A 228,276-nucleotide genomic window follows, 5' to 3' on the forward strand; every position below is an offset into this window, starting at 1 on the left:
GTGGCTGCCTACAAAAAACTCCTGATTAAATAAACAAAAGTATCCATCTTGTTGTTCCGTATCACACTTCCAAGAATAAGGAATATTCAAAGCCGGCAGAAATAAAACAGGGCGATCTATATAAAGCTCGTGCCTCCCATACTTAAACCATCCTTTGCCTACAATAAGACTAATTTTATAAAAATCCCTACGATTATAAGGGGTTATAAAATCACAATATCTTCGGGGAGAGATATTAAAATGCGATGTTCCATGTTCAACAAGCACATGTTCGCCATCTTTTTCATGCAAATGGCTTAATCTTTTATAATAATCACCTAATGTTTCTAAAGATTTGCTCATTATAAATAAAAGTACGGAAATCAACTAATATAATATATCTACCTCCATATATAAATAAAAAAAGAGCTGCATTAACATACAGCTCTTTCTTCAATGAAAAATATTAAAACGGTATTCTACCAGCCAATATTTTGTCCTAAATTAGGGTTTCTCTCTCTTTGCACCTCCGGCACTGGCCACAGATAATTTTTTGGAGTCTCAAATGCTCGATTCCACTGCACAACCAAATGACCATCCGCACTCTTCCTATATGTATTCTTACTTAACTCAGGAAACCACGAAGCTTTTACTCCTTCAATATCATTTGCTAGTTTCTCTCCTTCTCCCCATCGTCTTACATCAAAATAGCGATGACCTTCTAATGCCAGCTCCACTCTACGCTCTCTTCTTATCTCCTCACGCACGTCCATACCGTGTTGTGCTAAAAATGAAAGTTCCATTCTTTTCATACCTACCCGATCTCGCAAAAGATTAATAGAAATATCTAAATCTGCCTGAGTCAATTTGCCTTGTTCAAACTTCGCTTCCGCATAGTTCAGCAACACTTCCGCATAACGTATATGATGAATATCATTATCATCCCGGTTATAATTAGGCACAGCGCTAGGTTCTACATATTTTTTATAATAGTACCCTGTCGTTGTTACAGATCCTCTTCCATCCTGACTAAACTTAGGTACTTTAAACACTGTTGGGTCATCATTATCTGCTACAGGCCGTCCATCATATCTGCCTCCCCACTTATCTCCTGGTGTTAAGATCGTTTGCGTCATCCTTGGGTCACGATTTTTAAACACTTCTTCGTATGAAGAGTCCTCGTACAACGGAGACTTATCAATAGGCAAGCCATCCACACATAGGTAAGATTCAACTAAAGAACGCGTAGGTACAAAACGAGCAAACTGATCCGGCACTTGAATTTCCCTACTCAAATTATGCATAATGATATCTTTCAGGTGCAAACGTGCAAAAATAGTTTCTTTATTGTTTCCTTCTGCAAGTTTACCTTCGCGGGTAAAAAGCTCCCAGTACGCGGTTTTTGTATCCCCATTAGTATAAAGCTGATATACTCCCAAATCCATCACTCCTTGAGCAGCTTTTTCCGCCACTTCATATCTTCCGTGCGCTAATGCGACACGCGATTTAAGAGCTAATGCAGTCCCTCTACTCACACGTCCCAAATTTTCTCCCGACGGTATGGTTGCAGGAAGTACAGCTGCTGCTTCCTCTAGCTCCGTCAACAAAAAATCCACAACTTCAGTCTGCGGTTTTCTATCTCCATACACTTCCGGATCATCAGGATTTAATGTTTTTGTAATCAAAGGTATATCTCCATAGAAAGATGTCAGAAAACTATAAGCCAACGCCCGTATCACCCGAACTTCGGCAGCTAACCTCTCATTCGCTCCAGGCTGTGTTTCTGTTGCTTCCTTATAATTTTCTAAAAATGTATTACATTCTCTAACATCCCTAAACATATTAGCCCACTCATTATTCACAGTAGGCTGTGTCACAGGGAATACCCCTGACCCTATATCTTTATATTGGTTCGTAGTCGGCCACATGGTATTCTCTCCCATATTTTCCATCTCCACCCAATTTTTAGCTTTAACTCTCGAATAAATAGCAGTTGCTGCCATCTCCAAGTGTTCTTGAGTTTTCCAGTATGTCTCATTCACAATCTCATCTTGAGGCACACGGTCCAAAAAATCACTACATGACGAAAACACAGCCACACTTACCAATAAAGCAACAGCTATCTTAGTACATTTATTATATCGATTTTTCATTACTGTCTATCTTAAATTTAAGTTAACACCAAACACAAAAGTTTTCACCTGCGGATAATAACCTCCTGTATTTCCCGAAGGGAGCTCTGGGTCATATCCGTAAAAGAAATCTGTCTTTGTAAATAAATTATCTGCAGAGGCATATACTCTTAACTTACTAATTCGGATCTTCTCTGTCCATTTAGGAGAAAAAGTATAACCAACCTGTACATTCTTAAGACGTAAATACGAAGCATCCTCTATCCATTTTGACGACAACCTCGTATTATGTGTACGCATATAAACCAAGCGAGGGTATGATGCATCCACATTATCAGGCGTCCATCTATCCAAATGTATTTCCTGTGGCAAGGCACTATTATTAATAAAAGGATGTCTTGCATTACCACCCACATAACCATCAGCTTTACCTACGCCTTGTAAAAAGAAACTAAAATCGATATTTTTATAATTTAAATCACCCCGAAACCCATAAGTATATCTTGGGATATCGCTACCCAGCACGTGTCTATCTGCCCCAACCGTAATTTCTGTCGCATCAGGGTCAGTAGGTATATAGATCAAATCTCCGGGAGCTACCATATCTCCTTTTTGAAATGGAAACTTAGCCACGTATTCGCCATTTACTATATCAAAATCACTTTCCTGTGCAATACGATCTACTTTAAAGCCATAAAAAGCATCAAAAGGCTGCCCTACTAAACGTACCTTATCACCCAAACTGGTTGCATAATCTTCCAGCCTTGTAATTTTGTTTCGAACATCTGAAAGGTTGAAACTTGCACGATAACCTACTTCTCCGATTTTATCTTGCCAACCGGCCATTATCTCCCATCCTTTATTCTGCATAGCTCCTGCATTTCTTGACGGATATCCACTTCCTACCCCTATTACATCCGGTAATGGCGTGGCCAACAGCAGATCATTAGTATTATTAATAAAATAATCAGCGGTTACGTTCAATCGACGATTAAAAAAGGCTAAATCCATTCCAATATTCGTTTTCTCAGACGATTCCCACGAAACCATCTCATTTGGAATATAACTTTGACGGAATCCTACCTGTCCCGTATTTCCAATCGGATTATTCGAACCGACCTGCGAAGATGAAAGAATAGACATATACGGATAATCTCGTCCCACTTTATCATTTCCCTGCGTTCCATATGAGAATCTTAATTTACCAAAGTTCCAAGCTCCTCTGAGGTTTTCAAAAAAGTTTTCCTCCGTAAACACCCATCCAGCTGAAAACGAACCGAACCAATTCCACCTCACATCCGGATGAAAGCGCGAAGAACCATCACGACGAAAGTTACCTTCTAACAAATACTTCCCTTGATAATCGTAATTCAAACGACCAAAAAATGACATCAGAGCATTTTGCTTACTAGCACTGCTATTTAGTTGATTCTCTGCACCCAAGGTCAGTGAGGGCAAATCCACTGGAAGATTAGTACGCGAAGCTCCAAAATCTGCACCTGTAGTCTCTTCCAACGAATAGCCTAAAAGTGCTGTAATATTATGTTTATCTGCGATAGTCTTTTGATAATTTGCAGTACCTATAAACGTTTGATAGGTTCCCGAATAATGGTCCATCGCTATTTTATTCGGATTATTTGTTTGATATATTAATTTATCATCATCCGGACTGTAGTAATTAATTGTCCTCAGTAAAGTCGTTCGTTTCGAATTATACTTTACCAAACCATACTGACCTTTCAGATCAAGACCTTCCAGCAAATTAAAAGTTGCACTTAAATTAGCCGTTACTTCCTGCGAAGTAAAAGTATTTGTCCCCCCATCTGTTGCTATAGCTACAGGATTACTTTGCCCTCCATGATATCCCCAGCTTCCATTTGTAAAACGAACAGGAACCAAAGGGCGAATACTCAACGCAGCAGATAATGCTCCTGTACCAGAAGCACTACCATCATAAGAACGATCGACATAACCTAAATTTCCGTCAATTTTCAAACGCTCCGCCACTTGCGTATTCAAACGCAAACGCGCATTATGACGTCCAGACTTAAAATTATCCCCCACAACAAGGCCTCCCTCATTCAGGTAACCATATGAGGCATAATATTGCGTCTTATCCGTGCCACCGCCTAAACTTAAATTATGGCTTTGTTGTGGTGCATTTTTTCTATAGACTTCATCAATCCAATTGGTATTAGCAAAATAATTGGGGTCGCTGCCATTACGTGCTATCTCTATCTGCTCATCAGTATATGTAGGGTTTGTCCCAGCATTCACATTCGCTTCATTTTGAAGCATCATATAATCGGCCGAGTTTAAAAACTTAGGCAAAGCTGTTGGTGTCTGATAACCAAAATAACTATTCAAGCTCACATTCGTTTGCCCCGATTTACCCTTTTTAGTAGTTACAATAATAACACCATTGGCACCACGCACACCATAAATCGATGAAGAGGCAGCATCTTTCAATACTGATATGCTTTCAATATCATCAGGATTTAAAATATTCATATTCCCTCCTGGCACACCATCAATGACAATCAAAGGGTTAGCATCTCCCCAGGTTCCTACACCTCGTATACGAATTTGTGGAGCACGATTTCCCGGCGCAGTGTTTCCAGTACTTCGCACAGTAAGGCCCGGCATCTGTCCCTGTAACCCCTGCCCAATATTCGCTAAAGGCCTATCTTCAAAAGCTTCACCTGAAACGGTCGCCACCGCTCCTGTCAAGTTTGCCTTACGCTGCGTGCCATACCCCACTACTACAACTTCATCAATATCTCCATTCCCCAATTGTAATATTACATTCAAAACACGCTGTCCCTGCAAATTAACCTCTTTCTCTATATAAGAAATATGCTTAAAAAGCAAAACCGCATCCTGCTGATTTACTTCTATACTATACGTCCCATCAGATGCTGTTACTGCTATAGCCCCCGATGCCTGATCTTTAACCAATACAGACACCCCCTCGACAGGCTGCCCTGACTGATCTGATACTCGACCTTTAACAACAATCTGTTGTGTTATTTCTCGTTGTAAATCTTTCACCGGGCGATCACTTCGACGGATCAAAATATTATCTTCAACTATTGTATATTCTAAGCCGTTAGCATTGATCAGCTCATCCAACCCATCTTTTAAACTCACCGATTTTAAGTCTACTTTATCCACATAGACATTTCTTAACTCTGTATTATTATACACAAAACGATATAGTATCTGTCGCTCTACCTTATGCAATAGGTTTGTGAGTTTTGACTTTGACTCCCTTAACGAAAACCGTTGGGCATACGTACTTGCACTTACGGTTGTAAGTGACAATAAAAGCATTACTGCTACAAATTTCATGATTCTGAAAAATCGAAAAAGTTTATTTAGACTGTCGCCATAAACTTTCAAATTAAAATACATACTTTTAACTTACTTTAGTTCATTTAATAACTGATTTGTACATTTTTTGAACGAAAGAAACCATGTGTCAGGGAGTGTTCCCGCACTCCTTGATTTTTTCAATCTCTTATCGTGGTTATAACCATAATTTACTTCATAGGCCTATTATTTTATAAAATGATTAACTTATTATCTATATATCTACATTTGAGTCCTAGGTAATCTAACATTTCTATCATTTTAGACAGCTTTACCTGTCTAGAAATCGTTCCATTAAATTCATGATCTGTCCGAATACTTTGAACTTTCACCTCAATATCATACCATCGAGCAAGCTGGCTAGCTATACTATGCACATTGGCTCTGTCAAAATGAAAATAACCATCCTTCCACAATGTTAACTCCTCTATACTATCTCTTTTTTGTTTTGTTAGCTGTCCATTTAATTTAACTGTTGCCAGCTCATTTGGTTTAAGTTCTACACGACCAGACTTTGACTCCAAACTTATCGCCCCTTCCAAAAGCGCTGTTGTGCTCAGCCCTCTATCGTAAGTATTAACATTAAATTTTGTCCCTAATACATCAATCTTCCCAAAATCTCCATTCACCAAAAATCGCTGTCCTGATCTTTTAGCTACCTCAAAATATACTTCTCCAGTCATATCAACAATACGATCTTTATGAGACATGTCTGACGAAAAAGTCAGAGAAGATGCTGTATTTAGCCACACCTTACTACCGTCTGGTAATAAAAAATTAATCTGCCCTCCTCTAGGTGTTTTTACCGTATGTCGCTCCACTACGGAAGACTTTTCTATAACCTTATATTGAATCTCTCCTGACTCTAGACGTACAATATTAAATGTATTCCCGGTTTTTATCACCCCTACACGATCATCGTCTAGTGCTATTTCTTCTCCAGACTCCGTAAGAAGAATCGCTTTATCTCTACCCGGATTAACATCCATTTTGTCTGCCATCAGATCAATACTCTCCACCTTATCATTTACACTATCAAACACCTTATACCGCAAAAGTATAAAGCTACAAACCAGCAGCACCATAGCTGCCGCAACAAACGGTAACAATCTATTACGCTGATGGTATTGATTTTTCTTCAAGATATTCTTTAGTGCGTCTTTTTTTTCCTTATTAGAAAACACTGGCTCAGTACTTTCCGCCTGAAGGATAGCCTCGCGCCAAATCGTGTCGAATACCTCTTCTTGTTCCTCTTCCGATAAGGTCGATAAAAAACGGTCTAAAACTATCAACTCCTTAGAAGACAATTGTCCGTTAATTTGTTTTTTTAATAAATTTAAAAAGTAGGATCTATCTTGTTGCATATGCCTCTGTAAAACCTTATGCTCTACATATACTAAGACAATTACAAAATGAAAAGGGGGGTATTAAAAAATAAAAAAACTCAATATTACACTAATAATCGAATCTTTACGCTCTACTAAATAGGCTTTTATCGAAGCGCTGGCTAGCTGTAAGTACTTTTTTACAGTTTCCCTAGAGATTTCCATCTCTGCAGCAATTTCTAAATATTTCTTACGTCCAAACCTACTTAGGATAAAAGCACGTTGTTGTTGTGGAGGCAATTGAGCAATTGCTTCATTCACCAACTCATCATATAGGCTCTCGTCCTCGGCAACAGCCGAATCATCATACAAAACCTCATTATCCAATATAAAATTACTTTCCAACGCCTTTCTACGGATATTGGATTTCACCTTATTTAGTGCGGCATTTCTAGCCATAACGGTTAGGTAAGCCTCTATGTTTATAATGTTATGTATTTCAAAACGTCGGTTCCAAATTGAAAAAAAAACATCCTGCAACACCTCTTCTGTTTCTTCCTTATTTTTTAATAGATAAAAAACAGGCGCAGCCAAACGATCAAAATGCAGATTATATAGCCTAGCGAATGCCTGCTCACATCCTTCTGATATGGCACTGCAAATTTCTTTATGACCATTTATATCTTCCTGCATTTATATTTAAACCCTTATAACAGAGCAAAAATAGCACTATATTTTATTTAAGAGCAGAATATCAAAGTTAAGTTTATGTTAACAAAAAAAACGGAGCAGTAAAAAACACTACTCCGCTTCATCTACATTAATATGAAGTTAAAACATAATCGCATTCACCCTACATTTTTTCCGCTTCTTTTTCCTCTACATATTTCGCAAATAAAGGCTTTTGTTCTTCTGTCAACAGGTCATTGATCTTACCATTCGCTGTTGCCTTAATTACTTCTATTTGCTCTTTCGCCTCTTCTGGAGTCATTGTCGTGTTTGACTTAACAGCCACTTTACCTTTCACTTTCTCCAAAACAATATCATGAATGGCAGTTTGCTGCTCTGCAGTTAGCGTCAACTTCTCTGTCAATTCTACAACCACTTCTTTTGCTTTTGTTTCTGGGTTTACATCTTGTGCAAATAACATAGTCATTGCAAATAAAAAGCTTACTCCTGTTAAAATTAATTTTTTCATAACGTCAAATTTTAAAGTGTTTGAAATATATTATTAAACTGTTTCTGGTATAATAACTCCCAAACAAGACACTTTGTTGTGCGATTGTATCTTTTGTGTTACAATTTAACATTGTTTAACACGAGATGTGCCCATAAGCACTCATAACAAACTTTAACAACAAAAATCCTTAAGCACTTTTAAAACCAACATCTAGAGTCAATCACTTTCTATTCACAAAATAATCTACCGAGTAAGTATAGTCGTCCAGTTTCGCATCTTCAATTTTCGAGTTAGCAAACACCAACAATTCACTATTTGGCTCTAAAGCTCTCCACGCCAAGCCATGCCCTATGGGCACATGTAAAACTCTCTGCTCGGAAGCCCTCATTATCTCCTGCTCTACAGGTAAGTCTCTTGAAGCTTTCTCCCAGTCATCTATTTTCACAATATCCACCACAAATGCTCCCGACAAAACATAAAACCAACGTTCTTCAATACGATGCGCTCTCCATCCTCTCACCAGCTCTGTATCCGCATTCGTAATGATGTAGAATCGCTTCACGTTCGTCATATCGAAATCATTCACAAAACGTATCTCTCCTCTATGGTCGGCTGCCGCTCCTCCTTTTATAAAACTTATCATACTATAAAATTCTTTAAGTTAAATACAATAAAGGTAAGCTATACAATCGGTCTCCAATCAATTATTTATAATATTTTCACAATTGTTACTTAAAGTAAAAGCCTCCAAATCTTACAAATGAGATGGAGACCTCTACCCACAACTAAACTGACTAATTAATACAAAATCAATCATATTTTAACAAAGAACACCTTTATTACTAAGATTGAGGCTCTATAGGTACACCGAAATCCGGCTGTTGACCTGTTGATTCTTCTTCTGGATCAGCTATAGGCAATTCTCTCAATAACATTATTACTTGACGAATATTTTCAGCTTGGTCACCATAGGGCTTTAAGATGTCTACCGATGCAATTACCTTTAAACTCTTTGAAGATAATCCCACAAATGAATGATCCACCACAATATTTCGCCCCTCACTAGAACTTAACAATATTTTTTCACCTTCTTTTTTATAATTATATGCAATTTGTGTTTGAACAGATTTATGATCAAAATTTCGAATCAATAGTTGCCCATCTCTGGTAAAAGAGAGCTTAATATGTTTTTTTAGTAAATCAGCACGTGCATATCCCCTATAAGATGTATTAACTAAAGCATGTTCTCTATAAATCTCCTGATAATCTGTTCGCACATACCATTCACCTTCAATGTCAACATTTCCTTGTTCTAGCTGCTGACAAGAAGACAGTAATAGCATTAATGTAATTAAATAATATAATTTTTTCATTTATTAAACATTTCTTCTTTTCCTCCAAATTAGCTACACACCTTTTACAAGACTTCCAAAAAACTACTACACAAGTCCCTAAAATAAGGGCTTGTGTAGTAGAGGTCAACAGATGAAACCTTAGATTATCTAGTACGGAACGTCATCTCTACCTCAGGCTTATCTACTCCGATTATTTTTGCATAAACAGTACCATCTGAAATATGATAATCGAATTTTATCCTACTTGTTCTTAAGAAAACATCCATCTGATCCATAATTGCAGAAACATATCCACCATTGGGACCTTCTCTATATGTAAGTTTATAAATACCGGTATCTTCGTCCAGTTCATAATTATATATTATAGCCGTTATCCACCCACTTGTACCATTATTCTGACTAGAAAACCCGCTAAACGTCACCCGCTTATTCAATACATCGAAAGCCAAATCCATATATCCACTATTAAAGGCATAACCGGTACCTTTAGCTAATCCATTATGGTATCTCTCTAATATCTTCAGACCTTCAGATGATGTTCCTGAAAAATATGTTAAGTAAGGACTTCTAAATCCAACATACTTTGAACCAATAAGCTTATACAGCGGTAAAATAGGTTGTAATGAGTTTTTAACCTCATATTTATCACCTTTATCACTAATAAAATACATTTTGTTTCCTTCCCAATTCATCGCTACATAATTATGGCCACGGTATATAATCCCTCCAGCGATAACATTAAGTCCGTCCAAAGAAAAAGCATATTTTCCTGTACTTGCAGAAGTTGTTCCATCAGGGTGTAAAGAAGCTAACTCTATTATTTTTGTATTCGTATTAATAGTAATACCCATCATATAAGATTCTCCGTCCGAGTTCACATCAATATAAGGATTAGTGTTATCTTCAAAAAAAGCCTTAGTTTGGTTAATCACCTCCTGATAGCTTCCAGTTCGGTACTTATCTCTTTCTTCTTTAGTAGCCTTTATCAAAACAAGAGGATTTCTATACCTTTTACCAATAAACGCTAATGTGTCTCCATTTGCGTAATCAAATCCATACTCTAAATCACTACGTAGCCCCTCTCTCTGTGTCCCGTCATATACTGTCGCAACAGGATCATTTAGCATTGAAATATAGTTATACGTATCAAAAATTAATGTAACACCGTTATCTTGCTTAATTCGATAATTAGACTCAACATACTCTATCGCCGATTTATCAGTTAAGTCGGCGACCATACCAACTACTTGCTGATCGTCAAAATCAAAGTAAAAACCGTAGCCTCCTTTAAGACCTGTACCTACTGTGGCTTTCCAGCCATATTCAGCCGATACCATTGTTTTATTAATCAACTCTATTTGATCATTCACTCTCTCATTTGGCGTTTTATCAAAAACAAGTTCAACTTCATTTTTTTTGCAGGATACCCCCACAAAAATGAATAGACTTAAATACCATATTATCTTTATATTTTTTATCATAACGTTTGTCCTATAACTCCATAGAAATAATTCGAACTATTGCTTTCTTCGTAAAATCCGGCTAGATTATTAAAATCAGCACCGTCCACATCGATACGGATCCAATCTGCTTCGAAAGTCGTTTCTTCTAAATATGGCAGAATGCTTGATGAAAAACCTGACATAAACATATTAGCATTTGCAAATGTCCCGGTAGTTCCCGCTTGATCCACCTTACTAAATTTAATCTTCCCAGTTTGCTTATCCAATGTATGTGCAAAAGAGTAGTCTGCAAAATACTGCGTCCCTCCTGCAGCAGCTGTAAAGGCTAAACGAACCGTAACTTTATCCTCTGCTTCAAAGCGCAATTGCATATAATCTAGATTATATTTAGCTGATGTGCTATAATCCAACACAGCTTGTCTCATAATGTCATAAGCATTTTTAAATTTTGATGAAATATTGTACTTAGCATATATGGACGAGTTAAGGTTTATATTCATCGTTTTATAAACAGACTCTAAATAAGGTGAAAATCTCAAGCTTTGAGGGTCAAGCTTATTTCTCATGTACTTCTGAATTTCCATTTGCAACTCCCTAAAATCCACTTTTAGATCCATATTGTAATACTTTACAACATTTTGCTCCTTTAACTTCAAGTTCTGCTTACCATATGTCGAAGACTCGTTAGCATAGCTATCGTACCAAGCCTGACCATTTACTAAAAGACTTGAAGCTGTTTCTGCATAATCCTCGGTATAACTTCCACTAGCGTAAGATGATACGAAACCATATTTTTTAGCAGTATCAGCAGGAGTTGAGCTCCACGTAGCTTTATAATCTTGTTTAGAGATTATCTGAAAATCTGTTGGAATTGATACTAACTGATTTAAAATATGCACAAATTCATGATGAATAACAGATAACGCTCCATGTTCTGAGTAATTGTTAATACCGTATAGATTTACTCTTCTCCCTGCAGATGCCGTACCAGCATATGCTGTACCGTCACTAGCAATAGAAACGGATCCAAAAAGTATCCATTCTTTTGGCGCCATCTTTTTGATAAACTCCTCACCTGCAACTTTTCTATACGGGAGTAGATATCCATTTAAGACCGACTCCATGGTTGGTTTTACAGCTTCTAACTTTGGCGGTGTAACATTACGTTCCACATCATGGTAATATCTGTTATACCGATATACAACTTTTATATTATATTCATCTAAAAAAGTACTTGTAAGCCATTTATCTAACTCCGTATTCGTTTCTGGAGCATCATCATTATATTTAGAAAAGTCAATATCTTTGATTATTTCCTTTTGACATGCACCAAATAGTAAAAACACAGAGAGTAAGGGTAATAATATTTTATTAATTGTTTTCATAACTCTAAATTCTATCTTGGATTTAATTCAATTCCTGCCAATCCGACTTCTTCTGGTAATTGGAACACCCTTCTAAGATCATTTGGCTCTAACACAATATCAGTTTCAAGCCCAGTAGCATCTATTATATTGTGTACTACACGGATGTTTTTACGCACAATGTCAAACCAACGTATCCCTTCTTGAACAAACTCAGCTTTTTTCGCTTGCAACGCAGCTTCAATAAGCGCTTCTTTAACATTGGTCGTACCATAAAAATCATTAATCTTATTCAAAGTTAAAGCGTGCAGAGAAGGAGTATAATTCCTAATTTTCTGACTATAAAAAGTATTTAAATCAGCGACAGCATTATCATATTGACCCAGTTCCGCATAAGCTTCAACTCTATTTAATAATGTCTCATCTAAAGTAAGAAGCGGTTGCATAATGTATGGGTATCCTATACCTGGCCCGGTATAAAAGAAATAATACAACCATTTATACGTAGTATAATGTGGCGCTCCATAAGAAAGAACCTTATTATCCAACACCCCTCCAGTCACATGGGGTCCTGTAAACATCGACGATATTCTATCACCAAATCCATATCGAGCTGTTTCATTATATGTCCAAGTAGAATAAGAATTGGCTAACAGTAAAGTAGACCTTACATCAGATTTCGTAAACGATGCTCTAAATTCATCACCCGTCATCTCTTTAAAAGTACTGTTTGTAGGACGGATATTATTTAAGAAATCGCCACCTGGAGCTGCTAGAGTCGCATGATCCACAACCTTGTCCCATTCCCCTAGAAACATATACAACCGTGCAGCGAAGGCATGTGCAGCTGATTCGGTAAAATGATATTTAGGTACTTTATAATTTAAATCTGACACATATTTAAGGCCTTCCTCCAAATCTTTTACAATATTCTCATAAGTTGATTTGACAGTCCCCCGTGTAAAATTACCAAATACTGTTTTCCCAGGGGTTGTTACATAAGGAATACCCGGGCTGTCATTCGCACCACCGATCTCATAGTTTTTTGCAAAGAAAATCGCTAACATATGATGAGCATAAGCACGAGCGACTAAAGCTTCGCCTTTATATTGCAAAACAGACTCATCAAAATTTTCATTTTCTATCGCTTCTAATGCTTGATTAGCCGCAGCTATAGCGGAATAGCAACCATTCCAGTAATTTATCGGTGTATTAGTTCCTGAGCTCAATTGATCTTCCCAAGCATATGGTCTATCTCGGGTATCAACCGAACTTCCTACACCAGGACCTTTATCTTCAACATTATCAGATGCTGACTCTGCAAAGGATAAATAATCATACCCAGGGTAAGCAGTCCCAACTAATTGAGCTACTTTATCTATACTATTTATAGAAGTCCTATTATCCGGTTCAACATCTAAATACTTATTACATGAAGTAATAAATAGCGTACATGACATTAAGGTCGTTATAATAAACTTATTCAATTGTTTCATCTTTTTCTAAGTTAAAATCCTAATTTAAGCGATAAGGTTATTTGTCTTGGGGTGGGCAATGCCACACCGCCAGATGCAAAAAACTCTGGGTCCTGCCCATTCAATCTTTTATCGGCTAATATAGTCCACAGATTATTTGCAACTAGATTAAAACTTGCATTATTAAGTTTTGCCGATGATATCCATCTTTTAGGCAATGCGTATCCTAATGATACTTGCTTTAACTTAATATAATGCCCATTTACAACTCTTTCAGTACTGTAGTTATAGGCATTATAAGGATACGAGACGTTTACTTGTGAACCTGTAGATGATCTAATATCTGTAACTGATAAAGGGTCAAGTAGCGCTGGAATATTAGTTTTGTTTTCATCACCTGGCATAATCCATCTATTCAACATGTCTTTAGTCATTACAGACATATCATTATAGTATGCACTTATTGTTGGTTTCAACCTTAATTTATTACCCGCAGAAAAAGTAAATAAACCACTAAGCGTAAAACCTTTATAGTTCAAACTATTGTAAAAACCTCCAGTAAAGGTTGGCTCTATAGAACCTTCATATTTTAAATAATCTAAAGTTTGACTTTGTAGGTCTATATAAGTAGTTTTTAAACCATCAATACCAATAAATGTAGGATATCCATAATCCGGATTTAATCCATCATATTGTATAGAGAATAGACCACGTTGTGGGTAGCCTTCTACCGCCCCTCCTGTATTAGAGACACCTCTCCATATATTAGGATTGATATCTAGTTTTGTGATTTTATTTTTATTCAGTGCAAAATTGAAGCGAGTGTTCCAATGAAAATCATTTTTACTGATTGGTTTCCCTGCAATTGTAACTTCCACCCCATTACTTTTCATATTTGCATAATTAGCTGTTTTTCTAAACTGCCCATCAATACCTGATGTCTGAATAGAACCTAAAAGGTCATAGTTTCTTCTGTCATATATATCAACTGTTAAATTAATTTTATTATTAATCAATGTCATATCTATTCCTAAGTTAAATTCTTTCATCTTCTCCCAAGTCAATTCCGAATTTTCAAGACTTGATAAATAGGTTAATGTTTCTTGATCAACGATTTCACGCCTTCTAGCAATCTGATTATAAAACACTGCAGCTGAATTTGTTGCATTCCCCATTGATGCAACCATACCATAAGTAGCTCTTAAACCAAGCGTACTCACATAAGTATTTTCTGGCCAAAAATCCTCTTCATCGACTAGCCATGCACCAGACACATTCCATGTTGGTAACCATCTCGCTGTTCTTGATTTGCCCATTTTATTCGATCCGTCATAGCGACCCGTTGCATTTAAGCGGTATCTATTTTTATACGCATAAGCGGCTCTCATACTGTAACCGACCCAACGGTCATTGTTATACCCCATACCGTAAGGAGGTTTCCCTTCTTCTCTACCTTGTTTATAATACTTATAAAACGGAGCCACTAATCCTCCATTTTCATATTGATAACCAGGTCCATCAAAAAACTTTGCTTGCCTATCTGTAGTCTTCATTTCCATGGTGGCAAAAAGATTTATACTATTGTCTTCATTAAATTCTTTATCATACTCTAAATCCTGTCGGAAGTAATAGAATTTAAGGTTATCAGAAGATATATTATAAAAGCCTCCCTCAGGCAACACAGAAACAGGTAATTCATTGGGAAAATCAGGATCTTTATATAACCTACCATTTGAACCAACAACAGTCGCATCGTCCATCATTCTCCATGATTGAACATAATTAGATCCTTCTTTTAAGAAAAGTTCATTCTCGGTTTTTGTATATCTGAAAGCTCCGTTTATAGAGTATTTTAAATCTTTTAAAAATTCGTAGGTGAATCCCCCTTGAACTTTAAAGTCAATCATACTTAACTCCGCATAATTATTCTCTATTTCATTTAGTATATTAAATGGCGCATAATCTCTAACAAAATATTCTCTTTTACCATTTTCATCGAAAGGTGTAATAAGCCTACTTGTACTTAAAGCATAATTGTAAGGGTTTATATCATAGCCCCTATAATATGAGCCATATACAGGATCTGATTCCATATTTTGAGAACCAGGCGCTGTTTGTTGACGAATTGATCCATTACCCAGAAGCTCCGCTTTAAATCTATCATTAAACTTATAGTTAGTTCTAAAGTTACCTGTAAAACGCTTTACGTTATTACCAAGTGTCATACCCGGATCATTCATATAAGAGACCGAACTATAACTTTGAGACTTTTCTGTCCCCGACTGAATGCTTACTGAATGTTCTTGCACTACGCTGCTCTTAAACAATAAATCAAACCAATCTGTATTTGCATTTGCATAACGACTTAAAAAATCACTCTGACTTTTAGAGTCATGCCGCAAGCCATATTGATTCGTTATAGGATCGTAGTTGTAAAGTGCGTTATACATTTTATAAAACACCCCACCAGTTGATCCTCTTGAAGCCGACGGAATCTGGAGGAAACCCTTGTTTCTCAATTCAATCATAACAGCCATTTGATCGTACGAAGTCATTACATCAAATTCAGAATACCTCGGTTTAATGTAAGATGAAAAATTTCCTGTATAGCTAACAATAGGCTTACCGTCTGTTAGCGTACCTTTCTTCGTATTTACAACAATAACACCATTCATTGCTCGGGCCCCATACATAGCTGTCGCTGCCGCGTCTTTTAAAATACTGAAAGACTCGATATCGTCAGCATTCAATCCAGCAACAGATGAGCCCAATAAGGTATTCATATCTCCTGTTGACAATGCTTCGTTAGAAATATTAACGACATCTTCCAGAATAATACCGTCCACTACCCAAAGTGGTTTGTTATCCCCAGATAACGAGGTGGCGCCACGAATTCTAATTTTTGGAGCTGCCCCAAAAGTTCCCGAAACATTCTGTAGATTTAAACCTGCAACCTGACCTTCCAACATTCGAGAAATATCAGGAACACCAGCTCTCTCAGCCTCTTTTGCTGAAACTCGAGTAGCAGCACCTGTAAAGAATTTTCGATTTAGGGTTTGGTAGCCAGTTGCGACAACATCAATACCAGCGATTTCGCTTGCTACTTCTGTCAGTACAACAGCTAAATTGCTTTTATTATTAACAGCGATACTACCGTCTCTATGTCCCACATAGGTAACAACTAACGTTGCATTCGGAGCAGCATTTATTTCAAAAACCCCTTCATCATTGGTTGTTGTTGTTAAACTACTCCCTTCCACTGTCACCGTCGCACCTGACAATACTCTACCCTGCGTATCCTTCACTGTTCCCCTCACCTTATTCTGTTGTACAACATCCTTTGCACCTTCTTTTTCTCCAACCTCTACAGGCTTATAATTTACGGATACGGTAGTTGCAATTATTTTATAAGAAAATCCGGGTTTTGAAAGGACTTTATCCAAAGCTGACTCAATAGTCATATCTGAAGCTGATAAACTGACTTTATCCGCATTTTTTATTACATCACTATCGTAAAGAAAACGAAGGTTCGTTTGCTTACTAATGTGATTGAACACCTCTTCCAACTTAGCGTTTTTAACTTTTAAATTGACTTTTTGAGCTAAACTATGGGCGTGGCTCCCCGTTATGAATGCGAATATAAGAAAGAGGTTTACTTTCATAATTCGTAAGGTTTGGCAAAAGACCGTAGAGCCATAAAGACTTGACCATCTTCTGCTAAATGATAATTTATTCATACATTTACATGTGTTAAAGGGTTAAGTATACTTGATTAGTTAGAGTTTAATTTCCTTTTAATTCTTTTTAGACAGGGATGCGCCAACATTCCTGTCTTTCTTTTTATATAATCGTATTATCTAATTCAGTTAAGTTATGATCATTGTCCTCCTTTTTTTATAATCAAATTATTATCTTTTATTTCAAACACCAGATCACTGGCAAACTGCAACATCCTTACAGCCTCTGACAAATTCACCTGTCGACTAATGGCCCCTGTATATGTCTTGTTATAGTTAATTTCACCATTAAACTTTACCTGAACACCGTACCAACTTGCCAACTGTGTAGCAATGGTTAATATATTATCATTCTTAAATACAAATTCATTATTTACCCACGCAAGTACATAGTCCAGATCTACCTTTTCCCTCTTTATTTCTCCTTCTGCAGATCTTGCCATTTCTCCGGGCCTAAGCACTAAGGCTGTTTTTCCATTATCAATGGAAACACTCCCCTCAGCTAATGTTGTATGAATACTTTCACTATACGCATTAATATTAAAGCTCGTTCCTAATACCTGAATTTTGGTATCTCCCGACTCCACTATAAATGGTTTGTTCTCGTCGTGCGCCACCTCAAAATATGCTTCTCCTTTTAAAAACACCTTTCGTTCATCTCCCACAAATTCTATTGGAAACTGTAAACTCGATAAAGAGTTAATCCATACCCATGTCCCATCAGGCAGCTGCATTTTAAAATATTTCGCTTTCGGGACTTCTAATGTGTTATAAACCAACTTATCGCTATTTATTTTTTCCTGAAAAATCAGCTGATCTTTCTGGTCCTCATCAGTATATAAATTTTTATTACGAACACTTAACAAATCACTCTGTAAACTATAACTTGTTCCATCCGCAAGAAGTAAATTAGCTCCGGCGCTCGCTGCTTCAACATCGTGCATTACGGCCACAGTCTCCTCTACTACTTCTTTATCATATCTGGCTTTCATCTTTAAAACACTCAAAGTGCCTGCTAATACAAAAATTACACTTGCAGCAACGTAAAGCATACGGCGTTTAATAGAGCGATAGGTCTCTAATTTCAGTTTCCTTTGATTTCTGTCCCAAGCTTCATCCAAATCGATCTTATTCATTTGCAAAAGATCTTCATAATAATATCTTTTGTCTTTAAATCGATTTAGTAAATCTCTATTTCGCGGATCTTCATTTAACCATTTTTTAAATAGAAGATCTTCCTCTTGAGAAAGTTCATTTCTAAGAAATCGTATAAGCAGTTCTGCGGTTTTAAATGGTTCGTTGTTATTCATACCCGTTATTATAGTATAGTAACATTGAGCAAACGTTTGGGTGACAAAAAAAATGAAAAAAAATATTTTTTGGAAAAAAGCTGGTTTTTATCCCAAAAACAGGAAAGACAAAAAAGGCAAATACTCGGGATCGAGTTTGGTTAACAAAATTTTCATGCCTCTTTGTTTTTGGGTTTTCACAGTATTAATACTAATATTCAAAGACTCAGCAATTTCTTTGTTAGATAGTTCTTCGAGATATCCCATTCTAAATATAGTAGCACAAGCTTGGGGCATTGTTGCTATTATTTCTTGAATTTTAGTTAATGCCTCAACATAGGTAATCTCATTCTCCAACGAATACTCATCCATTTCTTTAAAGGGATTTTGCTCCCAATATTTTTCATGTATTTTATCCCTCCGATATTTATTATACACCATAAACCGTACTGAAGAATATAAATACTGTAAAATCACAGATGGGTCAGAAGAAACTTCATCTTCTTTATTAAAGTATGAAAAAATAGCATCCTGAACGATATCCTCAGCCATATCTATATCACCAACAAGCTTATGTGCAAAAAGACATAACCGCTTATAATACGTGTTAAAAACATATTTTCTGTGATCAATACCTTTCATTATTAAAGTGATAGATTAGATACCCCCTACTTACTAAGGAACTATTTATAAAAGAACCTACCGTAAATATAAAGGTTTTTTTTATCCGCACAACTTTAATCACATTTAACCAACCTAATGTAAATAGTCAAGCAATCAGCAATTATTTTACTATTCAGGCACTTTTTCACCACCACCCCAATATATGATATGATCTAAAAAGATTTAAACAATCGAAAAATCAAAGCCCAACAGCATTTCAGCAAAAGATATCATCTTCCTAATTTTAGGTCTAACAACTATACTTTTTTTAAAAAAAACTCAACAAAAAAAACCGCACTTGTAACAACAACGTATACAAGCACGGTATTTAACAACAAAACAAAGTTCTTTATCTAAAACATATAAGACACTCCCACGCTAGTGTATAAAAAAGATTTGCCAGGCTCTCCCAAAAGTTTTTCTGTTAACGTTTTGAGATTACCTCGAACCTGATAATTCAACTGTCCATTTATTGACCAGTTATGCTTTTCTCTCACAGTTGCCCACACCCATCTTGTTCCCCATTCCTGCATGGGTGCTGTGTGGTATAAATAATCACGATGAATGATTGTTTTACCGAAGTCACCTGTATTCACTCCTGACAATAATAGAGAGGACTTTACAGCCTGACGTGCCTTAAAACCCAACTCTACTAATAACAAGTAGTTTGTTGCTATTTCTCTAAAACGATAACTTGTTGTCAAACCATACTGTACCTGTACAATATCCATCTGGTTCCCGGTTCTACCATCCGCTTTCCAGGTATCATTTAATGCTAAAAAAACGTCAAAATTTGCCTGCTTATACGACAAACCTCCCTCAACTTTTGTCTGATTTCTTTTGTAGATATAGTTATTACGCAACAAACTATAATTATAATCTTCACCTTTTACCATTTCTCCCCACAAAGAAAAATACATTCCCGTATTCTTATTCATCTCTTTTTTCCAAAGCACATCCAGCTCCCCTATGTTCTTCGTATAATCATTCAAAGATTCATAAGTCTGTGGCGATGTATTATCCCGCCGAAATGATTGCTCTTCTTTTATATATCGTGCATTAACGTATAGCTTACTAAGTGGAAAGCTCTTCAACAAAACATTTAAAGCTGCTCCTTTTCGTCTTATAATATCCTTGTAATAAATCGATGCACTTCGTTCCTCATCATTCCCAAACCCATTCATATACCAGTTTACATATTCTGGATAGCCCGTTCCTCCCGAGTATTTATCATTCTTATACCCTACTTGCACCCTTTCTGCGCCATAGCCCCAAATACCCGTCACATGATAGTCTAACACAGACAGCTTATGTCCTGCTGACAACTCCATCATCAGGTTCATATCCTTAACATCTCCTCTAGGGTCGCTATTAGAATAATGTGTGCCCAAACGATAGTCTATCGACAAAGTTAGCGGCAAGCGCCCCTCTATAAAACTACGCTGCATTACTGCGTCCAACTTATAAGTTTCCCTATTATATTGGTTTTTCTTTAACGAGCCATAATAATATGGAGCATCATCATTCCAGCGTGTTTGATGTCGCAAGGCGGTACTATCTTCTTTTGCTCGGTTATACGAGAAGCGCCCCCAAACATCCATGTTATGCCATATTGTTTTTCCTTCTGTCAAAACCTGAAACTGCCTATACCCATCTGCACCTTGTGCGGGCTGTAAACTTCCTTCTGCCCACTCTTGTGACAAGGCTAATAAAGAAGCATCATCTTTTGTTTCAGCTGGTATCCACACCCTATTGCGCATGGCCATACTTTTAGGACTTTTCTTCGCCACATCTTGCCAGTACACCGCATCGGGTAAAGAATCTAACAAAGAGCCAATCACCCCTTGCCCTTGTACACTAACTGCACACAAGAACATGCTCGCAACAAAAAAAGCTAAACGTCTGTACACCACATTAAACTATAAAGTCCTCGTCAGTTAAGCCCGACGAGGACATATCTTAAAACTAATTTGCAAAACCGTATGGGTTGGCCTTAATCACTACAAAATCTTCTGTCGAATTATTAGTATCCTGCAATTTACCACTGCTCACCACTGACTTCCTGATCACCGATTGCGAAGAATAAGCCCCCAAATTCACAAAAGTAAAACCTGCATCCTGCGAGGCACTTACTTTTTTAGGTATACGGTTATCGTTAATATGTGGTTGCACTTCAACCACATCTTCCAACCATTTAACAGGCACCTGTTTATACTTTTTTGCATCTGCAGAAGGCTTAGCAATGGATGGTTGAGCATACTTTCCTAAAGCATCTACCGCTACACGATATGACGTTTTAAAAATAGCATAAGCATCACGTCCCAAATTATCCAGTATCCAATCATTACCTGTATACTCTAAAATTTCCACATTCGGCACACTCGGGTTATCTATATCCGAAGCAAAAATTTTATGTCCTGGAATATCTCCGTAATAGACTTCAAAGTCAGCCTTTGACAAATCTACCGTCAAATCAGGATTTCGCACCGACACTTCTTTCCCATTATTGCCTACAAAAGGCACTTTATGGTTCAGTGCATTCTGCGCGATCACTATACTTTTACCCGGTTGTACAGGATATGTTTTTCCATTCCCTGGTATCATAAAAAGGTCTCTAAAATATACGTAGTCTGTATTTGCTTCCCCCCCCATCTTCATCCCCTCTGCTTTACTCCAATCAAACTGATTATTTGGCAAGTAATACTCCACCTGTCTTGCCATACTTTGGCGTCCCCATAATCGGCCAAAATATAAACTGTCTGCATATAAAACACGGTCTGAGTTATTATGTATCTCAAAAAATTGATCCCTAAAAAGAGCACCATCCTTATTGTCAGAGCCTGCATAATATATTTGTTTAATAACAAATTCGCCCATCTTACCAGCCATCAATTGCATCTCAACCACTTGAGAAGCTAATAAAGAAACTTTAGACAGAGACGCGTTAAAAGTAACCTCTTCTTGACTGTCGCCACCTGTCAGCTCATTAAATCTGTCTTTAGAAAAAGTAATTGACGCCACTATGTCGTATTGTCCTGCAGCCAAATTTTCTAATAAAAGAGAGCCGTTTTTTGCCTGATATTCTGCCAATACATTATTAGATAAGTTTTTCACCTGTACCTTCACATCGGTCAAGTCCAACCTACCGTTAAACTCTTGTGCTGCATAACTCAGCTTCACTGTCAGGTCAACTGGCTGTTGGTCAGGCGTATCTTTAGAACATGCTGTAACTAGCAGCATCAAAAGCGGAAGTAAATAAATAATTCTCATATACATGTCATATTAAAATTTGTAAGTTAATTGTGCTCCATAATTTGGAGAACTATTCGGTGCCTTTATAGTTATTCCATCATTTTTATAAAAGCGGGGCTGATAATCCAAGAAATTATACACATTAAACGATAGATATATATTTTTACCGATCTCTTTAGCCATACTCAAATTAAAATTCCAGTACATCAAATTGCTCGAGTTGTTTAGTCTATCTAATTTAATTTTTCTTTGTTCATACAGAAAGCTATGCACTTCGTTATTCGGGTCATATTGTTCTATAGGAAAATACTCTAATCCAACGTTATAATAGCCTCGAGGCACCAAGTCATTCCAAGCTATTTTATTGTAATTCATTAATTGTACATCTGCGCTTAGTTCCAAAATAAAGCGTAAAGCAGGTATATGCGTCGACGACCGAATTGATGCCCGACTTAGATATACCTTACTCATAGTCGCACTATACTGGGCATATCGAACGCCTGTAGCATCCATATTCTCAGCCGATATAGTCTCCGATTCCAAACTTTTTCTACTGTTTTCAGCAGACGTAAGCCCTGCCGTTACAGAAAAGCTAGTCTTTAAAGCACTAATCTTCGGGCTAGCATAAATCAACTCCACCCCCTTATTACTAGTCTTCAAATCATTATCAAAACGTGGGTTTTGAACCAAGTATCTCGTAGTCCCAGTTTCCTCTACCTTCGGTTTTTCTCCTACAACAGCTGTTGCCTCATAAGAAGGCAAATGAATAACTTCTAAATCATTCACCGTATTAATACCTCTTGAGTTTCGTTTATAAAAAATATTTGCCCGTAACACATGCCCTCCACTTCTCCATGATAAACTTGCCTCGAGTGTCTGTCCTAAACTTGCTTTTAAGTTGCTATTATCGGCCTCATAGCGTCGCACATAAATCCTAGATGTGCTTTCTGCCTGAATACCATTGTAAGCATTTAGTAGAATAATATCTTCAAACTTAGGCCCTGGATACAATTGTGCTAAACCGGGCGCTTTATACGAAAGCCCATAAGCAACCCCTACATTTAAGCGATCATTGAGTTGCATATTCATATTTACACGTGGCGACAATGAAAAGTGCCCGTTCATCACATCTCCTCGCAGCCCCACCCGCATGGCAAGCTCCCTCTCTCCGATAGGCATGCGCATAGCATCGTCTGCGTAAAACCCTAAATTATGTAAGGGTTTTGCTAACGAAAAATCATAATACCTATCCGAGTTCGCTGCTCCTCCTTGATTACGTGTCGGCATACTAGGATCGTACATACGTCCTTTCCCCAAATTATAATCATAACTATAATTAGAGCCAAAATTAACACGGTGCAATATTACTCCCGTATAAAACAAGCCATCCGCTTCCAGTCTTGCCGAAGCGTTTATAGGTTTATTATCCACATGGTCTATCGCTGTATAAATTCCCTCTGCATAATTACCCTCATATATCCCGCCTAACGTTTCATGTGTATACAATACGTAAGCCACGTTTACATCTGTTTCTCTATACGTCACTTGGCTACCTTCACGAAAGCCCATATTAAAGTTTATCTTCTTTAGGAAAGATCGATTCAAGCTCAAACTTGTTCGTGCCGAAACATCCCAATTATAACCACCATACTTCACTGCCGGCGAGGTACTATCATCTGGGTCATGATTTACCTGATCAATAATCTTAGAATACCCAAAAGACACGTGCTGTTTCAACCGTTTACTTCTATCCAAGTAATTGGTCCATATCATGTTTCCATTAATACGTTTATATTCTTTTAGCTTATCTCTATTATCCGCATATGAGGTTACATAACCTATATCTACATTTAAGGATCCTAACTTATCGCCCAATCCGAAGCCTTTAGATAAACCGTAAGAAGTAGCGTTACTACGCACCTGCGTCCTAAAAAATGCAGGTGTCCTGCCGGCTTGTCTATCCACTAGCACCGCACCATTCGAAATATCGCCATAGCGCACAGGTGCCACTCCCGAAATCACTTCTATCCTTTCAATATTTTCCACAGGTATTTGCCTCAAGTCAATACCGCCGAATACATTTTCTCCCGAATAAGATTTATTGCTACTAGGGTTTCCTTTAAATCCATAGTCGCTTGGCCGAATCGAATGTGTCGCATTTCCCATCCCAAAATTACTGACATTCCTTCCTTGCATATTTCCATTATTACTCATCGTCATATCGTCCACAATAATGGCCACTCCAAAAGCGTTATTCAATTCTTGCACATTCCGCACTCCAGCTATTGTTTCAGTAAAGGCACTCCTTAATGTTAGGTTTTGCATATCCTGCACTGAAGGCGCCACATTTTCCCTATTGGGCAATCTATTCAACAAATCATTCAAGCTCAGGGCTGGAAAACGCTCTATCATTTCTCTATCGAATACCATAGACGAATTGCTTCGCTCTCCCTCCCCCGCCACAACGGGAATATCCTCAATCATTAAGCTATTATCCACCATCACAACAGAGGCTATACGTCCTGCTTCTTCGGTTTTAACTTGCCTCTTAATGGTTTTCTTTCCTATATATGTCCATTCTACATTATAAGCTCCGCCAGCCCTAAGTGTCGGAGCATGTAGAAAATACTGCCCTTTACTATTCGTCGTACTCTGTATACCCAACTCGACAATTTGTACACGCACCCCCTCTAACGGCTGTTTTTTCACATCCAACACCTCTCCGCTCAAAACAAGATCTTGTGCATTCACCACCATCACCGACCCCATGAACAATAAACAATAAATAATCACACTGCCCCCAAGCCTACCATAAGATCCTACTAATTTATACATACCTATTGCCAACAATTGCCAAGCCTTCCACACGTCAGAAAGGAGAGAAAATAATATAACCACCACGAACTACGCTGTAATTTTAAATCATTCTAAATAAGGGCGAAATTATAAAATAAATCCACTAAAAAACAATTATTTTAAATTATTCTAAATAAAGATTACTTTTACACCGTTTTATAAAGGGAGAGAAAACAGGTTATGAAAAAAAACATTGCGCTACTTATCCTAGCATCTGTAGTTATTTTTGCATCGTTTGGGAGTAAAAACACGAAAGTTCAAATTAATAATTTTACCGACAGTATTTTAATTGCACAATACAGACAGCCTCTATCTTTATGGCCTCAACCTGTTATTGACTCTGGGGTTATTTGGGAGGAATTTAGTTCGTTGCCAAAAATCGATAGCAGCTACTTCACTTTAATGGAGCAGCCGGATGTCAAGTTGGGCAAACTACTTTTCTTCGATCCGCTATTATCCGGGTCCAATCAAATATCCTGTAGCAGCTGCCACAACCCACAAACATCTTGGGCCGACCACCTTACCGTATCTGTTGGTAACGACCATATTGAGGGCACACGTAATACTCCCTCTTTATTAAATGTTTATGCCCGCGAAGAGTTGTTCTGGGATGGACGTTCTTCCTCCTTAGAAGACCAAGCCATGAGCCCTTTAGTCGCCCATCACGAAATGAACAGCAACCCCGAAGATATTATAGCCAAATTACAGGCTATTCCTAAATACAACGAACTGTTCATCCATGCCTATGGCAACAGTAATTACGATCTTAAAGAAGTTACTATGGCTTTAGCCTCGTTTCAGCGCACCTTATCGAGCCGCAGGAGCCGCTTCGATGAATTTATAGACGGCAATACAAATGCTTTAAAAGATCAAGAAATCCGAGGCTTACACCTCTTCCGTGTTAAAGCGCGTTGTATGAACTGTCATCATGGCAAATTTTTCACAGATGATGGCTACCACAATATCGGGTTAACGTACTATAAACGTAAGTACGAGGATCTTGGTCTTTACCATATCACCCATAAATCTCAAGATGTCGGAAAATTCCGCACTCCATCCTTACGTGATATTATGAACACTGGCCCTTGGATGCACAACGGGTTATTTAGGGATATGACCGGGTTATTAAACATGTACAATAGTGGCATGCAAATGAATTCGCCAACAGCCGCAGAAGCCCTACTCGACCCCATGCATCCTGTGACAGATCCATTAATGAAAAAACTCAATTTAAGCAAAGCCGAGATACAAGATCTAAAAGCTTTCTTAGAATCTATTACCGCTACAAAGTATAGAATGCGTCGTCCGGAGACCCTTCCTCGTTAAATCTACCTACTATTTACAAGCCTCTTATCCAATTAAGCATCACCTCTAAAACTTGCGGCGAGAATGTCTCTTCTATATCCATATATTCACTTACCGCTCCAGTTTCTGCCGTTTGGAAAAGGTGATTCAGATTAGGAAAAGACATTATTTTAAAATTCTCATTCCCTGCTTTTTTCAACGAGCGCTCAAACCCTGCTAAATTTTCGGCAGCCGTCACTTGCACATCTTTCTCTCCGTTTAAGGCTAATACCGGTATTTTTAGCTGCTCCAATATCGGTGCAGGATCATACTTCAAAAAATACCGCATCCAAGGCATAAAAAATCTACCCGCCGTCTGATCAATATTTCTATTCCCTTCCTCTCCTTTAAAGCCCATCTTCATTAGAAAATCATCGGGTTGTTTGTCCATCCACGCTTGCATTTCTTGGGCAAATATTGGCTTAAGCTCCTCATTATCCGGATGCTTCGCAGCAAGCCCTAATAGCATTTCTATAAACTCATCAGAGCGAACACGTTCTTCCGCATTCAGCTCCAGCTGTTTATTAAAAGCTTTCATCTGCTTCTGCATAATCTCCATCCCCGTCACCCCAAGCCCTGCCAAGCTCACAATAAAAGCCACGTCGTTTGATTTAATTGCAGCCATCGGCGCTATCATTCCACCTTCACTATGCCCCACTAAGCCCATCTTGTTTATATCAATTCCTTGCTGTTTCTTTAAAAACCCCAAACTTACCAGAACATCATCTGCAAAATCCGCTGAAGTAGCTCCCATCACATCACCTGTCGTTTGGCCTACACCACGATCGTCCACCCTTAAAACAACAATCCCATTACGGCTAAAATAATCGGCAATCACCCAGAAGGGTTTATGATTGAATAAAGTCTCGTCCCTATCCTGCTGTCCGCTTCCACTAATTAAAATTACAGCAGGCACATTTACATTTGTATCCGGCATCGTTAGTGTTGCTCCATACTGAATAGATTTATCCTCATTATGGTACACTACTTTTCTTTCTACATAGGGAAAAGGTTCTTTTGGTGTCTGCGGTCTATTAATGGTTATCTCTTTTTCCACTTTTTTCATCAGCATAGGCATAGCTCCTCCTTGTCTCCATTCCCCTGTTAATTCTGTTTTATCTTCATTAAAAGCACCATAATATCCCCCACCAATTACTTTAGAGAAAGCCGTCAAACTATCTATGGTTATGTTCAAGTCTGATACCTCCAAGCCCATAGCTCCTTGGTCGGGGCTATCAAAAACAGCCTTATACTGTTTCGTAACACTATCTTCCGACACCTTCAACACTAAACGTATGTTGCCTAGCTTACCTTCCCAGATCGAATTAGCAGTAAAATTCTGCCCCATTAATTGCCATGTAGCGCCTATAAATAAAATAGAAGAAAAAAATAGTTTTAAAATCATCAGCTAGTTAATTAGATGTTTTAAAGATAGACATATTTTCGGAAGCATCTTTTAAAAAAATCACCACCTACCGTAGTATCAAATCATTAAAACCCAAAAAGCGAATAAACCTCAGCTTTGGATAGCTATAGTTTATTCGCTTAGAATCTATTTCCTTAAAATTAAAAAGCTATGTTTAATTATTATAGCCTGGATTTTGTTTCATTAAGTTATTAGCATTCATTTCTGATTTTGGTATAGGCATTACAAACCTAAAATTTCCTGCTTCTAAAGTTTTGCCATCTTCCGATGGTATATCAGCACCTGTCCTTACCACCGGTAAACCTTTTCTTTTTAAATCCCAGAAGCGATGTCCTTCTAGTGCTAACTCTTTAAAACGCTCCTCCATTATATTTGATAAAGCAACATCTTTGCTAGCAAAGGTTACACCTTTGTAATCTGTTATACGCTGGCCTCGTAAAATATTGATATCACTTTCTGCACTGTTAGCTCCAGTATACTGATTTATTTCTGCTCTCGCTTCAGCTCTTATTAAATACATTTCGCCCGTACGGAAAACTTTAATATCAGCTACATTTTCATTTGAAGTAGCATAGCCTGTTCCGCTATATTTTTTTAAAATCTTATGTAGTTTGCCCGCTTGTTCCAAAATAGGTTCATCTATTAAATAAGCATTAAACCGCACGTCATTTTTTTGATCATAAGAATTCCATAATTTCTCAGACGGAGCCCAAGAAACACTCGCCGGTGCAATAATTTTACCATCTGTTTTTGTGAAGAGTCCTAAGAAAAACGAGCCTACTCTACTAGCGTTTGTTCTTTTCAATTTAAATGAAATCTCTGCAGACGACTTGTCTGTCCAGATATTATCAAACTCTGCTTGAGTTGCTAAAGGAATAGCATTAATATAATTGGTCGAATACTTAATGGCATCTTCCCAATTTTCCATATATAAAGCAATTCTAGCATGCAAAGCATCTGCTGTAACCAAATTCATCCGATAAACATCACTAAGAGAATTCTTTAACAGAGATTTAGAATCATTCAAATCCCTTAGAATCTTTGTAAAATACTCTTCCATTTCAATTCTAGCCTGATTTACTAACGATGCTTCCTCCATATAAGGCATTACCAAACCACCATCCTTATAATTGCCCGCATAATAGCGAAACAGTTCAAAGTGAGAAAAAGCTCTCAGCAACAAAGCCTCACCTTTAATATTCTTACTTCTTACTTCATCAGCGGGTTCTTCTACTACCGCATTAGGCAGCGCGCCCAAAATTCGATTGACGCGATCGATAACTCGGTAATAAGTTCTATTTGCCATGTAAGTATCACGGATTGTTATATCGTCGTAATTAAACTTCCATTCATGCGTCGACTGCGTCACATAAAAATCCCCATGCCTTAACTCATCTGACAGCACACCATTCATTTTGAGCCCCATTTCATAGCCTGTTGCTCCAGTAACTCCTTCAGATCCCAACGCACTATAAGCACCCATTAATAAAGACTCATTGTCTTTTACTGTCCTAAGTGCTAAATCGCCTCCAATAAAATCAGTTTCTTCAATATTCAAAAGGCTACTACACGATGTGCTTAGAGATGCAGAAAGTATAAGAGCACATATATACATATATATCGTTTTCATTTTGTATCGTATTTTGTGGTAATCTAAAATTTCAAATCCAAACCGAAGACAAACATTTTGGGATTAGGATATTCATTCAAACTAAGATTATCACTATCCTCAGGGTCTACTCCGCGCCAAGGGCTCCATGCCATTAAATTAAAACCATTAAAGTAAACTTGCCCTCCTTTAAATATACTTTTGCCATTATTCATCTTCATGTTTGGCAACTGATAGGCCAACGAGACACTACGTAGCTTTAAGAATTTAGCATTTTCCAAATCTGAGGATGTAAAGTTCTTAGAATATGCCGGTGATGGGAAAAACTTCTGATCTCCTGGTTGCCTCCATTGGTTAGTTAAAAGCTCTCTTGATTGATTAATTATTCCGGTATAACCTGCCGTACCATCAGTAATCCAATTTCTTGTATTATTACTTCTAACAACATCAAATTGGTATGAAAACAAAGCTCCGAGAGTAACTTTTTTGTAACGTACATCTAGATTAAACCCTCCCACATGTTTAGGTACAAAGCTTCCAAAATTGTAGAATTCCTCCGCTTCACTAAAATTAGTTGTAGAAGTTCCGTCAGGTTTTCTATAGATCGGCTTACCTGTTTGTGGGTCTGCTCCTAGATAATCATATGCGATATGCGTTCCATAGGCTAGTCCTTTTTTAATGATAAATGTTCCCAACAAATATTCTTCAACCAAACCTAGATCTGTAATTTCATTTTTATTTATAGCGTGATTTAGTCCGACCGTCACTCCCCAATCTTGTCTACGGAGTACGTCAACATCAACTTGGAATTCTATACCCTTATTCACCATTTTTCCTGCATTGATATCCATCGACGTAAAAGCTGTTGTAGAGCTCATAGGTTGACTAACGAACATATCAACAGTCTTATTAGAATACAAATCAACAACAAAACGTGCACGGTTATCATATATACCGAAGTCAACACCTAGATTTGCCTTATGAATTCTCTCTATCTTCAGGTTATAATTTCCAGGACTGCTCGGATACAACCCTCCAATTGTAGACCCTGGATAACTTATTGCAGAATAAGCGGGCATTTGTGTTCCTGCATAATTTACAACTCGCATACCTGAAAAGCTATAATCCCCTAAAGAAATACTACTTATATTTGGCACTACCCCATAAGAACCTCTTAACCGTACATCGGAGAAAATAGATTGCTTACCCATGAATTTCTCTTTAGATAAATTCCAGATCGCCCCCAAAGACCAAGTTGTAATTTCTTTATTTTCTGGATTTACTATTCTTGATGTTCCATCCCTACGTATATTACCATTTAGGGATATTCTATCATCATACGTATAATTTAAAGTTGCAAAATAAGATCTAATTCCATACCCTGAACGAGCACTAGCTGCGTTTTGCGGCATTGTTGCATTACCTTCTGTAGGTAAAGCTCCTGCTCCTTGTCCAGTCCAAGGCAAACTTTTATTCAAATTATATAATGTAAAACCAATAGCTTTCTCATGTACACGAATTCCTTCAAAATAACCAGCCGCCTGAAACTCATGAACATCATTCAAAATTTTCGAATATGTTAAGCTTGTCGTATTAATCAGCTGAGAATTAAAAGAGCTTCCTTCTCTAGCATAGCCACTCTGATACGTTTGTAGCGAACCTCTATAACTGTCTGGATTAATATAAGTAGAACGTAATGCATCAGTTGCGTCTATTCCTAAAATATTTTTTATTTTAAAATCATTTAAGAATGTATACTCCAAATTCACACTAGCATTCAACTTTACTCTACGCACGTGATCTCTAGTGTTCATATTATTTTCTAATACATTGGCAACACTTTTATTATTTAGCATTCCGCCACCGCCACCATAATTTAGACTTCCATCCTCTCTATAGGGATTGTCATAAGGTTTTGCTCTATAAATCATTTGAAAGGGGTTCACTGCACTATTCCCCACAAAATCACCTACCGCTTGTTTAGTCTGTGAATAACCTCCAAAAGCTGTCGCTTGCATAAAAAAATTATTTTTATTGAAAGTAACATTTGTTCTTCCTGTATATCTTTTCAATCCAGATGTCTTATCTATACCATCTTGCTGAAAAGCTCCTAATGATGAGAAAAACTTTAGTTCCTCTGTTCCTCCACTCGCATTCAACTCGTGTGTTTGCGATGTTCCGGTTCTGAAAAAAACATCTCTCAAATCGGTATTTATATTTCTCGTACTATCTAACTTTCTATCGTACTCTGCTAATTGAGCTTCTGATAAACTTGCGTTTGCTGGGTTTTTTCTACTGTAAAACCACCCTGGAGCACCAAAATTTGGTGTGGCTATACTGCCTACAACCTCTTCATAAGCTAAAAGTTCTGCTGTACTCATCAAATTCAATCGATCAAATTTTGGAGCCTTAGTCACCCCAAATTGGGTCTTCGCCGTAATGTCAATTCCACCTGATCGTCCCTTTTTAGTTGTAATTACAATAACACCGACCCCAGCTCTTGCTCCATAAACAGCTGCTGAATTCGCATCTTTCAGAACTGTTAAGCTTTCAATATCATTATGATTCAACGTTTGGAAAGCAGACTCTGAAGAGGGCACTCCATCGATAACATATAAAGGCTGAGCTCCAGCTCCAGAAATAGATTGCGTACCTCTTATTGTAATTCTAGCATTCGCTCCTGGTAAACCACTGCCTGAATTTGCTAATACACCGGGGGCTTTACCCTGCAATAACTGTGTAATAGATGCCACAGGTTGGTCGTTCAATTCTTTAGCAGACACAGTCGATGCAGCTCCTGCGAATTGACTTCTTCTAACCTGTGTATAACCAGTAATAACAACCTCGTCTAAAGCTGTTTCGCCACTTTCTAAAAGCACATTAATTCTACCCCTACTCTCCACAGCAATTCGTTGTTCAATATAGCCTAGATAAGTAAAAATAAGTGTTCCATTTCCCGGCACATTAATAGAATAATTTCCAGAGGCATCAGTTTGCGTAGCTGTACTTGTCCCCATGACAGTGACAGAAACTCCACTTAACGCAGCTCCATCTAAAGATGATGTAACCCTGCCCCCTACTTGCCTATTTTGCGCAATCGATTGTGCACACAGGCAGAAAAAGACAAAAATAAAACCGAGTAATTTTTGTTTCATATTATTTAGTTGTTTAATGTTTATTTCACCCTCAGTTAAAGGTGATGTTACTTTAGTTAGTTCTGCATTACATGAATGCGCAGACAATATACAGTATTAAATACTGAAATAAAAATATATATTAGCCCTTTTAAGTTTATTTATATCCTTTAACCGAAGAAAAATCAATACTCACTAAATATCAATCAGATACAAATAAAATTTTTATTCTAAAAGCAGCATTACATATAAAAAAAATACTATCATTAAAAGCAATATAATGGAGTATATTAGTGGTTCAAGATTTATCAAGTGTTCAAAAAACAATCAACTTTTTTCCACGTTGATCAAAATGATTTATTAAATCCATATATTACAACTATTGTCTCCCGCTCATTTTATATATCTGCAGATGAAAAAGATCGCCGAAATACTGAAACAAAACAAACATCGTGATTTTCCCTACCCTACAGGAAAGTGGCTATACTATCAAGAGTGGAACAGGGTTTTGTTTTTGCATTGGGAAGTTTCTTACGATGCTTTGCGTGCTTTAGTTCCTCAGGATTTACATATAGACACTTTCAACGGCAAAGCTTACATATCTATCGTACCTTTTACGATGGAAAAAATTAGACCTCGTTATCTACCTTCTGTGAAAGCAATTTCAGATTTTGACGAGATTAATGTCCGCACCTATATTAATAATAACGGAAAGCGGGGCGTATATTTTCTGAACATTGAAGCCGGAAAATCTATATCTGCTCTTGTTGCTAGGACGCTATCAGGATTGCCTTACGAGAAAGCAATCATTCACCGAGAGCAAGGTAAATTTACTTCTATAAACCCCTACAAAGGATTTCAACTCGCTGCAACCTACAGCATTGGTAACCTTAAAAAAGAAAAAACGAAACTGGATCGCTGGCTCACCGAACGTTATTGCCTCTACTTAGATAAGAAAGACCGGCTCTACCGCTATGATATTCACCACCTCGAATGGGAAATTCAAAAGCTCGCGCTCCATAATTTAAACATTGATTACAAAATCGGAGAGCTTCACTTTAAGAACTCTCCCGATCTATGCCATTATTCCAAAGGGGTCGAAGTATTGGCCTGGAATGCTATAAATATACCGATCGCAAGAAAGAGCGAGATATAATATTAGCAAGGGAGATCCCTACCAACAGAAACATGGGTATAATTTTCTTCATTTTAGTAAAAAGGGGAATTATAAAGTCAAATCGATTGTCAAGTGTTTATCGCTGCGCACATAAGTTGAAACCACACTATACTTTAAGCTCTTTTGTCCATCTTCTGCTGTTAAAATTTGCGAACTACCTGGATAAAGCACTATTTTCTTTGTCCCCTCTCCTTCCACAAGTTCCAATTCAAAATACAGATCACTATCATTCTTCAGTTCATAATACTTCGTCAGCACATTTTTATTGTTCGTCTTATGGTGGTAAGGTTTACCAAGCGACACACATGCTTCAAATAAATCGCGCACATGTTCTTCTTTTCCAAATAAGTATTTACTCGACCACGCTACGGTTCTTCCCTGTTCCAAGGCTTCGCGGATTGCCTCTGCCGAACGGTCTTTCGCCATCACCAATGTCATTGTACGGTGCACTCCTTCACGTGCCAAATCATAATCGTGCGCTATCAAATTATGTATATCTGTATTACCAATAACCGTTAAGTTTCTATCCAAAGCCCAGTCTAGCGCTTTCTTATGAAAGCCAAAACCATTAACGACTTCAATACCGTGTAGTTTTTTCTCTTGGTACATTTTCTCCACAAACGGCAGCCATTCATATGATCCTTCAATTTGCGTAGCTTTCCACCCTGGGTGATTCCAAAAGATAAATGCATTTTGATCTACTACAGCTTGTATTGCCTGTTCATCCATTGCGACGCTATTATCTACCACTAGGTTATGGTCATCATGAATAAACAACGCATTAAAATGTCCTGGTGGCGTTCCTCTCGTCACTTCCGTTCCTTTTATCAACAGCACATTATTTTCTTTCGCCATATTTTCAGCCAGCTCATACGAGCGTAAATTCCCTGGCTTTACATCATCCTTATGGGGCGTATACTCCACATGTTCTGTAAAAGAAATTGCGTCCACACCTTCCTTCCATGCTTCCTGCACACGTACATTAGGCCAAACATGTCCATCTGTAAAAACCGTATGCATATGGAAGTCACATTTCAGCACCTGCATGCCTTTTACCTCTGGTATTTGAATAATGTTTCGCTTTTTCGGATTGCGAAATTCATCAAAGCGTTGCACACCATCATCTGTCTGTGCCGTTAGCCCCAGTGTCATTAGCGAGCTAATAATAAATAATGTTTCTTTAATTCTCATATGTATATGACTGTTATTTTTGGTGTGAAATCCTCATCGGTCACTATCTTAAAAGAAACACTAAGGATTTCCTGATCTGATTAATTGCCACAAAACTAAGCTTGCTATATCACGAGAATGTTAACAACATATTGTATTTCTATGAATAGCGTTTTTTAACTCCCACCCGTTATTGACCACAGTATGTGAACAAAAGAAAACAAGACTGCGCAACTCAACAGCAGATTACACTCCCCCCATTCACCTCCATCTATACCACAAATACCCAGTAAGTAGAAACACTACTCCCAGCCCCCACCAAAATGTGCTCATCTTCCACTTTTTAAAATAGCTGCTTTCCCCGCTATATTGCTCCTCCAATAACCTTTCCGCATAGCTGCTATCCGCTTGCCTCGAGCCCCCTTTCCGTTGCACACTACTTTCCCATAGTGCTATTGCTCCCTGCTTGCCCCATAGCCCGCTGTCCGGGTGATAATAAAAAGCACTATCTGTTTTCAAATACCAATAGCGTCCTGTGCTATCCATATAGTCAAATAATTCCCACTGTCTATTCTGCGATTCGACATAGCTATCTTGCCGATCTGCACTAAACTGTTCGCGCTTAAATTTAGTCGATCGGCAAGCTATCCCCAGCAGCAACAGCAGCCCTAAAACAACATACTGTACCATCTTCTTCTTTTTTTCGTAGTAATCCTTCCTATTCTGTCAGCCAGTCTGCCAACGCATATATCGTCCGTCGGTGTCTACGCCTCAACTCTACCCTATTATTGCTATTCCCTTCCACCGTCAGCAAATACTCGCTTTGCACCGCTTTCACCAAACCTACGTGATTGATGCGCTTTGCTTTCGTTCCATAAACCCCAAACACATCGCCCCGCATCACCTCCGTAGCCCACGCCTTCATCTGCTTTCGCCCTATTGCAACGGTTTGTCCGCCATAGGTTTTTGCTTTCGGAAACAACGCCGGGCTCCAAGGGTTACGCGGCGCTGCAAACCCCGCCTGCCCATAAACCCAGCTCACAAATGCTGCACACCACTCATACCCCTTCCCTAGGCCTGTATACCGCAGATATTCCTCCACTCGAGGGCCATCATTCCTGCCTGTCGCCTCCTGCACACCCAGCTCGGCTACCGATATCTGTACAATACGCTCCCTTTCGTCTAAAACACCACCTTCAATGCGGCCAGGACTGCATAAAGCAATAAAAAGAACACCGAAAAATATACCACACACTTTTGCCATGACGTCAATTGATTAAAATGAATATTAAACTGCTGCCTAAACATCTTGAAAGGCTTCCACAATAACTCCTGCAGCCACACACTCGCATATACAGCCACCCAACCTAGCAGCAGCCCGAATATAAATAAGGTTAGTGTACCTACATCTAACAGACCTGCCCTTCCGTCAAAAAACTGTATTCCTTTAGCCAGCAACCACCAACACGCTGCAAGCAAGCATACTCCCAGCCAAAAAACAGGTTTAGCACCTCTTCTCAAACCAATTCTGCCCACAGAGAGCATATTGTCATTATACATGATATCCATGATTCTTTAATTTTAAGATGCCGTGTCCGAAAATCCTCCCGTCCACGGCATCAGGTTAATTAATACACTACCGCAATGTTATCTTGCTCTCAGCGAAGCTACCTGCGACCAATCGCCAATGCCTCTTTTGTTACGCGCCCGCACACGTAAGTAATATATTTGGTCGGGCTCCGTTACAGCATAAATATTTCCACGGCTCGAGCTTGCCTGAAATGTTTCTTGCCATACCGGTTGGTTATCCTCTCCCAATATATTGGTTACTTGATATTCATATAACAAAGCGTTCCTCACCGGCTTATACTTCACTTGCATTTGCCCTTTCTGCCTACCGTCTAGCAATTTAGCGTCTAGCACCTGGTCTGGCACATCAGAGGGTTTTGGTTCAACTTCCAGAATCAAGCCCGAACTCAAAAGCAAAGAGCGCGACCCTTTACTCACCTTATTCACATAAAATGCAAGATCCTTTAAGCTTAATGCCAAAACATCTTTCGCATCGTTCTTTTCGGCAATCTCCAACAAACTACCTCCTCGGCTTGCCTTCTGCCATTTGGTTCTAAAATCCATCACTTCGGCCTCAAAATCCTCCAGTTCTAGGGGTAATGCGGTAAAAGTTGCATGTCCTGTCATACAATCAAGCACTTTGCCTACCAAAGTATTCAGTTCATCATCACTTAAACCTGAATAATCGAGCACTACTTTTTTAACTCTCATTTTTCATTTCTTTAAAAGGGAGTTCCCTCCCGTTCTACAATCTATGTCCACAACACTCCGGATTATTGTGTTACCCAAACATAGCGCTGGTTACGAGCGAAATAAAAAACTAGGACAAAGACGGACAGGTACGGACAGTCTATTGCTAAAAATCGGACAGCTTTACACACTCTATAGCACATTGCCAGCTATTCATCACTTTTAGCGACTTGTTTTTCACTTTCAGCGATCCCTTTTTTGCAATCAGTGAACACATTTCATCAACAACTGATCACTATAAGAGAAAAAGCAACCCCTTGTTATTAAATTGCAATCACATTTCCCAAAAATGTGATCACATTACAACATTAAGCGACAACTATTTCACTCCAAGTGAACACTTTTACCAAACAAGTGAATCCTTCGTAGCTATAAGTGATCACATTTTCACACAAAGTGATCCCTTTGTGTGAAAATGTGATCACTTTGTCTCAACTTGCATCCCCTTTACAGTACAATCCAATCACTTTGCACCAAAAACCGATCACCTTTCTCCGCAATGTGTTCCCTTTTCGTCACTAAGTGGTTGGTAAAAGCCACATAGTGTTCGCCTTTTCGAAATAAGTGAACACTATGTGCCAACAAGCCAACACTTGTTGTCACATTGTAATCCCCCACTGCCAACAAGTGATCACTTTTAGCGGGCTTTCCGTTTAGTATTTTATCAAACCCTCTTTAAATAAGTGGTTAAGATCCATTTTTCGTCTCCTTTTCTTTGGCCAATTTCGAATAGGTCCATGCTCCTTTTTCATGCCTTGCCATCAGCATCATCACATCCGCTTTGAGATAATAAGACCTGTTACCAATTTTTTTCACAGGAAACAGTAGTTTCCCCAGTACCTCTTTATAGAAAGTACTTCTACTTATTTCCAAATAATCAATCACTTCCTGCACGCACATGTGCTCTGGCAAGTCTTTCTGCCCCCTTCCAGAATCAGCATTCTGCTCCGGCTTTCCCTCAGGAAATCCGATCAAATATATTTTCTGTACAAGCAGCCTCTCTTCTTCACCCAAGCTATCCATTTCCGCCAGTAAGGCATAAACCAACTTCAACTGTTGCACAAGATTCCCCTTTTTTTCTATATAAAAATGAATTAAATTAAGGGTTAGGTTTACGGAATTCTGTATTTTTTCAACTTGATTAGGCGTCAACATCACAAAAATATTAGCAGGGCATAGCGCAGCCACACAATAATAAAATATTGTTCTTCCCCCTGTAGGTTTACAGATATGGATAGCCACTAATTATATACAACAAAGGGGCTTAATTAGTCCTCTTTGTTTAGCCAATCATTCAATTTTCCTTCTTCTCTCAACCTGGCTTCCATCACAGGAGAGAGATTCAGCAACCCATTCTCCGACTTTATCCCTTCCTCTATAGCCTTCAGTTCCTCAAACTTCTCCAACATAAGCTTCAATGCTTCCATAGCCTCTTTTACCAAATACACCCTCTGCTCTTCGATATCTATGCGTTCAATACTCTTTTTATTAATATTTATGCCTTTAAAAGTCTCTATATAGCCTTCTTCTAGCACTTCCTTTACCGCGCTCGACCTTCTTTTGTCCTTCACAAACATGCCATTTTTCTTAAGTCTATAGCCCCCATCTCCTTTTCTTATTAACATGAAGGTATGCTCTAAATCTTCGCTGTACCTCAGGAGAAACAGATCTTTTTTAAGTACACTTTTCTGTTGATACACTTTACTCATCATTTTCTCTGTACGGAAGTGTTTTTTATGAGCCCTATAAAAAACCCGAAACGCCGAATAGGCCAATACCCATACCTGCAGCTGATATACCATTCGTTGTATATTCTCCTTTCCATAAGCAGGTCCATCCCAATAATAATACCATCCGTTTAAGAGCTTCACAAATAAGAATGGGCAGACCACAAGCGTTATAAAGAAAAACAACAACATTTTCGTTATAAACTCTACATAAGTATTCCAATCACGAAATCGCCAATAAAAAACAAGCTGCACTAATAAATCGGCTATCCAAAAAGTCACATACATAAAAGCTGTCCAGCTCAGCAACATCAATATATGCTCATTCATTTCTGGCTCTATTTTGTCCAGCATCTCGATCTGCATCAGCCATAGTATATAGCCTCCTACCAACGCCAAAACACCCCGACCAGCCCATTGCTTGGTCAGACAATTTTTCACGAAATTCATCTTTATAAAGTTTACTTACAAGCTTGCACTATTTGGTTAGTTACTTAAATATTTCTCTGTATTCTCTATCATTCTGAGTGAGATAAGCCCACTACGTATGCTTATATTGATACAGAAAGAAATATTTCACCGCAAGCTCTACATATTTGGTCGAAATATTAGCCTTCATATCAACTATTGATTAATTACGCTTAAAATAAGAAATACTGCTCTACTAATCAAACTATTAGCAAAACACAATCGTTTTAAGACAGCAATTACAAAGCATTAGCCTTTATTTCACAGCATAGGTCCCTTTGGGACGCCTTTTTATATTTTCAAACCATCTAGCTTAGTCTTTATAGTGTGTAACATATTGTCTGCACACTTTTATCCGCGATACGACTAGCCAATTAGTAAAATAGCCGGATAGCAACTAAACAACTGAAGCACAATCTCCATAGCAGCAGCCTAAGGAACGAACGTGCACAAACAATCGAGCTTGCGAGCTCTAGAAGTAACTGTATGAAAGCTTACATCATAGCCCTATTAGACATCCCCCCTTGATTCTGATTCATCGTTCCGAAAAATACCATGTGATCATTACACTTTGTAACTCACTACCAAAACAACTATGCACAGAGTTATACACTATTTCAACAGCTACAATATTTTGGAGAAAGCTACGCAAGACTTTCTTTATAGTCACGGGCGGATACAAACGTTTAGTAAAGGCAGCTACTATATTCACAACCAAGAGACGAAGCACGACTGGTGCTTTCTTTTGGAAGGTTTGCTCGGCTATGAGGTCATCAGCGACACCGGCTCTGCCCTCGAGCAGCTATGCCCTACGCAGAGCTATTTTGTGGGCACTAAACACCTATACAGCTCATCAGCCAAAAACACGGCACTTATTTTTCTGCAAAATAGCGTTGTTTACAGCATTAGCAACCACAATTTAAGGCTGGGCATCGCACAACACCCTGAGCTCGACCACGTCTATCATATTCTTAAGCAGCACGAACTCAACCTGACAGCTATTTTTCTCCGCCTTCCTAAAATAGCACGAGAAGAGCGGCTGTCCTACCTCTACCATTCTTTACCTGAGGTCATCGGCAAACTTACTATCCAACAAGTCTGCTCGTTACTGGGCTACACCGACAATCGGCAATATTATAAAGCTTTAAATTATTATTTCGAAAATAGACTGTAGTTTGTAATTTTCCGTCACTACAATAAATAAAAGATTGCTGCACTCGCTTCTTACTTGTTCTTACCAGTTTAATTCATAATTGGTACTTCTGCCTCCAGAATCTGCTTTAAATAAAACTTCTTTTTTCACCAAATCTGTAATATCACGCAATGCAGTGTCCGTTGACACTTTATTCATCTTTGCCCATTTTGAAGAAGTTAGGTTGCCTTCAAAATTATCCATCAACTTATTTAGCATCATCCGCTGTCGATCATTCGCTATCTTAGAACCATTTTCCATCCAAAAATGATGCTTTCTAACTACTTTATCTATTATTGTACTTGAAGCAAGCATGGCTGCTTTAAGGCAGTTCAGAAACCAAACAATCCAATCTGTAATATCGGAATCTCCTTTTTGAATCTTCTCTAAAACAGTGTAATACTTTTTTCTTTCTCGCATAATTTGAGCCGATATACTATAAAAGCGTCGGTTTACACCATCAGCCTTTGACAATTGCATATCTGTTAGTGCTCGTGCAATACGCCCGTTTCCGTCGTCAAATGGATGTATTGTCACAAACCACAAATGAACAATAGCGGCTTTCAGCACAGGATCCATACCTGTATCTGTATTAAACCACTTTATAAATGTATTCATCTCTTCTGCGAGCCTTTCCGGTTTTGGCGCTTCAAAATGCACCACCTCTCTTCCCATACCTCCCGACACCACTTGCATATCACCAGTTCGCCATTGTGCAACCTCAATTTTATACAATCCACTTCTTCCTGTTGGAAATAAGGCGCCATGCCAAGCAAATATCCTATCTATACTAAGCTTTTTATCTATATGCTGCGTAGCATCTATCATCATCTCTACAATGCCATCAACATGCCGGTCGAAATTTACTAATCCAGAATTATCTAAACCCAACCGAGTCGCTATCGACGATCTCACTTGCTCTGGGTTTAATATTTCCCCTTCTATTTCTGAAGATTGAACAACATCCTGAATAAGGGTTTCTAAGTTTGCTTCGTCCTTCAATTTAAAGCCCAACAGCTCTACCTTACCAATAATCTTTCCTTGAAGGTGTCGCACCTCACTTAATAGATCTAGTATTTTTTCATCTTCCCACAGAAAATCTGTCCAATTATGTCGTTCATGTATATATACTGCCATAGCTGTAAAAATATATGCGGTAAATATAATCATTATTCTCCGCAAAAAATGCGGTGAATAAGCCTAATATTCTCCGCACCCTATTTATAACCTCTCAAAAGTAACTCATTATTAACATTGCAACACCATAATAAAACCTCCCTAAACCTATTCCGGGCTTTAAGAATGCTTTTAGCGAAACAGCATCCCAGTCTTGATTTTTGATTACTTTTTATCAAGAAAAAGTAAAACTAAACACAGCCGTAACGAAATAAAAAAACATACCATAACAAAACTGTAAAAGTAAAAGACAAATCGCCGCACTACGCTCGCGATGACGTGAAGGAAAAAAATCACCTATGATTATACAATATACTCAAACTGACCTCAGATATTCCAAAGTTCACCTCCTGATATTCCAAAGTTTAAGTGCGGATATTTCAAAGTTTGAGCGAAAATATTCCAAAGTTATTAACTATATTTGACTTAAAGAAAGGATGTTAATATGTCACAGTGGATTAAAAGAACATTAGCGGAGGAAATTAGAAAGAGAGTAAATCAATACCCTATTCTTGCGGTAACAGGCCCTAGGCAATCTGGTAAAACCACATTACTCAAAGTTCTTTTCCCTGATTACACATACGTATCTCTTGAAAACCCTGACAATCGTTCTTTTGCTTCAGAAGATCCAAATGGCTTTCTCAAGCAGTATTCAGGTCAGGTAATTTTGGACGAAGTGCAACGGGTGCCTGAATTATTTTCCTATTTGCAGACAGCTGTAGATGAATCTGGCAAGATGGGGCAATATATTCTCTCAGGTTCTCAAAATTTCCATTTGCTCCAACATATTACACAATCCCTAGCTGGAAGGGTAGCTCTATTTCGCTTATTACCTTTAGACACCCAAGAATTAGAACAGGCAGGAAAACTTCCTGGCAACTATCTAGAAGCTTGCATAAAGGGTTGCTATCCCGCTATCTATCACCGGGGCATTGATCCAACAGATTTTTACGCCAATTACATCCGTACCTATATCGAAAAAGACGTCACCGAACTGATCAACATTCGAGATTTAAATAGCTTTAGAACTTTTTTGGGTTTGTGTGCTGCACGGGCCGGGCAACTATTAAACCTTACAGCTATGGCCAATGAGTGCAACATTTCTCAGCCTACTGCAAAATCTTGGTTGTCCATTCTAGAAAGCAGTTATGTTGTTTTTCAGCTCTACCCCTATCATGAGAATTTTAATAAGCGATTGGTAAAAACCCCTAAGCTTTATTTTTATGATACTGGTCTACTTACTCATTTACTACAAATCAGAGAGCAGCAGGAGCTGGCAACGAATCGATTGAAAGGTAATATCTTTGAAAACTTTATAATTGCCAATTTTCAAAAATTCAATGAAAACAGCTATCAGCACTTACAGTTCTATTTTTGGCAGGATCATAACGGATTAGAACTTGATCTCTTACTCAAAAACGCCAGTGGTTTTGAGGTGTATGAGGTAAAATCTACACAAACATTAAGCGCTAGCTTATTTAAAAACTTAAAACATTTCGCAGAAATAGCCAAACCTCAAAACGTAACACCCCATCTAGTCTATGGTGGTGAAGAAAGCCTAATACGCAGTGGTGTGCAAGTACTGCCTTGGAAAATGACGTAAAGTAATTCACACTTACGAGACTTATCATTAACAAGTAGGACCGACCTCGGATGCTGTCGCGTAAAGAAAGCAATCAAAAAGACCGAACAGAATAGGTTTCCGAAGTGAAGCGTAGCGAAACGGCTTAAACCTATTCTGGGCTTAAAGATGCTTTTAGCGAAACAGTATCCTAGTCTTGATTTTTGATTACTTTTTATCAAGAAAAAGTAAAACGAAACACAGTCTTAACAGCATAAAAAAACATACCATAACAAATCATCTCGAAAAAAACCTTTGTTATAACACAAATTTTCAAAAAACATGTGTCTTAACTTTGCTTAAAGCAAAAGATAGAAATACATGAAAAAGAAAATCATAAAATACAGCCCTTACATTTTCATACTCCTTTGGGGGTATGCTGCCATCGTCAAGTTATACCACTGGGATAGCAGCCGCAGAGAAATGCAGCTACAGATTTTCCCAGGCTGGCTGGCGAATATCTTGTTCTGGTTTATCCCCCTACTAGGGCTTATCGTTGCGGGTTTGCTCATACAGCGCCGCACAACTTTAATAGGCATCAAAGCCTCTGTCGTTTTACTCGGCCTATTTACACTTTACCTCGCTTTAGGGGCCGCCAAAGTTTTTGGCAAAGTTCCCTGCGCCTGTGGTGGCATACTCAACAATGCCAGCCATATAGAACACATTTTTTTCAATATAGCATTTATTGCTTTAGGTATATATACATGGATATTGGCCTCTAGAAGCCTCCCTGTTGGAGACGTCCAGATGGATGCAGGCAGAAGGGAGGGTAGCAAAAACCAGTGACTAACATAGGCTTGCAGGGTGCAGACCTCCCCTGCCATACATCATATGTGTTATCCTCTTTCAGGCAAAGGTCAAGGTATTGCCAAGAGGCAGGTCATGCAACGGACCTGGGTAAATCGAAGCATACGAACGTTTTAATACTTTTTTATTATGAAAAAACTATTTAAAAACTTCAACATACTGGGCTTAGTCGCTTTTATCGCTGCTGGAATATTCGCTATTTCATGGACAGAGATAAAAAAGAGTGATCCAAACGGTTTGTTTTATGAAGTAGAGTTGATTGATATTAATCAACCTGCGACAGACGCTAACCTCAAGATCAAAGGGCTCTATCCTGGATCTACTCCTGGTGAGCAGCCAGTCGGAGATTGTGAAGAACCTAGTGGAACACTATGTGCTATTAAAATGAACATAGCCGATGGTGACAACATTCCAGTTACTGTTGAAGAAGCGGCGACAGACGGCTTAATAGAAGCTAGGTTACATAGAGCATCTCTGTAAAGATTCAATCAATTCTTTTATTCACAAAGGCTAATATCTTTTAAAGGGGGAGGCAAAAGCCTCCTTCTTTATTAACGTATGTTATCCTCCAATTTACCACGTTCCAATTCTGTAGGCGGCAACGGAAACAGCCAATTTTTACTATTGGGCTCCAAAGTATAAGTTTTGCCTTCCAGCGTTCGCTGAAAACTCACTGGATATTTTCCCTCACGGTTCAATCGCCTTGCATCATCCCAACGCATCCCCCGCATGAACAACTCTTTACGCCGCTCCATTAATACCAGCTTTGTCATATCATCCACATCAGTCATATTCAATACTTGATAGTTTCGATACCTTTTTGCTCTAAGCCGATTTATATCTGCCAACGCTTTAACATCCTCGCCAGAACGGGCATAACATTCTGCACGATTCAACAGCATCTCACCAACACTAAAACCTGTAAAATAAGAGGAAGCTCCTCTCCCTGCAAAAGAACCTATAAAAACCGTATTTCCTGCAGCTCGTTGATAAAACCCCTTCTCTTTACGTAAATCGTTATCATCAAAATCTTGAAAAAACTTTTCATTTGTTCGAAAACGACTTGGTGTCATAATAGCCCCGGTTTTACACACTGTGTAAAAAATTAACTCAGGATTTTCTGCACCATTGAGCCTAAAATAACTGGTATATTCACCTGTGATATTACCAGTCAAATTGTTATAATCTATAAGTGAGTTCATCTTTTGTAGTACTTTGTCAGCATATTCCTGTGCCTTTTTATAGTCTCCCATTTGCAAATATATTCGGCTAGCTAAAGCTTCCACGCTTAACAATCCTGGGAAATATGGATTTTTCCCATTATCTACAGAATGTTCCTGTCCTATTTCTTCAGCCTCATGCAGATCCTTCAGTATCTGCACATACAGTTGCTTCAAACTTGACCTCTCATAACTCACATCTAAATCATAATCTAAACGCAAAGGCAACCCCATTTCTTGATCTGCAGTTTGAGGGTCATACGCCTTACAAAACAATTGGGCAAGCTGGTAATAGTTCCTGGCACGATGGAACCGAGCCGCTAATCGTACCTCCAACTGTTTCATGTGCTCATACTTAGTTGTAGGTTTTACTCTCTCTACGTCCATTGCTAAATTAGCGTAGGCAATGCGTTCGTAAGCAAAGTTCCAGTCCAAAATCTGCTCGTCAGATTCATATCCTTCATTTTCCCACTTAAATATATGTTTATAAATAGGATTATATTGCGAACCAACAATTAAATCGGCCTCGCTACCAAGCGTATACTCATCGGCAGCTACAAATGCTAAATCATTGGAGCTAACTAGCAGCAGGTCATTGGCCATGATAGCATGATAATCTTTAATCGTTTTAGGCACCACCTGATGTGCCTCACGTTTAATATCCAAAAACTCTTTACCACATCCTGAGCAGAAAAGTCCAATAAGAATAAATAAGTATAGTTTGTTCATGATTTCATATTTTAAAAGTTAGCCTGTACACCAATGGAAAATGATTTTGGTGTTCTATATTCTGCTCCTGCAAAGTCAGGGTCTATCCCCTGTTTATTTGCTTTCCACAGTATGCCCAAGTTTCGGGCATAAGCAAATAGGCGCATCTCTACAAATCCACCGGTGGCGGAACGTGGTAAGGTATAAGACAGGTTAATATCTTGCAACCGAATATGATCACCACGAGTGACCAATATTTCAGAATGATTATATATAAGACCAGAATAACTTAAAACTTCACCTGTTTTCGTTTTTGCAGGAATGTACGTGTATTTTTCATCTCCAGACTTCTGCCATCTGTCTAGAAAATCCATATGATAGATTAAGCCATTTGACTCTGAACCACTTGATGTGCGCTTAAATACGTAGTTGCTCTTCCAACTCAAAAGGAAATCAAGAGTAAATTTTTTATATGAAAAAGTATTTCGGAGTGAGCCATACAGTGGAGGCACTTTAACACCTACTCGCAAAAAGTCAGCAACAGATAAGCTATTAAAATAAGCTACATAATCTTGTGAAAACTCGCCATCATAAAGCACATACGGCTGCCCATTTTCAGCATTCAAACCAAACCATTTTGTTGCGAGCACTATATCTTTACTTTCGCCTACAATAGGCAATACATTGCTTGATGTTAAATAACTAGAAGTCATTACTGCATCATTCCCTTTATAATTAATCACCTTATTGGTAGTGTAACTCAATAGTAAATTACTACTCCATCCCAAAGCTCCTACCAGATTGCGACTATTCACCTGTAGATCCCATCCTTCACCGCGGAGATCTGCATAATTAATCTTACTTGAATTTAGTGTTGCACTATTAGGGTTAATCCCTGTACTAGGAGGCAATAAATCCTCACCAATTAAATCATGTGACCATTTTGCATAATACTCTACTGTACCAGCCAACCTATTACTCTTTAATTTGTAATCTACTGCCAAATTGAGCGTGTTCACCCTCTCCCAACGTAAAGAAGGGTTACCCACACTACGAACATATGCCATATACAAATCAGTATCGTACAAAGTGCCACTCATCGATATTGTCGGATAAGCGCTCACGCTCTTGTTCACATTGCCTGCGCTGCCATAGGTAGTCCGCAACCTGAGGTAAGGCAGCCAATCTACCGCATAAAAATCTTCTTTACTGACATCCCAGCTTCCACCCACAGACCAAAGCGGCGTGCCCTTTTGGTTGGTCTTCACGCCAAAAAGATTGGAACCATCCCAACGCGCAGAACCCGACAAAATGTAACGCTCCTTAAAAGTATAGCTGGCATTTCCAAAGTACGACAGGTAGCGGTCGGTAAATTGCCGCCTGGTCGATGATGGAGCAGGCAAACGCATGTTTGTACCGCCCGGGTGGTTTTTATAATATTCCAAATAACTATATGTAGCCGTACCTACTAAAAGATCGGGATCATAATTGTACAAGGTTTTCCCTGGAAAGGTATTCTGCACAAAGCTGCGGATTTCTCCTCCTGCCAAAGCTGCGATAGCATGATCTCTCCCAAAACTCTGCGTATAGTTTAGTTGCGCACGCCCCGAGTGGCTAGCCGAAGCGTTAGGATTTCCCTCCTGATAGATGCCCGCATTAGGGACAATCATCTTGCCATCAGGCTGCGTAAATTTATTGATCAGGTCGCGCGCATAATAGCTGTCCTTATCATAAACCACACTGCTCTGGCCACTTCCTTTCACATATTGATAGGTCGCTAGAAAGTTAAAACGCTCTAAAAAACTATATTTCAAGCCTAAGTTAGCCCGCAGCTCTTCCCGTTTACTACGCTTGTCTACTAAATTTCTATCTTCCAAAGGCCTATACTCCCAATCGAGCAGCCCCATTTCTTCAGCACGCTGTACATAAGCGTGCCGTAGGTCTTTAATAACAGGAAGCGCATTCCCCTCTTCGTCCATCAGACGGGTGTAGGGAGACAGGCCAACATAAGAACTATAACCTTCTAAATCTCTTATCCCTAAACCATTGTTTTTGCCCCGCTGCTCGGCATACCACAAACTAGCACTAACTTCCATATCCTGAAAAGGCTTGAAAGTATTCTGCAGATTGAGGTTGATACGGTTATGATCATTACCGATAATATCCGAGCGCCCTTTATCATAATTGGCTGAAAAGAAATAATTATAGCGTTCGCCACCGCCCCTACCGCTCAAGGCATGTTGCTGCGAAACCGACGATTGGTACAGGTGATGCATCGCTTCTTCACGCACTTCTGTTTGCTGCAAAATAGCTTCTTGGCGATCAAAGTCCGCCCTGGAGAGCGTGCCGTTTTCCAGCGCAATCAACATTTCAACATACTCCGGAAAGGCATATTGTTGCACTCCCTCTTTATAAAGTGCGCCATACTCATATTTTTCTTTTTCAATTTCCATAACTACAGATGACGGCAGCCTATTGCGGCTGTACAGCAGGTCGGGCTTCTGCCCGATAGTCACATTACTGCTCAGCGAAAGCTGCGACCTTTCGTTATAGCGCCCCTGCTTGGTGGTAATCACGATCACGCCGTTAGCTGCCCGTGCACCCCATATCGAAGCAGCTGCAGCATCTTTCAATACCGTTACACTTTCCACATCATTGGGGTTGATGCTTGAGATATCACCCTCGTATGGAAAATTGTCGATCACAATGAGCGGTGTAGCGTCTGAATGCAGGGTAGCTATGCCCCGCACCCGTATATCTGCTGTTTCGGTGCCGCCGGGGTTCACAAACTGCACACCCGAAGCCAGACCTTCTAAACGCTGCAGGATATTGCCACCTGTCGAGCGGTTTAGCAGTTCGTTATTTACCACCGTAAATGATCCCGTTGCACGCTCTTTAGGCACTTCATAAAACCCCGTATGAACCACTTCCACCCCTTCGAGCTGCGAACCATCTTTCTGCATATACAGCTTAAGATCTGCCTGCTCGGAAGCAACCCACAACCGCTGTTCTGTATAGCCTACATAGCTTACGAAAAGGGAATCGGGCAGGCTAACATCTGAAAATACGAAACGTCCATTACTACCGCTCTGCACAATCTGCCCACTCTTAACAAGGCGTAAAGTTGCGCCCGAAAGCACATCGCCGCTTGCTGAATAAACCGCACCGCTTAACTGCGCTTTAGCACTTATCATCAAAAGCGATAAAGCAACTAATAAAACTAACTTTCTCATAGCCGTTTAAGATTTATCAGTCGTATAAGTATAATCCAGGTTCATCGGTATTTCAACGTCTCTGCCAGCAAGCACATCTTTCACCAACTGCAAATCGTAGCCTTTAGTTCCTGTAAAAGCGATTAACCTGCCGTCTTTAATCCAAGCCATACGGCTTATCACCGGGCGGTCGAAAAAGAAACTGTTTAATATGCCCGATTGCGGGCCAAAAACAATAGGTATGTCCCATGCTCTGTCCCGCCCAAAGTATAAAGCTTTATAGTCATAATCGGACAGCATCACAGCCAGCACTTTTACGCCATCTACATCTTTGGCTATTTCATTCCAAGCATCCACTGAACGCACGCAGGGCGCACACCATGTGGCCCAAAAATCGATAATCAATAATTTTTCATCAGCAAATTCGGCTATTGTTCCTTCCTTTATTTCTCCGCTAGAGTTTACATATCGAAAAGCGACATTGCTGATATAAGAAGGGATGGAATCGCCTAATTCAAGATTCGGTGTTTGGCTGTAATCTACTTTGTACGCCACAAGAGGAAACCTGTTGATTTCCGCTTCGGGATTAAACTTTAAAGCAAATTCATTAGGCTTCCTCCTAAAGTCGTAGGTATATTTCACATCAACCTCGTAAATTTTATCTTCAAAGTTTTCGAAGTTATAAGCGGTAGCAGCAGTCGCCCCACCTTGGCGGGGCTCCTGAGCCTGTGCTTCCACTACGGAAGCAAAACTAAACAGCACACAAAATATCGTTAGCAGCACCGCAGCTGATCGCCTTCCGTCACGGCGAGTAATGCGAAGCAGCCTCTCTTTTATTGCTAAAGCCCCTCTTACCCTATTATCTCTCTCCACGCCATAGCCAGTTGTCCCGCGGGCGCGGGACTCCTGAACATTACAACTAAACTGATAATAAATTGTGCTGAGAGACAGCAATAAACATTGAAAGCTATTTAGAAATAAGTAATATCTATTCTTTATAGGTGTTGAAAGGGCATACCTATCCCCTTTGCGTAAAAATCGCATCATAATCATTTGGTTTTTAATTCTTTTTAATGAATAAATAAGTCAAAAAACCGACTTTCCTCCCCATGTTTATGCCATAGGGAAAACGCAACAGCTTGGGAATACTAAAAAATCAGGCTATATTTATTGTGCAAACATGAAATTGACCGATTTTTAGCAAACTTAAAAACTGTATAGTTTTTATAGGAAAAGTCGGCAGACAAATGCAGAGGGCACGTTAAAGCATTATTACGCTCAAACGCTTATACTATGTTTTGAAAAGGTTTTAATAGGCGCCTTTTCATTATGTAATATATTGGCTGATAAGCCTACCCTTTTTGCATCTGTTTATTTTTTGCCTGCCGTTAATCCGGCGGGCAACAAACGTTCTTTATCAATAACAATAAGGTGTAAGCAAGCCGCCCCTGCAATTGCAGCTGCTGCTTGTAAATGGGAAATGACTCTTTGTGTATCATACAATTTATAATGTTGGTTATACATTTAAAAAAAGAGTCTCGAAGGAAGAAATTGGGAGCTATATAAAAAGGATAGGCTCCTGCTTTCCACCATCCAACAGGCACCAGCAAGGGCCTTCGACACGATTTCCAGCAGGAGCCTATCCCGCAATGCAAATATAAGCAAAGTAGGGATAAAACTCCTAGTGGTCTTGTGTCTTAAAAATTGCTGGTTTTTGTTGGACAAGACTCCAATCAGCTAACTGATTGTTAGACAAATATACGAACACTTTACTAATTATCAAAATTAAAAACAAGGATGTGTTGGAAAACTAATTTAGCTAAAGTTCTAAAAGAATGTAGGTATAGTGCTATCGAAATACATGCTCGTACAGGAATTTCTACGACTACGATTAGCAAAATGCAAAATAATGAACATGAAAGCTTCCTTTGCTCACAATTCATTTTACTCAAGCTCTTGTTAGAAAAGAAACACATTGACTTCCTTTCTACAATATTTGGGAAGGATTATTTTCAAGATGTCAAAGCTATTGAAGATGACAATAATTTGAATCCTATGGGAACTTATTTTAAGGAAACATATCATTACGAAGTTTTCTCAAAAAAGAAAGTAGTTGACGCAACCAAACTTGTATCAAGCCGACTTGATTATATACTAACAAAAAATCACGAATCAATCAAAATAGATGAAATAACAAAGTTAGAGATAGCTACCGGTAAAGAAATAGGTTTCTTCTGTGACATGTTCTTTTCAGACATAAAGCTTAATTCAGATGATGAATATGAGGTACTCCTACAAAAACAGCGGGAAATAAACAGAGGAGCCAACTCGAGAAGAAAAGCAAAAGACGGCAAAAAGTATGGGGGTTAGCAAACCCTAAGTCTCGTGCCATTAGAAAATTCGTCGTTTTCACTTCTGAGACTCGACCAGATTAACTGATCTAGAACAAAGATACAAACAATAAACTTATTGGCAAAAGTATTTAAATAAAATATAGGTTGATTTTCAAAAATGGCTAAAGTAACAAATATAGTTCTCGCTGAAAAAATAACTACGAGAATTAACGATATTCTAGAAAAAACGAACTTTACGCTACTGGGGTTAGCTATTTTCTCTGGAGTAGGGAGAAGTGCAATAAAAAGCTACCACAGTAAAACAATTCCCATCTCGGTTGAAACAGTAAATAAAATATGTGCACCACTTTCTATTGATCTCGTATCTTTTTTTGATTTTAAATCAGAAATTATACTTACAGACCGTACTTTAGATGATATAAACAACTTTAAAGAGGCAAACAAAGAGAATGTCTCTGATTATTTTGTGCAAGAAAATTCTAATTTACCGCCTACCCTAAAAGACAGCAAAAGTAAATGGGAAATTAAAATGATAGACTATATCATTCATCGCACATCATTTTTCAAAACGAACAAAACCACTGCTGAAATACAACAACATTTATCAGCAACGTACTCGATGGATTTGAAGCCTGACAGAATTTATAACTTATTGCTAAAACATATTGGAGTATCGCTCAAACAAGGTAAAACAAACCGGATAAATCAAGATGGCTCGATATCAACACAAATGATTGCCACTTATATTAGAATGTGAAGAAAGCAAAAGAGGCCAAAAAGTTAAAAGAGAATAATAGGCGACGGCAATGACCAGCGCTATATCGACAAATCTAGCAGTTTCTGCAGAAAGAAAAAAGCACCTAGGATCAAGTTCTAAGTGCTTTAACTTATATAATAAATGCTATGAAAAATCTATTTATGCTTCCGTAAAATAAGGTTTAACCTGCTCTTCTGTTAAGCTAAGTTTCTTGCATACGTCAACTATCGAGTAACCTAATTCTTTAAGCAATTCGATTTTGCCTTCAATCTTACCCTTCTCAATACCAACTTTAATTCCTTGCTTTTCCGCTTTGTCTAATAAATATTCTCGAGTGCCCATACTATTACTCCTTCCTATTTTGTCTTCTATTTCTGATTCAAAGATACTCAAAACCTGCTGGTTATCAAAATTAACATAATATGTTAAAAAGTCATAAAGTCCTTGACGTGTCTTCTTTTCCATCTTACGCTTCATCATCTCATCATAAAGATCGTGCTTGATGTCTTTAAGCTGCTCGTCTGTTATGTTTTTATGTAATATAGCCAGTAAAGCCGTTAATACGACTACCGAAAATGGATTGCTATTGGCGCGAAGATCGGCCTCATCCTGATCCAAGATTTTATAGCTGTTGAAATCGTACCGAATCTTGGTAGACATAAACTCACGTATATATACTTTGGGGCGATAACTTTTATTACCATCTGCAAGAATAGCAATTGCTGTGACCGGCACCTTATATCGATCGTATATCTTATAGTAGTATTGAAACATACGCTCGGCTAGATCGCCCTTTCCCTTGCTACTCTGCACCTCAATATGACAAAGCACATATTGCTCACCACCCTGTTTAAGATGAACCTTAACAAGCTTATCTACAAAGCGCACCCCAGCCCCATTGGCCTGCGGAGGGAATAGCGTTTCAAATTCCTTATCTAGATAATCGAAAGGTTTGCTCAGATCAAACTCAGTATCTGCATTCGGAAACATAAACTGCAAAAAATGGGAAAAGGTCTGCTCCAATATAGATTTCCAAAGAAGATCATCGACCCGCCTTACTCTTTTACTCATAACTGTTTATCAAATGGTTACTAAGCAAAGATACTAAACAAACAGCTAAAAAGCTAATTATTTTAGCTTTTCGTTTTTAAAGCACTACTTATTCTAGTGGAAATGGGTGACGGAGAAAGAAACCAAAAGAGGGCAAAAAGTAAGGGAGAATTATAAACTACGACAACGATTAGCCCCCGATAATACCAAAGACTACCAAAAAAGATAAACTAACGGAATAAAAACAGATCACCTTAGAAGAAACCAAAAAAAAGGTAAAAAGTAGGGGCTGATATGAGCAAGGGCGATCGGCCTGTCATAAGCTTGGCGCTACCCTCGAAAGAGCTGTAGACATAAAAAAAGCCATCTGATATTTCCAAATGGCTTCTCAATAATTATCTTTTAAACTATTTCAATTTTTCTACTTCTTCAATCGTCAATCCAAGTATTTCAGAGATCATCTTGACCTCGAATCCATTTTTCAACATCTTAACAGCAGATTCCCGCTTTTCTGCATCAGCTTTTGCCCGCTCTTCTTGACGTCCCTCAGCCTTACCTCTTGCCTCTCCTCTCGCCTCACCAGCTCGCATAGCAGAATTATATACGCTCTCTGCGTCCCGTCTCTGTTTTAAACTTGCTTCATATGACATCAGATCCTCCTCTTTTAATTTTCCTATCTCTCCTATAGCAAAGATACGACCAAATATCCGTTTGTCCAAAAATGAAGGCAGTTTATCCATGGTACTCAGATGCTTAAGAAGGTAGAGCCATTGATCCATTACCGTTTCCAACTCCTCTGGCTGTTTATTAAATACAGGCAGGGAGACTATCTTATACCCTAGCTTATCATAAAACACCTCATGGGTATGTTTATCACATAAGGCTACGTCGTAAAAATAGGGGCGTTTTGTGTCTCGAGAAAAAGATAGCCCACTACCGCTATTTACATCGAATTCAAGAATACCAACAAAGTATACTTCTGGTAAATGATAATCATTCCCTTTCTTGCCTCTAGCAAGCTGCTTATTAATCAACCGCGAGGTATAGAACACAGCACGGTCTTTAAAAAACTCCTGAAATAATTGTTGAAACTCCACGATAAAAATTTCACCATCATTACCTATACAATGTAAGTCGAATACGACGCGCCGCATATGCTCCTGATCTCCATCATGCTCCACTGTCTTATACTTTAGGTCGACAATTATCTTCTCGCCTTCAAATAAACTGTTAAGAAATTCGATCAATAAGATCTTATTCTCTTCTCGCCCGAAATAAAACTTCATACCAAAGTCGGTTCTTGGATCGACGTACTTACCAAGGTGTTTTTTTGATCTAGCCATATCGTTTACAATTGATTATTAAGCAAATATACAAAAAAAACAATTAAAGCTAAAATAATTAGCTAACCAATACACAAACCTAGGACACTACGAAGCTGAAAAAGCTATACTTTGACTGAAACAAGAGGAAGACAGCGAAACAAGATAAATAATAGCCAACGCCAAAAAGAAACCAAAAAAAGGTAAAAAGTAGGAGGCGGATATGAGCAACGGCGAACGGCCTATCATAAGCTTGGCGCTGCTCTCGAAAGAGGAAGAGGCATAAAAAACGATACCCGAATTCTTCCAGGGATACACCATTCCGCGTAACAAAGAGCTTATACGTATTTTTAAAGATCTTGACTTTGTAGAACAACTAGGCTCTGGCATTCCAAGGATACTAGAGGCATATGGGCCAGATGTCTTTCATTTTTCGGAAAATTTCCTTCGAATAATACTGTCCTTAACAATTACAGTCAAAAATACCCCGCAAGATATCCCGCAAGTCAAGGGACTCTTAAAAGTCTTCAGTGGTATTTATAGTAGAATTGAATTGCAACAAAAAATCAAGCTACTTGATCGAGAAAACTTTAGAAAAAACTATTTACAACCGGCAATCAACGCAGGGTTAGTAGGGCTAACTATTCCGGATAAACCGACCAGCAAAAACCAACGGTATTACCTATCAGCAAAAGGGATAGATTGGCTAGCGATGAACAAACAATAATAAAAAAGATGAGAGCCATCAATTACCTATCACTCAATAAAATGGCTCAATTATTTGGAAGAGACAAATCTGCTATATCGAGACACTTAAGTAATATCTACAAGGAGCCAGAATTAATATAAACCGCAACTGTTACAACAAGATAATTTGCCATAAACCAAGTTAGATTTTAAGGTGATTTACGTATGTTTGTGTATCACATATGACATTGCTCCGATCACCAGGACAGCTATTAAAAGAAAAACCGGTTCATACGGAGTATTCATGAGCCCTATAAAAGGAATACATAAACGCATAATTATACACATATGAAAAACATATTATTCCTACTACTAGCTACAATCATTAGCTCGGTCAGTTTGGCACAAGAAAAAGAGACCGCGAAGACATATAGTTATGCGTACATCGAAGTAAGCAAGAAAACCTTATCCAAGAAACTCAAAGTATCTGTGGATCTAGGCGAAAGCATAGAGCAGCAAGAAAAGGGGCAACAGTGGTCTGCGGAATTAACCAACAAAACATCGCACGCAGCCATCTTAAATTATATGGCCGAGAGAAACTTCTCTCTTGTAGAAACAATCGCCAGACCGCATCCGCATGATACCGAAGCCGGCGCTACAGATGGCATTATATTCATTATGCGAAAAAGTAACGATCAAGATCAACAAACTGTTAACAGTCCAGTTGTCGACTAACTGAAATAGTGAAGGCTAAAAGGCATCATTATGAAGAAGCAACAACAGCAAAAAAGTTCATCAATGAAAGGACCGACCTTGGGTGCTGTCGCGTAAAGAACCATGCCCTGCTAAAACGCGCCATCACGAGGAAGTATGACGTGGTAATCTGCGTTTTATTGTTAAGCAAGACTATGGAAAGTAAAAGATAGATCGCCGCACTACGCTGGCGACGAATATATAGTAGACACGGCAAGTTTGTTTTGTGTAGTCTTTTGTATAGCCTTTTGTGTAGTCCTTAATCTTCAAAAGACTACACAATAAGGATGGAAAACTTCCTCAGTACTTCAAAAAACAAAACAGAGACCATAAACACAAAACAGGACCGACCTTGAGTGCTGTCGCGTAAAGAAAGCAGCCAAAAAGACCGAACAGAATGGATTTGGAAAGCGAAGCGGCTTAAACACATTCCGGGCTTAAAGATGCTTTTAGCGAAACAGTATCCTAGTCTTGATTTTTGATTACTTTTTATCAAGAAAAAGTAAAACTACACTGGCGATTACGCCTCTTAGCTTATATACTTTTTAATGATAGCTTGTTTCAAAAGCAAATAAACAATCGATAAGCTTACGAGCAGCCCTAGAGCAAAATAAATTTGGGCCTGTACGTCAAATGTAGCGGCATAAATAACAGCAATCCCTATAAATACTTGTAGTAGCCCATATATAGTAGATACGGCAAGTTTGTTTAGCCCCGCTTCATTGCCCAGATACTGATAAAGGTGCGAACGGTGTGCCTGGAATATATTTTCGCCGTTTTTAAGTCTTCGAATAATTGTCCAAACGGTATCTATACCATACACAGCGAGGAACAAGATATAAATTAAGTTCTGTGTATGAAGAATAAGGGATGCCAATGCGAATAACAGGATAAATGCAATAGCCACCGATCCGACGTCACCGGCGAAACACTTAGCTTTTGATCGGAAATTGAAAAACGCAAACACCAATACTGACAGTAAAGCAAAGATCAGCAGATTACTATCTATGAAATTGATTCCTTGATTCACCCACAACAATAAACCTCCTACAGCTAAGCTATAGCAAGCCGTAATGCCGTTGATGCCGTCCATAAAGTTATAAGCATTGATAACACCAACCACAATGATAAAAGTGATTAACAGGTAGTACCAAGGAAGCTCAAAGACATTGAGCTCGTATGCCATTAGCATGACAGAGCCAAAGTGTATCAGCAAGCGGATTTTATTGGAGAGCGTCATGATGTCGTCTAAGAAACTAACGACGGTCATTAAGGTTAAGCCTAAGAAGAAGTAAGGATACTGAAAGCCTGAATAGATAAAATATACTAACGCACCCATATAGAAGATAATACCACCACCACGTAAAGTGATCGTCGTATGCGAGCTCCGCTCATTGGGCTTATCGATAATATTAAAACGATCGGCCACTTTAAAATAAATGAGCTCTAAAAAAAACAGAGCTATAAATACAATAATATATATCATTATTTCCTTTTCATCATTGCTAACACCTCATCCTATTCATTGAAGAAATGACTAAGCAATCTTACTTATTTTTTCCCTAAATCGAATCCTTAAAACTCTTTATCGTTCTCTCCAGTCCTTGCTGTGCTGTCAACGGTAATTTATCTATACCTAAAGCTGTTTTTATTTTTTGATTGGAGACCACATAAGACTCCGTCAATTTCTTTAATCGCTCGGAATTTAAAGGCAAAGGCAATATATCGCCAATCTTAACACCAGCTTTAATTACCCATGCAGGAATGTGCCATAATTTCGGCGACTTACCCAAAGTATTTGCAATTAAAGCAACAAGCTCATTGGTAGAAAGAACCTCATCATCAGCAAAGTTATACACACCAGATTCAATATCTGTATTCTGTATCATCTGTTCTATCAAATAGTTAAGGTTATCAATACTTAAAAACGAACGCTGATTATGAAAAGATGCCAATGGCCATGGAATACCTTTTTCCACTACATTATAAAGAAGGTTTAAGTTGCCTTTATTTCCTGGCCCATGGATCATGCAAGGTCGAATAATGAAAACACGCTTACCAACAGGCAACTGTTGTTTTGATAAATATTCTTCTGCCTCCCACTTCGATTGACCATAAGGTGTTAGTGGATTTGCCCGAGTATCTTCTTTGAGTACTGCCTCAACTGTGTCTGCCACCGCTTTCACAGAGGAGAAATAAAAGAAGTCACGAATATCTGATTTTACAAACTCTTCAAATAGTGCAATAGTTAGATCCCTGTTTACTTTAAAGTACTCTTCCGGTTGCGAAGTGTTGGATGTATCATGCGCTTTACCTGCTAGATGTATCAATGCTGTAGCACCACGATCTAGTTGAGTATCCCAACTAGCATCTCTTAAAGAAATAGGAAGAACTTCATAGCTTTTGCTGTGAAGAAACTTTGATAGGTTTTGTCCTACAAAGCCAGAGGAGCCGGTTAGGATGACTTGCATTCTATTTCTTGCTCCTTAAAAAAGTATTATAAATAAATAAAACTACTTGGGGCGGCAAAGCTCGAATTGGAAACTTCAATAGTTTATACATCAAAACTTGCCTAGAAGTAAATGCATTAATAGCCTTCGCATACTTTAAAAACTCTATTTCTTTTAATAAATAATGCTTACCACTCCTTCTCTTTATTGTTTCTATCCCAGATCCAACTCGAAAGTCTAATAATACTTCTTGTATATTATGAAATTTTATTCCCGCTTTCCACATTCTTAAAAATAAAGAATAATCTTCAAACAGTAATAGGTCTCCATTATAATTACCAGCTTCTAAAATAGCAGATTTTCTCATCATCAATGATGGGTGGTTAAATGGTGATTTTAAAGCTATCTGACTAATTAATTCTTCGTGCGTTTCAGGATTTATCTTAAATCTCTTTAAATCGCCTGGATATTCATTAAATTCCTCTATATTAGAACCAACAGCTCCAACATCTTCATTCTTCTTTAAAAACCTTATTTGTTTTTCCAATCTTTCTGGACGAGCGACGTCGTCAGTATCCATTCTAGCAATAATAGGGTAACTACATACCTCTACCCCTATCCTCAATGCATTTCCTAACCCCTTATTTTCTTTCAGAGGCACTATTCTCATCAGTGATGGATATAAATCTTTATATTTCTTAATGACTTCTTCAAGCTCCGTTGTTAAGGGACCATCTTGAACCAAAACAATTTCATCTGGTACTAAAGTCTGATTAAAAACACTTTCAAGAGCCATTTCTAAATGAACAGGACTTTCTTTTATATATACGGATGCTAATACAGAGAACTTCATGCTAATAACTATAAAACTCTATTTTTTTTCAAAACACCTAACTTAACTTTATCTATACGTTGCTTTAATTTCACATTATCTTTCACTTTATTACTTGCGGAAAATAAAAGCTTCTCATATTCTCTCATTTGTAACTCTCCTAAGTAATTATATGTTCCTCCAAAGAAACGGATCTTATCTTTCTCTCTAAGTACATTTTGATTAATAACCAAAACTAATTTTTCTACTTCTTCTGCAGCTTCACCATAATATTTTTGACAAAATTCCCTAACGATGTCTTTTACTAAACGGTTATCTCCCCATATGATTTTTATAGCAACAAATGTGAGCAACTCTGATAGCGGTTCAAGATCCGAGTTTATACTTTCTAAATAAATACTTTTTACATTTAACTTCTTATAGAATACTAAGTTTTCTTTAATTGTCAACAAGCTAGGATAAAAGCTAGTTGGTGACGAATAGTTACTTAGATAATCCCAAACCATTAAATTATCACTTAACTTACTCCATTTAACTAATTCGTCACCATAAGATTTATTGATTCCTTCATAAATAGCTACATGTCGATATGCGTCAATTGGGGCAAAACAAATAAGCACATTGGCTACGGGTTTTTCTTTTTTTGGAGCCATCAATGTCTCATGATATGCGAATGTTCCAATTACATTTCTAGGAAATCTTGTTGCTATATTATTTATGAAATTAATAAGCGCATCAGATTCTGACAAATAGAAATTTTTTAAAGTTTGTTCAGATTTATACAATTTTCCGAATATACCCAAATCCTCTTGCCCTATTAACCAATATTTTTTATGAGCATAACCCCTAAACAAATTCGTCAATGTGTCAACCATATACTTTCGCAAATCTTCGTCTACTAGATTTAATTGTGTTGCTTTCTGCCCGTCATACAAATAAAAATTTGGATTCTTTTCTTGAAAGATTTTAGGTGGAACTAATCTAAAAAAACTATGATCAAAAAACCCCCAGCGAGTTGGCTCTTTATAATTGTGTTCCAATGAATACCATTCTGTATAAGAGTCGGAATAAGATATTTTATTATAAATATCGAATGTTTCAAATATAGGATTAACGACTTCTTCTTTAACCTTTAAAATAATATTAGGGCTTGGAATACAATAAACATCGTCTGAACTGAGCATTTGAATATCTAAATATTTATCGAGAAATCCATATATCGAATTTCTGGTGCCTTTTTCTGTTACACCTCCCAAAATAACAGATCCTTTTAATGGTTTGATTAAGTATCCTAAACGGCTAATTTCACTCTTTTCTAAACTATTAAATAAGTTAGTCTTTCCTACACTAATAACCTTATTTTTACTATTTATCTGATTTTCCTCAATTATAGGTATATCCACTGATGATTTAAGCCTAATATATTTCTGCAAAATTTCAGCAGACATACGAGTAGAGTCCGATACCGAAGTTGGGATCATGAGTACAAATTCTGTACTACCTTTCTTCACCAGTCTTTGCGAATATCCATTTTGATAAAAAAGGAACATACATATGTACAACGTATATAAATATTTCATTATCTAATTAATTTAGAATACAACTCATAATAAGACCGCCCCATAATCTGAGCTGTATAATGTGTCCTATACTTACTAAAAACATTCGCTTTCAACTCCTTACATCGAACATTCGCAATTTTTATTGCTCTTAACAAGCTATCAGAGTCATCTAATTGAAAGAAAGACACTTCATCCTCAGTAAAAATCTCTTTATGTACCGGTATAGCGGAACAAATGATAGTTTTACTCATTGCAGCTGCTTCCAAGAGCGAGAGAGGTAGACCTTCCATATAAGAGGGAAAGATATAAAAATCAAACAAGACGTTATATCGATTAGCCTCCAAACGACTGCCTAAAAAGATACATCTATCTTGAACACCTAAATTTATTGAAAGTGATTTCAAATTTTCCATTTCTGGTCCATCTCCTATTATTACAAATGCAAAATCAGCAATAAATGGCAAAATATTTACCACTTGATGAATACCTTTTCTTTTTGTTAGTACACATGCGACTCCTAGGATTTTATACTTATTACGCAATTTGTCAAAAACTAATTGGTCTCTTTCTTCAATCTCTTTATACTGAATATTTCTCCCGTTATTTATAACCACAAGCTTATTCACATCGATCTTTCCTACATAATGTTGTTTCATAACCTCAGTCAAAACAATCACACTGTCATGCCTTTGTAGCAGTTTCGTCCATAGTAACTCTACAAGATAACCAACAAGACTATTATATAGTACTTTATATTCTTCAAAAAACGAACTATGGATTGTACTGAAACATTTTCCTCGAAATTTCTTTCTATTCCTAAAGACATAAAAATCTGGTCGTATTCCATGACTATGTATAATATCACTTTCAAATAATACATTTAAACTTTTTGGATCTTTAATCCAAAAAGTTTTGCATGAGACAGGAATAGGATTCTTTATCTCATCTAAATAATAAATATACACCTCGCTTTCGGGACAGTATTTCGTTAAATAAGAGACTAAATCCCTAACTACCAAAATTGGTCCCATATTCTTTAAGGCTGGAACTATATAAGAAATTTTCATTTAACTATTTTTTCTGTTATAACACTTTTATACTCTTGAATAAATGCACTTTCCCCCATAAATTGATTAAACCTGAACACTGCATAAAGAAATAAAAAAAATAACATTAACCGTCGTATAGGTCGTATTCCAAAAGTGTACGGAAGAATAAAAACATAACAAAACTGTAAAATCAAACCAAATCGCGAAAGTATTGCAATCTGATTAAACAATGCTCCAAAAAGTACGGCCATTAAAGATACTTTAAGTAGAAACAAAAACTTTTCTTCACCAATATCCAATATTATTTGTTTACGAAAACTCCAAAATACCAAAGTACTTATACAATAAAAATAAATAGCAATACTATTTGCCTTCCCTGAGTAAACCTCTGACTCTAGATATGACTCATATCTACTCCCTCCAAGAAAAGGGCTTAAAGAGCTTGCTAAGAAATCACTAAGTGGAAGAAATGTTAAAAGTATAGAAATTCCTATTGCCATTAAAACTGTCATAGTATTTGCTTTAAATAATCTCTCTGTAATTATAATAAGAAGAGCAGATGCAGCACTTACATGAAATAGTATAGCACATAAGAAAAAAAAGTATGCTAATCTAAACTTACCATTATAGTATTTCAGTAGACTAAACCAAGCTAGATTCATTGCAACGCCAAACCTAATTTGTGTAAACCCTCCCCCTAGATACAATAATGCAACATACAAAAAAATGGAAATAAACCAATACTTGGAAAATCCTAAGATATTTTTATACAAAAAAAATATGTTAAGAAATGAAATAAAGGTCAGAAAAATATAATCAGCAGCTCCAAGCGAAACGAAAACAATATTACTGACCACAAACAGAGGCTCTCCATACACATCAGAAAAATAATAACTACCAGAAATAAGTTGTTCTAATGATGGAGTTTCAGTATATATTCTAACATACTCTTGATAGTCATTATCACAGTCATAACGTAAGCCAGCAAACAAACATAAATAGATTGATAAGAAAATCAGTAAAAATTTTTTTTGCTCCCTATTGATTGCAATTTTAAAATAATCGATTGCTCCAAAAAAGAAAAACACAAAAAATAAGATCCAATACCAAACCATTAACTACGAAGCTAGTAATTTATCAAATAGGCCAGTCCATTTTTCAAGAATTACATTCTTATTAAATCTCCGACTATCAACCTGTGCATTAATAGAAAGCTCTCTCCTTAGACCATCATCTCTCATAAAATTCTGTAAAGCATGAACAAAAGAATCACTATCTCCATCAGGAATTAAAAACCCATTATACCCATCCTCAATAATATCCCTAGGCCCTGTCAAACAATCATAACTTATTATTGGTAATCCATATGACTGAGCCTCTATTAATACCATTGGTAAACCTTCCCATTTTGAAGTCATAAGATAGACTGACGCTTGCTCATAATACTTTTGAACAGTATCGCTTGTAGGGAGTAAAAAAACATTCTTACAATTGTATTTATTAATCAAATTAGCAAGAGTATCTCGTTCCTCTCCATCCCCAATAATCTTTAGTTCCCAACCCTCAGCTTCTTTCCCTAAGAGGCTCCAAATTTCTATAAGCCTATCAAACGATTTCTGTTCAGTAAATCGCCCCACAGCTATAGCCACTTTGTTATCTTTAACAATCTCTCTTTTCTCGACAGGGAAAGTTAAAAAATTAGGAATACACATCATTTCTGCGCGACAATCAAAATTCTGCTCATACATGATTTTATCTCCCACTGTAAGAGTTACAATAGCATCGGCATAACGAGTAGCAATGTATCTTGAAAACTTTTCTTTGAAACTTTTAAAGATTAAAGACATATTAAAATGTTCCCAAACGATATTTTTATGTTTCAATCCTAAATTAGCACAGACCGTAAACACTGTTAGTAAAGCTCCAATATTAATGATAACAGACTGCCCCCCAAGACACAACAACTCTCTTCTAATTTTCCACACCACAAATGGGAACAAAATAAACAAACTATTATGTTTACTAAAAAGACGAACTATCTTGACTCGAGAATCCGTATAAAAAAAAGGCTTACCTGAACCAAATAAGCTAATTATTAAAACAGGCATATTATATCGAGCGACTAATTCATTTGCTAGACCAATACCAATTCTCTCAGTACCCCCTGAGTTAGAGATATTACTACTTATTAAAACAAACCCCATTTACTATAAATTAGACAACACCATAGTACCTCAACTGAATCAAAATCTATTCCCTATCTAAAATCTTTAAAACCTTCTAATTTTTCTAGCAAATTCCAAAAAAGACATATACAATGGAAAAACTACACGAACCACACTAAACTTCTTCTTTGAAATCATAGCAACGAAAAAATTTTCAATTATAGCTGTCTTTCTGAGTCCTACATAATATGACAAATACATAAATTTATTACATTCTCTAAGTGCGCTTAACTTCATCACAATACTATCATTCGATGATCTACCATTAGTATCTTTAAAGACAGACAGTAAAGCTAAGTATGTCAAAAGACCGAACAAAAATTTATACTGTTCTGTTTCAAGTATGCTCTCATGATATTTTGCTAGGGCAGAGTCTAACTTCTCTATAGTAAGCATATACTCTTCAAATGGAAATATCTTTGAAGTCGCTGATTCTCTAGTAATTTCGTAAAAATAATTCCCTTCATCTACGAATGAAACTTTCTCTATCGATGATAAAAATTTAAGATAAAAAATTAAATCTTCACAAAAACGTACTTCTTGATCAAAACGCAAACCATATCGATCTATTGTTTTTTTACAATATAATTTACAAGCCGCATAACCATTTTTCAAAATTGCGTTGAATTGGATCCAATATGCTATATCTAGCATTTCAAATGTTCCATATAGACCAACATTTGTTCTTTGCCTATCCCCTCTTTCTATTTTGACGATATCTTGCACGACCAATTCCGTCTCTTCTAAATTTGTTAATAAAAACGATTCTACATAATTTTTACCAACATAATCATCACTATCAACAAAACATACCCAATCACCATTACAATTATCTAACCCCAAATTTCTTGCAGCACTAACGCCGTTATTCGGTTGATGAAAAGCCAATATATTATTATGTTTTTTTGAATATTTATCACATATATTGCCTGAATTATCTGTACTTCCATCATTAACCAATACTATTTCTAAATGTCTGTAGCTTTGCTCTAAAAGAGAGTCAATACATCGCTCTAAAGTTTTTTCTGAATTAAAAACAGGTATAATAATAGAAACTCTCATACAAAACCTAAGAAGCTTAACAAAATTTTATTTTTTTAATAATACAGAAGATCTTCCAATTCATTATGCCCAGACACTTATGCCATAAAATCATATACTTCTTTCAATAGCTCTTTGCAATCGAAATTTGCTGAATAAAGACTTCATTTCGATTAAAACTACTATTAAAATTTCAAACACACTACAAACATATATTTTTGAGAATTTCCGACCTATTTAATTAGGACTTGCTTCACTTTTCATGACACTTCATCCTTGATCTCAATAATAATAAAGGTTGCCCCTAAACACTCTATTTATAGTTCTTTTCTAAATATGATAAAACACATCATTATCATAAATTTTAACTTGGTTATCTAATTTTTTTCTAAAACATCTCGTTTAAACAGCTAATTACTGAGAGTAAAATGTTAAAAATTCTCTGAATCTAAATATACATACCGAAACATCAATCTCCTCCATTCTAAAACTAAAACTAATTTACACTCCACATACTCTATCAATTGTTCGTATTAGACAAATAAAAATATCTAAACCTTATCTCCCATCCTGTTCATTATCCCCCTCTTGTAGTCATAGGAAGTCTCCCTCCAGAAACATTCTTCACTTTAATTTGATAAATACCACTCAGTTGTCATCACTCTTATTCCAACTTTAAAGATGCTTCATAGCTTAAGTAAGCTTTGTGATATGTATAGCATATACATAAACAGCGTAAAAATCCATATTTTAAAAATCAGCTTTTCAAAGAAGTAAACGAAGCTATTCAATTTTTCATCCATCAGCAACACATAGTCATTTTATGATTACATTTATTACCTTACCGCAAGTTTTTTGATAGAAATTCTAAAGAAGCCCTTCTAAGTTCATTTATTTTAAAGTTAATCCTTTCATAATCATAATGAAATTTTAAAAAACTTTCATTAAAACTATCATTAGAATCAATTAATCTTGATTCTAAACCAAATAGTTTAAGCAATGATTCAAATCTAGAGACACCTCGCTCCTTATTTATAATACTGATAAAAGGCTTATTAAATATAATAGAAAACACAGTGCCATGAAATGAGTCTGTTATGACAAAGTCAGCATCCCGGAAACTCGCTAACCACCCCTCAATAGAAGGGTATCCAAAGTTATCATAAGAGAAGGGTATATCTTTATTATTTTCTAAACTATATTTAGGATGATTATTAAATACTTCAGTCTCCAGCGATTCCGCAATATTGTTTATTATATTTGTTTTTTTTTCATCAGAATCTAAGACATAATTAAAAACACCTTTCCTTTTCTTAACACCCCGTTTATCAATTACTTTTAAATAATCCTCTTTTTCCAATAACATTGTTGGGTCTAGGACATGTTCGGCTGTGATTCCAAAATAATTATTACATAAAATCACAGCATCATCTTCTCTTACCCCAATAGCATTAAACTTCTTTGCGAGTTGACTACATTCATATCCTTGTTCTTCTGTATATTCCCATTCATTAGTTCCAAAAGAAACCGCATAAGCTAACTTTTTTATTTTTGGATCATCAGTAAAGTTTATAAAGTCATGTAATAGATTAATCGCATACTTAGGTCTCCAGACTTGATCACTTCCCACAAGTAGAATATCATATCCCCTTTCTATAACACAATGCTGTAACTTTTCATTAGTTGGATTGACTACATCGAACTTATTAATATGTGTTTTGATAAATTGCTGGCTCTCTCGAATAATTAGGTCTCTTTGATAGTTAAAAACAATTTTATTATTATGATGATTTAAAAGTAATTGTTTGATCTTCTGAATAGTAATTTTGAAGTCCGAAATAGAACTAGTTCTATTAATAGTTTCAACTTCAAAGCCCAACTTTTCTAATATACGTTGTAATGCATAATTTTGTAAAATCCCACCATAGTTTGAGATTAATGACTGCGTTAATATTCCTATCTTCTTTTTCATATTACTTCAACTTCTTAAAATTTTCCCAACTATCTCGCCTTAATGATAACGTAGTTCTAAATTCATCTTTACATATTCCTATTGGAATCATACAAATAATTTTTTCTGATTCAGGAATTGCTACAATCTGTGATACAGCTTTATCATCCTTTGCCTCCTTTCCCCAGTTTGCAGGACAATTTGCCACTTTATAAAAATGAAGTGCATATAGTAAGTTCATTAAATAAATACCTCCATCAATGTAAAATTGATTGCGCTCTCCGATTGTATAATAATACTCTCGATTATTTGTTAAAATTAGTAACTGTTCTACATGCTCAGTATAACCAACGAATCCTCCTTGTATTTCCAATAAAGAGTCTATCTTTTTCTTCTCCTCTACTAAATAAACATTACTCGCTTGCCGATTGCATACTGATGGCGCAGTATTAGCTAGTTGAATCACTTTCCGTAAAATATCCTCTTCTATTTTTTCTCCCGTAAAATCTCTTATACTCTTTCTTGAGTATGCAAAACGTTCGAAATTAGAAAAATTAATATTAGCATAAAATGCTTCTCTAGTAAAATCATAAACACCACTAAATTCACATGAGTAAGAAGCTCCTAAAATCTTTTTATAAGCTTTATATTGTTCTAATGTATAAAAATCACTTATGTCCCAATTTTTATTAGAGTGTAACTCATAATATTTGCACATCACTTCATAACCTACACGAATTTGAGAACGTGTGATATTTCTTTGCAATGTTGAATCTTCTAATATTTTATGAAGATTTATAATACGATAAGCAGCAAACCCTTTCTTCATATCTTTAAAAAGCATACCTTTTTCTAAACTATGATAATTTAAAATAAGGTCTGCCTCTTTATGATGTAAGCTATTAACATTGAACACTAAAGCATATTTCTTGAAAATTTTCAGATCAGTATAAAAATTTCTATACAAATCATATCTATGCTTCAACCAATAATAATATGGCCTTAATATTATTTTAATTTTTTCCATCTCATTAAGAAATAAAAATATGATTTAACAAAATTAGAGTCAAATAATAACCTGAAATTAGAGATAAGTAAAGAAACAGATTTGAAAAACATCTTAAAATCAGCCATTAATAATACTTCCTTTTTTAAGCTTAGATTATTAATTCCTCTAATTATTTGCATATTGTTATTTTTACAACAGTTTTTCTCTAATAAACGGATCTTAAGATTGGCTATATCTTTAAGACGTTTTACTTGATTAAAAAAATCACCTAAATCTCTAGAATGAGAATTGTCTCGTACTAAATACCCCATTAATAACTTTCTAATAGTAATTGTATCTTTACTACAAAATAGTGGAATAAACATTTGAAAGTTTTGCCCAATTCTATTTACTTCAATAGCTTCTCCTACATATTCTTTAACATATTCAGATTTAACCATATAGCAAACAGGAGCAAACCAAAAGTTGTTTTCAAAAACACAGTCCATAAACAAATTAGGATTATATGGGGTCTTAGGATTACCTAATTTACCAATAATTGACAAAGATTTTTCTGAATACATGTTTGCAAAAGCTCGAACTGATCCAACATTATTCTCTGATTGCTGTAGTGTTTTTACCATAACTTCTAATGCATTCTCTGAAATATAAAAATCATCTGAGTCAGGCCAAGTTAAATATTCTCCAGTGTAGAGTCTCAATCCAGTATTCAGAGCCTTTGCCTGACCACCGTTTAACTGGAAAACATATTTAAACTGATACCCTTTTAGCTTAAACCTATCCTCATACGATAAAATAATTTCTTCTGTATTATCTGTTGATCCGTCATTAATAATGATAATTTCTACAAAAGGGTACGTTTGCTTTAAAATTGATTCTAACAATCTATAAATATAAGTTTCGCCGTTATAACACGGAGTAATTATGCTTAACAAATTTTTTTCCATTTATCAACAACTAAATCTATCAACTGGTTTCTTTCCCTACTATTTAATCCAAGGCCAAAACTTAACAACATAACCAGCAATGAAGAAATTATACAAACGCTTAAAATACTTATTAAACTCTCACTAAATTGAACTGAAATATGCCTGACAAGAAAATATCCTACAATACAAATAATAAAGCATCTTAGCACTACTTCTCTATAAAATAATATGAAATCAAATTGATTAATATATCTTTTTAACAAAAAAGTATTTGATATTTGACCTGATAACATAAATATAATGCTAATTATAAAGACAAAATCAGGAGATTTTCCCAGATAAAGAGCGAGCCAAGAAAATGGTAAGATTAATACATACAAAGTTCCGTTTATTAAACTCATACTTCTGACTCGTCCTGTAGCATGAATCGAAAACATTATTGTTCTAAATACCACAGATATTAATGTGAAAATTAAAATTAGCTTGCAAAAAGAAACAGCAAAAGCTGGAATATTTTTCAACCATAATTTCAGAATGATCTCCATGTACAAATACATTGGCAATGAAATTATAAACATCAATAGAAAGGAGAACTTAGAGCCTATGAATACAAGAGAAAACATCCGATCATAATCTTTTCTTGCATAGTTCTGCACTAGCTGTGGTCGTATGGCGATTAAAAAGTTATCTATAAAACTATTTAATAATCCTTGAACTTGATTAGCTATACCTGTACTAGCATTGATGACTACTCCAAAGAACATGTTTAAAAGAATCATAACCCCCTCTCCTCTTGCCGCCACACTAAAATTACCAAATAAATCCCAACTAAAAAAAGAGATAATAGGTTTTGCTATTTCTTTATCAAACTTTAAAACAAGTTTACTCTCAGCTATGTTTTTATTACAATAAATAACATAAATAATTCTCATCAACAGACTTACTACAAAAACCATTAACGCATAGATAATTAGATTATCTCCTAAACCAAGTTTAACTAAGTAAACTACCAGTAAGTTTAGAAGAGACTGAGCAACGCCAAGGTAGGCTATAATCCTCATTTTCTCATATGCAATTAGCAAGGCATAATAAGGTATCTGCAATACAGCAATACACGATGTAATTAACGAAAGTTGATAGATTATTTTTACAGCTTCAAATCTCTCTATTGGGAAATTCAATATATTCATTACGACATAAAGTCCGACCGTCTCACCTATTACTAAAATTACTAAGCAAAGGAAAAAGTGTATAATAATGGCGTTATTAAATATTAATGAAACATTAGCTTTATCACCATTTGCCAAAGCAATATTCAAGAATCTAGCTGTTGCGGAGCTCATTGAACTCTGCAAAAAAGAAATAAAAATTACAATCCCCCCAACAACATTATATATACCATAATCTACAAATCCCAAAAACTCTAATAATAATCTTGATGTATACAATGATATCGACATAGAGATAAACATCCGTAGAAACAAAAAGATTGTATTTTTAGTTATTGTATTAGTATTCGTCATACGTTAAGACATCTACAAAATTAGATATTAAATCTATAAAAATCATCAACTACAATATAATAACTTACATCAAACCTCATATTAGGTACAAAAAAAAACGATATAAAAAAGCTATGGTTTGGATTATTAATCACTTTTTTCACAACCTCCCATCAATCATATCTTTCCTAAGAAAGGCCTTAGTATCAAACACAACTGAGTTATCATGTTTTAATTTATTAAAGTCGAGTCGCTTAAATTCTTCGTGAGCGACAGCTAATATTATAGCATCAAATGAGTGATCAGCACTAGAAATAACATCCCAACTTACGACTCCATACTCTTGCTCTACTTCCTTAGGGTCTGCCCAAGGGTCACATATATTAACCTTTATGCCATAAGAAATCAATTCATGATAAATATCAATAACTCGAGTATTTCGCACATCAGGGCAGTTCTCTTTGAAAGTAAAGCCTAAAATCAAAGCTTTCGCCCCTTTTATTTTGATGTCTTTTTGAATCATAAGCTTGACAGTCTTTTGTGCAACAAACTCACCCATCGCGTCATTAACCTGCCTCCCCGAAAGAATAACATCAGGATGATAGCCTAACATCGTCGCCTTATGAGTGAGGTAATAGGGATCGACAGAAATACAGTGACCTCCTACCAAACCAGGCTTAAAAGGAAGAAAATTAAATTTAGTCCCCGCAGCCTCGAGCACATCATGTGTATCGATACCCATACGATCAAAAATTAAAGCTAACTCATTGACAAAAGAAATATTAACATCTCTTTGTGCATTTTCTATCGCTTTAGAAGCTTCAGCAACCTTGATAGAAGGGGCTAAATGTGTGCCCGCTCCAATAATAGAAGCGTATAAATTGTCTATATATTTCGCTATCTCTGGCGTTGAACCAGACGTAACTTTTACAATTTTAGTCAAGGTGTTGACCTTATCTCCAGGATTGATACGCTCGGGTGAATAGCCTACAAAAAAATCGTGATTAAACTTTAAACCAGACGATTTTTCTAAAACGGGAACACAATCCTCCTCGGTACAACCGGGATAGACAGTAGATTCATAAATCACAATATCACCTTTTTTTAAAACGCTGCCTAACATTTCAGACGCTTTAAGTAATGGTGTTAAATCCGGTGCTTTAAATTGATCTATTGGCGTAGGTACAGTAATAATATATACGTTGCGCTCTGCTAAATCTTCCATATCAGCAGAAAAACATAGTCCCCACCCTTGATTTTGTTGTATCACATGATTAAGATCATTGATATTTGCTTCTTGCGTACGGTCATGACCTCTGCTTAATTCATTTACACGCTCTTCATTGATATCAAAACCTAAAACATCATACTTCTTAGCAAACTCTATAGCTAATGGAAGGCCTACATACCCCAATCCGACAACTGCTATTTTAGCATTTTCTACAACATCATTTGGTGTTTTTTCATTGCTAATCATGTTGTGTTTTCTGCTTGTTGCTTTTTTTATATTTTTTTGCTGAACTCTTGACATCTTTAAACCCTACATATTTTAAATGGGCGGTTGATATTTTTAAGATTACCTAGCATACTCCCAATGACGATATAATTTAAACTAATCACTACCAAATAAATCTCTTGTATATATTTTATCCTGTACATCAACAACCTCCTCGGTGATACGGTTGACAATAATAACATCCGCCTCAGCTTTAAAGGCTTCCAAATCGCGAATCACACGCGAACCGTAAAACAACTCTTCTTCTAAAACAGGTTCATAGACAATTACTTCAACTCCCTTTGCTTTGATACGCTTCATGACGCCCTGCACAGCGGAAGCTCGATAATTGTCAGACCCGGACTTCATAATCAGACGGTATACGCCGACCACCTTAGGCTTCTTGGCCAAAATAGAATCAGCTATAAAGTCCTTCCGTGTGCGATTTGCATCGACCACAGCCTGAATAATATTGTTGGGCACGGTATCGTAGTTTGCCAACAGCTGCTTGGTATCCTTGGGCAAACAATAACCACCATACCCAAAAGAAGGGTTGTTGTAATGATTACCAATACGAGGGTCGAGACCGACACCTTCGATAATCTGCCGGGTATTGAGACCATAAATCTGGGCATAGCTGTCGAGCTCGTTAAAATAAGCAACACGTAAAGCTAAGTAAGTGTTAGAAAATAGCTTGATAGCCTCCGCTTCGGTAGAGTTTGTGAAAAGGACAGGAATATTTTCCTTAACGGCGCCCTGCTGCAAAAGATTCGCAAACAATTCCGCTCGCTCGCTCTGCTCGCCAACGATAATGCGAGACGGATACAAATTATCGTACAAAGCTTTGCCTTCTCGCAAAAACTCTGGTGAAAACACGATATTATCCACACCTAGTCGCTCTCGCAATTGATGCGTGAAGCCTACAGGAACTGTAGACTTGATAATGATCACAGCGCAAGGCTGAATAGCCAACACATCCTCAACAACTTGCTCGACCGACCGGGTATTAAAATAATTAGTTTTGGGGTCGTAATCAGTTGGCGTAGCAACAACGACATAGTCTGCCCCAATAACAGCCTCCTGATAATCTAGCGTAGCGCGAAAATTTAGACTTTTATTTTGAAAAAAATCGGCTATCTCGACATCTTCAATAGGAGACAGCCCCTGATTGAGCATATCCACTCGGCTAGCGACAATATCAAGAGCCACGACTTCGTTGTGTTGTGCAAGAAGCACAGCATTTGACAAGCCAACATACCCCGTACCGACAACAGCTATTTTCATCATCATTAGCTACTCATAATATCTTGATAATACTTTCTACCTACTAAAAACGCAACAATGAGAAAACCAGCAATTAGCCCTCCTAACACAACAGCCTTAGCTTTGCCCAAGCGCTCTTGCTCTAAAGGTAAAATTGGCGAATCAACAACCTGTATGAGCGGAGCATCTTTTCTGAGTGTAACTTTTGCTAGCTCTAAATTTTTCACCAGCTCAGTGAGTATAGCCTGATTGGCCTGTACATCGACCTGTCGCTGTGCAGAGCCTACACGTAACACTTGGCGGGCAGGGTTGGCGTTGGGGTTAGCATCTGCAGAAGCCGCCACACCGCCAATAGCCCGATTGAGCTCGCGGCGAACAGAATCGGCCTGATGTTGCAGAATATTCAAATTTTCCTGCGACTTTTGCGTGCGCCCATCGACGTAAAAAGCAGACACCTTGCTGACCAAAGTCTCAGTAAAGACTTTAGCAAAAACTTCGTCAGGAGCCTTGACTTCAACTTCGATCAGGCTCAGCGTTTTATGGGGCTTCCGCACATTTAATATATTCTCCCGAATATTTTTAACCAACAAGCCCATCAAGGAGTCGTGCTGCAAGGTGAACTTGGCACGAGGTAAGTCAAAATTAACATCTGCTAAATCGCTACCGCTCCAAGCTTCACGAAGTTCATTCATGGCTATATAACGATCGACCAGCAGTTCTTTACCCTGCTCATCGACAAGGCTTAAAAGCGTCTCGGTGAGCATATGCCTAGACTTGTAAAGCTCTAATATATTATCGCCCTGAAACAGACCTCCCCCTGAAGTGCCAAGATTTACACCAGCCATAGCTGCCAATCCTCCTAAGTTACCTAAGCCACCTGATTTAGCATCTTCCAAAACGAAGTTAAGTTTAGCTATGTACGTAGGCTTAGAATTAATAGACATAAATAAACCTATGGCTCCGCCAAATAATCCCACAAGTAAAATAATGAGCCATTTGCCACATAAATACTTCACCCAAGCTTGCAGATTGAGAATAAGTTCTTTTAAGGAGATTTCCTCTTCTGGGATACTTGATTGTATAACTTCTTTATCTGCCATGGCTTATTTACGTAATAAAGAAACAATAATTGCTGCCAAAGAAGCTACCCCCGTGCCCATACCAATCCAGGCTTGTGGGCTCATTTTCTCGCGGTAAGGCTTTTGAGGCACATAAAGTTCGGCCCCAGGCTCGACCTTAGGGTAGCTTTTAATACCTAAAAACGACTTTGTGCTACGCGCCGAACCGTTGGCATAAACAATATAAGCCTTCTTACGCAAAGCCTCGGAAGAGAAGCCCCCCGCTTGGGAAATGTAATCTTTAAAAGAAAGCCCCTCACGGTAGACAGTGTTAACCGGCGAAAGCACCTCGCCATTGACACGCACCGTTTGCAACTGTTTGGGTATATACAACACGTCGCCATCCTCCAGGAAAATATTATCCCGAGAACCGTTATTCTCTAAAATAATGTCGAGACGAACCCCCACATAGTTATTTTTCTTACTTTGTGATAAGGTGCGTTGCGTAGCCGCATTATTTTGCACAGCCAAGCCCTGAACTTCGGCCAAGCGCTCCTGCTCTTCTTCCGCCAGTTTTTGAGCCTCAAATTTTTCGGACTCACTCAGGCTATCAGCAGCAGGAGTTGTGCCATTATTTGGATCGCCTCCCCGCTTTAAGGAAGCCCCCTTGGCGTAGGCAAAGGCATTTAAACCACCGGCACGTTCTATCAGGTCGCTGATACGTTCGTCTTTCGAACGAATGGTATACACGCCGGGATAAAGCACCTCGCCCTCGATACGCACATTTTTCTGCGTTTCGTAGCCTTCTTTAGCACGGACTACAACTAAGTCAAATGGCTGCAAACTTAAACGCTCGTTCAACCCGGCCAAATCTTCGTCAAAATCCAAATGATAGATTTCGGCAGTAGTAGCCGTAGGGTTCAGAACATCCCCATCGCGCACCCGGCGAGAAACCTCTATCCGCGAGCGCGAGGCTGCCTCTTTAAAGCCACCCGCAAGCATAATAAGCTCCTGTATTTGCGTGCCCTCTGCATATGGATATACACCAGGGAAACGTACTTCGCCCTCGATACGGACGGTCTGCTGGTCGCGCAGATCGAAAATAGACGCAATATGCACCACATCTTCCTTGCGGAGCAGAATGTCCTCCTGCGTACCCGCAAGAACCTCGGCCACATTAAAATTGATGCGCTCGGGCTCCATATTGTCTTTCTGCCTATCGATATAGCCCACCTTTAGGAAAGCATCTTCGCGCAAGCCATCGGCCTTTTTGATAAGCATAGACAAAGACAAGCCCGCCGTAAGCTCGTAAGTACCGGGCTTATAAACAGCGCCCAACATTTGCACACGGTTTTCGAAACGATCTAAAATAGCGCTCACGTGGTAGCTATCACCAGCCTGCAAAGTAAACTGCCCAAACTGAGATTCTAAAACATCTTCTACACGCTTTTCACGCTTGGTAAGTCGCTCGACAGCGACTCGAGCCGTATAGGCATTGTGGGTAAAACCACCTGCATAACGCACCAAGTCTTGAAAGGTATCGCCTTCTTTGGTGTCGAAAAACAAAGATCGGTTGACCTCCCCATCGATAGCTACCCGACGGGTAGCAGGCGAAACCTGTACAATATCTTGATCTTGCAACGTGATATTACCTTGCAAATTGCCGTTGAGCAAAAAATCGTAGACATCCAGCTCAGAAACCAGTTTATTGTTGCGAAATACTTTGACATTACGCAAGGAAGCTTTTTCTAAGGGTCCGCCCGCCGCATGAAGCGCATTGAAAACACTAGCTACCGACGGCAAGGTATAGGTGCCGGGTTGAACCAGCTCGCCCGTAAGTACAACCTGTATACTACGGATATCGCCTAAAGAAACGCCTACTTTCGTGCGCCCGGACGAAATACCGGAATAAACCGAAGAAAGCGATTGTTCGATGCGTGAAGTGACTTGCGCGATGTCTGTACCGGCAACAGCAAGCACCCCAACATAGGGAATGTTGATTTTACCATCGGGGCTGACCTCAAGCTGATAAGAAACCTCCGAATCGCCATAGATATCGATCAACAGTTGATCGCCGGCACCAATAACATAGGATTTGGGCGTAGCTATTTTTAAATTGGGGACAAACTGCGGGTTCGCATTGCGGAAAAGATCGTGCCCGTAAACCTGCGATTTGGGCAATAATTGCTGCAAAGAATCGACTTCATTCTTCGATAAAGTGTCTGTAGCAGCTGCAGAACGCCCTACTTTATTAGTGTTACTTTTAACCTTCTCTGGACTAGTAACTTCTAATCTGGAAAGTCGTTCTTTTAATTTGGCGACTTCGCTAGCGCGCATACCTCTTGCGGTAGCCATTTGCTCCAGTTGAGAGTCGGGCAAGCCCGAATCGCGCACCTGTTTCATAAACTGGCGCACCTGCACATCAGAGAGCTCATCGACACGCACCTTCGACAAATCTTCAGCCTGCTGCACCTGTGCCACACCTTGTGCCAACATGAGGCAACAAAGAAAAAATGTCGCTAAAAATATCTTCGGTAATTGTTTAATCATATATCTCTTTAAAAGCATAAAATTATCCTCTCTGGTATAAAGTGGCTACTGCGCAATGTTTTCAACAAAAAACCATAAAAGTGAGCAGTAAGGGGCAAATATCGGATTTTTATTTCATATACCTCGAAAAAAACGACGCAAAGCTAGCGCGCAATACGTTTTAAATATTCGCCATAACCCGACTTCTCTAAAGGCGCTGCCAAAAACAATAATTGCTCACTATCGATATACCCCATACGGTAGGCGACCTCTTCAATAGCACCAATTTTCATCCCCTGCCGTTCTTCGATGACCTGCACAAACTGCCCTGCCTGCATAAGCGATTGCACCGTGCCGGTATCGAGCCAAGCTGTGCCACGATCGAAAACACCGACCTTGAGCTTACCTTGCTTCAAATACGCGCTATTTACGTCCGTTATTTCTAGCTCGCCACGGGCAGAAGGCTTGATGCTCTTAGCGATATCAACGACAGCATTGTCGTAGAAATACAGCCCTGGAACAGCATAGTTGGACTTAGGCGCACTGGGTTTCTCTTCAATAGACAGCACCTGACGATGGGCATCAAACTCGACAACGCCATAGCGCTGAGGATCATGGACAGGGTAGGCAAAAACATAAGCCCCGTCCGGGTCTGCGCAGGATTGCAGAAGCTTGGACATACCCGAACCATAAAATATATTGTCGCCTAAGATAAGCGCTACTTTATCATCACCGATAAACTCTTCTGCCAGGATAAAAGCTTGCGCTAAGCCCTCGGGCCTAGGCTGCTCTTTATAAAAAAACTGACAGCCAAGCTGCGAACCATCGCCCAATAGCTTTTGAAAATGGGGCAGATCTTCAGGTGTCGATATAATGAGGATTTCATTAATACCCGCCAACAACAAGGTGGAAAGTGGATAGTAGATCATGGGCTTATCGTACACAGGCATCAGCTGTTTGCTGACAGCTAATGTCAAAGGATGCAGACGTGTACCAGACCCTCCGGCCAATATAATTCCTTTCATAAGATAAATTTAATCGAAAAAAAAACCTTAACTCAGTAAACTTGACTGAAACTCTTCATCAGCTATATTGCACACAACACAGGCTTGAAAAGATTTTAAATACCCATTTTCATGTCGATAGACACCATAAAAATGTACTTTTATAGCTCTTGCTGCAACCTCTTGTTTAGTGAAGCGCCCTAATTGTAAAGGTACAGACAAAGGAGCATACTTAACCAAATCGAACTGCCCAACAGTTTTTTTTGACAGAAAAAAACCATCTTTAAACTTCATTTCTTTTATCATTACCGAACGAACAGTAGGCTTGCTATCTGCTAGACTTATCAAAGCTATAATCTGCTGATTTGCCTGTGTACCTTGATCTTCTACAGAAAATTTAATATCTACAGAGAGACTCATGTTTTTTGTATAATGCATGCATTGCTGCCTATCGACATAATAAAATGTTAATAAGCATAAAAACAGTATAGCCAAAAAACCTGCCGCTAATAAAAAAAACATATTTATTTTATTCTTATATAAAAATGCATAAACTCATGCTTTAATTACAGTAAATAATCTAGCATTATAATCCCTAAAAAATGGACTACGAGACCTCATGCTTTGCCCAACATCCGCTCTAAGCTACTGCGCCAAGCCGGGACCAGCACTCCATAAACTGCCTTAATTTTGGTTTTATCCAATAACGAGTAAGCAGGGCGTTTGGCTACAGTAGGGTAATCGGCCGTACTGACCCCCTGAATAGCACAGGATAAACCAGCCAGATCGCGGATGGCGACTGCAAAATCATACCAGGAAGCCTGACCTGCATTGGAGTAGTGATAAACCCCAGACACCCAACGCTCCGGCAGCAAGATGCTAACAATAGCTAAAGCCAGGTCTTGGGCGTAAGTGGGCGAGCCCACCTGATCGTTGACCACAGAAAGCTCATCGCGAGATTTCATAAGTTTAATCATCGTTTTGACGAAATTGTTACCATATGAAGAATATACCCACGAAGTGCGGATAATGACGCTATCAGGAGCCCACTTTTGAATAGCCTGCTCGCCTTTGAGCTTGGTAAGGCCGTAAGTGTTTATTGGCATAGTAGGAGCATCTTCGCTTAAAGGTGTACTGGAAGCACCATCGAAAACATAATCGGTAGAGATAGCGATTAATTTAACACCGTGCAGCCTGCAATACTTCGCTATCTCTTCACTGCCTAGATGATTGACCCGATCGGCCAGATCGGGCTCGTTCTCCGCCTTATCCACAGCGGTATAGGCCGCCGTGTGGATAATAACATTGGGCTGATACATGCCCAGCACATCCTGTATAAGAGCCGTATGCTCCAAAGGAAGAGCCTTACGGTCCAGAAAAAAACAGTCAAAAGATGGATCATCCACGAGCAGCTCTTTAAGCTCAGAGCCTAATTGACCAGAAGCTCCTGTAATGAGGAGCTTCAACTTTTCATTGCCTGTAGGCATACTGCACATATATAAATGATGATATTTTACTAACGACTTACTTCCCGTTTTTCTCGGCCTCTTTGTCGGCCACAATTTTACGTAGGCCCGAACTGGAAAAACGATGGTCGCGGCTATTAAAATAAAGATCTATACCTTTCTCTTCGCAATAGGCGCGCCCGGTAAAGTCTTTATCTATGTATTCATCGCCCACGATTCGCACATCGAGCTTGAAAGAACGCAAGATATCTTCCAGGTCCTGCTCGGTAGAGTAAGGGACAATCTCGTCGACATACTTGCACCCCCTTAACTGTATATAACGCTCGACCACAGTCTGCGTAGGTTTATTCTTATTCGGGCGGTCCAAGGTGGGGTCCATTTGCAAACCACAGATGAGATAGTCGCACTGCCGCTTGGCCTCGGCTAACATCATGATATGACCGGCATGAAGCAGGTCGAAGGTGGAAAAAGTGATCCCGACGCGCGGACCGGGATTATAATCGTCTGTAGCTTTAACAATCTCTTCTTTTATCATTATTTTAAATTAATTATAATTATTATCCTCAACGCGTCAGCAGTGCTGAATACAATATACTGACCATAGGCTTTTTTATGAGGCTAATAAGCCTAACACAAACAAACTTAATGCCAACATTGAGCTCCTTACACCACCTGAGAAAGATGTAAAAGGATAAAAAAAGCCCAAAAGGTTAGTACCCACTTACAAAAGTAAAGAATTATACCTAAAATAACTGTGCATTAACAAAAATTAACCCTGCCCATCAGCCCTCGCAAGGACTTGCCAGCTTAAACGGTCGCCAAGTTCTAAATCTTGGGTAACAACCCGTCCGATAACTTCCGAGTAATATTGAGGATGCAGCCCAAAGCCAGGGCGCACCGAACGCACATGTGCCGATGTGAGCTTCTCGCCTTGACGTATGGGCTTTGCAATATATAACGAACGGGCAAAGTCGCGCCCTTGAACCTGCTTTGGAGTAGGTGTATAATCGACCCGCCCGATAGCTTGCTCAGCCGCACGCACCGCACGTACCATATCGGCAAATTCGCCCTCGTTCATAGAGAAGGAAGCGTCGGCACCACCTATGGAACGATCGAGTATAAAGTGTTTTTCGATGATTTTGGCACCAAAAGCAGTAGCCACTACAGGGACCACACTACCCATCGTGTGATCGGAAAGGCCTGCAATGACGCCGTAGCGCTCGGCAAAATCGCGCACCATAGATATATTTGCTTCTTCTATAGGGGCAGGATAAGACGATGTGCACTTTAGAAGCGCAATATCATGGTTGCCCATACGCCTACAGGCAGCAAGAGCAAGCTCGATATCTTGATGACCAGCTATACCGGTAGATAGAATAACAGGTTTACCTTTAGATGCAACAAGCTCGATAAGCGGAATATCGGTAATTTCGAACGAAGCAATTTTATAGGCTGGCACATCCAACGACTCCAATAGCGCGACAGCAGAAGCATCGAAAGGAGATGAAAAACAAAGTAACCCCTCTTCATGAGCAACTTCAAAAAGGCGCGCATGCCACTCCCAAGGCGTATAGGCTTCCTGATAAAGATCGTAAAGGTTTTTACCGTCCCAGACCGTGCCTTTGACCATAAAATCAGGCTTGCAGCTGTTCAAAGTTATGGTGTCAGCCGTATAGGTTTGCAGCTTAACACAGTCGGCACCGGCACGCTTAGCTGCACGAATAGTTTCAACAGCGGTGTCTAAGCTACCATTGTGGTTGGCCGAAAGTTCGGCTATAATAAATACAGGGCTATCCTTATGGATAGCATAATGTCCAATATGCATAAGTTGTTTTTTTAAAAATATGTCTTAATTCGTCCCTAAAAGCTCAAACTTATAGGAGGAAACAAGCTCTTCCCGGCTAAAGCCGAGCTTTTCGAAGATTCGCACCGATGCGGCATTGTCTTTTTTGACATAAGCCACCAGCGGGTATGCATCAAAAGAGGTGTCTTGCGCTAGGTATTCCAGCAAGAGAACCACCAGGCGCGTACCCAAGCCGCGCCCATGATAGTTTTCGTCGACGACATAACTGATCAGCCCCTCGCCATCCTTACGATCGACACGGATGGAGCCTAGAGCCGTACCCAGAATATTTTCAAGAATGAGGTATAAACAATCGCTACTATCGATTTTGTCGGGAAACCAGTTCATATGCTCTTCGTAGCTGATATCGTTGGGGTTGAAAGAGTAAAGTCGAGTTTTGGGGCTGATGACCCACCGGTAAGTAACATCAATATCGGTGATAACAGCCCGGCGAAAGGTAAACCTATCAACCTTGGCGTGGAGAAGCACGTCAACATAACGGCCAGCAAAGAAACAATGCTCTTCTAAACGGGCTTCCTGCTGAAAGCCACTTTCTTCTAAAGCCGGATAAAGACGCGGGCGAAGATCATAAGCATAGGTAAATATTTTATGAAGACCTAAACCCTCAAAAGCAAAGGGCTGTAACAACTGTAAAAATATAGACCAAAGGGACTCAAATTGCTCTTTTTCTAATGCAGTTTTCATAAGAAAAGAAACTTCTGCATGTTTATCGCGCCAGTTGATGTGTACCAAACCGCCATAGCCTATGCACTCGTTGCGACGAAGTAGCGAAAACAGCAGCTGAGCCGGCCGCTCCTGACGGAATGAAGGCGCAAGAACATCTTGATAATAACGGTTCTGCTGCTCTTCGCTAAGTGGCTCGACCTGACGCAGATGATACAGCTGCTCATTGCGCCACTTTCGTATCAGGTGCCTATCGCCGTAACGAATAGGCACCAGCTGATAATCGCCTATAAACTGTTTATTGACGCGCAAAGCTTTATATTGGTAAGGAAACTTCTTCATAGGTGTAATTACTTTACATAATACGACTCGATGAGCTGAATGACACGCTCCTGATCGCTATCGCTTAATGTAGGAAACAAAGGTAAGCTCAAACAGTTTTTATAATATGCTTCTGCCTGGGGCAAATCACCCTCGCGCCAGCCCTGAGCTTGATAGTAGGGCATAAGATGTACAGGAAAATAATGTACCTGAGCGAAAACATGATGCCTGCGTAAGTAATTGTACAGCCCTAAACGATCTTTCACTTCGAGAACGTAAAGATGGTAGGCGTGCCCACCTACATCGCCGGAAAGGTTATACACATAGTCTTTGCCAGTAAAGGCTGCCGTATATACCGCCGCAAGAGCACGCCTCCGAACCAGCCCTTGCGCCGCACACTGCAACTGGCTATTGCCCAAAGCGGCCTGTAAATCGGTAAGCCTATAATTAAAACCCAACTCTTGCATTTCCATATACCAGGCTGGATAGTCTTCGCCGCCACCAGCCAAAGCTACGCTGTTCAGAAAATCGTCGGCAGCACGGGTAATACCATGTGTGCGGAGCTTGGATAGTTGTTGATAAAGATGCGCATGACGCGTTGTTACCATCCCGCCTTCGCCCGAGGCAATATGCTTGACAGGGTGAAAAGAGAAAACAGTAAGATCGGCAAAACGACCATTACCGCAAAGCTGCTCGCGCCCCTGCTCGTCTATAAAATAAGCACCAGGAGCGTGACAAGAGTCGGATATGATCCACATATCGTAGGCATCAGCCAGTAGACGCAACTCTTGCAAATTGACTGCACGGCCGGCAAAATCAACAGAAATAATACCAGCATAGGTGCCCTTAGGCGAATCAGCCAGTAATTGCCGAATGGCGGCTATATCGATCAAATTGGTAGCGGGAGCTATATCTACAAAATGTACATCAGCGCCAGCGTAGCGCACAGCATTGGCCGTAGCCGAAAATGTGATGGTGGTAGTAATAACTTTCTGACCAGGCTGTAGCCCCAAAGCCAAAACAGAAAGATGTAAAGCAGCTGTACCATTGGCAACACTAAGTGCAAAAGGAGCATCAACATAGGCAGCGAAGTTATGTTCGAAACGCGCTATCTCGGGCCCTTGTGTTAAATAATCAGAACGTAGGCTCTTTACAACAGCCGCAATATCATCGTCGGTGATATGCTGCCGACCATAAGGAATAATTTTTTCGTTTACTTGTGTCATATTTTAAACTGTAAAAGTAGAGTCAACATGCTGTTTGATTAATCTGCGCAAGCTTTCGACAGTTTCCCACTCGGAGTTGTCTCTTGAGTTGTAGGCAAAACCATCACGTACTTTTGTACCCTCGAATGTTTCTAAAAACTCCTGTAGATTCCAACGGGGCTCGGCAGGAAGTATGGTGTAATATTGCCCCAGATCGTAAGTAAAAAAGGAGTCGGAGGGCGTAATCATTTCTTCGTGCACTTTCTCGCCAGGGCGTATGCCAACAACACGGATTTCACAGGCTGGACCTACGGCTTCCGCCACATCACCAATGCGATAAGAAGGAATTTTAGGTATAAAAATCTCGCCGCCCCAAGCATGCTTTAAAGCATGTATAACCATATCGACACCACCTTGCAACGAAATATTAAAACGAGTCATATTGACATCCGTAACAGGAAGCACTCCCTCCGAGCGTCTCTGTATGAAAAAAGGAATGACCGAACCGTTAGACCCCATAACATTGCCATAACGAACAACAGAAAAACGTATGGGATTTTCGCCTTTTATATTGTTAGCAGCGACGAAAAGTTTATCGGAAGCCAATTTCGTAGCACCATAGAGATTAATAGGCGCACAGGCCTTGTCGGTAGAAAGTGCAACAACGCGCTCGACCTGTGTGTCTAAACAGGCGTCGATAACATTTTGAGCACCGTGAATATTTGTTTTCACACATTCGTCGGGGTTATGCTCTGCAATAGGCACATGTTTCATAGCGGCAGCGTGCACAACATAATGCACTCCTTTAAAAGCACGTACAAGACGCTCCTTGTCCCGAACATCACCTATAAAAAAACGTATTTGCGGATAGAGATCAGCAGGGTATTCTTGAGCCATTTGGTATTGCTTCTGCTCATCACGCGAAAAAATAATGAGTCGCTTAATCTCGGGATAAGTAGCTAAAATATGCTTGGTAAGCGCTTTGCCCAGCGAGCCCGTGCCGCCGGTAATTAAGAGTGACTTGTTGTGTAATAGATGCATATAAAAAATTTAAATTCCAATACAGGAGTAAAGCACAAAAAAGACTGATACCGACCTGAAACAGATAAATACAGCTTATTGTATAAAAAATTGGGATTGGTAAGGAGAGCAGACTCTAGCAGCCTCGCTTTAATTGCCCCATGAAATGCGGAGTTTCGGGCTCCGGCAGGCAGAAAACATGTTTATTGTAAACTATCGTCGTCGTAAGAATACGCCTCAAGTTGGTAGGGATGCTATTTCGCCTCCGAAGACCATTCTTTTAGACCTTATTCACTACTTTTTTACGCGACAGCATCCGAGGTAGCTCCTAGTTGCTTTCTTTCCTTCGCGTCATCGCGAGCACAGGGCGACGATCTCTCTTTTACTTTTTCAGTACTGCTTAACAATAAAACGTAGATTACTACGCTATGTTATATTCCTTTTTCTTGATAAAAAGGAAACAAAAATCAAGACTGGGATGCTGTTTCGCTTTCCAAACCCATTCTGTTCGGTCTTTTTTGATTGCTTTCTTTACGCGACAGCATCCAAGGTCGTTCCTGTTTTGTGTTTATGTCTCTGTGTTTCTTTTTCTCTGCGTCACGCTTGCTCGTAAGGATGCATTTTGGCGATTTTCTGCTTGCTAAAAGGCAGAATATACAAAATATTAAGGAGAATATGAATTTTACCGCTCGCAGCTATTCAAAACCGAACGAAAGGCCGCAAAAGACTGCGCTTCCCGATCTTTATCGGACAGTAAGATTTGACCAGAAGTGACGCCCCAGTCAATAGCTAGATCAGCATCTAAAGGATGAATGCCATTTTCAGACTCTCTGTGATAGAAATTGTCGCATTTGTAGGAAAAAATAGCCGTTTCCGATAAGACGGAAAAGCCGTGTAAGAAACCACGGGGAATAAAAAGTTGCTTTCTATTTTCAGCAGAAAGCTCTACAGCGACAAATTGCCCAAATGTAGACGAATTTTTCCGCACATCGACAGCAACATCAAGCACACAGCCCTCGAGCACACGAACTAACTTAGCCTGCCCATGCTCTCCGGTTTGCATATGTAGACCCCGGACAACCCCGTAGCTTGACTTAGACTGGTTGTCTTGAACAAAAGTAGGGGAAAAACCCAAAACCGACGCCAAGCTATGCGAATTATAACTCTCGAAAAAGTAGCCTCGATCATCTTCAAAAACGTTCGGTTCTAAAATAAAACAACCTTTTAATAGAGTTTCTGTAGCTTTCATTGTTTGTATTTTATGTAGTTGATAGGGTGTATAGATTTGATAAAGTTAAGATGGTTGATAGAGTTGATAAAGTGTATAAAGTTAAGAAGGTTGATAAAGTTGAAAGAGTTGATAGGGTGTATATAATTGAGAAGGTTGATAGAGTTGATAAAGTGGAGAAAGTTGAGAAAGTTCATAGGGTGGATAGAGTTGAGAAGTTTTGAATTAGTTTTTTAGTGACTTTATCAAGTTAGAAAGCATACTTTTGATATAATTCATCTTAGTTTGAAATGTAGATAAATCTGCTATAAAGCCTAAACGAAAAGCTAATTCCAATTGTGTTTCTAGCTCGCTAGCTGAACCTAAAGCGATATAAAGAAAACGGATAAACTCCGCCTGACTTTGTCGCCCAGCCCCTTCTGCTATGTTTGATGGAATTGAAACCGCAGCACGCTTAATTTGACTAGTCAAACCGTACACCTCTTCTTTAGGAAAAAACCTTACCGTTTCGTAAACAGAAACCACCAAGTCCATAGACTCCTGCCAAACCTTCAAATCCTTATGACTAGCCATCTCTTACTTTATAACCCTATTAACCCTCTAAACCTTATTAACCCTCTAAACCTTATTAACCTTATTAACCCTCTAAACCTTATAAACCCTATTAACCTTATTAACCCTCTAAACCCTACTAAATTAACCCTATTTATACTGCTGCTCGTAGTAAGACTGATAGGCACCTGAAGTGACATTGGCCAACCAATCGGGATTCGCAAGATACCAATCAATAGTATGTGAAAGCCCTTCTTCGAAAGTGACCGTAGGTGTATAACCTAACTCTCTGTTAATCTTGGTGGCATCAATGGCGTAGCGCAAATCATGACCGGGACGATCTTTAACAAAGGTGATCAGCTGCGCTGAAGTGCCTGCGCGGCGACCTAGCTTTTCATCCATCTGCCGGCATAACTCTTTAACCAGATCGATGTTTTGCCACTCGTTGAAGCCACCGACATTATAGGACTCACCATGACGGCCACCATGAAACACCAAATCGATAGCACGTGCATGATCGACAACGTAAAGCCAGTCGCGCGTAAACTTTCCATCGCCGTAGATAGGTAAAGGCTTATTGTTTAATATATTATGGATACAAAGCGGAATGAGCTTTTCTGGAAAGTGGTTTGGCCCATAATTATTAGAGCAATTGGTAATAACGATAGGTAGACCATAGGTATCATGATATGCCCGAACAAAATGATCAGAAGCTGCTTTAGAAGCCGAATAAGGAGAGTGTGGGTCGTAACTTGTTTCTTCGGTAAACAGACCTACATCACCTAAAGTGCCATAGACTTCATCCGTAGAAACATGATGAAAAAGTTTCCCCGCATAGTTACCTGCCCAGACTTCACGAACAGCATTAAGCAAATTTACTGTCCCTAATACATTAGTCGTGACAAAAGAAGTAGGGTCTGAAATAGAGCGATCAACATGCGACTCTGCCGCTAAATGTATGACCGCATCAGGCTTTAACGCCCTAAATAGAGAAAGAACCCCATCGAAGTCTCTAATATCTTGCTTAACAAAAGTGTAATTCTCTTTATCTTCTATATCCCGAAGATTTTCTAGATTGCCTGCATACGTTAACACATCGAGGTTAACTATCCGGTAATGAGAATACTTAACAACAAATTCGCGAACAACATGCGAGCCTATAAAACCCGCTCCACCAGTAATTACAATTGTTTTTTGCATGATCAAATCTACAATTAAAGCATTAATAAACCACCTTTGAAGATTAACGTACGCGCGACGAGTGCTTGCAGTAATGTTATCGGAAATAATTTAAATAAGACTAGAACCTTCTTTTTCTAAGCTCTCGTAAACTCCCTTAACCTCTTGTGCAGAGGCCTTATTCAGAACCAAAACAGCATCATTTGTATTGACAACGATACAATTTTGTACGCCCAAAAAGACCGTGTGCTTATCGCCGCCGATTACAATATTCCCTTCGTCATCCACCGGGTGCTCTTTAGCAGCAAGGTAATCGTATAAAGAGTCAAAAGACCCCATATCTGACCATTGGAAAAAAGAAGGCACCACCTTGATACTGTCGCTACGCTCCATTATAGCATAGTCGACACTTTTAGATGGGATTTTGTTGGAAAGCTCGACATCCAACACAGCATCAACCGAGGCCTCGAAAGCAATTTTAGCTGCCGCATAAAGCTTCGGATCGAAACGCTCTAACTCTTGAAGATAAACAGATGCTTTGAAGCAAAAGATACCGGAGTTCCATAAAAAGTTGCCACGTTTTAAAAACTCTTTGGCCGTCTCATAGTTTGGCTTCTCCCGGAAAGACAACACATCATTTCCTTCGGATTCTATATAGCCATAGCCTGTTTCGGGCTTGACAGGATTGATACCAAAAGTAACTAAATGCCCGTCGCGAGCAAATTCGATACCACGCTTGATAGCCTGTAGATACTGCTCCTCACCCTCGATCAAATGGTCGGACGGCGTTACAATAAGAATATCATCTGCAGAGGCTGCAAAAGCTGCAAAAGCAATAGCCGCTGCTGTATTACGAGGCACTGCCTCGACAATAATTTCGTGTGAAGTAGCGGCAAGGTCTTCTTTTGCCAGATCGATGTTCTGAACAGAGCCCACTAATATAAGATGATCGCAAACTTTCTGATTGCGCTGGATTGTAAGCTCAAATAAGGACTTACCATTAAAAATAGGCAAATATTGTTTGGGCCTAGCCTTTCGCGATAGCGGCCACAAACGTGACCCAACACCACCGGAAAGAATAACATTAATAATTTTTCCCATGTTTTTTATTTCGACACCTCCACCTTTTCTGGAAAATGTTGTTCGACTAAACTTTTAGTAACCCGATCGCGCATAAGGTAAAGCTCAGCGCTCGCTTTGGCATCAGACAAAGGGTCATGATGGTTAAGCTCAATGCCCATAATACGGCAACAGATGTTAAGCTTTGTCTTTTGAAAACCTTTAGCACGGTATATTTTACTCGTGCAATGCCATATGGCAGGCAGACGCAAAGAACGATAGTCTAAACTATAGTAGGCCATCGTTTTCATTAAGACTTCACGATCAAACTTCTCATTATGAGCAACCATTTTGCTACCAGCAAGGTAATGCTGAATTTTTGGATAAAGATCTAGAAAAGTAGGGGAATCGGACGTGTCTTTTGGGCGAATGCCATGAACACGCGTCGTTTGCCACATGTATTCGTTTTTGGGCGGCCGCACTAAACTATGAAACTCCTCGATAATTTGCCCGTCTTTCACCTTTACGATCCCTACTGCACACACACTAGTATAGGCTGCAGTAGCCAATTCAAAATCTATAGCGGTAAAAGTCATATATTCTCTTTATACAAACTTACATAATTTCATTTATATGTAAGTATTATTAGTGGTTGCTAAACTTGATTTTGACCAGTCAGCTTCTCCACCAATTGTTCGCAACGTTCAGCTATCATATGATAGACAGGCTCGAATTGAGTAGAATCGAAATAAGGATCGGGCACAATACCCTCCTCCAAAAACAGGCTGACTTTCGATTCATCCTGAGCATGGCGAGCCTGAGCTAGAACATCTTTCAAGTTATTCTCATCCATAACAAAAATATGATCGTACTCATCGAATAAAGCAGGAGTAAAATGCTGCGCGCGCTGCGCCGAGATGTCAACACCATATTTTTTTGCAACAGCAATAGAACGTTCGTCCGGAGCGTGACCGATATGCCAGTCGCCAGTACCGGCAGACTCTACTGACCACCCCAGGCCTTTGCTATTTGCTAAATGTTCTAATATACCATGCGCTAATGGAGACCTGCAAATATTCCCCAAACAAACCATTAAAATTTTCATATCCAAACTTAACCTTTTTCTTATAGAAAAAGCGACCTATCTCTTGATAAGTCGCTTTCTCCATTATTCATTTCTTTATTTTAAAGCCCTACAGGGAATCTATACTCGAAAGAACCTCTTTCGGAAACACCCGTAATGCGTATCATATTACGTGTGGTCTTCGCTAAAGCAGACTCAACCTCATCGACATTATTAACCGGCTGGCCGTTCACGTGTGTGATGATCAAACCACGCTCTATACCAAACTCGTCAAAAATACCGCCACGGTGAACCTGAGAAACAACGACTCCGGAATTTGCTCCAAATTTTTTCTTCTGAGCATCAGATGCCGGAGTGAAACTTGCCCCTAATTTATTGAAGATTTCAGCAGCACTTTTACTTGCTTCATCAGTAGCCTTATCCTTTTTAGCTTCTTGCCCTTTCAAGGTAAGAACCACATCTTTTTCTTTACCATCACGTTTGTAGGTAAGTTTTAGCTTATCGCCAGGGCTTAAACGTGCAACACGCTCTTGCAGATCAGAAGAAGCATAAACCGTTTGTCCTTCAACTTTGGTTATTATATCACCTTTTTTAATACCAGCTCCGGCAGCAGCACCATCTTTAACGACATCGAAAACATACAAGCCATTGATATCGTCGATACCAAACTCTTTGCGGATAGCTTCATCAACCTCACTAAAATTAACACCTACATAACCACGCTGTACGGTACCGAACTGTTTAAAGTCGTTAACAATTTTTGTAACCAAATTGACCGGGATAGCAAAACCATAGCCCGCATACGTTCCTGTAGGAGATGCAATTGCAGCATTAATACCAATGAGCTCGCCACGAGCGTTAACTAATGCACCACCACTATTACCTTTGTTAATAACAGCGTCTGTCTGAATAAAAGACTCCACTGCTGTATTTGCTATAGGCTCGTCAGACTGACCATACCCATAAGGGCTACTCTGCTCGCCCAATATACCGATTTTACGACCCTTAGCACTGACAATACCGGCAGTAACAGTAGATTTCAAGCTAAGCGGGTAACCCACCGCTAAAACCCACTCACCAATACGAACACGATCGGAATCGCCAAGTTTTACAAACGGCAGACCCGTTGCATTAATTTTAATAAGTGCCAAATCAAAATCAGGGTCACGACCAATTACCTTCGCCTCATAAATACGTTGGTCGGTCATTTTAACCTCTATCTTATCAGCATCCTCTACAACATGGTTATTCGTAACGATATAACCATCGGCAGAAATAAGAACCCCAGAACCCGAAGCCGAAGCTTGTCTTGGTTGTTGCTGACGACGGCCCTGCGGCATACCAAAAAACTCCTCGAACATATCGAATGGACTTCCGCCACCACCCCGACGGCTTTCGCGGACCTTCATGTTAACCTTAATATTGACAACACCGGGAGAAACAGCAGCAGCAGCCTGCGTGAAATCAGGATTACCGGTAGAAGACATGATTTCAGCCTCAGGATTGTTTGCGTAAAAAACCTTCTGTTTTTCTTCAAAGGTCATGCTTTCCATTTGCTTATTTTCGAAGAGCTTATAGCCTCCGATAGCCACCGCCCCACCGACGAAAGCTATTAATAAACTAACTCCTATCTTTTTCATATATATGTATAATTTATCTTTTATCTATCGTATGTAATTGTAATACACTTCTCTATTTATGTTTATAGAAGCACCTTAATTTCATATTCTATACGATGTATTTTTAATTTATTTTTCTTTTACTTTGTACTAGGACCTGTTCAAATGTAATACCATTTGAGAAAGATTAATAACTTTTGGCAGTTAAAAAATGTTAACAAAAAGATTGAAAATTAATTTTTAACACGCCTTAACACTTATTACAGCGCACTGTAACAAGAATATTAAATTTACAGCTAATTTTCAAGCTTATGCACGAAAAAATTAAATTCTACAAATACCAAGGCGCAGGCAATGACTTTATTCTTATAGATAATAGACAGCACGTTTTTGAGCCGCAAAACAGCGCTTTAGTGAAAAAAATGTGTGATAGAAAGTTTGGGATAGGTGCAGACGGACTCATGCTTCTGCAAGAAACTGATGAAGCAGATTTTGAAATGATTTACTTTAACGCAAATGGTCTACAGGCAAGTATGTGTGGCAACGGAGGACGATGTATAGTTGCGTTTGCTAGAGATTTAAAAATCATTGAACACAGAACTGACTTTTTGGCAGTGGACGGATTGCACTTTGCACAAATAAAGGGCAATGAAGTAGCTTTGAGTATGATAGATGTGCTGGAATATAGGAGAGATTCGGATGCTTATATACTACAAACAGGCTCTCCACATTATGTAAAAATAACAACCGATGTTGAAAATCTAGACGTCTATAATGCCGGTCGAAAAATAAGATATAGCCAAACATACAGCCCCGAAGGCATTAATGTGAATTTTGTAGAACAAGAACAGGCGGGCTATTTTGTTCGTACCTATGAACGCGGAGTGGAAAATGAAACATTGGCCTGCGGAACCGGAGCTACCGCAGCAGCTATAAGTATAGCCATAAACGAAAACAGAACTGGCACGATTGAAATACCAATCCGTGTGTTAGGCGGGCAACTACAGGTGAGTTTTGAACGAGACGAAAATAGTTTCACTAAGGTAATACTCCAGGGTCCTGCTGAATATGTATTTGAAGGAACTTACTAAGTACTAACGAAGAAGCTCCTGTATATCATCGGGGGAAAGAGATTTGACAAAACTTTCTTCCGTCGTAATTAAAGCTGCCGAATACTCTTTCTTACGATTCTGCAAAGCTAGTATCTTCTCTTCGACGGTATCCTTACTGATGAACTTATAAATAAATACATTCTTTGTCTGCCCTATACGGTGCGCCCGATCGATAGCCTGTTGTTCGACAGCAGGATTCCACCAAGGATCGAGCACAAAAACATAGTCCGCCTCGGTCAGGTTTAAACCCACGCCGCCTGCTTTGATGGAAATAAGAAAAACCTGCACGGAAGAGTCTTCCTTAAAAGTATTAACAGCTGCCGACCGATCCCGGGTAGCTCCGTCAAGATAGGCGTAACTTATTTTCGTTTCCTCAAAATAGACACGAAATAGCTGCAAGTGTTTAACAAACTGGGAAAAGATTAAAACTTTATGCCCTTCGGCAATAATAGACTCCAACATTTCGATAGCAGCCTGGAACTTGCCGGAGGATATATGTGCTTCTTCATCTAACATTTTAGGGTGGTTGGCCGCTTGTCTAAGCTTAGTAAGCCCTTGCAGTAAAATAATTTGATTTTTAGCTCCTGCCTCCTTTAAAGAGTTGTTCAGCAAAGCGTTTCTATATTCAGATTTTATAGATTCGTATTTCTCGTACTGTTCATCAGTCATGTCGCAAAAAACGACCTGCTCTGTTTTAGGCGGCAGCTCGGTAGCAACCTGATCTTTGGTACGACGAAGTACAAATGGTTTAATAATGGCCTGCAAACGCGCAGCTTTATCTTCGTCCTTTTTCTTCTCGATAGGGATGACAAATTCTTTCTGAAAATAGGTATAAGAGCCCAAAAGCCCGGGGTTGGCAAAATGCATTTGCGACCATATATCGGCCACAGTGTTTTCAATGGGTGTGCCGCTGAGCGCTAGTTTATATCTGGACTTTAAGCTCTTTATAGCCTTAAAAGCCTTAGAGCTAGGGTTTTTTATCTGCTGACTCTCGTCAAGAACAATATAATTGAAAAAGAATTTACTAAATAGCTCGATATCTCCCCGTACAATGCCGTAGGTAGTAATAACCAGATCGAAATGAGAGAAGCCAAAAGGGTCTTTCAATCGATTACTGCCCGTATGCCGAAGTATACGCAGCTGAGGAGCAAAGCGCTCCGCTTCTTTTTGCCAATTGTATATAAGCGATGTAGGCAAAATAAGCAATGAAGTTTGCGTATGATCACTCCCATGTAGCGCCTCTTTCTGCTTCTGCAAAAGAGCCAAAGTTTGCACAGTTTTACCCAAGCCCATGTCGTCGGCTAGACACCCACCAAAGTTATAGCTTTGCAAAAAATGAAACCAATTGTAACCTGCCTTTTGATACGGACGTAATTGACCTACAAAATGAGCAGGCATAGGCGCCTCTTCGATGTGATTAAAATCCAATAGTTTTTGCAAGCGTCTATTAAAAGCAATCTGAGTATGTTCGGATATTTCGTAAAGCAAACCAATATGTGATTTGCTTAACGTAAGCTCATTCTTCTGAAGTGCAAACTGGAACAAATGCTCATATTGCGCAAACCACTCGTCGGGCAGGATAGCGATTTCCCCATTGGGCAAAATAAATTCACGTATTTTATGCAAAATATGTTCACGTAGCTCAATAAAAGGTATCGTATAATCGCCAAAACAGGCAACCGCCTTAATATCAAACCAGTCGCTCTGTTCTTCAACAGTTATTTCTAAAGAGGTGCGCCCAATAAATATAGGCTTTGTACCTTTTGCCTGTATAATTTGATAGCCATTATCAAGGATATTTTCCTGATTTTTATTTAACCAATCGATAATCGTACCCTGATGATCAGGAAGAACAAAACTACCAAACAGGGGATCCTTTTTAAGCAAACCTTTATCTTTTAAGTAAGCAGCCTGCTTTTCCTCCCATAGCAAAGAACGCCTGATTCGATAAAACACATACTCGTCCTGATCTTCGTTATGCTCCATTTGAACTGTGACAGGATGGTCTGTGCCGTAATGAAAACGATAAGGCCCATAATCAAACAAAAGCTGTACAAAAGACTGCCCCGACTCTACATAATAAAATTGAAGAATAGGCTTTGCCTGTTCTCGAACGGTTTGTATAATAAAGCCTTCAGCATAAACATGATGCTTCTCGATTAGGCCTTTAACAAAAGTTTCGAAATATTTCTTTTCAGTCGACCGAGGCACCGCTATATATCGTTTATTTAAAAAAGGGCTTAGCTTCTTACCATCGATACCATCTTCAAAATAATGCAGGGTGTTTTCTAACAAAAGCCAAGCTTCTTTATTTACAACGACCTGACTATCTTTGTACATAAAGTCGAGCCGATTACCTTTATACTTTAAAGTAGGAAAGTACCTCGTCTCGACGTCATTACGCCGGAAGTGAAACAAAATAGAACTGGGCTCATCAGCAATTTGCAATGCTTGATCGGCAGGGTAACCATCCTTACCCATTAAGAATAATGGTTTATCAGCCAACATTTTTAATACACGGAGCATCCGCTGCTCAATTTTTGGGCGTAATGTATTATAAGCACGCTCGTCAAATACTTTAGTGAAAAAGTCGATGGCACGCATAGCTTTCTTATTGTATTGCTTGATTAAGTGCGTTTGCTCTGTCTCGTCGAGTATACGGATGATCTCCCTGTCGGTTTCATCAACAGCAGAAGCAAAATCATCAATAGTAGCACTAAAGACACGACGATAGCCTAAAGAATATGAACCATTTGGATTCAAATAAATGATATGGGGCTCTAAAATATAGCCCAAATAGGGATGCTCCCCTAACGAATAGACCAACTTAAATGAAACATTCCCCTCGACCTTACGCATGCTGCTTACTTTGCCTGATAAAAAGGTACTAATATACTGAATTTAGAGCGCTTTATACGAATCTTCACTGCTCACTTTGCTTTGAAAAAAGAGAGAGCCTTATGCTGCTAACACCATAACCAAGGAAGAAAAGAAGCAATGGCACAGGAAAGGAAAGCCAGACAGAGACATAAACACAAAACAGGACCGACCTCGGGTGCTGTCGCGTAAAGAAAGTAGCGAATAAGACCGAAAAGAAGGGATTTTGGAAGTGGAGCATAGCGTAACGGCTTAAAGACATTCCGGGCTTGAAGATGCTTTTAGCGAAACAGCAACCCAGTCTTGATTTTTGGTTCCTTTTTATCAAGAAAAAGGAACAGAGCATACAATAGCATAACCTGATAATCTACGCTTTATTAACAACCAAGACTCTGAAAGCAAAAGAAAGATCGCCGCACTACGCTCGCGATGACGCAGAGAAAAGAAGCAATGGCACAGGAAAGGAAAGCCAGACAGAGAAATAAACACAAAACAGGACCGACCTCGGGTGCTGTCGCGTAAAGAAAGTAGCGAATAAGACCAAAAAGAATGGATTTTGGAAGTGGAGCATAGCGGAACGGCTTAAAGACATTCTGGGCTTGAAGATGCTTTTAGCGAAACAGCAACCCAGTCTTGATTTTTGAATCCTTTTTATCAAGAAAAAGGAACAGAGCATACAATAGCCAACACAGAGACATAAACACAAAACAAGACCGACCTCGGGTGCTGTCGCGTAAAGAAAGTAGCAAATAAGACCGAAAAGAATGGATTTTGGAAGTGGAGATAAAAAGACCTCAAAATCAGTAATAAAAAAATGTCTCGATCAATTGATCGAGACATCGCATTCTGTTATTCACTAGTTTTAAAAAGTAATTTTCTCTTTACAAAAGACCAATCAGACAATCTGGATATACACCAATAATGATTGTCAACAGAGCAGCTAAAGTAAGTACAATTTTATAGTTTGTAGGAATCGGAAGGTCCGAACCAGCATTTTCGTTTTCTGTTTTGAAATACATGCTAACTACTACACGCAAATAATAGTAAACCCCTATAGCGGCATTAATAGCTGCAAGTACAAGCAATACGACATGGTAATTGCCCATCACATTATTGAACATCATGAACTTGCCTATGAAACCAGCTGTCAAAGGTATGCCCGCTAAAGACAACATAGCGACAGTAACTACAGCTGCTAGCCAAGGATTACGTTTAGCTAAACCATTAAACGACTCAAAAAGATCAGAGCCCGTTTTGCGCTTTACCAAAATAAGAGCCGTAAACGCAACAATAGAAGCTAAAGCATAGGCTGTTGCATAAGTAAGTATACTAGATGCGGATGTTGCACCAATAGCAACTATAGCAAATAACATATACCCGGCATGTGAGACACTGGAGTATGCCATCATACGCTTAAAGCTGGATTGCATAAGTGCACTGATATTGCCCACAAAAAGGGTAATAATAATAACTGTTAATAGTACGGGTGTCCAGAAGGAATCTAGAGGCACTAAAACCTCACTGAATAAGCGTAGAAATCCTATAAAAGAAGCAATCTTAACAACAGTACTCATATAAGCTGTTATCAAGATAGGCGCACCATCATAAACATCTGGAGTCCAGAAATGAAAGGGAGCAACGCCAACTTTAAAACAAAGACCACAAAGAACAAGAAGAATACCTGCGTAAAATATTGGCGATATGTCTGTGCCTGTAGCTACATAAGTCTGAAGTGCAGCTAAATCAAAAGTGCCGGATGCACCGTACATTAAAGCAATACCAAATAATAGGAAACCCGTAGAGAAAGCACCCATTAAAAAGTACTTTAAAGAAGCCTCATTAGAAGCCAAGTCGTTCTTACGTATACCCACTAGAATATAAAGTGCAACGGACATAATTTCTATACCAATAAAAAGCATAGCAAAATTATGATAGGCATTAACCAAAATAGCACCTAGTAAAGAAAAGATAATCAAGCTATAATATTCGGCAACATTAGAACTGATACGATTAAAATATTCTTTAGATAACAAGAGGATAAGCCCCGTTACGAGAACACATAATATAGAAAAAGTTAAAGCAAGATGGTCAAAAATAACCATACCGTTATATAAAGGCAATGCCTCTTTCTGCCAATCGGAAACTAAAAAACCAAGTGTTACCACTAGGCCCAATAGCGTAACCGGAAGCAGTGCGTTTTTAGCTTTATACAAACCAACGTACAAAATTAAAATACCTAATATGCCTAACGTTATAATCGCCCCCATAATATTCGTATAATCGCTATTTAAAATTTAATTTGATTCAATAAGTTCATTACAGATGCTTCCGATAAATCTAAAATAGTATTTGGAAAAACACCAAGGTAGATTGTAAAAAACACCAGTACAGATAAAACAACCAGCTCGTAGCCACTAACATCAGCATAAGCTGTACCTGCTGAAGCAGGAGTACCTAACATAGTCTTCTGATAGAAACGCAACATATAAACCGCTCCCAATATAAGGGTCAGACCACCAAGAACAACATACCAAGGCTCGTACCCAAACACAGCTTTCAGAAGCAGAAACTCACCGATAAAACCATTGGTAAGTGGCAGGCCTATTGCCCCCATAAGAATAATAATAAATGCAATGGCAAGTTTTGGCATGCTTGAAGCAAGTCCGCCCAGATCGGCCAATTGACGGCTACCGGCACGGCGTTGTATAATGTCGATAATGAAGAAAAGCCCCACCACACTTAAACCATGATTGACCATCTGTAAAATAGCACCTTGAAGGCCTTCCCCCTGCCAAGAAACCACACCAGCACTGATAAGACCGACGTGTGCAATAGAGGAATAAGCTATCAGACGTTTTGCATCTTGTTGTTTAAATGCAATGATAGATGCATAAACCACGCCGATAAGACATAACAACATAACGATATTGCTATACGCCAAGACTGCAAATGGTGTGACAGGAAGCAACCAACGAATTAACCCATACACTCCCATTTTAAGCATAATACCCGCAAGGAGCATTGTCCCGGCTGAAGGCGCATGTGTATAGGTGTTTGGTTGCCACGTATGAAAAGGAAGAATAGGAATTTTAATAGCAAAAGCAATAAAGAATGCCCAGAATATCCAACGCTGTTCGACTTCTGATAAATTAAGAGCAACTAAAGATGTCCATTCTAAATTACGATCAGGCACCTGATTGTACAAGTACACGATAGCCACAAGCATTAATATACTACCAAAGAAGGTATATACAAAAAACTTCATATTAATGGCGATGCGATCGCCTTCACCCCATAGAGCGCAAATAAAATATATAGGTATTAAGGCAATTTCCCAACCTACGTAAAAAGAAAAAGCATCTAGAGCAACAAAGACTAACAGTAAGCCTGCTTGCATAAAGGCAATAAGACCATAGAAGTTACCTTTAAAGTCTTTACCAAAAGAACTAAGGATGATTAAAGGAATTAATCCATTGGTAAGAATAACCATAGGTAGGCTAATGCCATCTAAGCCAATATGAAATTGTAGGCCTAAAGATGAAATCCAAGTCCAGTTTTGCTCAAACTGTACACTCGCATCTGGCTTAAACCCGGTAAGAAATGGTATAGTCAATCCAAGTTGCACCAATGATAAGATGAGTGCTAACCGTTTTGCCTGTGTTGAATCTTTCAAACAGAACAGCAACAATGCTGTAAGGATAGGTACTGCTAATAATATAAAAAGGTTATCCATTGATTTCTACTGTATTTGAAATTAAATCGCTAATATCCCATAAATCATGATGCCAACAATTGCTAGAACCATCATTAAAATATAAAATCCTACGTAACCACTCTGCAACTGCCTAATACCTTTGCCTGAAGTTACGATAAATGCACAGACACTATTGACAATACCATCGATAGCGAGACGATCTATAGTTTTGTACAAGAAAATAGAAAGCTGATTTAAAGGCTTAACCACTAAGGCTCCGTATAACTCATCGATGTATAATTTATTATAAGACAGTTTATGTAATAAGCCCTGCTCACTTCCTTCTTGTAAAGGAACACCTGCACGGGTTACATATTTATTGTAGGCAAAAATAGCTATCACTAACGCCCCTAAAGCGGAAGCTCCCATTAATATAAACTCTGTGCTGTGGCTTAATGTCAAACTCACTTGATAAGCACTACCCGATTCATATATAGGTGCTAAAAAACCTGCTAGTGCAAAATTACCTCCTAAGGCTTCTGGCCAATTTATCAGCCCACCAACAGCTGATAAAACAGCTAGCACTACAAGTGGCAATGTCATCTGCCAAGGCGATTCGTGCAATTTAGATTGCTGATCGGCAGTTCCTCTAAATTTACCAAAAAAGGTGAGGTATAGCAGACGAAACATATAGAAAGCGGTAAATAAAGCTGTAATAAAACCTACTGCCCAAAGCAAAGGATTGTGTTGAAAAGCATAGGCTAATATTTCGTCTTTAGAGAAAAAACCTGCAAATGGTGGGATACCACTAATAGCTATTGTAGCAATCAGCATCGTGCTGAAGGTAATAGGCATAGCTTTGCGTAGACCGCCCATTTTGCGCATATCTTGCTCATCTCCCATAGCGTGAATAACAGAGCCTGCGCCGAGGAACAAAAGAGCCTTAAAGAAAGCATGTGTTAATACATGAAAGAAAGCACCCGTAAAAGCACCAACTCCCAAACCTAAGAACATATATCCTAACTGAGAAACTGTAGAATAAGCCAACACTTTTTTGATATCATTTTGCGTCAGCGCTATAAATGCAGCGACAAGTGCGGTCGCTAAACCAATGATTGCCATTATCTCCATGGTAACAGGAGATAATGTGAACAAAATATTAGAGCGCACAACCATATAAATTCCTGCTGTAACCATAGTAGCAGCGTGAATTAATGCAGAGACAGGCGTTGGCCCAGCCATTGCATCTGGCAACCAGGTGAATAGAGGTATCTGTGCTGATTTTCCTGTTGCAGCAACGAAAAGAAGCAACGTAATGATCAATAAGGTAGAGTCGCCCACTGTCATACCTGCAGCTTGACTAAAAACTCCATTATACTCTAGTGTACCAAATGTCACCAAGATAAAGAACATGGCGATCAAAAAACCCAAATCACCGATGCGGTTCATTACGAAAGCTTTTTTAGCAGCGGCAGCGTAAGATGAGTTTTTATACCAGAAGCCGATAAGCAAATACGAACAAAGACCTACTCCTTCCCAACCAATGAACATAACCAGATAGTTGGAGCCCATGACCAAAACACTCATGAAAAAGATAAAGAGGTTCAGGTAAGCGAAAAACTTACCAAATCCGCCGTCCTTGCCCATATAACTATAGGAGTAAAGATGGATTAAAAACCCAACTCCTGTGATAATAAGCAACATTAAAGAGCTTAAAGGATCAATCAGAAAAGACAATCCGACGTTTAACTGACCTACAGTAAACCAATCGAATAGATGCATCGTAATTTCTGCAACCTGACCAGAATCTCGTAAAGCTGCTATATCAAAATAAAGCAACAAGCTCATTAAGAAAGAAGCAAGTACAACAGAGCAACCTATGAAGCCAATGGCTATTTTAGGAAGGGTATTTCTAAATAAACCGTTTATAATAAATCCGATCAGCGGGATCAGGGGTATTAGCCAAATTAATTCCGACATACTATTCTTACTAAATTTCTCTTACAATTATTACCAACGTAGTTTACTTAATGACTCTATATCTACCGATTTTGTATTCCTATAGACCATAACTATAATAGCTAAGCCTACTGCAACTTCGGCGGCGGCCAATGCCATAACAAAAAACACAAAAACCTGTCCGCTTGGATCTCCACGATAAGCAGAAAAAGCAACAAGCAACAAGTTTACCGAGTTCAGCATAAGCTCAATAGACATCATAATAATGATGATATTACGGCGAATAAGAACACCGGTAACACCAATAGCAAACATAATACTACAAAATATAATGTAGTGATTAAGTGGAACTCCTTGTATCTGATCAACTATATTTTCCATTATGCTTTCTTAACGTCTTTTTTTGCTAATAATACGGTTCCTACCATAGCTGTTAGAAGTAGTACTGAAGACAATTCAAACGGCAATAGAAACTCATTAAAAAGTACTTTCCCTAAGTTTTTCACCAAACCGATATCCGCATGAGCTGCTACCATTTCATTACTGGGCTCAAGCACACGGAAAGCACCAAGGAGTGTAGCAATCAAACACATACCCGCAATAGCTCCTATGATTTTGACAAGATTTGATTTCATAGGTTCGGATTCTTTGTTTAGATTAAGCAACATCAGAACAAAAAGAAAAAGCACCATGATTGCGCCCATATAAACAATAAAGTTTACAACAGCTAGAAACTGCGCATTGAGTAAGATATAATGAATAGTAAGTGTGAAAAAAGTAATAACCAAATATAACACACTATGCACAGGGTTCTTTGTGAAGATGGTCATCAACGCAAAGATTATGGCAAGAAATGCAACAAAATAAAATATAGACATATTAACTAGACTGCTTTTGGTTTAACTTTTGAATATCAAATACAGGCTCGACAAGTTTATCTTTGCCATAAATAAAATCTTTACGTAAATACTCTGCTGTAACATGCGAACCATCTAAATAGATTGCCTCTTTCGGGCAAGCTTCCTCACATAAACCACAGAAAATACAACGCAACATATTGATTTCATAAACCGCCGCATATTTCTCTTCTCTATACAAATGCTCTTCGCCCTTTTTACGCTCAGCAGCGGTCATAGTAATGGCCTCTGCCGGACATGAAAGAGCACAAAGACCACAGGCTGTACAACGCTCGCGCCCCAACTCGTCTCTTTTTAAGGAATGTTGTCCACGAAAGTTTTTCGAATAAGGCCTCTCCTGCTCTGGATATTTTACCGTCGGTTTTTTCTTAAAATAGTGACGTATAGTAATACCTAGCCCTTTGACAATCGCAGGTAAATAAATACGCTCCCAAAAGTTCATGGGTTTCTGCTCGAGGACTTTTTTTCTGTTTGATAATGATTGCATGGTCAATATCTTTTTCTTTTCTAAATTAAATTAAGATGTACGTAAAAGGTAATCTTAAAAATAGGTGTCTTTTACCACCGTTATAACTCCTGTTAATACGATATTGGCAATAGCCAATGGAATTAAAACCTTCCATCCTAAGTTTATCAACTGATCATAGCGAAACCGTGGCAATGTCCAACGGATCCACATAAAAAAGAAGATAAATCCAAATATTTTCGCAAAAAACACCAAGACTCCAATAATAGTAATCCAGTTATCTGAAAGCCCTAACTCGTACATGAATGGGAAATTATACCCACCAAAATATAACGAAGCCATTAAGGCGGAAGAAACAAACATGTTGATATATTCAGAGAACATATATAAACCAAGCTTCATGGAGGAGTACTCTGTATGATAACCACCTACAAGCTCAGTCTCACACTCTGGCAAATCGAACGGAACCCGATTACACTCTGCGAAAGAACAGGTCATAAAAATAAGAAAGCCCAAAGGTTGAACCCAAATATTCCAATTGAGAAAGCCCGACTGCTGCGCAACAATTTCACTCATGGATAATGTGCCAGAAACCATCAAAAGAGCAATAATGGATAAACCCATTCCGATTTCGTAACTGATACTCTGTGAAGCCGCTCGGATAGCTCCCATTAAAGAGAACTTATTATTGGACGCCCAGCCCCCTAACATAATACCATAGACACCAAGCGCTACTACACCGAATATATAGAGTACGCCAACGTTAATATCAGCAACTTGAAGCACTATAGCACGATCGCCAATAGTTAATGTTTGCCCCCACGGGATAACAGCAGAAGTAATACAAGCTGTAATAATGGTTAAAGTGGGTCCTAAGACAAATAAACTTTTATGCGCACCGGCCGGGATAATTTCTTCTTTAAAAAAGAACTTACCACCATCACACAAAGGCTGAAGTATCCCTTTAAAGCCAGCCCTGTCTGGACCTAAACGATCCTGCATGAAACCAGCAACTTTGCGCTCAGCCAAAGTAGAATACATAGCTATAACCAAGGATATCACGAAGATAATGGTTACTAATATTAATTTTTCTAAAATAAAAGCTCCTTCCATATATATGCTATCTATACTTATTTTAATCGTTCTGTACGCGCTAATTGCTCTTCATTTGCTTCTTGCAATTCTGGATTATTCTTAATCACAGGAATAGGTTGGAACGTATTATAATGATTTGCCGTAATTACGGACTCTTTATCAAGTTTAGTCGGCTCATCTAAAACCCAATCGCTGGTTCTCTTTTTATCAAAACGACAGGTGTTACAGATAAAATCATGTACCTCATTATATTCGTCTTTCCGCCCTGTAACACGGAGAACCTCTTCTCCTTTATACCATAACGTAACTTGCCCGCTACAAGTTGGGCAATCACGATGAGCATCAACAGGTTTTGTAAACCAAACACGGCTTTTGAATCGAAATGTTTTATCGGTTAAAGCACCGACCGGACAAACGTCTATAACGTTGCCTATAAAATCATTATCAACCGCTTTTTCTATAAAGGTAGAGATTTCGGCATGATCACCACGGTACATGACACCATGCTGCCTACCCTCAGTAAGCTGGTTGGCAACGTAAACACAACGGTAACACAGAATACAACGATTCATATGCAATTGTATCTTGTCGCCTATGTCAATACGCTCAAAAGTGCGACGCTCAAATTCATATCGCGTTTGCTCTACACCATGTTCATAGGATAAATCCTGAAGTTTACACTCGCCAGCCTGATCACAAACAGGACAGTCTAACGGATGATTGATCAATAACATCTCTACTATTGATTTTCTCGCATCAAGAACTTCCGTAGAAGTAATATTTTGAACTTCCATACCATCCATTACATTGGTACGACAAGAAGCAACCAGCTTTGGCATAGGCCGCGGATCCTTTTCGGAACCTTTGGATACTTTCACCAGGCAGGTACGGCACTTACCACCGCTACCTTCCAATGTAGAATAGTAACACATGGCCGGCGGGACAATATCTCCACCGATCTGTCGAGCCGCATTCAAGATAGATGTACCAGGCTCAACCTGAACCGGGATTCCATCTATAGTGACTGTAAATTTCTCTAATTGTTCTACTGCCATTGTCCTATATATCGTTAATTCAAAAGAATTATTTAATGTTAAACAAATTTATTCTGCAAGAGGTGCTAAAGGATCAGCATAGTGAGCTAATCCGAAGTTTTTTGTCTGTGCCTCCTGCGGATTATTAATATGCCATTCAAACTCATCTCTAAAATGACGGATAGCAGCTGCTACGGGCCAAGCCGCAGCATCGCCTAATGGACATATGGTGTTACCCTCGATATTACGCTGAATATCCCATAATAAATCTATATCCTGAGGGCTCGCCTGCCCATGCTCGATGTTGTATAATATTTTTTCCATCCAGCCTGTACCTTCACGACACGGAGAACACTGTCCACAACTCTCATGACGGTAAAAGCGGGTGAAATTATAAGTGTTACGCACTATACATTGATCTTCATCAAATGCAATGAAACCACCGGACCCCATCATAGTTCCAGTTTCAAAACCGCCTTCAGCTAATGATTCGTAACTCATCAGACGGGATTCTCCGGTGCTGGTTTTCAAAATCAGGTTAGCCGGTAGAATAGGCACCGAAGAACCTCCGGCTACTACAGCTTTCAGACGCTTGCCATCCGCAATGCCGCCACAATACTCATCAGAATAAATGAACTCTTCAACAGGAAGCCCTAGTTCGATTTCGTATACACCTGGCTTCCGAAGATTTCCACCCGCAGAAATAAGCTTTGTGCCGGTTGATCGACCAATACCTATTTTTGCGTATTCATCACCCCCATCATTAATAATAGGGACTACAGAAGCAATGGACTCAACATTATTGACTACAGTAGGACAACCATACAAACCCGAAACAGCAGGGAAAGGCGGTTTAATACGAGGATTACCACGCTTGCCTTCTAACGACTCGAGTAAAGCAGTCTCTTCTCCACAGATATAAGCCCCCCCTCCTGGGTGAACAAATATCTCTAAATCATAGCCAGACCCTAATATATTTTTGCCTAATAGCCCTGCATTTTTTGCCTCTGCAATAGCCTGCTCCAAAATACGTATCTGAGGCATCATCTCGCCACGAACGTAAATATAGGAAGTGGCCGTTCCTAAAGCATAGCTTGAAACAATCATGCCTTCTATTAAAGCATGAGGGATATGGGTCATTAAATACCTATCTTTAAAGGTGCCAGGCTCGGACTCGTCGGCATTGCAAACCAAATAACGAGCTACCCCCTCAGGCTTTGCTAAGAAACTCCATTTCATTCCCGTAGGGAAACCAGCGCCTCCGCGCCCTCTTAACCCCGATTTCTTAACCTCTTCCAAGACATCATCAGGCGACATACTCTTTAAAGCCTTTTCGACTGCCCGATATCCGCCCTTCTGTCGGTAAACTTCCAAGGTGTTGATACCAGGGACATCGATATGCGTCAGCAATAATTTACGTGCCATATATCTACGTATTTTGTACTTTTTGTTTTAATTCACTGATCAACTGATCAACCTTTTCTTCGGTAAGATTTTCGTAGTAGGTATACTCAGGTCCAATCTGCAAAACCGGCCCATAACCGCATGCAGCACTACACTCGACCCCTCTCCATGAAAACAGCCCGTCCTCAGTAACTTCACCTTCCTTAACACCAAGTTTATCTTCAATGTATTTCATGATACGTTCAGCACCAACCAAACAACAAGGACCTGTACGACAAACCTCTAAATTATACTTACCGCGAGGTTCTAAAAAATACATGGTATAAAAGGACGCAACTTCATAAACTTCCACAGGTTGGATACTCAAAAAAGAAGCAACCTTATCCATCGCATCTGTGCTTACCCAACCATACTCTTCTTGAACTAGATGAAGTATAGGCAATAAAGCTGACTTTTGTTTACCTTCAGGATATCTGGAAACAATTTCTGTGAAACTTTTCAGCAACTCTGCAGAAAAGTTAACTATCAAGTTTTCCTTTACACTAAGCATCAAGTTCTCCGGCTATTATATTTAAACTACTCATGTTAATAATCGCATCTGAAATCAGCATTCCGCTACTCATAGGCGCAAACATCTGATAGTTGATAAATGAAGGTCTTCTAAAGTGCAGACGGTAAGGCGAACGCCCGCCATCGTGGATCAAATAGAAGCCTAACTCTCCGTTTGCACCTTCAACAGCATGATAAACCTCAGATTTTGGTGTATCCCATTCGCCCATTACAATTTTGAAATGATATATAAGAGCTTCCATATTTGTGTAAACCTGCTCTTTAGGAGGTAAATAGAAAGCGGGGACATCCGCATGGAAAACACCACTAGGCTCTTTCTTAATTTTTTCTAATGCCTGCTCTATAATACGTACAGATTGGCGCATTTCCTCGTTACGCACCATAAAGCGATCGTATATATCACCGGTGGTTCCGACAGGAACATCAAAGTCAAAATCCTCATAAGAGCTATAAGGAGCTACTGCCCGCATATCATAATCCACTCCAGTAGCGCGCAATATTGGTCCTGACCAACTATAATCTAACGCTTGCTCCGGGGTAACAGCCGCTACTCCAGCTGTACGATCAATAAAGATTCTGTTGCGAATAAAAAGCTCTACAAACTCCTCTAAGACAGGAGGGAACCGCTTTACAAACGCCTCTATTTTCCGAATAGCGATGTCATTAAAATCACGCTCAAAACCTCCGATACGCCCTATATTTGTAGTTAAACGTGCACCACATATTTCTTCATAAATCTCATAGATCTCCTCGCGCTCTTGCATCACATACAAAAAGCCTGAAAAAGCCCCCGTATCCACTCCTAAAATACCATTACAGATAATATGATCGGCTATACGAGCTAATTCCATAACGATAACACGCATATAATCAACCCGCTTAGGCATTTCAATATCCAAAAGCTTTTCCACAGTCATGTGCCACCCCATATTGTTAATAGGTGACGAACAGTAGTTTAACCTGTCAGTTAAGGGAGTTATCTGATAGAATGGTCGATGTTCGGCAATTTTCTCAAAAGCCCGATGTATGTAACCAATAGTAGAGACGCCACTCACAATACGCTCTCCATCAATTTGAAGGACATTTTGAAAAACGCCATGCGTAGCAGGGTGCGTAGGCCCTAGATTTAAGGTGATTAAGGCATCCTGCGGATCATTATCAGTAAAAATGGGGTTGTTGTTGTTTAGTTTACTTATGGGTCTACTCATTTCTTACACATCAGTTAACGGCCAAAATAAAAGTCTTTTTTATCAACCCGATTCGGGTCTTCTAAAGGATGTTCTTTTCGCATAGGATAAACATCAAGTTCATCCATATTTAGAATACGTCGCAAATCAGGGTGCCCATCAAAAATAATCCCAAAAAAGTCATAGGTTTCTCGCTCCATCCAATTCGCACCATTCCATACAGACGTAGCAGAAGAAATAATAGGATCAGGACCAGCGAGAAAAACTTTCAAACGCAATCTATGATTTTGAAGCATATTATAGACATGATACACAACACAAAAAGCTTTTTCCTGCTCTGGGTAATGCACACCTGTAATATCTGTCAAATAGTTAAACCGCAACCCAGGATCATCTTTTACATAACGAAGAACATCCAATATAGCATCCTTGTCGGTCTCGATGGTCAATAACTCATGAGGTTCACCAATCAAGGAAATTCTATCTCCAAACTTAGCTTGCAGCTTTTCTAAAACTATCGGGTTACTTAACTTATCCATTATCTGTAACTATACCGTATTTTTCTAACAATGCTTTATACTCTGGCGTATTTCTTCTATTCAAAGATTCGGACTTCACAATCTCCTGAAGCTTCATAACACCATCTAAAATCGCTTCAGGTCTTGGGGGACACCCAGGAACATATACATCAACCGGAATGATTTCATCTATACCCTGCATAACAGAGTAAGTGTCAAAAATACCACCACTAGACGCACAAGCCCCCACAGCAATAACCCAACGGGGCTCTGCCATTTGCGTATACACCTGTTTTAAAACAGGCCCCATTTTTTTTGCAATCGTTCCCATCACTAACAGCATATCGGCCTGTCTAGGAGAAAAGCTTGGACGCTCTGCACCAAATCTTGCCAAATCATACGTAGCACCCATTGTTGCCATAAACTCTATCCCGCAACAAGAAGTTGCGAAAGGCAATGGCCACAATGAATTAGCTCGGGCTAAACCAATAGCTTTATCTAAAGTGGTTGCAAAAAAACCGGCACCCTCTACGCCCGGAGGCGCTTCGGCCAATGACACTTTACTCATGATAATCGTTTATATTTACACTTACTAAATACACAAATTTATTATTTCAATTTATGGGACAATAGTTACTCTTGCCTTGCTAATCCCAATCTAAAGCTTTCTTCTTAATAACATAAATAAAGCCGAGAAGTAGCATGCCCATAAAAACAAACATCTCAATCAACCCTTGCACACCAAACTCTCTAAAATTCACTGCCCAAGGGTACATAAATATCACCTCAATGTCAAAAATCACAAAAAGAAGTGCTACTACGAAGTATTTAATTGAAAAAGGTTGTCGTGCATCCCCTATTACTTCTACACCAGACTCAAATGATCCTAACTTGTTTTCCGTGCGAACCTTTGGCCCAATTAAATGTGTACCAATAATAGTTAACACACCGAAAGCTACCGCAACACCTAATTGTATAAGGATAGGAATATAATCAACAGGCATACTTGCCACATTTGCGCTCTCCATAAATTGTTAGTTTTATTATCTCTTCAGTACCAAATATATCACTTTTTTATAACAAAAAAAAGGGACTGCAAGCAGCCCCTTAAATATCTCACTATTTATTTTGATTATAAATAGTCTTGAAATTGCAATGCAAATTCATCGGCCGGATTAATCGCTAATACAGCATCAAAATATGCTTTCGCTTTCTCTACTTCACCTTTACCAAATGCATAAACACCTAAATAGTTATTTGCATCTAAAATATAAGCTCTGTTCTTATCGTCAACAGGCTTATCTTTATAAAAAGCTAAAAGTTTAGTAAACGGTTCAACGAAACTATCACTTAATCCTTCTAAGTCTCCCAAATCTTCTTGAGCTAACAAAGAATAAGCTTTATGATAAAGAGCAGATGCATGATAACGCTCGACAATTTCCTCTTTATTTCCTGTTAAAACAATATCAAAAGCTTTAACTGCCGCATCAAACTTAGGCTTAGCTTCTTCCCTTTTATCTTCTCCTTCTTGTGCACCATCAATAATTTTACGACCTTGACTATATTCCCCTAAACCAATATAGTAGTTTGCATCGTAATAATAGTCAGATTCTGGTTGTGATGCCGGAATAGCAAAAAGCTTAATAGCTACATCAATTTCGCCATCTTGGTACTTTGCAAAAGCAGTTTCTGAAATATCAGTCTCTATATTATCTTCTTCTGTTTGTCTAGCAACAGCTTCTTTCAAGTATTCTAACCCTTTTTCATCGTTATTGATACTTAGGTTCGCAAGCCCTCCGTAGAAAAAGTCACGTGCAATTAAGCGCTCTTTTGGTACTTCACTAAATAATTTGTTCATGTACTCAGCAGCCTTCGGGTAATCTTTATCCTGAAGGTAAGTAGTATATCCTAAGTAACGGTAAATTTTCGCATCAACGCCAGGCATTGTAGCCAACTCTGTCGAAACAGTTTTCAACTCGTCATAGTTACCCGAGTAGACCAAGAAGTCAGCATAACGAGTTTTAGCCTCGATACTATTGTCTCCTGTTAAACTTAAATACTTCTTATAGTTTTCAACTGCTTTCGCATTAAGTTCACGATATTGCTCCTCAGGTGCTTTTAAAGACGACAAATAATAAGTCTCTGCTAACTCACGATAAATAGGTGCATAGTCAGGGTGTGACTGTTGCAATAAAGTTAACTCCTCTAAAACAACGTCATAAGCCTGCGCACGACGAGATATAACTGCTTGACCAATTTTAGGAGCCAATAAATTGGTATCCATATATTCAGCATCGCGATAGTTGACAAAAGCCTGACTGCTTTCTCCCAAACCAGCATATGCATCACCTAGGGCAATTAAAATAAAAGGATCTTTTTGATTCTTTTCCTTAGCTTGTGTTAAGTATTCAATCGCTTTTGTATAGTCAGGCTTAGGAGCTTGTATATAAGCTTCACCAATATACAATAATGGCAAATAATCTTTTTTACCTAACCCAGTAACAGCTGTAGCAAATTTAGCCTCTGCTGCAGATTGATTGCCACTTAATAAATCAACAATCCCTAACCCTACATTGTTTAACTGCTCTTTCGGAGCATTTGTTAAACCTTCGTTAAAAACAATAGCAGCCGAATCAATTTTATCATTAATGATATGAACTTTACCTAGGTAAAAATAGTTCTCTCCGTCCTTTGCTTTCTTCTCCACCAAGTTCTGAAGAATAACCTTAGCTTTGTCATACTGCTCTGCAGTTAATGCGGCTTTGGCATCCTTCAAGCTTTGTGCACTAACAGACCCTATCGTTCCTGCCAATAATAAGCTTAAAAATAATTTGCTGTTTGTCATAATCTATACGTATTCTTTTATTATCTGTTTTTTTAAATTTTATCTCTTATTATAAGCTCTCGTCCAGGCATAGTCGCAGGCAACAACCCTGATTTTAGAACAATCCGTTGCCCTCTATCACCGGTGACAAATGCTGAAAAACCAACACCTAACCCCATGTTAGGTTGATAATTCATTACATAAAATGTATGTCTTAAAGGGTACTTTTGTGTAGCTATTGTTGATTGACTTGGTTTATAATATAAACCATCAGCGTGCTCTCCAACAGTGTTCCCAAGGCTCAAGATACGAATATTATTTTTATTTGAAAGGGAAGATTTAAAATTCAAATATTCATTATATCCCAGCACACCTACTGCATGAGCATCTGCTTCAATAGCCTCCAAAAGCTCTTCGATTTCATTTACGCCATCTACAAAGTTTGAAGCGACTTTATCAATATTTCCTAAGTCCTTAAGCAATCGAAAGTGACTTGAGTTTATATTATGAAACACAAGTTTCTTACCAACAGCGCTTCCCTGCATTATTTTAAATACATCTTCTACTCTAACGCTTGTATCTTGGGAATTAGTATTATTTATAAGAACTATTGCATCAGACCATACAGGAAAGACACGAGGTACAATTCCTCTTTTTGTAAAAAAGCCTTCTTCTTCCTCATTCAATTTTCGAGCCAAAATGGCTACACCTGCTTTCTCGCTCAACAGATCTTGAACTGCCATTACCTCAGGTTTTGCAATAAGATTAACCTTCGCATTATAATAAGAAGATAAAAAAACCTCTTTTTGCTCCTCAGCCAAAGATAGACCAGCCTCATCTACCAGTACATTCAAGGTGCCGACTAAAATATCTTCTTTAGACTGGGTTCTTGATGAATCTCCCTCTCCTACTTGCGAAGTCTCTTTTACAGCTGATCGCTGACAGCCAAAATTAAATGTGAACACCATTAAAATTAAGCATGAGCTATATAAAACTCGTTTATAATCTCCAAAAAATCTCATGATCATTACTTTAATTACTGATTTGTTCAACATAAAAAACACTTTTTTGACCTCTAACTTGACTTCTAATTTACTGTTATTTCTCTAAGCTTAATATCGCTTAACGCATAAAGTTTTTTTGCCACAGCCTTGCAAAACGCATGAAAGAATAGACAATAAGTAATATGCCAAAGAAATTTTTATAAGTGGGGTCTATTTCCAGGGGAAAATTATCCCAAAATATAATTATCATGCCTAATGAAAAATAAAAGGCAAACATGGCTAGGCCTAAAATGGACAGAAATCGCTGTGTTGGCGATTTCTGTCTAAAATTATTCTGATTATTTCTCAAACCATTGAATTTATACTATTGCTGAAGGTTCAAAGTCATTGGTAACTGATAGTTTACACGAACCTTTCTACCGTTCTGTACACCAGGTTTCCAAGGCTTAGCCTTCTTCAATACGTTAACCAACGCTTGTCCTGTTCCGTAGGATAAATCTTTTACGATTTTAATATCCGTAAGGCTTCCATCACGTTCCACAACGAATGAAACAACAATTTGTCCTTTAACACCAGCATCGATAGCTCCTTGCGGATACTGATACTGATTCTGCACCCAAGTACGGAATGCATTAATACCTCCAACTGGATCAGGTGGTATCTCCACAGAGTTAAACACTTTATCGAGATCCGCATTGCCATCAGGATCACCAGTTAAGCTTCCTGTAATTTGACCTTCTACTTTTTTAGGTCCAATTTCTCCACTAGCAATACTTGTTGCTTTACCTGTACCTTTTAACGTGATACGAGCTGGAGAAGCTTTTTCTTTAAACTCTTCCTGAGAAGCGATCTCCTCTGTTACTTGATTCTGAGGCACTACCTTAGGTTCAGGGAACCTTACAACATCCTCAGCCGGGGGATCTTGCGCGATCCGTTGTGGCGGTTCTTCTATCGGAAGTGGCTCTTCTTCTTCTTTTTCAGGCTCTGGAATTTCCAAATCCTCAAGAGTTACTTCCGTAATTACCGGAGCTTCCTCTATTGGCTTGTCTGGAAAGACCTTGATGTTAAACACCTTTGGAGCGCTAAAAAGAAATACAGCTGATGCTACTAGAACAAGTCCGGTATTGGTAGCCTTAGGCGCAAACTTACGTAAGTCATAGGCACCATATTCCCTGTTTCTATTCGCAAAAACGACATCGAGCCATTCTTTCTTGAATATATCTAATTTAGATCCAAACATATACTAATAAATATTGTGCGATTAATCGTTATACAAATTTTCGCCTTTTAACACTTCTATTTCGTCGTCGTTGATCTTTGAAATCGTATAACGTTTGACATCTGTAATTTTCATTTCGTCAAGTATATCCACCAAATTATGGTGAACAGATTTATCGCTAGGTCTGATTACAACGATCAAGTCTTTACCTCCACTGCGCGCAGGAACCTCTTTTTGCATTTTAAGGAGTACTTCACGAATACCTTCTTTACCATACTCCACAGTTGCTGGAGCATAAATAGGGTTCGCTAGCTGCCCGTAATACCAAGAGATTTTGTTGTCGGACCCCAATAAAAGTGTAATAGAACGAGTGTCAGCGATTTCCACATTATCTGTTGCATCTACTTTATTTTTATCAGGCCACGCAACGTCCATCGCTTGCGGCTTATTCAACGAGGTTGTCAACATGAAAAAGGTAATCAAGAGGAACGCTAGATCCACCATGGCTGTCAAATCGACGCTACCACCATTTTTCTTAGACCTTACTTTCCCGCCTTTTGCTTTTCCACTATCTTGATTTAATTCTGCCATTTTCTTTGTACTATTTTAAATTAATCGTCCGCGCCTCTTAACCCTGTTACAAAACTAAACTTGTTTTGTTTCTGATTACGTAACGTTTCGATAATTAAATAAACGGTTGGATATTTCTCATCGGCATTTGCTTTGATAGCTACTTTCATCGGTCCTGGATCAACGAAGTCTTTCTCTCCGTCTCTTGATCTATTGTACTCAATTGTAGCTTTTCTTGCTTCCTGGACCCATGAATACAACTCATTCGTTGCAGTTTCCGTACTATCTACAGGAATACCCACTTGAAGATCGACCGTTCTTTTATCATTTTCTAGTGAAAGCAACTGACGCAAGTTTTTCATTGGAACTCCAAACTCGTCCAATTGTCTAAACTTCTCATATTCTTCTGCTGAAAAACCAACTCCATACTTAGCTGACATATTTTTCAAAGTAAGCTCCCGTACAGTGGGGTTCTTTACAGAGAAAAACACTTTGCCGCCGGCTACCGAAATGACACCTAAATTGTCATCAGGTAATTTATCCTGCGTAGTAGAAGCTGGTGTATCAACCTCCAAAACTTCAGGCTGGCGAGCTGTCGCTGTTAAAACGAAGAACGTAAGAAGCAAGAATGATACGTCACACATCGCCGTCATGTCGATGGTGGTACTGGCTCTTTTTACTTTTGCTTTACCCATTTCTCTTTACTTCCTTAATTAACAATTCTTATTCTCTTTCTTTAAAGATGCAGTAACTATAAATTTTCCATAAAAAATTTAAAACTGCACCCAAATCTCTTACTTGTGGTTTGCAGCGTACGTTTGTACGATAGAGAAACCAGCTTCGTCGATTGAATAAGTTAAGTTGTCAATTTTAGCTGTTAAGATATTATATAAAACAATTGCAAATGTAGATGTAGCAATACCTGTAGCCGTATTAATTAAGGCCTCAGAAATACCGTTTGCTAATTTAGCCGAGTCAGGAGTACCTCCAGTTGCTAAAGCCGAGAAAGCTTTAATCATACCTGTTACTGTACCTAATAGACCTGTCAACGTACCGATAGATACTAATGTTGCAAGAACGTTCATGTTTTTCTCTAACATTGGCATCTCTAATGCAGTTGTCTCTTCGATTTCTTTCTGAATAGCAATTACAGACTTTTCTGAATCTAAGTTCGTATTAGCAGAAACATCTTTGTATTTTAACAATCCAGACTTCACAACATTTGCTACAGATCCTTTTTGTTTATCACACTCAGCGATAGCTGAATCAATATTACCTGCATTAATTAAAGACTGAATTTTTCTCACGAAGTTACCCACGTTACCAGTACCCGATGCTCTATTGATTACGATAAAACGTTCGATAGCGAAAACGAAAACCATTAAGAATAATCCTAATAAAACTGGAACTACATATCCAGCGTGGTAAACCATACCTGCATAGTTACCCGGTACCGGTTGATTTTCACGATTTCCATCGATAAAGTTTGATGGGTTACCCATAACAAACTCATAAACAAGATAGCCAATTACAAAACAAATGATAATTGCTAAACTCGCAAATAAATTACTTGAATTTCCGCCTTCTTTCTTAGCAGTCGTAGTAGTTTTTGGTGCGTTTGCCATTTTTACTAATTTTTAGATTTTTACTGTTGTTTATTATTTATGTTTAATTCAATTCTTGCAATTCAATAGCTTATATTTTGCAGCCTTGCAAAACAAATATACTATTTTGTATTAAAAATAAAACTTTGTTCGCATTAATTTACATCACTGTCAAATGAGCCTAATATTAGTGAACCATCAGCGGTTTCCATTCCTTTCTAATATTTCAATTACCATTGTTTGCCCACTTACTTAACGCCATATATTTTACAATGAAAACCATTTTTTTTGGTTTATGCAAATTAAAAAATTATTAATTCATAAAAATAAGTAAGCGTTCACTCACCCAGGAGCGACCTTTTCATAAAAAAAAAGAAGTTCTCCTAACTAGCATTATTCCGCGTTCTATCCCGTTCAAACTTTGGCAACCATACTTTTTCAAACACTGTAAAACACTAACCGCCAACTAATTTTACTTGATATCCATCCGTAATTAACATCTCAGAAATTTTAATCTTAAAATCTCCTTGAATCAATATCTCACCATCTTTAGCTGCCCCACCGACGCCACACTTCTGCTTGAGTTTCTTTGCTAAATCATTTAAGTCTTCCTCTCTTCCTACAAAGCCTTGAACAATTGTAACAATTTTTCCTTTACGAGATTTACGATCCAAAAGTACCTTTAGCTTTTGTTTCGAGGGAGCTAAAGTTTCTTCTTCTATATTGGAATCAGCTTCCTGGTATTCAAAATCATTTGCGGTAGAATAAACTACACCTTCGAATCGTTGCTTTTTTTGTTTTGCCATAAGTTTAACAGATTATTTTCAAAGATTTGTGTTGAATACCGATATTAAGCTCTAAGCCCATTTCTAAAGGCTCTCCATCAACATGTACAGGCCCCTGATCTTTGCGGATAATAGTAATATCTTTACCTGGAATAATTTCCACATAATCGCTTTGATCTGCACTTTTAGTAAAAAGGTGAAATATCATCTTTGGGAGTAAATATAAAGGAAACTTATCAACAATACATACATCGAGTATCCCATCATTAATCGAAGCTTGAGGCGCAATATAAGCATGATTACCATACTGCGGCGAATTGGCAACACTAATCATAAATGCTTCTTTCTCAAAACGCCTACCATCTATGATAAGGGTGTAATGACTAGGCTTAAATTTGCCAAGGACATTAATGGCAGACCTCAGGTAGCCTATGGGCCCCCGAATGGATTCATTCGCAAAGTGATCACTAACCGAAGCATCAAAACCTAAACCTGCCATATTAAAGAAACTACGCCCGTTAATCTCGCCTGTATCAACTTCTACTGTTTCGAACCTATTGATACGTCTTATAGCAGCAGACTCATTTAAGGGAATACCTAGATAAAGAGCCAAACCATTACCTGAACCCTCAGGGATAATTCCTAAAGGCATACCTGTGCCTAAAATGGCAGATCCGAGTTCGTTAATTGTACCATCTCCCCCGACAGCTATAACAGCATCATATCCTTCCTCAACCGCCAACTTGCCAAGCTCATATGCGTGATTAGCATGATTGGTTATCTTAAAAGTTGGATCGAACTTTTCGAGATCCAAAACTTCCAATACCTGCTTATTAAATGCGGTTTTTTTCTTCCCCCCTGAAATCGGGTTTATTACAAATAATATTCGCTTACGTTGCTGCATATACCTCTCCATGTTTCGGTTATCAAAGATATATAAATCCTTTATATAACGAATAAACCCTATTTGGCTTTTCACACCGCTCCTTTAATTAAAATAAACATATAAGATGCTTTTCTGCCTTATATCACAAATACTTTTAAATATTCAGAAAGAGTAGTATTTTTGTGCACGAAAATGTGGATTGATTTGCGCGCTGTATATAAACAAGATATACAGAAAGAGATTGCAACCACAGTAAAAAAGTGCTAAATCAAGACTTTGTTTTTCCACTTCCATTTACCGGCAAGCTCTTTTATGACATCTATTTCATATGCTGTACAGTTAATTACTGAGCTTATGCGCTCGGTTTATTTAAAAAACATATCCATATTGCTTTCATGTTTTCAAAAACTCTACTGCCTTTTAGTGATTGTAAAGGGCATGAAGATTTATTTAAAATAAAAAAACGCTTAAATGGCATACTTATTTACTTCAGAATCGGTCTCGGAAGGACATCCAGACAAAATTGCAGATCAAATATCTGATGCTCTGATAGATAACTTTTTAGCTTGGGACGAAGATGCGCGAGTAGCTATTGAAACCTTGGTCACAACCGGACAGGTAGTACTGGCAGGAGAGGTGAAATCAAAAATATATTTAGACGTTCAAAAAATTACAAGAGCAGTAATTGAAAAAATTGGCTATACAAAGTCAGAATATATGTTCGAAGCAAACTCTTGTGGAGTACTATCCGCTATACACGAACAATCTGCAGATATTAATCAAGGTGTAGATCGTCAAAACAAAGAAGATCAGGGGGCAGGAGATCAAGGTATCATGTTTGGTTATGCAAACAATGAGACAGAAAATTTTATGCCACTTGCTCTAGACCTATCACACCGCTTACTCTATGAATTAGCCGCTTTAAGGCATGAGGGCACAGAAATAAAATACTTAAGACCTGATGCAAAATCTCAGGTAACACTGGAATATAATGATGAGCACAAACCAGTACGCATAGATACTATCGTTATTTCAACCCAACATGATGACTTTGATACAGAAGAAATTATGCTCTCTAAGATAACAGAAGACATTAAAAGGATTCTTATTCCACGTGTTAAAGCGCAGTTAAAACCTGAACTACAGAAACTATTTAATGACGACATTAAGTTTCATGTGAATCCAACCGGAAAGTTCGTTATTGGAGGCCCTCATGGCGATACAGGTTTGACAGGGAGAAAAATCATTGTAGATACATACGGAGGCAAAGGTGCACATGGAGGAGGAGCTTTCTCAGGGAAAGACCCTTCCAAAGTCGATAGATCTGCGGCTTATGCAACAAGGCACATTGCTAAAAATCTTGTTGCAGCGGGTATAGCAGATGAGATATTAGTGCAAATATCCTATGCTATAGGTGTAAAAGACCCAATGGGTATATATGTCAACACCTATGGTACTTCTAAAGTAAAAGAAACAGATGCCGAAATAGCACAACGAATAAGCGGATTATTTGATATGACACCCTACGGAATAGAAACCCGCCTAGGTTTAAGAAATCCCATTTATTCCGAGACAGCGGCTTATGGACATATGGGAAGAACACCCAAAACAGTTACAAAAACATTTGAAAGCTCCAATGGAGAACAAAAAACTCTCACGGTGGATTTGTTTACATGGGAAAAGCTTGATTATGTTGATAAAATAAAAGAAGCTTTTGGTATTCAATAATTTCTTTATAATAGCTTCCATCTGTTGACTTTTTAAATATATAATTAATCAACAGATGGAAGTTTCAGCATACCTCTCTATAAATAAAACGCACCCCATTTCACTTCTCCATTCTAAACCTGCCCCACTACCTATAAACTAGAGCATTTTGTTTCACTGGTTTTGTTTTTTATTATAAAACACCTATTTTAGGATATAATTACGACGCTAGCCAACTCGTTTATGAAAAACCTATGTATTACAAACACTGATAATTGCAAAATGATTTGCTCATCATTTGTTTAAAAGTATATTTATACACTAATTCCAGGATACTTTATACCCAATTAAAAAACAAAATAAAACACATATGACTACTCAGCCAAAAAACACAATGCGTATCGTTTCGTTAGATGTTATGAGAGGCCTAATTATGTTATTACTAGCAGCAGAAAGCACACGTTTATACAGACATCTTTATAATGGATTTCCAGATGGGTTAGCACATGAGATAGTAAAACAATTCACCCACCATAAATGGCATGGTTTATATTTTTGGGATCTTGTACAACCGGCTTTTATGCTAATAGCTGGATCAGCTATGTACATATCCTATTCTAGTAAACTACAAAAAGGCATAACATGGGAAAAGAACTTAAAGCATATTTTAAGTCGTTGCCTTAAATTATTTATTGCAGGAGTAGCTCTGCATTGTATATATTCTGGAAAATTGGTTTTTGAACTTTGGAATGTATTAACTCAACTAGCTTTTACAACCCTCATAGCTTATCTTATCATTCAGTGGAAGCCTAGTGTTCAAATAGCCTTTTCATTAGCCCTTCTTATCCTAACCGAATTACTTTACCGCTATACAAATATCCCTGGTTTTGATCAAGCCTTCATTAATCAACATAATTTCGGAAATTATGTTGACCTTAAAATAATGGGTGTTATAAACTCGGGAGGTTGGGTTGCTATCAACATTATCCCAACAGCGGCACACACAATATGGGGAAGCTTAGCCGGCAGATTGCTTATTGCAAACAAAACGCAATTGAAAAAAATATATTATTTAGCATTATATGGAGTAGTTTTATTAATAGCGGGCTATACATTGGACTTAAGCAACATCACACCTATAATAAAAAGAATAAGCACATCTTCTTTCGTACTCGTATCAGGAGGTTATGTATTATTGATCATGGCCATGCTTAGCTATATTGTAGACGTAAAGAAACAATCTAAGTATAGCTGGGTATTGACGGTCATTGGGATGAATGCTATATTTATATATCTATTCTTTGAAACTGTCGGAAAACAATGGTTCAATCAAACGATAGAAATATTTATTGCCGGAGGCTTATCCTTTGTAGGAATAAGCGGACTACTAAGTCAACTCATTGTTTCGATTACAACATTATTTGCGTTATGGTATCTGTGTTATTGGCTTTATAAAAGAAAAATATTTTTTAAAATCTAGTAACGGAAATTAGTCATCAACGTAGTTACATCAAAAAAGCCATTGAACATAGTTTATGTTTTTATCATTAGCTAAATATTTCCTTTCGTAATATGTTTTAATAGACAATACGTTATCAACAAGATTGGATTTATACAAATCAGTAGTTTCTTTCACTTTATGTAATTTTAAAATATTGATTTGTTCAAGCGTATAAGCATAGAAACTATCACTATCTGTTTTCAAATGCATGATGCCCTTATCTTTTAAGATGGATCTATACATCTCTAAAAATTTGGGGTTCGTGAGACGCTTTTTCTCTCTACTTTCTTGGGGCTGTGGATCGGGAAATGTAATCCATATTTCTTCAACTTCTCCCTTTTGAAAATAATCAAGAATAGTTTCAATTTGAATCCTTAAAAACCCAACATTATTTATCTCCTCTTCCAAAGCGGTCTTTGCACCTCTCCATATTCTATTACCCTTATAATCTATACCCAAAAAATTTTTGTCGGGAAACATACGTGCCAAGTTCACTGTGTATTCACCCTTTCCACAAGCTAATTCCAATATAACAGGGGCATCATTATTAAAAAACATTTTAGCCCAATTCCCCTTGTACTCTTTTCCTTCGTCAAGCTGTAATACATTCTTAAAAGTTGCTATTTCAGCAAATTTTCTCAATTTGTCCTTGCCCATTTTATAATATTATGTGCGCAAAATTAACCTTATATTTGCAGTTATCAAGATTATAACGTGGAAAAAGATTCTAAAATATTTGTAGCAGGTCATCGCGGTATGGTGGGATCTGCACTAGTTCGTGCACTAGAGCAAAAAGGTTATAGAAATATTATCAAAAGAACCTCTCAACAATTGGACTTACGTAAGCAAAGTGAAGTCGTTAATTTTTTTGAACAAGAGAAACCAGATTATGTCTTTTTGGCAGCTGCAAAAGTTGGTGGGATAATCGCAAATAATACTTATCGAGCTGACTTCATTTACGAAAATATTGCTATACAAACGAACGTTATCCACGAATCGTATCGTAATAATGTAAAAAAGCTGTTATTCCTCGGATCTAGCTGTATCTATCCAAAAATGGCTCCACAACCTCTAAAAGAAGATTCATTATTAACGGGATTATTAGAACCCACAAATGAGCCTTATGCCATAGCTAAAATTGCAGGTATAAAAATGTGTGAAGCTTACAGAGCTCAATACGATTGCGACTTTATTGCAGCAATGCCCACAAACCTTTATGGAATAAATGACAACTATCATCCGCAAAACTCTCATGTCTTGCCAGCGCTGATACGCCGATTTCATGAAGCAAAAGTTAATAATGAAAGAGAAGTGGTGATATGGGGAACGGGAGCTCCCTTACGAGAATTTTTATATGCAGACGATTTAGCAGACGCTTGTTTGTTTCTAATGAACAACTATAGTGAGTCACAATTTATCAACATAGGTGTCGGTGAAGACTTAAGTATTAAAGAACTAGCATTGATAATTAAAGAAGTTACAGGATTTAGTGGCACTATGCAATTTGACACATCTAAACCAGATGGCACCCCAAGGAAACTAATGGATGTCACTCGCCTACAAAAGTTGGGATGGAAACATAAAACAGACCTTAAAAAAGGTATACACCTTGCTTATCAAGATTTTTTAAATAACAAAGTAGACAAATTATAGTTAGGAAGTTGGAATACTGGACTCACTAATTATATCGTGATTCATATCACTATATGCCGAATCTACAACCGTTTTCTTTTTCTTCTTTTTATTCTTCGGGCTAATAAATGAGCTTACCTTAGTTATAACATTACTTATGCTGTTTTGATTAATTTGTCCGACAGCTTTTTCAGATGCTATTAACACTAATGCTTTCTTTAGCCATCCCGACTTTTTTAATAAGGTAGAGTTTAAAACAAAAGGTGCTGCTAAACTTAACACTTTGGTCAACCAATCTGCATCTTTATTATTTCCTGTTACTGTTTGACGAACTCCAGAAACGACTCCCCTCAAGACGCCAGTACCTGGCACGTAAGAAACCAAGGTATTAAAGAAACGGATCGGACCATTAATTTTTTTATTTAGCAAACGATATTGATCAGACAAATAAGCTTCCTGCTCAGTCTTTCTCAAGGTAAGTCTAGCGATCTCTGCTTTTAAATCACGAACGCTTCTTATAGTGTTTTTTTCTTCTGTATTAATCATACCTTATAAATTTACTTCATCTTCCTTAGTAGTTTCTTTTTCCTCATCATCATCCCACCTACTAGCTATTTTACTGATTGTAAAGTCCCTGATTTTATCTTCCAGTTTGGGTTCAATGGCACGCACAATCAATAATATAAGGGCAAAAAATAAACCTGTTACTAAAAAGCCTAAAGCATTACTTCCGAGTAATTCTCCCAAGAAAAAAGCCAAAGCTAAAGACAAAAAGAAAACAATAAACAAGGTAAACACTAATTTTACCATATCCACCGCTATTACACCTAAAATACGGGACCCCCGAGCTAAAGCTTTCAACTTAAGCAATTCAAGCTGCGTATCCACATATTCTTTTCCTTTTTGAAAAGACCCACTAAATGAGAATTTTTCCTCTTCCATATCTATTAATTTTTACCAAGGGCTAACGAGCATTAATTTTAAAGTCGCAAAACTCAGTGAATATTGATTTATTATTTTAAATGATAGTACATAGTAAAATTTACCAAAGCCCACATTTTGCCACTTCTTAAAGTTAGAGCATGCTATGCATGCTCGACAATCTCATCGTCTATAATAGACTCTATAGTTGCACCTTTTCTCTTCAGAGCGGTAACAATCTTCTCTTTTAAGTCGTTTAATTGACCAAATTGCTCGTCAGCACGTTCTTTAAGCTCATCTCCTAAATCAGACAAAGAGTCACTGATTTTGTCTCTTGTTTCAGATCCTTTATCTGGTGCAAATAATAATCCTAAAACTGCACCTGCCGCCAGCCCTGCTAAAAGTGCTGTTACTATTTTCCCGTTTTCATTCATATTGCTTGTTTTTTTAAACTCAACTGTATCTATGCTCTAAATAATTAACACAATAACTATCGATTCGTTTTAAATTTACAAAAGTATTTTTTATAATCACCACACTATACTGTAATACAACAAAAACCTCTCCAAAAGACAAGAAACTTATTCAGGCAATTATTAGTTTACTCTATAGAAATGGAGAAGCAGTCAAGCTATAAACAGCTACCTAACAACCGACTAGATTTGGATTATCTAAATAGAATGTGTTATATTTAGATAATCCATATTATAGACAGAACCATGCTCATTAAAACATTTAGCAGTGCCGTACATGGCATTGAAGCGACCAGTATAACAATTGAAGTAAATATTTCTACAGGTGTACGCTACTATATAGTTGGCTTGCCTGACAATGCAGTTAAAGAAAGCTTACAGCGTATAGAAAGTGCGTTGCAAACGAATGGCTTTCGCATGCCCAGGCAAAAAATAGTTGTAAATCTTGCTCCTGCAGATATCAAAAAAGAGGGAGCCTCGTATGATCTCTCTATAGCCATTGCAATCTTGGCAGCATCGGGCCAAATAACGGCCAACAATTTAACGAATTATATGATTATGGGAGAGCTTTCCCTCAATGGTGATATACAACCCATAAAAGGAAGCCTCCCTATTGCGCTGCAAGCTAAAAAAGACGGTTTCAAAAGATTAGTAGTTCCTTATTCTAATGCAAGAGAAGCTGCAATAGTGGAGGGTTTAGAGGTATTTGGCATGAAAAACATGAAACAACTGGTGTCTTTTTTAAACGGAGAAAGCGCAGACAAGCCAACTACTGTTGATATAAGTAAAGAATTTATCAACCAAAACAATGACTATGATGTTGATTTTTCCGATGTAAAAGGACAAGAAAATATCAAACGAGCACTTGAAATAGCAGCAGCAGGCAGCCATAACGTCTTATTAATAGGTCCGCCCGGATCGGGGAAAACTATGCTTGCAAAACGGCTACCTAGTATACTTCCTCCGCTAAGCTTAGAGGAGTCGTTGGAAACAACAAAAATACACTCGGTTGCAGGCCGTCTCAGCGCTCAATCTACTATTATGACAACACGCCCCTTTCGCTCACCACACCATACGATATCAGATGTCGCTTTAGTGGGAGGGGGATCCAATCCTCAACCAGGTGAAATCTCGCTTTCTCATCACGGCGTACTTTTTTTAGACGAGCTTCCTGAGTTTAAACGTAGCGTATTGGAAGTTATGCGCCAACCTTTAGAAGCAAGGTCGATTACAATATCGCGTTCAAAACTCACAGTAGATTATCCAGCCAGCTTTATGCTAATCGCAGCTATGAATCCTTGCCCATGTGGGTATTATAATCATCCCGAAAAAGCATGTACTTGCGGAAGTACTGCTGTTCATAAATATTTAGGAAAAGTATCAGGCCCATTACTTGACCGCATTGACTTGCATATTGAAGTGACACCAGTTGAATTTAACCAGCTCTCAAATCAGGAGTTAGCCGAAGAAAGTAGCCTTATAAGAGCGCGTGTTTCAAAAGCCAGAGAGAGACAATTAGTTCGCTTTAAAAATAAAACGAATATACATTGCAATGCCCAAATGAATACAAAAACAGTTAGAGAAATCTGCAAAATAAACCAAGAGGGAAAATTACTTCTAAAGCAAGCAATGGATAAGCTAGGCCTATCAGCTCGTGCTTACGATCGTATTCTAAAGGTAGCAAGAACAATTGCAGATATGGAAAATTCCGACAAAATTGAAAGCCATCACTTGGCAGAAGCTATACAATATAGAAGTTTAGATCGTGACAACTGGGCAGGATAATTTCTAAAACTGACTGATAAAGTGTCTGAAAGCCCAAGGGTACATTAAAAGAGTAATAGCTAGCCCCGAAAGTGCTCCAAAAAGGTGGGCATCATGGTTGATATGATCATTAGCCTTTTTTGCAGCCCAAATGCAATAGCCCAAGAAAAGAAAAGCAAACAAATAGGCAGGCATAGGAATAATCATGAACAAACCTAATGTAGCTTTCGGTTGAAAAAGAATAAAACTGAAAAGAATAGCACAAATTGCTCCTGATGCACCTAAACTGAAGTAGCCCGGGTTGTTTTTTTGTTGCATTATAGTAGGTAAATCACTAAGAACTAAACTCACTATATAAAGTCCTGCAAATAAAAAATGTCCCGTAGGCCCACTAAACTGCACAAACATAGCCTCCAAACTGAATCCAAAAAAATAAAAAGTCATCATATTAAACAAGAGATGCATCCAGTCTTTATGAACTAAACCACTTGTAAAAATAGTAAACAACCGGCTCTTATCACGATGGATAGCATAGGGATTCAGCATCAGTTTACTAAAGTACTGCGGATTAGAAAAGGTATACAAACTAACCGCAATAGTTAGTGCAAAAATCACTGAAGCTACAGGTGTAGTAATTAAATAGTTTAACATTTCTTTTACAGATTAAAACCTGTCTTCTAATAAAAAGACATATAATTCTTTAGGCCCGTGCGCACCTAACACCAATTCCTTTTGAATATCAGCAGTTCGACTAGGCCCGGTAATAAGACTAATCATACTGGGTAATTGCGCGCCATATCGATTGCTCAAACGCTTCAAGCCATGCCTAATATCTATAACTAATTGAGACGCCTTAGCAATAACAATATGAACAGGTGGGTATATACTAAGCCTTCTTCCCGCCAGATCTACATTAGATACCAAAACACTTCCATTCCTCGCGACTAGCACTTCACAAGCAGTAATACTTGCATCTGTATCTTCAAAATGGTGTTCATTCGTATAAATTGGAAAACCATATTGTTGCAACAGTTGCTGTACACCCGGCTCCCAAGCATGAATTTTATTTATCTTAAGTTTCTCGGCTAAAAGAATCAGACTTTCTATTACAGCAATCTCGCCATCACAATAAACGAAGTTCCCCCCAGCCTCTGTCAACTCCCTTGCGAAGGTCACATCTAAAGAATCTTCCGCATCTTTATATAAAGGAGTTTCTTCAAAATCCTTATGGGGATGATCTTGCTTCACCAGTAATGCTTGTCTAATATTTTTAAGCATACTTTCCTTTGCTGTCGTATTCCTTTTGTTCATCGTTTATAAAAAAAGAGGTGATTCACTTAATATAGGTAGCATCTTTCTAGACAATATCTACCCTTAGGTTGCGAACATTCTTTACTTATGGCCAAGAGAGGCTCAAGCTTCTAATTTAATTAGAAACGTGGGCCTCTCTTCTCGATCTATTCAATTGAATAAATATGCTCCTATACAGTAGCATGCCTACTCCTGTATATTAGACTTCCCTTCCGGAGTTCTGTCTTCGCTATGATCTAATTTATCCTGAGGCAGCTCGGTTTTAGGCATTTCTAAAGGCAGATTAGTTTGTGGTACACCTCCACCGTCTACTCCGCCGTTCACAAACTCATCATATGTCGTTCTATGATCAAATGGTCTTTTACCCAATATTTCCTCTAAATCACTTTGGAATAAGATCTCTTTTTCCAATAATTTTTCAGCAATTTTAATCAAGCCTTCCTGGTTATCTAAAAGCAATTGTTTTGTTCTTTCATAAACAGTCGATACCAGCACTCTTACTTCCTGATCAATTAGCTCAGCAGTTTGGTCTGAGTAAGGCTTTTGAAATTGAGAATCACCTGCGCTATCTTGGAAGGATACATTTCCAACTTTATGATTCATACCATAGACTGCAGTCATAGCATATGCTAACTTAGTTATACGTTCTAAATCATTCTGAGCACCCGTGCTAATTCTGCCAAAGGTAATATCCTCTGCCACTCGCCCCCCCATGGTCATACACATACTATCTAATAACTGTTCTGTAGTATATAAAAATTGTTCTTTCGGCAGATATTGTGCATATCCTAATGCGGCTACGCCACGTGGAACAATAGAAACTTTCACCAATGGATCTGCATATTCCAAAAACCAACCAGCTATAGCATGCCCTGCTTCATGATAAGCAACTATCTTTTTCTCTTCTGGAGATATAATTTTATTTTTCTTTTCCAAACCTCCTATGACACGGTCAATTGCATCCTGAAAGTCTTGCATATCAATCGAAGGTTTGTTTTTCCGCGCTGCGATAAGAGCAGCCTCATTACATACGTTAGCAATCTCTGCCCCTGCAAACCCTGGAGTTTGTGCCGATAATTTCTTAGCATCAACTTCCTCAGCTAGTTTTAACGGCTTCAAGTGAACATTAAAAATATGCTCCCGGCCGATTAAATCAGGTTTGTCAATAGATATTTGCCTGTCAAAACGTCCTGGACGTAATAGTGCACTATCCAAAACATCCAGCCTATTTGTTGCTGCTAGAATAATTACACCAACATTGGTACCGAAACCATCCATCTCAACCAATAATTGGTTCAATGTGTTCTCACGCTCATCATTCCCCCCCATCATAGAATTTTTGCCACGGGCACGTCCTATCGCATCTATTTCATCTATAAAAATAATGCATGGGGCCTTTTCTTTAGCCTGCTTAAAAAGATCACGGACTCGAGAAGCTCCCACTCCAACAAACATTTCAACAAAGTCAGATCCGGATAGAGAGAAAAAAGGAACTTGCGCTTCACCTGCTACCGCTTTTGCTAATAAGGTTTTACCGGTACCTGGAGGGCCTACTAATAATGCCCCTTTGGGTATCTTTCCTCCCAAATCCGTATATTTTTTAGGATTCTTCAAGAAATCAACAATTTCCATCACCTCAACTTTAGCTTCTTCTAAACCTGCCACATCGTTAAACGTGATATTGATCTGTGATTCTTTATCAAACAATTGCGCTTTTGATTTACCAATGTTAAAAATAGCACCACCACCACCACCAGCACCACCGCTCATACGGCGCATTAATAACATCCAAATACCAACAATAATTAAAAGCGGCAGCATAAAAGATAAAAACCATCCAGCCCAGGGGTTAGACCTATCTTCATAGGCCACTGAAACTTTTGCTTGCCCTGTTGCCAAACTATCTTGCGATGCATTAAGCTTTTTTTCTAAAATTTCGGCTGAAGGTTCAGTAAAAACATACTGCGGTCCAACTGCAGGATTCAACATCAAAGAGTTTTTACTCGGAGCAACCTCTTCATATTTCGACTCAGAGAGCTTGTCTTTCTTTATGTATACTTCAACATCAACTAAATCATTACTTTTAACTGCGACAAGTTTTTCGACATCTCCTGGCAACAGCATTTTCTCTTCAAATTCGGCGTACGATATTTTTTTCGCAGACTCGCCGCTAAAAAAATACTGCAGACCAATGAAGCCAAGGATAATAAATATCCAAAGCCACATCATATTAAATTTAGGAGGAATAGGAGTTACTTTCTTACTTGGTATTTTCTTCATTATAATGTTCTATATATAGCTTATTATCAAATATTTTTCACTTACGCACTTTGGTAAGTTTCTACTTGGGCATCCCCCCAAAGGTCTTCAATTCTATAACGACTTCTTGTCTCTGTTTTGAAAATATGAATCACAACATCAACAAAATCCAACAACAGCCACTCCCCGTTGCCATGCCCTTCTTTATGCCAGGGCTCTTGACCTAATGCCTTGTATACTTCTTCTTCTACACTCTTTGCTATAGCATTAACTTGTGTGGTCGAATCCGCATGGCAAATGACAAAGTAGTCAGATAAAGTAGCATTAACACCTCGCATATCCAAGCGCTTTATATCGTTACCTTTCTTTTCCTGCATACCTATCACAGCAAGTTGTGCAAGCTTATCTGACAAGTGAGTTTCAATCTTTTTATTCATTAAAAAATACTAGTTTTGAACGGTATTTATTTTCTTAATCATTATCATTTGCAAAATAGCACAATTTACGGACTTTACCCTAGAGAAAGTATAATTATACTAGAAGAGTTATCATCAACAAATGACTACCTAAAGCTACTTTTGTCAAATATTAAGCCACTTTATCAAGGCACTGCCATTATGGCAATGCACCAAACCCGCGGCAAAGGACAAAGAGGCAATAAATGGCGAAGCACACCAAACGAAAACCTGATGTGTAGCATACCATTATTTCCTAAAAACATTGGAATAGAAAAAGCATTTAATTTAAGTATACTTATTAGTTTAGCCACGCACTCGTGGTTAAGTAAATATGTGAGCAATGTACAGGTTAAATGGCCTAACGATATTTATGTCGGCAATAAAAAAATAGCTGGGATACTGATAGAAAACCAACTCATCGGTACAAGAATAAGATCCTGTATTATCGGCATAGGTGTTAACATTAACCAAACAGTATTTTCTCCAGAGATGGAAAATAAAACCACTTCATTAAAACTATTAACAGGGTGTGAAAAAAATTACAACTTAGTTTCTTGCTGTAAAGAATTACAAACAGAAATTATGCTATTTTATCAATACCTCGACTTAACACTAGACGAGGTACTATTAGACAAATACAACGCATTATTATATAGAAAGAATAAGTCCGCTTTCTATAAAGTACAAGGAGAAATTAAAGAAGGTACCATTATAAGAGTAGCGCCCAATGGTCAGTTAATTATTAAATTCGGTCAGCAAAAAGCAACATTCGATTTAAAAGAGGTTCAATTCTTATAATCCCTGTTTTTTTCTTTGGATAGACCTACTTATCTCCGTAAATTTGAACATCATTTTACTTGCTGTTTAAACCTATGGGCTTTACAGCAGTCAAAATAAGACTAAAAATAAAATACATAGCATGAAGAAATTAGGTTTATTAGTCGTAGCCATTGTATTAACCACAATAACTGGCGTATTTGCTCAAGCAAAGAAAGGCTCTTTCTTACAAATCCAAGAACCAGTGAAATGGCAAGTAGGAGTTCAAAAAATCAGCGAAACAGAAGGAGTTATAAATATTGTAGCAAATATAGAAAAGGGATGGAATATTTATGGTCTTAAAGTTCCAGAAGGAGGGCCTACATCAACCACTTTTAAATTTCAGTTTACTGATGGAGCTACCTTAAATAAAGGGGTTCTCTCTAACCCAAAAGTGAGTGTAAAGCATGACGATATTTTTGGCATGGAAGTACCATATTATACAGGAAAGGTTACTTTTCAACAAAAAGTAAAATTACAAAAAGGACAGACGACAGTAACTGGACAGGTGCTTTATATGGCATGTGACGATGAACAATGTATAAACCCAGATCCTTACGACTTTAAAGTAGTCATAAAATAAATTAAACACAGAAATTACATTAAAGAGGCAGAAAAATTTCTGCCTTTTTTATCTTTTAGAAAAACTTCAAAATTGCTCTTATGCGCTTTGTTATTAAAAAAATTTTACTTTTCTCTTTTATACTATTTGGCCTACTCAACACATCATTTGCACAAGAAGATGAGTTTATAGAATTAGGCGACATCGAATACGTAGATGGAGCATATAATGAACAAGATACTGGAGGAGAAGATGAGTTTATTCCTGTCCCTGATGATATGGTATTCACTGACGGGCATTCTAGTACAGATCAAGATACTAGTATAAGTAGCGAAGAGACTCTAGTTGCTTCTCAAGATGAAGAAAAGCAATCCATGTGGGGCATTTTCATTGCTGGTCTATTGGGAGGATTCGCAGCTTTCATAATGCCTTGTATTTTTCCGATGGTGCCACTGACAGTAAGTTTTTTCACAAAACGTTCAGATTCTAAAATCAAAGCTGTCTCACAAGCCTTATTATACGGTATCTTTATTATTGTTATTTATGTTGCTCTTGGCATGCTTATTACTATTGCCTTCGGATCAGACGCACTTAATGAACTATCTACTAACGGTATTTTCAACTTTGTTTTTTTCCTCATTCTGGTACTATTTGCGGCTTCGTTTTTTGGAGCATTTGAACTTACTCTTCCTAGTTCATTTGTCAATAAAATTGATGCAAAATCAGATCAAGGTGGTTTTTTAGGCCTATTTTTTATGGCCTTTAGTTTAGCTTTAGTTTCATTCTCATGTACAGGTCCAATTATAGGCACCTTATTAGTAGAAGCAGCGTCTAAAGGAGAACGCATGGGACCCGCTATAGGAATGTTGGGTTTCGCGATAGCCCTTGCTCTTCCCTTTGTACTTTTTGCCATGTTCCCATCCATGTTAAAATCTATGCCTAAATCGGGCGGGTGGTTAAACAGTGTTAAAGTAGTTCTTGGTTTTTTAGAATTGGCACTAGCATTAAAATTCTTATCTAATGTAGACCTAGCATATCATTGGAATTGGCTAGATAGAGAGGTGTTTCTATCGCTATGGATTGCAATTTTTGGTTTAATGGGGCTTTACTTAATTGGTAAGATAAAGTTTGCACATGACAGTCCTTTATCACACATGTCTGTACCCCGAACTATTCTTGCGATTATTGTATTTTCATTTGTAATTTATATGGTTCCAGGCTTATGGGGGGCTCCGTTAAAATCAATATCAGCTTTTTTACCACCATCAGCCACGCAGGACTTTGATCTATCTGTTAGCAATTTTGTTCCTGCTTCAACAGATAATGCCAATGCAGGTAAACAAAAAAAATATTATGACATATTTCATGAAAGAGGGACACCAAAAGGATTTGATCCCTATTATGATTATGAAGAAGGTCTTGCTGCTGCAAAAGAGATCAATAAGCCGGTCTTAATAGATTTTACAGGCTGGAATTGTGTCAACTGTAGAAAAATGGAAGCAAATGTTTGGACAGACCCAAAAGTTGCCAACATACTTAGAGAGCAATTTGTTATGGTTGAACTTTTTGTTGATGACCGAACTGAGCTTTCACCCGAAGAGCAATTTGTTTCGGAATATTCTGGCAAGAAAATAAAAACTATTGGAAATAAAAACAGTGATTTTCAAGCCTCTGCATTTAACAGTAACTCACAACCACTCTATGTTATTGTTGACACCGAAGGGAATGTACTTATTCCGCCAAGTGGCGCGAACTATGATGTTAATAGTTATGCAAACTATCTATTGGAGGGAGTAGAAGCATTTAAAGCAAAATAAACTATATTTACGCTTAACTATGACTATAACTAAAATGAAAAATATTGCAATTTTAACCTCTGGAGGTGACGCTCCGGGAATGAATGCAGCAATCAGAGCTGTCGTGAGAACGGGACTTTACAATGGTTTAAACGTTTTTGGTGTAAAACGGGGATACGATGGTCTTGTCCAAAATGAAATATTTGCAATGGATGCCAAATCCGTAGCCAACATCATACAGCGTGGAGGTACTGTTTTAAAAACAGCCCGTAGTGATGAGTTCCGTACTAAAGAAGGTCGAAAAAAAGCATACGATAATATTAAAAATTTAGAAATAGATGGCTTAGTAGTTATCGGAGGGGATGGAACCTTTACTGGCGCTTCTATATTTAGTGAAGAGTTTAATTTACCGATTATCGGAATACCCGGTACAATCGATAATGACCTCGCAGGAACCGATTTTACGATAGGTTATGATACTGCAATTAATACTGTTGTAGATGCAGTAGATAAAATAAGAGATACAGCAGAATCTCATGATCGTTTATTTGTTGTAGAAGTGATGGGCAGAGACTCTGGATTAATTGCATTAAGATCAGGCATTAGTACAGGTGCTGAAGCTGTTTTAATCCCAGAATTAAAGGTGGATTATGATTCAATTATGAAACGCCTTGATAAAACTAGAAAGAATAAAGCTTCACGTATTATAATTGTTGCCGAAGGCGATCAAGAGGGGGGAATAGTAGTAGCAGAAAAAATCAAAGAAAACTTCCCACAATATGACGTACGCGTCTCTATACTAGGCCATATTCAACGAGGTGGAAGGCCTACCTGTATGGATAGAGTTTTAGCAAGTAGACTAGGCGTAGCATCTGTCGAAGCATTAATCGAAGGTCGAAAACAGGAAATGGTTGGTTTAATTTGTGGACAAATAGAGTTCACCCCATTCAAAAAAGCAATTAAACATATTGATAGTGTCGATGAAAACCTGACACGAATTGTAGAGATATTATCCTTATAAAACATAATAAAGGCTCGTCTTACATCAGACGAGCCTTTATTATTCTTGACAAAATTCTTTAAAAAAAATAAATTTTTCTTACTTCAGAATCTCTGCCAGCTTTGCATCCAATGCAGGGCCTCTAAGGTTAGAAGCTACGATCTTACCTTCTGGATCTAGCAAATAATTCTGCGGAATACCACGAATGGAATATAAATCTACGACAGGCGAATTCCAAAACTGTAAATCTGATATATGTGGCCATTGTTCAAGATGATCATCAGCAATAGCTTTCATCCATGCACCTTTCTCGCCAGGACGATCTAAAGAAACACCCAAAACAGTAAAGTTTTTATCTTTATACTTATTAAATGCCGCAACTACCGTAGGATTTTCTGTACGACATGGCCCACACCAACTTGCCCAAAAATCTACTAACACATATTTACCTCGCAGAGATGACAAAGAAAGATTATTACCAGCAGTATCTGGCAATGTAAAATCGGGAGCAACTGCACCAATTGCTAACTTCGCCATGTTCTCTATTTTTTCCTCTATATTTTTTCCCAATACCGTACTCTTTAAACTTGCATCCATTGCTTCGTAAGCAGGTTTTACAAAGCTCGTCAAATTTTCAGGGGACAACAACTCATCCAATATAGTTAGTGAAACATAGCTTTTAGGGTTGTTCTTGACAAACTCCTCATTCAAAAGGCCTTGCTTTTCATAAATTATTCCCGCCTTCTCCCGCAAACCTTCAATAAACGATTCGTCTTGTTTTTGCTCATCAGACGCCGCCTGGTATTCAGCATCAAGTCCAGCAAATTCTTCGTTAATGACGGAAAGGCTTTTCTGATAACTGGCGAAGTCATCATTTATAGATGTTCCACTTGCAACCGCACTTATAAAATCAGCGCCCTCAACCTTAATATCACCTTGCGATAAGTATAAGGAATTGATCGGAGGCCGTTCACCACTTTCTCTCAGATCACTCATAGTTTTACCACCTTCTGCCAAAATTAACATGGCCTGTGTCGGTTGAGAGACTGTCCCCTGATATTTAAAATTTCCACTTTGAATTGTTACCGAATCTAAAACATTTTGACCATTGTCACGGTATTGAATAAATACCTTACTGTTATCTGCTGTTTGACCAACACTGCCACTCAGCGTAAAGCTTTCCTGCCCCAGCAATCCTAAAGGCATCAGGCCCAACCCCACCAATATTAAGTTTTTCATAAAATAAAATTATTATCAAATATAAATTCAGTTTTTCTCTTCTTATTTTAAACGTCAAAAATAGCCAGAAAGTACTTACCAGTTTCCACTTGAACCACCTCCACCAAAACCACCTCCGCCAAAACCGCCAAAACCACCTCCGCCGCCGCCTCCAAAGCCACCTCCCCCACCGAAGCCTCCAGAACCACCACGACCCATATTGTTCAATAAAGTCCACCAAAAAATATCAGATGCCCCTTTACCTGTCATCACACGGCCGCCTCCACGACCACCTCCACCACCTTTACCTTTAGAGATGATTGAAAATACAATTAAAACAATGATAACAATAAAAATAATAGAAACGCTTCCGCCTTCTCCTTCTCTTTCCTTCTTAGGATCTGCTCTATACTCACCTTTTGTATAAGCAATGATTGCATCGGTAGCTTTATCTAATCCTTCAAAATAATCCTGCTGACTAAAAGAAGGTTTTATCTCATTTTGAATAATTCTATAAGTAATAATATCAGGCAGTGCCCCCTCCATGCCATAGCCTGTCTGGATAGTTACTGCGCGATCCTCTAACGCAGCCAATACAACGACTCCGTTATTATGCTCTTTGCCTCCTACACCCCACTTTTGAGCTAACCGAACAGCATAATCAGCAACATCATAGCCATCAGTTGTCCTGACAAGAACAACGGCAATCTGACTTGAGGTACTATCTTCAAAAGCACGTAACTTTCTTTCCAAAACTTGTACTTCATTAGAACTTAAAACACCTGTGTAATCGGTCACTAACTGATTAGGAACATCTGGTAATTTTTGAGCTGACAAGAATAGCAAGCCTAATAATAACCCTATGAATAAAAATAATGGTTTATGTATTAACCGGAGTGCCTTTATATATTGAAGCATATTTTTTTAATTATTCCCGTAGTAAATATCGTCAGGTAGTTCATTAATATCGTCAAGCCTTCTTGGATAAAAAGTTTGCAATTGTTCGCCTGCGTGATGTATTCCCTCGACCAAACCTTTAGCAATTGCATTCTCTCTGAAGTGTGTTATCATCTTCTCTTTAGTTGCATTCCAAAAGTCAGGAGCTACTCGCTCATTAATACCTTTATCCCCTATTATAGCAAACTGATGGTCATCAACAGCTAAATAAATAAGAACACCATTTTGCAACTGCGTTTTACCCATATTAAGCTTATTAAAGTAATCTACAGCCGCTTCAAAAGCACTTGGAAAAGCCAATTTACGGTCTATCACTAACCTAATCTCACCCGATGTTTTACTTTCAGCCACACTTATGGCCTGAACGATAAGGTCTTGCTCTTCTACAGAAAATATTGTCATCTGAATACTAAATAAAAAAAGATGAATGACCCCGACAATAAATCAGACATTCATCTTTTAAAAGTTAACTATATGTGCTTAAAAAGATACTGTTGGCGCCTTATCTGAGCCCTCAGTTGCTTTAAATGTACCTTTAGCTTTAAATCCAAAGATTCCTGCCATAATATTTGCTGGAAAACTACGTACTGTGGTATTATAATCTTGTACGGCTTCGTTATATGCTTTCCGCTCAACAGCAATTCTATTTTCTGTTCCCTCCAACTGTACCTGTAACTCTTGAAAATTTGAATTGGCTTTCAAGTCAGGATAAGCTTCAACACTCACAAGCAACCTACCAATTGACTGAGATAATGCATCCTGTGTTTGTTGAAAATTTGCCACAGCCTCTTCTGTGAGATTAGAAGGATCCACAGTAACAGAAGTGGCCTTTGCTCGCGCTTCTACGACAGCCGTTAAAGTCCCTTCCTCATGCTGAGCAGCACCTTTAACCGTAGACACCAAATTTGGTATCAGATCCGCACGTCGTTGATAAGCATTTTCAACCTGTGCCCATTTACCTTTCACATTTTCATCTTTAGAAACCATAGTATTATAACCACAAGAGCTGAAAGACAAAGCAGTAAATAAACCTACAAAAGCAATTAATAATCTTTTCATGTGTAATTTTTTATCCATTTTTTATAAAATTAAAAAAAATGTTCAATAACAAGAACTTTGAAACAAATCATATACCAAAACATTCTAATATGCACATTTTGGCAGAGTTTACTTAACTTTGTTCAATTTTTGAGATAAAAACTCAACTTAAAAAAAGGTCATGCAAAGAGAAATAGAATTAGCAATACCGCCACATTATATAAATGACACATTGTATATATTGAATGTTGGCGCTAAACAATTAAAAATAAACCCTAAACGAATTAAAAGCTTACACATTCGAAAACGCTCTATTGATGCAAGAAGCCCTCACACGGTTTATCGTTTACGTGTAGTCTTTGATATAGATAAAAAGTATACCGGAGAATTATTTATACCCACTATCAAAAATGTTAAAGAGGCAAAACCTGTTATTATCGTAGGAGCTGGCCCTGCTGGTCTTTTTGCAGCTTATCGCTGTCTTGAACGTGGGCTAAAACCAATCATTCTAGAAAGAGGAAAAACTGTTAGAGAACGAAGACGCGACCTCGCTAAAATCACTAAAGAAGGAATAATAAACCCAGACTCTAATTACTGCCATGGCGAAGGAGGGGCAGGCACATATTCCGATGGAAAGTTATATACAAGATCTGATAAACGAGGAGATGTAAAGAATGTGCTGCAAATATTTGTTGATCATGGTGCACCTAGTGACATATTGGTTGATGCAAGGCCTCATATTGGAACAAATAGGCTACCACACATCATTGAAAGAATGCGTAATACTATCTTAGAATTTGGAGGAGAGATTTACTTCAACACAAAAGTCAATGATATTATAACTTCTTTTGATCAAGTAAAAGGTGTTAGTACCGTAAACGGACAAAAGTTTTATGCGGATCATATTATATTAGCTACAGGACATTCAGCTCGTGACATTTATTATCTTTTTAAAGATAAAAACTGGTTAATAGAAGCTAAACCTTTTGCACTAGGAGTCAGGATTGAGCACCCTCAACATATTATTGACAGCGCGCAGTATCACTGTGACATACGTCATGAAAATCTTCCTCCTGCGTATTATAGTTTAGTGGAACAAGTAAACAATAGAGGTGTTTTCTCTTTCTGTATGTGTCCAGGAGGCATTATAGCACCCTGCTCTACCGAGCCTGGAGAAATTGTTGTAAATGGATGGTCACCTTCAAAGCGCAATAACCCTCACGCTAATTCAGGCACGGTAACACAAGTTAATTTGGAAGACATTCCGAACTCTTTAACAGACCCGTTTGCGCTCATGGACTTTCAAAAAAATATAGAACAAAAAGCATTTGATCTAGGAGGAAAAAATCTTTTTGCTCCAGCGCAACGCATGATAGACTTCGTAGAAGGACGTGTCTCGAATACCCTCCCCACAAACTCTTACAAGCCAGGAACAACCAGTGTTAATCTTAATGAAGTACTTCCTGAATTTATTCACGAAGCATTACGAGGCGCTCTACCACGATTTGGAAAAAAAATGAAAGGCTATTTCACAAACGAAGCCATATTAGTAGGAGTGGAATCCAGAACCTCCTCAGCTATACGTATTCCTAGAGATCGTGACACACTACAGCACCCTCAAATAAAAGGACTATACCCCTGTGCGGAAGGAGCTGGATATGCAGGCGGTATTGTCTCTGCCGCTATTGATGGCATTAATTGTGTTAACGCCATAAATATCTAAACTTATTAAATACTGATAAAAAGCCACATTATTTCTGAAGCTGTCTCTTGACAGGAATTATAGAAGTTTGTATATTTGCAATGCATTGCGAAAGTAGCTCAGTTGGTAGAGCACAACCTTGCCAAGGTTGGGGTCGCGAGTTCGAATCTCGTCTTTCGCTCAAAAGGTTCTTACGTTTGTAAGAACCTTTTTTAATTAGTCAGCCATTCAAACTATTTGTTTCAGATAAAAAAGAAAAAGGTGCCTAACTATTCATTAAACACCTTTTTATGATATAAAAATGGAAAAATACTCTCTACTTATCTAAACCTTTAGCCACTAATTCTTCTACATACAGACGTATTGCTTCGTTTGAGAAGCGAGATGTTACATCAAATGCAAAAGCATGAACTAATAAAACTCTCGCAGTTTCTTCACCGATACCTCTTGCACGTAAATAGAACAATGCTTCCTCATCGAACTGCCCCATTGTACAACCATGTGAACACTTCACATCGTCCGCAAAAATTTCCAATTGTGGTTTTGCATACACCGCAGCCTTGTCACCGATGAGCATGTTATTATTTTGCTGAAAGGCATTAGTTTTTTGTGCATCTTCACGCACAAATATTTTACCGTTAAATACAGCTGTTGAAGCGTCTTGAGGTATATTCTTATACCACTCATACGATTCGCAATTTGGCTTCATATGATCTACAATAGTATGATTATCTACAAATTGATCTCCTGAAGTTAAGTTTATACCATATAAATGCGACTCCACTTGTTCAGCATCTAGACGCACATTAATATTATTACGAACAAAGCGGGCACCAGGAAGATTGCAGTTATAATTATTATACAAACTATGAGCCTCCTGATAAACTTCTGTATGATGAATATAACTACTTGATGATTCTGCTATTTGCAAATAATAATGTTGCATCTTAGCTCCCTCTTCCACAACTATCTCTGTAACTTTATTATTCAAGTTACTTGCAGCACCATCTAAAGTAATAAACGATTCAATAACTTCAAGCTCTGCTGCTCTTTCAAGAACAATTAAATTTCGTGTTTGTGCAAAAAAAGCTTCTTCTCCTGTTGATACGTGTATAATATGAATCGGTTTAGATACTAACGTATTAGCGTCAACAGAAATATAAACCCCAGAAGTTTGTAAGGCTGTGTTCAGTGCGACTAATATATTATCCGACTTATCAGCATGTTGCGCATAGTGCTTTTCAAAGTTATTTTCGTTCTGCGCCTCCTCTATTGGCCTGACGGTTAATCCCTTTTCTTCTTCAATAGAAGAGAAAGTTAACACATACTGCCCATTCACTAACACTATACGGAAAGCATCTAAGTCTGGAATATCTGCTTTACTAACATCAATATTATCAATATTAACATCTCCATTAAGCAAATAAGAAGTATTAATTAAAGGCTTCAAGTTAGTATACTTCCACTCCTCATGCTTAATAGTAGGGAAACCGCCTTCTGCCTGAAAACGTTGGAATGATTCCCTACGTAAAGAACTCCATTTTTCGGACTCCTGAACAGCCTCTAATTCAGAAAAAGCCGAAATTAATTGTTGATATAATGATTCTGTTACTATTGTACTCATTTTATTTTATTTCAATCTGCCACTTAACTACCTAACAATAAGTTTACAAAACTTATTTAAGCCGTCTCTGTGTCATAATCTTTCAACCAATCGTACCCTTTTTCTTCTAGCTCTAAAGCAAGCTCTTTTGTTCCTGTTTTAACAATTTTACCATTGTATAAAACATGAACATAATCAGGAACGATATAGTCTAATAATCGTTGATAATGCGTAATTACAACAAACGCATTGTCTTTTGAGCGCAACTGATTAACACCATTAGCAACAACTCTTAGTGCATCAATATCCAAACCAGAGTCTGTCTCATCCAAAATCGCCAATTTTGGATTTAGCATGGCTAACTGGAAAATTTCATTACGCTTCTTCTCTCCTCCTGAAAACCCTTCATTTAATGAACGGTTAGCTAAAGTTGAAGAAAATTCGACTAGCTTTTGTTTGTCTTTCACCATCTGCAAAAACTCTTTAGCTTCCATAGGAGCAAGCCCCTTATATTCGCGGATATCGTTTATTGCAGTACGCAAAAAGTTAATATTAGATACCCCAGGAATTTCAACAGGATACTGAAAAGCCAAAAATAAACCTTCACGCGCTCTATCCTCAGGAGATAAATCTAATAAATCTACCCCATCTAATGTCGCAGTCCCTCCACTTACTTCATAAGACTCTCTCCCAGCAAGAACATTTCCTAAAGTACTTTTCCCCGCACCATTAGGTCCCATAATTGCATGAACTTCTCCTGCCTTTATTTCTAAATCAAGGCCTTTTAATATCTCTTTGTCCTCTATGGACGCTTGTAAATTCTTAATTGATAACATTTTATTATATTGAAATTGCGAAGGCGAAAACACAAAATACGAGAACGCCCTATATGTATAAATCTAGCCTACCGAGCCCTCAAGTGAAATTGCCAATAATTTCTGCGCCTCTACTGCAAACTCCATCGGCAATTGATTAAGCACTTCTTTCGCGTAACCATTCACAATAAGACCTACAGCCTTCTCTGCATCGATCCCTCTTTGATTCAAATAGAACACTTGATCTTCACCAATTTTAGATGTAGTAGCTTCATGTTCTAACATTGCTGTATTATTCTTATTGTCTATATATGGGAAAGTATGCGCCCCACATCGGTCGCCAATAAGCATCGAATCGCATTGGGTAAAATTTCTAGCATTGTCGGCGCGCGCGCCTATACTAACTAACCCGCGGTAATTGTTATGACTTAACCCAGCAGATATTCCTTTTGAAATGATCTTGGAACGCGTATTCTTTCCGAGGTGAATCATTTTTGTACCTGTATCAGCTAGTTGTTTGTTTCTAGTAAGTGCTACAGAATAAAATTCGCCCACAGAGTTGTCTCCCTTTAAAATAACACTTGGATATTTCCAAGTTATTGCAGACCCTGTTTCAACTTGTGTCCAAGAGATCTTAGAATTAGTGCCTTTACAGATTCCTCGTTTAGTTACAAAATTGTAAATCCCTCCCACTCCATCTTTATCTCCAGGATACCAGTTCTGAACCGTCGAATATTTTATTTCGGCATCTTTCTCTGCAATCAATTCAACAACCGCAGCATGCAATTGATTTTCATCACGCATAGGTGCAGTACACCCTTCTAAATATGAAACGTAAGACCCTTCTTCGGCTACGATTAATGTCCGCTCGAACTGACCTGTGTTTTGTGCATTTATACGGAAATATGTAGATAGCTCCATTGGGCATTTTACATTTTTAGGTATATAGACAAATGAACCATCCGAGAAGACAGCGGAATTCAACGCGGCGTATATATTATCTGTTTGCGGAACAACTGTACCTAAGTATTTTTTAATAAGTTCAGGATAATCTTGAACAGCCTCTCCAAAAGAACAAAAAATAACGCCCTGTTCCTTTAACTTTTCCCTGAAAGTTGTTTTAACCGACACCGAATCAAAAACAGCGTCTACAGCAACTACACCTGCCAATACCTTTTGTTCATCTAATGGTATACCAAGTTTTTCAAAAGTTGCCAATAATTCGGGATCAACTTCATCCAAACTTTCAAGCTGCTTTTTAGGTTTAGGCGCCGCATAATATGAAATATCCTGAAAGTCCACTTCAGGATCTTTAAAGTTAGGCCAAGTAGGCATCTTCAAAGTCAAATAATGTTGATAAGCTTTTAAACGCCATTCTAAGAGCCATTCGGGCTCATTTTTCTTAGCAGAAATGAACCGAACGGTTTCTTCACTCAAACCTTTCGGAGCAATCTCCATCTCTATATCGGTTGTAAAACCGTACTTATATTCCTCGAGCTCAAGCTCTTTTAATAATTCATCATCTTTTGTACTCATTTCTCCTCCACCTTTAATATTAATCTGCGATTTCTATCCATATTTCGGAGTACAAAGATACAATTTAATACATTAAAAACGCTACACATGAGCCCTTTGCCCCCTACTTTTTAACAAAATAAATGACAAATGTCATTTAAATGATGATGAAACGTCTTACAGAGCTCAAAACGCGCTTTTATATATTTAACCATAGAAACAAGACATTACTGAGGCTACTCCCAATAGGTTTTAGCTATAAAGCAACCTTAAAAAACTATTACTAATACAAAACAATGTTTTGTATATTTACCTTCTGAGAAATTTTATTTTTAAAAAAAACACATAAAAACAGATGCCATATCAACCCGACAAAACAGACTACAAAATTTTAAAACTCTTACAAGAAAACGGAAGAATAACTAACCTTCAATTAGCATCGAACATTGGCCTATCACCAGCACCTACCCTCGAACGTGTACGAAAGTTAGAAAACTCTGGTTTTATCAAGAGCTATCATGCATTTGTTGATGAGGAAAAACTTGGATTAGGCATCAAGTCTTTTATTCAAATATCCTTGGATTTTCACACTCATAACGCTATTCCTGAATTTGTAGAAGCTGTAAAGACAATACCCGAAGTAACAGAATGTCACCATGTGACTGGCAATTGTGATTTCATGCTAAAAGTATATGTAAGAGATATTAAAGCTTATGAAGCCGTGATCATGGAGAAAATATCTAAAATACCATTTGTAAAAACTTTTCAAACAATGATGATTATGTCGACAAGCAAAAAAGAACCTATTGTACCGTTAGAATATTAAAACAACTTATGACAAAACCACCAATAACCTATAATGATTTCGCTTTCATCCTTACTTGGCCTGATGCAACTATGCGTGGTGATGAAGGATGGATGATGTTCTTCAAAAAAATAGGTCTTGTAAAAAATTTAAACTTCAAAGTAGGTCATACAGGAATAGTTCTAGTAAAAAAAATAACAGGACAAATGTTATTCTATGACTTTGGCAGATACATTACCCCACGCGGGTATGGTAGAGCCCGGTCGATGTCATCAGATCCCAATTTGGAAATAAAAATAAGAGCTAAATTTTCCCAACAAAGCATCACCAACCTTGAAGAAATAATAGACTATTTTGAGACTTCAAAACCTGCGATGTACGGATATGGCGAGTTATTTTTTTCAATCGCAAAAGACATTAATTTTGAATTAGCTAAGACATATGGTGACAACTGCGTTCAAATGGGCACCTATCCATACGGTGCTGTTGCAAAAGGAAATAACAACTGTTCTCGTTTTATCACCCGGATGCTCATGTATGCCTCACAAAAATACAATTGGTCCCATAGCATCAATTTCCCAGAAACAATAAAGGCCAGTCCAATTAGTAATGTTGTCAACGCCGTAGAAGATCGAATGATATACTCCTTCACTCAAAAGCAAGGCTTAAGGCACTTTAAAATGAACCGATGGCAATCTTTTTTATTTCTGCTTAGTAAACTAGGTGACAATATTTCTCAAAAAAAAGCAGATTTACTTCCCAGTGATATCACCATAGGTTTAATGAACTTTACTAGCCGACCTATTGATGTACCTAAGGATGCACAATATTTAGGAGGCGTAGGCGACGGCGCATGGTTTCATGCTCACTTTATCGATGAAAAGCATGTTGTAATAAAAAGATTTACAACCGAAGGCTGTTTAGAATACACAGTACTAGGCACCCCCTCAGAATCTATAGATCCAACGAAAAGCTTTAAATTCACTTACGATAGCCACCTTTTATTCACACATATTATTCAAAATGAAATAAAAATAAGAATAAACCACATTCAAAATTTATCAAATAAAGACATCAGAAATCTAGACATCAATGAATTGTATGCCTAGAGCTGCCAATCAACACCTTTTTTTCCACTCATTTCTAAATAATTATTTGCCAGAGAAAAGTGTCTACACCCAAAAAAGCCTCGGTAAGCTGACAAAGGCGAAGGGTGTACACTTTTCAAAATAAGATGCTTCGTCTTATCTATCAATTTTTCCTTTTTTTGAGCATAACTCCCCCAAAGAACAAACACTACATGTTCCAAATCCCTAGAAACAGCTTCAATAACAGCATCTGTAAACTGCTCCCATCCTCTATTTTGATGTGATCCAGCCTGATGTTCGCGAACAGTTAAAACAGTATTTAACAAAAGAACCCCCTGCTGCGCCCACTTAGTCAAATCCCCGTGTTTTGGTCTTATGAAACCCCTTATATCATTCTCTAGTTCAGTGTATATATTTCTCAACGAAGGAGGCAATGTTACTCCTTTAGGTACAGAAAATGACAATCCTTGCGCCTGCCCCTTATTATGATAAGGGTCTTGTCCTAATATTACAACCTTTACATCGGTAAATTTAGTTAGCTTAAAAGCATTAAAAATTAAATTATCCGGAGGATAAACTACAACCTGCTGCCTTTCTCGATCGATAAAATCGATAAGGTTCTTCACCTCTTCTTTATCTAACAACGATGACAAAACAGGCATCCAACTAACATCATAAACACTTTTCATAACCAAAAATACATTTTTGAAAATTTATAAGTAACAGTATTTGACAAAGCTCCAAAATAAACGGATATTTGCATATTATTGTTTTAATTGAAATTAAATTCTATGTCAAATATTGTACGCATTATTCTCTGTAGTCTTCTGCTAATTGGGACGGTACTGTTATTTTGGTTTGGGCATTGGGGGTGGGGAATCCTCGGCATTTTTGTCAGTATACTAGCATGGGTCACAGTATTTTTTAACGAGCACATGCTTCTAGCTCAATGGCACCTTCGTAAAGAAAATATGATTAAAGCCGAAAAGGCTTTAAAACATATAAAGAATTATGAAAAGCAGTTAATAAGTGCTCAGCATGGTTATTACCATATGCTTTTAGGTATATTTGAATCTCAGAAAGCACCTCTGCAATCTGAAAAATATTTTAAAAAGGCACTTTCTTTAGGGCTACATATGGATCATAATGTGGCAATGGCAAAATTGAGCTTAGCGGGTGTTGCTATGGCTAAAAGAAATAAACGCGAAGCAGAAAAACTATTAGCCGAAGCAAAGAAAGCTGACAAAAACAAGCTACTAGCTGATCAGATCAAAATGATGAAAGACCAACTTGGCCAACTAGACAGACAACAGTTTAGATACTCGAGATAAATTAAGCTTAAAACGGTTCAAATCCACAATAAAACTTTGAACCGTTTATCTACTTATTAATAAGAAACGATTATTCTTTTTTCAAATCTAAAATAGCCTCAATAAACTTTCCCTCTTCATTACTATCCTCAAATACAAAAACTACTTTTGAAAGCTCTTTGTCCCCCCAATTAGAAACTTGCAATCGAAACGGGACAGGTAAATTTTCCTCTAACAAGTAGTGTAAATAATTCTGCCTATCCGCAAGACTCACCAATACCCTTCCCATTCTCATATTAGCACACATATGTTTTGCACCATCGTTATCAATGACCTGTGTAGCATATGTATTCAGTTTAAATTCACGAACACCCTTATGATAAGAAATCAAGAAAAAGTCAATGGTAATAGTGTCCTTGTTCTGATCAAGGCTTACAGCCTTTACGTCTATTTGTAAATCATCTATAACATACGCTTCTTTTATTTCTTGACCTTGTAATTGTACAGTGCACAAAGAACAAACCAAAAGCAAAAGCAATGAACACTTAAAATAACTCATCTTTTATCTTAATCTATCAGCTGAACGAATAAGCTTTTCATCCTTACGGATATCCCTCACCGCTAATCCTAATAAAATTAAAGCAAGTGGTAATAAAAAAAAGCCCACACCAATATTATTCGTGTCAACTTTTTGAGATATCGAGCCGAGACTATCATTTGCAGTACTTAGCATCCATACACCTAAACCAATTACAAGTAAAAGCTCTAAATAAATAAACCTGATCTGCTGCTTTCTATTTTTAAAAAGAAAAATTAAAACAAAGGGAATCAAAGCGACAACCCCTGTAAAGATAGCTAAACCAATAGATCCACTCTCTTTAACAATTTCATTATTAACCGAAGAATAAACTCCTGTCACAGAAATTTGCCTCCCTAATCCCACTAAATCTATAAAACTTACAAATGGGAATATAAAAAGACTAAACAAGATAACCGAAGCTGCTAAAAGCCAAATTGTTTGAACACGTTGAATCATAAACTATATAATAAATACTATCTAACAAATATACTATAAACAAAAGAATTAGCAATTTGATTGCTTTAAAAATTAATTAAACAATTAACCTCCCTACTTCCTCCATGACTTATTAAACTCCACTCTTTCCTTAAATATTTTTCACTCATGAGCTTACATTCTTTTAATTATCTTTGTACTGTGGACAACAAATTACAACGTTTTTTTCTAGAAATTGCCTACGATGGAACTATGTATCACGGCTGGCAACTACAGCATAACGCTATCTCCGTACAACAAAAATTAAATGATGTTTTGGAAACAGTTTTGCGTTCCAAAATAGAGACCACGGGTGCTGGACGAACGGATACCGGTGTACATGCCCAACAACTATTTGTTCATTTTGACACGCAAGAGAATCAGATTAAAAGTAAAAGATCTTTTCTACATTCTTTAAACGCTCTTCTTCCACAAGATATAAGTGCACAGGACTTAATACCCGTTTCAAACAACGCACATGCAAGATTTGACGCTACCGAGAGGTCTTATGCATACTTTATACACTTTAAAAAAGACCCTTTTCTTACAAATAGATCTTGGCAAATTCGGGACATGCCAGATATAGCCTTGATGAATACAGCTACTCAATATCTATTAGGGAAACAAGACTTCAGTTGCTTCTCAAAAAGCCATACCCAAGTGTTTACGAATATCTGCACAATAAAACAAGCATATTGGCACTTAGAAAATGACCGTTTAGTGTTCAGAATCACAGCAGATCGTTTTCTCCGAAACATGGTAAGAGCCATAGTTGGCACATTAATTGAAATTGGAATTAAGAAAAAAGAAGCTGAATCAATCCTTGAAGTCATTAGAAGTCGGAAACGTTCGCAGGCGGGGATATCCGTACCTGCTCATGGACTATATTTAACAAATATCGTTTACCCTTATTTATAACATAAACACTTTGAGTAATCAAAATATAACTGGCAAAACCTACGACACTAAGCTATTAAAAAGAATGGCAAATTATATGCGTCCCTATAAAACGATATTTTGGGCCTCAGTAGTTTTAACCATTTTATTAGCTGGTGTAGCTCCTGCATTACCAATGCTAATCGAGTATACTTTAGATAAATATATATTAAAATCAGATTCCACAGGCCTAAAATGGATGTTACTCGCCATGGTAGCGCTGCTATTGATTCAAACCATTATACGCTACTATCACACGTTAGCAACTAACGTATTAGGGCAAAATGTCATTAGAGATATTCGCATCGAGGTTTTTAACCACATAACTAATTTACGACTAAAATACTTTGATAATACTCCTATAGGTCGTATCATTACCAGAGCAATATCGGACTTAGAAACTATTTCCAATATATTTTCACAAGGGCTGATCCAAATCATTGGAGATCTACTACAGCTTTTTGTTATTCTTGGAGTCATGTTTTATACCGACTGGAGATTGACACTTATCGTCCTTGTCCCCATGCCTTTAATGATTTGGGCAACATATATCTTTAAAGAAGCGATGAAGTCTGCCTTTATAGATGTCCGAAAGTGGGTTTCTAATTTAAATACATTTTTACAAGAACACATTAGCGGAATGGCAATAATACAATATTTTGCACGTGAAGAACAAGAAATCAAAAAATTCGAAAATATCAACCGTAAGCATCGTGACGCCCATATACGCGCAAATTGGTATTTTTCCATATTCTTTCCCGTCTTAGAAATTATCATTGCAATCGCAACAGGACTATTGGTATGGTATGGCTCTAAACAGATTCTATCAGATATAATATCTCCAGGCGTAGTTGTCGCTTTTTTAATGTACATTAATATGATTTTCAGACCTATTAGGGAACTAATAGATAAATTCAACACACTACAAATGGGAATGGTTTCTGCTGAACGCATATTTGATGTACTAGATACAAAAGAATTTACACCGAACAACGGAAAACTAAGTCCAAAAGAAATAAAAGGGAAAATCGAATTTAAAAATGTATGGTTTGCCTATAATAATGAAAAGTGGGTTTTAAAAGATATAAACTTAGAGGTTCAACCTGGAGAAACTCTCGCACTAGTCGGTGCCACTGGGGCAGGAAAATCTTCGACCATCAATATCTTAAGTAGGTTTTATGAAATACAAAAAGGAAATATTCTTCTTGACAATATCGACATAAGAGAATATGAGTTAAGTTTCTTAAGACAACATATAGCTACAGTACTACAAGATGTATTTTTATTTTCCGATAGCATTTATAACAACATCACCCTTAATAACCCCGACATTAGTCGAGAAGAAGTGATAGAGGCGGCAAAAAAAGTTGGTGCTTACGAGTTCATAATGAATCTTCCTAATGGCTTAGAGTATCAGGTACAAGAACGTGGAGCAACATTATCCGCAGGTCAAGCACAGCTCATATCATTTATCCGAGCTTTAGTTCATAATCCAACTATTCTGGTCTTAGACGAAGCCACATCTTCTATAGACACAGAAACAGAAATTCTTATACAGGAAGCAATAGACAAAATGATGACTGGTCGAACTTCAATTGTTATAGCGCATAGGCTTTCAACAATACAAAAAGCCGATAAAATTATTGTTTTCGACAAAGGTGAAATTAAAGAAACTGGCACCCATGCCGAGCTTCTCTCTTTTAATGGTTACTATAAAAAACTATATGACCTACAGTTCAACTCCTTAAGTGTATAATTCCAAAGGGACAGCTTCATAGCACCTTAAAAAAACATTTGATATTCATATAAAAAGGGTTACTCATTTAAAAGCAACCCTTTTTATATACAAACAGATTCTTGTTTAATTCAATCCTCTTTTCTTCATCAGATAGATAGGGTCTGGATCTGCTCCACGGAATTGTCTATACATTTCTGCAGGGTTTCCAGTACCACCACGCTCTAAAATATTTCTACGGAAAGATGTGGCCGTCCCTTCGTCGTATACAGATTTTTCTTTGAAGGCTGCAAATGCATCCGAATCCAAAACCTCAGACCAAATATAACTGTAATAACCCGCTGAATAACCTCCAGAAAATATATGCTGAAAATAGGAACTTCTATAACGAGGAATTATTGCATCGATCATTCCTATCTTATTCATAGATGCTGCTTCAAAAACATTAATGTCTTCCGTTACAGGAGATGTGCGAGCGTGGTAATCTAGATCCAATAAAGAAGCTCCTAAATACTCAACTGTAGCAAAACCTTGGTCGAATGTGCCCGCTTTTTCCATCTTCTCAATTAAAGTCGCAGGAATTACCTCTTTGGTTTTATAATGCTTCGCATAAGTAGTTAAAACCTCTGGGTCTGCTGCCCAGTTTTCCATAATTTGCGAAGGTAACTCCACAAAATCCCGAGGCACCGAGGTACCCGCTAAGCTTCTGTATTTTACATTTGATAAAAGTCCATGCAAAGCATGCCCAAATTCATGAAATAATGTAGTCGCTTCATCAAAAGTTAATAAAGCGGGCTGATCTCCTATAGGCTTCGTGAAGTTACATACAATCGAAATGACAGGGGCAACACGCTCTCCATTTTTAGTACTTTGCGTTCTATAAGATGTCATCCATGCTCCACCTCTTTTTGAAGCCCTCGGAAAGAAGTCTGCATATAAAAGGCCTAAGTGAGAACCATCCTTGTCTTTCACTTCATAAACCTCCACATCTTCATGGTAAGTAGGTATATTGTTTAAAGCAATAAACGATAGTCCAAATAAATTTGCTGCAGTTGCAAAGGCCCCCTCACGAACGGCTGCTAAACTAAAGTAAGGCTTAATCTCCTCCTCATTCAAAGAATATCGAGATTTACGTATTTTCTCTTGATAATACCGCCAATCATAAGGAGCAACCTTAAATGTATCTTGAGCAGTTTCTATTTCCTTCTGAATGTCATCAGCCTCTACTTTAGCTTTAGCTAAGGCAGGTGTCCATAATTTATTCAATAAAGCATAAACATTATCGGGTTTTTCCGCCATTGACTCTTCTAAAACATAAGCAGCATGAGAGGTATAACCTAACAGTTTTGCTTTCTCTAAACGTAAATTAGCAATTTTCTTAAGGGTCTCCTTATTATCATAGTCATTGTCATTATTGCCTCTCATCTGATAGGCATTCCAAATTTCTTTACGCAACTCTCTATTATCAGCATACTGTAAGAACGGCATAACAGACGGATTCTGTAAAGTAAAAACCCACTTCCCTTCTTTACCTCTACTTTTAGCTTCGTCAGCAGCGGCTTGCTTTAATGCCTCGGGCAATCCTGCCAAATCATTTTCATTTTCCACTAGTAACTCATAGGCATTCGTCTCAGCCAATAAATTCTGTCCAAACTGTGTTGTCAAAACTGATAATTCAGAATTAATTTTCTTTAGTTTTTCTTTTTGTTCAGTAGTAAGATTTGCACCTGAACGAACAAAACCTTTGTAAGTTTCCTCTAACAACTTTGCATCTTCACTATCTAAACTTAAAGTACCTCTATTGTCATATACAGACTTCACCCTAGAAAACAACTTCTCATTTAACGAAATCTCATCCCCATGCGCAGACAATATAGGCGCTAACTCCTTTGCGATTGCCTGTATAGAGTCATTCGTATTTGCAGAGTTTATATTAAAAAACACAGTTGAAACTCTAGTCAACAATCTACCAGCATTCTCTAATGCTACAATTACATTCTGAAAAGAAGGATCTTCTATGTTATTTACAATAGAATCAATTTCTACATTATGGGCTTTCAAAGCCTCTTCAAAAGCTGGTTTATAGTGACCCAATTCTATCTGATCAAAAGGAGGCACCTGAAACGGCGTCTCATAATCCATAAGCAAAGGATTATTGCTTGCTTTTTTGTTCGTTTGATCTTGACAACCTACAACAAGTGCTGCCACAACCAAACAGAAAGGTAAGATTCTTTTTTTACTCATTTCTTGTGTTTATTTTTTTTCCTAACAAATATAGTTATAAAAGACCATTTACAAAGTTAACAGCAGAAGCAATACGTGTTGCTTTCAAATAATACCGAAGTAATGACTTTATACATGCTAAAACTCCATATTTAATTAAATCGTTACAGTAAAGAACGAATAACTCTATCTCAAAGACAACTACCACACAATTAAATTTGGCACGAATTTTATTCACATCTCAATACATAATGATTTTATAAATTAAACCATCTTTCAAATAACAGCTCTATACCTATAGTATGTAGCACATGGCTATTGCACTACGTATATTTAAACAAAGAAACATATAATATGAAAAAAATCTATCAAAAGTCTTTAATGCTAATTGTGGCATGCATTAGTTTAAGCTCTATAACTTTAGCACAGTCTATAAATATGAAAACTGATCCTTCAATTTTTCCAAAACCTGAAAACGGGTATAAACAAATGTTAATCGAGGTACCTCATTCAGAAAATGATTCAAAAAAGAAAATTGAATTCTCAGTAGGAAAAATAATGGAAGTCGATGGCTGTAATCATTTTTTCTTACAAGGAACTCTTGAACAAAAAGATTTAGAAGGCTGGGGCTATAGTTACTATATTTTCAAAACAGATGGGATTGTAGGTAGCACACAAATGGCATGCCCAAGCCAACCTAATAGACATATTTTCGTCTCTGCGCAACCTGAGATCACAAACTATAACGGACGATTACCAATTGTTGTTTATGTGCCGGAAGAATATGATATTCAGTTTAAAATCTACAAAGCTGAAGATGATATATATAGAGCTAGTGAAGTCAAACAAAAACAATAGTTTTTCGCTATTAAATAGTATTAAAAAAGATCTTTCTATTTTAGAAAGATCTTTTTTAATACATAAGTGATAAGTACTCTAAGAATTCTTACCTTTTATTTTTCTTTCGTTTTCCGTAAGATAAATTTTACGTAAACGCATGGACTGCGGCGTAACCTCGATGTACTCATCCGATTGAATATATTCCATACACTCTTCTAACGAAAACTTTACGGCTGGCGCTATACGGACATGATCATCAGAACCTGACGCACGCATATTTGTCAACTGCTTACCTTTAGTGATATTAATAGTCAAATCATTTTCTCGAATATGCTCACCTAATATCTGACCTTCATAAATATCCGCTCCAGGATCGACAAAAAAGCGTCCGCGGTCTTGTAATTTATCTATAGAATACGCAGTTGTAGTCCCTGTATCAAGCGAAATCAACACACCTGCAGAACGTCCAGGGATAGTGCCCTTCCAAGGTTCATATCCCTTTAATCGGTGTGCCATTACGGCCTCTCCTGCTGTTGCAGTCAAAACACTATTTCGCAATCCGATAATACCTCTTGACGGTATTGTAAACTCTAAATGCTGAACTTCACCTTTAGTTTCCATAACGAGAAGCTCTCCCTTTCTTTGCGTCACCAATTCGATAACTTTACCTGAAACTTCAGCAGGAACATCAACAACCATCTCTTCAATAGGCTCACACTTAACGCCGTCTATTTCCTTCACAATTACTTGCGGCTGTCCTACCTGTAACTCGTACCCTTCACGACGCATTGTTTCTATTAAAACAGATAAGTGAAGAATACCTCTACCATATACCAACCATGCATCTGGCGAATCTGTAGGAACTACACGAAGTGCTAAATTCTTCTCCAGTTCTTTTTGCAAGCGTTCATATATATGTCTAGAAGTAACAAATTTCCCTTCTTTGCCAAAAAAAGGAGAGTTGTTAATAGTAAACAGCATGTTCATAGTAGGTTCATCAATATGCATAACCTCTAGTTGTTCAGGTTTTTCATAATCAGCAATTGTATCGCCTATCTCAAAACCATCAATACCAACGACAGCACATATGTCTCCTGCATTTACTTCCGAGACTTTTATCCTACCCAACCCTTCAAAAACTTGAAGCTCTTTAACACGCGATTTTACAATTTTACCATCACGTTTCATTAATGAAACAGGTTGGTTTTCTTTAATTGTTCCACGCGCAACTCTTCCGATAGCTATTCGCCCCACAAAAGCCGAATAATCTAATGAAGTAACTTGCATTTGCAAGCTACCCTCAGAAACTTGAGGAGCAGGTATGTGTTCGATAACCGCATCTAATAATGGAGAGAAGTCTTCCGCAGGCTTTTTCCAATCCGGAGACATCCACCCCTGCTTAGAAGATCCGTAAAGTACTGGGAAGTCCAGCTGCTCTTCCGTAGCTCCTAAATTGAAAAATAAATCAAAAACATTTTCATACACTTCATCAGGTCGACAGTTTTCTTTATCAACCTTATTAACAACAACAATAGGTTTAATACCTAATGCTAATGCTTTACCAGTCACGAAGCGAGTCTGTGGCATAGGACCTTCAAATGCATCAACTAACAAAACAACACCATCTGCCATCTTAAGAACGCGCTCAACTTCACCTCCAAAGTCCGCGTGACCGGGCGTATCTATAATATTAATTTTAACGTCTTTGTACTTAACAGAAACGTTTTTTGATACAATCGTGATTCCTCGCTCACGCTCCAAGTCAATATTGTCTAAAATCAGTTCTCCAGAATTTTCATTTTCTCGAAACTGACTTGTAAAATGTAGAATTTTGTCAACTAGGGTAGTTTTACCGTGGTCAACGTGTGCGATAATCGCAATATTTCTAATGTTCTGCATTGAGGAATAATGTATTATAAAAATTAAAGAGGTGCAAAGATAATGATTTTGCACCTCTTTTTTTTATATTGTGTATTATTATTTTATTATCATAAAGTTGACTATCAATTGAGTAGTCAACTTTATGCTTTCTTTTCACTTGAAAACGCTAATTGTATCCATACAATAAGCACTACTCATATACACGCTTATAAAGAGTTTAAATCTATTATTTAATTACTTCCAGCGCTTTTCCTACTTTAGTAAATGCTGCTATTGCTTTATCTAGATGGTCTTTAGAGTGTCCGGCAGAAATTTGCACCCGAATTCGAGCTTTCCCTTGAGGAACAACTGGGTAGTAAAAGCCAATAACATATATACCCTCCTCCAACATACGTGCAGCAAATTCCTGAGCTAACTTAGCATCATACAACATTACTGGAACAATAGGATGATCTCCTTCAGGAATATCAAAACCTACTGCTGTCATTTTCTCACGGAAATATGTCGTATTTTCCTCTAACTTATCCCGCAACTCTGTAGTCTCACTCAACATGTCCAGTACGGCAATTGAAGCACCAACAATAGCAGGCGCCAATGTATTTGAAAACAAATAAGGTCTTGAACGCTGGCGTAACATATCAATAATCTCTTTACGTCCTGAAGTAAACCCTCCAGACGCCCCACCTAAAGCTTTGCCTAATGTACCTGTAATAATATCTACACGATCAATCACATTGAAAAGCTCATGTGTACCTCGACCTGTTTTTCCAACAAACCCAGAACAATGGGACTCATCAATCATAACCAAAGCCTCATATTTATCTGCCAAATCACAAATCTTATCCAATGGAGCAACCGAACCGTCCATTGAAAAAGCACCATCAGTAACGATAATTTTATGTCTAGCACCTGAAGCAGCTTGCAACTGTGCTTCTAGATCTACCATGTCACAGTTTTTGTAACGAAACCGCTGTGCTTTACATAAGCGTACCCCATCAATAATAGATGCATGATTCAATTCATCAGAAATAATAGCATCTTCTTGTCCAAACAAAGGTTCGAAAACCCCTCCATTAGCATCAAAAGCAGCGGCGTAAAGAATAGTGTCTTCTGTCCCTAAAAAAGACGCTATCTTCGCTTCCAGTTGCTTGTGTATATCTTGCGTTCCACAAATAAAACGCACTGAAGACATTCCATAGCCATGAGAATCAATAGCCATCTTCGCTGCTTCAATCACCTTTGGATGAGACGATAAGCCTAAATAATTATTCGCACAGAAATTGATGACCTCTTGCCCAGTACTAACCTTAATATCTGCACCTTGTGGAGTCACTATTACACGCTCTTCTTTATATAGTCCCGCTTCTTTAATTGCTACAAGTTCTTTCTCTAAAGCTGGTTTTAACGTTTTGTACATAAAAAATAATTTAAAAAAATAATTAACTAAGTATTTGGCTTTCTCGTTCGCATAACAGCCATTTCTCTAGCGCAAAGGTAAGGGTATAATTCGAAACTGCTATGAAAATCATTATTTGCCTTATTCTTATTCATAACGCAATGCTTCTACAGGATCAAGCTTGGAAGCTTTAGAGGCGGGGTAATAGCCCGACAACATACCGACTCCAACACAAACACTAATACCAAGCGCCATCCATTTCCAAGGTATAATAAAATCAGCCCCTAATGCTAAAGCCAAAAGATTACCAATAACAATACCTAAAATGATACCGGCTATTCCTCCTAAAATACAGATTACAACTGCCTCCATCAAAAACTGCTTACGAATGACATCAGGCGTAGCACCTATAGCTTTTCGCACCCCTATCTCACGTGTACGCTCGGTCACTGAAACGAGCATAATATTCATCAAACCAATAGATGCACCAACTAGCGTAATAAAAGCAATGACCACAGCACCAACAGTGACCAAAGCCAAATTTTGCATTAATATTTGTGCTACCGCATCAGATTTAATAATCTCAAAATCATTTGCCTGTTTTGCATTTAAGTTTCTAATATTACGAAAAATAGCTATTGCCTCCCCTTCAGCAGCATCCATTTTAAAAGGATCGCCCGTCATAACTGTGATTACATATGACGGATTTGAACTCCCCATCATAGCTCTACCTCTAGAAAAAGGCACAAAGCATGCCTTATCGGCACCAAATCCAGCGCTCGATCCTTTACTCTCTAATACACCTACCACGGTAAAACGTTCTCCTCCTAAAGTAATGTATTCACCTACAGGATTCTTCCCATGCTTGAAAAGTTTATCCCTCACTTCCTGTCCAATCAATACGACGCTACTTGCCAAATCGATGTCCTGCGAAGTTAAATTACGTCCGTCAGCAAGCTTATAACCAGAAGTTTCTAAATAATTTTCATCAGCACCAATTACGCCTATGTTAGGATTGGTTTTCTCTCCTTTATATTTCGCAGTCGCACCCCAACTTACATTTGCACTTAAAGACACCACCGCTCCAAAATCGTAGTTCTCCTTAAATGATTTCGCATCACGATAACTTATAGCTGGAAAAACCTTTGCTTTGCTTCCCGACTCTCCAATACGTACATTCACTCCTCGATTTCTAATATTAAAAGAATTAGACCCCATGGAAGAGAATGAATTAGTTAATGAACTTTGAATAGCATCAATGGATGTCAACACCCCAATTAAAGCCATTATACCAATAGCAATGATTAATGCTGTTAGAAATGTTCTCAACTTGTTGCTTACAATAGATTGCAAGGCAAGTTTGACATTTTCACGGTAAGACATATTTACTGACATCGAAAATACTTTGTACCAAAATACTCGATTTTTAGCATAAATACAAAAGGCTTAATCTTTTTAGTTAAGCCTTTTAATATAATATTTCATGCGCACCTTCTGATGAGTCCAAATTACCCTCACTTTAAAACTGTCTTTACAATTAATTCATTTTAATTTTTTTCCAAACTTGGCTTCTACCGAAGAGACGATTCATCACATATCCACGGACATGCAACTCATCAGCTTCTCGACGAATATCGCACTTATATTCTTTACCTGACGCAGGATCAAGAATAGTCCCACCAGTAAGCTCATCACCTGACTCTTTCATTCCTTTAATAATCAACATACCGACTAAAGGTTTATCTTTTAATTTACCCTTACATTTTACACAAGTAGTATGATTTACCTGACCGAATAAACTTACAATTTTACCATAATAAGCCCCATCGTTTGCTTTATAAATTTCAACTATTGCCTTCTTTTCTCCTGTTGAATCATCAATAGTCGCCCAATGACCAGCAATATTACCCTGTGCAAAACTCAATGTTATACATACTAATGCAAAACATATTAAAACGATTTTTTTCATACTTTACATATTTATAAATTGCACTCAATTTACAAAATCTTACTATGCCAGCATAATAAGTTGTTATAAAAAACAATTAAACTCCACAATAAATTCTCATTGCTAAGCCAGTATTTCGTCTTTTTGAAGTCTTAAAAGTTCCTTTTCAATTATACGTTCAACAATACAACTCACAACTGACATAACCCAAAGTAACAGAATGATAACCCCTCCCCTCCACTTTATATCCATTAGAAAACCAGAATTGATATGAGAAATCATCTGCATACTTAGATTAAAGACTAAAATATAAAAAGGAAAAATAATACCATTAAAAGAGCTTAGTCGTATCGACAGCTTACGCTTTTTCCATCCCTTATTCAATACAATTATCGTTAGTATAAAGTTGGTCAATAAGCTCCCTACAAGAAACCATTGCATAAGTTTTAAATTGGCATTTTGCACTATCAAAATATAAACAAAAACATATGCGATTAACAGCAACTGTCCTTGCAAAGATTTCATAAAATGAAAAAATTCACTTTTTAATGTCCTTAAAAAAGAGACTTGTATTCCATTCAAATAGGAATCTACAATTGTAGAGAATCCCATAACGCCAAATGACGCATGCGCCCGAGCCATAGCATCAGACAATGCTAAATTAGGCTCTTCCGAAAGAATTTCCTCGACCTTACAGGCAAAATGATCTAGTATCTCCAGCTGGATATCAAGCTCTACAAAACCCCGCTTCTGTATAAACCTAACCAAGAGTTTCAGTTCTTCTTTACTCAACTTTTTTTTCATAATTTAAAAACTTGGTTTTAACGTTAATATTTGATGAAGTCTATCAACAAAACTCAGTGCGTCAGACAATTTTTCAGGAGCTTCAAGTTTACCTTTCTCTGTCAAACGATAATATTTACGTGCTCTACCATCCACAACTTTAACCGTCGTTTCTAATAACCCTTCAGCCTCGAGTTTATGCAGCGCAGGATATAAAGCGCCTTCGGTTATCTGAATATCATCTTCCGTAAGAGTCTTTACCGTCTGAGTTATTTCATAACCATACATGTGCTCCTTGGTGCTAAGTAACTTTAAAACAATAGTCTGCAGTGTACCATTAAGTAATTTCAATTCATTCTTAGCCATATAGCAAACATACATAAACTTCTTATGTATATAAGTTAAACTGGCACTTTTTTTGAGATATCTTTTTTATTACCCTTAGAAAAAATAAAATGAGATTTATTATTAGTTTATTTATTACTGGAATCGTCATCGCTGTTGCAGCATATATAGTTCCGGGCGCACATGTCGCAGGTTTTGGCTGGGCTATTATTACAGGTTTGGTAATTGGTTTCGTAAATGCCTTTATTGGAGGAGTTTTACGACTTTTCACATTCCCAATTAATTGGTTAACTTTTGGATTGATATCTTTTATTATCACAGTGCTTATGATTATGCTCAGTGACAATATAATGGGAAATAAATTTAATATAGATGGTTTTTGGACAGCAGCTCTCTTTGCAATTGTTGTCGCTATTCTAGAAATTATAATAGATAAAATGCTTGGCAACAAACGTTAAAAAAGTACGATGAACAAAGAGGTTATTTGACATGCCAAATAACCTCTTCACATTATTTCCTCTTTTTAGGTCTTTTCTTCATCTTATTTATCCATATAAAAACTCCCGTTACGGGCAACGAGGTTGCTACTAGACAACTTATGAAAAAAAGCAACTTGGAAAACTGCCCATAGACATCTCCTATATGTAAAGCCTTTACCGAAGAACCTATTCGATTTCGTAATGGCTTTTCACGAAATACATCCTTTTCTAACACTGCTCCTGAATACTGATCTAACACCAGCTTATCACCTGCAGACGGCGCAAAAAAGCCAACCCTATTCTTACTTACAGAAACAGTTCCTGTACTATCCTTCGCAAAATTTATTGTAATATCTCCTTTATATGGTAACACTCTGTTAACCGCCAGAATTAGTTCGTCTACATTCATAGCTGCCGAGTTATCCAACAAAACTGAAAGTAGCTTGGTTTCATCTCTCCTCAAATTAGGGTCTTGATATGTTCCCCAAGTTTTTTGCCAACCTTCCCTATACCAATCAAAAGACCAAAATGGCCCTGTAACAGACATTAAAAAAAGAAAAATCCATGTGTACAGACCTAATGTGTTATGAAGATCATGATTAATTCTTTTCCAATTGGCAGTCCACCGAATCTTCAAACCATTTTTCCAGGAACGCATCTTCTTTGGAAACCAAATTACAAGACCGCTTAAAACGCCAAATAAAAACAATAACGTAGCTCCCCCAGATATCCATGAACCTAATTTTCTATTCTCTATTCCTGCAAAAATAGGTTCTTTCACCTCGTTCAAAAGTAACCATCGATGTAAAGAGAACATTTTCCCCATAAACTCAGCAGTTTTTGTCTTCTCTTCACTTGCATCTCCAATTACCTCCCCACTATATGGATTAATCATTAAAATATTTGAACGCTTTCTTCCTCCTCCTTGTGTCGAAACTGGAGTTTTTACACCGCTACCTTCCGAATCAGACTTACCAGTTGATACCTCTGCCTTTTCTCTATTTTTTTCAGCTTTGCTATACAGCACAGCCATAGTTTCATTTTTTGCATATGGAATCTTTATTCCCGTAACCTTGCCGTCAATAGATGATTCTGCTATATTTACAACAGAATCAATAGACAACCTAACACCTTCTTCTTTAACATAATAGTAATGAGGAATTGCAGCCTGCCTTAACTCTGTATTATATACATAGATTGTTCCTGTCAAACAGACCACAAAGACTACAAGTCCTGATATTAAACCACCCCATAAATGCAGATCATTAAAAAACTTACGTACAGTAACCCAACCTTCCTGTCTTTGCGTTCTCATTAAATTGTTTTTTATTTTAACTTTATTCAATACATCTTAATATCAATCAACTCCAACCTTTCCTAGTCCCTCAAACCCTTCTCATAAAACAAAACAATACACATTATCCAAACATACCTGTCCTTAAAGCCATCAAGAGCAATCGTATCTATCGATGATTCAAATACATCATCAAAGTTTTATTTGAATTAAGTCTAAACAATAATTGACCGACAAATTTAGAATTAATCCAATTAACAACGTAGACGTTTTTGGAAATAAATAATAAACATTCAGAAAAATTGCAACAAAAAAAAAGCCTCATTATAAGGCTACATAATGAGGCTTAAAAAATGTTCACAGATTACCTAACATTCCACCAAACACGTGAGCTCAAAATATTATTGTCTCCTTGTTTCAGGACATTCTCGTTATTATTATTTATCTCCGACTCCGGATACATAAATCTTAATGGATACACGTCCTTCCCCGTAGCCTGCATTGAATTTGGAAATTTCGGATAACCAGTTCTCCGAAAATCGTGCCAAGCAACAATATTATTTATACCTGCTAAAGCCAACCATTTTTGAGTAATGATACGCTCAATCTTATTATCCCCTTTATTGATATCAACAGCGTCTTGGGCAATATATGTACCTATATCATATCCATTTTGATTAAAATAATAATCAAATGAAGCTTGGACACCTTTAGTATAATAATCGTTTAAAGAGCCACTAATCCAACCCCTAGCTACTCCCTCTGCTTGTAAAAAATAACTCTCAGTAGCAGAAATAAGCACTGTAGATTGATTAAATGCCTTTAAAAAACCCGCTGGTTTGCCAGCATTTTCTTGAGGTCCCTTAAAAGCTGAAGTAACACTAGCAGCATATTGATCCTCTATCGTATTATGACCAAAAACAACACCTTTAAAATCATCATTAACTGCGACATAACTTTGTTCTAACCTTGGATCATTATACGAACTATATTTTTCTATTAAAAATTTAGTGGGTCTAATATTCGTGTAATTTGCTACTGCAACACCCGCATTATTTCGATAATATGCCTCAAAAAAAGGATCCATTTTCCCAATACTATTCACATACCCTGGATTAATCGCCGCATCTTGACTTATGAAACCTGACCCTTCTTGTTCAATTTTACGAAGCTCTTGCTTAATATAAGTATCTTGCTCGGTTACCGCCGACTGTCTTAATAAAGCTCTAAGTTTTAAAGTATTACCAAACTTCACCCACTCATTTTTATTGCCTGCAAAAAGTATATCATCTTTTGTAGGACTTAACGCCCCCCCTTTAATATCTTCTATACCCGCATTAATAAGCTCTATAGATTGCTCATAAACGTCTTTACCCTTATCATATCGTGGGTGCAGCATGCTCGACCCCTTTAAAGCATCATAAAAAGGCACATTGTTATAAAAATCAACCAAAATAAAATAATGGTAAGCCATCATTATCTTAGCAATCCCCGCATAATAACCTGCGCCTTCTGCATTTGCCTGATCTAAAATCTCTTTATAATAAAAAAGATTGGCATAGGTAGACTCCCACACAGGAATACCATCCCTACTATCTCTAATAGCAAGACCATTATAGTTTTTTAGCGATGCAAATGCTGTAACTCCCTCATTTGAAGTCCCCCAATACCCTCCCCAGAAGCCCCCAATCTGGTTCAATGTAGTAGCCTCATAATTAGCAGACGTAACTAAAGCTGCCGGCAACTTTGCATCAAGATTTAAATTCTCCTTAACAGGTGAATTTGGATCAACATTAACATCAAGAAAGTCATTACAAGAGACCGTAGTTAATGTTAAAAGAGCAACAAAACTTATTTTAAAAATAGTGTTTTTCATTTCCTTACTTAAAATGTCATGTTAATATTAAAGCCAATAGAGCGCGAAGTAGGAATTTGCCTAAAACTAGTATAGCCATCTGTCTGATTATACAAAGCTTCGGGATCCCCTAGCGTATTAGACGAATGCCTTATTATGAATAAATTATTTCCCACAAGTCCAACACTTGCACGTTTCACAAGGCTTTGTCTTTCCAACAACTTTTCTGGCAAATTAAATCCTATATATACTTCTCTAAGTTTCAAATAATCAGCTTTTGCGGCAGTAGTAGTCTGTATTTTGCCATATTTATCCCACCATGCCTTATCTCCCTTAGAATATACATCTTTATTATCAACGATACTTCCATCATCCAAACGCACCATAGAGTTTGGCATTATAAACGCTTCTCTATTATATTTTACTGTTTCTGGATGTGTTCCGGCCGTATACATTCGTGGAATTACTTCTGAGTACATCCAACTACCTAAACGAGCATCCACCTGCAAACCTAAAGTGAAACTTTTGTATCTAAAGCTTGTATTAAATCCAAAAAGGTATGGTGGCACCATCGTACCAAGATTGACCTCATCCTCTGATGGCAACACATCCCCATTTTTATCTAAAACAATTTTCCCATTATCACGCAAGAAGTCAGTCATTCTCAACGTTGGATAAGCCAGGTCTTTAATCGCATAAGCTTGTCTAAAAATGTTAAACTGCTCTCCTGCATAAAGATCTTTTGCCTTGGTGTTCGTATATGTAAAATTTAACCCCAATTGTAAATCCATATCAACCGTTTTAATAGCCGTTCCATTTAAAGTTAACTCGAGCGTATTATTAATCATCCTCCCTGCGTTAACATACGTAGACTTAAACCCTGTAGCACTAGACATACCTGCATCAAAAATCTGCCCATCAGAATCTGAATAAGCATAAGCTATATCTGCGTTCAAACGATTGTTAAAAAAGCCCAATTGCAAGCCTCCTTCATAAGAAGTAACAAACTCAGGTTTCAACAAACGATTTGGTTCTTTGGTAGAAGGGATGAAACCGACTAAACCGCCATATGGGAAACCTGGAGCTTGACTATAAGTAAGGTTTAAACGATAGGGATCCAACGTCACATTTCCTGTTCTATTAAAAGAAGCATACACTCGCCCATAACTTAATATTAAAGAGTTTTTTAAAGCAGAAATTGCATCTGTAAAAACAAATGAACTACTAACGCCCGGACTGAAGTAACTGTTACGTTCTGGATCTAAAGTAGAAACCTTATCATTACGACCTATTAAAGTTAAAAACAAATAATTATTATAACCAACTGTCAACTCTCCATAAGTAGACAAAGAGCGAAACTCTGTGATTTTTGTACCTCCAGTAAGTTCCCCCGTTCTCGACCCTTGGTTAAAAATATCATCAAACAGTAAGTTTTTAGCTTCTACATTGACATCTTTAATATCATCCATTCTTAAATTCTGTCCCACAAGTAATTTGGTGGAAAAATCGCCAAAATTCTTATTAACATTTAACACCAAGTCATTATTAATACGATTAAATGTTTTACCAAAATCATTTACCGATCCATTTATATTACGTGTCGAAACGTCTGACACTAACTTCCGATTGGTTACCCTACCATCTTCCTGCTGTAGATAATAACCAGTTCTATTCGTAACAGATAACCAATCTGTAAATTGATAAGCAAACTCCAACTTCGAATTTAACGTATGCTGATCCAATAGATTTCGGTTGTTATCGGCCATAAATAGTGGGTTTCTAGTACTTGAGACTGGCGTATACCAATTCAAAGGATGATTAGGCGAATTAGGATCCTGCCAGTCACGTGCCGCATTATAATCAATATTAGCTGGCTGCGTATAAACCGACAACCAAGGTCCGTCGCTAGTTGTATTATTTTTAAACAACACATAATTCACATTAAATGATGTCGTCAATTTATTAAAACCACGACTTCCATTAAAACGTACTCCTGTGCGGCTAGAGTTATCCCCTGGAATAACACCTTTTATGCGAACATCTTGCAAAGACAAGAAATAAGCACTTTTAGAATCCCCTCCTGAGAAGGAAAGGTCATTTTGTGCCGTTATTCCTGTATCGAAAAACTTCAAGCGATTATCTTTAGATGGTGCAGCATAAATACGCTTTGGCTGTACACCATTGATAGGAAGACCAAAATCTCTTTCTGTGCCATCATACCGATCCCCCCACGACTCAGCAGTCACAGCACTATATACACCGTTCTGCCCTTGTCCAAAAGCAGTTTGAGCAGGTGGCAAAAGATAAATATTTGAGAATGTTGTACTATTAGAGAAGTTAATTTCTCCACTTCCCGCACGTCCAGCTTTTGTCGTAATCATTATAGCTCCATTAACCCCTTCCGAACCATATAAAGCTGCTGCATTCGCACCCTTCAATACTGTGATATCAGCAATATCATTGGGGTTAATCCGTGTTATATCTGGCAAAGGTACTCCATCAACAACATATATAGGGTCATTTTTAGACCTGTTTAAAGAGCGCGTGCCTCGCAAACGGATCTGTATTCCTGGGTCTGTTTTTCCCGTCGTTAGATCTGTCGCATTAATACGTAAACCTGCAACCTTACTCGACAGGCCAAGCAGTGGGTTTACAGCCTTCCCTAAATTCAAATCTTCTGTACTAACGGATTGTGCCGAAGTGCCTAACTCCCGTGATGACCGCTTTACACCTAAAGCCCCTGTTACTACAACTTCGCTTAACTGGCGCACATCCCTATCAAGAAAAACAACAATGTCTTGTTCATCCGATTTTAAAGAAACTTGCTTATTCAAATAACCGAGCATCGTAACTTGTAATGTTTGCCCCACATGCCCCCGAAGCATAAATCCTCCAGTTGCACCACTCACAGCCCCACCTGATCTTTCATTCTCTTTTATTATTATTGAAGCTCCTTGTAAAGGGGCTCCAGTCTCCCTATCTGCTATTCGTCCTCTTACTATTACATGCTCTTGCCCATATACTATATTTATAAGCAGACTTGCAAGAAAAATAAACGTTAATTTCAAACCTATAATCTTCATATATTTACCTAATAACTTGTGCTTAAACCAATAACCATAAAATATCAGCCCGCTCTGAGCATCATCTTTTTTGAAAATTCTTAACATTTAGATTAATTTCACATTACGGTATAGAACTCTAAGGATAACAAAAAAACCTATTTAGAACAAATCTAAACCACGTCGGCAAAATTAGACTTATTCTAAATAACATGTTAACGCTTGTGGAAATAAATAATTAATATTTGGCAAATATTAACGGAAAACTTGAGGTTAAAATATATTTTACAGAATGAAAAATAAAAAGCTATATTTGCACAAGACTTAGAATCAGTCTAAATAAATGCAGAGCAACGTGTTTCATCAAGCATCCTACACATTCAAATATCTATGGATAAAAGGCAATAGTCCATTGCATTTTATTACAGATGACAGCTTCATACTAAATATATTGACTGCAGCTTGTAGTGGCGTGCTGTCCTTTTCTATAAACGATGATCAACGATATCTTGAAAACAACGAAAACATACTCTTAAGCGTTAAAAAAGGAGAAGAGATCATTATAAAAAATGATAACACTTCAGATTTATCTCTTCTCATATTATATCCAAAGATCGGCCTATCACCCATTCCGCAAGAAATTCAAAACACAATACAATTACTGCCTGGAGGACATATAACAAAAAAAGATAATAGGTTACATCTTCTTTTCGAACAGCTCTGCGAGTCTACACAAGTAATACCAGTCAGAGGCTTGACTCAAGAAATCATTCTACTTAAAATTTCACTCCTGCAAATCCAATCTTTAATACATCCAGAAAATCTAAAAGGGAGCCTAAACAATATACATCACGAAAAGATAATACTAGCCAAAGAAATCATTGAGCAAGATTTATCTAAGAATTATACTATTCCAGAACTAGCCAAACTCATCGGAACCAATGTCCAGTACTTAAAAAAGCATTTTAAACAACATTTTAATCAAACAATATTGAGCTATAGCACCGAAAGAAAAATGGTGTATGCAAAAGAGTTAATTTTAACTGGAAATTATAGGGTAGCTGATGTTGCTCGAATGACTGGCTACAAACATTCTACACACTTTACTACTGCATTTAAAAGATATTACGGTTTTATTCCCAATTCACTCCGACAACAATAAGCACTATCAAAAAATGACATAAAAATAAGGAGTAATCTTTTTCAGACACCCCTTATCCTTTAAAATAATCTTAGTCAAACTTTAGAATTTCCACCTTACGAATGCCTCAATAGCTTCATAATCTGCCAACCCTAATTTATGATATAAACCTGCAGTCTCACTTGTGCGATCTTCTGCCCTTACCCAAAACTCACGTGGGTCATCACCTGGAAAAACAGGGACATCTTTTTGTGATTGATGCTTAAAAATAGCCAGACGCTTGCGTTTTACCTCTTGAGGAGATAATGGCACAGCCATTTCTATTTCATGAATTGGATACTCATGCCACGCTCCTCTATACAACCACAACCAACAATCTGCCATCCAATCGTCCGTTTTTGATAAGCGCTTCAAAGCTTCATACAAAATATCAAAACACACCTTATGAGTACCATGAGGGTCAGCAAAATCACCTGCTGCAAACACTTGATGAGGCTTCACTTTACGTAGCAACTCCATTGTTTGTAGGATATCATCTTCATAAGAAATATCTTTTGAAAATTTACTCCGATCATAAAATGGAAGTGCTTGAAAATGTATATTCTCATCTGGCAAACCAACGAATCTTGCTCCGGCAATAGCTTCTCCCTTACGAATTAATGCTTTAATCACACGAATAACTTCAGGATCTGTTTGATTTGGCTGTTTTGTCTTAAAGAACTCCCTTGCTTCTTGATATATTTTAGTTGTAACACCATTGTCATCATCAACGGCTTGTGCAAAGTCTTGAACAAACTCTAAATAACGTAACACATCGTCATCCCATACCGCCGTATTTCCAGAAGTTTGGTAAGCAACATGCACGTTGTGACCTTGATCAGCCAATCTGATAAAAGTACCCCCCATAGATATTACGTCGTCATCAGGGTGCGGCGAGAACAAAAGAACATTTTTACGAGCAGGCTCAGCCCTTTCCGGTCTATTGCTATCATCGACACCAGGTTTTCCTCCTGGCCAACCTGTAATAGTACGTTGTAGTATGTTAAATATCTTAATATTAATGTTATAGGCTGGGCCTTTCTCTGTTACTAGCTGCGCCATACCATTATTATTATAATCCTCATCCGTCAATTTTAAAATTGCTTTATTCAACTTCAGAGAAAGCCATACAACTGCTTTTTTAATTAGCGACTCCGACCAAACAACATCTTGAGTCAACCATGGAAGATCAAAACGTGTCAAATGTGAAGCAGCTTCTTCATCCAGCACAAACTCTACCGTATCAGTAGATTGCAAATAGGTTGCTGGGATGTCCGACGATATTTCGCCTTCAACAGCAGCTTTAACAATATCAGCTTTAGTTTCATTCCAAGCCATCAGAACAATTTCTTTAGCTTTGAAAATCGTTCCAACCCCCATTGTTATCGCCTTTGTTGGCACATTTTCTTTACCTCCGAATGCTCGCGAAGCGTCACGACGAGTCAAATCATTTAGAATCACTAAGCGGGTTCCTGAGTTTGGAGCAGAACCAGGCTCATTAAAACCAATATGTCCCGTACGACCAATACCAAGAAGCTGAATGTCAATACCTCCGTAGCTTGATATTTTTTGCTCATAGTTTTCACAATAAGCTGGAATATCTTCCTCCTTCAAAGTACCATCAGGAATATTTATATGATCATCAGGTATATCAATATGATCAAATAAATTCTTCTTCATGAAGGTCACATAGCTCTGATCAGCATCAGGTGCCATCGGATAATACTCATCAAGATTGAACGTAACCACATTTTTAAAACTCAACCCCTCCTCTTTATGCAGTCGCACCAACTCTTTGTACACCTTGACTGGTGTTGCTCCTGTAGCCAGACCTAAAACGGCCGTTTCACCTTTTTCTTGTTTTTCTTTAATAATAGTTGCAATACGGTGCGCAACATCTAAGGAAGCATCGCTTTGGCTTGGGTATACCTTCACAGGTACCCGTTCAAAACGAGTTTCCTCTAATAAATTTAATCTTATCATTTAATAAGGAGAATTAAAATGTAACAACCTGAATAACAAATTTAAAAAAATAAACGATAATCATTAGTAAAAACGATTACAATTCGAAAAGAAAACCAACAATATAATAATGCAACCGATTGTATCATTATTAATTCATCAAAAGCCAACAATACTATCATGACCAAGGCTATCATTCTTTTAATATTAAAATGATTACCATCTCACACTAGCCTTATCTTCTGCTCTGCAAAACCAAATAGAACTTAAGAAGCTGCCAAAAGTGCGGCTGCCTCTTTATCAAGCACAAACTCTACCCCTTTCGCGTGTTGCAGGAAAGTTGCCGGCACATTTGAACTGACCTCACCCTCTAAAGCATGCTTAACAATCTCTGCTTTAGACTCTCCCCAAGCCATTAAAACAATCGCTTTTGCTTTAAACACTGATCCCACGCCCATAGTAATTGCTTTGGTAGGAACATTTTCCTTCCCTCCAAAACCTCCTGCAGCATCTGTACGCGTAACATCGTTTAAAACCACCATCCTAGTCAGAGAATCAGCACTTGAGCCAGGCTCATTAAACCCAATATGGCCTGTTCTTCCTATACCTAAAAGTTGAAAATCAATTCCTCCTACCTCTTCTATTTTATTTTCATATTCTTCACAATATTTTTCTACATCCTCCTCTTTCAATGTTCCATCAGGTATATGAATATTCTCTGGTAGAATATCAATATGAGCAAAAAGATTATGCTTCATAAACTCCACATAACTATGTTTCGAATCAGGCTGCATCGGAAAATACTCATCTAAATTGAAACTAATCACATTCCGAAAACTCAACCCTTCTTCTTGATGTAATCTTATAAGTTCCTCATAAACTTTTACCGGAGTCGCTCCTGTCGCCAAACCTAAAACAGCCATCTTCGATTCGGACTGTCTTTGTTTTATTAAGTTAGCAATACGACGAGCAACACTTACAGAAGCATCACTACGATCCTCATAAATTTTCACCCCAATTTCTCCAAAACGAGCTTCTCTTAACAATTCCAAATTAGCCATTTAAATAATAATAATGTGTACATTAATTCAAATTGCTAATGTATCAATTATAACTCTTTAAAACCAAGGCCGCGTGAAATAAAAACGTAAAACCAACTGATTATAAACAGATAATACAATCCGAAATTTTAGAAATAACCCCGACAAAACAGGACGATATCGATAGAGACGTTTTTTTGACACAAAAATAGCCTACTCAACCAATAGATTAACTATATTTGCCTATTCGTATACAAATAACAAATGGTCTATTGGACCTCTATTCTTGAAAAAATGACACCATTAGTTTAAAAACGATACGCTACATTAATTATTATAGTACAATTACTATAAGAACAACAGAGTATTCAACTCAACTAGACATCTAGAGTTTAACTATGAAAAATAAAATATTATTAGCTTTACTAACAATCCCCTTCCTTGTGCTCGGACAAACCAAGCAAGATTTTATCAAACAAGCTCAAGAAAACCCAAGCAGCATAGAAACATTGAGAGTTATCCAACGCGTAGGTGGTTATGATCCTGATTACAAAGAAATGCGCGTGTTATTTAAGGGGCTAGATAAAGCGGTCCGCAAATCTGCTGAAGGAAAGGCTTTTGATTATTACCTAAAAAGATTAGAAAGCGTAGCCGTTGGTAAAAAGGCCCCCGGCATCACACAGTTAACGCCTGAAGGAGACCCTCTTTCATTATCGGATTTAAAAGGAAAATATGTTTTAATTGATTTCTGGGCGTCTTGGTGCCCCCCATGTCGAAAGGAAAGTCCTGAGCTCGTTGCCACTTATGCGCAGTTTAAGGACAAAAAATTCGAGATATTAGGTGTATCTTTCGACAAAAATATGGAAGACTGGGTCGCAGCAATAAAAAAAGACAACCGTAACTGGAAGCACATATCCGATCTCCAGCATTGGAGTAACGGAGCTGGAATAGTTTATGGCGTAAGAGCCATACCCCAAAATGTTTTAGTAAATCCAGCAGGTAAAATCATCGCTAGAAATTTACATGGAGATCAGCTCAAACAAAAACTAAGCGAGATACTGGATTAAGAGGGTGTTGCCATCCATGCACTTGATTTAAAATATTACTGTTGCCTACCTACTACTTTTTTTCACCAAACGGGTCTGCAACAGTATACTACATTCCTCCACCAAAAGAAAAATACTGATTAACCTGAACGGGAAGTCTACCCTTCGCTTTAATATCTCCTAAAAGAACTTTTAAAGCCGCCATTTGCATAAAAGAATCATTCTGATAAGCCATAATAACAGAACGACTTCGTCCAACCGACAACTCATCTAAAACATAAGGATTGGTGAACATTACTGTTACTGTTCTTTTGCCCGCCAACTTATAAACAAATTTTTTTAAACCTTCTGACATATTCAACTTATTACCTGGACGAGACCGCGCATCGTGAACAACCAATACAATCTGCTTACTTTTTCGTATTTGCTTTAGTAACCTCTTCAACTCTATCTCATCCTCATCTCCCCGCAACACGTATCTTTTTTTTCGTACTAAATGAGCATCTAAGCCATTTTCGAAATCTTCTTCTAAAACTCCTCCCACCGTAACAATAGCCACTTCTCCTTTACTATTGGACCTCTCAATCCCTTTTTCAGACTTAAGTACTGTCACAGCAGCTTCTGCTAAACGCTTTACTAAGTCCTGTGCTGTGCGACTGTTTAGGTCACCAACCAAATCATGCGTATTAACAGGCTGATAATCATGCAGTCCTAACCAGTATTTTGCAGCAAGCACCCTCTTAACTCTACTATCCAAATCAAACTTCGAAATACGTCCTGCTTCAACAGCATTTTCAACCAAACGGATTGCTCGTGCACTATTTTCCGAAATCTCCACCAAATCATTTCCTGCTTCAATAGCCATAACATCAGCCTCTCCATTAGGGAAAAATTTTTTCACCCCTTTCATATCCATTGCGTCCGTCACAACCAACCCTTTAAAGCCCAATTCTTTTTTCAACAGATCTGACACCACTTTTTTCGATATCGAAGCCGGCATATTTACAGTTGAATCCAATGCCGGAATATGCATATGCGCCACCATTACAGCAGGAGCTCTGAAAGAAATCAACTTTTTAAATGGATACATCTCTATCTCATCGAGCCGATCTTTAGAAAAGCCAAGCTGCGGAAGGTCATGATGTGAATCTACATCTGTATCGCCATGACCTGGAAAATGCTTTAACGACGAAATAATCCCGCCCTCCAACAAACCACACATAAACCGACTTGCTTTTTCGGTAACCAAACACTTATCATCTCCAAACGACCTAAAATTAATCACCGGATTATTGGGATTGTTATTAACATCAACAACTGGTGCAAAGTTAAAGTGTACACCTAACCTTGTAAAATCCTTTGCAATTTGCTTACCCATCTCGAAAATCAACTCATTATTTTGAATTGCCCCCAATGTCATTTGATAAGGATATGAAATGGTTGAGTCCGGCATCCTCATACCCAACCCCCACTCTCCATCGGTTGCGACTAACAGCGGTACTTTTGAAAAGCTTTGATACTTATTCAACATATTAGCATGCCTAACAGGACCACCTTGAAAAAGAACCACCCCTCCCAATTGTTCCTTTTGAATTACAGCAGCCACCGAGTCAATATACGCTTGTCCTAAATTAGTATGTGCCCGTACCAAAAAAAGCTGGGCTATACGCTCCTTCAAACTCAAAGCATTAAAAACCGAATCAACCCAAACATGCTTCTCATTAATAAAACTCACGAAATCATTCCTATCCTGAGTATATCCCGAGATGACGACAACAAAATAGAACAACAGAAAAAGCAATATTCTTTTCATAAATTGACAAATTTATTCGGCACACTCTAAACAATTGCCAAAGAACAAACGAAACGACTATGTTTCCTTATTAATTTAAAGCTTATAATAAATTATACTTTTCTTCCAGCAGCTTAGCGAGTTGAACACCATTTACTATATCCCCACTAGCCTCTCTTTTCCAAAGCATATCAATCAATAATAATAGAAAATGCGTCTCCAACTCGGGATCTTCGTACCCCAACTCTCTAAACGCTCTCACGATAATGGGCTGTACAGGTTTCATAAACAGCTCATGCTGTTGTCGGGAAAATGTATTATGGGACAACCTTTCTTGTAATTGCCAAAACAAAGGCTCCTCTGCAACCAGTTTACTAGGTAAGAAAATCATATTACGCAAAAAATCCTTGGGACCTCCATACGTCATCATCCCTCTGTGATGAGACAAAATACGACGATAGCCCGATTTAATGATATTAGACAATAATGTCTCTTTATTACCAAAATGTTTGAAAATAAGCGCTTCCGAAACCCCAGCCTCTATGGATATCTCTTTTGTAGAAGTATCCATATAACCCTTTGTCGCAAAAAGAGAAAGGGCAACCCTCATAATCCTATCTTTACGGCTTACAACTGTGTCTTTCATTTAAAACAAATTTCAACAAAGATATCTATTTTTTCAATCCTACTAAATAATGACAAATCTTCAAAAAGGTTCTCATCCCTTATAAAAAGGCAAATATAATTTAGAACTACAGTAAAACACCTCCTTTACCAACAAATAACTTAATCTTCTCCTCAAGCCCTTTTTGGTCTATTGCTTTTGTTGCCTCTCCGAGAATAACCGATTTAAATCCGGCGTCAATCCCATCCATTCCAGTATAAAAAACACAAAAATCAGCAGCCAAACCACACAAATGTATCTCTGAAACTGACATGCCCTTTAAAAAACCAATCAAACCGGTTTCCTTTTGTTTATTATTATCATAAAACCCCGAATAACTATCTACTCTCCAATCCATTCCCTTTCGAAAAATTGCAGAAATTCGCTCTGTGTCAAGTTCTGTCGAAAACTCGGCCCCCTCAGTTCCTTGTACACAATGCGCTGGCCACAATACCTGCTCACCATCATCCAGGTCAATGACATCAAACTCCTTTCGTCCAGCATGAGACTCTACAAAACTAACATGATTTTTTGGATGCCAGTCCTGTGTAGCTACCACTAAATCATAAGAACTTTGCAGCCCATTGATAACAGGTATTATCAAATCTCCACCTTGCACAGCCAATTTACCTCCTGGCAAAAAGTCATTTTGCATATCAACAATTATTAATGCCTTCATATAGGAAAAATACCGAATACATGCAATATATCAAATCTCTCTTTTGTAAAATTTTCAATGCTCAATCAATTGTCAACATATAGCCAACGCCACGAACATTTGTAATCTTTATACGACTATCTGCCGCTAGATACTTACGTATCCTACTAATAAACACATCTAAGCTACGCCCTGTAAAATAAGTGTTATTATCCCAATAAGCTTTTATAATTTCTTCCCTAGGGAGCACTCTATCTTTACTTTCAAAAAGCCTTCGTATCAACTCCATCTCTCGAAACGACAACTTTTCCACTTCTCCCTCAAATTCAAGACTTGACTTATGCGTATCTAACTTATACTTCCCTATTATATATATTCTCGAGTCGCTTACATAGCCATTTTTCCTCGTTAATGCTTCAATACGAACAATAAGCTCCTCTATTTTAAAAGGTTTTCTAACATAATCATCTCCACCCAGATTAAACCCTCTGACGACATCTTCCGTCTGAGTCATGGCGGTTAAAAACAAAATAGGTGTTTGTACATCCAGTTTTCGAATCTCCTCTGCTACTGTAAAGCCGTCCATCAAGGGCATCATTACATCGAGCACAACAACATCAGGTTTAATATGCTTAAAAGCGGCCAAAGCTTCCACCCCATTTCCTTTATGCACTACAGAAAACCCATGTGATTCTAAGCTATCAGAAACAATGAGTGCTAAATTTTGTTCATCTTCCACATATAAAACAGTCATCATAACTAAACTTTTTTAGGTAAACTCACCACAAACTCACTCCCTTTCCCACGCTCACTTTTCACATGAACATTTCCACCGTGCTGTTCAACGATTTGCTTAACATAAGATAGCCCCAGCCCAAAGCCCTTAACATCGTAAATATTCCCCTCTTGAACTCGATAAAAAGGATCAAAAATACTCTTAAAATGTTCTTTATCGATCCCTTTCCCTTTATCACGCACACTTATCTCCACAGTATTTTGTAAAATATCAAGCGTAATCTCAATAAAAACTGGCTCTGCCGAATACTTCACTGCATTATCTAAGAGATTACTAATAACATTTTTAACGTGCAACTCATCTGCTTCCAACAAGATAACCGGCTCTTTTTCGAAAAACTCGACATGAAGTTCTTTACCAGCACTAATTTCTACTGTCTCCACACAGGCTTTTGCCACAGCTACTAAATCAAATTCCTTCTTTACCAACTCCACCCTATTCCTTTCATCCACATCAACCTCCATAACTTTCTCTATCATCGCACTCAAATGATCGAGCTCAGCTTTAGAAAGCTCAAGGTACTTCTCCATTCGTTCTTTGTCATCTTTATTCACAAAGCGCTGAATAGCCTCTACAGCTGCCATAACTGTTGCTACTGGTGTTTTTAATTCATGTGTCATATTATTAACAAATGATCTCCGTAAAGAAGCAAGCTCATCCTGCTTCTTAATGGTTTTAAACAAATACTGAAACGTTCCTATTACTCCTGCTAACAAAAGAAAAGAGAAGGACAGCTGCATCGCCAATCTTGATAAAAGATAAGGCCAAGGATTATTAAACTTCGCAACCAAATACTCATCTCCCTCAGGGCTCACTAAAATTGGCCGAGTCATCAAACCAATCGGAACCTTCCTTGTTGCCACATAAGCACCAATCTCATCTTGAGGAATAACATCAATCATCAACTTGAACTCCATATCAATCTTATTCCTTTCCAAGGCTTTCCCCAAGCGTCCTTCCAAATTAGTCACCAAGCTATCATTAAAATCAAGCCGCTCCAATAAATACAGAGGCAACAATTCAGCCGGTGCCTCATTTTTTGGGGTCGCACGCTGCTTCTTACTTTTAGACTTATGAAAGTCCATTGTATCTAAGGTCGCTTTCAACTTAGATAAATCAAGATTGGGATAAACCCCACCAACCAAATTCAGTAAAAACTTATGCCGTCTGACTGAATCTTCCTGAGCTCTATCATTATCACTTAAAAACTCATTATGATAATAATTCTGAAGCACATTAAACAGCGACCTTTCAACTGTACCTACCAACAAAGTGCGTTCACTTTTATAATTACTATAAAGCCACAACGAAAGCACAGTGGTAATACCACCAGCCGTTAAAGCTATTATGAGCAACAGTATTTTATACTTTTTTAACATTATTAATACAAATTTAAATTAGTAGATTTGCTTCGCATAAGCAATTAGTTAGTTTTAACAAAATATAACACTGATTAACAGTTCTATTTGATTACTTTTGCCAGTCAAACGATAAATATGAGTCATTTTAGTAAAAGAAAATTCAACATTTTCGCTTTACCTTTTTTTGCATTATTAATAGCATCATCTTGTGACAAAGATATGAATGTAATGCTTGATAATTCTATTGGCGATAAAGTTGCTGTCTCATCTGTTGATTCATTTACCGTTAATACCTCTACAGTACAGTTAGACAACCTTCCATCTTCCAACTCTGGACTTCTCTTAGTTGGTAAGGCAGATGTCAATGAGATAGGGTCTGTTAAATCATCATCCTTGTTTCAACTAGGTTTCACCGAAATAGACAACTTGATTCCGCAAACTGCAGAGTTTGAATCACTAACCTTAGTATTACGCCCGAATAGGGCAAGATATTATTATGGCGACACCACTAAAAATCAAAAAATAACCGTCCACCAAGTAACACAAGATTTAGAGCTAACCACATTAACAGGTGGCATACAAAACTTAGCGATTCCAATATATGTTACTCGTCCATCTATTTTTTCTAAACAAAAATTCGCCTACAATAATACTCCTATAGGTCAGATTACTTTCTCTCCGGAGATAAAATCAACCGATTCGTTAAAAATAGATTTAGACCAACAGATTGGACAAAGTCTATTTGACCTTATTCAAAGTAATGATCTGAAAGTTTCGTCCAATCAAAATTTTCGAGAATACTTTAAAGGTCTAGCTTTAATTCCTGACGACAACAACACAGTAATTCTCGGATTAAGTGATACGGTGCAGGTAAATCTCAATTACAGCTACGTCGGCACTGACGGGTTTACAAAAAATGAACACAAAGAGCTTACTATTGTAGATCGTTCTTTTCAATATAATAATATCGAATACGATCGACAAGGCACAGCCTTTGAAGCTCTGAATATAAATAACAAAGAATTAAGTACGACAGCAACGTCGGGCCTTACCTATGTACAAGCAGGCACCGGTACTGTAGCGAAACTGACCTTTCCTTCGTTAAAAGATTTTATATCTGATGATAAAATTTCTATTAACAAAGCTGAGCTGATTATTGAAACAAGTTCTCCTATAAACACAATGTATCCGTTAGCCAACAGATTAATGTTATTCGTAGCCGATCATAATGGCGTACCTACATCATTCATAGAGACCCCCTATGTTGGCTCGGTCCAACTTGCATCTTTTGTCCCCGGCAACGATTATGGCAAAAATAGCACATACCGTTTCAACATGATCAGCTATCTAAAAAGACTAAAAACATCAAATATTTATGATGAAACATCACTTTATTTGAGTGTCCCACAACCTACTGCAGAAAGTTCCAACCCCATGTATCCGGGCGCAAACACGAGCAGTGCAGCACCTCTTGGTTTATTAAATACTTTTAATACGGCAATGATTGCTATAGAAAATAATAAACCTGCAGTAAAATTGAATATATTGTACACTAAATTTAAATAATTTATGAATAAGAAGAATTGGCTATTGTTAATCTTAGTCTGCTCTATAGCGATCACATCTTTTAATTCTTGTAAAAAAAACAAAGATGATGAGCAAACCGACTCAGGGCCAACAGAGTGGGAAAGATCAGTCGTATTCACAAATGATCCCAGAAATGGAGCTGCATCTTTTACAATTAACAATGTAGCTTATGTAGTGGGGGGATTTGTAAAAAATGAAGGAGCAGTAAATGATGGTTCATCTTTCAACGGAAAAAGCTGGACAGATATTGAAGATTTCCCAGGAACAGCGCGTCAAATGGCCGTTGGTTTTGCCATTGATGGTATTGGATATGTCGGTCTTGGCTCCGACGGGAAAGAAGACCTTAACGATTTCTATAAATATGACCCTACTAAAGCAAAAGGTCAACAGTGGTCCAAAATTAAGGACTTCCCAGGAAGGGCACGTTACGGCGCAGTTGCTTTTACCTTGGGAGGCAACGCTTATGTAGGTTTAGGAACAACTAAAACTGACGCAAAGTTTAGCGACTTCTATAAGTATGATCCAAAAACGGATGAGTGGTCACAAATCAGTTCATCATTTAAATACAAGAAAGCTTTTGCTTTTGCTTTCGTAATTGACGGAAAAGCCTATGTAGGTGGAGGATATGCAAACAGCGCCAACTTACCGGAAGACTTTTATTCATTTGACGGAAAAGAATGGACAGCATTACCTGACTTGAAAAGAGATGAGGCCTCTTTCACATATGACGCTAGAAAATATAATGCAGCATCATTTGTGATTGGTAAATACGCATACGTAGTAAGTGGAAAAAGTGGTTCAAGTATAACAAATTCAGTTTGGAAGTTTGATCCATCAACAAACTCATGGACAGATAAACATCAGGCACTTCCTGCTGATGCTCGTGAAAAGGCTGTAGCTTTTACAATTGACGGAAAAGGCTACCTTACCACAGGAATGAATGGTTCATTCATCTTTGACAACACTTGGGAATTTACTCCGGTTCGCTAATAAATTAGCAAACTTTCATAATTAAAAACGGGAAGCAAATTTGCTTCCCGTTTTTATTATTATGATCTCCTATAATATAATTGGAGTACTACTAAATCAACCCCTTCTTAACCAAAAGTTCTGCCACCTGTACAGCATTTGTTGCGGCTCCCTTTCTAAGATTATCAGCAACTATCCAGAGATTAAGTGTATTGCTTTGTGATTCATCACGACGAATTCTCCCAACAAAAACCTCATCTTTACCATGTGCATCTTTAGGCATTGGATATTTCAAGTTGGCTGTATCATCAACCACCACAACCCCCTCTTGCTCTTCAAGTACACGACGAACATCTTTTAGTTCAAAATCATTTTCAAATTCAATATTCACAGACTCAGAGTGCCCTCCCATAACAGGTATACGCACAGTAGTTGCCGTTACCCGGATGCTATCATCTCCTAAAATCTTATTCGTTTCCTCAATCATCTTCATCTCCTCTTTTGTATATCCGTTCTCTTGAAAAACATCAATATGCGGAATAACATTCAGGTCAATCTGATAAGGATATGCCTTTTCTCCATCGAACTTACCGGCACGCTCATCCATGAGCTGCTCAACAGCTTGAACACCTGTCCCGGTTACAGATTGATAAGTAGAGACAACAACGCGCTTAATTTTATACTTATCATGTAAGGGCTTTAACACCACAACCATCTGTGTCGTTGAACAATTTGGATTTGCTATAATCTTATCCGCAGCAGACAAAACATCTCCATTAACTTCTGGAACAACTAATTTCTTTGTCGGATCCATTCTCCATGCAGAAGAGTTATCTATTATAGTAATACCTGCCTCTGCATATTGCGGAGCGTACGTCGTTGACGTACCACCACCAGCGGAAAACAAGGCAACGTCCGGTTTTAAAGCAATAGCTTCTGCCGGCGTCACAATCTTATACTTCTTTCCCTTGAACTCGATTTCCTTACCCTTACTACGTTCTGAAGCCACTGGAATTAATTCTGTTACCGGAAAATTACGTTCTGCTAGAACGGTTAAGATTTCTGTACCTACTAGGCCTGTTGCGCCCACTACTGCCACTTTCATATTTTAAATTAGTTTTGTGATAGAAATTATTAAATAATGTTTATATTCACTTATTAGCCAAACATACGAAATAAGCCGCTTATTATCTAGCATGTTATAGTAAAAAAACAACATTTTGTCGCTTTGTTTCAAACTTTAGTGTTATGATCGTTTATTTAATAAAAAAAACACAAAAATACCTCCTTTTTGTTTTAATATCGACAATACAACCTGCAATATTATATGGTGAAATCATAATTACAGAACTCATGGTTAATCCCACAAACGGAAAGCTACCTCCCCATGAATACATTGAACTTTACAACAAAGGCAACAAAGCCATTAATTTAAAAGGATACACACTCACTATTAACAACAAGCTCATTAATTTACCCGACATCTACTTATCAAGCAAGCAATTTGTTATTCTGTCAGATTTAAATAGCAGCTCAACCTTTGAGCGATTCGGAAACACTATACCAATCAGCAATTGGCAGAAACTTAACAACAACCAAGGCTCTTTAAAAATATACAGCCCTACATCAGTCACAACAGACAGCCTTACATACGATTCAACTTGGTACCGAAATAATAGTAAGCGCTCTGGCGGATGGAGCTTAGAGCGAATAAACCCTAATATCAATTGCAATGAAAGCAGCAACTGGATCGCATCAGAATCCCCCATGGGGGGCACACCAGGTGAGCGTAACAGTGTATGGAACGAGAATTACTGGCCCCAATTACAAGTCACATCAAGCTCTGTTAGTGGTAATACCATATTTTTACAATTTAACTTAAGTATAGACTTCTTAGACGAAATTAATAATATTCAACCCATAATAGAACCTGCTGATATTAAGATAGTAGACCTTGTGCTCGAAAACAACACTTTAAAACTTATATCTAGTAAAGAAATACCTTCCAATCGCCTATATCAAGTATACCTTAACAATATATATTGGTGTCACGGAACACAAAACATCACTGCTCCTATATTTCTAACAAGCCCCCCATCATTTAATGACGTAATCATAAATGAGGTCCTTTTTAATCCCAAACAGGGCGGAGCCGACTTTGTAGAAATATATAACAGATCGGGACGAAGCATTAACCTCCAAAATTGGTTTTTAAATAAAAAACCCTTAACCGACCAATTTTTACTCTTAGACATAGACGACTTTCTCGTTTTCACAACTAATAGCGAGAGCACCATCAACCACTACCCAAATGCAATAGCAGACAAAATTATACAAATCCCCAGTTTACCCAACTACACGAATGAGCAAGGAGAAGTTATACTTAACTACCAACAACAAACTATAGATAGCCTATATTACACCAGTAAAATGCACCAGCCTCTTTTAAATAACCCAAAAGGTTTTTCTCTTGAGCGTCAAGATTACAATCAACCGACTAACGGCTTTGGCAATTTCACATCTGCATCTGCCTTATCCGGTGGCGCTACCCCTGGTTACATAAATTCAAAAAACACAGTAGAAATAGTGTCAAAAAACAATGTTTATTTACTTTCACGATCTTTCTCTCCAAACGGTGATGGATTCGAAGATAGTCTCGAAATAAGGTATGAGTTTAATGTTAAAAACCCAATGCTAAACATCAGCATATTTAATGACAAAGGTAGACTTGTCAATCGATTGATTCGTAACAAAAGTAGCGGAAATAAGGGCAGCATAAACTGGGATGGTTTGCACGAAAATGGTTCTTTATGTGGCCCTGGTATATACATCATGAAAGCCGAAGTTTATACGGCAGAAGGCTACACAAAGGCGTACAAAAGTAGTTTTTTACTAGTAAATGTGAAATAAGTCTTTGAATAAAAGCTGAAAAATACGCTATATTTGCATCAATGAAAGAGCGTATTATTATAATAGGCGCCAATGGTCAGATCGGATCAGAATTGGCTTTAGCCCTCCGCCAAAAATTTGGCAGTGATAATGTTATCACATCAGATATAAGAGTGCCTGAAATACTTAAAGAAGGCGAAATTTTCGAAACAATAAATGTATTGGACAAGCAAGCTGTTAAAGCCTTGCTAGAAAAATACAAACCCACACAAATATATCTACTAGCAGCAATGTTATCTGCTACAGGTGAGAAGTACCCACAGAAAGCATGGGACCTAAACATGAACGGCTTACTGAACGTACTAGACCTAGCAATAGAATTGAGTATTAAAAAGATTTTCTGGCCAAGTTCAATAGCTGTATTTGGACCAAACTCGCCGAAGTCCAATACTCCTCAATATTGCGTAATGGATCCTAACAGTATCTACGGAATCAGTAAGCTCGCTGGCGAACGCTTATGCGAATACTATCATGAAAAATATGACTTAGATATCCGTAGTGTGCGTTATCCCGGCATCATATCATGGAAAACAGCTCCTGGGGGAGGAACAACAGACTACGCTGTAGATATCTTTTTTGAAGGCATAAAGCATGATAAATACGATTGCTTCCTGTCTGCAAATACTGAACTCCCAATGTTGTATATGGATGACGCAGTAAGGGGAACAATCGAACTTATGGATGCACCGGCAGAACAGCTTTCTATTCGTTCCAGCTATAATTTAGCAGGAATTTCATTCACTCCGGCCATGATTGCAGAAGAAATTAAAAAAATTCTTCCTAATTTTGAAATATCTTATGTCGATAACGATCCGCGTCAAGCTATAGCCGACTCATGGCCAGGCAGTATAGATGACTCCCAAGCTCGTAAAGATTGGAACTGGGAACCAACGTTTGATCTAAAAACAATGACAGAAGATATGATCAAAAACCTCAAAACAAAATTATAATACAATGGGCAGAGCCTTCGAATTCAGAAAAGAAAGAAAATTTAAACGTTGGGCCAAGATGGCCGTACAATTTACACGTTTAGGCAAGGAAATAGCAATGGCTGTAAAAGAAGGCGGCCCGCACCCTGAAAACAACTCTCGCCTACGCACAGCTATACAGAACGCAAAGGCTGTCAACATGCCTAAAGACCGTGTTGAAGCAGCTATTAAAAGAGCTTCTGAAAAAGATGCACAAGGTTATGAAGAATACATATATGAAGGATATGGTCCACATGGTGTTCCTGTATTAATTGAAACTGCGACCGATAACACCAACCGCACCGTAGCGAATATAAGAAGCTACTTTACAAAAGCTGGAGGATCTTTAGGTAAAACAGGATCATTAGACTTTATATTTCAACGCAAGTCGATCTTTCGCTTTGCAGCATCCGAAGAACTTGACACAGACGAGCTTGAACTTGAACTTATTGACGGAGGTTTAGAAGAATTATATATAGAATCCGATGAAGAAAACAACGACATTGTTGTCGTTCAGACATCTTTTGAAGACTTTGGAAATATGCAAAGTCTTTTAGAAGAAAAAGGGATTGAAGTAAAATCTGCAAAACTAGAACGCATATCCTTATCCCACAGTTCTCTTTCCGAGGAGCAAGCAGCAGATGTCCTCAAATTAATCGATAAAATCGAAGACGATGACGACGTACAGGCCGTCTACCACAATATGGATTAAACAACCCAACAAATAATAATAAAGAGTAATAATTACTCTTTATTATTATTTTATTTAAGTTTATAGTACCTTTAGTATTAAACTACTTCACGCTGATTGGAAAAGGAAGCAGACACTAAAAGGTCTAAAAGTATAGCGTACTGTTTATTTATTAATTTTATGACATGATGACCTTCGAAGAGTTTTTTGCCAAAAAGAAAATAGATCTCACTGTACTTTTAGCTGAAAACCCTTCTCTATATAGAGAATTTGAAGATCACTATGCTCAGATGGGGCCAAAAAGTTTCGACCACACCAAGAAATTCTGGTTCAATAAACTACGTAAAACATACTTACTTAAAGAGATTTCCCCTGATCTAGGGAAACAAACTACAACACAAGCTTCAAAGCCTTCAACACCACCTATACAACAACAGAGCACTGTTCCAACAACCTTCAAACCTCGTTTTAAGGCAGCAGCAGCCCCTCTACAAAAAGAAACAACAGAACAGACAGCAAAACCTACAGGCTTTAAACCAAGGTTCAAGGCAGGACTAACAAAACCAGCAATAGAACAACAGGAACTACAAAAAGAAACAACTGAACAGGTAGCAAAACCCACTGGCTTTAAACCAAGGTTCAAGGCAGCAACAACCCCTGTACAAAAAACAGCAATAGAACAACAGGAACTACAAAAAGAAACAACTGAACAGGCAGCAAAACCCACTGGCTTTAAACCAAGGTTCAAGGCAGGGCTAACAAAACCAAAAAATAATTCAGAAGGAACCCAATAATTCTATTCCTCTTCATGCCACCTGTCTATCTAAATATTTAAGTAGGTTTGTATCCGTATGAGAACACCAACATTACCAGGCTTTAATACCGAAGCATTTAATAAATACTTTAAAAACACCAGTTGGCTGATGCTTGCACGTGTCGGTTCTTTATTTATTAAAATGCTAGTAACAGCGGTATTACTCCCCAACTATCTAGGAGCAAGCTTAGTGGGCACATACAACTACCCCTTAATGTTTTTAGCCTTCTTTGCAGGAGTTTGTACATTAGGAACAGAAGGTTTGGTTACCCGTGAATTATTAAGAAAGCCCCATTTAAAAGACGTCCTCCTCGGCTCCGCCTTTAGATTACGCTTAATGGGTGGTTTAATAGCGCTACCGCTCATATATGCTGCCTACTTTATTGTCGTCAATATATCACCAGAACCATTGGCAGCCTCCTTTCCTCAACTGGCTTTTGTATCATTGACCTGCATTATACAAGCTATACAAATTATAGACAGCTACTTTCAATCCCGAGCAGAAGGAAAATACATCATGCTCGTACAAGTAGGTGGAAATATAATCTCTGTACTATTCAAAGCCCTGCTTATATATCTCAAAGCTCCAATCGACTACCTCATAGGCAGTTTGTTTTTCGATGTACTCATTATTCAGCTAGGTTATATTGCCGTATACAAAAAAAAGGGAAACAGCATTTTTACATGGAAATACAACTCGGTCGTTGCAAAAAGACTTCTACTTTTAGGTTGGCCACTTGCACTATCGACTATATTCGCTACAATCTACCTGAAAATAGACCAACTCATGATTGGCTCTATGCTAGGGTCAACAGATCTGGGAGTTTATAGCACTGTGGTTCAGTATAGTGAAAGCTGGTATTTTATCCCAGCAGCTATATCTGCGGCACTATTTCCTGCTATCATGAATTACCGCATCCAAGACCCCATTTTATACTACAAAAGGCTAAGTAATCTCTACGAACTTATGGCCTTTATCAGCCTGTCCATTGCAATCATAATGACTTTTATCACACCTACACTATTTTCTTTGATATACAATAAACGTCCTGAATTTATGCAGGGTATACCTGTCCTTCAGATCCATATTTGGTCGGGTGTGTTTGCATTTCTATCCACAGCCAACTCCCAATACCTGATTGCCGAAGGGCTCACAAAAATCAGTCTCTACCGCACTTTGTTTGGCGCAGGTAGTAACATACTTTTAAACATACTTCTAATTCCAAAATACGGCATCTTAGGGGCGGCATATGGCACATTGATAGCCTATTTCATTACCGCTTTCTCAGTTTTCATTTATCCACAATCCCGACAACAAGGGTTTGCTATGCTTAAAGGATTATTTTTTGCACATTCCTTACAGCGCTTTTTCACTAAAAAACGGTAGAATAAGCATTCCTCTTTTCAGAATGTATTTTCTAATTTTGACAGCGATAAACAAAACTTTTAAAAATGTATGGGGTTGCCAGCAAATAAAAAACTAAAAATTTTGATGATTTGTGATTTCTATGGCATTAGTCAACAATACCAAGAGAACATGATCGCTAAATATTATGCATTAATGGGTCATGAAGTGCATATTATAGCTAACAACTTCACTGATGTATTCAACTATATTAACGATATAAATCATAACCCTGAGGCAGCCTATACAGAAACAGACGGCTATGCCACTATATACCGGACAGCATTCCGTTTTAAATATAAAAAGCTTTTCAAGCTTTATACCAACATACGGCAACGGGTAGAAGAAATTGCTCCAGATTTAATTTATTTCCATAATCTTTCTTTAAATCTACATGAGGTAATTCCTTTCAAAAAAAAGAACAAAAACACCCGGATCATCATGGATTTTCACATCGACTATTCCAATATAGGACAATCTTGGAAATCATTGCACATTCTGCACGGGTTCATACGTAAAAACTATTTAAAAGCCTACCTAAAATATATAACAGTTGTTTACCCTATTGTCCCTAATGGTATAGATTTCATACAAGAAATATATGGAGTTCCTGCGCAAAAAACACGTTTATTACCACTTGGCTATGATGAGATAGTGGCAGATGACATACGCCAAAATACAGACCGAGAAGACATACGCAATAAAATAGGTATCAAAGATGACGATTTTTTAATCATATCAGGAGGTAAGTTTAATGAAGAAAAACGAACCGAACTACTTCTCGAAGCTACAAACTTACTAAAGGATCACCAAATACACGTCCTCATATTTGGTGCTGCATCTGCAAAAGAAGAAGCATATGCTAATAAATTAAAAAAAATAGCTAATACAAACGTAAAGTTTTTAGGCTGGCTATCGGGCCAGGAGATCTTAACCTATATGCATGCAGCTGATCTGGCCGTTTATCCGTCCAGCCAATCAGTACTATGGCAACAAAGCATCGGAATGTATTTACCGCTGATACTCGGCGATGCTGGCAACCAAGACCCGACCTACTTAAACAGAAACGACAATATCATCGTGTTAAAAAAAGACGAGATAAACACTCCTACTATCGCACATTGGATTAAAACAATAAAAAAAGATAAAAATCTATACCATAGTATGAAGTTAGGAGCAGAGAAAACAGCACAAGAATACCTTCGCTATACACGAATATGTCAAACTACTATTGACGATGCTTTCAGTGCATAAATACGTTCAATTATCTCAACCACCTTCATTCCTTCCAAGGCATTGGTAGAAATAGAAGTCCCTCCTTTTAATACATTAACCACATTTTCTACAACATAATGATGATTAGATGCGGATCCTTTATAAGCGCCATAATCATTCCCTGGATTTGTAGGTGCCAGTGTGGGCATCACATAATCTTTAACATGACACACCTCTACAGTATCCATATATTGACCACCTATCTTTACAGAGCCGAGTTCGCCAATAATAGTCATTGAACTTTCTAGGTTTTTCTCCCAAACAGAGGTCGAATAACTTAAACTTCCCATTCCCCCATTTACAAAATCAAAAGAAACCATCCCCGAATCTTCAAAATCCGTAAGATCAGCATGATTATTATCAGCAAAACGTCCCTGGATATTCTTGATATCTCCAAATAACCAATACATAATATCTATAAAATGGGAAAACTGAGTAAACAAAGTTCCTCCGTCCAAATCCTGCTTGCCATGCCAACTATCCGCCGTATAATAACGTTCGTCCCTATTCCAGTAACAGTTTATCTGAACCATATATATTTTTCCCAACTTTCCACTTTCCAAAAGCTCTTTAATCCATACCGATGGTGGCGAATAACGATTCTGCATAACGCCAAAGACATGCTTATTTACCTGCAGAGCCTTAAATATAATCTTCTCGGCGTCACTCTTTGTTAACGACATTGGTTTTTCAACAACAACATGTTTACGCGCTTCCAAAACGGCCATGGCCTGCTCCGCATGATAACCATTAGGTGTAGCCACAGTAACCACATCTACATCAAGATCACTTTCAAGAAAATCCGTTAGTGAACTAAAAAAAGGAACATCGTAGGCCTCTATACCTAATTTCTCTTTCGGTTTTATATCAATTAAAGCCATTAATTGCGCTTCTTCATTTCTTCTGATGACTTCTGCGTGCCGTTTACCTATATGCCCGCAGCCTACTACAGCAAAAGCTATTTTTCTATCGCTCATATTTACTACTTAATTCTGCTTACTTTCTCCCCCTCGATCTTATATTGCTGTTTGCTTTCCCAGCATACAGCAATACCCTCACCATCAAACTCTAACCTATGTCCATATTCTCCTACCCAACCTATTTGCTTAGCTGGATTACCAACTAACAATGCATAATCCGGCACATCTTTAGTCACAACAGCACCCGCCCCAATCAGCGCATACTTTCCAATATTATTACCACAAATAATTGTTGCATTCGCACCTATAGATGCTCCTTGCCCTACATAAGTTTTCGCATACTGTTCTCTTCGGATGATTGCACTCCTAGGATTTGTTATATTCGTAAAAACCATGGATGGCCCTAAGAAAACATCATCTGCACAAATAACTCCCGTGTAAATAGAAACGTTATTCTGCACCTTCACATTACGCCCTAAAATAACATCTGGCGACACCACTACATTCTGCCCAATATTACAGCTTTCTCCTATAACACAGCCGGACATAATATGTGAAAAATGCCATATCTTTGTTCCCACACCGATCAAACTACCTTCATCTACAAAAGACGATTCATGCACAAAGTAACTCATAACTTAAAGCTTTTAACACCTGCAATTATCACCTCTAACACTTCTGTTTTCATCTCCGTATGTATTGGTAGAGATAAAACACATTTACATAATTGTTCACTGATCGGGAAGCTTCCCAAGGGGTAACGTACATCCTTAAAAGCTTCCTGTTGGTGCAGAGGTATAGGGTAATAAACCATACTTGGTATTCCTAAGCTCTGTAAATGTTCCTTCAAAAGATCTCTATCCTCTTCAGCAACTACTTTTATAGTATATTGATGAAAAACATGCGTAGAGTTGCCACAACGTTTGGGTACTTCTAACCACTCCAGGTCTTCAAACGCCGTATCATAAGCTTGCGCCACCGCAGCCCTTGCCTTACAATAACTATCCAAATAGGGTAGCTTGGCCAATAAAACAGCCGCTTGTATACTGTCCAAACGGGAGTTACACCCTACCAAGCTATGATGATATTTTTTAGCCTGTCCATGATTTGCGATACGCCATGCCCGTTCACCCAACTGCTCATCATTACTCATCACGGCACCACCATCGCCATAACAGCCCAAGTTTTTAGACGGGAAAAAAGAAGTGCAACCCAAATGCCCTATCGTTCCTACATGAGCCGTTCTGCCGTCTGCAAACGTATATACTGCTCCAATAGACTGTGCAGCATCTTCAACAACATAAAAACCATGTTTCTCAGAAAGAGCCATGATAGATTCCATTGGAGCACTTTGACCATATAGGTGAACCGGAATTACAACTTTTGTTCGAGGAGTCACTAGTTTTTCAATCTCCTCTGCAGTCAACATAAATGTATCAGGATCTACTTCTGCCATAACAACATGCAATCCCAACAGCTTAATCACCTCTGCTGTCGCTACATAAGTAAATGCAGGCACTATAATTTCATCTCCTGGCTCTAAATCAAGCGCCATCAAAGCAATTTGCAAAGCATCTGTTCCATTTCCACATGGAACAACATGCTTGACATGCAAATAGTCAGCAAACTCTACTGCAAAACGCTTAGTCTGCGGCCCATTGATAAAAGTAGTCCCATCAATAACCTCTTGAATACCCCTATCAACCTCTTCTTTTATACGTAGATATTGCCCCTTCAAATCAACCATCTCTATTTTACTCATTATATGCCTTATTTCTATGCTAATCAATAAATATTTACCCGAAAACCTCTAGGCAATCACTGCCATATTTTGGTTTCTCAAATATACGTGAAAAACATAATTTATAATAAACTCTCTACTAAAACAAAATGACCGACGCCTTCGGAGATTATCCCATAAACGGTATAACATAGCGTCTTACCTTCCTAATAAACGGAAGTTATCGCTATACCATCCTATAAGAAATGATTTTATTTTGTTAGCTTAGCTCTTTTTGTATGAAAATTGCTTGTGTATTCAAATGTTAAAGCTCGCTCCTATCATTTTATGTGTCTATGATCAACCCAAACTGACTAGACAGACGCTGCAATTGCTTGAAAAAAACATTCACGCCTCCGAATCTTTACTGTACATATTTTCTGATGCCCCAAAAGATGCCGACAGCGTGGAGGATGTTAACAAACTACGTTCTATATTGCGCGAGCCGTGGGAGTTTAAACATATAACCATAATCGAGCGGCAACGCCACCTAGGAGTGGATGAAAACCTATTTGATGCGGTTTCTAAAATCACCGAAAAACACGGTAAAGCTATTGTCCTAACCGACAACCTACAAACATCTACCTTCGCCCTTTCTTACTTCAATGATGCTCTTATCCGATACGAACACGAAGAACAAATACGTTCCATAAGTGGGTATATGTATCCCGTACAACACCCTAAACGTCTGCCAAAAACATTTTTTTTCAGACTGAGCAACGCCTGGGGTTTTGCAACCTGGCAACGTGCTTGGAAAGATTTCACCCTCCAGGAAAAAGAAATAACATTAAAAAGAAAAGAAATCAAGTCCTTAAATATAGACGGCCAACAAAACTTTTGGGAGCTTCACAACAATAGTCAGCTCAAAACCTGGGCTACAGCATGGTATTTATATATATTTAAACAAAATGGCTTGGTACTTTACCCTCGATTTTCTATGATATCACCCCTACATAATGAGCATAAACAAGAAAACTCCTATCTCGAAGAAATGTATACTCCAACTCTATCCAACACGAAAATAAAATATTTCCCAACAGAAATAAAAGAAAACAAAGCAGCACTAGAAGCTATTAAATCGTTTTACAAACACAAAAAAGGCCCCTTAATATACCGCCTACTTCGATATATCACAAAAAAACCTAACCGACCGTTAGAAATGGGAAAACAATCAAATAAATAAGTTAATTTGCGTTAATTTTAAAAAAGTGGTCGCAAAAGTTTCAATCATCACAATCGTATACAACAATGTCAAAGACATTGAATACACTATTCAATCTGTCATCAAACAAAGCTTTCACGATATAGAATATATCATTATTGACGGAGCTTCCAATGATGGCACTCTTGATGTTATTGAACGTTACAGAGAACATATTGACATATTAGTTTCCGAAAAAGATGATGGCATATACGATGCCATGAATAAAGGGTTGGCACATGCTACCGGCGATTATGTGCTTTTCCTAAACTCAGGCGATGAATTGTTTAGTACTAACACTCTTAAAACTATTTTTGAGAAGAATGATGATGCAGACATCTATTACGGCGAAACCAAACTCATAGACGAAAACAGAAATATTATAGGCGACCGCAGGCACAGGGCTCCAAAAGAGCTTAACTGGCAATCGTTTAAATACGGCATGAATGTATGCCATCAAGCTATTTATGTAAAACGCCAGCTAACCGAACCTTACGACACGCAATACCAATTGAGTGCCGATATAGACTGGGTAATCCGTATGGCAAAAAAAGCAAGTAAAATTGTCAATCTCAACGAATATGTTGCACGCTACCTAGTGGGCGGTATGTCCCAACAAAGGCACAAACAAAGCTTAATAGAGCGCTACAATGTATTCAAAAAACACTATGGCTTCATACCCACCCTTTTCAACCATGCCATTATCGCTTGCCGACTGGCTATATATCGTTTAAAAAATGGCAAAACAAGAGATTGATTTCCTCAACCCACAAATATTGGTAGAACTAGCCAATTCAAAAATGCCCTTTGGAAAATACAAAGGATGGCTATTATGTCATCTTCCGGAACCATATCTTGTATGGTTTCATAATAAAGGTTTTCCTCCCGGAAAACTAGGAATACAACTAGCTACCCTCTACGAAATAAAGCTCAACGGACTGGAATATCTATTAAAGCCTTTAATTAACAAACCCTAATAGTCCAAAGCGCTCCTTCAAAAACGCCTAGAAACACGAAGGAATTTCCTTGAAAGAAAGCGACTTTGCTATTCCTAAAATGCATAATAATTTACAAAATTACTATAATGCTTTTAATATAGTTTAGTAGAGCTTCACCTCTATGCCCCCGCTTTAATCCTTTTATTAAGCCTCTTGTAAATACTAATTTAATCCAAAATTCATAGGTGAAAAATTAAAAAAGAAAACAGAGTAGAAAAGTCAACTAACGAACTGCTCAGCTTGGGTAACACTACTCCCATAAAATATACTTGATTTTATTTTAAATAATTCTCTCGCTGATTTATATGAGAAACATTGTAGACTCTTACATTGAAAAGTGACTTTTATCAAGTTTGTTTCTATATTTTTTACATATTTTTGTACATTAAATAATTTCAACACACATTAAACGCCGTTTGCAGCGGTATCAATGCATATGAGTACATACCAAACATTGCTGTACTACTGTTACAGCCCTATTGAAAATGCCGAACAATTTGCGGCAGATCATCTTGATTTTTGTAGATCTTTAAATTTAGTCGGTCGTATCATCGTGGCTGACGAAGGTTTAAATGGCACTGTTTCTGGCACAGTGGAGGCCTGTAAAGCCTATATGGAGGCAGTACACGCAGATACTCGTTTTACAAAAACAGAGTTTAAAATCGATAATGTCGACGAGCTCTCCTTTATAAAAATGCACTGCCGCTACAAGCCTGAAATCGTACACTCTGGTCTCCGTGACCCCAAGCTAATAGACCCTAATAAACAAACAGGGATACACCTAGAGCCGAAGGAGTTTATGGAGATGATCGATAGTGACGATGTTGTGGTTTTAGACGTACGCTCAAACTACGAGCACAGCGTCGGGAAATTCAAAAATGCAGTAACATTAGATATTGAAAACTTTCGTGAATTTCCAGAAAAAGTAAAGGAGCTTGAGCAATATAAAAACAAAAAAATATTAACCTACTGCACAGGAGGCATAAAATGTGAAAAAGCTTCGGCACTATTAATTAAAGAAGGTTTTGAAGATGTCTATCAATTGCATGGCGGTATCATCAAGTATGGCAAGGAAGCGGGAGGTAAAGACTTCGAAGGTAAGTGTTACGTATTTGACAACCGCGTCACAGTTGATGTAAATACCGTAAACCCAGTTGTTATATCTACCTGTAAAAACTGTGGAAAAGTAACACCAAAAATGATCAATTGTGCTAACGCACTATGTAATGAGCATTTCACACAATGTGACGAATGTGGATGGGAAATGGAAGGTTGTTGTTCAGACGCCTGCAAGCAACAGCCCGACAAAAGAGAATATGACGGTACAGGCTACTACGTAAAAATACCACAACCGGTGAATTACGATAAAATTTCAAAAAGAAAACACAAGAACTTCCCACCAAAGATAAGTACAACAATATAAAAATAGGGCTATCATTAAAAGATAGCCCCACACTCTTACTCACTACTAAACAATATCTTAGCACAAAGAAAGCCCTCCTTTAGCAAGAAGAGCTTTCTATAGTTCTATTTATAACATATTAACCGCCTATTTGTGCAGCAGAAGTCGGCACCTTACGGTCTACTTTCTTCACCAGTCCTTGCAATACATTCCCTGGTCCTACCTCAACAAAAGCCTCCGCTCCATCAGCCAAAATATGTTGGATAGTCTGTGTCCACCGGACAGCACCCGTAAGTTGTGCAATAAGATTTGCTTTAATCTCTGCCGGGTCTGTATGTGGTTTCGCATCCACATTCTGGTAGATCGGACAGATCGGCGCTTTAATTTCTGTAGCTTCAATAGCTGCTTGCAGCTCTACACGTGCCGGTTCCATCAAAGGTGAGTGGAAAGCACCGCCAACATTTAGTTTAAGAGCACGTTTGGCCCCTGCTTCTGTTAATAAAGCACAAGCCTTATCAACCCCTGCAATAGAGCCTGAAATAACCAATTGACCAGGGCAATTATAATTAGCAGCAACCACGACATCGTCCACTTGCTTACAAATATTTTCTACAACCTCATCTTCCAATCCTAAAATTGCAGCCATCGTAGAAGGCTGTAACTCACAAGCTTTCTGCATAGCATTCGCACGCTGTGCAACCAGCTTTAAACCGTCCTCAAAAGACAAAGCTCCTGCAGCCACCAATGCCGAAAACTCACCCAAAGAATGCCCTGCCACCATAGCTGGCTTAAAGCCATCTCCTAAAGCTATAGCTAAAATAACCGAATGCAAAAATATAGCCGGCTGCGTTACATTCGTCTGTTTCAAATCTTCGTCCGTACCTGAAAACATCAAATCCGTAATACGAAAACCTAAAATATCGTTAGCTTGTTCAAACAAAGCCTTACAGTCTTCATTCGAATTGTAAAGATCCTGCCCCATTCCTACAAATTGAGCACCTTGACCCGGAAAAACATATGCAGTTTTCATCATTAAATTAATAAGTATTTATAGTTATATCAAACAAACTGCCCCTCTCCTAACAAGTAGACGACAGCAAGATAATTAATTATCCGGAACAAAAGATAAAGACGTCAATCTATCCTCATCAAAAATATCCTGCGAGATAGCTAGCACTTCAGATACAGACACATCGTCAATCTTTTGAAACACCTCATCCAACATCACCACGCGGTTATAGTCCATCACATTCTTTGCAATAGCGATCACCATACTTAGCCTATTCTCCTCGGCCAGAGCAATTTGCCCTTTAAACTTACTCTTAGCTTTCTTAAGCTGTGTCTCTGACACTCCTTTATCTTTAAGCTTATCCAACTCCCTGAATACAAGCTTTTTTGCCTTTTTCACCTTCTCTACATCTGTACCCAAATATATGGTAAAAAGCCCCGTATCGGTATACACAGAATAATTAGACTCTATAGTATACGCTATGCCATGCTTCTCACGCACAGATAAGTTCAATATAGAACTCATACCAAAGCCTCCCAGCATATTATTAATCAATAAAAGACCAACTTTACGATCATCAAACATATCATAAGCAAGCGATCCCAACATATAATGCACCTGATTAATAGGCTTTAAAAGTTCAACATGATCCGATCCGTTTAATAGAATAGGGGATCGCTCACGATCCGTCAAGTTGGCTTTAACGGGCGCAAAGTACCTGTTTAACTTCTTCTCTATGGTCTTTAAGTCATAGTCCCCCGTAATACCGATAACAATTTCACCCGTATCATAATTGTTCTTTAAAAAACGCTCTACATCCTTCTTCTCAAAAGCCAAAAGATCATCTTCCAGTCCCAAAATATTATGTCCTAACCCCGTATTCTTATACACAAGATCCTCATAATCATCCACAATGGACTCCTCAGGACTATCCCGATAAGAAGCCATCTCATCAGCAATAACTCCTTTCTCCTTCTCCATCTCCTCTTCAGGATAAGTGGAGTGAAAGATAATATCTTCAAAAAGATCCAAAGCTTTACTTAAATGCGGTTTTAAAATAGACGCATGTATACAAGTGTATTCCTTCGTAGTATAAGCATTAAGGTCGCCCCCAACTGCTTCCAAATGGTTTAATATCTGTTGTGTCGAGCGTCTAGCTGTCTGCTTGAACAATAAATGTTCTATAAAATGAGCTATCCCAAACTTTCCCTCCTCTTCATCTCGTGCTCCCGCATTAACAACTAAACAAATATGTGTGATTGGAGACTCATGCCGATGAAAAACAGCGCGAATGCCATTATCCAACCGTATGATTTCATACTCTTTCATATATACGTTCCAAAAAAATCAAGATACAAAGCTAAGCAATTCATAGCAAAAGGTCACAGCTTTAAAGAACTGTGACCTTTTACTACCCGTATAATACCAGGAAATCCTACATCCGTGGTCTTCTCATACCTCCATGCCCACCTGATTCTTGAAATGGATTTATACCAGAGAACTTTTGCAACCGAAAAGTGAAAGTTAACATCACATATCTACCCAAACGATTCGTGCGGGAATCCGTTAAAATATCCCCAACTGTCCTGTTGATATTCACTTGCTCGTTTAAAAGGTCAAACGCTTGTAAACGTATAGTTCCACGCTGACCTTTCAACAGTTTTTGTTCAATATATGTATTAATAATAAAAGGGTTTTCTTGATTGCGGTATCCTTTATTAAAAGTTTTAGAAAGATCCGCACCGAAAATAGTAGTCGGTGTTAAATTCACTGAACCAATAAGAGCCGGTGTAATTGCAGACACATTACCTTGCGAATACTGTGGTAAAGAGGATTTTGTTATATTATATGAATAACGAACCCCTGGATTGATTTCTAGATTTTCTGATGGATTGTATCTAAAAAACAATCCCTGTGTTAAAACAGTATTATTTGTAACATTCTTATTCCCCTCCGTCGCATTAGGATCTTCAGCAATATATGATATATTTCTATTGTAATTAACTCCTCCCATATACATGATATTATAGGTTTTGTTTTTCAATGAGCGTCCATAATGATAAAAAGAATTGATCGAATAAATGGGATCGGATTCATTCATATACCGCACTTCTTGGTGTATACCATCTCCCTGTACAGAATACCTCTTATTAAAAGAAACAATCTTATCTTTCGTTAAGCTCGCATTTAGCATAGCAAAAAATGTTTTCCCTTTTTGAAAATCTCCACTACGAAAACGTAACTGACCACGGTGCGTAAATTCTGGGTCAAGCTCCGGATTACCGACTGTCGTACTTGTTCTGTTTGTGCTCACTTCAAAAGGCAATATCTGCGATACACCAGGCTCGGAAGAACGTGCCGAATAATTAAAAGTCAGGTTAGATTGTCTTGAGAACTTATACTCAAAGCGGGCAATAGGTACAACATTAAAGTTCTTTCGCCGTATATCTGCCTGCTCCGTAGCACTATAAGCGTTTCCACTTAACAGCGTAGGCCGTGCCTCGGCACCTATACTATACTTTATTTTGTCTTTATCATACGAATAATTCGCTCCAATACGATGTGAAGTAAATGCATAATCATATTCATATGAATAATTCAATTTAGATTCCGAAATAGGGACTCCGTTACGGTCAAAACCATTCTGTTTATCTACGTTGTCATAATCATTTATATTCATATCATACGTAATCTCTAAACGGCTATTTTCACCAACAGGTTCAGTAAAAGACACCGTTGTTCCTGCATTCCAACTTTTATTCTCCGCCTCCCGCAAAGTTTGCTCATAAAGATCGTTAATCCCTAACCCTTGATTATTAGGGTCATAGATCAAGCGATCCAAAATCTGGTTATAATCATTCTCAGAAACGGCGTTATCATAATTAAAGTTGATAAAGAAATTACGACCTTTATCATTCAATCGTCTGTTATACAAACCACTAACCCCATAGCGCGGGGCATCTGTAGCATTAAGCTGCGTTTGTACCTGCTTATAGTTTAAAATATTGCCCTGGTAAAATATAGAACTATCTACATTATTAACATCACTTTTATTAAAACCAAACTGAGGAGTTATTTTAATATAATCTTTATCAGTAATATTCCACTCTACATTGGCTTCAAAACGATGCTGTGTCCCGATTCTATTATTATCTTGCTTACTATCAACCCCCATATTTTGCCCGATATATTCGGTATAGGAGTCTGTTAAAGTATTATTGTCTGTCTTACCAAAAGAATAAGAGCCGTACACTTTAAGCTTATCAGAAAAGTCATGCCTAATATTCAACCCTATAGATCCCACTTTTGTAATACCATCTGACCCGCCAAACATACCGCTACCTCCACGGCCGCCACCACCACCTATACGTCCGCGAGCGCCACCACCCATAGTATTAAAATCAAAAAGACTCGCATTCATATTATTCAGGTTACCCAATACAGAAACCTGTGTTTTATCGGTCATACCCATCCACATACCCGTTGTCTGATAACGCTCCTCAGTACCGTAACCCACACGTAAAGTAGACATATAGCCTTTATTATAAGCAGGATCTATTTGAATATTCAGAACCTTTTCCGAATCTCCCGACTTATTGCCTGTCAGATTAGCCATATCCCCGAAATCATCAACGACTTGCATTTTCTCAATGATATTCGCCGGTAAATTCTGGGTAGCGGTCTTTACATCACCACCAAAAAAATCTTTACCATTAATCCGTACTTTAGTTATAGCTTCACCTTGCGCTGTCACATTTCCATCTTTGTCCACTTCTACACCCTGCAATTTTTTCAAAGCATCCTCCGCCACTGAACCTTCCCTAAGTTTAAGATCTCTAGTTGAATACTCTACCGTATCCCCTTTCACCTGCACAGTAACAACGCCGTCAATAACGACCTCTTCTAATAAATTAGCTTGACCCACAAGTTCTAATGAAGGAATAATCAATTTATCTTGCCCTTCTGGAAAGGAAAAGTCTTGCTGATAGGGTTCAAAACCCAAACTATTCACCTGTATAGTAAAATTACCGGCCTTCACATCTGTAAATGTGTAAATACCCGCTGCTGTAGAGCTTGTTCCTAAAGTATCCCGACCCGCAATTAATTTAACCGAAGCACCTGATACAACACGAGACTCTTGGTCACGTAACATACCTTGAACCGTCTTTCCCGTTTGCGCACTCAAGTGCATACTCAATAATAAAATCAGTATACTACATGATGTCCTAAACAAATTTCTCATATCTATTATATCTTCTCTTTTTACTACTTAATAAGAACAACCCCATATTTATCGTTTTGTATGAGGCAATACCTTATACACAAAACATGACCTATTGGTCTAAAATCGTCTCAACAATTACTTGACGCGGCGTTTTATTCATATCCTTTTTCAATACAGTCCTTCTAGTCATGGTGGCAGGTCTTTTACTTACTGCTCCAGACCGTAAAGAAAACACCTCATTAATTTCCAACTTTATAACCAACAATCCATCTGTTGACAATAATTGTTTACGAGGCACTACAGCTTCATACCATAATTTATCATCCAAGGTTTTAACCACAGCTTGCAGCCCATAATTATTCTGAAAAGAGAGCAAACCGTCAGGGATATCACGAAGTCCTCTTACGTAGTAACCACGCACCCGCTTGATTAGACTTCTATTCATATCTGGTTCTTCTCCCTCAGAACGCAAGGCACGTAGCGTTTCTTGATCTAAACACGGATAAATAAACTGCTGATCTTTCTCTTTTCTAGAGTTTCGCAAAAAACTGATACCTACACCATAGCGTATAGCTAGATTTTGAAGATCATGATCTTTAACTTCTACTGCAAAATAAACGTTTTCACGATCGTACCCTATCTGATATGACCACCCTTCATCTACACCTACTTTATTTAATAATGACCACTCAGACAAGTCAGCATCTAGGGTAACGTTAGTCAAAAAAGGAACAACTACTTTTTCCCTTTTTTGTCCATGAGATTGCCCTATTAATGACAATAACAATATTAGTATGACGATTCTTTTCATTGCTTATTTTAGTTCACTTGACAAGTTTCACTAATTTTCAACAGCTTATATTTAATTCTACAAAAGAAGAGATAAGAAGTGTAAAATAGTGTAAATAGAAAGCTATCACAGATAAGTTACAAAAGCACTCCTTTTTTAATACCCTAAATAAGTAACGGGGTGCAGGGCTACGACTTATTTACTTGATACTCGATAACCTATTTTGCCTTCTGAGAATACTCAAGAGCAATTACATTTCGCTAAATATGGATATTTTGTATTTTCGTGCTATGTTACTATCCCATTATCAAAGCGAACATATAGAAGCTGGCTGTGACGAAGCAGGAAGAGGTTGTTTAGCTGGACCGGTTTTTGCCGCTGCTGTCATCTTTCCGGCCGACTATAGCAATGCTGTATTAAACGATTCGAAGCAATTGTCTGAAAAAAAAAGAAATATTTTACGTGAAATAATCGAAAAAGATGCTTTAAGTTTTGCCGTAGCTAGTGTCTCTGCAGAAGAAATTGATAATATTAATATTTTGAACGCCTCGTATCTAGCTATGCACCGTGCTTTAGATGCTTTGAAAGTCCTCCCGGGCTTCATCATTGTTGATGGCAACAGATTTAAATCCTATGGAGATACTCCCCACCAATGTATCGTTAAAGGCGACTCAAAATACCTGTCCATCGCTGCTGCTTCAATTTTAGCAAAGACATATAGGGATGAATACATGAATAAAATAGCAATAGATTGCCCGCAATACGACTGGCTTTCAAATAAAGGCTACCCTACTGTCAAACATCGTAATGCAGTACTCGCTTATGGCTGGAGTATGCATCACAGAAAAACATTTAAGGTATCTATGCCTATTGACAAAAAAACATAAAACTTCTACTCTTATAAACAATAAAAGTCTTTAGCGCTAAAGACTTTTATTGTTTATGGACTTCTCAGCCAAATATCTATACTTTTTTCTTCTGTCTAAAACTAAACCATACAGCTGCCACAATACCGCCAAGCAAAATAATCGAAGCAATAAGAGAGAGTATATTGCTTATTCGCATAGAATCGGGTGCAAATACAAATTCAATTTTGTGATTCCCCCCCGGTATTTGTAAAGCACGTAAAATATAATCGGCGCGGATGATAGGTGCCTCCTCACCATCGATATAAGCTTTCCAGCCTTTTTCGTAATATACTTCAGAGAATACAGCAAAAGCATCATTAGGAGAAGTTGACTCATAACGCATAGTATCGGGATGGTAAGACACCAACTTAATTTCAGCATTACTTGGCACACCAAGACGTGTAGAGTTTAACTTATTTTTAAACTGCTCGTGCACAAAGGCCTCTTTACTTGGATCAAAGCTACTGATAGCCTGCATCTCTTGTGCGTTGTCTTTTACAAAAGTAACCTTTTCTACAAACCATGCATTACCTGCCGCAGTGCTTCTACGTTGAATCTGCTCAGCTCCATTCTGGGGGTTTTGTGTTATCAAGTAACGCACATTAAACATATCTAACACGTCCTCATTAATAGCCCCATTAAACTGATGTTCTAATATTTCCTGAAAACGCATAAGCTTAGCAGCATGATAACCACCCAGACTTTTATGAAAATAAGAAGCCCGCGCATCCTGAAAAGGACTAGTCGTTAAATCAAACACTCGATAACTTGGGTCTTTATCCAAACGTATAAGCTGATCAACCTCACGTTCGGCAATCCTATTTTTAACTCTGCTCTTGTCAACAAAAGAATCATCGTTCAAATAGCGCTTATCAACTGTCCAAAGATCAACTAACGTAATTACACCCAATACCACTACAAAAACAGGTAAAGTAAGCTTCTTTTTCAAATAAAACCAAACCAAGCCAAACGTCAAAGCCACAATAAATAAAGAGCGGTAGGCGTCACTCACGGCTAATGCAGTACGATCCTTAATCAAGGAGCTTACAAGCTCATTAGCCACCATAGCATCACCCAGCTGCTGGTTAACAGAATTCACAAACTCCTGGTGATTGGCTGTCTTGAAGTCTAAAAACAAACTCGGCAGTAAAGCAACCAACAAACAAAAGCCACCTACACCTACAAAAGTGTAAAGAACCTTTTTATCCAGCTGTGGAATATCTTCAGCATGAGTAAGTAGTTCATTCACCGCCAATACTGCCAAAAGAGGGATCAAGATAGAAGGAATAATCAATATTGATTCCGGAGCTCTAAAATTATTGTACAAAGGAACATAATCAAAGAAAATGTCTGAAACCAAAGGAAAATTCTCTCCCAAAGCTAGCAGTAGAGTCAGAACAAGCGCACTTACTACCCACCATTTTAGACGCCCTTTAACAACAATAAGACCTAAAACAAACAAAAAGAATATACCTGCACCAAAATACCAAGGCCCAGAAGTAAACATCTTATCTCCCCAATAAGTTGGCAAGCCGTTAGCTGCTTGAATAGCTTGAGCCTCTGACGCTCCCATCCTTGTCTTAAAGAAATTAGCAAGCGCAGAATTAGCTCCTAACGTTCCTCCTGACTTCCCTCCATAAGCATTAGGAATCAAAAAAGTCACATTCTCACCCACACCTTGACTCCATTGGTACGCATAATCCTTATCAAGACCAGCACCGCTCTTACCCTCGTCTACTTTAACAATATTGGCTTTGCCCCGCGTTGTTAACTTACTATATTCATAAGTCGGGAATAATACGGAAGCATTAACTAAAACCGCAAGAATAACAGCAACAACCTGTAAAACTGAAGCTTGAGCAAACTCTTTTAATTTTTTATCGCGAATAGCGTAATACAATTCGATAAGGACATACACAACCAGCGCTATAAACAAGTAATAGGTTATCTGAACATGGTTAGCACGAATCTCCATAGCCAAAGAAAAAAGCAAAATAAGCGGTCCCCATATACGGCTGCCCCTATAACAAAGAAGTACAGAGCCAATAATAGGTGCTAAATAAGCTATAGCATAAGCCTTGTTCAAGTGTCCTGCTTCTATGTAAATAAAGTTATATGAAGTAAAGGCAATCGCTATTGCTCCCACCGCAGCTAGCCAAGGACGTATACGAAGTGTAGAGAGTAAAAAATAACCGCCCAATAAATATAATAATACGATATCGGTAGGAATCGGGAAAACAGCACGTAGCCCCTTACCTATATACGAGGTAACATTGTTCGCATGCTCATACCAAATTTGATAAGTAGGCATACCTCCAAACATCGAGTTTGTCCACATAGGTGCTTTACCATCAATAGCTTTATAATCAAACAACTCTTTCTGACTACCTTCAGCCTGAATTACATCGCTTTGAGATAAAACCTTACCGCCAAAAATAGGTGAGAAATAAAAAATCACCAAAACAATAAAGATGGCGATAATAATCAGATGTGTCGAGTTTTCCTTAAACCACTTTTTCATATGTGTATAATCTGTCTGTTTACCTTTCAGTATGGAATATATTCATGCTTTTTATCAGAAACATGAGTATTCCATAAATATATTTACTAATGCTTCGTATCCCTTCCGCTAATGAGCAGATCCGTTTACATTATCAAACTATTTGGAGCATTTATGTTTACTATTGACTTCATACCCTCGGTATAGCCTACCAAATAAAAAGATTAGCTTAGTTAAGTGCCAAAAATATAGAAATGATTTGACTTTACTGGCATAAATTGCAGCATTATATCCCTCTAGCTTCTACTTACTCTCCTTTTTCTATCAATCGCTTAATATCAGATAATTCTCCAAAGAGAACAAGCAAATCATCTTCATCCAATTTCGTATCAGACACCGCAATACCCGATGCTTCTTTATATTGAATTGTTTTTCCCTTAACTTGCTTGTCATAAGACTTAACAGTAGTTAAAACAATAACTTTATATTTGTTTGTTAAATTGGCATCTTTCAGGGTCATGCCTAAATACTTAGGAGGAACTCGAGTTTCTATAATAGAATACTTATCAGACACCTTAAAAGAGTCTATAATATCTACATTATCTAAACGCATTGCGAGCCGTTCCGCAGCCTCCTCTTCAGGCATAATGTATTCATCAATCTGCATAGCTTCCAATACGGTCTTCTGTAGTTCCGAGACAACTCGTCCTATAATTCGTTTCACACCCAATTGCTTAAGAAGTGCTGTTGTTAACATACTAGCCCCCTCATCCTCACCTATCGCCACAATTACCGCATCAGAATCTTTAACAGGCAAAGAAGATACAGACTCTTTATCTGTCGTATCCATACAAACCGTATGGGTTATCTTGTCTTTCAACTGCTCAACGATAGTCAATTTTTTATCCGCTGCTATAACCTCATGTCCTAATTCTGTTAAGTGAATAGCTAGAGATTTCCCAAAATGACCAAGTCCAAGCACAATATATTTCATATGTATATAATCTATTTTTTATTTGTCATATGGAATATCCAAACGATATCCATTCGTCTTTGTGCAGCCCCTGCCACACGGATATTTCATTGATGTCTAATCTGTTCATATCTGTCCAACCTTTCGTTAGAACAAAATCTTTTCAGTAGGATAAATATAACTTTTGTTTTTAGTATTCTTAATAAATGCCACTAGTAGTGTTAATGTACCAACTCTACCAACAAACATTGTAAAAATAATAACCAACTTACCCGCAGTCGACAAAGATGGAGTTACCCCCATTGTTAAGCCACAGGTCGTATAAGCGGATACTGTTTCAAATAACAATTCCTTCATGGGTTTTGTAGAGTCAGTGAAGTTTAATAAAACAAAGCTAAAAGCAATAGTTAATACCGATAGTAAAATAATAGCAAAAGCCTTATTAATAGATTCTGATGCAATACGCCGTCTAAATATTTCTATAGACTCTTTTCCTTTAGCTAACGAAAATATATTTAATACAGCCAATGCAACTGTAGTCACTTTTACTCCTCCTCCTGTTGACCCAGGAGACGAACCTATCCACATTAAAGTAATAACCATGATCAAAGTAGGACTAGCCAAAAAACCAACATCAACACTATTAAAACCTGCTGATCGAGAAGAATTAACCATAAAAAAAGAGGTGACCCACTCCCCTACAAGATTACTGTCGGCTGTTAAGGTATGCCGTTGCTCCATAAAAAAGTAAGAGGTAGTTGCTAAAACGACTACAATCGCATTACACAAAAGGACAAAACGAGTGTTAAAAGTAAATGACCGTGGCTTATGGACAAAGGGCTCTCTTAAAAAAACCGTACGTACAATCTTTCTTATCTTTTGACGTAAAAAAGTATAAAAGTTATAAACCGTACCAAAACCCAAACCACCTAATATAAAGACAATAGCTAGACATAACTGAAACCCATAATTAAAACGGTAATTACCGTTTTGTATACCATCAGGAAGAATCGAAAAACCAGAGTTACAAAAAGAAGAAATTGCGTGAAACGCCGAAAAAAAAACACGCTCTCCAATAGAATCAAATAGTGCAGCATCCAAAGAAAGAAATATAAAGACACCCCCTACAAACTCAAAAAGTAAGGTGATAAAAATAATGGTCAACAAAGTTGAAATCACAGAATTAAGTTTATTCTCCCCCAAAATCTCCCCGAACATCAGCTGATTTTTATAAGAAAATCCACCCGAAAAAAAATATCCAAAGAACCCCGTAAAAGTCATAATCCCTATACCGCCAACCTGAATAAGCAGCATAATAACTGTTTGTCCGAATAAAGAAAAGTTAGTAGATATATCAGTAACACTTAATCCCGTAATACAGACAGCACTTGTAGCCATGAAAAACGCATCGACAAAGCTTAAAGGAGCCAAAAGCGTTGTTCGCGGCAGCATTAACAGAACGGTACCCAGCAATATCAGCGCAATAAAGCTAATCACAAAAAGTATAGTAGGATTAAAATAGAAGCTATCAAAAAACAAACTATTTCTCGAAAGTTCGGATAAAAACATAATCGCTATACCAATAAAAACCCATTCGTTATTCGCAAAATAACTTCCTCCCGAAATACGGGCGACAGCTATAATCAGAAAGTAAATGATAAGTACGATACCAGATATATGGGCTACATCAAGTTTACGCTCGGCTAATAACGACAGCGATGTTCGTAAAAAGCTGAGAATAAAAAGAAAGTAAAACATACCAATAACAACTTTCTCAGACACTATTGCGATTTCACGATCAGTTACGTACCCAATATGTACAAGCGCTACAACTGCACAAACCATACTGACATAAAACATAGTACGGTCAACGATTTTTATACGATATCGAAAAAGAAATTTTAAAAAACTAAATATAGCCCCCATGTAATCACAAACTTAAGGATATTACAAACAGATTACTACTTGAGACTATAAGATTAAAACACTTTTTATTCATTCGTCTGCTTCTTCCGAAAAAGTCCCTTGAAAAAACCCTTAGTTTTCGTAACCGTTCTTTCAGTCCGCTCAGCTTGATTCATTATTCGCGTCTCTCGTTCTTTACTAATTCCTGCCGTCTGCTTAATACCTTCTAATAAGCTCTTCCAAAGGTTTTTAAAAAAAGGATAGGTAGTAACACGTTTATAATTTACCTTACCGACATGATAAACTTCATTCGCATCAGGGTTACTATCATTAATAATCACCTTATTGACAAGAAATGAAAGTACTTTTTTAGACTTCTGCTTTCCCTCCGCATCACGTTCCCCTAATAAACTAACCTGCATATTATCATAATTAAAATGGAAATCCCCCCAAGTACGAACATCGTTTCCTTTCATATCGAAACGTATAGACCGTATATTTCCAGCCGCTATTTCGACATTAACCAACGGGTGCAATATTTTATTAAAAGCAGAAGCCCTCATATTCCCGACTGTCCCTTTATAACTATAATCACCCGATTTACTGAGCATATCAAAAGAAAATTGGGCATGTAAATTTCCAGCATTCATAACCTTACTCTGCACATCCATTGTGAGATATTTATTGTTCTGTAATCTCATTAAGTCATTAGTCACATTAACAAGATAACCTGTTGTATGATCAAACGTAATAACCCCCTCTCGATGATATTTATCACTGATCTCACCATACTCAACTCCAACATTATCAACCAACACCGTATCTATTCGCATTAAACGCTTAAGAAACATAAGTTTTTGATGTGGCGACTGCCCTAATTGATTCGTAGCTTTTTTAGGCACACGCTTATCCGCATAAAGCTTAACATGACCATTCTTAACCTGCATCGTCTTCATTAAAGTCTGCTGATTTTCGATAAAATTTTTAAAGTCAACCTGCTCCATACGAAGCGTATCAAAATGCAGCACAGTCATGAGCTTTGCCTTATTTTTTGATTTAAAATAAGCTGCTTTGTTAATATTAGGCTTATAATCTACATTCGTAAATAAAACATTTCGATCTCTCGTATTTATCTTTAATGAATCAAATTTAACCCCGTATATGCCATCAGAAAAATCATATTGAAACCCTGGAATATCAACATCTATAAGCTTAGTATAATAAAAGCGAGTGGTATCTTTAACAGACGTTTCATCCAACAAAAAATCATGAACCCGAATCCTAATATTACTTAACTGCGTCTCGGAACTTTTCCCTTCTCTAATTTTAAAATACTTAAAATCAACCCCCTCTACATAAACATCGCGAACATTAACCGATGACAGCACCTCCCTGACACTTTCATAAAGCGATTTTTCAGGCTGATTACTCAAAGTATCATTATAGCTATGATAGGTGTTATAAACCGAAATAATTGGCTTTTCCAACTCAATCGATTTTATATCCAACTGCCGATTTACTAGAACCCCAAATAACCCAAAACCTTTAATTTTAAGGGATTGTAATCCCACATGATAGCGGTTATCAGGAGCCTTTTTGTTTGCTTCCAATTGTGCATATACACTCGAGTCCGCATGTAAAACAACATTTTTTATACTTACATTACCTAAAGCAATGTTAATAGAGAGATTATCATAGGTTAGATGATACAGACTATCTGTTGAGTTTTTAACGACTTCCTTAAGTTTCTTTTCAATAATCGGCTCCCAATTATCTGAAAAATACCATACTAGCCCCACCAAAAGAGTAAGCAAAAGGACAATAACTCCTGTAACCCATTTCCACACTGGTTTCATACCAATAATCCCGCTTTTTTAATGTTTACTATCTATACTACTTGTCGCAAATAATTTATATTTGTCATTACCCACCAGCCTATATTATGTCTCTAGGGAATTCCCTCTTTAGGTAATTACTCTGTCAAAAAAACAACTCTTTCTAATTTTAGTTTTACTTTTAAGTAAAAACTAACTTCGAGTATCTTGATTATGGTATATACTTAGATAACTATCGTATCTGCTTTCCGCAATAGCACCACATGCTACGGCCTCAATCACGACGCAATTGGGCTCATTAATATGTCTACAGTTATGAAAACGACATGCATTCATTCTTTCTCGCATTTCAGGAAAAAAATGAGAGAGTTCATCCTTTTCAATATCTACAATGCCTAATTCACGTATTCCTGGCGTATCAATAAGTTTACCTCCAAAATCTAAGTCTATCATTTCCGCGAATGTAGTGGTATGCTTCCCTCTATCCGACCAGTCAGAAATCTCGCCTGTTCTTAATTCCGCAGCAGGTTCAATAGCGTTAATTAACGTTGATTTTCCCACACCTGAGTGCCCAGATACCAAAGTAACTTTATCTTTTAAAAGAGCTTGTATTTTATCAATATTAGTACCTTCTTCTGCAGAAACCGCATAACATGAATACCCTATATTTTCATAAACCGACATATAATCTGCCAAAATTTCAAGCCCCTCATCAGAAAAAAGATCCAACTTATTAAAAACTAACATTGCAGGAATGCTATAGGCTTCAGCCGTCACTAGGAATCGATCAATAAAACCTAAAGATGTTGGAGGAGAAGCAAGTGTAACCACTAAAAGAGCTTGATCCAGATTCGCACCAATTATCTGTGTTTGCTTGGATAAATTAACCGAACGACGAATAATATAATTGCGCCGAGGCTCTAAATGAGTAATAATTGCACTCTCTTGATCTGGTTCTAATGTATATTGTACCCAATCGCCAACAGCAACAGGGTTTGTTGTCTTTATCCCTTGCGTACGAAACTTCCCTTTTATACGACAGTCAACTCGCCGACCGTCCTCACCTAAAACCGTATACCAACTACCGGTCGATTTAACAACTAGTCCACGCATCATATGATATAAGTTTTATTACTTTCGAAAGTCATGATACAAAAGTCGCAAAAAAATATTAATTCGGTGGTTTACTGTTTTTATTAACTTTGTGATACACACTAAAATTAAAAACAAGTGAAAAAATTGTTCCTCCTCGATGGGATGGCTCTTATATATAGAGCTTACTTTGCATTAAGTAAAGTACCTCGTTTAACATCATATGGGTTAAATACTGGAGCTATTATGGGCTTCACCAATACCTTATTAGAAATTCTAAAAAACCAAAACCCTACTCATATAGCAGTAGTTTTTGATACAGAAGCCCCAACAAATAGACATATCGAGTTTGAAGCTTATAAAGCAAACCGAGAAAAAATGCCCGAAGATTTAGCGGCATCCATCCCTTATATATTTCGGCTTATTGAAGGCTTTAACATACCTATTATAACTAAAGATGGTTATGAAGCTGATGATATCATAGGTACACTAGCTAAAAAAGCAGAACAAGAAGACTTTACTGTCTACTGCATGACCCCAGATAAAGATTTTGCTCAGTTGGTCTCAGATAATATATTTATTTACAAACCCGCTCGTATGGGCAATGGTGCGGAAATACTCAAGGTTGATGATGTCCTTGAAAAATGGGAGATAAATGAAGTTAGCCAGGTCATCGATATACTTGCACTATGGGGAGACGCTGTCGATAATATTCCTGGCATACCAGGAATCGGCGAAAAGACAGCAAAAAAACTCATGAAAGAGTACCACTCTGTCGAAAACCTAATAGCGAATAGTGACCAACTCAAAGGAAAACTAAAAGAAAATGTAGAGAATTTTGCCGACCAGGGTCTGATCTCTAAAAAACTAGCCACCATTCAGCTAGATGTACCAGTAAAACTTAATCAAGAAAGCTTAACGTTAAAAGAACCTAATAGAGAGCTATTAGAGCCTTTATTTGCTGAATTAGAGTTTAGAACGCTAGGAAAACGTGTTTTTGGAGAAGAATTCAATGTCGTAGAGACCAAAGCAAATACCGGGCAGATGGATTTATTCGCTCCTATAGCGGAAGAACAGAAAGATGCATTAGCAATAAACGAACCCATTGTACCTACTTTAAATATAGAAAACACAGCACACGAATACATATTGCTAAATACCGTTGAGGGACAACAAAAATTGGCAAACACATTAGCCACACTAGAAAAGTTTTGTTTTGATACAGAGTCAACATCTATTGACGCGCTGTCTGCAGAAATGGTTGGCATGTCATTCTCATTTGAAAACGGCAAAGCATATTATGTACCGACAGACGGTGAGCATAACGATATTTTAAAAACGGTACATATTTTTAAAGAAGTATTTGAACATACAGCAATTGAAAAAATAGGGCAAAACATTAAATACGACATCTTATTACTATCGCGTTATGACGTGCAGGTTAAAGGCCCACTTTTTGACACGATGATAGCACATTACTTGATTGACCCAGACACCCGTCACAACATGGACATTTTGGCCCAGAACTATCTAGGTTATACGCCAGTTCCAATTGTAGACGTAATCGGTCCAAAAGGAAAAAACCAGCTAAATATGCGTGATATCCCTATTGATAAAGTAAAAGAGTATGCAGGAGAAGATGCCGATATTACTTGGCAATTATATAATGTATTTAAACCCTTATTAGCTGAAGCAAAAACACTAAAGCTGGCAGAGGAGGTAGAGTTTCCGCTAATTTACGTTTTAGCAGAGATTGAAAAAAACGGCGTCAAGATAGATACAGAAACTCTTTTAGTTTTCTCAAAATCTCTTGAAGAAGATGTGCGAAAGTTAGAAGAAACTATTTATGAAAAAGCAGGTATAACCTTTAATATTGCCTCACCAAAGCAGCTGGGGGAAGTGCTATTTGATAGGCTAAAACTCGATCCTAAAGCTAAAAAAACTAAAACAGGACAATATAAAACAGGAGAAGAGGTTTTGGTAACCTTGGCAAACAAATCAGATATCGTACAGGACATATTAAACTTCCGCCAACTTCAAAAGCTTAAATCCACCTATGTTGACGCTCTCCCCACGTTAATAAGTAAGGAAACAGGCCTTATACACACTTCTTATAACCAAGCTGTTGCAGCAACTGGCCGTTTAAGCTCAACCAATCCCAACCTACAAAACATACCGATACGAACAGAAAAAGGAAGAGAGGTTCGCAAAGCTTTTATTCCACGTTATAGTAATAACGTATTATTATCTGCCGATTATTCCCAAATTGAACTTCGATTAATTGCCGAATTAAGCCAAGACAAAAACATGCTTGAAGCATTTAGTGCCGGACATGACATTCATAAAGCTACTGCAGCACGTGTTTATGGCATGGAGCTAAATGAAGTCACTTCTGATCAACGCCGCAACGCTAAAGCGGTAAATTTCGGAATCATCTACGGCCAATCCGCCTTTGGTCTATCGCAAAACTTAGGCATCCCAAGAAAAGAAGCAGCAGAAATTATTGAACAGTATTTCGAGCAATATGCAGGAATACGAGAATATATGTCCAAAACAATAGATTTTGCTAAAGAACATGGCTACGTAGAAACAATATTGAAAAGAAGACGTTATTTAAGAGATATCAACTCTGCAAACATGACGGTCCGCGGTTTTGCAGAAAGAAACGCTATCAATGCTCCTATACAAGGTTCTGCTGCAGATTTAATAAAAATTGCTATGATTAATATTCAAAAAGATATAGTAGCGAATAAATTAACTGGCAAAATGATTATGCAGGTTCATGACGAACTCGTATTTGATGTACCAGAAAAGGAAGTAGAACAGTTCAGTCAAATTGTAGTTGAGCGCATGAAAGATGCTATCTCACTACATGTCCCTATTGAAGTGGAAATTGGAAAAGGTTCTAATTGGTTAGAAGCACATTAAACATGATAAAACACATTTTATTTTACTTAGTATTTTTCTTTGCGGGAACCGCTATTGCACAGCAAGACACCGCAAAAAGCAAGGTCTTTTTCGAACCCGCTCCCGAAGGTTTAGTAAGATTCTATTTTGATAATTATTACTACCTCGTAGATAAAAACTGTCAATTCAAATCCATCGAACGGATTTCTCAGTTTATTGTTGCCAAAAATGTTTTTCATGGAGAGTTCAAAGACTTCGGACTTAATGGAAAAATCGTATTAACTGGATTCTACAATGAAGGTGTTAAAGAAGGTGTTTTCACAGCTTATCACCCCAATGGTCAAAAAAAATGGGAGGTTATGTTTGAAAAAGACCGCCCGACCGGCACTTGGAACTACTACTACCCTGATGGCAAGCCGATGTTTGAGGTAAACTATGATAATATGGGGGTGAAAATCACAACTGTCTGGGACCAAATTGGTATTAAACGAGTGGAAGAAGGCAACGGGAACTATGAATTTAAAATGCCCTACGTCTTTTATAACGAATATGGGTTTCCATTTTTTGAAAGAAAAGGAAAACTTAAAAACGGTGTCCCCAACGGATATTGGACAACACATGTCGTTGATGAAAAAAATCGCAAAACACTATTAGCTGAAGAGATATATAGTAAAAGTGGCTTTTTAACAGAAGCCTATAATTTATTCTTAGACGAAGAGTATACACAACCCATAGGTATACTTCCGACAGAATACTTCACCACTGCAGAAACACTAAACTTTAAAGAATGTAGTTTTGATGACTACAGCGGTTTTTACACTTACCTATCGGACAAGTTCAACAGCATACTAACAAGCGTATCGGGCATAGAGCCTTTTGAGGATGAGTTCACCTTTCAAATAGCCCTCAGTAGTAAAGGTCATCCCGAAAAGGCGACAGCCGTTAAAGCTCTAAAACCTACAGAGCTTAACAAAGCAGTTGAATCAGTATTACTTGAAGTACCTTATTACTTCCCTAGTTTAAACGTAAATGGCATGCCAATAGACGATACGCTTAATGTATCGGGCAAAATTACAGTTGATAAAGAAGGTAAAATGCAGTTTCATAGCTTCAGGATCAAACGAGAAATGCATGCAGAATAAGCTCTGCCAATTTTGTCCTGTATTCATAATAATCATCTCAAAAAGGAGATATTAAAATTTTATTTTAGCTTTTAAAAAAGCAAAACTAGATAGTTATAAAAAATGTTTCTAGAAAAATAATGAAGCCCTAACTTTTAAAGCTTGCATAGGAATGTAACTTTATATAAGTTTGCGCTAAAGATATTTGATACATATATAAAATGAAATTCCACAAAGAAGGATATGTCAGCCTAGCTGTAGTTGTATTGTTTGCGTTTATCATCAATGCTATTGCCGATTACTATATGGCTCCTCAATTAGTGAAGTGGTTGATTTACGCTATTTCTGCATTCTTAATTATCGTAGTTCTTCAGTTCTTTAGAAGTCCTACAAAACATGTAGTGCCAGATGAAAGCATAGTGCTATGTCCTGCTGATGGGAAAGTTGTCGTGATAGAAGAAGTAGAAGAAACAGAGTATTTTAAAGAAAAAAGACTTCAAGTTTCTGTTTTCATGTCTCCCATAAACGTACATGTCAATAGAAACCCTGTCAGTGGTGTCGTTTCGTATTTTAAATATCATCCTGGAAAATTTCTTGTAGCATGGCACCCTAAGTCATCAACAGAAAATGAAAGAACGACCGTAGTAGTCCGAAATGCCTCAGGTGTAGAATTTCTTTTCAGACAAATTGCGGGAGCCTTAGCTCGTAGAATTGTTTGGTATGTAAAAGAAAATGATAAAGTTACCCAAGGTGATGAATTTGGGTTTATAAAATTTGGCTCACGAGTAGACATTTTTTTACCATTAGGAACAGAAATAAATGTCAAAATCGGAGATAAAGTTATTGGCGGTAAAACAATTATCGCAAAGTTATCGTAATAATACGCAACAGTATTTGTAATTTAGGCTTCGTTTTACGAAGCTTTTTTTATGAATTTTAGATTATTCATCCTTTTAATATCGATTACAATTGGATTATCGATATCTTTCGTAGACTATTTACACAGAAATAGTCTTAGTCTCTTCTTCCTTATTTTACTAACAATTACTGCCTTCAGTTTTGTAATACTCCAAAATTTATTTGAACGCTATATCTATAAAAGAATTAGGAATGTCTACAAGTTAATTCACAACCTTAAACTTGGAAAAGATCTACGTGACGCACTAGGCGAACAAATTGCAGATGATCCAATCGCTGATACCGAGCGCGAAGTGAGGGCTTGGGCAAAGCAAAAAGTCTCCGAAATCGATAAACTAAAAGAACAAGCGCAATTCAGAAAAGAGTTTCTATCAAATATATCTCATGAGTTTAAAACCCCTTTATTTGCGACACAAGGCTATATAGAAACCTTACTAGATGGCTTAATTGACGACGATCCTGAAATAGCCAAAAATTTTCTGGAAAAAGCATCTAGAAACCTAGATAGACTAAGTTATCTAATTCAAGATTTAGACGAAATATCAAAACTAGAAACTGGAGTTATCTCTATATCCATCGAAAAGTTTGATATTATCGCTCTTATAAAAGAATGTATAGAGGACCTGGAGGATAAAGCTAGTAAAAGCGACATTACAATTGTTTACGGGGGTAAGTCTCCACAACCTATTCAGGTAAAAGGAGACCGAAAAAGAATACAGCAGGTCTTGATTAACCTTATCGATAATTCTATAAAATATGGTAAAACAGGCGGCAGGACTAAAATATCAACTTTTCTATTATTTGATCAAGTGCTTGTAGAAATAACAGATGACGGATTAGGAATTGATGAAAAAAGTCTTCCCCGCGTTTTTGAACGCTTCTATCGCGCTGATAAAAGTAGATCACGAGAGATTGGCGGCTCAGGTTTAGGACTAGCAATTGTGAAACATATCATTGAGGCACATCAACAAAATGTGAATGTAAGAAGTACAAAAGGTATAGGAACAACCTTCGGTTTCACGCTCGCACTCGCAAAACAATTTAGTTAAACATATTTTAAAACTTAACATTAACTTAACATTGCATTCATACATTTGCACAAAATATAAATCACTATGTCACTAAATAGTATTTTTCAATATTTCGTCCCGAAGGACAAAAAATTTTTCCCCTTGTTTGAACAAGCTGGCGCCAATTTAATTGTAATGGCAAAACTGTTACAGGAAACTGTATACTCAACCGATTTGGTAAAAAGAGCTGCGCTAAACAAACAGTTAGAAGACTTAGAGCATAAAGGGGATAATATAACACATCAAATTCATCTGGAGTTAGGCAAAAACTTTATTACACCTTTTGACCGCGAAGATATACACTCATTGGCAAGCTCCCTCGATGATGTCGCTGATTTTATTCAGGGAGCATCAAATCGAATGGAGTTGTATAAAATACAAACACCAAGCCAAGCCATGCAGGAAATAACAGACCTTATTGTAGAAGCCACAGAACATGTTGCTACAGCTCTGAATGAATTAAGAGATCTTAAAAACATTAGGAAAATTACAGACTCCTGTGTGCGCATTAATAGCGTAGAAAATAAAGCTGACTATATTTTTGATAAAGCTGTAGGTGAATTATTTGAATTTGAAAAAGATGCCATTACATTAATTAAAAATAAAGAAGTCCTTTCTGCTATGGAAGACGCTACTGACAAATGTGAAGATGTGGCAAATGTGCTGGAAAGTATTCTTGTAAAAAATGCTTAAATAATTGCTAAAAAAGCACAGATAATATGGTCATTTCAACTTTATTAATCGTGGTTGTCATCTTGGCAATTGCATTTGATTACATCAATGGATTCCATGATGCGGCTAATTCAATCGCTACCATTGTTTCCACAAAAGTACTTACACCTTTCATGGCTGTTCTTTGGGCAGCTATCTTTAATTTTGCTGCTTACTTTTATTTTACAGATCATAAAGTAGCAAACACCATAGCGAAAACAGTATTCGATGAGTATATAACCCTTGAAGTCATATTTGCTGGCTTAATCGCAGCAATATCTTGGAATCTATTTACATGGTATTATGGTGTTCCATCAAGCTCTTCCCATACATTAATCGGAGGCTTTGCCGGCTCAGGGATGGCCTATGCCCTAATAATGGGGGCAAACCCGATCGAGGCCATAAACCAAAGCGCAATTTTAAAAACCGTTTCTTTCATAGTTTTAGCCCCCATACTCGGTATGTTCATTTCAATAATCATCACCTTGATTATTATGAATATTGCAAAAAACTCACGTCCAGCTGTCGCTGAAAAATGGTTTAAAATCTGTCAACTTATTTCCTCCGCTGCCCTAAGCTTCGCCCACGGAGGTAACGATGCCCAAAAAGTAATGGGAATTATAGCAACTGCTTTAATAGCCGAACAAGTTATCCCAAACTTTGAAGCCATGCCCAATTGGGTCCCATTATCCTGTTACCTAGCCATAGCACTAGGAACAATGAGTGGAGGATGGAAAATTGTAAAAACGATGGGTACAAAAATCACTAAAGTAACTCCATTAGAAGGAGTATCTGCTGAAACCGCAGGAGCTCTTACATTAGGAATCACAGAGCATTTTGGAATACCAGCTTCGACAACCCATACGATCACAGGTTCAATCATAGGAGTAGGATTAGTAAAAAGAGTATCCGCAGTTCGTTGGGGTGTGACAATTAGTTTACTATGGGCTTGGGTTTTGACCATCCCTGTAAGTGCAGTTTTAGGGGGTATCACCCTAGCAATCATACATTATATTCTTTAGAATTGTGTTTTAAATACACTTAGTATAGAGTTTTGTCGACAATCAACTAAAAAACACTAATTTATTTGGGGAGTATAAATAAATTACATACTTTTACACGGATACTTTTACCGATATATGGAAATTTATCTTTTTAACAAAAAAAACATCCATAACAACGCCTTTGGCATCGTTATTGTTAAGTAATGTTAAATAGTTATATTGAAAACAATTAAAAATTTTAAATAACCTTAAAAACAAGAGTATGAACTATTCTACAATTAAGAAAACAGCTGTTGCAGCATCCTTAGTAGCCGCTTTAGGCTTCGCTGAGAATGCTCAAGCGCAAACTAACCCATCAGTATTTGGTGGAAGATCACAATACAGAACATGGTCTATCGGTGTTCAAGGTGGTATCACTACGCCTAACACAATTATCGGTGGTAACAACGCTTTCGGTCAGAAAGTTGGTTACTTCCAAAATAAAGTTGGCGAGTACTACGGAATTACTGTACGTAAACAATTCTCTCACTTATTCGGATTAGAGTTAGAAGGTAACCGTGGAAAGATCAAAACTTTCAACAAAAATAACGCTTTCGAAGCAGGATCAGGATCTCAAGGGAAATTAGCTAAATCTGCACAAACTGATGTTAATTGGGCAGCAAGCTTAAACGGAGTTTTCCAATTAGGTACTATTGACTTCTTAAGAAGAGAAAACGCTGTTAACTTCTACGCTAAAGTAGGTTTAGGAGCTTTTGCTTATAACCCTGTTCAATTTGCTAACAACGATTTTGGTGGTGGTGAAGTATACAACAACAAAGGTAACTGGGGTGATGACGTACTAGGAGATAGAGAACACAAAGGTGACAAAGACAACCGTTTAGGTATGATCGTTCCTGTAGGCGTTGGTGCTAAATTCAAATTATCTGAAGTAGTAGCATTAAACTTAGGTTACACAATGAACTTCACTGACGAAGCTTTATTATACGGACCTAACAGACACGGTGATTCAAAACAACGTTACGCTAACGTATATGGTGGTTTAGAATTTACTTTAGGATCACGCGACAAGCAAAACTTAACTTTTGCTAACCCTGCAGCTACTCTATACGATGAGTTAAGAGACCCATCAATGAAAAATGAGCTAGAAGCATTGAAACAACGCGTATCTACTTTAGAAGGTACTGTTGATCAGTTAAGCAAAGACTCTGACGGAGACGGTGTATCTGATAAATTTGACAAATGCCCAGGAACTCCTGCTGGTACTGTAGTTGATGGATCAGGTTGTCCTATTAAATTTCCTGAGCCAGTAGTAACTAACTCTGCGACAACAGGAGCTTACTACTCACCAATCCAGTTTGAGTTTGATAGCTCAGTTTTAAAAACTGAATCTTACTCTACTTTAGATAAATTAGCTAAAGAACTACGTGATAACAAATCATCAGTTACTTTAGACGGTTATGCTTCTGCTGAAGGTAGCGAAGCTTACAACTTAAACTTATCTAAAGACCGTGCTAACGCAGTAAAACAATACCTAGTTAACGCTGGAGTATCTGCATCAAGCATCAACGCTAACGGTTACGGAGAGGCTAACCCAGTTGCAGATAACTCAACTGAACAAGGCCGTGTTAAAAACCGTCGTGTAGAGATCAAAAAATAATTATAAGTATTTGTAATTATAATAATACGGAAGCCGATCCTCAAAAGGATCGGCTTCCGTATTTATAACGAATAGTTTAAACTATATTTGTAAAGTCACATGTGAAAATGTGGAAAACAAAATAGTTTTAAATCACATTTTCTTTATAAATTTCTTCTGTAGTGAGGATGAAAGAGCAATTCTTTAATAATTAAAACGAAAGGACTGACATGGAAGAAGATTTCGAATTTGAGTCGCCCGAAGAGCAAAAGTTCTCTGTAGATCGGTACGAGGAAATGTTACGTAATGAAGATCAGTACTTCTTTGATACCAAAGCTTTCGAAAGTATCATTGAATACTATACAGACAAAAACGAACTAGCAAGAGCGCTACAAGTAGTAGAGTTTGCTACTAACCAACACCCCTATAATATTATATTTGTGCTAAAAAAAGCTCAACTCTTAGCGAGATCGTTAAAGTTTGACAAGGCACTCGAACAACTCGATAAAGCAACTATTTTAGAGCCCACAAATGGAGAAGTTTACCTACTGAAAGGAAACCTATATTTACTAAAGGGAGATACCGAGAAAGCAGAAAACTACCTTAAATTGGCAATAGATTATGCCGATGATAATGCCGAAGCGTATTACCAAATGTCAGAGCTTTATCAACTGAAAGGTGATTATGAAGGAGCTGTATTCTGTCTTAAAAAGTCTTTAGAAAAAAACATGGAAAATGATGACGCACTTCATGCCTTATCATTTTGTTATGATATACTAGAAAGACCTGATGACGCTATTAGTTTTTATCATGACCATATAAATGAGGACCCTTATTCTTATGCTGCTTGGTATAATCTAGGCGTCATATATGATAAGCTAGAGCGTTTTGAAGAAGCTATAGACGCATATGATTACGCCATTTTAATTAATGAAGCATTTGTTCCCGCCTATTTCAATAAAGGAAATGCTTTGGTAAGCACATTAAAGTTTACTGAAGCAATTGAAGTATATAAAAAGACATTTGAATATGATACTCCCACAGCTGATGTTTATTGCGCCATAGGAGAATGTTACGAAAAGCTAGAAAAAATGGAGGAGGCACGCGAGAACTATAAGAAAGGTGTAAAATTAGACCCAAATCTAGCTGATGCTTGGTTTGGAATAGGAGTGACACTAGACTTTGAAGATCGATATTTCGAATCTCTACATTTTTACAAAAAAGCACTGGAAATAGACGACCTTAACCCAGACTATTGGTTTGCAACAGCTGATGCACGCTATAAACTTAACCAGTTTGAGAAATCGGTATATGCCTATAATAAAGTAGTAGAGTTGAGTCCAAATGACATAGAGGCGTGGTTAGATTTTTCATCAATATACTTTGAAAAAGGGCAGTACAGTGAAGCCATCCACATAATGGAAGAGGCAATTAAAGCAAATCCTAAGGCGTCAGAACTATACTATAGACTTGTAGCCTATCTCTTCGCCAATGGCCATTATAATGAAGCTCTCAATTTCTTAGAACTCGGATTAGACACGAATCCTGAAAAGTTTTATATATTATTTGACTATCTCCCGCAATTACAAGGAAATCAAATAATAGTAGATATCATAAAAAAATACACTAGCAATTAATGAAAAAACTGGGTTTATTAGGTTACCCTTTGGGGCATTCATTTTCAAAAAAATATTATCTAGATAAATTTCTAAATGAAAACATCAAAGACATAGACTATGATTTATACCCCATTCCCTCGATAGAGGAGTTAACTTCGCTCTATACAGAAGATGAGCGTTTCTATGGCTTCAATGTGACAATTCCTTATAAACAAGAAGTAATAAAGCTATTAAATGACATCTCAGAAGAAGCTAAAGAAATAGGAGCGGTAAACTGCATTACTATAAAAAGAAAAGCAGGCATCCCCTTTCTAAAAGGATATAACACAGATGCCTATGGTTTTGAAGTCTCACTAAAACCTTTACTGAAAAAACAACATAAACAGGCTTTAATCTTAGGTAATGGAGGAGCGGCGAAAGCCGTATCTTACACACTAAAAAAACTGGGGATTCCTTTTAAAATTATTAGTAGAAGTAAGCAAAATGGTGATTTAACATATGCCGATCTAAACAAAGAGGTGATCACAAACCATCAGGTGATCATCAACTGTTCGCCAGTGGGCACATTTCCTAATGTCGACGAATCGCCTACCATTCCTTATGAAGGAATAGGAGAACAGCATTTATTATACGATTTAATATACAACCCCGAAGAGACAGCCTTCCTAAAAGAAGGGCGAAAAAGAAACGCAGTCATTAAAAATGGATATGAAATGCTCGTTAAACAAGCTGATAAAAATTGGGATATTTGGAATGAAACTGTATAAAATACTAGTATTTCTTTTACTGATTAGTTTTACAGCCTGCAACAACGCAGACTTCTCTCCAAAGCCTCGCGGGTTTTATAGAATTTCATTTCCTGAAAAAACATACCTTTCAATAAAAGAAGATCTCCCCTATTCTTTTGAAATTCCTTCCTATGCAACTTTAAATATAGATTCATCGGAAGGGACAAACAGATATTGGAAGAATCTAGATTTTCCAACTTTCAATGCCACACTGCATATTAGCTACTTCCCTATTAGTTCAAAAGCCAATTTAAATCAACTCACAGAAGACGCCCGCACATTTGCTTTTAAACATTCGGCAAAGGCATCAGCAATTGATCAAATTACTATAAATAAAACGCATAAAAATGTTTACGGATTAACCTATTTAATAAAAGGAAATACGGCGTCTAATCTACAATTTTTTCTAACAGATAGCACCAATAAATACTTAAGAGCAGCCCTTTATTTTAATGAAAAACCAAACCTAGACTCTATTCAGCCTGTTTTAGATTTTTTACGCCGGGATATAGATCATATTGTTGATACCTTCGAATGGAAATAATTAGTATTTTTGAGTACTATGCTAAAAGTACATTCCTTTACATTCAACGCCTTTCAGGAAAACAGTTATATTGTTTCCGATGAAGATGGTAACTGCGCTATATTTGACCCAGGCATGTCGGGTCCTAAAGAAGAGAAAACACTAACATCATATATTGAAGATAACAATCTAACCCCTATTGCCCTCTATAACACACACTGTCATATAGATCATGTATTAGGAAATAAATTTATTCATGACACTTACGGGCTCATGCCTAACTTTCATGAAGGAGAGTTGCCTCTACTTGTTACAGTTGAAAATATAGCCCCCATGTACGGATTCAGGTATGACACATCACCTATACCACAGACTTTTCTACAAGAAGGAGATCCTATTTTAATAGGAAAAAATACACTAAAAGCACTGCTTGTTCCAGGCCATTCACCAGCACATTTATGCTTTTATTCCGAAGCACAAGGGTTTATCATTGGGGGGGATGTCCTTTTCAAAAACAGTATAGGCAGAACAGACCTACCAGGTGGGAATCACGAGCAACTAATGGAAAATATTAAACAAAAAATATATACTTTGCCCGAATCCACTATAATTTACCCTGGCCATGGCCCCTTCACTACAGTGGGCTTCGAAAAGACAACAAACCCTTTCATACGCGCATAGTTTATGAGAACCGCACTTTTTTTTGCCCGTCGATATTTATTTTCGAAAAAGTCGGTAAATGCCATCAACATCATTTCGACAATAAGTGTTGTAGGTGTTTTGGTAAGTAGTGCATCATTAGTTATAGTTTTGTCTTTCTACAATGGAATGGAAAAACTAATACTATCTTTATATAGCAACTTCGCTCCTGAGCTTCGGATTGAACCCACTATTGGCAAGACATTTTCTCCCGATAACAAGTTTTTCACAGAGCTCCGAAAAAACTCGAAAATTGAAAGTTATACAGAAACATTAGAAGAAAAAGTATTAATAGAATACAATAACTACCAGTTTATTGCTAAAATTAAAGGAGTCGAGCCCGAAAGCCTAAACCCTATAGAAAGATCCAGCATACTATATGCTGGCGACACCGACATACTAATAGATGGCGAACCTTACGCCATATTAGGCGCTCAAGTGCAATCAAACCTGCGCATACCTATTCACGGTCCAAATAATAGAATTAAGCTTTTTACTCCTAGGAAAGGCGCCACCGGCACTTCTATTAATCCATTAGACGAAGTAAATACTCGCTATATTTCCCCTCGCGCAGTTCTGCAGTACGAACCTGGCTTTGACGATCTAATAATTACACCATTAGAGTTTGCAAAAGATCTAATTAATGAACATACTAATATTTCAGCGATTGAAATTTATACTAAAGAAAACACAAAAATTCAATCCCTGAAAAATGAAATAGAAAAAGAATTAGGAACCGACTATTTAGTTAAGAATAGAGAGCAACAAAATCCTATGCTATATAAAACAGTCCGCTCTGAAAAATGGGTTGTGTTCTTTATACTTACTGTAATAGGCATTATTGCTATTTTTAACATAATTGGCTCCTTAACTATGTTGGTAATAGATAAAAAGCAAGATATGCTTACCCTAACTAGCTTAGGAGCAAATAACGAACTTATTCAGCGTATATTTTTTTATGAAGGTCTAATGATTGCCTTTTTTGGAAGTATTGCTGGTATATTTTTAGGTTTAACATTTTGCTTAATACAGCAAAGCTTTGGGATAATTAAACCTAATGACGGAATAGTAGCCATCATGGAAACCTACCCTGTGGATATCAGAGCCACAGATTTTATATTAGTATTTTTCACGGTTATGACCGTTTCGGCACTAGTATCATACGTCGCCTCAAAATTAAGTGTAAAACAAATTACAACCAGAACAATAAACTAATGATTAGTATTTAAGCCGCTCACGGCTATAATCCCCCTTCACAATTGAATTTATAAATGATCCCCAAGCAAAGGGATTGAGCAAGGGATTTGCATATTTCTGATTGATATTTTTATTTGTCATATTAATATGCCTATGCATCGAATTAAACATGTGCATTTCCTCTCCACTACGAGGCACTACCTTAGACAATGCAGCTAATGCATCGGGAGATAAACTCCTCCGGATACGCATCATGGCATCATCACTTACATCCAATGCCATAAAGGCAATGTTAAATTCTTCTATACTAGCCCAAGGAAAAGGTGTAACAGCAGGTAGCTCGATAACCATGCTTTTCATACTTATTTTTGCAGTATACTTATCGGAAGTAGTATTGGGGATTACATATTCTAGAGTCTCAAAACCAACAGAGGTAAATCTCAAAGTATCTCCAACATGTGCGACGAAACTAAAGTAGCCTTCATGATCAGCTCCATAAGCTTGATTATTATAACTAAGATTAGTAACAGTTACATAAGGTACTGGTAGCTCCCCTCCTACCGAACTGATCAGTCCGCTAAATTGCAATATCTTCCTTTCTTGCGCATTCACAGAATGCGAGAAAAATAAAAAAATAATCGAAAGCAAACATGATATCCTCAAAACCATAATCCAAATTTAGCCAATCTTCTATGAAGAGTCTTGTTAAATTTTGTTAACCTTCAATTAAAACCCTGGTGGAGTGATAGCATTAGGGTCATTTATATCTGTTAAATTAATAGCTTCAACAGCGGTAATTTCAGGAACAGCTTTCTTGATTGCTTGCTCCAAACCAGCTTTAAATGTCATAATACTCATCGAGCAACTTGCACAGGTCCCCAATAACTTTAATTTCACCACATTATCCGGAGTAATTTCTTCAATCGCTACGTTACCTCCATCCGTCTCTAAATAAGGCCTAATAGAGTCTAATGCTTGTTCTACTCTCTCTAGTAATGTCATCTTCTATCAATATTTATTTCTTGTAAAGATAGTCAATTTATTAAAATATAACAGATACAGATAAAACAAAGCCGCATATTTCAACACTATACTGACATCCCTAAAAAAACGTGGTTAAAGAATGTTAAAACACTATCAATTAATATATTCAAGCAAACAATTCGAGTATATTGCGACATTAAAATTTAATTGAATATTGTTTGAATTTCCCGTATATTTGTAAAATGTTGTTAAATAGACGTATTGTATCATTATTGGCGTTTGTAACGGTTATTCTTTTACTGGCAAGCTGCAAAAGTAAGTTCGAAAAGCTACGAGCTTCCAATAACATCGCCATGAAATATCAAGAGGCCATCAAGTTTTATGAAAAAAAGAAGTATACAAAGGCCTATACACTATTTGATGACCTGATGGTAAAATATAGAGGTCAGGCCGAGGCGGAAGACCTTTACTATTATATGGCCTATACCAACTACCGCTTAAGAGATTACACTTCAGCACGCTACCATTTTAAAAACTTTGCAACCACATACCCTAATAGCGAAAGAGCTGAAGAATGCAGATTTATGTCTGCTTACTGTTTTTATGTCGATTCGCCACGCGCTGCACTAGACCAAGAAAACAGTAGAAAAGCCATTGATGAATTACAGTTATTCATCAACCTCTATCCAGACGGAGAAAAAGCTATAGAAGCTGCGGACCTCATTCAGAAGTTAAGAGATAAATTAGAGCTTAAAGCATTTTCAAATGCAAAACTATACTTCGACATGGGGCAACCCGATGACTACAGAGCTGCCGTTATTGCTTTAGAAAGTATGTTACGTGAATTCCCCGATACTAAGTATGCTGAGGAGGCTGAATTTTTAATTTTAAAATCACAATATTTGTTTGCTGAAAACAGTATGCCTCACAGACAAGAGGCACGTTACAACGAGGCCATCGATTATTACCAAATATTTGTCGAAAATTACCCGAATAGTAAACATACTAAAGAAGCCAATGATCTAAGACATAACGCTGAAAAACAAATAGCTTATGTAGTTAGACGTATTCAGGAATCGAGCAGACTGCGCGAACAACAGCAGTTAGAATTAGGGATACTTAAGGAAGAGGCTGAAGCAAAGGCTGCTGCTGCTGAAGCTAATAATAAATAAATTTAACACAGAACATTTACATTACACTTTTATAATGAGTCAGAATAAAAAAACTGTTACGCCTAATTCAACTGTAACAAGAGATTTAAGAGATTTAGATGTACAAACAGGCAATATATACGAATCTATTGTTGTTATATCAAAAAGAGCAAATCAAATTGCAGTAGAAGTTAAAGAAGAGTTAAACGCTAAATTAGCAGAATTCGCAAGCACAAGCGACAATTTGGAAGAAGTCTTCGAAAACCGTGAGCAAATTGAAATCTCAAAATATTACGAGCGTTTACCAAAACCTACTTTAGTTGCTATTGACGAGTTCTTAAACGATAAAGTTTATTATAGAAACCCATCTAAGGATCAAGAATAAATTTATAAAAAGCTCATCTAAAGATGCTTTTACAGGGAAAGAGAATAATAATTGGGATATGCGGCAGTATTGCCGCATATAAAATAGCCTCACTTACTCGCCTATTGGTCAAGAAAGGTGTCGGTGTACAGATTATTATGACACCCGAATCCAAAGAGTTTATAACACCTTTAACACTAGCAGCACTATCAAAAAATCCAGTTTTATCTGATTATTACAACCCACAAAATGGAGAGTGGCATAACCATGTAGAATTGGGATTAAAGGCTGATTTGCTTCTAATAGCCCCGGCATCTGCCAACACATTAAGTAAAATGGCGCAGGGCGCTTGCGACAATTTGCTTCTCGCTACTTACTTATCAGCTAGATGTCCCGTCTTTTTCGCTCCAGCCATGGATCTAGATATGTGGAAACACCCGACGACTCAGGCCAACGTCGCTAAATTAATATCCTACGGCAATAAAGTTATTAGCCCAGGGACAGGAGAGCTAGCAAGTGGCTTAGTGGGGGAGGGTAGATTAGCCGAGCCGGAAGAAATATTAGAATTTATAGTAGATTTTTTTTCAAATTCCCTTCCATTAAAAGGTAAAAAAGCTTTAGTAACAGCAGGGCCAACCTACGAAGCAATTGACCCTGTCCGATTTATAGGTAACCATTCCAGTGGGAAAATGGGTTATGCTATTGCAGAACAATTAAAGCGACTAGGAGCTACTGTAACATTAATATCAGGCCCTACTTCGCTTCCTAAACCAGCAGGAGTTACCACAATTCCCGTTCTATCTGCTCAGCAAATGTTTGATAATTGCAAAGAATACTTTCCAGAGGCTGACATTTTAGTAATGAGCGCTGCAGTTGCTGATTATACTCCTCTTGAAGTTGCTACACAAAAAATAAAAAAAATTACAGAAGACTTTACTATACAGCTTAAAAAAACAAATGACATATTAGCTTTCCTCGGTGCACAAAAACAAAAAAAACAAACCGTGGTAGGCTTTGCCTTAGAAACTAATAATGAGCTAGAAAACGCTAAAAACAAGCTGATTCGAAAGAATTTAGATTTTATTGTCTTAAACTCTATGCAAGATCAAGGTGCAGGTTTCGGTTCAGATACCAATAAAATAACTATAATATCTAAAAACAATCAAGAGAGCAAATACCAGTTAAAAAGCAAAACTGAAGTCGCTAAAGATATTTGCAGGCATATTATAGAGCATCAGAACTTTATAAATTCATAATTCTCAACTCTTTAGGATAATAATTATTTATACGATTACTCAACACCTTAACCCAGCCCAAGTTTACCCCTAGATATTTAACTAGACACCAACCAGTCTTAACAGTTTTAAAATCCGATATATCTAATGTCTGTTTACGCAAAAATGCCAGTGCAACATCCAAACTCACTTCTTGCGATTGAATATCCTCATTAATTACGGTACTATGAGCCAACTCAAAAGAAGGTACTAGATCAGCTCCAGATAAACGACCTATAGTAGTGCCCGCGTCCTTTAAATACAATTGTTTTTTCAAGACTCCTAACTTAGACATAAACAGCTTAGGAAAAATATGTAAATGTCCTTCTATTATAAACGATTCATATTCACTAACATCTTTTACCCATTTGTTAACTACATCTGTCGAGCATTTCTCAAAATTGTACTTAACCCTCTTCTCCTCGCATATCGCTCCCATTCTTCTTTTTAAAACACCCAAGAAAAAGCCTTCTCCCTTTACTTTGTGTGGAAAGAAACTATAACCAAATGCGTTCGCAGAAGAAGATAAAACTTCATCAATTCCCCATTCAGCATCTATAGGAATACGTACAGTCTCTAAATCATATTCCGTAATCAACCAATCTAAAATATCCTGATTTTCCTCCTTAGAATAAGAACATGTCGAATAAACTAAATAACCACCAGGTTTTAGCGTATTTATAGACTGTGATAAAATCCGCTGCTGCCTTTCACTACATAATTTAACATGAGCTAATGACCACTCGTCAATAGCATGACTTCCCTTTCTAAACATACCTGACCCCGAGCATGGAGCATCGACTAGCATAAAATCAAAAAAACTCGGCAAATTAGAAAATGCAGAGGGATCATTATTGCTAACAACAATATTAGGATTGCCCCAGCGTACAAGATTTTCCTTCAAGACAAGAGCCCTCGTTTTGATAACCTCATTTGCAACTAATAAACTTCTCTTTCCCAAACTACTATTAAGTAACGTTGATTTACCCCCAGGTGCACCACATAAATCTAAAGCTACTGCAGAAGAGTCCTTAAACCCTATCTTTTCAATAACATGTTCCAAAAACATCGACGAAGCTTCCTGTACATAATAGCAGCCAGCGTGAAACAAAGGGTCTAAGGTAAAAACAGGTCTCCCGTCCAAATATCTACCACTATCCGACCACGGCACCCGTTCCATAGAATCAAACCCTCTAAACGGCTTATCTGGGTTCAAACGAACAGAAGTTATTCTTGTAGCATCATTATGCGAATCAAGAAAAGATTCTGTATCAAAATTATACTGTTCATTTAATCGCCTTATTAGCTCATTAGGAAGAAAGTTACCCATAGTATATCATTAAATTCTGTGTAAATTTACCACAATCAAAAAAAAGATGAAAGATTTTAAAAAATATTATATAATTCCTGCTACTCCAGAGGAGATATATAAAGCTTTAACAATTGAAACTACGATAAGACTTTGGACAGGTGACCTAGTAACTATAGATCCCGTTCCCGGTGGAGAGTTTTCTTTATGGGACGGAGCAATTACAGGTAGATTCATAGAACTAGAACTCTATAAAAAAATTGTTCAGGAGTGGTACTTTGGCGACCAAGAAGAGAAGTCTATCGTGACCATAAAGCTACATGGACACAAAAAAGGAACATCATTCGAAGTAAACCATACAAATATTCCCACCGAAGCTTATGAAGACATTATAGAAGGCTGGGACGATACTTACATAGCGTCTTTGATCGAATTTTATGAGGAAGACTAATATCTTCCTCTTTTTCATAATTCAAACCTAAAGTAGGTAAAAAAATTACAACTCAATTTTTTAAGGGTTCCTAGGTTTAATAAAAACGCTATAACACAAAAAAGCCCTTGCTGATCTAGCAAAGGCTTTCTGTATAAAATTAGGCACCGACCTACTCTCCCACCTGTTACGGCAATACCATCGGCTCTGGCGGGCTTGACTGCTCTGTTCGGAA

199 protein-coding genes and 1 tRNA gene (1 of these 200 cut by a window edge) are annotated in these 228,276 nt (G+C 37.8%); 60 read left to right on the plus strand and 140 right to left on the minus strand.

Going from position 1 to position 228,276, the window contains the following annotated elements:
- The 17 genes from ORI89_RS13905 to ORI89_RS13985 form a co-directional block, all read right to left on the minus strand.
- Positions 1–342: the start of a helix-turn-helix domain-containing protein gene (locus tag ORI89_RS13905; protein WP_268231103.1), read on the minus strand. 582 nt of this gene lie to the left of the window's left edge; 342 of the gene's 924 nt are visible here — the first part of the coding sequence; its start codon is at positions 340–342; its stop codon lies off the left edge, out of view.
- 116 nt (positions 343–458) lie between these two features.
- A complete protein-coding gene (locus ORI89_RS13910; RefSeq protein ID WP_268231104.1) occupies positions 459–2,132 on the minus strand; it encodes a RagB/SusD family nutrient uptake outer membrane protein in 1,674 nt (557 codons plus the stop codon).
- A gap of 6 nt (positions 2,133–2,138) precedes the next feature.
- Positions 2,139–5,462 carry a TonB-dependent receptor gene (locus ORI89_RS13915; protein ID WP_268231105.1) on the minus strand — a complete coding sequence of 1,108 codons (3,324 nt, stop codon included), beginning with the start codon at positions 5,460–5,462 and terminating at the stop codon, positions 2,139–2,141.
- 212 nt (positions 5,463–5,674) lie between these two features.
- On the minus strand, positions 5,675–6,847 hold the full coding sequence (locus tag ORI89_RS13920) for a FecR family protein (RefSeq protein ID WP_268231106.1): 1,173 nt from the start codon (positions 6,845–6,847) through the stop codon (positions 5,675–5,677).
- A gap of 63 nt (positions 6,848–6,910) precedes the next feature.
- Positions 6,911–7,501 carry an RNA polymerase sigma factor gene (locus ORI89_RS13925; RefSeq protein ID WP_268231107.1) on the minus strand — a complete coding sequence of 197 codons (591 nt, stop codon included), beginning with the start codon at positions 7,499–7,501 and terminating at the stop codon, positions 6,911–6,913.
- A gap of 160 nt (positions 7,502–7,661) precedes the next feature.
- Positions 7,662–8,006 (minus strand): hypothetical protein, encoded by a 345-nt coding sequence (locus tag ORI89_RS13930; protein WP_268231108.1) that lies wholly within the window; start codon positions 8,004–8,006, stop codon positions 7,662–7,664.
- 202 nt (positions 8,007–8,208) lie between these two features.
- Entirely contained in the window at positions 8,209–8,631 is a 423-nt protein-coding gene (locus ORI89_RS13935) for a WxcM-like domain-containing protein (protein ID WP_268231109.1), read from the minus strand.
- A 199-nt stretch (positions 8,632–8,830) separates the two neighbouring features.
- Positions 8,831–9,361, minus strand: coding sequence for a hypothetical protein (locus ORI89_RS13940; protein WP_268231110.1), 531 nt, complete (start codon positions 9,359–9,361; stop codon positions 8,831–8,833).
- A 125-nt stretch (positions 9,362–9,486) separates the two neighbouring features.
- Positions 9,487–10,824, minus strand: a complete 1,338-nt coding sequence (locus tag ORI89_RS13945; RefSeq protein WP_268231111.1) for a DUF4302 domain-containing protein — start codon at positions 10,822–10,824, stop codon at positions 9,487–9,489.
- Positions 10,821–12,191 carry a substrate import-associated zinc metallohydrolase lipoprotein gene (locus ORI89_RS13950; RefSeq protein ID WP_268231112.1) on the minus strand — a complete coding sequence of 457 codons (1,371 nt, stop codon included), beginning with the start codon at positions 12,189–12,191 and terminating at the stop codon, positions 10,821–10,823. The genes ORI89_RS13945 and ORI89_RS13950 overlap by 4 nt, the downstream gene beginning before the upstream one ends.
- An 11-nt stretch (positions 12,192–12,202) precedes the next feature.
- Entirely contained in the window at positions 12,203–13,666 is a 1,464-nt protein-coding gene (locus ORI89_RS13955; RefSeq protein WP_268231113.1) for a RagB/SusD family nutrient uptake outer membrane protein, read from the minus strand.
- Positions 13,667–13,677: 11 nt separating this feature from the next.
- Complete coding sequence (locus ORI89_RS13960; protein ID WP_268231114.1) at positions 13,678–17,382, minus strand: SusC/RagA family TonB-linked outer membrane protein; 3,705 nt, start codon at positions 17,380–17,382, stop codon at positions 13,678–13,680.
- A 140-nt stretch (positions 17,383–17,522) separates the two neighbouring features.
- Complete coding sequence (locus ORI89_RS13965) at positions 17,523–18,692, minus strand: FecR family protein (protein WP_268231115.1); 1,170 nt, start codon at positions 18,690–18,692, stop codon at positions 17,523–17,525.
- An 87-nt stretch (positions 18,693–18,779) separates the two neighbouring features.
- Positions 18,780–19,313 carry an RNA polymerase sigma-70 factor gene (locus ORI89_RS13970; RefSeq protein WP_268231116.1) on the minus strand — a complete coding sequence of 178 codons (534 nt, stop codon included), beginning with the start codon at positions 19,311–19,313 and terminating at the stop codon, positions 18,780–18,782.
- Between the two features lie 374 nt (positions 19,314–19,687).
- A complete protein-coding gene (locus tag ORI89_RS13975; RefSeq protein ID WP_268231117.1) occupies positions 19,688–21,244 on the minus strand; it encodes a DUF6850 family outer membrane beta-barrel protein in 1,557 nt (518 codons plus the stop codon).
- Positions 21,245–21,299: 55 nt separating this feature from the next.
- A complete protein-coding gene (locus ORI89_RS13980) occupies positions 21,300–22,604 on the minus strand; it encodes a DUF4876 domain-containing protein (RefSeq protein ID WP_268231118.1) in 1,305 nt (434 codons plus the stop codon).
- A gap of 12 nt (positions 22,605–22,616) precedes the next feature.
- Complete coding sequence (locus tag ORI89_RS13985; protein WP_268231119.1) at positions 22,617–25,487, minus strand: TonB-dependent receptor domain-containing protein; 2,871 nt, start codon at positions 25,485–25,487, stop codon at positions 22,617–22,619.
- Positions 25,488–25,622: 135 nt separating this feature from the next.
- Here ORI89_RS13985 and ORI89_RS13990 point away from each other — a divergent pair, with 135 nt between their 5' ends.
- Positions 25,623–26,768 carry a cytochrome-c peroxidase gene (locus ORI89_RS13990; protein ID WP_268231120.1) on the plus strand — a complete coding sequence of 382 codons (1,146 nt, stop codon included), beginning with the start codon at positions 25,623–25,625 and terminating at the stop codon, positions 26,766–26,768.
- Between the two features lie 13 nt (positions 26,769–26,781).
- Here ORI89_RS13990 and ORI89_RS13995 read toward each other — a convergent pair whose 3' ends face one another.
- From ORI89_RS13995 to ORI89_RS14005, 3 genes are all read right to left on the minus strand, one after another.
- Positions 26,782–28,191 carry an alpha/beta hydrolase family protein gene (locus ORI89_RS13995; RefSeq protein WP_268231121.1) on the minus strand — a complete coding sequence of 470 codons (1,410 nt, stop codon included), beginning with the start codon at positions 28,189–28,191 and terminating at the stop codon, positions 26,782–26,784.
- A 175-nt stretch (positions 28,192–28,366) separates the two neighbouring features.
- A complete protein-coding gene (locus ORI89_RS14000; protein WP_268231122.1) occupies positions 28,367–29,842 on the minus strand; it encodes a RagB/SusD family nutrient uptake outer membrane protein in 1,476 nt (491 codons plus the stop codon).
- A gap of 23 nt (positions 29,843–29,865) precedes the next feature.
- Positions 29,866–32,976 carry a SusC/RagA family TonB-linked outer membrane protein gene (locus ORI89_RS14005; RefSeq protein ID WP_268231123.1) on the minus strand — a complete coding sequence of 1,037 codons (3,111 nt, stop codon included), beginning with the start codon at positions 32,974–32,976 and terminating at the stop codon, positions 29,866–29,868.
- A gap of 391 nt (positions 32,977–33,367) precedes the next feature.
- Here ORI89_RS14005 and ORI89_RS14010 point away from each other — a divergent pair, with 391 nt between their 5' ends.
- A complete protein-coding gene (locus ORI89_RS14010) occupies positions 33,368–34,111 on the plus strand; it encodes a YqjF family protein (RefSeq protein ID WP_268231124.1) in 744 nt (247 codons plus the stop codon).
- 69 nt (positions 34,112–34,180) lie between these two features.
- Here the strand turns inward: ORI89_RS14010 and ORI89_RS14015 are convergent, their stop codons facing one another.
- The 8 genes from ORI89_RS14015 to ORI89_RS14050 form a co-directional block, all read right to left on the minus strand.
- Positions 34,181–35,323, minus strand: coding sequence for an Sb-PDE family phosphodiesterase (locus tag ORI89_RS14015; RefSeq protein ID WP_268231125.1), 1,143 nt, complete (start codon positions 35,321–35,323; stop codon positions 34,181–34,183).
- Positions 35,324–35,563: 240 nt separating this feature from the next.
- The gene (locus ORI89_RS14020) at positions 35,564–35,992 is read right to left on the minus strand and encodes a hypothetical protein (protein WP_268231126.1); all 429 of its coding nucleotides are present in this window, start codon (positions 35,990–35,992) and stop codon (positions 35,564–35,566) included.
- A 28-nt stretch (positions 35,993–36,020) separates the two neighbouring features.
- Positions 36,021–36,566: a CHAP domain-containing protein gene (locus ORI89_RS14025; protein ID WP_268231127.1), complete on the minus strand. Its 546-nt coding sequence runs from the start codon at positions 36,564–36,566 to the stop codon at positions 36,021–36,023.
- Positions 36,485–36,871, minus strand: a complete 387-nt coding sequence (locus tag ORI89_RS14030) for a hypothetical protein (protein WP_268231128.1) — start codon at positions 36,869–36,871, stop codon at positions 36,485–36,487. Before ORI89_RS14030 ends, ORI89_RS14025 begins: the two co-directional genes overlap by 82 nt.
- A gap of 78 nt (positions 36,872–36,949) precedes the next feature.
- Entirely contained in the window at positions 36,950–37,582 is a 633-nt protein-coding gene (locus ORI89_RS14035; protein ID WP_268231129.1) for a fibronectin type III domain-containing protein, read from the minus strand.
- A 486-nt stretch (positions 37,583–38,068) separates the two neighbouring features.
- Positions 38,069–38,224, minus strand: a complete 156-nt coding sequence (locus tag ORI89_RS14040; RefSeq protein WP_268231130.1) for a hypothetical protein — start codon at positions 38,222–38,224, stop codon at positions 38,069–38,071.
- A gap of 84 nt (positions 38,225–38,308) precedes the next feature.
- The gene (locus tag ORI89_RS14045; protein WP_268231131.1) at positions 38,309–38,863 is read right to left on the minus strand and encodes a helix-turn-helix transcriptional regulator; all 555 of its coding nucleotides are present in this window, start codon (positions 38,861–38,863) and stop codon (positions 38,309–38,311) included.
- Between the two features lie 26 nt (positions 38,864–38,889).
- The gene (locus tag ORI89_RS14050) at positions 38,890–39,798 is read right to left on the minus strand and encodes a hypothetical protein (RefSeq protein WP_268231132.1); all 909 of its coding nucleotides are present in this window, start codon (positions 39,796–39,798) and stop codon (positions 38,890–38,892) included.
- Between the two features lie 613 nt (positions 39,799–40,411).
- On the opposite strand from ORI89_RS14050, the gene ORI89_RS14055 reads away from it, so the two are divergent.
- A complete protein-coding gene (locus tag ORI89_RS14055; protein WP_268231133.1) occupies positions 40,412–40,990 on the plus strand; it encodes a hypothetical protein in 579 nt (192 codons plus the stop codon).
- A gap of 60 nt (positions 40,991–41,050) precedes the next feature.
- On the opposite strand, the gene ORI89_RS14060 is transcribed toward ORI89_RS14055, so the two are convergent.
- Positions 41,051–42,145 carry a Fic family protein gene (locus ORI89_RS14060; protein WP_268231134.1) on the minus strand — a complete coding sequence of 365 codons (1,095 nt, stop codon included), beginning with the start codon at positions 42,143–42,145 and terminating at the stop codon, positions 41,051–41,053.
- A 484-nt stretch (positions 42,146–42,629) separates the two neighbouring features.
- Between ORI89_RS14060 and ORI89_RS14065 the strand changes: the two genes are divergently transcribed.
- The 3 genes from ORI89_RS14065 to ORI89_RS14075 all read left to right on the plus strand — a co-directional run bounded on the left by ORI89_RS14065 (position 42,630) and on the right by ORI89_RS14075 (position 45,092).
- Positions 42,630–43,787, plus strand: a complete 1,158-nt coding sequence (locus ORI89_RS14065; RefSeq protein WP_268231135.1) for an ATP-binding protein — start codon at positions 42,630–42,632, stop codon at positions 43,785–43,787.
- A gap of 339 nt (positions 43,788–44,126) precedes the next feature.
- Positions 44,127–44,591, plus strand: a complete 465-nt coding sequence (locus ORI89_RS14070; protein WP_268231136.1) for a MauE/DoxX family redox-associated membrane protein — start codon at positions 44,127–44,129, stop codon at positions 44,589–44,591.
- A gap of 150 nt (positions 44,592–44,741) precedes the next feature.
- A complete protein-coding gene (locus tag ORI89_RS14075; protein WP_268231137.1) occupies positions 44,742–45,092 on the plus strand; it encodes a hypothetical protein in 351 nt (116 codons plus the stop codon).
- 71 nt (positions 45,093–45,163) lie between these two features.
- On the opposite strand, the gene ORI89_RS14080 is transcribed toward ORI89_RS14075, so the two are convergent.
- The 4 genes from ORI89_RS14080 to ORI89_RS14095 form a co-directional block, all read right to left on the minus strand.
- A complete protein-coding gene (locus tag ORI89_RS14080; protein ID WP_268231138.1) occupies positions 45,164–46,561 on the minus strand; it encodes a RagB/SusD family nutrient uptake outer membrane protein in 1,398 nt (465 codons plus the stop codon).
- Between the two features lie 11 nt (positions 46,562–46,572).
- Positions 46,573–49,773 carry a SusC/RagA family TonB-linked outer membrane protein gene (locus tag ORI89_RS14085; RefSeq protein ID WP_268231139.1) on the minus strand — a complete coding sequence of 1,067 codons (3,201 nt, stop codon included), beginning with the start codon at positions 49,771–49,773 and terminating at the stop codon, positions 46,573–46,575.
- Between the two features lie 6 nt (positions 49,774–49,779).
- Positions 49,780–50,799, minus strand: coding sequence for a TlpA family protein disulfide reductase (locus ORI89_RS14090; protein WP_268231140.1), 1,020 nt, complete (start codon positions 50,797–50,799; stop codon positions 49,780–49,782).
- A gap of 324 nt (positions 50,800–51,123) precedes the next feature.
- Entirely contained in the window at positions 51,124–51,276 is a 153-nt protein-coding gene (locus ORI89_RS14095; protein WP_268231141.1) for a hypothetical protein, read from the minus strand.
- Positions 51,277–51,549: 273 nt separating this feature from the next.
- On the opposite strand from ORI89_RS14095, the gene ORI89_RS14100 reads away from it, so the two are divergent.
- Both ORI89_RS14100 and ORI89_RS14105 read left to right on the plus strand, forming a co-directional pair.
- Positions 51,550–52,122, plus strand: a complete 573-nt coding sequence (locus tag ORI89_RS14100; protein WP_268231142.1) for a hypothetical protein — start codon at positions 51,550–51,552, stop codon at positions 52,120–52,122.
- Between the two features lie 141 nt (positions 52,123–52,263).
- On the plus strand, positions 52,264–52,863 hold the full coding sequence (locus ORI89_RS14105; protein ID WP_268231143.1) for a hypothetical protein: 600 nt from the start codon (positions 52,264–52,266) through the stop codon (positions 52,861–52,863).
- Between the two features lie 159 nt (positions 52,864–53,022).
- Here the strand turns inward: ORI89_RS14105 and ORI89_RS14110 are convergent, their stop codons facing one another.
- Both ORI89_RS14110 and ORI89_RS14115 read right to left on the minus strand, forming a co-directional pair.
- Complete coding sequence (locus tag ORI89_RS14110; RefSeq protein WP_268231144.1) at positions 53,023–53,934, minus strand: hypothetical protein; 912 nt, start codon at positions 53,932–53,934, stop codon at positions 53,023–53,025.
- A gap of 386 nt (positions 53,935–54,320) precedes the next feature.
- Positions 54,321–55,256: an Rpn family recombination-promoting nuclease/putative transposase gene (locus ORI89_RS14115; RefSeq protein ID WP_268231145.1), complete on the minus strand. Its 936-nt coding sequence runs from the start codon at positions 55,254–55,256 to the stop codon at positions 54,321–54,323.
- A gap of 475 nt (positions 55,257–55,731) precedes the next feature.
- Between ORI89_RS14115 and ORI89_RS14120 the strand changes: the two genes are divergently transcribed.
- From ORI89_RS14120 to ORI89_RS14125, 3 genes are all read left to right on the plus strand, one after another.
- Entirely contained in the window at positions 55,732–55,962 is a 231-nt protein-coding gene (locus tag ORI89_RS14120; RefSeq protein WP_326494317.1) for a Fic family protein, read from the plus strand.
- Positions 55,963–55,970: 8 nt separating this feature from the next.
- Entirely contained in the window at positions 55,971–56,084 is a 114-nt protein-coding gene (locus ORI89_RS19300) for a hypothetical protein (protein ID WP_442800887.1), read from the plus strand.
- Positions 56,085–56,270: 186 nt separating this feature from the next.
- Complete coding sequence (locus ORI89_RS14125) at positions 56,271–56,657, plus strand: hypothetical protein (protein ID WP_268231147.1); 387 nt, start codon at positions 56,271–56,273, stop codon at positions 56,655–56,657.
- Between the two features lie 547 nt (positions 56,658–57,204).
- On the opposite strand, the gene ORI89_RS14130 is transcribed toward ORI89_RS14125, so the two are convergent.
- The 31 genes from ORI89_RS14130 to ORI89_RS14280 all read right to left on the minus strand — a co-directional run bounded on the left by ORI89_RS14130 (position 57,205) and on the right by ORI89_RS14280 (position 91,855).
- Positions 57,205–58,161 carry an MraY family glycosyltransferase gene (locus ORI89_RS14130; RefSeq protein WP_268231148.1) on the minus strand — a complete coding sequence of 319 codons (957 nt, stop codon included), beginning with the start codon at positions 58,159–58,161 and terminating at the stop codon, positions 57,205–57,207.
- 76 nt (positions 58,162–58,237) lie between these two features.
- Complete coding sequence (locus ORI89_RS14135) at positions 58,238–59,146, minus strand: NAD-dependent epimerase/dehydratase family protein (RefSeq protein ID WP_268231149.1); 909 nt, start codon at positions 59,144–59,146, stop codon at positions 58,238–58,240.
- Position 59,147: 1 nt separating this feature from the next.
- The gene (locus ORI89_RS14140; protein ID WP_268231150.1) at positions 59,148–59,978 is read right to left on the minus strand and encodes a glycosyltransferase; all 831 of its coding nucleotides are present in this window, start codon (positions 59,976–59,978) and stop codon (positions 59,148–59,150) included.
- An 8-nt stretch (positions 59,979–59,986) separates the two neighbouring features.
- Complete coding sequence (locus ORI89_RS14145; RefSeq protein ID WP_268231151.1) at positions 59,987–61,405, minus strand: DUF4838 domain-containing protein; 1,419 nt, start codon at positions 61,403–61,405, stop codon at positions 59,987–59,989.
- 131 nt (positions 61,406–61,536) lie between these two features.
- A complete protein-coding gene (locus ORI89_RS14150) occupies positions 61,537–62,550 on the minus strand; it encodes a glycosyltransferase family 4 protein (RefSeq protein WP_268231152.1) in 1,014 nt (337 codons plus the stop codon).
- Positions 62,551–62,582: 32 nt separating this feature from the next.
- Positions 62,583–63,656 carry an EpsG family protein gene (locus tag ORI89_RS14155; RefSeq protein WP_268231153.1) on the minus strand — a complete coding sequence of 358 codons (1,074 nt, stop codon included), beginning with the start codon at positions 63,654–63,656 and terminating at the stop codon, positions 62,583–62,585.
- A 30-nt stretch (positions 63,657–63,686) separates the two neighbouring features.
- Positions 63,687–64,772, minus strand: coding sequence for a glycosyltransferase family 4 protein (locus tag ORI89_RS14160; protein WP_268231154.1), 1,086 nt, complete (start codon positions 64,770–64,772; stop codon positions 63,687–63,689).
- Between the two features lie 66 nt (positions 64,773–64,838).
- The gene (locus ORI89_RS14165; RefSeq protein WP_268231155.1) at positions 64,839–65,855 is read right to left on the minus strand and encodes a glycosyltransferase family 2 protein; all 1,017 of its coding nucleotides are present in this window, start codon (positions 65,853–65,855) and stop codon (positions 64,839–64,841) included.
- 820 nt (positions 65,856–66,675) lie between these two features.
- Positions 66,676–67,806 (minus strand): polysaccharide pyruvyl transferase family protein, encoded by a 1,131-nt coding sequence (locus ORI89_RS14170; RefSeq protein ID WP_268231156.1) that lies wholly within the window; start codon positions 67,804–67,806, stop codon positions 66,676–66,678.
- Position 67,807: 1 nt separating this feature from the next.
- Positions 67,808–68,812 carry a nitroreductase family protein gene (locus tag ORI89_RS14175; RefSeq protein WP_268231157.1) on the minus strand — a complete coding sequence of 335 codons (1,005 nt, stop codon included), beginning with the start codon at positions 68,810–68,812 and terminating at the stop codon, positions 67,808–67,810.
- A complete protein-coding gene (locus ORI89_RS14180; RefSeq protein WP_268231158.1) occupies positions 68,794–69,741 on the minus strand; it encodes a glycosyltransferase family 2 protein in 948 nt (315 codons plus the stop codon). Before ORI89_RS14180 ends, ORI89_RS14175 begins: the two co-directional genes overlap by 19 nt.
- Positions 69,723–71,183 (minus strand): hypothetical protein, encoded by a 1,461-nt coding sequence (locus ORI89_RS14185; protein WP_268231159.1) that lies wholly within the window; start codon positions 71,181–71,183, stop codon positions 69,723–69,725. Before ORI89_RS14185 ends, ORI89_RS14180 begins: the two co-directional genes overlap by 19 nt.
- 202 nt (positions 71,184–71,385) lie before the next feature.
- Entirely contained in the window at positions 71,386–72,702 is a 1,317-nt protein-coding gene (locus ORI89_RS14190) for a nucleotide sugar dehydrogenase (RefSeq protein WP_268231297.1), read from the minus strand.
- Positions 72,703–72,837: 135 nt separating this feature from the next.
- Positions 72,838–74,010: a nucleotide sugar dehydrogenase gene (locus ORI89_RS14195; protein WP_442800888.1), complete on the minus strand. Its 1,173-nt coding sequence runs from the start codon at positions 74,008–74,010 to the stop codon at positions 72,838–72,840.
- Positions 74,010–75,083 (minus strand): lipopolysaccharide biosynthesis protein, encoded by a 1,074-nt coding sequence (locus tag ORI89_RS14200; RefSeq protein WP_268231160.1) that lies wholly within the window; start codon positions 75,081–75,083, stop codon positions 74,010–74,012. The genes ORI89_RS14195 and ORI89_RS14200 overlap by 1 nt, the downstream gene beginning before the upstream one ends.
- A 3-nt stretch (positions 75,084–75,086) precedes the next feature.
- Entirely contained in the window at positions 75,087–77,591 is a 2,505-nt protein-coding gene (locus ORI89_RS14205) for an SLBB domain-containing protein (RefSeq protein WP_268231161.1), read from the minus strand.
- Positions 77,592–77,734: 143 nt separating this feature from the next.
- Positions 77,735–78,595 carry a glucose-1-phosphate thymidylyltransferase RfbA gene (gene rfbA / locus ORI89_RS14210; protein ID WP_268231162.1) on the minus strand — a complete coding sequence of 287 codons (861 nt, stop codon included), beginning with the start codon at positions 78,593–78,595 and terminating at the stop codon, positions 77,735–77,737.
- A gap of 27 nt (positions 78,596–78,622) precedes the next feature.
- Positions 78,623–79,096 carry a hypothetical protein gene (locus ORI89_RS14215; RefSeq protein ID WP_268231163.1) on the minus strand — a complete coding sequence of 158 codons (474 nt, stop codon included), beginning with the start codon at positions 79,094–79,096 and terminating at the stop codon, positions 78,623–78,625.
- Between the two features lie 95 nt (positions 79,097–79,191).
- Entirely contained in the window at positions 79,192–80,070 is an 879-nt protein-coding gene (rfbD, locus tag ORI89_RS14220; protein ID WP_268231164.1) for a dTDP-4-dehydrorhamnose reductase, read from the minus strand.
- 28 nt (positions 80,071–80,098) lie between these two features.
- Positions 80,099–80,575, minus strand: a complete 477-nt coding sequence (locus tag ORI89_RS14225) for an adenylyltransferase/cytidyltransferase family protein (protein WP_268231165.1) — start codon at positions 80,573–80,575, stop codon at positions 80,099–80,101.
- Between the two features lie 234 nt (positions 80,576–80,809).
- Positions 80,810–81,865: a pseudaminic acid synthase gene (gene pseI, locus ORI89_RS14230; RefSeq protein ID WP_268231166.1), complete on the minus strand. Its 1,056-nt coding sequence runs from the start codon at positions 81,863–81,865 to the stop codon at positions 80,810–80,812.
- Between the two features lie 24 nt (positions 81,866–81,889).
- The gene (locus ORI89_RS14235; RefSeq protein WP_268231167.1) at positions 81,890–82,909 is read right to left on the minus strand and encodes a GNAT family N-acetyltransferase; all 1,020 of its coding nucleotides are present in this window, start codon (positions 82,907–82,909) and stop codon (positions 81,890–81,892) included.
- Positions 82,910–82,917: 8 nt separating this feature from the next.
- A complete protein-coding gene (gene pseC, locus ORI89_RS14240; protein WP_268231168.1) occupies positions 82,918–84,114 on the minus strand; it encodes a UDP-4-amino-4,6-dideoxy-N-acetyl-beta-L-altrosamine transaminase in 1,197 nt (398 codons plus the stop codon).
- 3 nt (positions 84,115–84,117) lie between these two features.
- A complete protein-coding gene (gene pseB / locus ORI89_RS14245) occupies positions 84,118–85,134 on the minus strand; it encodes a UDP-N-acetylglucosamine 4,6-dehydratase (inverting) (protein ID WP_268231169.1) in 1,017 nt (338 codons plus the stop codon).
- Positions 85,135–85,795: 661 nt separating this feature from the next.
- Positions 85,796–86,362, minus strand: coding sequence for a dTDP-4-dehydrorhamnose 3,5-epimerase (gene rfbC, locus ORI89_RS14250; protein ID WP_268231170.1), 567 nt, complete (start codon positions 86,360–86,362; stop codon positions 85,796–85,798).
- 204 nt (positions 86,363–86,566) lie between these two features.
- Entirely contained in the window at positions 86,567–86,914 is a 348-nt protein-coding gene (locus tag ORI89_RS14255) for a four helix bundle protein (RefSeq protein WP_268231171.1), read from the minus strand.
- A 129-nt stretch (positions 86,915–87,043) separates the two neighbouring features.
- Positions 87,044–88,093: a dTDP-glucose 4,6-dehydratase gene (gene rfbB, locus ORI89_RS14260; protein ID WP_268231172.1), complete on the minus strand. Its 1,050-nt coding sequence runs from the start codon at positions 88,091–88,093 to the stop codon at positions 87,044–87,046.
- Between the two features lie 90 nt (positions 88,094–88,183).
- Positions 88,184–89,173 carry a mannose-1-phosphate guanylyltransferase gene (locus tag ORI89_RS14265; RefSeq protein ID WP_268231173.1) on the minus strand — a complete coding sequence of 330 codons (990 nt, stop codon included), beginning with the start codon at positions 89,171–89,173 and terminating at the stop codon, positions 88,184–88,186.
- A gap of 5 nt (positions 89,174–89,178) precedes the next feature.
- Positions 89,179–89,727 carry a 3'-5' exonuclease gene (locus tag ORI89_RS14270; protein ID WP_268231174.1) on the minus strand — a complete coding sequence of 183 codons (549 nt, stop codon included), beginning with the start codon at positions 89,725–89,727 and terminating at the stop codon, positions 89,179–89,181.
- Positions 89,728–89,786: 59 nt separating this feature from the next.
- Positions 89,787–90,236: a low molecular weight protein-tyrosine-phosphatase gene (locus ORI89_RS14275; protein ID WP_268231175.1), complete on the minus strand. Its 450-nt coding sequence runs from the start codon at positions 90,234–90,236 to the stop codon at positions 89,787–89,789.
- An 80-nt stretch (positions 90,237–90,316) separates the two neighbouring features.
- On the minus strand, positions 90,317–91,855 hold the full coding sequence (locus tag ORI89_RS14280; protein ID WP_268231176.1) for a Do family serine endopeptidase: 1,539 nt from the start codon (positions 91,853–91,855) through the stop codon (positions 90,317–90,319).
- A 290-nt stretch (positions 91,856–92,145) separates the two neighbouring features.
- Between ORI89_RS14280 and dapF the strand changes: the two genes are divergently transcribed.
- The gene (gene dapF, locus ORI89_RS14285) at positions 92,146–92,925 is read left to right on the plus strand and encodes a diaminopimelate epimerase (RefSeq protein ID WP_268231177.1); all 780 of its coding nucleotides are present in this window, start codon (positions 92,146–92,148) and stop codon (positions 92,923–92,925) included.
- A 3-nt stretch (positions 92,926–92,928) separates the two neighbouring features.
- Here dapF and ORI89_RS14290 read toward each other — a convergent pair whose 3' ends face one another.
- The 23 genes from ORI89_RS14290 to ORI89_RS14400 form a co-directional block, all read right to left on the minus strand.
- Positions 92,929–95,805: a DEAD/DEAH box helicase gene (locus ORI89_RS14290; RefSeq protein ID WP_268231178.1), complete on the minus strand. Its 2,877-nt coding sequence runs from the start codon at positions 95,803–95,805 to the stop codon at positions 92,929–92,931.
- An 899-nt stretch (positions 95,806–96,704) separates the two neighbouring features.
- A complete protein-coding gene (locus ORI89_RS14295; protein ID WP_268231179.1) occupies positions 96,705–98,090 on the minus strand; it encodes an NADH-quinone oxidoreductase subunit N in 1,386 nt (461 codons plus the stop codon).
- Between the two features lie 20 nt (positions 98,091–98,110).
- The gene (locus ORI89_RS14300; protein WP_268231180.1) at positions 98,111–99,556 is read right to left on the minus strand and encodes a complex I subunit 4 family protein; all 1,446 of its coding nucleotides are present in this window, start codon (positions 99,554–99,556) and stop codon (positions 98,111–98,113) included.
- A 21-nt stretch (positions 99,557–99,577) separates the two neighbouring features.
- On the minus strand, positions 99,578–101,497 hold the full coding sequence (nuoL, locus tag ORI89_RS14305; protein WP_268231181.1) for an NADH-quinone oxidoreductase subunit L: 1,920 nt from the start codon (positions 101,495–101,497) through the stop codon (positions 99,578–99,580).
- 30 nt (positions 101,498–101,527) lie between these two features.
- The gene (gene nuoK, locus ORI89_RS14310) at positions 101,528–101,857 is read right to left on the minus strand and encodes an NADH-quinone oxidoreductase subunit NuoK (protein ID WP_268231182.1); all 330 of its coding nucleotides are present in this window, start codon (positions 101,855–101,857) and stop codon (positions 101,528–101,530) included.
- Positions 101,857–102,354 carry an NADH-quinone oxidoreductase subunit J family protein gene (locus tag ORI89_RS14315; protein WP_268231183.1) on the minus strand — a complete coding sequence of 166 codons (498 nt, stop codon included), beginning with the start codon at positions 102,352–102,354 and terminating at the stop codon, positions 101,857–101,859. Before ORI89_RS14315 ends, nuoK begins: the two co-directional genes overlap by 1 nt.
- A 1-nt stretch (position 102,355) precedes the next feature.
- Positions 102,356–102,880, minus strand: coding sequence for a NuoI/complex I 23 kDa subunit family protein (locus ORI89_RS14320; RefSeq protein WP_268231184.1), 525 nt, complete (start codon positions 102,878–102,880; stop codon positions 102,356–102,358).
- 54 nt (positions 102,881–102,934) lie between these two features.
- Positions 102,935–103,972 (minus strand): NADH-quinone oxidoreductase subunit NuoH, encoded by a 1,038-nt coding sequence (gene nuoH / locus ORI89_RS14325; RefSeq protein ID WP_268231185.1) that lies wholly within the window; start codon positions 103,970–103,972, stop codon positions 102,935–102,937.
- 17 nt (positions 103,973–103,989) lie between these two features.
- Positions 103,990–105,009, minus strand: a complete 1,020-nt coding sequence (locus ORI89_RS14330; RefSeq protein WP_268231186.1) for a 2Fe-2S iron-sulfur cluster-binding protein — start codon at positions 105,007–105,009, stop codon at positions 103,990–103,992.
- Between the two features lie 48 nt (positions 105,010–105,057).
- Positions 105,058–106,413, minus strand: a complete 1,356-nt coding sequence (nuoF, locus tag ORI89_RS14335; RefSeq protein WP_268231187.1) for an NADH-quinone oxidoreductase subunit NuoF — start codon at positions 106,411–106,413, stop codon at positions 105,058–105,060.
- 4 nt (positions 106,414–106,417) lie between these two features.
- A complete protein-coding gene (locus tag ORI89_RS14340) occupies positions 106,418–106,942 on the minus strand; it encodes an NADH-quinone oxidoreductase subunit NuoE family protein (protein ID WP_268231188.1) in 525 nt (174 codons plus the stop codon).
- Positions 106,935–108,170: an NADH-quinone oxidoreductase subunit D gene (locus ORI89_RS14345; RefSeq protein WP_268231189.1), complete on the minus strand. Its 1,236-nt coding sequence runs from the start codon at positions 108,168–108,170 to the stop codon at positions 106,935–106,937. The genes ORI89_RS14340 and ORI89_RS14345 overlap by 8 nt, the downstream gene beginning before the upstream one ends.
- A 14-nt stretch (positions 108,171–108,184) precedes the next feature.
- Positions 108,185–108,688, minus strand: coding sequence for an NADH-quinone oxidoreductase subunit C (locus tag ORI89_RS14350; protein WP_268231190.1), 504 nt, complete (start codon positions 108,686–108,688; stop codon positions 108,185–108,187).
- Positions 108,681–109,235, minus strand: a complete 555-nt coding sequence (locus ORI89_RS14355) for an NADH-quinone oxidoreductase subunit B (protein ID WP_268231191.1) — start codon at positions 109,233–109,235, stop codon at positions 108,681–108,683. The genes ORI89_RS14350 and ORI89_RS14355 overlap by 8 nt, the downstream gene beginning before the upstream one ends.
- 79 nt (positions 109,236–109,314) lie before the next feature.
- A complete protein-coding gene (locus ORI89_RS14360; protein WP_268231192.1) occupies positions 109,315–109,695 on the minus strand; it encodes an NADH-quinone oxidoreductase subunit A in 381 nt (126 codons plus the stop codon).
- Positions 109,696–109,799: 104 nt separating this feature from the next.
- A complete protein-coding gene (locus ORI89_RS14365) occupies positions 109,800–111,512 on the minus strand; it encodes a tetratricopeptide repeat protein (RefSeq protein ID WP_268231193.1) in 1,713 nt (570 codons plus the stop codon).
- A gap of 32 nt (positions 111,513–111,544) precedes the next feature.
- Positions 111,545–112,546, minus strand: a complete 1,002-nt coding sequence (locus tag ORI89_RS14370) for a PstS family phosphate ABC transporter substrate-binding protein (RefSeq protein WP_268231194.1) — start codon at positions 112,544–112,546, stop codon at positions 111,545–111,547.
- A 313-nt stretch (positions 112,547–112,859) separates the two neighbouring features.
- On the minus strand, positions 112,860–113,735 hold the full coding sequence (locus tag ORI89_RS14375; protein ID WP_268231196.1) for an energy transducer TonB: 876 nt from the start codon (positions 113,733–113,735) through the stop codon (positions 112,860–112,862).
- 21 nt (positions 113,736–113,756) lie between these two features.
- Complete coding sequence (locus ORI89_RS14380; RefSeq protein WP_268231197.1) at positions 113,757–114,305, minus strand: ExbD/TolR family protein; 549 nt, start codon at positions 114,303–114,305, stop codon at positions 113,757–113,759.
- A gap of 20 nt (positions 114,306–114,325) precedes the next feature.
- The gene (locus ORI89_RS14385; protein ID WP_268231198.1) at positions 114,326–114,979 is read right to left on the minus strand and encodes an ExbD/TolR family protein; all 654 of its coding nucleotides are present in this window, start codon (positions 114,977–114,979) and stop codon (positions 114,326–114,328) included.
- A gap of 99 nt (positions 114,980–115,078) precedes the next feature.
- Positions 115,079–115,909 carry a MotA/TolQ/ExbB proton channel family protein gene (locus ORI89_RS14390; protein ID WP_268231199.1) on the minus strand — a complete coding sequence of 277 codons (831 nt, stop codon included), beginning with the start codon at positions 115,907–115,909 and terminating at the stop codon, positions 115,079–115,081.
- A gap of 434 nt (positions 115,910–116,343) precedes the next feature.
- Positions 116,344–116,694 carry a translation initiation factor gene (locus ORI89_RS14395; protein WP_268231200.1) on the minus strand — a complete coding sequence of 117 codons (351 nt, stop codon included), beginning with the start codon at positions 116,692–116,694 and terminating at the stop codon, positions 116,344–116,346.
- A gap of 4 nt (positions 116,695–116,698) precedes the next feature.
- The gene (locus ORI89_RS14400; RefSeq protein WP_268231201.1) at positions 116,699–117,589 is read right to left on the minus strand and encodes a diacylglycerol/lipid kinase family protein; all 891 of its coding nucleotides are present in this window, start codon (positions 117,587–117,589) and stop codon (positions 116,699–116,701) included.
- Between the two features lie 441 nt (positions 117,590–118,030).
- Here ORI89_RS14400 and metK point away from each other — a divergent pair, with 441 nt between their 5' ends.
- Positions 118,031–119,287: a methionine adenosyltransferase gene (gene metK, locus ORI89_RS14405; RefSeq protein WP_268231202.1), complete on the plus strand. Its 1,257-nt coding sequence runs from the start codon at positions 118,031–118,033 to the stop codon at positions 119,285–119,287.
- 349 nt (positions 119,288–119,636) lie between these two features.
- Positions 119,637–120,746: an acyltransferase family protein gene (locus ORI89_RS14410; protein WP_268231203.1), complete on the plus strand. Its 1,110-nt coding sequence runs from the start codon at positions 119,637–119,639 to the stop codon at positions 120,744–120,746.
- 30 nt (positions 120,747–120,776) lie between these two features.
- Here ORI89_RS14410 and trmB read toward each other — a convergent pair whose 3' ends face one another.
- On the minus strand, positions 120,777–121,424 hold the full coding sequence (trmB, locus tag ORI89_RS14415; protein ID WP_268231204.1) for a tRNA (guanosine(46)-N7)-methyltransferase TrmB: 648 nt from the start codon (positions 121,422–121,424) through the stop codon (positions 120,777–120,779).
- A gap of 57 nt (positions 121,425–121,481) precedes the next feature.
- On the opposite strand from trmB, the gene fcl reads away from it, so the two are divergent.
- Entirely contained in the window at positions 121,482–122,420 is a 939-nt protein-coding gene (fcl, locus tag ORI89_RS14420; protein WP_268231205.1) for a GDP-L-fucose synthase, read from the plus strand.
- Here fcl and ORI89_RS14425 read toward each other — a convergent pair whose 3' ends face one another.
- The 3 genes from ORI89_RS14425 to ORI89_RS14435 form a co-directional block, all read right to left on the minus strand.
- Entirely contained in the window at positions 122,421–122,945 is a 525-nt protein-coding gene (locus ORI89_RS14425) for a hypothetical protein (protein ID WP_268231206.1), read from the minus strand.
- 3 nt (positions 122,946–122,948) lie between these two features.
- Positions 122,949–123,341 carry a phage holin family protein gene (locus ORI89_RS14430; RefSeq protein WP_268231207.1) on the minus strand — a complete coding sequence of 131 codons (393 nt, stop codon included), beginning with the start codon at positions 123,339–123,341 and terminating at the stop codon, positions 122,949–122,951.
- A gap of 143 nt (positions 123,342–123,484) precedes the next feature.
- Complete coding sequence (locus ORI89_RS14435; RefSeq protein WP_268231208.1) at positions 123,485–123,754, minus strand: YtxH domain-containing protein; 270 nt, start codon at positions 123,752–123,754, stop codon at positions 123,485–123,487.
- A 285-nt stretch (positions 123,755–124,039) separates the two neighbouring features.
- On the opposite strand from ORI89_RS14435, the gene ORI89_RS14440 reads away from it, so the two are divergent.
- Entirely contained in the window at positions 124,040–125,578 is a 1,539-nt protein-coding gene (locus ORI89_RS14440) for a YifB family Mg chelatase-like AAA ATPase (RefSeq protein ID WP_268231209.1), read from the plus strand.
- Between the two features lie 3 nt (positions 125,579–125,581).
- Here the strand turns inward: ORI89_RS14440 and ORI89_RS14445 are convergent, their stop codons facing one another.
- The 4 genes from ORI89_RS14445 to rsfS form a co-directional block, all read right to left on the minus strand.
- Positions 125,582–126,208 (minus strand): rhomboid family intramembrane serine protease, encoded by a 627-nt coding sequence (locus ORI89_RS14445; protein WP_268231210.1) that lies wholly within the window; start codon positions 126,206–126,208, stop codon positions 125,582–125,584.
- 12 nt (positions 126,209–126,220) lie between these two features.
- Positions 126,221–126,868: a LutC/YkgG family protein gene (locus ORI89_RS14450; protein ID WP_268231211.1), complete on the minus strand. Its 648-nt coding sequence runs from the start codon at positions 126,866–126,868 to the stop codon at positions 126,221–126,223.
- 186 nt (positions 126,869–127,054) lie between these two features.
- On the minus strand, positions 127,055–129,148 hold the full coding sequence (ftsH, locus tag ORI89_RS14455) for an ATP-dependent zinc metalloprotease FtsH (protein ID WP_268231212.1): 2,094 nt from the start codon (positions 129,146–129,148) through the stop codon (positions 127,055–127,057).
- Between the two features lie 41 nt (positions 129,149–129,189).
- On the minus strand, positions 129,190–129,564 hold the full coding sequence (rsfS, locus tag ORI89_RS14460; protein WP_268231213.1) for a ribosome silencing factor: 375 nt from the start codon (positions 129,562–129,564) through the stop codon (positions 129,190–129,192).
- A 15-nt stretch (positions 129,565–129,579) separates the two neighbouring features.
- On the opposite strand from rsfS, the gene ORI89_RS14465 reads away from it, so the two are divergent.
- The 4 genes from ORI89_RS14465 (at position 129,580) to pfkA (ending at position 133,780) form a co-directional block, all read left to right on the plus strand.
- The gene (locus tag ORI89_RS14465; RefSeq protein ID WP_268231214.1) at positions 129,580–130,383 is read left to right on the plus strand and encodes a biotin--[acetyl-CoA-carboxylase] ligase; all 804 of its coding nucleotides are present in this window, start codon (positions 129,580–129,582) and stop codon (positions 130,381–130,383) included.
- A 121-nt stretch (positions 130,384–130,504) separates the two neighbouring features.
- Complete coding sequence (locus ORI89_RS14470) at positions 130,505–130,984, plus strand: protein-disulfide reductase DsbD domain-containing protein (protein ID WP_268231215.1); 480 nt, start codon at positions 130,505–130,507, stop codon at positions 130,982–130,984.
- A gap of 80 nt (positions 130,985–131,064) precedes the next feature.
- Positions 131,065–132,780: a protein-disulfide reductase DsbD family protein gene (locus tag ORI89_RS14475; protein WP_268231216.1), complete on the plus strand. Its 1,716-nt coding sequence runs from the start codon at positions 131,065–131,067 to the stop codon at positions 132,778–132,780.
- A gap of 25 nt (positions 132,781–132,805) precedes the next feature.
- The gene (pfkA, locus tag ORI89_RS14480) at positions 132,806–133,780 is read left to right on the plus strand and encodes a 6-phosphofructokinase (protein WP_268231299.1); all 975 of its coding nucleotides are present in this window, start codon (positions 132,806–132,808) and stop codon (positions 133,778–133,780) included.
- A 78-nt stretch (positions 133,781–133,858) separates the two neighbouring features.
- On the opposite strand, the gene ORI89_RS14485 is transcribed toward pfkA, so the two are convergent.
- The 4 genes from ORI89_RS14485 to ORI89_RS14500 all read right to left on the minus strand — a co-directional run bounded on the left by ORI89_RS14485 (position 133,859) and on the right by ORI89_RS14500 (position 136,993).
- Positions 133,859–134,998 (minus strand): TlpA disulfide reductase family protein, encoded by a 1,140-nt coding sequence (locus tag ORI89_RS14485; protein ID WP_268231217.1) that lies wholly within the window; start codon positions 134,996–134,998, stop codon positions 133,859–133,861.
- Positions 134,999–135,073: 75 nt separating this feature from the next.
- On the minus strand, positions 135,074–135,895 hold the full coding sequence (locus ORI89_RS14490) for a TPM domain-containing protein (RefSeq protein WP_268231218.1): 822 nt from the start codon (positions 135,893–135,895) through the stop codon (positions 135,074–135,076).
- A 6-nt stretch (positions 135,896–135,901) separates the two neighbouring features.
- Positions 135,902–136,336 carry a TPM domain-containing protein gene (locus ORI89_RS14495; protein ID WP_268231219.1) on the minus strand — a complete coding sequence of 145 codons (435 nt, stop codon included), beginning with the start codon at positions 136,334–136,336 and terminating at the stop codon, positions 135,902–135,904.
- A 78-nt stretch (positions 136,337–136,414) separates the two neighbouring features.
- Positions 136,415–136,993 carry a LemA family protein gene (locus ORI89_RS14500; protein WP_268231220.1) on the minus strand — a complete coding sequence of 193 codons (579 nt, stop codon included), beginning with the start codon at positions 136,991–136,993 and terminating at the stop codon, positions 136,415–136,417.
- Positions 136,994–137,153: 160 nt separating this feature from the next.
- Here ORI89_RS14500 and ORI89_RS14505 point away from each other — a divergent pair, with 160 nt between their 5' ends.
- Together ORI89_RS14505 and ORI89_RS14510 are read left to right on the plus strand one after the other, a co-directional pair.
- Complete coding sequence (locus ORI89_RS14505) at positions 137,154–138,695, plus strand: NAD(P)/FAD-dependent oxidoreductase (RefSeq protein ID WP_268231221.1); 1,542 nt, start codon at positions 137,154–137,156, stop codon at positions 138,693–138,695.
- 87 nt (positions 138,696–138,782) lie between these two features.
- Positions 138,783–138,855: transfer RNA gene (locus ORI89_RS14510), tRNA-Gly, on the plus strand.
- Between the two features lie 135 nt (positions 138,856–138,990).
- Here the strand turns inward: ORI89_RS14510 and sufD are convergent.
- The 3 genes from sufD to sufB form a co-directional block, all read right to left on the minus strand.
- Positions 138,991–140,298, minus strand: coding sequence for a Fe-S cluster assembly protein SufD (gene sufD / locus ORI89_RS14515; RefSeq protein WP_268231222.1), 1,308 nt, complete (start codon positions 140,296–140,298; stop codon positions 138,991–138,993).
- Positions 140,299–140,354: 56 nt separating this feature from the next.
- Entirely contained in the window at positions 140,355–141,113 is a 759-nt protein-coding gene (gene sufC / locus ORI89_RS14520; RefSeq protein WP_268231223.1) for a Fe-S cluster assembly ATPase SufC, read from the minus strand.
- 63 nt (positions 141,114–141,176) lie between these two features.
- A complete protein-coding gene (gene sufB, locus ORI89_RS14525; protein ID WP_268231224.1) occupies positions 141,177–142,628 on the minus strand; it encodes a Fe-S cluster assembly protein SufB in 1,452 nt (483 codons plus the stop codon).
- 334 nt (positions 142,629–142,962) lie between these two features.
- On the opposite strand from sufB, the gene ORI89_RS14530 reads away from it, so the two are divergent.
- On the plus strand, positions 142,963–143,433 hold the full coding sequence (locus ORI89_RS14530; protein WP_268231225.1) for an Lrp/AsnC family transcriptional regulator: 471 nt from the start codon (positions 142,963–142,965) through the stop codon (positions 143,431–143,433).
- Positions 143,434–143,441: 8 nt separating this feature from the next.
- Complete coding sequence (locus ORI89_RS14535) at positions 143,442–144,521, plus strand: DUF6695 family protein (RefSeq protein ID WP_268231226.1); 1,080 nt, start codon at positions 143,442–143,444, stop codon at positions 144,519–144,521.
- Here the strand turns inward: ORI89_RS14535 and ung are convergent.
- Positions 144,518–145,189, minus strand: coding sequence for a uracil-DNA glycosylase (gene ung / locus ORI89_RS14540; RefSeq protein WP_268231227.1), 672 nt, complete (start codon positions 145,187–145,189; stop codon positions 144,518–144,520). The two genes, ORI89_RS14535 and ung, sit on opposite strands and share 4 nt — an antisense overlap.
- A gap of 102 nt (positions 145,190–145,291) precedes the next feature.
- Here ung and ORI89_RS14545 point away from each other — a divergent pair, with 102 nt between their 5' ends.
- On the plus strand, positions 145,292–145,831 hold the full coding sequence (locus ORI89_RS14545; protein ID WP_268231228.1) for a DUF2892 domain-containing protein: 540 nt from the start codon (positions 145,292–145,294) through the stop codon (positions 145,829–145,831).
- A gap of 70 nt (positions 145,832–145,901) precedes the next feature.
- Here the strand turns inward: ORI89_RS14545 and ORI89_RS14550 are convergent, their stop codons facing one another.
- A complete protein-coding gene (locus tag ORI89_RS14550; RefSeq protein WP_268231229.1) occupies positions 145,902–146,369 on the minus strand; it encodes a hypothetical protein in 468 nt (155 codons plus the stop codon).
- Between the two features lie 3 nt (positions 146,370–146,372).
- Positions 146,373–146,846 carry a DUF4293 domain-containing protein gene (locus tag ORI89_RS14555; protein ID WP_268231230.1) on the minus strand — a complete coding sequence of 158 codons (474 nt, stop codon included), beginning with the start codon at positions 146,844–146,846 and terminating at the stop codon, positions 146,373–146,375.
- A 180-nt stretch (positions 146,847–147,026) separates the two neighbouring features.
- Between ORI89_RS14555 and truA the strand changes: the two genes are divergently transcribed.
- Positions 147,027–147,782, plus strand: coding sequence for a tRNA pseudouridine(38-40) synthase TruA (gene truA / locus ORI89_RS14560; RefSeq protein ID WP_268231231.1), 756 nt, complete (start codon positions 147,027–147,029; stop codon positions 147,780–147,782).
- Positions 147,783–147,792: 10 nt separating this feature from the next.
- Entirely contained in the window at positions 147,793–149,556 is a 1,764-nt protein-coding gene (locus ORI89_RS14565) for an ABC transporter ATP-binding protein (protein WP_268231232.1), read from the plus strand.
- 105 nt (positions 149,557–149,661) lie between these two features.
- Here the strand turns inward: ORI89_RS14565 and ORI89_RS14570 are convergent, their stop codons facing one another.
- Positions 149,662–151,779, minus strand: coding sequence for a M3 family metallopeptidase (locus ORI89_RS14570; RefSeq protein WP_268231233.1), 2,118 nt, complete (start codon positions 151,777–151,779; stop codon positions 149,662–149,664).
- 333 nt (positions 151,780–152,112) lie between these two features.
- On the opposite strand from ORI89_RS14570, the gene ORI89_RS14575 reads away from it, so the two are divergent.
- The gene (locus tag ORI89_RS14575; protein WP_268231234.1) at positions 152,113–152,616 is read left to right on the plus strand and encodes an ecotin family protein; all 504 of its coding nucleotides are present in this window, start codon (positions 152,113–152,115) and stop codon (positions 152,614–152,616) included.
- 78 nt (positions 152,617–152,694) lie between these two features.
- Here ORI89_RS14575 and typA read toward each other — a convergent pair whose 3' ends face one another.
- From typA to ORI89_RS14605, 6 genes are all read right to left on the minus strand, one after another.
- Positions 152,695–154,497, minus strand: coding sequence for a translational GTPase TypA (typA, locus tag ORI89_RS14580; RefSeq protein ID WP_268231235.1), 1,803 nt, complete (start codon positions 154,495–154,497; stop codon positions 152,695–152,697).
- Positions 154,498–154,705: 208 nt separating this feature from the next.
- On the minus strand, positions 154,706–155,896 hold the full coding sequence (gene kbl, locus ORI89_RS14585) for a glycine C-acetyltransferase (RefSeq protein WP_268231236.1): 1,191 nt from the start codon (positions 155,894–155,896) through the stop codon (positions 154,706–154,708).
- Between the two features lie 126 nt (positions 155,897–156,022).
- A complete protein-coding gene (locus ORI89_RS14590; RefSeq protein WP_268231237.1) occupies positions 156,023–157,270 on the minus strand; it encodes an ABC transporter permease in 1,248 nt (415 codons plus the stop codon).
- A gap of 142 nt (positions 157,271–157,412) precedes the next feature.
- The gene (locus ORI89_RS14595) at positions 157,413–157,844 is read right to left on the minus strand and encodes a DUF2147 domain-containing protein (RefSeq protein ID WP_268231238.1); all 432 of its coding nucleotides are present in this window, start codon (positions 157,842–157,844) and stop codon (positions 157,413–157,415) included.
- A 102-nt stretch (positions 157,845–157,946) separates the two neighbouring features.
- Positions 157,947–158,627 (minus strand): hypothetical protein, encoded by a 681-nt coding sequence (locus ORI89_RS14600; RefSeq protein WP_268231239.1) that lies wholly within the window; start codon positions 158,625–158,627, stop codon positions 157,947–157,949.
- Between the two features lie 3 nt (positions 158,628–158,630).
- Positions 158,631–158,972 (minus strand): PadR family transcriptional regulator, encoded by a 342-nt coding sequence (locus ORI89_RS14605; protein WP_268231240.1) that lies wholly within the window; start codon positions 158,970–158,972, stop codon positions 158,631–158,633.
- An 89-nt stretch (positions 158,973–159,061) separates the two neighbouring features.
- Here ORI89_RS14605 and ORI89_RS14610 point away from each other — a divergent pair, with 89 nt between their 5' ends.
- Positions 159,062–159,409, plus strand: coding sequence for a phage holin family protein (locus ORI89_RS14610; RefSeq protein ID WP_268231241.1), 348 nt, complete (start codon positions 159,062–159,064; stop codon positions 159,407–159,409).
- 52 nt (positions 159,410–159,461) lie between these two features.
- On the opposite strand, the gene ORI89_RS14615 is transcribed toward ORI89_RS14610, so the two are convergent.
- The 3 genes from ORI89_RS14615 to ORI89_RS14625 all read right to left on the minus strand — a co-directional run bounded on the left by ORI89_RS14615 (position 159,462) and on the right by ORI89_RS14625 (position 165,749).
- Positions 159,462–160,745, minus strand: a complete 1,284-nt coding sequence (locus tag ORI89_RS14615) for a PepSY-associated TM helix domain-containing protein (RefSeq protein ID WP_268231242.1) — start codon at positions 160,743–160,745, stop codon at positions 159,462–159,464.
- 343 nt (positions 160,746–161,088) lie between these two features.
- The gene (locus ORI89_RS14620; RefSeq protein WP_268231243.1) at positions 161,089–162,600 is read right to left on the minus strand and encodes a SusD/RagB family nutrient-binding outer membrane lipoprotein; all 1,512 of its coding nucleotides are present in this window, start codon (positions 162,598–162,600) and stop codon (positions 161,089–161,091) included.
- Positions 162,601–162,608: 8 nt separating this feature from the next.
- Complete coding sequence (locus ORI89_RS14625) at positions 162,609–165,749, minus strand: SusC/RagA family TonB-linked outer membrane protein (protein WP_268231244.1); 3,141 nt, start codon at positions 165,747–165,749, stop codon at positions 162,609–162,611.
- A 235-nt stretch (positions 165,750–165,984) separates the two neighbouring features.
- Here ORI89_RS14625 and ORI89_RS14630 point away from each other — a divergent pair, with 235 nt between their 5' ends.
- Positions 165,985–166,803, plus strand: coding sequence for an AraC family transcriptional regulator (locus ORI89_RS14630; protein WP_268231245.1), 819 nt, complete (start codon positions 165,985–165,987; stop codon positions 166,801–166,803).
- 81 nt (positions 166,804–166,884) lie between these two features.
- Here the strand turns inward: ORI89_RS14630 and nagB (ORI89_RS14635) are convergent, their stop codons facing one another.
- Both nagB (ORI89_RS14635) and nagB (ORI89_RS14640) read right to left on the minus strand, forming a co-directional pair.
- Positions 166,885–168,804 carry a glucosamine-6-phosphate deaminase gene (gene nagB / locus ORI89_RS14635; protein WP_268231246.1) on the minus strand — a complete coding sequence of 640 codons (1,920 nt, stop codon included), beginning with the start codon at positions 168,802–168,804 and terminating at the stop codon, positions 166,885–166,887.
- 245 nt (positions 168,805–169,049) lie between these two features.
- On the minus strand, positions 169,050–169,844 hold the full coding sequence (gene nagB / locus ORI89_RS14640) for a glucosamine-6-phosphate deaminase (protein WP_268231247.1): 795 nt from the start codon (positions 169,842–169,844) through the stop codon (positions 169,050–169,052).
- A 377-nt stretch (positions 169,845–170,221) separates the two neighbouring features.
- On the opposite strand from nagB (ORI89_RS14640), the gene ORI89_RS14645 reads away from it, so the two are divergent.
- Entirely contained in the window at positions 170,222–170,890 is a 669-nt protein-coding gene (locus ORI89_RS14645) for a TlpA family protein disulfide reductase (RefSeq protein ID WP_268231248.1), read from the plus strand.
- A gap of 88 nt (positions 170,891–170,978) precedes the next feature.
- Here the strand turns inward: ORI89_RS14645 and ORI89_RS14650 are convergent, their stop codons facing one another.
- The 5 genes from ORI89_RS14650 to ORI89_RS14670 form a co-directional block, all read right to left on the minus strand.
- Positions 170,979–172,682, minus strand: coding sequence for a glycoside hydrolase family 3 protein (locus ORI89_RS14650; protein ID WP_268231249.1), 1,704 nt, complete (start codon positions 172,680–172,682; stop codon positions 170,979–170,981).
- Positions 172,683–172,764: 82 nt separating this feature from the next.
- Positions 172,765–173,307 carry a TetR/AcrR family transcriptional regulator gene (locus ORI89_RS14655; protein ID WP_268231250.1) on the minus strand — a complete coding sequence of 181 codons (543 nt, stop codon included), beginning with the start codon at positions 173,305–173,307 and terminating at the stop codon, positions 172,765–172,767.
- A 106-nt stretch (positions 173,308–173,413) separates the two neighbouring features.
- The gene (gene pncA / locus ORI89_RS14660) at positions 173,414–174,004 is read right to left on the minus strand and encodes a bifunctional nicotinamidase/pyrazinamidase (protein WP_268231251.1); all 591 of its coding nucleotides are present in this window, start codon (positions 174,002–174,004) and stop codon (positions 173,414–173,416) included.
- Between the two features lie 61 nt (positions 174,005–174,065).
- Positions 174,066–174,740: a response regulator transcription factor gene (locus ORI89_RS14665; RefSeq protein ID WP_268231252.1), complete on the minus strand. Its 675-nt coding sequence runs from the start codon at positions 174,738–174,740 to the stop codon at positions 174,066–174,068.
- A 2-nt stretch (positions 174,741–174,742) separates the two neighbouring features.
- Entirely contained in the window at positions 174,743–176,158 is a 1,416-nt protein-coding gene (locus tag ORI89_RS14670) for a sensor histidine kinase (protein ID WP_268231253.1), read from the minus strand.
- 117 nt (positions 176,159–176,275) lie between these two features.
- On the opposite strand from ORI89_RS14670, the gene ORI89_RS14675 reads away from it, so the two are divergent.
- Both ORI89_RS14675 and ORI89_RS14680 read left to right on the plus strand, forming a co-directional pair.
- A complete protein-coding gene (locus ORI89_RS14675; protein WP_268231254.1) occupies positions 176,276–177,706 on the plus strand; it encodes a DUF4270 family protein in 1,431 nt (476 codons plus the stop codon).
- A gap of 3 nt (positions 177,707–177,709) precedes the next feature.
- Complete coding sequence (locus ORI89_RS14680; protein WP_268231255.1) at positions 177,710–178,717, plus strand: Kelch repeat-containing protein; 1,008 nt, start codon at positions 177,710–177,712, stop codon at positions 178,715–178,717.
- A gap of 91 nt (positions 178,718–178,808) precedes the next feature.
- Here the strand turns inward: ORI89_RS14680 and ORI89_RS14685 are convergent, their stop codons facing one another.
- Positions 178,809–179,801, minus strand: a complete 993-nt coding sequence (locus ORI89_RS14685; RefSeq protein WP_268231256.1) for an aspartate-semialdehyde dehydrogenase — start codon at positions 179,799–179,801, stop codon at positions 178,809–178,811.
- 143 nt (positions 179,802–179,944) lie between these two features.
- Here ORI89_RS14685 and ORI89_RS14690 point away from each other — a divergent pair, with 143 nt between their 5' ends.
- From ORI89_RS14690 to ORI89_RS14715, 6 genes are all read left to right on the plus strand, one after another.
- Positions 179,945–181,606: a lamin tail domain-containing protein gene (locus tag ORI89_RS14690; RefSeq protein WP_268231257.1), complete on the plus strand. Its 1,662-nt coding sequence runs from the start codon at positions 179,945–179,947 to the stop codon at positions 181,604–181,606.
- Between the two features lie 41 nt (positions 181,607–181,647).
- Positions 181,648–182,595 (plus strand): NAD-dependent epimerase/dehydratase family protein, encoded by a 948-nt coding sequence (locus ORI89_RS14695; RefSeq protein WP_268231258.1) that lies wholly within the window; start codon positions 181,648–181,650, stop codon positions 182,593–182,595.
- A gap of 4 nt (positions 182,596–182,599) precedes the next feature.
- Positions 182,600–183,325, plus strand: coding sequence for a YebC/PmpR family DNA-binding transcriptional regulator (locus tag ORI89_RS14700; RefSeq protein ID WP_268231259.1), 726 nt, complete (start codon positions 182,600–182,602; stop codon positions 183,323–183,325).
- Positions 183,326–183,489: 164 nt separating this feature from the next.
- Positions 183,490–184,098 (plus strand): hypothetical protein, encoded by a 609-nt coding sequence (locus tag ORI89_RS14705; protein WP_268231260.1) that lies wholly within the window; start codon positions 183,490–183,492, stop codon positions 184,096–184,098.
- A 57-nt stretch (positions 184,099–184,155) separates the two neighbouring features.
- Entirely contained in the window at positions 184,156–185,505 is a 1,350-nt protein-coding gene (locus ORI89_RS14710) for a flippase (protein WP_268231261.1), read from the plus strand.
- A gap of 69 nt (positions 185,506–185,574) precedes the next feature.
- Positions 185,575–186,777 (plus strand): glycosyltransferase family 4 protein, encoded by a 1,203-nt coding sequence (locus ORI89_RS14715; protein ID WP_268231262.1) that lies wholly within the window; start codon positions 185,575–185,577, stop codon positions 186,775–186,777.
- Here the strand turns inward: ORI89_RS14715 and ORI89_RS14720 are convergent.
- Genes ORI89_RS14720 through ORI89_RS14730 form a run of 3 tightly spaced genes read right to left on the minus strand, consistent with a single transcriptional unit; the run spans position 186,744 to position 189,480 of the window.
- A complete protein-coding gene (locus ORI89_RS14720) occupies positions 186,744–187,775 on the minus strand; it encodes a Gfo/Idh/MocA family protein (protein WP_268231263.1) in 1,032 nt (343 codons plus the stop codon). The genes ORI89_RS14715 and ORI89_RS14720 overlap by 34 nt on opposite strands.
- A 5-nt stretch (positions 187,776–187,780) precedes the next feature.
- Positions 187,781–188,353, minus strand: a complete 573-nt coding sequence (locus ORI89_RS14725) for an acyltransferase (protein ID WP_268231264.1) — start codon at positions 188,351–188,353, stop codon at positions 187,781–187,783.
- The gene (locus ORI89_RS14730; protein WP_268231265.1) at positions 188,350–189,480 is read right to left on the minus strand and encodes a DegT/DnrJ/EryC1/StrS family aminotransferase; all 1,131 of its coding nucleotides are present in this window, start codon (positions 189,478–189,480) and stop codon (positions 188,350–188,352) included. The genes ORI89_RS14725 and ORI89_RS14730 overlap by 4 nt, the downstream gene beginning before the upstream one ends.
- Before the next feature lie 280 nt (positions 189,481–189,760).
- Here ORI89_RS14730 and ORI89_RS14735 point away from each other — a divergent pair, with 280 nt between their 5' ends.
- The 4 genes from ORI89_RS14735 to trhO all read left to right on the plus strand — a co-directional run bounded on the left by ORI89_RS14735 (position 189,761) and on the right by trhO (position 193,120).
- On the plus strand, positions 189,761–190,681 hold the full coding sequence (locus ORI89_RS14735; RefSeq protein WP_268231266.1) for a sugar transferase: 921 nt from the start codon (positions 189,761–189,763) through the stop codon (positions 190,679–190,681).
- Positions 190,682–190,706: 25 nt separating this feature from the next.
- Complete coding sequence (locus tag ORI89_RS14740) at positions 190,707–191,456, plus strand: glycosyltransferase family 2 protein (RefSeq protein ID WP_268231267.1); 750 nt, start codon at positions 190,707–190,709, stop codon at positions 191,454–191,456.
- The gene (locus ORI89_RS14745; RefSeq protein ID WP_268231268.1) at positions 191,437–191,676 is read left to right on the plus strand and encodes a DUF3820 family protein; all 240 of its coding nucleotides are present in this window, start codon (positions 191,437–191,439) and stop codon (positions 191,674–191,676) included. Before ORI89_RS14740 ends, ORI89_RS14745 begins: the two co-directional genes overlap by 20 nt.
- A 457-nt stretch (positions 191,677–192,133) precedes the next feature.
- Positions 192,134–193,120, plus strand: coding sequence for an oxygen-dependent tRNA uridine(34) hydroxylase TrhO (gene trhO / locus ORI89_RS14750; protein WP_268231269.1), 987 nt, complete (start codon positions 192,134–192,136; stop codon positions 193,118–193,120).
- A 118-nt stretch (positions 193,121–193,238) separates the two neighbouring features.
- Here the strand turns inward: trhO and fabD are convergent, their stop codons facing one another.
- The 4 genes from fabD to ORI89_RS14770 form a co-directional block, all read right to left on the minus strand.
- A complete protein-coding gene (fabD, locus tag ORI89_RS14755; RefSeq protein ID WP_268231300.1) occupies positions 193,239–194,129 on the minus strand; it encodes an ACP S-malonyltransferase in 891 nt (296 codons plus the stop codon).
- 75 nt (positions 194,130–194,204) lie between these two features.
- Complete coding sequence (locus tag ORI89_RS14760) at positions 194,205–195,437, minus strand: M16 family metallopeptidase (protein ID WP_268231270.1); 1,233 nt, start codon at positions 195,435–195,437, stop codon at positions 194,205–194,207.
- A gap of 106 nt (positions 195,438–195,543) precedes the next feature.
- Positions 195,544–198,351 (minus strand): TonB-dependent receptor, encoded by a 2,808-nt coding sequence (locus ORI89_RS14765; RefSeq protein WP_268231271.1) that lies wholly within the window; start codon positions 198,349–198,351, stop codon positions 195,544–195,546.
- A 91-nt stretch (positions 198,352–198,442) separates the two neighbouring features.
- The gene (locus tag ORI89_RS14770) at positions 198,443–199,144 is read right to left on the minus strand and encodes a hypothetical protein (protein WP_268231272.1); all 702 of its coding nucleotides are present in this window, start codon (positions 199,142–199,144) and stop codon (positions 198,443–198,445) included.
- Positions 199,145–199,413: 269 nt separating this feature from the next.
- On the opposite strand from ORI89_RS14770, the gene ORI89_RS14775 reads away from it, so the two are divergent.
- Positions 199,414–200,010 (plus strand): ribonuclease HII, encoded by a 597-nt coding sequence (locus ORI89_RS14775; RefSeq protein ID WP_268231301.1) that lies wholly within the window; start codon positions 199,414–199,416, stop codon positions 200,008–200,010.
- Between the two features lie 76 nt (positions 200,011–200,086).
- On the opposite strand, the gene ORI89_RS14780 is transcribed toward ORI89_RS14775, so the two are convergent.
- The 5 genes from ORI89_RS14780 to rsgA form a co-directional block, all read right to left on the minus strand.
- Positions 200,087–202,552 (minus strand): YfhO family protein, encoded by a 2,466-nt coding sequence (locus ORI89_RS14780; RefSeq protein ID WP_268231273.1) that lies wholly within the window; start codon positions 202,550–202,552, stop codon positions 200,087–200,089.
- A gap of 286 nt (positions 202,553–202,838) precedes the next feature.
- The gene (locus tag ORI89_RS14785) at positions 202,839–203,525 is read right to left on the minus strand and encodes a potassium channel family protein (protein WP_268231274.1); all 687 of its coding nucleotides are present in this window, start codon (positions 203,523–203,525) and stop codon (positions 202,839–202,841) included.
- Positions 203,526–203,651: 126 nt separating this feature from the next.
- Entirely contained in the window at positions 203,652–205,430 is a 1,779-nt protein-coding gene (locus tag ORI89_RS14790; protein ID WP_268231275.1) for a TrkH family potassium uptake protein, read from the minus strand.
- Between the two features lie 65 nt (positions 205,431–205,495).
- Positions 205,496–207,265: a hypothetical protein gene (locus ORI89_RS14795; RefSeq protein ID WP_268231276.1), complete on the minus strand. Its 1,770-nt coding sequence runs from the start codon at positions 207,263–207,265 to the stop codon at positions 205,496–205,498.
- 171 nt (positions 207,266–207,436) lie between these two features.
- The gene (gene rsgA / locus ORI89_RS14800; protein ID WP_268231302.1) at positions 207,437–208,357 is read right to left on the minus strand and encodes a ribosome small subunit-dependent GTPase A; all 921 of its coding nucleotides are present in this window, start codon (positions 208,355–208,357) and stop codon (positions 207,437–207,439) included.
- Between the two features lie 117 nt (positions 208,358–208,474).
- Between rsgA and polA the strand changes: the two genes are divergently transcribed.
- From polA to ORI89_RS14860, 12 genes are all read left to right on the plus strand, one after another.
- Positions 208,475–211,264, plus strand: coding sequence for a DNA polymerase I (gene polA, locus ORI89_RS14805; RefSeq protein WP_268231277.1), 2,790 nt, complete (start codon positions 208,475–208,477; stop codon positions 211,262–211,264).
- Between the two features lie 2 nt (positions 211,265–211,266).
- Complete coding sequence (locus tag ORI89_RS14810; RefSeq protein ID WP_268231278.1) at positions 211,267–212,385, plus strand: toxin-antitoxin system YwqK family antitoxin; 1,119 nt, start codon at positions 211,267–211,269, stop codon at positions 212,383–212,385.
- Positions 212,386–212,585: 200 nt separating this feature from the next.
- Entirely contained in the window at positions 212,586–213,242 is a 657-nt protein-coding gene (locus ORI89_RS14815; protein ID WP_268231279.1) for a phosphatidylserine decarboxylase family protein, read from the plus strand.
- A gap of 51 nt (positions 213,243–213,293) precedes the next feature.
- A complete protein-coding gene (locus tag ORI89_RS14820; RefSeq protein WP_268231280.1) occupies positions 213,294–214,331 on the plus strand; it encodes a sensor histidine kinase in 1,038 nt (345 codons plus the stop codon).
- A 66-nt stretch (positions 214,332–214,397) separates the two neighbouring features.
- Positions 214,398–215,045, plus strand: a complete 648-nt coding sequence (locus ORI89_RS14825) for a DUF47 domain-containing protein (RefSeq protein WP_268231281.1) — start codon at positions 214,398–214,400, stop codon at positions 215,043–215,045.
- A gap of 26 nt (positions 215,046–215,071) precedes the next feature.
- Entirely contained in the window at positions 215,072–216,085 is a 1,014-nt protein-coding gene (locus ORI89_RS14830; RefSeq protein ID WP_268231282.1) for an inorganic phosphate transporter, read from the plus strand.
- A 244-nt stretch (positions 216,086–216,329) separates the two neighbouring features.
- The gene (locus ORI89_RS14835; protein ID WP_268231283.1) at positions 216,330–217,724 is read left to right on the plus strand and encodes an OmpA family protein; all 1,395 of its coding nucleotides are present in this window, start codon (positions 216,330–216,332) and stop codon (positions 217,722–217,724) included.
- A 209-nt stretch (positions 217,725–217,933) separates the two neighbouring features.
- Positions 217,934–219,340 (plus strand): tetratricopeptide repeat protein, encoded by a 1,407-nt coding sequence (locus tag ORI89_RS14840; RefSeq protein ID WP_268231284.1) that lies wholly within the window; start codon positions 217,934–217,936, stop codon positions 219,338–219,340.
- Positions 219,340–220,089: a shikimate dehydrogenase family protein gene (locus ORI89_RS14845; protein ID WP_268231285.1), complete on the plus strand. Its 750-nt coding sequence runs from the start codon at positions 219,340–219,342 to the stop codon at positions 220,087–220,089. The genes ORI89_RS14840 and ORI89_RS14845 overlap by 1 nt, the downstream gene beginning before the upstream one ends.
- Positions 220,076–220,654 carry a gliding motility lipoprotein GldD gene (gldD, locus tag ORI89_RS14850; protein ID WP_268231286.1) on the plus strand — a complete coding sequence of 193 codons (579 nt, stop codon included), beginning with the start codon at positions 220,076–220,078 and terminating at the stop codon, positions 220,652–220,654. Before ORI89_RS14845 ends, gldD begins: the two co-directional genes overlap by 14 nt.
- Before the next feature lie 18 nt (positions 220,655–220,672).
- Positions 220,673–221,314 carry an MBL fold metallo-hydrolase gene (locus ORI89_RS14855; protein WP_268231287.1) on the plus strand — a complete coding sequence of 214 codons (642 nt, stop codon included), beginning with the start codon at positions 220,673–220,675 and terminating at the stop codon, positions 221,312–221,314.
- Between the two features lie 3 nt (positions 221,315–221,317).
- Complete coding sequence (locus ORI89_RS14860) at positions 221,318–222,547, plus strand: FtsX-like permease family protein (protein WP_268231288.1); 1,230 nt, start codon at positions 221,318–221,320, stop codon at positions 222,545–222,547.
- 3 nt (positions 222,548–222,550) lie between these two features.
- Here ORI89_RS14860 and ORI89_RS14865 read toward each other — a convergent pair whose 3' ends face one another.
- Both ORI89_RS14865 and ORI89_RS14870 read right to left on the minus strand, forming a co-directional pair.
- Positions 222,551–223,141 carry a hypothetical protein gene (locus ORI89_RS14865; RefSeq protein ID WP_268231289.1) on the minus strand — a complete coding sequence of 197 codons (591 nt, stop codon included), beginning with the start codon at positions 223,139–223,141 and terminating at the stop codon, positions 222,551–222,553.
- A gap of 114 nt (positions 223,142–223,255) precedes the next feature.
- Positions 223,256–223,531, minus strand: a complete 276-nt coding sequence (locus tag ORI89_RS14870) for a NifU family protein (protein WP_268231290.1) — start codon at positions 223,529–223,531, stop codon at positions 223,256–223,258.
- A 224-nt stretch (positions 223,532–223,755) separates the two neighbouring features.
- Here ORI89_RS14870 and ORI89_RS14875 point away from each other — a divergent pair, with 224 nt between their 5' ends.
- Genes ORI89_RS14875 through coaBC form a run of 3 tightly spaced genes read left to right on the plus strand, consistent with a single transcriptional unit; the run spans position 223,756 to position 226,284 of the window.
- Positions 223,756–224,685, plus strand: coding sequence for an outer membrane protein assembly factor BamD (locus ORI89_RS14875; protein ID WP_268231291.1), 930 nt, complete (start codon positions 223,756–223,758; stop codon positions 224,683–224,685).
- Between the two features lie 34 nt (positions 224,686–224,719).
- Entirely contained in the window at positions 224,720–225,049 is a 330-nt protein-coding gene (locus tag ORI89_RS14880) for a DNA-directed RNA polymerase subunit omega (RefSeq protein ID WP_268231292.1), read from the plus strand.
- A gap of 23 nt (positions 225,050–225,072) precedes the next feature.
- A complete protein-coding gene (gene coaBC, locus ORI89_RS14885) occupies positions 225,073–226,284 on the plus strand; it encodes a bifunctional phosphopantothenoylcysteine decarboxylase/phosphopantothenate--cysteine ligase CoaBC (protein WP_268231293.1) in 1,212 nt (403 codons plus the stop codon).
- Here the strand turns inward: coaBC and ORI89_RS14890 are convergent.
- A complete protein-coding gene (locus tag ORI89_RS14890; protein WP_268231294.1) occupies positions 226,271–227,632 on the minus strand; it encodes a methyltransferase RsmF C-terminal domain-like protein in 1,362 nt (453 codons plus the stop codon). The genes coaBC and ORI89_RS14890 overlap by 14 nt on opposite strands.
- Before the next feature lie 46 nt (positions 227,633–227,678).
- Here ORI89_RS14890 and ORI89_RS14895 point away from each other — a divergent pair, with 46 nt between their 5' ends.
- Complete coding sequence (locus tag ORI89_RS14895) at positions 227,679–228,062, plus strand: SRPBCC domain-containing protein (protein ID WP_268231295.1); 384 nt, start codon at positions 227,679–227,681, stop codon at positions 228,060–228,062.
- The last annotated feature ends 214 nt before the right edge of the window (positions 228,063–228,276 follow it).

Origin of the sequence: Sphingobacterium sp. UT-1RO-CII-1, assembly GCF_026711005.1 — a bacterium.
Taxonomy (GTDB): Bacteria; Bacteroidota; Bacteroidia; order Sphingobacteriales; family Sphingobacteriaceae; genus Sphingobacterium.

Bases quoted from the DNA above. Each gene is read 5' to 3' on its own strand.
- ORI89_RS13910 (WP_268231104.1), bottom strand. From the start codon at position 2,132: ATGAAAAATCGATATAATAAATGTACTAAGATAGCTGTTGCTTTATTG.
- ORI89_RS13915 (WP_268231105.1), bottom strand. From the start codon at position 5,462: ATGAAATTTGTAGCAGTAATGCTTTTATTGTCACTTACAACCGTAAGT.
- ORI89_RS13920 (WP_268231106.1), bottom strand. From the start codon at position 6,847: ATGCAACAAGATAGATCCTACTTTTTAAATTTATTAAAAAAACAAATT.
- ORI89_RS13925 (WP_268231107.1), bottom strand. From the start codon at position 7,501: ATGCAGGAAGATATAAATGGTCATAAAGAAATTTGCAGTGCCATATCA.
- ORI89_RS13930 (WP_268231108.1), bottom strand. From the start codon at position 8,006: ATGAAAAAATTAATTTTAACAGGAGTAAGCTTTTTATTTGCAATGACT.
- ORI89_RS13935 (WP_268231109.1), bottom strand. From the start codon at position 8,631: ATGATAAGTTTTATAAAAGGAGGAGCGGCAGCCGACCATAGAGGAGAG.
- ORI89_RS13940 (WP_268231110.1), bottom strand. From the start codon at position 9,361: ATGAAAAAATTATATTATTTAATTACATTAATGCTATTACTGTCTTCT.
- ORI89_RS13945 (WP_268231111.1), bottom strand. From the start codon at position 10,824: ATGATAAAAAATATAAAGATAATATGGTATTTAAGTCTATTCATTTTT.
- ORI89_RS13950 (WP_268231112.1), bottom strand. From the start codon at position 12,191: ATGAAAACAATTAATAAAATATTATTACCCTTACTCTCTGTGTTTTTA.
- ORI89_RS13955 (WP_268231113.1), bottom strand. From the start codon at position 13,666: ATGAAACAATTGAATAAGTTTATTATAACGACCTTAATGTCATGTACG.
- ORI89_RS13960 (WP_268231114.1), bottom strand. From the start codon at position 17,382: ATGAATAAATTATCATTTAGCAGAAGATGGTCAAGTCTTTATGGCTCT.
- ORI89_RS13965 (WP_268231115.1), bottom strand. From the start codon at position 18,692: ATGAATAACAACGAACCATTTAAAACCGCAGAACTGCTTATACGATTT.
- ORI89_RS13970 (WP_268231116.1), bottom strand. From the start codon at position 19,313: ATGAAAGGTATTGATCACAGAAAATATGTTTTTAACACGTATTATAAG.
- ORI89_RS13980 (WP_268231118.1), bottom strand. From the start codon at position 22,604: ATGAGAATTATTTATTTACTTCCGCTTTTGATGCTGCTAGTTACAGCA.
- ORI89_RS13990 (WP_268231120.1), top strand. From the start codon at position 25,623: ATGAAAAAAAACATTGCGCTACTTATCCTAGCATCTGTAGTTATTTTT.
- ORI89_RS13995 (WP_268231121.1), bottom strand. From the start codon at position 28,191: ATGATTTTAAAACTATTTTTTTCTTCTATTTTATTTATAGGCGCTACA.
- ORI89_RS14000 (WP_268231122.1), bottom strand. From the start codon at position 29,842: ATGAAAACGATATATATGTATATATGTGCTCTTATACTTTCTGCATCT.
- ORI89_RS14005 (WP_268231123.1), bottom strand. From the start codon at position 32,976: ATGAAACAAAAATTACTCGGTTTTATTTTTGTCTTTTTCTGCCTGTGT.
- ORI89_RS14010 (WP_268231124.1), top strand. From the start codon at position 33,368: ATGAAAAAGATCGCCGAAATACTGAAACAAAACAAACATCGTGATTTT.
- ORI89_RS14015 (WP_268231125.1), bottom strand. From the start codon at position 35,323: ATGAGAATTAAAGAAACATTATTTATTATTAGCTCGCTAATGACACTG.
- ORI89_RS14020 (WP_268231126.1), bottom strand. From the start codon at position 35,992: ATGGTACAGTATGTTGTTTTAGGGCTGCTGTTGCTGCTGGGGATAGCT.
- ORI89_RS14025 (WP_268231127.1), bottom strand. From the start codon at position 36,566: ATGGCAAAAGTGTGTGGTATATTTTTCGGTGTTCTTTTTATTGCTTTA.
- ORI89_RS14030 (WP_268231128.1), bottom strand. From the start codon at position 36,871: ATGGATATCATGTATAATGACAATATGCTCTCTGTGGGCAGAATTGGT.
- ORI89_RS14035 (WP_268231129.1), bottom strand. From the start codon at position 37,582: ATGAGAGTTAAAAAAGTAGTGCTCGATTATTCAGGTTTAAGTGATGAT.
- ORI89_RS14050 (WP_268231132.1), bottom strand. From the start codon at position 39,798: ATGAATTTCGTGAAAAATTGTCTGACCAAGCAATGGGCTGGTCGGGGT.
- ORI89_RS14055 (WP_268231133.1), top strand. From the start codon at position 40,412: ATGCACAGAGTTATACACTATTTCAACAGCTACAATATTTTGGAGAAA.
- ORI89_RS14060 (WP_268231134.1), bottom strand. From the start codon at position 42,145: ATGGCAGTATATATACATGAACGACATAATTGGACAGATTTTCTGTGG.
- ORI89_RS14065 (WP_268231135.1), top strand. From the start codon at position 42,630: ATGTCACAGTGGATTAAAAGAACATTAGCGGAGGAAATTAGAAAGAGA.
- ORI89_RS14070 (WP_268231136.1), top strand. From the start codon at position 44,127: ATGAAAAAGAAAATCATAAAATACAGCCCTTACATTTTCATACTCCTT.
- ORI89_RS14075 (WP_268231137.1), top strand. From the start codon at position 44,742: ATGAAAAAACTATTTAAAAACTTCAACATACTGGGCTTAGTCGCTTTT.
- ORI89_RS14080 (WP_268231138.1), bottom strand. From the start codon at position 46,561: ATGAACAAACTATACTTATTTATTCTTATTGGACTTTTCTGCTCAGGA.
- ORI89_RS14085 (WP_268231139.1), bottom strand. From the start codon at position 49,773: ATGAGAAAGTTAGTTTTATTAGTTGCTTTATCGCTTTTGATGATAAGT.
- ORI89_RS14090 (WP_268231140.1), bottom strand. From the start codon at position 50,799: ATGATGCGATTTTTACGCAAAGGGGATAGGTATGCCCTTTCAACACCT.
- ORI89_RS14095 (WP_268231141.1), bottom strand. From the start codon at position 51,276: ATGTATAACCAACATTATAAATTGTATGATACACAAAGAGTCATTTCC.
- ORI89_RS14100 (WP_268231142.1), top strand. From the start codon at position 51,550: ATGTGTTGGAAAACTAATTTAGCTAAAGTTCTAAAAGAATGTAGGTAT.
- ORI89_RS14105 (WP_268231143.1), top strand. From the start codon at position 52,264: ATGGCTAAAGTAACAAATATAGTTCTCGCTGAAAAAATAACTACGAGA.
- ORI89_RS14110 (WP_268231144.1), bottom strand. From the start codon at position 53,934: ATGAGTAAAAGAGTAAGGCGGGTCGATGATCTTCTTTGGAAATCTATA.
- ORI89_RS14115 (WP_268231145.1), bottom strand. From the start codon at position 55,256: ATGGCTAGATCAAAAAAACACCTTGGTAAGTACGTCGATCCAAGAACC.
- ORI89_RS19300 (WP_442800887.1), top strand. From the start codon at position 55,971: ATGAGAGCCATCAATTACCTATCACTCAATAAAATGGCTCAATTATTT.
- ORI89_RS14125 (WP_268231147.1), top strand. From the start codon at position 56,271: ATGAAAAACATATTATTCCTACTACTAGCTACAATCATTAGCTCGGTC.
- ORI89_RS14130 (WP_268231148.1), bottom strand. From the start codon at position 58,161: ATGATATATATTATTGTATTTATAGCTCTGTTTTTTTTAGAGCTCATT.
- ORI89_RS14135 (WP_268231149.1), bottom strand. From the start codon at position 59,146: ATGCAAGTCATCCTAACCGGCTCCTCTGGCTTTGTAGGACAAAACCTA.
- ORI89_RS14140 (WP_268231150.1), bottom strand. From the start codon at position 59,978: ATGAAGTTCTCTGTATTAGCATCCGTATATATAAAAGAAAGTCCTGTT.
- ORI89_RS14145 (WP_268231151.1), bottom strand. From the start codon at position 61,405: ATGTCTGCTGAAATTTTGCAGAAATATATTAGGCTTAAATCATCAGTG.
- ORI89_RS14150 (WP_268231152.1), bottom strand. From the start codon at position 62,550: ATGGGACCAATTTTGGTAGTTAGGGATTTAGTCTCTTATTTAACGAAA.
- ORI89_RS14160 (WP_268231154.1), bottom strand. From the start codon at position 64,772: ATGGGGTTTGTTTTAATAAGTAGTAATATCTCTAACTCAGGGGGTACT.
- ORI89_RS14165 (WP_268231155.1), bottom strand. From the start codon at position 65,855: ATGAGAGTTTCTATTATTATACCTGTTTTTAATTCAGAAAAAACTTTA.
- ORI89_RS14170 (WP_268231156.1), bottom strand. From the start codon at position 67,806: ATGAAAAAGAAGATAGGAATATTAACGCAGTCATTAATCTCAAACTAT.
- ORI89_RS14175 (WP_268231157.1), bottom strand. From the start codon at position 68,812: ATGGAAAAAATTAAAATAATATTAAGGCCATATTATTATTGGTTGAAG.
- ORI89_RS14180 (WP_268231158.1), bottom strand. From the start codon at position 69,741: ATGGAAAAAAATTTGTTAAGCATAATTACTCCGTGTTATAACGGCGAA.
- ORI89_RS14185 (WP_268231159.1), bottom strand. From the start codon at position 71,183: ATGTCGATATCATTGTATACATCAAGATTATTATTAGAGTTTTTGGGA.
- ORI89_RS14190 (WP_268231297.1), bottom strand. From the start codon at position 72,702: ATGATTAGCAATGAAAAAACACCAAATGATGTTGTAGAAAATGCTAAA.
- ORI89_RS14195 (WP_442800888.1), bottom strand. From the start codon at position 74,010: ATGATGATGAAAATAGCTGTTGTCGGTACGGGGTATGTTGGCTTGTCA.
- ORI89_RS14200 (WP_268231160.1), bottom strand. From the start codon at position 75,083: ATGGCAGATAAAGAAGTTATACAATCAAGTATCCCAGAAGAGGAAATC.
- ORI89_RS14205 (WP_268231161.1), bottom strand. From the start codon at position 77,591: ATGATTAAACAATTACCGAAGATATTTTTAGCGACATTTTTTCTTTGT.
- rfbA (WP_268231162.1), bottom strand. From the start codon at position 78,595: ATGAAAGGAATTATATTGGCCGGAGGGTCTGGTACACGTCTGCATCCT.
- ORI89_RS14215 (WP_268231163.1), bottom strand. From the start codon at position 79,096: ATGTTTTTTTTATTAGCGGCAGGTTTTTTGGCTATACTGTTTTTATGC.
- rfbD (WP_268231164.1), bottom strand. From the start codon at position 80,070: ATGTGCAGTATGCCTACAGGCAATGAAAAGTTGAAGCTCCTCATTACA.
- ORI89_RS14225 (WP_268231165.1), bottom strand. From the start codon at position 80,575: ATGATAAAAGAAGAGATTGTTAAAGCTACAGACGATTATAATCCCGGT.
- pseI (WP_268231166.1), bottom strand. From the start codon at position 81,865: ATGCATATTGGACATTATGCTATCCATAAGGATAGCCCTGTATTTATT.
- ORI89_RS14235 (WP_268231167.1), bottom strand. From the start codon at position 82,909: ATGAAGAAGTTTCCTTACCAATATAAAGCTTTGCGCGTCAATAAACAG.
- pseC (WP_268231168.1), bottom strand. From the start codon at position 84,114: ATGACACAAGTAAACGAAAAAATTATTCCTTATGGTCGGCAGCATATC.
- pseB (WP_268231169.1), bottom strand. From the start codon at position 85,134: ATGCATCTATTACACAACAAGTCACTCTTAATTACCGGCGGCACGGGC.
- rfbC (WP_268231170.1), bottom strand. From the start codon at position 86,362: ATGAAAGCTACAGAAACTCTATTAAAAGGTTGTTTTATTTTAGAACCG.
- ORI89_RS14255 (WP_268231171.1), bottom strand. From the start codon at position 86,914: ATGGCTAGTCATAAGGATTTGAAGGTTTGGCAGGAGTCTATGGACTTG.
- rfbB (WP_268231172.1), bottom strand. From the start codon at position 88,093: ATGCAAAAAACAATTGTAATTACTGGTGGAGCGGGTTTTATAGGCTCG.
- ORI89_RS14265 (WP_268231173.1), bottom strand. From the start codon at position 89,173: ATGGGAAAAATTATTAATGTTATTCTTTCCGGTGGTGTTGGGTCACGT.
- ORI89_RS14270 (WP_268231174.1), bottom strand. From the start codon at position 89,727: ATGACTTTTACCGCTATAGATTTTGAATTGGCTACTGCAGCCTATACT.
- ORI89_RS14275 (WP_268231175.1), bottom strand. From the start codon at position 90,236: ATGAAAATTTTAATGGTTTGTTTGGGGAATATTTGCAGGTCTCCATTA.
- ORI89_RS14280 (WP_268231176.1), bottom strand. From the start codon at position 91,855: ATGAAAAAGATAGGAGTTAGTTTATTAATAGCTTTCGTCGGTGGGGCG.
- dapF (WP_268231177.1), top strand. From the start codon at position 92,146: ATGCACGAAAAAATTAAATTCTACAAATACCAAGGCGCAGGCAATGAC.
- ORI89_RS14290 (WP_268231178.1), bottom strand. From the start codon at position 95,805: ATGCGTAAGGTCGAGGGGAATGTTTCATTTAAGTTGGTCTATTCGTTA.
- ORI89_RS14295 (WP_268231179.1), bottom strand. From the start codon at position 98,090: ATGGGGGCGATTATAACGTTAGGCATATTAGGTATTTTAATTTTGTAC.
- ORI89_RS14300 (WP_268231180.1), bottom strand. From the start codon at position 99,556: ATGGATAACCTTTTTATATTATTAGCAGTACCTATCCTTACAGCATTG.
- nuoL (WP_268231181.1), bottom strand. From the start codon at position 101,497: ATGTCGGAATTAATTTGGCTAATACCCCTGATCCCGCTGATCGGATTT.
- nuoK (WP_268231182.1), bottom strand. From the start codon at position 101,857: ATGGAAAATATAGTTGATCAGATACAAGGAGTTCCACTTAATCACTAC.
- ORI89_RS14315 (WP_268231183.1), bottom strand. From the start codon at position 102,354: ATGTCTATATTTTATTTTGTTGCATTTCTTGCCATAATCTTTGCGTTG.
- ORI89_RS14320 (WP_268231184.1), bottom strand. From the start codon at position 102,880: ATGCAATCATTATCAAACAGAAAAAAAGTCCTCGAGCAGAAACCCATG.
- nuoH (WP_268231185.1), bottom strand. From the start codon at position 103,972: ATGGAAGGAGCTTTTATTTTAGAAAAATTAATATTAGTAACCATTATC.
- ORI89_RS14330 (WP_268231186.1), bottom strand. From the start codon at position 105,009: ATGGCAGTAGAACAATTAGAGAAATTTACAGTCACTATAGATGGAATC.
- nuoF (WP_268231187.1), bottom strand. From the start codon at position 106,413: ATGGCACGTAAATTATTGCTGACGCATATCGATGTCCCTGGTATCAAC.
- ORI89_RS14340 (WP_268231188.1), bottom strand. From the start codon at position 106,942: ATGCTTAGTGTAAAGGAAAACTTGATAGTTAACTTTTCTGCAGAGTTG.
- ORI89_RS14345 (WP_268231189.1), bottom strand. From the start codon at position 108,170: ATGAGTAGACCCATAAGTAAACTAAACAACAACAACCCCATTTTTACT.
- ORI89_RS14350 (WP_268231190.1), bottom strand. From the start codon at position 108,688: ATGGATAAGTTAAGTAACCCGATAGTTTTAGAAAAGCTGCAAGCTAAG.
- ORI89_RS14355 (WP_268231191.1), bottom strand. From the start codon at position 109,235: ATGAGTAAAGTGTCATTGGCCGAAGCGCCTCCGGGCGTAGAGGGTGCC.
- ORI89_RS14360 (WP_268231192.1), bottom strand. From the start codon at position 109,695: ATGGAGAGCGCAAATGTGGCAAGTATGCCTGTTGATTATATTCCTATC.
- ORI89_RS14365 (WP_268231193.1), bottom strand. From the start codon at position 111,512: ATGACAAACAGCAAATTATTTTTAAGCTTATTATTGGCAGGAACGATA.
- ORI89_RS14370 (WP_268231194.1), bottom strand. From the start codon at position 112,546: ATGTTGAACAAATCAGTAATTAAAGTAATGATCATGAGATTTTTTGGA.
- ORI89_RS14375 (WP_268231196.1), bottom strand. From the start codon at position 113,735: ATGTTTGGATCTAAATTAGATATATTCAAGAAAGAATGGCTCGATGTC.
- ORI89_RS14380 (WP_268231197.1), bottom strand. From the start codon at position 114,305: ATGGCAGAATTAAATCAAGATAGTGGAAAAGCAAAAGGCGGGAAAGTA.
- ORI89_RS14385 (WP_268231198.1), bottom strand. From the start codon at position 114,979: ATGGGTAAAGCAAAAGTAAAAAGAGCCAGTACCACCATCGACATGACG.
- ORI89_RS14390 (WP_268231199.1), bottom strand. From the start codon at position 115,909: ATGGCAAACGCACCAAAAACTACTACGACTGCTAAGAAAGAAGGCGGA.
- ORI89_RS14395 (WP_268231200.1), bottom strand. From the start codon at position 116,694: ATGGCAAAACAAAAAAAGCAACGATTCGAAGGTGTAGTTTATTCTACC.
- ORI89_RS14400 (WP_268231201.1), bottom strand. From the start codon at position 117,589: ATGGAGAGGTATATGCAGCAACGTAAGCGAATATTATTTGTAATAAAC.
- metK (WP_268231202.1), top strand. From the start codon at position 118,031: ATGGCATACTTATTTACTTCAGAATCGGTCTCGGAAGGACATCCAGAC.
- ORI89_RS14410 (WP_268231203.1), top strand. From the start codon at position 119,637: ATGACTACTCAGCCAAAAAACACAATGCGTATCGTTTCGTTAGATGTT.
- trmB (WP_268231204.1), bottom strand. From the start codon at position 121,424: ATGGGCAAGGACAAATTGAGAAAATTTGCTGAAATAGCAACTTTTAAG.
- ORI89_RS14425 (WP_268231206.1), bottom strand. From the start codon at position 122,945: ATGATTAATACAGAAGAAAAAAACACTATAAGAAGCGTTCGTGATTTA.
- ORI89_RS14430 (WP_268231207.1), bottom strand. From the start codon at position 123,341: ATGGAAGAGGAAAAATTCTCATTTAGTGGGTCTTTTCAAAAAGGAAAA.
- ORI89_RS14435 (WP_268231208.1), bottom strand. From the start codon at position 123,754: ATGAATGAAAACGGGAAAATAGTAACAGCACTTTTAGCAGGGCTGGCG.
- ORI89_RS14440 (WP_268231209.1), top strand. From the start codon at position 124,040: ATGCTCATTAAAACATTTAGCAGTGCCGTACATGGCATTGAAGCGACC.
- ORI89_RS14445 (WP_268231210.1), bottom strand. From the start codon at position 126,208: ATGTTAAACTATTTAATTACTACACCTGTAGCTTCAGTGATTTTTGCA.
- ORI89_RS14450 (WP_268231211.1), bottom strand. From the start codon at position 126,868: ATGAACAAAAGGAATACGACAGCAAAGGAAAGTATGCTTAAAAATATT.
- ftsH (WP_268231212.1), bottom strand. From the start codon at position 129,148: ATGAAGAAAATACCAAGTAAGAAAGTAACTCCTATTCCTCCTAAATTT.
- rsfS (WP_268231213.1), bottom strand. From the start codon at position 129,564: ATGAATAAAAAGATTGAAACTCACTTGTCAGATAAGCTTGCACAACTT.
- ORI89_RS14470 (WP_268231215.1), top strand. From the start codon at position 130,505: ATGAAGAAATTAGGTTTATTAGTCGTAGCCATTGTATTAACCACAATA.
- ORI89_RS14475 (WP_268231216.1), top strand. From the start codon at position 131,065: ATGCGCTTTGTTATTAAAAAAATTTTACTTTTCTCTTTTATACTATTT.
- ORI89_RS14485 (WP_268231217.1), bottom strand. From the start codon at position 134,998: ATGAAAAACTTAATATTGGTGGGGTTGGGCCTGATGCCTTTAGGATTG.
- ORI89_RS14490 (WP_268231218.1), bottom strand. From the start codon at position 135,895: ATGCTTCAATATATAAAGGCACTCCGGTTAATACATAAACCATTATTT.
- ORI89_RS14495 (WP_268231219.1), bottom strand. From the start codon at position 136,336: ATGACAATATTTTCTGTAGAAGAGCAAGACCTTATCGTTCAGGCCATA.
- ORI89_RS14500 (WP_268231220.1), bottom strand. From the start codon at position 136,993: ATGAAAAGATTATTAATTGCTTTTGTAGGTTTATTTACTGCTTTGTCT.
- ORI89_RS14505 (WP_268231221.1), top strand. From the start codon at position 137,154: ATGCAAAGAGAAATAGAATTAGCAATACCGCCACATTATATAAATGAC.
- sufD (WP_268231222.1), bottom strand. From the start codon at position 140,298: ATGAGTACAATAGTAACAGAATCATTATATCAACAATTAATTTCGGCT.
- sufC (WP_268231223.1), bottom strand. From the start codon at position 141,113: ATGTTATCAATTAAGAATTTACAAGCGTCCATAGAGGACAAAGAGATA.
- sufB (WP_268231224.1), bottom strand. From the start codon at position 142,628: ATGAGTACAAAAGATGATGAATTATTAAAAGAGCTTGAGCTCGAGGAA.
- ORI89_RS14530 (WP_268231225.1), top strand. From the start codon at position 142,963: ATGCCATATCAACCCGACAAAACAGACTACAAAATTTTAAAACTCTTA.
- ORI89_RS14535 (WP_268231226.1), top strand. From the start codon at position 143,442: ATGACAAAACCACCAATAACCTATAATGATTTCGCTTTCATCCTTACT.
- ung (WP_268231227.1), bottom strand. From the start codon at position 145,189: ATGAAAAGTGTTTATGATGTTAGTTGGATGCCTGTTTTGTCATCGTTG.
- ORI89_RS14545 (WP_268231228.1), top strand. From the start codon at position 145,292: ATGTCAAATATTGTACGCATTATTCTCTGTAGTCTTCTGCTAATTGGG.
- ORI89_RS14550 (WP_268231229.1), bottom strand. From the start codon at position 146,369: ATGAGTTATTTTAAGTGTTCATTGCTTTTGCTTTTGGTTTGTTCTTTG.
- ORI89_RS14555 (WP_268231230.1), bottom strand. From the start codon at position 146,846: ATGATTCAACGTGTTCAAACAATTTGGCTTTTAGCAGCTTCGGTTATC.
- ORI89_RS14570 (WP_268231233.1), bottom strand. From the start codon at position 151,779: ATGAGTAAAAAAAGAATCTTACCTTTCTGTTTGGTTGTGGCAGCACTT.
- ORI89_RS14575 (WP_268231234.1), top strand. From the start codon at position 152,113: ATGAAAAAAATCTATCAAAAGTCTTTAATGCTAATTGTGGCATGCATT.
- typA (WP_268231235.1), bottom strand. From the start codon at position 154,497: ATGCAGAACATTAGAAATATTGCGATTATCGCACACGTTGACCACGGT.
- kbl (WP_268231236.1), bottom strand. From the start codon at position 155,896: ATGTACAAAACGTTAAAACCAGCTTTAGAGAAAGAACTTGTAGCAATT.
- ORI89_RS14590 (WP_268231237.1), bottom strand. From the start codon at position 157,270: ATGTCAGTAAATATGTCTTACCGTGAAAATGTCAAACTTGCCTTGCAA.
- ORI89_RS14595 (WP_268231238.1), bottom strand. From the start codon at position 157,844: ATGAAAAAAATCGTTTTAATATGTTTTGCATTAGTATGTATAACATTG.
- ORI89_RS14600 (WP_268231239.1), bottom strand. From the start codon at position 158,627: ATGAAAAAAAAGTTGAGTAAAGAAGAACTGAAACTCTTGGTTAGGTTT.
- ORI89_RS14605 (WP_268231240.1), bottom strand. From the start codon at position 158,972: ATGGCTAAGAATGAATTGAAATTACTTAATGGTACACTGCAGACTATT.
- ORI89_RS14610 (WP_268231241.1), top strand. From the start codon at position 159,062: ATGAGATTTATTATTAGTTTATTTATTACTGGAATCGTCATCGCTGTT.
- ORI89_RS14615 (WP_268231242.1), bottom strand. From the start codon at position 160,745: ATGAGAACGCAAAGACAGGAAGGTTGGGTTACTGTACGTAAGTTTTTT.
- ORI89_RS14620 (WP_268231243.1), bottom strand. From the start codon at position 162,600: ATGAAAAACACTATTTTTAAAATAAGTTTTGTTGCTCTTTTAACATTA.
- ORI89_RS14625 (WP_268231244.1), bottom strand. From the start codon at position 165,749: ATGTTAAGAATTTTCAAAAAAGATGATGCTCAGAGCGGGCTGATATTT.
- ORI89_RS14630 (WP_268231245.1), top strand. From the start codon at position 165,985: ATGCAGAGCAACGTGTTTCATCAAGCATCCTACACATTCAAATATCTA.
- nagB (WP_268231246.1), bottom strand. From the start codon at position 168,804: ATGATAAGATTAAATTTATTAGAGGAAACTCGTTTTGAACGGGTACCT.
- nagB (WP_268231247.1), bottom strand. From the start codon at position 169,844: ATGGCTAATTTGGAATTGTTAAGAGAAGCTCGTTTTGGAGAAATTGGG.
- ORI89_RS14645 (WP_268231248.1), top strand. From the start codon at position 170,222: ATGAAAAATAAAATATTATTAGCTTTACTAACAATCCCCTTCCTTGTG.
- ORI89_RS14650 (WP_268231249.1), bottom strand. From the start codon at position 172,682: ATGAAAAGAATATTGCTTTTTCTGTTGTTCTATTTTGTTGTCGTCATC.
- ORI89_RS14655 (WP_268231250.1), bottom strand. From the start codon at position 173,307: ATGAAAGACACAGTTGTAAGCCGTAAAGATAGGATTATGAGGGTTGCC.
- pncA (WP_268231251.1), bottom strand. From the start codon at position 174,004: ATGAAGGCATTAATAATTGTTGATATGCAAAATGACTTTTTGCCAGGA.
- ORI89_RS14665 (WP_268231252.1), bottom strand. From the start codon at position 174,740: ATGATGACTGTTTTATATGTGGAAGATGAACAAAATTTAGCACTCATT.
- ORI89_RS14670 (WP_268231253.1), bottom strand. From the start codon at position 176,158: ATGTTAAAAAAGTATAAAATACTGTTGCTCATAATAGCTTTAACGGCT.
- ORI89_RS14675 (WP_268231254.1), top strand. From the start codon at position 176,276: ATGAGTCATTTTAGTAAAAGAAAATTCAACATTTTCGCTTTACCTTTT.
- ORI89_RS14680 (WP_268231255.1), top strand. From the start codon at position 177,710: ATGAATAAGAAGAATTGGCTATTGTTAATCTTAGTCTGCTCTATAGCG.
- ORI89_RS14685 (WP_268231256.1), bottom strand. From the start codon at position 179,801: ATGAAAGTGGCAGTAGTGGGCGCAACAGGCCTAGTAGGTACAGAAATC.
- ORI89_RS14690 (WP_268231257.1), top strand. From the start codon at position 179,945: ATGATCGTTTATTTAATAAAAAAAACACAAAAATACCTCCTTTTTGTT.
- ORI89_RS14695 (WP_268231258.1), top strand. From the start codon at position 181,648: ATGAAAGAGCGTATTATTATAATAGGCGCCAATGGTCAGATCGGATCA.
- ORI89_RS14700 (WP_268231259.1), top strand. From the start codon at position 182,600: ATGGGCAGAGCCTTCGAATTCAGAAAAGAAAGAAAATTTAAACGTTGG.
- ORI89_RS14705 (WP_268231260.1), top strand. From the start codon at position 183,490: ATGATGACCTTCGAAGAGTTTTTTGCCAAAAAGAAAATAGATCTCACT.
- ORI89_RS14710 (WP_268231261.1), top strand. From the start codon at position 184,156: ATGAGAACACCAACATTACCAGGCTTTAATACCGAAGCATTTAATAAA.
- ORI89_RS14715 (WP_268231262.1), top strand. From the start codon at position 185,575: ATGGGGTTGCCAGCAAATAAAAAACTAAAAATTTTGATGATTTGTGAT.
- ORI89_RS14720 (WP_268231263.1), bottom strand. From the start codon at position 187,775: ATGAGCGATAGAAAAATAGCTTTTGCTGTAGTAGGCTGCGGGCATATA.
- ORI89_RS14725 (WP_268231264.1), bottom strand. From the start codon at position 188,353: ATGAGTTACTTTGTGCATGAATCGTCTTTTGTAGATGAAGGTAGTTTG.
- ORI89_RS14730 (WP_268231265.1), bottom strand. From the start codon at position 189,480: ATGAGTAAAATAGAGATGGTTGATTTGAAGGGGCAATATCTACGTATA.
- ORI89_RS14735 (WP_268231266.1), top strand. From the start codon at position 189,761: ATGTTAAAGCTCGCTCCTATCATTTTATGTGTCTATGATCAACCCAAA.
- ORI89_RS14745 (WP_268231268.1), top strand. From the start codon at position 191,437: ATGGCAAAACAAGAGATTGATTTCCTCAACCCACAAATATTGGTAGAA.
- trhO (WP_268231269.1), top strand. From the start codon at position 192,134: ATGAGTACATACCAAACATTGCTGTACTACTGTTACAGCCCTATTGAA.
- fabD (WP_268231300.1), bottom strand. From the start codon at position 194,129: ATGAAAACTGCATATGTTTTTCCGGGTCAAGGTGCTCAATTTGTAGGA.
- ORI89_RS14760 (WP_268231270.1), bottom strand. From the start codon at position 195,437: ATGAAAGAGTATGAAATCATACGGTTGGATAATGGCATTCGCGCTGTT.
- ORI89_RS14765 (WP_268231271.1), bottom strand. From the start codon at position 198,351: ATGAGAAATTTGTTTAGGACATCATGTAGTATACTGATTTTATTATTG.
- ORI89_RS14770 (WP_268231272.1), bottom strand. From the start codon at position 199,144: ATGAAAAGAATCGTCATACTAATATTGTTATTGTCATTAATAGGGCAA.
- ORI89_RS14775 (WP_268231301.1), top strand. From the start codon at position 199,414: ATGTTACTATCCCATTATCAAAGCGAACATATAGAAGCTGGCTGTGAC.
- ORI89_RS14780 (WP_268231273.1), bottom strand. From the start codon at position 202,552: ATGAAAAAGTGGTTTAAGGAAAACTCGACACATCTGATTATTATCGCC.
- ORI89_RS14785 (WP_268231274.1), bottom strand. From the start codon at position 203,525: ATGAAATATATTGTGCTTGGACTTGGTCATTTTGGGAAATCTCTAGCT.
- ORI89_RS14790 (WP_268231275.1), bottom strand. From the start codon at position 205,430: ATGGGGGCTATATTTAGTTTTTTAAAATTTCTTTTTCGATATCGTATA.
- ORI89_RS14795 (WP_268231276.1), bottom strand. From the start codon at position 207,265: ATGAAACCAGTGTGGAAATGGGTTACAGGAGTTATTGTCCTTTTGCTT.
- rsgA (WP_268231302.1), bottom strand. From the start codon at position 208,357: ATGCGTGGACTAGTTGTTAAATCGACCGGTAGTTGGTATACGGTTTTA.
- ORI89_RS14810 (WP_268231278.1), top strand. From the start codon at position 211,267: ATGATAAAACACATTTTATTTTACTTAGTATTTTTCTTTGCGGGAACC.
- ORI89_RS14815 (WP_268231279.1), top strand. From the start codon at position 212,586: ATGAAATTCCACAAAGAAGGATATGTCAGCCTAGCTGTAGTTGTATTG.
- ORI89_RS14820 (WP_268231280.1), top strand. From the start codon at position 213,294: ATGAATTTTAGATTATTCATCCTTTTAATATCGATTACAATTGGATTA.
- ORI89_RS14825 (WP_268231281.1), top strand. From the start codon at position 214,398: ATGTCACTAAATAGTATTTTTCAATATTTCGTCCCGAAGGACAAAAAA.
- ORI89_RS14830 (WP_268231282.1), top strand. From the start codon at position 215,072: ATGGTCATTTCAACTTTATTAATCGTGGTTGTCATCTTGGCAATTGCA.
- ORI89_RS14835 (WP_268231283.1), top strand. From the start codon at position 216,330: ATGAACTATTCTACAATTAAGAAAACAGCTGTTGCAGCATCCTTAGTA.
- ORI89_RS14840 (WP_268231284.1), top strand. From the start codon at position 217,934: ATGGAAGAAGATTTCGAATTTGAGTCGCCCGAAGAGCAAAAGTTCTCT.
- ORI89_RS14845 (WP_268231285.1), top strand. From the start codon at position 219,340: ATGAAAAAACTGGGTTTATTAGGTTACCCTTTGGGGCATTCATTTTCA.
- gldD (WP_268231286.1), top strand. From the start codon at position 220,076: ATGAAACTGTATAAAATACTAGTATTTCTTTTACTGATTAGTTTTACA.
- ORI89_RS14855 (WP_268231287.1), top strand. From the start codon at position 220,673: ATGCTAAAAGTACATTCCTTTACATTCAACGCCTTTCAGGAAAACAGT.
- ORI89_RS14860 (WP_268231288.1), top strand. From the start codon at position 221,318: ATGAGAACCGCACTTTTTTTTGCCCGTCGATATTTATTTTCGAAAAAG.
- ORI89_RS14870 (WP_268231290.1), bottom strand. From the start codon at position 223,531: ATGACATTACTAGAGAGAGTAGAACAAGCATTAGACTCTATTAGGCCT.
- ORI89_RS14875 (WP_268231291.1), top strand. From the start codon at position 223,756: ATGTTGTTAAATAGACGTATTGTATCATTATTGGCGTTTGTAACGGTT.
- ORI89_RS14880 (WP_268231292.1), top strand. From the start codon at position 224,720: ATGAGTCAGAATAAAAAAACTGTTACGCCTAATTCAACTGTAACAAGA.
- coaBC (WP_268231293.1), top strand. From the start codon at position 225,073: ATGCTTTTACAGGGAAAGAGAATAATAATTGGGATATGCGGCAGTATT.
- ORI89_RS14890 (WP_268231294.1), bottom strand. From the start codon at position 227,632: ATGGGTAACTTTCTTCCTAATGAGCTAATAAGGCGATTAAATGAACAG.
- ORI89_RS14895 (WP_268231295.1), top strand. From the start codon at position 227,679: ATGAAAGATTTTAAAAAATATTATATAATTCCTGCTACTCCAGAGGAG.